Genomic DNA, 215,000 nt, shown 5'->3' with positions numbered 1-215,000 from the left:
ACCGGAAAGACGAATGCAAAGCCGCAAGATCGTCGAGACGACGGCTAACCAAAGTTCACGTCGACCAGTCCGCCTCCGCCCTTTGGGCTTCGGCGCGACAGCCTTCGCGCATCTTCTGGCTTGCCGAGCCGTAGCGCCGGCAGGCGCGAAGGCTGGTGGGCCTGGGAAGACTTGAACTTCCGACCTCACGCTTATCAAGCGCGCGCTCTAACCAACTGAGCTACAAGCCCTAACGCTCGAAGCTCGTCACCACCCGGCCCGCGAAGGCCAAAGCCTACGAAGCAAAAGCAGCGACCGCGCAGCCCCAGGCAGCGTGTTCGTCCGCGAAGAAAGAGAAACGAAGACGGCGAAATCCCGCCAATGGAGCTCACGCAAGACCTGGCGGTCTCGGTGGCCCCTGATGTTTCTAAAACAGCTCGATAGCTGACCGGTCCGAAGACCAGTCGATCCGAAGATCATGCTGAAGAGCCATCCTTAGAAAGGAGGTGATCCAGCCGCAGGTTCCCCTACGGCTACCTTGTTACGACTTCACCCCAGTCGCTGACCCTACCGTGGTCGGCTGCCTCCATTGCTGGTTAGCGCACCGCCTTCAGGTAAAGCCAACTCCCATGGTGTGACGGGCGGTGTGTACAAGGCCCGGGAACGTATTCACCGTGGCGTGCTGATCCACGATTACTAGCGATTCCAACTTCATGGGCTCGAGTTGCAGAGCCCAATCCGAACTGAGACGGCTTTTTGAGATTTGCGAAGGGTTGCCCCTTAGCTTCCCACTGTCACCGCCATTGTAGCACGTGTGTAGCCCAGCCCGTAAGGGCCATGAGGACTTGACGTCATCCCCACCTTCCTCGCGGCTTATCACCGGCAGTCTCCTTAGAGTGCTCAACTAAATGGTAGCAACTAAGGACGGGGGTTGCGCTCGTTGCGGGACTTAACCCAACATCTCACGACACGAGCTGACGACAGCCATGCAGCACCTGTGTTTCGGGCTCCGAAGAGAAGGTCACATCTCTGCGACCGGTCCCAAACATGTCAAGGGCTGGTAAGGTTCTGCGCGTTGCGTCGAATTAAACCACATGCTCCACCGCTTGTGCGGGCCCCCGTCAATTCCTTTGAGTTTTAATCTTGCGACCGTACTCCCCAGGCGGAATGCTTAAAGCGTTAGCTGCGCCACTGGTGAGTAAACCCACCAACGGCTGGCATTCATCGTTTACGGCGTGGACTACCAGGGTATCTAATCCTGTTTGCTCCCCACGCTTTCGTGCCTCAGCGTCAGTATCGGGCCAGTGAGCCGCCTTCGCCACTGGTGTTCTTGCGAATATCTACGAATTTCACCTCTACACTCGCAGTTCCACTCACCTCTCCCGAACTCAAGATCTTCAGTATCAAAGGCAGTTCTGGAGTTGAGCTCCAGGATTTCACCCCTGACTTAAAGACCCGCCTACGCACCCTTTACGCCCAGTGATTCCGAGCAACGCTAGCCCCCTTCGTATTACCGCGGCTGCTGGCACGAAGTTAGCCGGGGCTTATTCTTGCGGTACCGTCATTATCTTCCCGCACAAAAGAGCTTTACAACCCTAGGGCCTTCATCACTCACGCGGCATGGCTGGATCAGGGTTGCCCCCATTGTCCAATATTCCCCACTGCTGCCTCCCGTAGGAGTTTGGGCCGTGTCTCAGTCCCAATGTGGCTGATCATCCTCTCAGACCAGCTACTGATCGTCGCCTTGGTGGGCCATTACCCCACCAACTAGCTAATCAGACGCGGGCCGATCTTTCGGCGATAAATCTTTCCCCGTAAGGGCTTATCCGGTATTAGCACAAGTTTCCCTGTGTTGTTCCGAACCAAAAGGTACGTTCCCACGCGTTACTCACCCGTCTGCCGCTGACGTATTGCTACGCCCGCTCGACTTGCATGTGTTAAGCCTGCCGCCAGCGTTCGCTCTGAGCCAGGATCAAACTCTCAAGTTGAACTTGAAGCCTTGAACCGGCTGATCACAACGTTTGACGAGGTCCCACCAATCGATCTCCACGCTTCACAGCGCGAAAACCATGGTGTTACCTTTGAAACATTGTCCGCCGAAGTCTTCTCGTCCGATCCCAGAACCAAAAGCCGAAGCTCTCAATCCCGAGACCCGCAAGGACTCCGCCGTCCACGTTTCTCTTTCTTCATCTTCACTTGTCAAACAGCCCGGGACCTCAGTCCCACCCTCGGATGGAGGGGTCGCCCAACCTTTTCCGACATCGATGAGCAACCGGGTTCTACCGGTTGTGCATCGCTCAGCAGAAGTGAGGAGCAATATTGGCGCGAATGCTCGCCTCGGTGTGTCCCGAAGCGGCGCCGCGCTCAGTGACCGTGCTTATAGGGGGGTCCGATCGGGGTGTCAACGCCCAATGTCAACAAATCGTCGCATCGAATCATTTTTTCCGGGACGGCCAGAGAACCCAGACTTCTTGCGGACTTCGTGCCCCACTTGGGCCACAATCCTGCGACGATTTGTTAAGCATCGACCTGGGTTGATTTGGGTCCAGCGGGGACCGCCATCGATTCAAGGATGATCCAGATCAAGGAAGTGGCGAGCCCTTCGCCTGACTCATACGGCCGAGACGACATCGAGAGATCCTGAAGAACAATAGCGGTTCGCGGATTCCGGCTTTCGGGCCAGAGAGTCTCGAACCGTCAGAAGCGCGCCATCATTCCGAGCCGTTTGTCTTGGACGTTAAGCCGACCGGCAGCTGAGTGATTTCGGCGCTGACTTTGAACTTGGGGGACGAAGGTTGAACCATCGGACGTCACGCGGGGGGTATGGACGCGAGGTCGGCATGATCGATCTCGGTCATGAGCCGCCGCTATCGGTCGATGGCTCCGAGGCCGCGGTGATCGATCGCCGCCGCGTCTCCGTGCAATGGTTCTCCGGTACGATTCTGACTGGTCTATGCGGCGCAGCCCTGATCGGCGGCGCCGTTTTTGCGTCGCTCGACGGCGAAATGACCTTCGCTCGCATGCCGGAGCGGATGGAGAGCGCGCTGCGCGGCGCCTTCGGCGCCAATGACCGCGTTGCCACCCTGCGCAAGAGCGATCGCCTGCCGCCGCCGAGCGAAGCGGCGGCGGCGCGCAATGTGGTGCGCATCTCGACCGTGACCCGCGCCGGATCGCGCGAGCTGATCCGGGTCCGTCCCTATGTCCGGATCTCGGGCAACCTGTCGATGACGACGAGCGATCTTTCCGCCAAGATCCCGCCGTTCAACGCCCAGCGCCTGCTGAGCGACACCGACAACGACAAGACCGGGTCCGGCGAGGATCCGAACAATCCGGAGGCCGTCGAGCCCGACGCCGAAGTCTCGTTCGTCACCAAGGATCTCGCCGCGGTGCTCCCCAAGGCGAAGATCGCGACCTCGGTGGCGCTCGACGAAATCGTCATGCGGGTTCGCGATGCGGCGAACTGGCGCGGCAACAATGGCGGCGTCCGCTACGCCTCGCTCGCCAATGCCGCCGCTGACGCGGCCGGTGCACAGGCCGTCCAAGGCGGCGACCTGAAACTGTCCTACGCCAATGACGGCACCTCGCCAGATCCTTACGCCGGCTTCGAGACCCGGGTGGTGCCGGAAAATGTCACCTTGCTCCCCAAGACCAAGGACCAGATCACCGGCGGCAATCCGCTCGGCGAGCGTGTCCACCTGGTCAAGAAGGGCGATACCGTCACATCGATCCTGCGCGACCAGGGCGCGACGCCCGACGAGGCCAGGGCGATTGCCGCCCAGCTCGGCCCACGCGGCCGTGACGGCGGGCTGAAGGAAGGCGAGAAGCTCCGTATCCTGATGGCGCCGTCCGGCCCTGCCCCCGGCGCCCGGCTGCAGCCGTTCCGGGTCATCATCGCCAACGACACCATGATCGAGGCGGTGGCCGCGCTGTCGGACCTCGGACGATACGTCGCCGTGGACGCGCAGAGCATGAACACGGTCACCGAGACCGCCGACAACACCAACGACGAGGAGGATGACGGCACCGGTGTCCGCCTCTATCAGAGCATCTACGAGACGGCGATGCGCAACAAGGTGCCCACGCCGGTCATCGAGGACATGGTCCGGATCTATTCCTACGACGTCGACTTCCAGCGCAAGGTGCAGCCGGGCGATTCGTTCGACGTGTTCTATGCCGGCGACGATGACGACAAGCCCGGCAACAACGACAAGACCGAGGTGCTGTTCGCTGCGCTGACGGTCGGCGGCGAGACCAAGAAATACTACCGGTTCCAGACCCCCGACGACAGCGTCGTCGACTATTACGACGAGACCGGGAAGAGCGCGAAGAAGTTCCTGGTGCGCAAGCCGGTCAACAACGCGATCATGCGCTCCGGCTTCGGCGGCCGCCGCCATCCGATCCTCGGCTATGTGAAGATGCACACCGGCGTCGACTGGGCCACCGCCTACGGCACCCCGATCTTCGCCTCCGGCAACGGCGTTCTCGAGAAGGTCGGCACCGAAGGCGGTTACGGCAAATACATCCGCATCAAGCACAACAACGGCTACGAGACGGCCTATGGCCACTTGTCGGCGTTTGCCAAGGGCATGGAGCCCGGCAAGCGCGTGCGCCAGGGCCAGGTCGTCGGTTTCGTCGGCTCGACCGGCATGTCGACCGGCCCGCACGTCCACTATGAGATCCTGGTCAACGGCCGCTTCGTCGACCCGATGCGCGTGAAGCTGCCGCGCGGCCGGTCGCTCGAAGGCCAGATCATGGCCAGCTTCGAGAAGGAGCGCGATCGCGTCGACCAGATGATGACCAGCCGCGGCGCCGGTGCCTCGCGCATCTCCGACGCCGGCCCGATCCAGGTCAGCCGCTAAAAGCCCGGCCTCGCCGGGCTGGCCCGTTCAACCCAAGGAAGTCTTTTTGCCGACGCAAGCGGCCCGCGCTGATCGCTCAGCGCGGGCCGCCTTTGCTTGCATTCGGCGCAGCGCCGCTTCAGTTCAGCTTGCGCTTCGGGATCGGCGCCTCGAACGTCGCGATCTCGGCGGTGCGATGCGCCTTGCCGTTGAAGGTCAGCACATTGCCTTCCGAGGAGATGGCGACCTTGTCGCCGTCCTTGACATCGCCGGCGAGGATCATCTCGGCGAGCGGATCCTGCACGCTGCGCTGGATCACCCGCTTCAAGGGACGTGCGCCGTAGGCCGGATCCCAGCCCTTGGCGGCGAGCCAGTCGCGCGCGTCGCCATCCAGCGACAAGGTGATCTTGCGCTCCTCCAGCAGCTTCTGGAGCCGTGTGAACTGGATCTCGACGATCCGCCCCATCTCGCTCTTCTGCAAGCGGTGGAACAGGATGATCTCGTCGACGCGGTTGAGGAACTCGGGCCGGAAATGCCCGCGCACCGTGCCCATCACCAGCTCGCGCACCTCCGACGTATCCTCGCCCTCCGGCTGATTGACCAGGAACTCGGAGCCGAGATTGCTGGTCATGATGATCAGCGTGTTGCGGAAGTCGACGGTGCGGCCCTGGCCGTCGGTCAGGCGGCCGTCGTCGAGCACCTGCAGCAGCACGTTGAAGACATCCGGATGCGCCTTCTCGATCTCGTCGAACAGCACGACCTGGTAGGGCCGGCGCCGCACGGCTTCCGTCAGCGCCCCGCCCTCGTCATAGCCGACATAGCCGGGAGGCGCGCCGATCAGCCGCGACACCGAGTGCTTCTCCATGTACTCGGACATGTCGAGCCGGACCATCGCGGTCTCGTCGTTGAACAGATACTCGGCGAGCGCCTTGGTCAGCTCGGTCTTGCCGACACCGGTGGGGCCCAAGAACATGAACGAGCCCATCGGTCGGTTCGGGTCCTGAAGGCCGGCGCGCGAGCGCCGCACGGCGGTCGCGACCGCATGCACGGCCTCGAACTGGCCGACGACGCGCTTGCCGAGAGAATCCTCCATGCGCAGGAGCTTGTCCTTCTCGCCCTCGAGCATCTTGTCCACCGGCACGCCGGTCCAGCGCGAGACCACCTGCGCGATGTGGTTGGCGGTGACCGCCTCCTCCATCATCTCGCCGGCATTCTCCTTGGCCTCGATGTCGGCCAGCTGCTTCTCCAGCTCCGGGATGCGGCCATAGGCCAGCTCGCCCGCTTTTTGATACTCGCCGCGGCGCTGCGCGTTGGCGAGCTCGATGCGCAGGCCGTCGAGCTCGCTCTTGAGCTTCTGCGCATTCGACAGCTTGTCCTTCTCCGCGCTCCAGCGCGCAGTCAGGCCAGCCGACTTCTCCGAGAGATCGGCGAGCTCCTTTTCCAAGGTCAGCAGCCGGCTCTTGGACCCCGGATCGGTCTCCTTCTTCAGCGCTTCCTGCTCGATCTTGAGCCGGATGATCTCGCGATCCATCGAATCCAGCTCTTCCGGCTTGGAATCGACCTGCATCTTCAGCCGCGCGCCCGCCTCGTCCATCAGGTCGATGGCCTTGTCGGGCAGGAAGCGGTCAGTGATGTAGCGGTTCGACAGCGTCGCCGAGGCCACCAGCGCGGAATCGGTGATGCGCACGCCGTGATGCTGCTCGTATTTGTCCTTCAATCCGCGCAGGATCGAGATGGTGTCCTCGACCGTCGGCTCGGTGACGTAGACCGGCTGGAAGCGCCGCGCCAGCGCGGCGTCCTTCTCGACATGCTTCTGATACTCGTCGAGCGTGGTCGCGCCGATGCAGTGCAGCTCGCCGCGAGCGAGCGCGGGCTTCAGCAGGTTCGACGCATCCATCGCGCCGTCGGCCTTGCCGGCGCCGATCAGGGTATGCATCTCGTCGATGAACAGCACGAAGGTGCCTTCGGCTGACGTGACCTCCTGCAGCACGGCCTTCAGCCGCTCCTCGAACTCGCCGCGATATTTCGCGCCCGCGATCAGGGAGCCGAGATCGAGCGACAACAGCCGCTTGTCCTTCAGGCTCTCCGGCACGTCGCCATTGACGATGCGCAGCGCGAGGCCCTCGACGATCGCGGTCTTGCCGACGCCGGGCTCGCCGATCAGTACGGGATTGTTCTTGGTGCGCCGGGACAGAACTTGAATCGTACGGCGGATCTCCTCGTCGCGGCCGATCACCGGATCGAGCTTGCCGTCGCGCGCCGCCTGGGTCAGGTCGCGGGCATATTTCTTCAGCGCATCATATGCATTCTCGGCGGTCGCCGAGTCGGCGGTGCGGCCCTTGCGCAGGGATTCGATCGCCGCGTTGAGGTTCTGCGCGGTGACGCCGCCCTTGGCGAGGATGCCGCCTGCTTCGCTGTTCTTCTCCAGCGTCAGCCCGAGCAGCAGCCGCTCGACCGTGACAAAACTATCGCCGGCCTTCTCGGCCGCCTTCTCCGCCGCGTCGAAGGCGCGCGCCAGCTCGGGCGACAGATAGACCTGTCCGGCGCCGCTGCCCGACACCTTCGGCAGCTTGCCCAGCGCATCCTCGGTCGCTTTCAGGATCGCGCGCGAATTGCCGCCGGCGCGGTCGATGAGACCGCCCGCGAGTCCCTCGCCGTCGTCGAGCAGGACTTTCAGCAGATGCAGCGGCGAGAACTGCTGATGGCCGTCGCGCACGGCCAGCGATTGCGCCGATTGGATGAAGCCCCGGGCGCGCTCGGTATATTTTTCGATATTCATGATATTTCCCTCAGCCTGCTGTGACGCCCCGAAGGCACGGTTTCAGCATCTTCATTGGGTTTCGGACCGCGCACGTTGACGTCCATCAACGCCGCACCCCTGACGTCGCCGGCTTGCGCCCGGCTTGAGCTGAAATGTGGGAAGGCGGGCCAAAAACGGAAGAGGCCGTTTCACAAATTCGTGTGCCCTGGCCGCGGCCATGGGAATCTCCTATGAGGCGGCATGAGCCAGACCCCTCCCGCGCGCATCGCCGGCCTGTACCGCTATCCGGTCAAGGGCCTTACCCCGGAACCATTGCAGACGGCACCTTTGCGGATCGGCCAGACCTTGCCGGCCGACCGCCGCTACGCCTTGGAGAACGGCCCCAGCGGGTTCGATCCGGACGCTCCGGTCTGGCGGCCGAAGACGGCGTATCTCATGCTGATGCGCAACGAGCGCCTCGCCGGCTTCAAGACCATCTTCGACGACGCGACCAACATCCTCACCATCCGCAAGGACGGCGCGATCGTCGCCCAAGGCGATCTCGAGAGCGCCGACGGCCGCGCGGCGATCGAGCGCTTCTTCGCAGGCGAGTTCGCCGCCGAGCTGCGCGGGCCGCCAAAGCTGCTGTCAGGCGGTGGTTACGCCTTTACGGATCTGGCGCGCAAGGTGGTCTCGATCATCAACCTCGCCTCCATCGCGGAGATCGAGACTTTGGTCGGCGCTCCCGTGCACCCGCTGCGCTTCCGCGCCAACGTCTACGTCACCGGCTGGCCGGCCTGGCACGAGACCTCGCTCATGGGCGAGACGCTGCGCATCGGCTCGGCGCGGCTCAAGGTCGTGAAGACCACCACCCGCTGCGCCGCGGTCAACGTCGACCCGGACACCGCCGCCCGCGACCTCGACATCCCGCCCGCGCTGATGACCCGGCGCGGCAACAATGAATGCGGCATCTATGCCGAGGTGATCGAAGCCGGTGATATCGCCGTTGGCGACGAACTCGCCGTGGAGCAGCCGCGGCTGGTGTAGTTCGAGCGCTGGCCGCATCGGCGACGCGCCCCCTCTCCCGCGTGCGGGGGGGGGAGGGCCGGGGTGGGGGCGCCTCACCCGAAAATCTTCGTGTGGAGAGACTTCCCCCATCGCATCTTCGATGCGATGCGACCTCCCCCGCAAGCGGGGGAGGCGCACACCGAGCGAGCCTCGACGGCTCGATTCATCGTTCGAGATTGGTTAGTTCGGCATCACATACGCATACACCCGGCCGCGCGACACCGCGGTCTCGCGCACGCGGTTGCCGTTGTTGCCGGAGATAACGATCGGGTTGCCCTGGGCATCGACGCCCGAGACCACGCCGACATGTCCGCCGCCACGGCGGCTCATGACCGCGATCGCGCCGACCTGCGGGCCGGAGACGCGCTGGCCATAGCTCGCGAACGAGCGCGCCATGTCGGAGCCGGTGCCGCGATGGCCGGTCCGCTCCAGCACCATGTTCATGAAACGGGCGCACCACAGGCTGCGCCGGCCGGTCGGATTGCCGCTGCCGATGAAGCTGCGCGCCGCGGAGACGACGCTGCTGCCGCCGCCGAAGCCGCCGGACGACGCCATGCCGTCGGACGCCGTGCCCGGCATCATGACGCTGGCCTGCGCGTCGGCAATGCCGCTCACCTCCACCCGCGCCACGCCGCGCTCCCAGCGCGACAGCCGGGCGACGGAGCGCCAGTGGTGATGATGCCTCGCGTAGTGATGGCCGCCGTGGCTGCGGTGGGCATGATGCCCGGAGCCGTGATGCGGACGGGCCGAAGCCGGTGTTGCGGTGACGGCGACGACTGCCGAGCACATGGTCAACGCAACGATGTGAAGCGACCGGCGAAGGGTAGACACAACCATACTCAATCCTTCTGTTACTTCCCCCAGTACCTGACTTGGCACCCCCTGGTCCCTCAGCGCGGCCCCTCTGCAAGCCGCCAGCGGCGGTCCGTAAAATGTTGCGGTGTGACGAAACCATGACCATCGACGGCGAAAGACTGGCGACGAGAGGGTGATTCCGAGTCTATGTCGCGGCGAAAACAAGGCGATGGCCCGACCATTGTCGCGTGTCGCGCGACTCGTCATCATGCAGCACGTGACACGGGAGGAGCTGACGATGCCCCACGCAACGACGAAAGACGGCGTTCGCCTCTATTTCGAAGAGGTCGGCGCCGGCACGCCGCTCATCTTCCTGCACGAGTTCGCCGCCGACCACACCAATTGGGAGCCGCAGTTGCGCTACTTCGCGCGGCGCCACCGCTGCATCGCCTACGCCGCGCGCGGCTACACGCCCTCGGACGTGCCGGCCGCGCCCGACGTCTACAGCTACGTGCGCTTCTACACCGACGCGCTGGCGGTGCTGGACCATCTCGGCATCGCCAGCGCCCATTTCGTTGGCCTGTCGATGGGCTCCTATTCCTCGCTGCAGGTGGCGCTGAACGCGCCCGGGCGCATCCGCTCGATGGTGCTGGCCGGGGTCGGCTCAGGCTCCGACCTCACGCTGCTCGACGCTTTCCGCGCCCAGTGCCGCGCGACCGCCGAGCAGTTCGAGACCCTGGGCTCAGCCGAGACCGCCAAGGTGACGCGCGAGGCGCCCGGCCGCATTCCCTTCCTGGTCAAGGACCCGCGCGGCCACGCCGACTTCTACGCCGCCCTCGCCCGCCATGACGCGCGCGGCTCAGCCAACACGATGCGCGGCTTCCAGGGGGGCCGTCCCTCGATCTACACCATGACGGACGCCATCCGCGGCGTGCCGACGCCGGCCCTCATCATCTGCGGCGACGAGGACGACGCCTGCATCGCGCCGAGCCTGTTCCTCAAGCAGCACCTGCCGGCATCGGGGCTGACGTTCTTCCCGAAGTCCGGCCATGTGTTGAATCTGGAGGAGCCGGCGCTGTTCAACGCGTCGGTCGAGCGCTTCATCGCGCTGGTCGAGGCCGGGCGATGGGGGCCGCGGGATCCGCGGTCGATGGCGGGATAGTTGCGCAGCCGAAGCGTTGCCGCTTTGCTCGACACGCGCAGCGGACCAGGCTGCTTCGAGCCGGCTTTGCCCATTCCAGCGACGATCACTTCCAGCATGAATCGGACTCTGCCGTGACGATCAGGCCAAGCGCGCGCGGCGCCGCGATCCAGTGTTGCGAGATGGCAGTGGGATCGCCCGAGAGGCCACGGTGTGCTGGATGCCAGCCTGCGCGGGCATGACAGCTGAGGCTATTGCTACCTCCTCCGTCATCGCGAGCGCCAGCGAAGCGATCCAGGGCTACGCAGACAAGCTACCGTCGTGGCCCTGGATTGCTTCGTCGCTTGCGCTCCTCGCAATGACGGCCTGTTCGAGCAAGCCCTGCCAATGTCGCGACGGACTCGCCTACTCGCCGATGATCTTGATCAGCACGCGCTTGCGCCGCCCGCCATCGAACTCGCCGTAGAAGATCTGCTCCCACGGACCGAAATCGAGCTTGCCGCCGGTGATCGCGACCACGACCTCGCGGCCCATGATCTGGCGCTTCATGTGGGCGTCGGCATTGTCCTCGCCGGTCCGGTTGTGGCGATAGCCCGCCACCGGCTCGTGCGGCGCCAGCTCCTCCAGCCATTGCTCGTAGTCGAAATGCAGCCCGCTCTCGTCGTCATTGATGAAGACCGACGCGGTGATGTGCATGGCGTTGACCAGCACGAGTCCCTCGCGCACCCCGCTCTCCTTCAGCGCCGCCTCGACATCATCCGTGATGTTGATGAAGGCGCGACGGCCCGGTGTCTGGAACCAAAGTTCCTTGCGGAACGATCTCATCGGAACAATCCCGTGCTTCATCACCATGGCCAGAGGATACCGCAACGCGCGTGTCCGTCCTCGAGTGTGCCGTAGCTCACAGCGTGCGGTTCCGGCTGCGCGCAGACTGGACCCGATGGAGTGCATACTGCAAGCCCAGCCGGCCCGGTGTCGCTTCGTCATACAATCCAAGATTGAACCGAACGTTGCTCGGACAGACTTAACTGCATTGCCGATCTCATTTCGACGATGACAACGACAGCGTGGCGGCTCGCCCTTCGGCGACGACTGTGCAGACCTGATCCGGCTGCAGCCGCTCATTCTCATCGCACGAGAAGCTCGACTTCTGCAGGCTGACGCCGATCGCAGCGAGTCGCCATTCAGAGGAGAGAGACAATGAGTCTGCTGCGTATCAATCTCTTTGGCGGTCTTGAAATCAAAAGCGTCTCCGGCGAGCAGGTCGTCATCCCAAGCCGCAAGGCTGCAACACTCCTGGGCTATCTCGCCCTTACCTCTCCGCACGGCATTTCACGCAGCAAGCTTGCCGCACTCCTGTGGGAAGGCCGCTTCGGCGACAACGCGCGCGCAAACCTTCGCCAGGCCCTGTTGACGCTGCGCCGGGTGCTGCCGCAATGCGCCGACGTCATTTCGGCGGAACGGGACGACATCCGCATCCATCCGAACGCCGTCAGCACCGACGTGCAGGAGTTCGAGCTGCTGCTGCAGCTCGGCGATCTGGAAACCATGGCGCGCGCCGCCGCGCTGTTCCGGGGCGAGTTGCTCGACGGCATCAGCTCGACGTCCTGCGCGTTCGAGGCATGGCTCTCCGCCGAGCGTCAACGACTGAAGACGCGAGCGATACGGGCCATCGCGGGCCTGCTGGACGTCGGCGGCCCCGAACATGTGGAGATCGCCAAGACATTCTCGTTGCGCGTGCTGGCCGCCGATCCGCTGCAGGAGGACGTCCACCGCACCCTGATGCGCTGCTACGCACAGCAGGGTCGCCGCGCCGACGCCCTGCGTCAATATGACTTCTGCCGCACCGTCCTGCGCAAGCAGGTCGGTGCCACGCCGGAGAGCGAAACCGAAACCCTGCAACGCGAAATCAGGCGCATGCTTCGCGTCTGACGATCCGCGCGACCCTTGCTCCATGCGTGCCTCACATGATCGATTTTGACGGCACTTTCACGCCCCGCTTGACACTTGCATCACGGCCACACGCGCAACATCGCCCTCGATCGACGTCGCGCAGCAACTACTCCTGATGAGGTCAAGCGGCGCGTCGCTCAGAGGTCAGATAACGAGCGAGGAGGCTCAACATGAGTGGCATGCAGCAATCGACTGAGGACTTTGGTCAACTGAATCCCGAAGGGATCTTCGGCTCCGTTCTCGGCAGGTTCGCCGGACAAGCGATCGGACGCCTGATCGGCGGCAAGACCGGCCGGGACTTCGGCGGCGCCATCGGCGGAATCGCGGGCGGGTTCGCGCCGTTCTCCGTCGGCCCCGGCACCGAGCAGCCGTCGGAGATGGAGTTGCAGGGCTTCTGGAGCGTGCTCAAGAAGATCGGACAGGGCGTCCAGACCGGCCTCAATGTCGGCCACAACCTCGGCATCTTCAGCACCGATCCGCAGGCCGCCGCCGCGGCGCAGCCGACCGACATGGAGCTGCAGGGCTTCTGGAGCGTGCTCAAGAAGATCGGACAGGGCGCCCAGACCGGCCTCAACGTCGGCCACAACCTCGGCATCTTCAGCGTCGGTCCGCAAGCCGCCACCGCCGCGGCACAGCCGACCGACATGGAGCTGCAGGGCTTCTGGAGCGTGCTCAAGAAGATCGGTCAGGGCGTCCAGACCGGCCTCAACGTCGGCCACAACCTCGGCATCTTCAGCGTCGGTCCGCAAGCCGCCACCGCCGCGGCACAGCCGACCGACATGGAGCTGCAGGGCTTCTGGAGCGTGCTCAAGAAGATCGGTCAGGGCGTCCAGACCGGCCTCAACGTCGGCCACAACCTCGGCATCTTCAGCGTCGGTCCGCAAGCCGCCACCGCCGCGGCACAGCCGACCGACATGGAGCTGCAGGGCTTCTGGAGCGTGCTCAAGAAGATCGGTCAGGGCGTCCAGACCGGCCTCGATGTCGGCCACAACCTCGGCATCTTCAGCACCGGTCCGCAAGCCGCTGCGGCGGCGCAGCCGACCGACGTGGAGCTGCAGAGCTTCTGGAGCGTGCTCAAGAAGATCGGCCAGGGCGTCCAGACCGGCCTCGACGTCGGGCACAATCTCGGCATCTTCAGCGCCGGCCAGCCGGGCCAGCAGGCGGCGGCCGCGCAGCCCACCGACATGGAGCTGCAGAGCTTCTGGAGCGTGCTCAAGAAGATCGGACAGGGCGTCCAGACCGGCCTCGACGTCGGCCACAATCTCGGCATCTTCAGCGCCGGCCAGCCGGGCCAGCAGGCCGCGGCGCAGCCGACCGACATGGAGCTGCAGGGCTTCTGGAGCGTGCTCAAGAAGATCGGCCAGGGCGCGCAGACCGGCCTCAACATCGGGCACACGCTCGGCATCTTCAGCACCGGCCAGCCCGCCGGCACGATGCACTAGGACGACCGATTGGAAGCAACGACCCGCGATATCGCAACGCGGGTCCAAGAGAGTGAAGCGGTGGGCGCACGAAAAGTCCGCCCACCGCCGACCTGACATGGAGGGAACGACGCATGGCGGATCCGAACTCAGAACAGGAATTCATCGTGCAAGGCGAGCCGGTCAAGTCCGGCCAGCTCGCTGATCACTTGAGCCGCGAGCCCAGCGTGAAACGCGTCGGTCAGGTCGCACCCGACGTCGTCATCCTGTCGATGACGAAGAGCCAGGCCGATCGCCTCCGATCGACTTTCAGCACGATCGTGGTGGAGCCGAACGCTCCGCTGAAACCCTTTGGCGCCGGCTGACTTCAGCGGCGCCTCCCGACGATGTCACGAGCGAGGATGAAGGAGCCCGCAAATGGCCGCACGAAGCAAGCCTGAAATCTCGGATCAGAAGGATGCGGCCGGCACGGCCGTCAACGGCACCGGAGCACAACCCGGAGCGGCGCAGCCGTCAGCCGAGGCCGCTGCCGCACCGCAGGCCGCAGCACGGGTGACCGCCGCATCAGCCCCAGCCGCACAAGGGACCAGCCGCAGCGACGGCGGCACGGCGGCGCCAGCAACGGGTCAACCCGGCGCAACGATCTCGCAACGGCGGGCGCAGTACATCCTGGCACCGCGCCAGCAGATGGGGCTTGGGACCTTCAGCGCCGACTTCATCGTCCAGCAACTGACAAACAGCCCCGACATCGACGTGGTGAAGACAATTCAGCCGCCGCGCCTGCTCGGATTTCAGAGCGCCGACCCAGGACAAGCACCGCTCGGCCCGATGGTGCTGGCCCGCATGGCGCCCGACAAGGCCGAATTGCTGAAGGCCCAGGCCGGAGCACGGCTCGCGGTCGAGCGCGATGCGCCGCTCACCTACATGCTCGATCCGACCGTCCCCCAGGTGCCGGCGCCGCATCAGCTTCCCAATCCCGGCGTTCTCATTCCCTTGGCCGACGGGTTCTCGACGACGATCGAAGTGGTCGGCGAGAGCGGCCCGCTGCAGGAGGTGGAAGTATACGTGTTCGGCAGCGTGTGGCCGGTTCAGGGCGTCACCGACGCCAGCGGCCGCGTCACGCTCAAGATTCAGGGCGAGACGCCCGACACCATCCGCTCGATCCTGATCAAGCCGCGGGTCGATTACTGGACCTTCTGGCTCGATCGTCCGCAACTGACCCCCGACAGCGTGAACCGCATCGCCGCGAAGACCCTCGGCGCCTATCTGCGCGGATTTCCCGGCCAGCAATTGCTGGGTTGGGGCCAGCGCGCGATGGGCCTCGATCGCCTGCCCCTCGCCTATAACGGCGCGGGAGTGAAGATTGCGGTGATCGATTCCGGCGCCGCGCCGACGCATCGCAATCTGCACAGCGTCACGATCGGCAAGAGCATCGTCGGCAATGATCCCGCGAGTTGGACCGTCGATACCATCGGTCACGGCTCGCATTGCGCCGGGATCATCGCCGGCGGACCGATCGGCTCCGGCGGAGGCATTCGCGGCTTCGCTCCGGCGGCCGAAATCCATGTCTGCCGGATCTTCCCGGGCGGCCGGTTCAGCGATCTCGTCTCGGCGCTCGACTACTGCATGGAGAATGGCATCGACGTCGCCAACATGAGTCTGGGCGGCGGCGAGCCGTCGCAGATCATCGAGGAGCGGATCTTGCGGGCCAAGCAGATGGGCCTCGCCTGTATCGTCGCCGCAGGAAACTCGTCGGGGCCGGTCCAGTTTCCGGGCTCGACGCCGCATTGCCTGGCGGTCGCCGCGATGGGCAAATGGGGCGAGTTTCCCGAGGACAGCTTCCACGCCCAGCAGGGGTTGGACGGCTTCCGGAGCGCCGACGGATATTTTCCGGCGAAGTTCAGTTGCTTCGGGCCGGAGATCGACGTCTGCGCGCCGGGCGTCGGCATCGTGTCCTCGCTGCCGGCGGATGGCTTCGGCGCCTGGGATGGCACCTCGATGGCGACGCCGCACGTCACCGGTCTCGCCGCGCTCGTGCTGGCGCATCATCCCGACTTCAAGGGCCAGTTCGCGACGCGCGACGCGCGGCGTGTCGAGCGGCTGTTCCAGATCCTGAAGGAGACATCGACGCCGCTGCAGTTCGGCGATCCCAACCGTTCGGGAGCCGGACTGCCGAACGCGATGCGCGCACTCGGCCTGGAAGCGGGCGTGGCCTCCGCGCCCACGGCCGATCCCTCGCTCGACGTTCTCCGTCGCCTGCTGGGACTGGCGCGCGGCGAGGCGCAGAGCGGCGCGACGTCTCCGACGCTGGTGCCGCAGGCCCCCAATGGCAAGCTCAACGGAGCCGGTTCGGTTGCCAGGGGTCCGGCAACGACGACCAGCGAGTGGTCCAGCCCTGCGGTCGGTGATCCCAGTCCGGCGCAGATCCGCGACATCATGCACAAGGTCGGCTTGCTGTAGATCACGGGGCAAGCCGTAGGAACGGCATCAGACGTTGCACGACGGGCAGTTTGCGCATGAGCCTCATGCACGGACTGCCCGTCGTGTTAGTTTGTCGCACGATCGCGGCTTGCGTCGTCGGCCAAATCAAGCGCAGATTTCCGCCCGTCCCGCCTCACTGCAAGAGGGGCGTATCGCGGTCGTCACGAACGCTGAGGTGGGATGCGGTGGGCGTGTCGGATTGCGCGTGGGGCTTCCTCGCGCGGACGAGCAATTCCGGCACGCACGGTCAAGTCGCGCGGTCCTGATACCCCGATGCTGGTATCCAGCGCGATGCGCGCAAGCGCATTGCGCGACACGGTGGCCAAAAAGCCCGGCGCACCGAGGAGAATGCGAAGCAGCCGTTCAACCATCGCGCAGGGAAGGCCGGGTGTTCCGGCTCGTACCTGTGGTTCCTGCCGCCTGCATTTTTTCCGCAGGCGGGCCATGGGTGCGGCCAGCATCCGGCCTTCCCTGCGCCTCTTCGCTATCGGAGGCGATGCATGACGCATAGCTCGGGCGCAGATGCGCCGCGGGGACGCGCAGCCTTGTCTCAACCGCCATCGGCTCTTTGAAAAGTGAAATCCCGCCACCCCAAGCTCGTCATGGCCGGGCTTGTCCCGGCCATCCACGTCCGTCCTCGTGCACGCCTCAAGCTGTGATCCTATCGTAGAGATCGTCCCAGTCGGGATTGCTCGCAATGATCAGTCCAACCTTCCAGGCGCGCGACCAATGCTTGATGTTGTGCTCCCGTTGGATCGCGCTCTGATCGTCGAAGACTTCAAAGTACACCAATCGCTTCAAGCCATACCGCCTGGTGAAGCCATCAACCAAGCCGGATCGATGCTGAAAGACACGGCGCACGAGATCGCTGGTCACGCCGACATAGAGCGCACCGTTGGGACGATTAGTCATGAAGTACACGTAGCCGCCCGCCATCTCGCCATACTGCAAGACGTGGATGGCCGGGACAAGCCCGGCCATGACGGCGGAGAGAGCGGGCCACAAACTTCAACGAGGCCCCGGGGCTGCGGTCGCCCCCCGTCCCCCTACCGCCCCTTCTCCGCCCTGCTCAGAAGAAACACCCCCTGCTCGCCGAACATGTTCCAGAACCACCAGGGCATGGCGACACGCAAGGGGCGGCCGTAACTATCAAGTGCGACGGCGCGCTCCATCTTGACGCCGATCTCGTCGCAGAGCTGCACGAAGTCCTTGATGGTGCAGAAATGGATGTTCGGCGTGTCGTACCAGGTGAAAGGCAGATTGTCGGTGCGCGGCATGTGGCCGCCGACCAGCAGCTGCAGCCGCAGCCGCCAGAAGCCGAAATTCGGGAAGGTGACGATGGCACGGCGGCCGATGCGCAGGAGATTTTCCAGCACCGTCTTGGGCCGCCGCGTCGCTTGCAGGGTCTGCGACAGGACCACGTAGTCGAACGCATCGTCGGGATAATCGACGAGATCGGTGTCAGCATCGCCCTGCACCACCGCGAGGCCCTTGGCGACACAATGGTTGACGCCCTCGCGCGACAGCTCGATGCCGCGGCCGTCGATGCCGCGGCTCTCGAGCAGCTGCAGCAGGTCACCGTCGCCGCAGCCGATGTCGAGCACCTTGGAGCCGCTCTCGACCATGCCGGCGATCAGGAGATGATCGGGCCGATAGGCCAGCACCTCGCCGCCGGAGAATCCGTTCAGCGGCAGCACACCCTGCATGCTCATGTCTCAGCCTCCCGTCGCGACCTTGAGGCCGCGCGCCTTGCCGGCGGAATCGAGAAAAGCGCTGGCGATCTCGAAGAACTCGGGGACGTCGAGCAGGAACGCGTCGTGCCCCCTGTCGGTCTCGATCTCGGCAAACGACACGCGCGCGCTGGACGCGTTGAGCGCATGCACCAGCGCCCGCGACTCCGAAGTCGGAAACAGCCAGTCGCTGGTGAAGGACACCACGCAAAAGCGCGTCTTGATGCCGCGGAACGCCGCCGCCAGCACGCCATCGTGGTCGCCGGCGATGTCGAAATAGTCCATCGCGCGCGTCAGATAGAGATAGGAGTTGGCATCGAAGCGCTCGACGAAGGACGAGCCCTGATAGCGCAGATAGCTCTCGACCTGGAAATCGGCGTCGAACGAGAACGTCGGCAACTCGCGGTCCTGCATGCGGCGGCCGAACTTGCGATGCAGCGCCGCGTCCGACAGATAGGTGATATGCGCGGCCATCCGTGCCACCGCGAGGCCGCGATGCGGATGAACGCCCTTGTCGCCGTAGCGGCCGTGGTCCCAGTCGGGATCGGCCATGACGGCCTGGCGGCCGAGCTCGTGGAAGGCGATGTTCTGCGCCGAGTGCCGCGTGGCACAGGCGATCGCGAGCGTGGCGAACACGCGCTGCGGATAGGCCACCGTCCATTGCAGCGCCTGCATGCCGCCCATCGATCCGCCGACCACGGCGAACAGCGTGTCGATGCCGAGATGGTCGATCAGCATCGCCTGCGCCCGCACCATGTCGGGGATGGTGATGATCGGGAAATCGAGCCCCCAGACCTTGCCGGTCGCAGGGTTCAGCGAGGCCGGGCCGGTCGAGCCCATGCAGCCGCCAATCACGTTCGAGCAGATGATGAAATAGCGGCTGGGATCGAGCGGACGGCCGGGGCCGACCAGCGTCTCCCACCAGCCCGGCTTGCCGGTGACCGGATGACGGTTGACGACGTGCTGGTCGCCGGTCAGCGCGTGGCAGACCAGGACCGCGTTCGACTTGTCGGCGTTGAGCTCGCCATAGGTCTGGTAGGCGATCTGGAACGGCGACAGGTCGACGCCGCAATCGAGCCTGAGCGGCTTGTCGGCACCGAACTGCGCGACCAGCGAGCTCGGATGATCGACCTCGTGCGAGCGCTCTTCGGGCGCAATCGTGCGCAGCGCGGAGGTGGGTTTCGGCGTCAGGCCTGTCATGTCTCTCACCCCGGCCATCCGGCAAGGGCTCCCGAACCACGTGACACATCAGGCCATGAAAAACCCGGCCTGAACTGGGGTTCGGCCGGGATCGATAACGTCCCCGGCCTGTTTAGCGAGTTTTTTAACGTGGCTGCAAGCCGGCCGGCTCAAATGACCACGGAACGGGCAGAAACTAGTCCCGCGGGCGCTCCTCGTCAAGGCAAGCTCGGGTTGACCGCCGATCGGGCGCTCCATGGCTGCAGGTCAGCCAAGCCTAGGCAGCACGAGGTAAACTTGCTGTTGCGCACGTCCCCCGCATCGGAGAGAACGGCATCCGTTCCAGTCCGCCGCGCGTTGACCCGCGGCCTGCGAAGAGTGACCCTGCCCATGTCGACCCCGCCGCCAGCCCCTCCCTCGCTCGCCGATTTGCGCAAGGAGATCGACGCGATCGACGAGCAGGTCCATCAGCTGCTGATGAACAGGGCCGACATCATCGACCGGCTGATCAAGGTCAAGAAGACCCAGGAGGTCGGCTCGGCGTTCCGTCCGGCGCGCGAGGCCGACATGATGCGGCGCCTGGTGCAGCGCCATCGCGGCATCCTGCCGCTCGACACCGTCGAGGGCATCTGGCGCGTGATCGTCTCGACGTTCACTTACGTGCAGGCGCCGTTCTCGGTTCACGCCGACGTGTCGGTCGGCGAATCCGCGATGCGCGATTCCGCCAGGTTCCATTTCGGCTTCGTGGTGCCTTATGTCGCCCATTTCAGCGCCCAGGCCGCCGTCGAAGCCGTGGCGCGCTCGAAGGGCGATCTCGCGCTGGTGTCGACGACCTCGGGGCATACGCCGTGGTGGATCACGCTGGAGCCCGCGGGCGCGCCGAAGATCATCGCGCGGATGCCGTTCATCGAGCGGGCCGACCATCCGGCGGCGCTGCCGGTGTTCGCGATCTCGCGCGTCGCGGACGACGCGCTGGTGCTGGAGGTCGAGACCTGGAGCATCCGCGTCTCCGGCTGGAATGCGCAGGTGTCCCGCGCGCTGTCGCCGCTCGCCGACGTCATCGCGGTGCCCGATACCGCCTTCGACGGCGCGGCGCTGTTGGTGTCGATCGAGTCGCCGTCGAACCTCGACAAGATCAAGGCTGCCCTGATCGCGGCGGGCGCCTCGGTCCGCTCGACGGCCCTCGTCGGCGGCCATGCGAAACGCTATACGGTTCCCAGCTGAGACGCCCCGCGCCAGTGATGATTTTCCGGAGTTGACGATGAACCGCCCCGTGCCGAATCCCGGCATCCTCGAGATTGCGCCCTACACGCCGGGCAAGAGCCCGAAGCCCGAGCCGGGCCGCAAGGTGTTCAAGCTGTCGGCGAACGAGACTCCGTTCGGTCCTTCACCCAAGGCGATCGACGCCTTCAAGAGCGCGGCCACGCATCTGGAGGATTATCCGGAAGGCACCTCGCGGGTGCTGCGCGAGGCGATCGGCCGCACCTATGGCCTCGATCCCGGCCGCATCGTCTGCGGCGCCGGCTCCGACGAGATCCTGAATCTGCTGGCACACACCTTTCTCGGGCAAGGCGACGAGGCGATCTCCACCGCGCACGGCTTCCTGGTCTATCCGATCGCGACCATGGCCTGCGGCGCCAAGAACGTGGTTGCCGCGGAGACGGAATATCGGACCGACGTCGATGCGATCCTCAGCGCGGTGACGCCGCGCACCAAGCTGGTCTGGCTCGCCAACCCGAACAACCCGACCGGCACCTACATCCCGTTCGACGAGGTCAAGCGGCTGCGCGCCGGCCTTCCCTCGCATGTCGTGCTGGTGCTCGACGCCGCCTATGCCGACTACGTCTCGCGCAACGATTATGAGTTCGGGATCGAGCTGGTCGCCACGACCGAGAACACCGTCGTCACCCACACCTTTTCCAAGATCCACGGCCTCGCAGCGCTCCGCGTCGGCTGGATGTTCGGCCCGGCGCACATCGTCGATGCCATCAACCGCATCCGCGGGCCGTTCAACGTCTCCTCGCCCGCGATGCTCGCTGCGGTCGCCGCGATCGAGGACACCGCGCATCAGCAGATGTCGAAGGCACACACCGAGACCTGGCGCAACTGGCTCACCGAGGAGATCGGCAAGCTCGGGCTGAAAGTGACGCCGAGCGTCACCAACTTCATCCTGATCCACTTCCCGACCGACAAGGGCCGCACCGCGGTCGAGGCCGACGAATTCCTGACCCGGCGCGGCCTCGTGCTGCGCGCGCTCGCCAACTACAAGTTGCCGAATGCGCTGCGCATGACGATCGGCACCGAGGAGGCCAATCGTCTGGTCGTCGAGGCTCTCAGCGAATTCATGAGGACGAAGTGAGCGTCGCGGGACGGTTCGAACGCATCGCGCTGATCGGCTTCGGCCTGATCGGCGGCTCGATCGCGCGCGCGGCGCGGCTGCAAGGCATGGCCGGCGAAATCGTCACCACGGCGCGTTCGGACAAGACCCGCGCCCGCGTGACCGAGCTCGGCATCGTCGACCGCGTCGTTGCGAGCAATGCCGAGGCGGTCAAGGATGCCGACCTCGTCATCCTCTGCATTCCCGTCGGCGCGTGCGGTCCCGTGGCCGAAGAGATCGCGCCGCATCTGAAGCCCGGCGCCATCGTCTCCGACGTCGGCTCCGTGAAGGGCGCCATCGTTCGCGACATGGCGCCGCACCTGCCGGCGCATGTTCATTTCGTACCGGCCCATCCGGTCGCCGGCACCGAGAATTCGGGACCGGACTCTGGCTTCGCCGAGCTGTTCATCAACCGCTGGTGCATCCTGACGCCACCCGACGGTGTAGATGCCGACGCGATCGATCGTCTCCGCGCGTTCTGGGCCGCGCTTGGCGCCAAGGTCGAGATCATGACGCCGGATCATCATGACCGCGTGCTCGCGATCACCAGCCATCTGCCGCATCTGATCGCATACACCATCGTCGGCACCGCCGACGAGCTGGCGCAGGTGACCGAGTCCGAGGTGATCAAGTTCTCCGCCGGCGGCTTTCGCGATTTCACCCGCATCGCCGCCTCCGACCCGACGATGTGGCGCGACATCTTCCTGAGCAACAAGGATGCCGTGCTCGACATGCTCGGCACCTTCACCGAGGACCTCTCCAAGCTGACGCGGGCGATCCGCCGCGGCGACGGCGATGCGCTGTTCGATCACTTCACCCGCACCCGCGCGATCCGCCGCGGCATCGTCGACATCGGCCAGGATTCGGCGGCGCCGGACTTCGGCCGGCCGCTGCCGCAGTTGAAGAAGCCCTGAAGGCTTCAGAACAGCGGCGGGACGCGGGCGACCTTGAACGGACCGAGCACGACGACGCCATCGGAGAAGCGCAACGGGAAGGTCCGCGCCTTGCGCCCTTCGAGGGTGGCCTCCTTGCCGAGCGCATTGATACCGAGCGCGACGCCGACACTGGCGTTCTGCTTGACGACCTTGCCGAGGCCGGGAATCGCGCGGTCGAGCGCACCGAGCAGGTTGTTGACGTCCTGCGACTTCACACCGGGCGCCACGCGATCGAGCGTCCCCTGCGGCACGCCGTTTTCGAGCATCTTGTCGAGACCGAGCGCCGGGATGACCTTTTCGATCCCCGCGACCGTCATCTGCACTTCGCCATCGATGCCGCCATTGGCGGTCAGGCTGAGCGTGCCCGACGCGACGGCCAGCAGCTCGCCCTGCTGGATGCGCGACTGGACGATCTCGACATGACCGCCCGCCGCCTGGATCTCGCGAAACCGCTCCGGCCAGGGTTTGGGACGGAAGTCCTTGAGCCCCGTGACGCGGGCCTGGATGTCGGTATTGAACGGTTCAGCAAGCAGAGGATGGCTGCCTTGGATGCTGCCGTTCGCGATCTGCAACGCGGTCTCCAGCACCGGATGGTCGGACGGCGAGCCCTCGGCAACACGGCCGTGCAATTCGGCATGATCGGCGCGCGCGGCGGGCACGGCAGTGTTGCCCTCGATGCGGTCGATGGTCGGTTGTTCGAACACGAGGTCGGCGCGCTGCGGCGACCCTGGCAGGCCGCGGACACTGGCCTCACCGACGCGCCAGTTGACAGCGAACGAAGCGGGCCCTCGACCGTCGGTGATGACAGCGGGTCCCTTGAATTCCGCGATGACCCGCTTCGGGTCCCACACCTGTGCGACGACGAGAATCTCGTCGAGCTTGGCGTTCATCAAGGGCGTGCCGGCGGCCTGCGAAAACAGGGCTACGTTCGGATCCGTACAGCGGACCTCGAGCCGGAACGGAAAGCCGGCGACCGAGCGGTTCGCGCAATCGAAGACGCGGCCGGACTTCGCTTCGCGCGCACGCCAGGCGTCGGCCTGGACATCCACTTGCGAAGCGGCGAAGAACCAGAATGCGCTCCACGCGACGGCGGCGATCAGGAGCAGGACGGGAGCTATGAAAAGCCCCCAGCGAGAGCGCCTGCGCGGCGGTTGCGGCAAACGAGACATGCAGGACACCCTTTGGGCAGCAATTTTGGCAATTCGGCGATCACGGATTGTGTATCTAGATTAACAATTCGCGAGCACCACACTTAGGCCTCCGCATTGATGTCCGCAATGACCCTCTCCGAACGCGACCTTCCCCACGGCGACCTCTGGGTCTTCGGCTACGGCTCGCTGATGTGGCGACCCGGATTCGCCTTTCTCGAGCAGGTGCCGGCGCGGTTGATCGGCGAGCATCGCGCGCTCTGTGTGTATTCGTTCGTCCACCGCGGAACGCCGGAGAAGCCCGGCCTCGTGCTCGGTCTCGATCGCGGCGGCGCGTGTCGCGGCATTGCGTTTCGGGTGGCAGGAGACAAGCGCGACGAGACCATCGCGTATTTGCGGGCGCGTGAGCAGGTGACCTCGGTGTATCGCGAAGTGACGCGCTCGGTATGGCTGGAGAACGACGCCCGCGAGCGGGTGAGCGCGCTGGTCTACGTGGTCGATCGCGGCCATGTGCAATATGCCGGCCGGTTGTCGCCGCAGGAACAGTTGCGCCATGTGCGTCAGGGTCACGGCCAGTCCGGCGCCAATCGCGACTACGTGATCTCGACCGTGAAGGCGATCGAGGCGCAGGGCCTTCGCGACACGCAGTTGCATCGGCTCGCAACGATGCTGCACGATGACGGCCACTCGCTGCATCCTGCGCCGGAAGGTGCGCCGCCATAGCACGCGTCAAGCTTTCACCGCCGCCGCTATGCGGCCGAACAGCCGGGCCTGCTCGGCCTGCCCTGCGGCGACCAGCCGATTGGTGGCCTCCTCGATCACGCTTTGGATCCGCTGCATGAATTCATCGCGTGGCAGGCCCGGCGGCAGCGGATCAAGAAACTCCACCACAAGCGTGCCCGGATAGCGCAGGAATGTGCGACGCGGCCAGAACAGCCCTGAGTTCAGCGCCACCGGCAGGCACGGCACGCCGCAATCCGTATAGATCAAGCCGACCCCGCCCTTGTAGTCCGGCGGTGCGCCCGCCGGGCGCCGCGTGCCTTCCGGAAAAATCACAAACTGACGGCCGTGCTTCACCTCCTCCGCCGCCCGCCGCATCACCTGCTTCAACGCGCGGGCGCCGGAGCTGCGGTCGATCGCGATCATGTCCGCCTTGACCAGATATTGTCCGAACAAGGGAATCCGCAGCAGCTCGCGTTTGAGAACGAAGAACGGCGCATCGAAGAAATGCAGCAGCGAGATCGTCTCCCACATCGACTGATGCTTGGCGGCGACGATAAGCGGCCCCTTCGGGATCTTTTCGACGCCGCGATATTCGACGCGGATGTTGCAGACGACGCGCATCAACACGATGTTGCTCTGCGCCCACCAATTGGCGACGCGCAGCAGCGCCTTGCGGGGCATCGCCAGGGTCGGCAACGCGATCAGCGCCCAGAGCACGAAGTTCGGGTAGAACAGGATGTTGAACAGCAGCGAACGCAGGAAGATCGAGACCATCAGAAACCCAGTTCAATTGGCTTGCGCCGTCGTCGGTCGGCGCGCCACCGAGCCGGTTGGCGGATCGACCTCGGGCGCGAGATCGAGGCCGAGATCGGCCAGCCGCAGCCGCATCTCGGCGGCGACAAATTTGGCATATTCGGACAGCAGAAGTCGCAGCGTCGGCGCGCTGGTCCACCACGGCTCGTCACGCCATTTCTCGCCGACGACGGCGTACGGAATGAGATCCATGCTCGGCATCGCATGCGACAGTTCGGCGATGGCCCGCGGCATGTGATAGTTCGACGTCACCACGATCAGCGACTTGAAGCCGCGCTCGCTGGCCCACCGCCGCGTCTGCGCGGCGTTGCTGCGGGTGTTGATCGCCGAATAATCCAGATCGACGCAGCAGTTGATGAATGATCGCGCCTCGGGCAGCGACCTGGTGATGTTGCTGGCCTCGTTGGTCGGGTGCACGCCGGAGATCAGCAGCCGCCGGCCATAGCCTCCCGCTAGGAGTTCCACCGCGTCCGACACGCGCGACGAGCCGCCGGTCAGGACCACGATTCCGTCCGCCTTGCGCTCGGGCTGGATCTCGGCACCGCGCAATTGCGAGAGGAAGCCGACGAAACCGACCGCGGCGACGAAGAAGCCGAGCCCGAGCGTCGCCACGGCGCCCGCGAGGGTCCGCCACACCGCCACGGTGAGCGGCAGCTTTCGCCTGCTATGGTCGGTCTCCGGCTCCATGCAACGCCTGGCTTGTCCTTGCCTGCCTGCGCGCGGCGCCATGCCGTCGCGCGATCCCGTCGTTCAAGTCCGGGAACGCAGGCAGGTTTCGCCGGCCTCCCGATCACGTTCGCTCGCCGCCGATCCTGGCGCGCAACCTCCGCCGTGTTCGTGACCCAGCTCACCCCGTCCTGCCTCACCCCGGCGCAGACGATTTTAGGCGGTTTTCGGGCCAAGTGAAATCCGCAACGAGACGGCTGGGGATAGAAGCCGCCATCAGTCGATGCTCGCCAGCGTCGTGAACAGGGTCCGGCGTGCGGCCCAGCCGGTCACCGCGGCGATCACGATGGCCTGCAGCGCGATCGCAACATAGCCGAGCGGGCGCAGCGAGAACGTCCCGAGCAATGCCGCAAACTGATCGCCGACGGGGGTGCCGGAGAACCAATTGGCGATCGACTCCGAGAACCCGAATCCGAGCATCGCAAGGCCGCCGCCGATCACGCCCCCCTCCAGTCCGAGCTGCAAAAAGTGCCGCAGGAAGTGATTGGCGATGTAGCGGTCACCGGCGCCGACGAAATGCAGCACCTCGACGATCGGCCGGTTCGCGGCCATCGCGCCGCGGGTCGCGAACGACACCGAGATGATGGTGGCCGCGATCACCAGCACGAGAATGCCGAAGCCTGCAAACAGGGTTGCACCGGTCATCGAGCGCATGCGCTCGATCCAGGCGCGGTGGTCATCCACGCTGGCGGTCGGCGCAACCTGGATCACGCGGGCGCGCAGGGCGTTGAGATCGAAGCTGGTGCCGGGCTGGACGCGTGCGATGATGACGCGGGGCACCGGAAGCTCATCGAACGACAAGCCGCTGCCGAGCCACGGCTCCAGCAGCTTGCTCGATTCCTCCTTCGTGAATGGCCGGACCTCCACGATTCCGGACTGCGCCCGCATCGCCTCCGTCACCAGGGCAATGTCGCGCTCGAGATCCCGGCCGGTCTTGGGGCGAACCTGAACCGTGATCTCGCTCGCCACCTCCGACTGCCACTCGGCCGCGGACTCGCTGACCAGCAGCACGCCGCCGGTCGTGATCGAGGCCAGGAAGGTCATGATCGCCACCACGGCGACCAGCGCACGGCCCGCGATCGAGGCGCGCGGCACGATCGGCGACACGATGCGGGCCTGCGCCGGCAGTTGCGGGCGGTCGTCGCCGAGATCGACCAGGAGACCGCGATCGTCTACGCTACTCATAGATGTGCAATCGTCCCTGATGCAGCACCAGCCGGCGGGCCTCGTATTGGTCCATCAGCGTGATGTCATGGGTTGCGATGATCACCGCCGTGCCCGAGCGGTTCAGTTCGATGAACAGCCGCAGCAGGCGGCGGCCGAGCGTCGGATCGACGTTGCCGGTCGGCTCGTCCGCGAGCAGCAGCTGCGGCCGCGAGATCACGGCACGCGCGATCGCCGCGCGCTGCTTCTCACCACCCGACAGGATCGGTGGCAGCGCATCCATGCGCTCGCCGAGGCCGACCCATTTCAGGAGGTCGATGACCTCCTTGCGATAGCTCGACTCGTCGCGGCCCATGACGCGAAACGGCAACGCCACGTTCTCATAGGTCGTCATGTGGTCGAGCAGCCGGAAGTCCTGCAGCACGATGCCGATGCGCTTGCGCAGATCGGCGATCTCTTCCTTGCTGAGCAGCGAGATGTCGTAGCCGAACAGATTGACCAGACCGCGGGTCGGCCGCAGCGACAGGAACAGCAGCTTCAGCAGCGAGGTCTTGCCGGCGCCCGACGGGCCGGTGAGAAACTGGAAGGAATGGGCAGGAATCTGGAAACTGAGGTCGCGGAGAATCTCCGGCCCCAATCCATAGCGCAGCCCAACATTTTCGAACCGAACCAAAGCGTCAGCTCCGTTCGACCGCGTGCGCGGCAGACCCGCACGCTCCAAGCTCAGCGGTACGATGGCCCGATTGAGCGCCCGTTATGGTTTCCGGTTCGTTAACGGTCGCCGTGTACCATTGGCGCGATTGAGTTCCGAAGTTCGTCGACATGGCGGTCCTTGTAGCACGAACTGTCGGAAACAAAGCGGCAATGGCCGTTGGAGAACAGGCGCGATGTTCATCGTTTGCCCTCATTGTACGACATCTTATGCCATCGACTTGGCAACCTTGGGTATGGCTGGCCGCAGCGTACGCTGTTCCCGTTGCAAAGAGGTCTGGCTGGCGCGACCGGAGGATGCGGTCGAGGCGCCCGCCCCCATGCCCGCCATGGCGGAGGCCGGCGCGGCGGCCGCGCCCCGTGACGCCGCCGACGAGTGGGAAGCCCTCGCCCGCCAGGAAGACGACGACGAACGGACGCCCGATGTGGAAAGTCCGCCGCTGGCTGCCGGCTGGCCCGAGGATGCCCTCGCCGAGCCCGACGACGACACAGCCGATGCCAAGCAGCCGGCGCAGGGCGGGGCTTCGCGCCTCGCCGGTCTCCGCAAGCTCATCAGGCGCCCGACGTTGCCGGATTTCCCAGGCAATAGGCTGTTGAACCTGCCGGTGCTGACGGCCGCCATGGCGGCGCTCACGATTGCGCTGGTGGTGTGGCGCGCCGACGTCGTCAGGCTGCTGCCGCAGACGGCGTCGTTCTACAAGCTGGTCGGGCTCGAGGTGAACCTGCGCGGCCTGAACTTCAAGGACCTGAAGGTGGCGACCGAAACCGTCGACGGCAAGCCGGTGCTGGTGATCGAGGGGACGATCGTCAGCTTGACGAGGAAATCGGTCGACCTGCCGCGGCTTCGGTTCAGCGTCCGTGACGCGCAGGGCGCCGAGATCTACGCCTGGAACGCGCTGCTCGATCAGACCGCGCTCAAGCCCGGCGAGCGCACGACGTTCAAGTCGCGGCTCGCCTCGCCCCCTCCCGAAGGCCGCAATATCGATATACGGTTCTTCAACCGGCGCGACCTCGCCGCCGGCAGTGCATGATGGTTCCGGTCTCGCGGCTCTCTCGCGGGGCCCACGACACGGAGACGAAACGACATGTCGCGCGTGCTGATCGCCGACGACGAAGATTCGATGCGGACCTTGGTCGCGCGCGCCATTGCCATGGATGGACATGAGATCGTGACGGCGCAGGACGGTGCCGAGGCGCTCGACATCCTGACGCGCGAGGCCGGCGCCTTCGACCTGCTGCTGACCGACATCCAGATGCCCATCATGGACGGCATCGCGCTGGCGCTGTCGGCAGCACGCGATTTTCCCGATTTGACCATCCTGCTGATGACGGGCTTTGCCCATCAGCGCGAGCGGGCGTCGAATCTCAGCGCGATCGCGCATGATGTCATCACCAAGCCGTTCTCGGTCGCCGATATCAGAACCGCGGTCGCCGATGCGCTGGCGTCGAAGGCGGGCAAGGCGTAGCGCGCCAACGATAATCCTCGACGTTGCTGCAGTCCGCGCTGATAGGGGTAGGGAAGGCTTTTGGCCTCCCCTCCCTCCGAACCGTACGTGCGGTTCTCCCGCATACGGCTCTCCAGTCGCTGGTTTCCTCATCGGGGGTGTCTGAGTTGTTCCAGGGCTGCGTCGAAGGTGAACAGTCCTTGGCTTTTGAAGAAGGCGTTCACTTGCCTCCTTTGACGCCGTTGCCCAGCGCCGACACCATGCGCGCGGCCCAGATCGAAGCTTCCATCCACCACAAAGTCCGCGGTTGTCCGCCGGCGACGTCTCCCCCTTGCGTAGCCTTGTCGGCACTGCCGGGGTTCTCTTGCTTCATCCCCCAACCTCACACATCCAGCTTCCTGCCTCCCTTCCCTCAGGACGGTTTTGCTTCCCGCCCCTCTCGCCGTCAAAACGGACCACGGTATTATGAAGGCTCTGACTCCTGACGCCCTCACCTGAGCGTCAGGTCTCTCCGCTTACTCCGCTTTGCCTTCCCGACATTCCGACCTCAACCACGTGGACTGTCCTTCGGTCGCTTTGGTCGTCGCATCAGCGCCGAGGGTTGCTTCCAGGCTTCGCCAAGGACGAGCAGGCTCGCCACAGCTCCCCGCCGAATCAGGTTCGTGCTCCTACGGACTGCCAGTTCACCTCCGGCTGCTCTCCACCCCGCCTCACGGCGACGCAGTTACCTTCGATTATGGAGTTGCGACCAACTCCAGAGCGGACTTTCACCACTCCAACAAAGCGTCCTCACGGACGCACTCATCCCTGCGAACGCAGGGATCCATAGCCACTGCCGCCGTTGAGGGACAAGACTGGTCCCACATCTCGCGCCATCACATCTCCCTGGGGGTATGGGTCCCGGGTCGGCGCCACGCCGTCGCTTCGCGCCATCGCGGCTTGCCCGGGACGACAGCGATGGGTGCGATGGAGCGCGGACATGCCTGATGGGCTCGCGCCTGCGTAAAGGTCGCTGAAGGAACTGATCCTCTCTCCTCCGTCATTGCGAGCGCAGTGTTCAGCCCGGAGACATAGCTTACACCTGTTCGGGGACATAGTTGACAGTTTTGGGGTCGCGCAGATCAATCGCTGCGATCTGATGTGCGGCAAAGAAAATTCCGAACTTTCCGTCGGCACTGAGTGGCCGGATAGCCAGCCGCTCACCTCGGAAGGCTTGCGGGACTTTCCAGAGCCGCCCCTCGAAACTGACGTAGGCCTTCGTGCTCGACACGGAACGGATGCTCTCACCCTCGTCGTATTCGACGATCGGAAGCCGGTCTGGCATCGCACGTTGGCTCGGTTGATAGCGGCTTGCCGGCACGTCGAAGTTCAAGGCCTCGTGCGGCCGGTCGAGATTGTAGACGGAGCGCCATCCGTCGAGTGCCCGCTGGACATCGGGAAGATCACGGTAGCGCCTGAAGGCAAACACCTCGGCCTTCAGACTACGGTGGAAGCGTTCGTTCTTGCCGCGGCTCTGAGGATGGTAGGGCCGGCTGTGGATCGTTCGAACGCCGAGCTTCAGAAGCCAGACCGTCAACGCGGTCCAGGGGTCTTCGAGGGTAAATCCCCAGGGGCCACCATTGTCGACGAACATCGCATCCGGCAGTCCATAACGGCGGAACGTCGTCTCCAAATGTCCTTTGACCGTAGAGCCGCGCTCGTTGTCACAAGCCGCCAGGCACAACGAGAAGCGGGAGTGATCGTCCAACGCTGTCAGCGGATGACAGGACACACCGTTCTCCAGCGCACTGTGCCCCTTGAAGTCCATCTGCCACAGCTGATTGGGCGCATCCTTCTCGAACCGCGTGTAGGGCTGTCCGGGCGTGCCTGCAGGCTCGACCACTCGATCGTAGCGGCGCAGGATGGTGTGCACGGTGGATATCGCCGGGACAGCTTGACCATCACGCTCAAGACACCGTGCGAGCTTGCGCGCGCCCCAGGCCGGGTGAGCATCGCGCAATGCGACAATCTGCTGCTCGGTCGCAGCCGCGGTGCGCTCCGGACTTCGATGAGGCCGCCGCGACCGATCCGCCAGCGCCGTGTCCCCAGCGTCATGCCGCTGGATCCATTTGTAGCCCGTCTGAGGGCTGATACCGAACCGCCGACACAGCTCCCGCCGGTTCGCCCCTTCCTGCTTGGCAAGCATCACAAACTCTCGTCGCTGGTCCATGACAGACACCTCTCGCCACGGCATCGCTCGCCCCTCTGCTTGACGAATCGAGCCGATTTTGAAGTGTCAACCATCTCCCCGAACACCCGTCAGCTATGTCCCCGGGCTGAACAGCAGCGAAGCAATCCAGAATCCCTCTGCGGAGACCGTCTGGATTGCTTCGCTGCGCTCGCAATGACGCTGGGGCGGCCGTCGGACGCCCCGCTCAGCTTCACGCGCTGAGCGCGCGCATCTCGGCATAGAGATCGGATTTGCCCTCGAAGCCGATGCCGGGGAGGTCCAGCATCGTGATGTGGCCATCGATCACCTTCACGCCGTCGGGGAAGCCGCCATAGGGCTGGAACAGATCCGGATAGCTCTCATTGCCGCCGAGGCCGAGGCCGGCGGCGATGTTGAGCGACATCTGGTGGCCGCCATGTGGGATGCAGCGTGACGGCGACCAGCCGTAGGTCCTGAGCACGTCGAGCGTGCGCAGATATTCGCACAGGCCGTAGGACAGCGCGCAGTCGAATTGCAGCCAGTCGCGATCGGGACGCATGCCGCCATAGCGAATGAGGTTGCGCGCGTCCTGGTGGCTGAACAGGTTCTCGCCGGTGGCCATCGGGCCGGGATAGAAATCGGCCAAGGTCGCCTGCAGGTGATAGTCGAGCGGGTCGCCCGCCTCCTCGTACCAGAACAGCGGATAGTCGCGCAGCATCTTGGCGTAGGCGATCGCGGTCTCCAGGTCGAGGCGGCCATTGGCGTCGACGGCGAGCTGATGGCCGGGGCCGATCTCATCGAGCACGGCCTCGATGCGCTCACGGTCTTCATCGATCGGGGCGCCGCCGATCTTCATCTTCACGACATTGTAGCCGCGCTCGAGATAGCCGCGCATCTCGCGGCGGAGCGCCGAGAGATCCTTGCCGGGATAGTAGTAGCCGCCGGCAGCGTAGACGAAGACGCGCGGTTCGGCCTTGCGGCCGTGCCGCTCCGCGAGCAGACGGAACAGCGGCTTGTCGGCGATCTTGGCGACCGCATCCCAGATCGCCATGTCCAACGTGCCGACCGCGACCGAGCGCTCGCCGTGGCCGCCGGGCTTCTCGTTGATCATCATCGCCGCCCAGGCCTTGTCCGGATCGATGTTGTCCTTGCTGGCATCGAGCAACGATGTTGGGTCAGCTTCCAGGAGGCGCGCGCGAAAGCGCTCGCGGATCAAGCCGCCTTGGCCGTAGCGGCCGTTGGAGTTGAAGCCGTAGCCGACGACGGGCCGTCCGTTGCGCTCGACATTGGTAATGACGGCGACGAGACTGGAGGTCATCTTGGTGAAGTCGATATAGGCATTGCGGATCGGCGATGAGATCGGCTTCGTCACCTCGCGGACGTCGACGATACGGACGGTCATGGTCATTCTCCTGGTCGGGGCCGCACGCGCCGCTCTACAGCGAGGCGCCTGCACAGATGGTGATGGTCTGTCCGGTGATGGCGCCCGCTTCCGGCGACAGCAGGAAGGCGGTGAGCGCGGCCACCTCCGCTGGATCGACGTAGCGCCCCATCGGCGGCAGCACCGGCGCGGTGCCGGCACGGCCGGGATCGCGCAGGAACGGCGTGTCGGTCGCGGCCGGAGCGATGACGTTGACGGTGATCAGGCGCGGCGCCAGCTCGATGGCCCAGGAGCGCGCGAGGCCGGTGAGTGCGGCCTTGGTCGCTGCGTACTGGCTGCGCCCCGCCGCGCCGGTGGCGGTGCGGCTGCCGATCAGGACGATGCGCCCGCCCTCCGTCATGTGCGGCGCCAGCGCATCGGCGAGCACCTCCGCCGCGCCGACATGGACGCGCCACATGCCTTCGCCGTTCTCATGCGTGAGTTCGCCGAGCCTTCCGACGCGCATGTAGCCGGCAGCATGAACGAGCGCAGTGACGACGCCGATGCCTGCGAGTTGCGCGACCAGCGCGTGCGGCTCGGCGAGATCAGCTTGCAGACTTCGAAAGCCCTCATGTGAGAACCCCGACGGCGCGAGGTCGATGCCCGTCACGCGCCAGCCGGCCGCCAGCAGGCGCTCGGCGATGGCGCGGCCGATGCCGGAGCTGGCTCCGGTCACCACCGCGTGGCGAAAACCGGAACTGCTGTCGTGATCCACTGTCATCCCTTGTACGCAGCCGCCTCGGCCTTGACCTTCACTGCATCGAAATTGTTGATCTTGTCGATCAGCTCATTGGTGTAGAGCGCATTGTAGTCCTTGATGTCGAGCCCGTTCATCGCGGCTTCGGTGCGGAACTCCTGCTCGTTGATCGCGCCCATCTTCGTATCAGCATAGGGCGGCGCGTAGAGCTTGATGCGGCGGCTGATCGACTGCAGCACGGCCTTCACGGCTTCGTCCTCGCTGGCGCCGCGCGGCGCCGTCTCCGGATAGAGCTTCAGGAACGCCCTGGCGCCGGCGGCGGGATTGGCGAGCAGGAACTGCGAGGCCTTGCAGACCGAGCGACCGAAGCCGATCAGCAGATCCTTGTCCTTCTCGAACGTCTGGGGCATTGCCATCAGGAACTGGCCGCCGACCATCGGGATCGAGGTCGGACGCGGCAGATAGGTCATCTCGATGCCGGCCGCCTCGATCTGGCCGAAGCCGGTGTCGAAATAGGCCAGCGCATCGACCACGCCGCGCTGCAGGGCGACGCCCGCCGGCGTGCCGTTGCCGACCGCGACCCAGCTCACATCCTTCTCCGGATCGAGGCCGAGCGCCTTCAGCACGTTCTTGGTCACCGGATATTCGGTGGCGCCGAAGTCGGACACGCCGATCTTCCTGCCCTTGAGGTCCGTGTAGCTCTTGAGCGCCGAGCCGGGCGGGACGGCGATGTCCCACTTGTAAGGGTAAGTGTACTGATAGAACATTTTCGCGCCGCCCCATTCGCCCTTGGCAAGCAGCGGCAGCGCCGTCGACGGCACGCCGACGCCGATGGTGACGGAGCCGCGGTCGGTCGCGACCTGGACGTTGGCATTGGTGCCGAGCGCCTGGACGTCGAGCGAGAACCCCTCCTGCGCGTTGTAGCCGAGCGCCTCGCCGATCACGCAATTGATGATGGTGGCGTTGAGCGCCTTGAGTCCGACACCGAAGCGGATCTTCCTTGCGTCCGCGGCCATCAGGCCGGCCGGGGCGCCGCTCATCAGCAGCGCCGCACTGGCGCTGCCCTTCAGGAATGACCTGCGCGAAACCATCTTCCACTCCTCCCTGTTGTACTATTTCTTTCTGTTGGCGCCCCAGTGCACGACCTTGGCCTCGCACCAGCGCACGATCCCGTGCAGCACGATGCCGAGCACGCCGAGAATGATCAGCGCCGCGAACACGCCGGCGACATCGGAGACCGCCTGCGCCTGGGTGATGACGACGCCCATGCCGCGCTGCGCGCCGAGGAACTCGGCGACGATGGCGCCGAGCAGCGCATAGACCACGGCCATGTCGAGGCCGGCGAAGATGAAGGGCGCGGCGTTCGGCAGCTTGACGATGCGATAGGTCTCGAGACGCGACGCCGACAGCGAGCGCATCAGGTCGATGCGCTCCGGCTCGACGGCGCGCAGGCCGGTGAAGCTGTTGATCAGCACCGGGAAGAACGACAGCAGCGCCGAGATCGCGATCTTGGAGCCGTCGCCGAAGCCGAACCAGATCACGATCAGCGGCGCGATCGCCACCTTGGGCAGGCTCTGCAGCGCGAACGCATAGGGCATCACGAGGCGCTCGATCGCTTCCACTTCCGCCATTAGCGAACCGATGACCAGGCCGAGCCCGACACCGATGGCGCAGCCGACCGCGGCATTGCTGAGCGTGCTCCACAGCGGCAGGTAATAGCCGAGCGGGCTGGCCGGGCTGACCGCGAGCCCGGACCACAGCGCGCGGACGACGGCTTCGGGCTTCGGCAGGATGTAGGACGGGATGTTCAGCAGGTTGACCGCGGCGATCCAGCTCAGGATCAGCACCGCGAGGCCGATCCAGGCGATCGGCGATCCCAGGCGGATGCGGCGGCGCGGACTTGCGGGCTTCTGGGACATGGCGAGCGCGGCGACGTTGGCGAGATCAGTCATGGCCGTGCTCCTGCGCATTGAGCAGTCCGCGGACTTCCCTGGCAAGCCGCGCATAGTCCGGATGCAACACGATGTCGTCGAACGTGCGCGGCCGCGGAATGGGCACGTGGAGATCAGCGAGGATGCGGCCGGGGCGGGCCGACATCACGATGACCCGGTCGGCGAGAAAGATCGCCTCGGAGATCGAGTGCGTGATCAGCAGGATGGTCTTGCGGTTCTCCTGCCAGATCCGTTGCAGCTCGAGGTTCAGGCGCTCGCGCGTCAGCGCATCGAGCGCGCCGAAGGGCTCGTCCATCAACAGGATCTCGGGATCGCGCGCCAGCGCGCGGCAGATACCGGCGCGCTGCTGCATGCCGCCGGACAGCTCATAGGGATATTTGTCGCCGAAATCGGCAAGGCCGGTCACGGCGAGCAGACGATCGATGCGGTCGCCGGCCGGCGCATGCTGGCCGCCGACGCGCAGCGGCAGCCCGACATTGTCGCGCACCGTCATCCACGGCAGCAGATTGGCCGCCTGGAACACGACGCCGACCTTGCGCGAGGGACCGGCGACGTGCTCGCCATCGAGCAGCAGCCGGCCGTCGCTGTAACTATCAAGCCCCGCGAGCAGACGCAGCAAGGTGCTCTTGCCGCACCCGGAGGGGCCGACGACGCAGACGAACTCGCCCGGCTTGATGTCGAGCGAGATCCGGCTCAGCGCATGGACGGCCGCGCCCGAGGCAGAGACGTAGGTCTTCGACAGCTGGTCGATCGCGATGAGCACATCGTTCGGCGCGTCCGTAGCGCGCCGTGGCGCATTGTCGACATCCATCATCAGCATGAGCGTCCACCCGGAATGTTATTCGTTGTCGTCTGGAGTGACGGCCGGACCACACCCGACCGTCGCTGGTCGATCAATCAGGCCGCAGCCTGCACCGTCAGACCGGCAGCCGCGACCGCAGCGCGGATCGCGGCCATCTCCTCGGCGCTGGGCGCATGGGTCGGCGGGCGCACCGTGGCGTCGCGGATGACGCCGGCGACCTGCATCGCCGCCTTCATGCGGCCATGCGCCTCGCCGGTCGGCTCGCCGCCGCCGTACACGGCGTCCTTCAGCGGATCGATCATGCCCTGCAGCTTCATCGCAAGCTTCAGGTCGCCGGCGGTGACGGCCGCGAACAGATCGTAGATCAGATCCGGAATCAGCGAGGCGAAGCCGACCAGCGCGCCATCGACGCCCTGCACCATCGACGCCAGCAGATATTCGTCGTGGCAGGTCAGGAGCGCCTTGTGCGGCGCCGCCGCACGGATCGCCTTGATGTCGCGGGCGTACTTGTTCATCTCGCGGGTGCCGATCTTGAACGCCTGGACGTGATCGAGACGCGCAAGCTCGGCGAGCAACTCGGACGAGAACGAGGCGCGGGTCCAGGCCGGATAGACATGCACGATCAGCGGCAGCCTGGTGGCCTCGCCGATGGCGCTGAAATAATCCAGGCAGTGCTCGCGCTTGAAGCCGAAGCGCAGCCAATGATGCGGCGGCATGATGTCCAGCGCGGTGGCGCCGGCTTCCTTAGCCATCAGCGCGTGCTCGATGCCGTCCTTGATACCCTCGCAGACCACCGAAGAGATGGTCGGGCAGATGCCGGTGAGCGCCTTGGCGACGATGCGCGTCACCTCGGCGCGCTCCTTCGCGGTGAGGCTGAATACCTCGCCGGTGTGGCCGTTGGTCATGATGCCGACGATGCCGCGGCGCTTGCCGAGCCAGGCCGCGTAGCGCGACAGCTCGGCCTCGTCGATCGAATGGTCGGCGTTGAAGGGGACGGCGATCGCCGGGATGATCCCCTTGAAGTTGGTCATGACGCTCATGCTTGCTCCTGTTTCGTCACATCGATGTTCATCGTTTGGAGACCGTCGCGGTCGCCCCGCCCATCGCCTCCAGAGCCCGCGACAGCTGGGCGGCCGCTCTGAGCAGCGGCGCCACGCCGAGCCGCTCGAAGTCGTCCGCCGTGATGCGCATGGTGGGCGCAGCGATGCTGATCGCCGCGAGCGGAATGCCGTCGCGATCGATGACCGGTGCCGCGAGCACGCACAGCCCGGGCGCATTTTCCTGATTTGACAGCGCGTAGCCCGCCGCCTTCACCTGACGCAGACGCTGCAGCAGCGCGTCGAGCTCGGTGATCGTGGTCTCGGTGCGCTTGATGCGCGGCTGCGCCTCCAGCACCTGGATCTGCGTCTCGACCGGCAGCAGCGCGAGAATGGCCTGGCCGACCGCGGTCGAATAGACCGGCGCCCGGCTGCCGATCCGCACGTCGACGCCGAGCCGGACCAGGCCGGCCTGGATGCGCTCGACATAGACGATGTCGCTGCCGTCGAGCACGGCGAGCGAGGCGGCCTCATTCATCTCGCCGACCAGGCTGCGCAGGATCGGGCGCGCCTGAGTCCGCAGCTCAGAGCGCGCGATCGCGTTGAAGCCGAGGTCGAGACATTTGAGCGTGAGGCGAAAGCGCCTGGTGTCACCGACCTTCTCGACATAGCCGAGCATCACGAGCGTGTTGAGCAGGCGGAACGTGGTGCCCTTGTCGAGCGCCGCGCGGCGCGCGACGTCGGCGAGCACCAGCTCGGGCTCCTCGCTGGTAAAGGCGTTCAGCACCTGAAAGCCCTTGGCCAGCGACTGCACGACGCTTTTCCCAGCCTTGTTGTCCTCGTCCACTTGGAGGCTCCGACGTTTCCTGGCTGACGCCGGCCTTGACGACCGGCATTTTGATCTGCTATAGTTCGGATTGCGAACTATAGTTCGTATATTAGAATGCGCATAGCCGCTTCTGTCAAGCGCGCTCGCACGCCGCATGCGCGCACGGCTTGAAATCTGCGCAGCCGGCATGATCTCTCCCTGAGGGCCGCGACATCTCGCGGCCTTTTTCAGGAGTCCGGCGTGAGCGTCGCATTCACCAAGGAAGAGAGCGCCGAGACGGCCGCCGAAACGCAGCTGCCCGACCGGCCGGTCTCGCCGCATCCGAATCTCGTCACCGAGGCGGGACTCAAGGCGCTCGAGAGGCAGTTGCGCGAGGCGCAGGCGGCCTATGAAGCGGCGCAGGAAATCGAGGACGTCAACGAGCGGCGACGGGAGTCGGCGCTGCCGCTGCGCGACGCGCGCTACTTTGCAGCGCGTGTCCGGACCGCGCAGGTGATGCCGGCGCCGACATCGACCGATCAGATCGCGTTCGGCAGCACCGTGACGTTCAAGCGCGGCGACGGCCGCGTGCAGACCTACACCATCGTCGGCGAGGATGAGGCTGATCCGAAGCGCGGCATGATCTCGCACGTCTCGCCGGTGGCTCGCCTGCTGATGGGCAAATCGGTCGGCGACGTCGTCGAGGTTACCGGACAAGAGCTGGAGATTCTCACGATCGCCTGAGGCGGTATCCATCACGCCGGCAGGAAACGATGCTCAAAGTTGGAATCATCTCCGACACGCATGGGCTGCTGCGGCCGGAGGCAGTGCGATGTCTGTCGGGCGTCCATCACATCATCCACGCCGGCGATATCGGCCGGCACGAGATCGTTGACCGGCTTCGCCTGATCGCATCGGTGACTGCGATCCGCGGCAACATCGACACGGCAGACTGGGCGAATGCATATCCCGCCACCGAAACCATCAGGCTCGGCACGCGTGCCGTCCATGTCGTGCACGACGTCCACGACCTCGCGATCGATCCTGCAACGTCGGGCATCGACATCGTCGTGTCTGGTCACTCGCATCGCGCAGGCATCGAGAGGCGCGACGGCGTGCTCTACCTGAATCCAGGCAGCGCAGGGCCGCGCCGCTTCAAGCTGCCGATCACGCTGGCGACGCTGAACATCTCCGCAGGCCAACTGTCACCCGCGATCCACGATCTCGGCAGCGCCTGAAACAAAGCGAAAGGGCGCCCATGGGCGCCCTCCCCGAACCTCGTATGAAATGCGTCGATCAGAAGCGATCGGCCAGCGCCATCCCAGGGTCGCTGAACGAGGGACGGCCGGTCTCGACGTGGCCGGCGACGCGGCGATAGAAGCTGTCGTCGGTGTCGCTGGTGACGACGAAGTCGTACCAATGGCCCGACTTGCGCAGTTGCCAGTACAGCTCGCCGTGGCGTCCGGGCGCGGACACCTTGACCGTCCACGACGTGGACGGACCGCCATGGCCCGGTCCGGGGAAGAAGGTCGGTGCGCCAAAGCCGAAGCCCGGAGCATCGAAGTCGGGAGCCGAGCGGAAACCCGGCACCGCTCCAAAACCCACCGGATGGAAGCCGGGCAGCGGACCGAAGCCGGGACACCGCGGCTCCAGCGCGGCCGAGACCGAGGCGGTGACGGCCTGCAGCGGCCCATAGATCTCGTTGGACTTCACCGCAAAGCTCACGCGGGCATGGCCGTCGTTGCGCAGCTGCATGTGCAGGCCGCCCTCGAAGACGTTGTAACCGACGAAGATCTCCGGGTTGGCGGCATTCGACGGCCTGACCTTGTCGAGGTCGCCCTTGAAATGACGGTGGAAGCCGTTCGGGCCGAGCACCCAGAGATCATACAGGCCGTCGCTGCCGACGCTCCATTCATCGTCGATCATCTTGCCGGCCTCGACGGTGTAGCGGCGCGGAATGAGATCGAGATGCTGCTTGTCGTAGACGTGGAACACGGCGCCGGCGAAGCCGGTGTTGGCGAACAGCAGCTTCACCTTGCCCGCGGCGGCGTCGACCTTCGCTGTGGCGTGCAGGATATAGGGCAGCGGACGTGAATAGCGCGCGCCGCTCTCCTGGAACAGCGGCTGCGGTGTCGCGGGCGCAACCGGCGCCGGCAAGGTCTTCTGGTGCGCGTCCGACGCCTGCCAGTTGCTCTGGTCAGGCAGCTCCGGGAAGCGCGGATCGTTCGGGCTGGCGAAATCGAACGCCGAGGTGAGATCGCCGGAGACGGCGCGGTGCCAGGGGCTGATGGCGTCGACCTTGATGCCGAAGCGCTTCTCCAGGAAGCGACCGATCGAGGTGTGGTCGAACACCTGCGAGTTGACCCAGCCGCCCTTGCTCCAAGGCGAAACGACGTACATCGGCACCCGCGCGGAGAGGCCCCAGGGACGGATGTTGCCGCTGATCGTGTCGGTCGCGGTCAGCACGTTGCCGACGGTGTTGGAGAAATACTCGCCGTCGAGCGGCAAGGTCGCCTTGCCCATCAGCTTGCCGTTGACGTCGTAGGACGGCACTGCGGGCGCCGGCAGATGATCGAAGAAGCCGTCATTCTCGTCGAAGGTCAGCAGGAAGACGGTCTGGCTCCAGACTTCGGGGTTGGCCGTCAGCGCCTCCAGAACCTGGTCGGTGAAATTGCCGGCCCGCGTGGGACTGCCGCCGCCGGGATGCTCGGAGTTGGCCTGGGTCGGCAGGATCCACGACACCTCCGGCAGCGTGCCGGCCATGACGTCGGCCTTCAGCCGGTCGAGATAGTCCGGACCGCCGGTCAGGCCGTGCACGTAGTTCGCATCGCCCGGCTGCGCATGACGGAAGCTGGAGAACGCCAGGCAGCCGTGCATCGCGCCGGTCCAGTTGTCGTTCATGTCCTGATAGATGTGCCAGCTGACGCCGGCCTTGTTCAGCAGGTCGGGGAGCGTGTCCCAGTTGAAGTCGCTGCCGACGTATTTGTAGGTCGCCTGCGGCTGCGGCTGGCCGGCGACCCAATTGTGCGGGTTCGGCCAGCAGCGCAGGTTGTTGGGCTCGGAGTCGTTGGTCGTAGAGTTGATGCCCTGCGCGCGCAGCGCCGGATTGAAGTTGGAGCCCGACCAGAACACGATCCGGTTGGGATCGGTGCCGGTGGTGATCGAGGCATGGTAGGCGTCGCACAGGGTGAAGGCCTCGGCGAGCGCGAACTGGAACGGGATGTCGTCGCGGCCGAAATAGCCCATCGCATAGGGCGTCTTGTACTTCGCCCAATAGCCCATCTTGCCCTGGTTCCAGGCCGCCTGGCTGTCGCCGAACGAATGCGGCGTGCCGTAGCCGACCAGCGCGTTGGAGGTCGTGGAGTCGCGGTGATAGGGCGGAATCTCGCGGCTGCCGTCGGACTGGAACCAGACCGGCTTGCCGCTCTCCAGCGGGATCGGGAAGCGGTCGCCGAAGCCGCGGACGCCGCGCAGCGTGCCGAAGTAGTGATCGAAGGAGCGGTTCTCCTGCATCAGGATGACGATGTGCTTGACGTCCTGAATGGTGCCGGTCCGGCGCCGTGCCGGAATGGCCAGCGCCTGGCGGATGCTGGCGAAGGCAGCCGCCGCCGTGGCGCCTGCCAAGAAATCGCGACGTGTTGTCATGCTGATACGACCTTTTGAAATCTTGAAGAACGTATTCAGGGTTGGCGGGGCGAGCCCGACCTGCTCCTGCGAACGTCGCTGGCGTATCAGCGCGACTTGACAGCGCTGTGAAATTTTTATTTACGAAATGAATATGAATGAGATTTTCTCAGCATCGGGGCACAGCGTGACGGGATCGACCTTTCGTTCTGGGCCGGGCGTGAACGGCATCTTGTTTCGTATTCGGGAGCTGCAGAACGAGCTGCCGCCGAAAGCGCGGCAGATCGCGGAGCTGGTCATCGCCCGGCCGGAGCCGTTCATCCACATGTCGATCACCGAGGTCGCGGAAGCCTGCGGCGTCAGCGAGGGCACGATCGTGTCGTTCTGCCGCCGGGTCGGGGTGCGGGGGTTTCAGGAGCTCAAGATCATGCTGGCGCGGGACCTGATCGAGCCGGTGCGGCTGATCCAGGAGGACCTGCATCGGGGGGATGATCCGGCGACGGTCACCGACCACATCTTCGCGGCGCATGCCGCCTCGCTGCAGGAGACGCGGCGGCTGCTGTCGATGGACGCGCTGGCGCAGGCGGCGAAGCTGCTGCGGCAGGCGCGGCGCGTCGAGATCTACGGCATCGGGAGTTCGGCGCCGATCGCGCAGGATCTGTCGTATCGCCTGCTGCAGCTTGGCCTGGCGGCCAATGCGATCGTCGATTCGCATGTCCAGGCGGTCAGCGCCGGGATGACCGGGCCCGACGTCGCGACCGTCACGGTGTCGCATTCGGGCAGCACGGTCGAGACCGTGCTGGCGACGCGGCTGGCGCAGGCGGCGGGCGCGCGGACCATCGGCATCACCCGGCTCGGCAAGTCGCCGCTGGCGGCGCATTGCGAGGTGCTGCTCTACACCGTCGCCAACGAGACGCGCTATCGCCCGGAGGCGATGAGCAGCCGCGTCGCGCAGCTCGCGATCATCGATACGCTGGTCAGCTGCTGCGCGCTGACCGACACCGAACGCTCCGTCGACCGGCTGCAGCACGCGGCGCGCATCCTGTCCGAGAAACGCTATTGACCGACGCGGCCTCCGGTCAAAACGGTGAGCCACGGGCATGACCTCCCGTGGCGGCCCCATCCTCAATAGTCCTTCAGTAGCCGCTCGATGTAGTCGAGCTCGAGCTGCGGCCGCGACTGATCGCCGAGACGGCGGCGCAGCTCCTCGAGGATGCGGCGGACGCGCTGCACGTCGATCTCGCCCGGGATCTTCTGGGAGAAATCGTCGATGTCGCGGCCGGGATGCATCGGACGTCCGAGCGGATCGGTCTGCTGCGCGCCCTGCTGGCGGCCGGCGCGCTGGCCGGGGCCGTCGCCCGGCTGGTCGCCGTCGCCCTGCTGCATCGCCTCGGCGAGGCTCTGCGCGCCCTTGCGCAACGCATCCAGCGCCTTGCCCTGCGATTCCACCGCGCCGTCGGCATTGTTGTCGCCGAGCTGACTGCCGGCATCGCCCATCGCGCTGTCGGCGTCGTCGAGCCCGTCGCCGGAATCGCCCTGGTCGCCTTGATCACCGGGATCGCCCTGCTGACCCTGTTGCCCCTTCTGGCCTTTCTGACCCTTCTGTCCCTTTTCGCCCTTCTGGCCCATGCCGCGCTTGGCGAGCTGGTCCTGAAGCTGCTTGAGACGGTCGCGCAGCGCCTGCTGGTCCTGCTGCAGGTCGCCCATGCTCTGGTCCTGGTCGCCCTGCTGCTTGTTGCGGTTGCGGCGCGAATCCTGGCCCTGCTTGAAGGTCTTGTCGCGGAGCTGCTGCTGCTTGCGGATCATGTCGCCGAGCTCGTTGAGCGCCTGCTCCATGTCGTTGTCGCCGCCCTGGTTGGGCTGCGCCATCTGCAGGTTCTCCAGCATCTGCTGCAGCTGCTCGAGCAGCTCGCGCGCGCCCTCCTTGTCGCCCTGGCGCGACAGCCGCTCCATGCGGTCGATCATGTTCTGCAGGTCCTGCTGGCGCAGGATCTTGGTGTTCTGGTCGAGCGGCCGCTGCGCCATCTGCGGGTTGTTGCGCAATTGCTCGGCGAGCTGGCGCATGTAGTTGTCCATCGCCTTGCGCAGATCCTCGGCGAGCTTCTTGATCTCCTCGTCGCTGGCGCCGCGCTCCAGCGCCTGCTTCAGCGCGTCCTGGGCCGCGCGCAGCGCCTTGTCGACGTCGGAGATGTTGCCGTCCTCGATGGTGACGGCCAGCGCCCACAGGCTCGCCACCACCTCGCGCAGCGCATCGTCGGTGCGCGCCGCTTCGAGCTGCCGCGTCACCGAGCGCAGGCCGAGATACTGGCCGGGCTCGGGCGTGAACAGCTCCGGCGCGATCGCCAGCGCGTCGAGCGCGGTGAACACGTCGCCGTTGCGGTTGCCGTCGAGCGCGAGGATGCGCCGCTGCTCGATCAGCGCCCGCGCCAGTGGCTTGGTGAACAGCCGCTCCGGCAGCCTGGTCTCGAACGGCTCGCTGGTGCCCTCGTTGCCGGCCTCGTCCTTGGCTGTCAGCGTGAGCGTGACGTCGGCGCCGGCGTAGGGGTCCTCGCTGAGATCCTTGACGGTCTGGCCGACGCCGTTGCGGGTGCGCGCGTTCGGCAGCACCAGCGGAAACTCCGGCGGCTGGAACAGCGGCCGCGCGGCGGGCGCGTCGGCCGTCTTGCTCTCGGCAGCCTTACCTTCGACAGGCCGCGCGGTGACCCGGGCGCGGGCTTCGGTGACGCCGTAATCATCCTCGAGCTTGTAGGACAGCTTCAGCGAGCCGCGCGCCTGCCGCTCGGGGTCCTTGGCCATGCTGATGACCGGCGGCTTGTCCGGCGTCGCCGCGAACACCCATTGCGGTTGCCCTGCGGGCGCGCGGACGTGAACGGTGCCGTCGGTCTTGATCGTGTAGTGCTTCTCGGTGGTGCCCTTCGGCGCGGCTTCGCCGGCCGCGCCCTCGCCGGGCGCCGCCTCGGCGACGCCGCCGCCGGTGATGACATCGAGATTGCCGCCGCTGGAGCGCACGATCAGCGTCGAGCCCTGGGGCACCACGATCGGGCCGCTCGCCGGCACGGCGCCTTCCTTGTTGGCGGCGGACAGGATGATCGGCGGCTTCGCGGTGTAGAGCGGCGGCTTGACCCAGGCGTCGACCCGGACCGTGACCGGCGTCAGCACGCCGTTCCAGTCGAACGCCGAGGCCACCCGCAGCGCCCGCTCGTCACCGGCCGCGATAGAGGTCGCGACCAAGAGCACGATGACCAGCGCGCGCACCGCCCAGGGGTCGTGCAGCGACAGCCGCGGCCGCGGCGTGCCGGCGCGGATGCGCTTGATCGAGGCCAAGGTGCGCTCGCGCTGCGCCTGCCACAGCGCGTGCGCGATCGGATCCTTGGTGGTGAGCGTATCGGTGAGAGCGGTGGCGGGGCGATGGGCGATGCCCGAGCCGCGATCGAGCCGCGCCAGGCCCTCGTCGCGGGTCGGCCAGCGATAGCGCAGCATCGGCCCGGCGGCGCCGAGCAGCAGCAGCAGAAACAGCCCGACGCCGATCATGCGGACCGCGAACGGCAGGCCGAGCCAGAGGCCGGCCCAGGAGACGATCAGGAAAAGACCGACCACCGTGAGCAGCCGGGCGAGATGCGGCCAGCCGCGCTCCCAGGCGATGGCGAGACGCGCCCGCTTCAGCGCCTGCGCCAGCTTCAGCCGCGCCAGGCCATCCTGCGTCAGGCCATCGGGCGTGCTGCTTGCCGGCCCAGCCGGCTCGGGGGTGACACCGCTCAACAATCCCTCCAGGTTGCCCGGATGTTCAACCTAGCACAAAGGCAGCCGTGAGGCACCCGCTCTGCGGGGACTTTCCCGGCGCCGGCGGCGGTTCACACGGGAGTGTGACCGGCCGGGTTCCCGAAAAGCTACGGGGCGCACGGGGGCCTCGTGGTTCGAGACGCGCCGCTTGCGGCGCTCCTCACCATGAGGGGTAAGCTCAGAGATCGTAGATTCACCTGCCCAAGATTCATGTTCCGGGCACCACCTTCGCTCCTCACCCTGACGAGCCCGCCGCAGGCGGGCGTCTCGAAGGGCGAGGCCCGCAACTGTAGCCTGCGTGGACCGATGAGACTGACGTAGCGACCGCATCTGCAGCTTGCACGTCGCATGGAGATCCGTTCTCGCGGCGCGTTGTCGCCCGAGCTTTTCAAGAAGGCGTCACCCTCGGAAAGCGAGGGCGCAGGGAAGACCGGGCGCCGGCCGGCGCCCATGGTCCGCGTGCAACAAAAAGCACGCGGCAGAACCACAGGCTCAGCCGAGATCACCCGGCCTTCCCTGCGCGATGGTGTTACGATTTATACGCGATCTTCCCGGGGAACGGCTGTCTTGCCCCCGTCGCCGGCGATTCGTCACCGCCAACTTGGCATCAGCACCGCGATGCCAGAACCACGCGACTTCACCGTCGCACCGGGATCGTTCGTCCGCGCGAGCAAGCCCACGCTGCGTCCCAATGCGCCCACCGCATCCCGCACCCGACGTCCGTGACGATCGCGAAGCGCCCCCTCAGCGGGACGGGATGCGCGGAGTAGAGCACGATTTCGGATAAAGCGCAATAGGAATATTTGCGCGCGAGGGCGGGACAGGGGGAGGCGCGTTGAAAGTGTTCGTGAACCTAGCTTTTCGGCGCGCCAAGCGGTGCAGGGCTGGTTGTCGATCGCAAAGGAAAACGCCGATCCGGAGGCGTTACTATCTAAAAAAAATCCCACTCATGCAAAAGGACGGACACAAATTTCCGAATCGTGCGGCGACAACGACAAAAGCGCAGCGGGCAGAGGCCGATCTGCGTGTGGATTTGGGTGGAAGGACAACTTCCAACAGAACCTACCAAAGGCATAGGGCCGTTGGTCGAAGCACAGGACCCCGGACACGGGCGGCCAAAGGGATAACCACGGTGCAAGTTCGGATTGCCATCGGTGATGGCGCATCGGCATTGCCTCTCCAGATCCCTGATCGAGCACGACAAGGAACGAGTGGTTAGGGTTACCTTGTGGGCGCTCCGCTTTGTCCCGAACTTGATTGAGGTATGAGACGAATTGAAGTTTGCCGGCGATTAAGATGCGGCGAACGTCTCGAGGATTTGCGGAGAAGGATAGTCCGGTGCTGACCAAGCCTGGCCCATCATCCTCCCACCATGCTGGCCGAAGGGTTCGCAGACGTTCGGGATCAACAAGGGCCTCTTCTTGGTCGATTGGAACTGCATAGACGTCCCACGCCCGCGGAACGCCCGCTCGATTTCCGGCGTTGAGCTGGAGCACGCTGTCGATGACTTCTGATTGGACATCGGCGAAGGGTACTTCTCCGAGATGAATGAGGGGGTGCCAGGGAGCACTCCGTGTTCCAATAACCTGCGTCAACGTTTCCATGATGTGCCGCAGTTCGGTCTGTCGCTCCTTGACCATCGCCGTCTTGACTTCGGCATCGACAGGAACACCGCTCCAGTAGGCCCTAATATCCGGCGTCCGAGCCTCGCCTTCTTTTGGAAACTCGACGTGAGCTCCGAGTTTCTTCAACAACGCTCCTGCATGGATAACACTCCAATCGGAGGCGTCGATTTTACCACTGTTCGATTTTCGGAGGATGCGCTTTAAACCATCATTCTCGCCGAGGATCGCCAATGGCCAGCCCATTTGCACGAGCCTTAGCGCTTCGATCGGTTGGAAGCCGGCAGGCGGCATCCACCTCTCGATGCCCGGAAGGGCAGCATAGGCATTCACCGCCGCCTCTCCGAATGGAGAGAGAGGGGGAAGAAGATCACGTATCGCGTCAACAAGCGCCATCTAAGCAGGCAAAGAACGTTCTGAACAGACCGTCACGCTACCGCTTCTTCACTTGCCTGACCAGAGATCGCAGGACAGCGTCGGATCGTTGACGAGCAGATCGTGCCGGCCATCTCCGGTTGTGCTCGAAAGCGGAAGCAAATCAGGCGACATGACCACGGTGACGGTGTACTTAAGTTCTGCGTCCGTGGCTCGGCATTCATTAATGCACTGGACTGGACTGCACCGTCACCGTAATCCGCCATAAAGGCCGCGATTGCCCACACGACGCAGCGAAACGACGCATGTCTAGCTAGTTAGCGCGGCTTCGGGCTGCCGCACAGAACCTCGGTCACTTCTGCTCGCCATCTCCTCCTAACAAGGTAAGACTCAAACCTTTCGCTCGGTACTCATTCAGAAGCGTGCTGCGCTCTACGGTCGATATCGGAGATTGATGGAATACGTAAAGAGCGCCAGAGAAAGTCAACTCGCTTTGATCAATCGAACGCTTGCCGACGTGTCCCACGGCATGAAATCGCGTGTTAAAGAAGTTGAGGATGTCCTTATAGTCATTGCTGAACCTCGAAATTGCTTTCAGCGCAGGAGCTTCTCCTGGTACATACAGCGCTACAAAAGTCTTCTTGCTCATCCAGCTCCGATAGATCGCAACTTTCACGGGGTAGTTCGAACCGTCGGGAAGACGCATCGTTATGTCCGACGTTGCGCGACCAACTCCAGCAACATCCGACATGTGTACCTGAAATTTCTCCAGCGCGGTGCGACGAGGGAGATCTAACTCTCCCAGATGTAACTCACTAGGATACTTAAAGATCGGTTCAATTTTAGGCCAGACCATATCCGCTTTTGGGTTTGAAGGTAGGAACGTAAATTGAGCACCGGAACCATCAGGGTCCTTTCTTAGCACAACACGCGCGAGACCCGCGGCTCTTCCTTGCGATCCTGTAGGCCAAACGCCTTGCAGTTGAAGGCGATCCGGAAGGAGACGGATTTGAAGCACAACGTGGCCCCTATCGTCCTTAACCTCCAAGGCGCTTTCATTGTAATTTCTATCCCAACTCTGCGGAGCTGAGGCTACTTTCCACTCATTCCGCTCGATTGCTGCGATTAGGCGCCCATTCTCGTCAGCGATCTGAGTTGAAACCTTAAGCTCGCCTCCGATTGTCTCGATTCGAAAGTCCGTTGCCTCCAGCGCGGGCATCAGCACTTGCAGGTATTCATTAGTTTGAAGCTCGTTATACGGCGCAGCCGACTCGGGCGGACCTAATACGACGCCTGAACTTCCAATTTGTATAAGTGGGATCGGACCACTTTCTTTGGCCGAGTAGATAAGCTCTATTGGGGGCTTTAGTATGCCGACATTTTGCCCTGGTACTGGACTAGACTCGCGGGACGCTCCCTCGTTCCGCGCAGAATTGTTCGGGGCGGATGAAGCCTTTTCTTCTGCGGGCTGCGAACGAGGAGCATCCGCTGCATGCTTCGACGGTGACACATTCATTTGGAGAAAGGCCACGAGTCCGACAAAGAAGAGACCGCCACCTGCAACCATTAAATATTGCGGCCACATACGGTCTAATCTCCCTAGGTGCGAATTGCGGATGACTGGCAACAGACCCCAAACAACAATCAATCCCAGCAAGCCGTATATGACAAAGATCAGAGGAGAATACGGCTCGTAGAGGTGGGGTTCGAGCAGAGCTAACAGCGTGATGCAGGCTGCAGCGCCCGTTCCGATTTTTGTCTGGTTTTCCATGCCGCGCTGTAGGGTTGCTGAACCTGCCGCGATCGAACTTATCCGGAAATCCGCAGCTTGACTTCACAAGAACATAACGAGAACTTAACCGCAAGCCCGTCAACAAGAATTCCGGTGCGAATCGAGAGGATTACGGTAACGCTGCACAAAACTCCGGACTAGCGCTACCTTGCGGCTGGTCAATCCGCCATTCCGTCCGGCAGGGGATTTGCGATGCGGTTCATCATTGTCACCGCTCCGCTGCGGCTTTCGTCTTCGGCTTGGCTCGCCGTCAGGATTACAGTGACTGTGCACTGAACTTATGCTCTATGCCCCTCGCCTCGGCCAGTGCACCTAAGTCCTGAGTCCCCCGCGCTGGCCTTCTATTAGGCGCACTGGCATCGTAGCTGATACGCACGACCAGGCGAGCCGGGAGCATCATCGTTATGCACATGTCGATCGCGCATTCGGCGCTTTGGCGGAAGATGATCGCGGCGCCGATGCGCGCTCTGATCGGCCTGCTGGCCTGCGCCATGCTGCTCGCCTGGCCCGCCCGCGCGCCCGCGGCAGACGCCGGAGGTGGCGCCGCCGTCGAAATTCGCAACGGGCCGACGTTCGGCGAACTCGAACTTCGCGCCCATGGGACGGTCGAGCTCGCTTCCGAATTGATCGTCGAGGAGCAGCGCGCCGACGGCACCTTCGAGCGCGCTCAGGATCTCGATCGCGACTCGCTCAAGCTCGTGGCGTCGTGCGACCAACCACCCGGTACATGCGTGAGGATCGACGAACCCGGTCTGCGACCGAAGCCGTGGAGCGGCATGTCCTGTTCGGCCCAATGCGCCCGGGGCTGCGACAGGAACTTTCCGATGTACGGCCGCTTCCGCTTCGTCGTGATGTCATGTGACGGCCGGACGAGGTTCGAGGGACCGGTCTTCGAGAGGCCTTGGCCTCACCAATCCATCTCACCGCGTGGGCCGTTACCACGGGCACCATCGCCGTAGTCCAACGGCGATAGCCTGCTGACAGCCCGGACTCCCGCGCATCACTTGAAAAATGATGTCTCGACCCCGATCCGCGGCCGGACCGCCGCCATAGAAACTCACGGCCAAACCGGCGCCCCGTCCAGCCCCGCAGTCTCCGGCAGCCCGCACATCAGATTCGCGTTCTGCACCGCCTGCCCCGCGGCGCCCTTGCCGAGATTGTCGACCACGCCCAGCGCGATCACCAGGTTGCGCTCGGGGTCGGCGGCATAGCTGACGAAGGCGAGGTTGGAGCCGGTGGCCCATTTGGTCTGCGGGGGCTTGTCGGTGACGCGGACGAAGGCGCGGCCCGCGTAGAAGCGGCGGGCGGCGTCCAGGCACTGCGCTGACGTGGCGCGGCCGCGGGCGTAGATGGTGGCGAGGATGCCGCGGGTCATCGGCACCAGATGCGGCGTGAACACCAGCCCGGCCGCGCTGCCGCCGCTGAGACGCGCGATCGTGCTTTCGATCTCGGGCATGTGGACGTGCTTGAGCAGGCCGTAGGGGATCAGGTTCTCGTTGCTCTCGGCGTAGCCGAACTTGCTGTCGCCGCCACGGCCGGCGCCGGAGATGCCGGTCTTGGCATCGATCACGATGTTGTCGGGCGCGATCAGTTTGTCGGCGAGCAGCGGCGCCAGCGCGGTCAGCACTGCTGCGGGGAAGCAGCCGGGATTGGCGATGCGGGTCTTGCCTGCGATCTCCTTGGGCCAGACGTCGGCGAGGCCGTAGGTCCAGCCGTCGACGTAGCGGTGGTCGCCGCCGATGTCGACGATCTTCACGTCCGCCGGCACGCGCGCCAGCGCATCCCTCGAGGCGCCGGTGGGGAGCGAAGCGAACAGCACGTCGAGCTTCGGCAGGCGCGCGGGGTCCCACTTCTCGATCACGAGATCGGCTAGCTCGGCCGGCACGCCGGGAAAGCGATCCACCAGCCGGCTGCCGGCGCTGCCCTCGCCCGCGGCGTAGACCAGCTCGAACGCCGGATGCCCCGCGACCAGACGCATCGCCTCGCCGCCGCCAAAACCGCTGATCCCGACGATGCCGACGCGAATGCTCATGGGTGGGGTCCTGCTGGTAGAGTGACGGAACGGGTTGAGTGAGGTAACCGGCTGGCGGGGCCATATGCGGTATCCCGGGTCCTGCCCGCAAGGGGTGAAGAACAACAATGAGCACCATCGATCCAAGCCGATATCCGCTCTTCGATCGAATGGCCGGCGGGCTTTTTCAGGGGGTGTCGAAAGTCTTCGCATCGGAAGATGAGCTGGGCGTCTTCCTGATCGAGTTCTTTGGGGACGACGAGCTTGAACCACTGCTGGCCGAGCTTCGGGACATTTCGACGATGGAGATGAGCGACCAGGACTGGGAAGCGTATTGGTGGCGTAGCCCGGCTCAGAGCGCGCCTCAGGATGCCCTGTCGAGCCATCGACTGCTACAGGCCGTCATCGGTGAGATCGTCGCGTGTCTCGAACGACGTCCGAGATGATGGCGACGCGGATGATCACCGCGACGCCGCGGCTTTCGTCTTCGGCTTGGCGCGGGCCGGCTCGGCCGTCAACCGGATTCCCATCGCATTGATGATCCGCAGGACGGTCGCAAACTCCGGGTTGCCGTTCTCGCCGAGCGTCTTGTAGAGCCCTTCCCGCGTCACGCCGACGGCCTTGGCAACCTGGCTCATGCCCTGCGCGCGGGCGACGAGATTGAGCGCGTCGCGGACCTCGGCGGGATCACCGTCGGCGAGCACGAGGTTGAGATACTCCGCGCGGGCGGCCGGGGTGCGGAGATGCTCAGCGGCGTCGAATGTCTTGAGCTTGCTGATCTTCATCCTCAATCCTCCAATGTCGCCGCGAGGTCCTGGGCGTTCCGGATGTCCCTGTCCTGGGTGCGCTTGTCGCGCTGCGGCAGACCGGCCCCCCTCGCATCTCCCGGTGGCCCGTGCTATTTTATGGATATGACCGACGCTACCACCCGTGCAATGCCTTCCGCGCTGCCGCCGAGCGAAGCCGAGCTTGCCGAATGGCAGGCTTTGAGCCGCGACGAGCAGCTCGCGCGCTACCGCGAAGTGCTGCAGCATACCGATTGCGCGCGCATCAGCAGCTCGACCATGAGCGATATTCGCGCCGAGGCACAACGGCGGGCGGCGGCTCGCCGTGGCTGAGTTCAAGCTCTCAGCCCGCGCCGAGGCTGATCTGCTTGAAATCTACGATTATACGAACAGCACTTTTGGTACGTACCAAGCCGACGCCTACCATGCCGGGCTTGAGCGGACGTTCGATCTGCTGGCGAATTTTCCGCGGATCGGTGCGAGTGTGGACGATATTGCGCCCGGGCACCGGCGGTTTCGGTTCCAGGCGCATAATCGTGTTCTACACCGAAGATCGCGACGGCGTCGTGATCCGCGCCATCATGCATCACTCGCGCGAGATCAGGCCCGATCTGTTCGATTGATCGTCCTCACAGCCAGGGCGCCGGCGTGTCCATGGCGATCAGCTGCTCGACCTCGATGCGCGGCCTGATCACCGCGGACTGGTCGCCCTTGACCAGCACCTCGGGCACCAAAGCGCGGGTGTTGTAGGTGCAGGCCTGGACGGCGCCGTAGGCGCCTGATGTCATGATGGCGAGGAGGTCGCCCGGCTTGGGCTCGGGCAGCGTGCGGTCGAGCGCGAGGTAGTCGCCGCTCTCGCAGACCGGGCCGACGACGTCGGCCACGAACGACGGCGCACCCGGCGCCGGCTTCATCACCGGCAGGATGTCGTGATGGGCCTCGTAGAGCGTCGGGCGGATCAGGTCGTTCATCGCGGCGTCGATGATGACGAAGTTCTTGGCCTCGCCATGCTTCACATAGATCACCCGGGCGACGAGGATGCCGGCATTGCCGACGATCATGCGGCCCGGCTCGAACATCAGGGTGCAGCCGAGATTGTGCGAGATGCGCTTGACCATCGCGGCATAGGCGGCGGGCTCAGGCGGCACCGCGCGGTCCATGTGATAGGGGATGCCGAGGCCGCCGCCGAAATCGACATGGGAGATGTCGTGGCCGTCGGCGCGCAGCGTCTGCACGAACTCGGTCAGGATGCGGAACGCCGTCTCCATGGGGCCGAGATCGGTGATCTGGCTGCCGATATGGACGTCGACGCCGGTGACCTTGATGCCCGCCATCTTCGCCGCGCGGGCGTAGACGCGGCGCGCGTGATCCAGGGGAATGCCGAACTTGTTCTCCGACTTGCCGGTCGAGATTTTGGCGTGGGTGCCGGCGTCGACATCCGGGTTGACGCGCACGGAGATGCGGGCGGTGTGGCCGGTCTCGACCGCGAGGCGCGCCAGCAGATCGAGCTCGGGCTCGGATTCGATGTTGAGGCAGTGGATGTCGGCTGCGAGCGCGGCGCGCAGCTCGGCCTCGGTCTTGCCGACGCCGGAGAACACGATCTTGCGCGAGGGGATGCCGGCCGCCAGCGCGCGCTTCAATTCACCGCCGGAGACGACGTCGGCGCCGGCGCCGAGATTGGCCAGGGTGCGCAGCACCGACTGGTTGGAGTTGGCCTTCATCGCGTAGCAGATCAGCACGTCCTGGCCGGTGAAGGCCTCAGCGAACACGCGGTAGTGCCGCTCCAGGGTCGCGGTGGAGTAGCAGTAAAACGGCGTGCCGACGGTGGCGGCGAGTGAGGTGAGATTGACGGCCTCGGCGTGCAGCACGCCGTCGCGGTAGTCGAAATGATTCATGGGTCTGATCCGCGCACGGGGCCGCGAGAAGGTTGATTGTGGCGGCGAATTGCCGGGAAATGAGCCGGAATGTCAATTGACGCTGCCGTCCTCGCCGGGGCACAGATGCCGCGCCGTCCGGGCCTCATGGTTCGAGACGCGCCGCGCGCGGCGCTCCTCACCATGAGGGTGGAGATCTCGCCGGGGGCCAGGTCGCGCCACAAGTTCAGTCCTCGTCCTGAGGAGCCCGCCGGAGGCGGGCGTCTCGAAGGACGGTGGCGGCCTAGGTGCCTGCGCAGGCGTCGGTCGGATGCGATCTCCCCCGGAGAAGGGGTGGTGCCCGTCGCGGGCGCGTCAGCCGCTATTTGCTGTCGAGCAGCGGGTCGAGGATGAAGGGTTTCTTCTGGCCGCGGGTGGCGGCGGGGGCGGCGTCGGCGCCGTAGCCGGAGTTGAACAGGCCGGGCTTGTTCGCAGCTTCCGTCGCGGTGTCGGCGGGAGCGGCCGACATCTGCGGCGCCGGCGGGGAGTTGGCCGGCAGGTCCAACGGGCCCTTGCGCCCGCAGGCGGCGAGCAGAAGGGCTGCGGCGCCCATGACCAGGAGGGCGCGGGCTACGGACAGCGGACGGCGACTGCGATTCACGTGTGAGATCCCCATGCGGGCGGCACCATACAGAGATTGACCGGATGTGGCGAGTGCCGGAGAGCCACGCCACGCCGGTCAAATTTCAGACAGCAGCCCTACTTTCGCTGTTTTTCCAGCCGCTTCAGCCAGCTCTTGGCCTGGGACGCCACGTTCTTCGGGGCGGTGCCGCCGAAGCTGGTGCGGCTCTTCACGGACGCCTCCACGGAGAGCACGCCGAGAACGTCGGCTGAAATCTTCGGCTCGACCTCCTGCATCGCCGTCAGCGGCAGCTCGTGCAGGGCGACGCCCTGCTTGGCGGCCAAGGCCACGATCCGCCCGGTGACGTGGTGGGCCTCGCGGAACGGCATCTTGAGCGTGCGCACCAGCCAGTCGGCGAGGTCGGTCGCCGTCGCATAGCCCTCGCCGGCCGCGGCCTTCATGCGGGCCTCGTCCGGAACGAGGTCGAGCGCCATGCCGGTCATGGCGCGGATGGCGAGCGACAGCGCCGCGAAGGCCTCCATCGCGCCCTGCTTATCCTCCTGCATGTCCTTCTGATAGGCGAGCGGCAGGCCCTTCATGACGATGAGCAGCCCGTTCAGCGCGCCGATGACGCGGCCGGTCTTGGCGCGGACCAGCTCGGCGGCATCCGGATTGCGCTTCTGCGGCATGATCGAGGAGCCGGTGGTGAACTTGTCCGACAGCTTGATCAGGCCGACCAGCGGCGAGGTCCAGATCACGATCTCTTCGGCGAAGCGCGACAGATGCACGGCGCAGATCGAGGCCGCCGACAAGGTCTCCAGCACGAAATCTCGGTCGGACACCGCGTCCAGCGAATTGGCCATCGGGCGCTCGAAGCCGAGCGCCTCGGCGGTGGCGTGGCGGTCGATCGGGAACGAGGTGCCGGCGAGCGCGGCAGCCCCCAGCGGCGATTCATTGAGGCGCTTGCGGGCGTCGAGGAAGCGGCCGCGGTCGCGCCCGGCCATCTCGACATAGGCCAGCAGGTGGTGGCCGAAGGTGACGGGCTGGGCGGTCTGCAGATGGGTGAAGCCGGGCATGACCGTGCCGGCGTAATCGAGCGCGCGGGTCGCGAGCGCATGCTGGTAGGCGGCCAGCGCGGCGTCGATGTCGTCGATGGTGTCGCGCACGAACAGGCGGAAGTCGGTTGCAACCTGGTCGTTGCGCGAGCGCGCGGTGTGCAGGCGGCCCGCGGCCGGGCCGATCAGCTCGCTGAGCCGGCTCTCGACATTCATGTGAATGTCTTCCAGCGCCCGCTTGAACTGGAACGAACCCTTGGTGATCTCTGACAGAATCGTGTCTAGACCCTTGCCGATATTTTTCGCATCAGTCGCGGTGATGATGCCCTGGGCGGCGAGCATGGCGGCATGCGCCTTGGAAGCGGCAATGTCCTGTGCGTAGAGGTGGCGATCGACGTCGATCGAGACGTTGATGTCCTCCATGATCGCGTCGGGACGCTCCGAGAACCGTCCGCCCCACATCTTGTTGCTCATGCCTGAACCGCTTCTTAGACCTTGCTGACCGCCATGGGATGGGACACACCGTCCGGCGCCGCCCCGAAACTCGCGCTCCTGATAGCCGCAACCGACCCGAGATGACAAACGATAAGCCTGGCCCGTCCCCTGCCCGCCCCGCCCGCTCGCGCCGGACGCTGCTCGCGGCCAGTGCCGTCGCGGTCGTCGCCGCGGCTGGCATCGCCGCGGTGGCCTTTGGCGGATTGCTGAAGGGACGGCCGTCGGGCGACCAGGCGTGCCAGGCGGCGGTCGCCACCGCCAAGCGGATCGCGCCGCTGATCAAGGGCGAGGTGGCGGCGCTGACGGCGGCAACAGTGCCGCTGCGGCTGCCGGATCTCGCCTTCGAGGACGCCGCAGGCGCGTCGAAGAAGCTGTCGGATTTCCGCGGCAAGACGGTGTTATTGAACCTCTGGGCGACATGGTGCGTGCCGTGCCGCAAGGAGATGCCGGCGCTGGACGGGCTGCAGGCCAGGCTCGGCGGCGACGATTTCCAGGTGGTCGCCGTCAACATCGACACCCGCGATCCGGAGAAGCCGAAGGCGTTCCTCAGCGACGCCAAGCTGACGCAGCTCGCCTATTTCAGCGACCAGAAGGCCAAGGTGTTCCAGGACCTGAAGGCGGTCGGCCGCGCGCTGGGCATGCCGACCTCGGTGCTGGTGGATTCGAATGGCTGCGAGATCGCGACCATCGCGGGTCCCGCCGAATGGGACAGCGCCGACGCGGTCAAGCTGATCCAGGCGGCGACATCGAAGGCGGCCGCGGGCCTGTAACCAGAGATATCAGGCCGCGATGTTGAGATTGCCGCCGACGCCGGGGCCGGCATTGGCGAGCGACAGCGTCTGCTGCGCGCCGCCGAGCAGCGTCATGACGGCATCCTTCTGGGCGTTCAGGTTCTGCTTCATCACCGACGTCGCGACCTGCTGCTGAATCGCACCCGTCTGCTGCGCCATGACCGCAGCCACCAAGCTCATATCCATACGCGCTTACCTCTCTGGGGCACACGCTAGCCGAGGAGGCTTAACGAAGCGTATCGAGGGAGCCGCGGTGGCGGGAAATTAGCGGGTCGGCACCGGCTTGGGGCCGCGGTAATCGTAGAAGCCACGCTGCGTCTTGCGGCCGAGCCAGCCGGCCTCGACATATTTCACCAGCAGCGGACACGGCCGGTATTTGGAATCCGCCAGCCCCTCGTGCAGCACCTGCATGATGGACAGACAGGTATCGAGACCGATGAAATCGGCAAGCTCCAGCGGGCCCATCGGGTGATGCGCGCCGAGCTTCATCGCCGCATCGATCGCCTCGACGTTCCCGACGCCCTCATACAGCGTGTAGATCGCCTCGTTGATCATCGGCAGCAGGACGCGGTTGACGATGAACGCCGGGAAATCCTCGGAGACGGCGACCTGCTTGCCGAGCCGCCCGACGAACTCCTTGGCCGCCTCGAAGGTGGCGTCGTCGGTGGCGATGCCGCGGATCAGCTCCACCAGCTCCATCAGCGGAACCGGATTCATGAAATGGATGCCGATGAAGCGCTCGGGGCGGTCGGTGCAGGCGGCGAGCCGGGTGATCGAGATCGACGAGGTGTTGGAGGCGATGATCGCCTCCGGCTTCAGCACCGCGCACAGATCGTGGAAGATCTTGCGCTTGACGTCCTCCTTCTCGATCGCCGTCTCGATGACGAGATCGCAATCGGCCAGGCCGTCGAGGGTTTCGGTGATCGAGATGTGGCCGAGCGCCTGATTGCGGGCCTCCTCGGAGATGACCTTCTTGGCCACCTGACGGGTCAGGTTGCCGTTGATGGTGGCCATGCCCGACTTCAACCGGTCGGCAGTGACGTCGTTGAGCACCACGTCGAGCCCGGCCAGCGCGGCGACATGCGCGATGCCGTTGCCCATCTGTCCTGCGCCGATCACACCGAGCTTGTTGATCTGAGCCATGTTGTCATCCACCCGGACGGCACGCCTGCTGCGCCCGTCCATGCCCTTGGAAGTGAGAACACCGGCCGCCGCGGTCCCATGCGGCCGGTGCCAGCAGCGTTATTTGCCGAGCTTGCCGAGCGCCTCGGTCAGCTCGGGAACCGCCTGGTACAGGTCGGCCACCAGGCCGTAATCGGCGACCTGGAAGATCGGCGCGTCCTCGTCCTTGTTGATCGCGACGATCACCTTGGAGTCCTTCATGCCGGCCAGATGCTGAATGGCGCCTGAAATGCCGACTGCGACATAGAGCTCCGGCGCCACGACCTTGCCGGTCTGGCCGACCTGCCAGTCGTTCGGCGCGTAGCCTGCGTCAACCGCGGCACGCGAGGCGCCGACGCCGGCGCCGAGCTTGTCAGCCAGCGGCTCGATGTATTTGGCGAAGTTCTCGCGGCTCTGCATCGCGCGGCCGCCGGAGACGATGATCTTGGCCGAGGTCAGCTCGGGACGGTCGCTCTTGGCGACCTCCTCGCCGACGAAGGTCGACAGCGCCGGATCGCCGGCCGCCGCGACGGTCTCGACCGACGCGCTGCCACCCTCGCCTGCCGCGGCGAAGGTCGAGGTGCGCACCGTGATGACCTTCTTGGCGTCCTTCGACTTCACGGTCTGGATCGCGTTGCCGGCGTAGATCGGCCGCTCGAACGTATCGGGCGCGACGACCTTGATGATCTCCGACACCTGCATCACGTCGAGCAGGGCGGCGATGCGCGGCATCACGTTCTTGAAGCGCGAGGTCGCGGGCGCAACGATCGCGTCGTAGTTCGCGGCGAGCTTGACGACGAGGTCGGCGAGCGGCTCGGCGAGATCGTGCGCGTAGGCCGCATCGTCGGCCAGCAGCACCTTCTTGACGCCGGCGAGCTTGGCGGCGGCATCCGCCGCGCCCTTGGCGCCCTGGCCCGCGACCAGCACGTCGACATCGGCGCCGAGGGCAGTGGCCGCCGTCAGCGCCTTGTTGGTCGCGTCCTTGATCCCGGCATTGTCGTGTTCGGCAATCAGCAGCGTGGCCATCAGAGCACCCCCGCCTCGGTCTTGAGTTTGTTGACGAGCTCGGCGACGTCCTTGACCTTGACGCCGGCCTTGCGGCCCGCCGGCTCGGTGGTCTTGAGCACCTCGAGCCGCGGCGTGAGATCGACGCCGGTGTCGGCGGCGGTCTTCTCGGCGATCGGCTTCTTCTTCGCCTTCATGATGTTCGGCAGCGACGCATAGCGCGGCTCGTTGAGGCGCAGGTCGGTGGTGACGATCGCCGGCCCCTTCAGCTTCACGGTCTGCAGGCCGCCATCGACCTCGCGGGTGACCTTGAAGTCGGAGCCGTCGACCTCGAGCTTGGAGGCGAAGGTCGCCTGCGCCCAGCCGAGCAGCGCCGCCAGCATCTGGCCGGTCTGGTTCGAGTCGTCGTCGATCGCCTGCTTGCCGAGGATGATCAGGCCCGGCTGCTCCTCCTGGGCGACGGCCTTGAGGATCTTGGCGACCGCCAGCGGTTCCACGTTGCCCTCGGCCTTGACCAGGATGCCGCGGTCCGCGCCCATCGCGAGCGCCGTGCGGATCGTCTCCGAGGCCTGCGCGGGGCCGATCGAGACCACCACCACCTCGGTCGCCTTGCCGGCTTCCTTCAGCCGCAGCGCTTCCTCGACGGCGATCTCGTCGAACGGATTCATCGACATCTTGACGTTGGCGAGCTCAACGCCCGATCCGTCGCTCTTGACGCGGACCTTGACGTTGTAATCGACCACCCGCTTGACCGGCACCAGAACCTTCATCGATCCTCTTTCGCTCTAAATTGTCCGGGGTTGACCTTTCGGGCGCGGAACCTAAAGCCCCCATCCCCCCCGGTCAACGCGCGACGGGCGAAAAAACGCAGGCCCGCACGCCGCCGGGTTAACGGTTTTGCCCGGGCACCCACAACACGTCGCCGGCGCCGTTCCGGTTCGCGGCCCGGCTCGCCACGAACAGGAAATCCGACAACCGGTTCATATAACGAATGGCGGCCTCGCTGACCGGCTCGTCGGGCTTGCCGGCGAGCTCCGTCATGATCCGTTCCGCCCTGCGGCAAATGGTACGCGCCACATGCAGATGCGCCGCCGCCGCGGTTCCCCCGGGCAGCACGAACGACGTCAGCGGCGAGAGCCGTTCGTTCAGCGTATCGATGTCACGCTCCAGGCGGTCGACCTGGCTGGCGACGACGCGCAGCCGCTCCGCCTTGCCCTCGCGCTGCGGCACGGCCAGATCGGCGCCGAGGTCGAACAGATCGTTCTGGATCAGGCCGAGCATCGCATCGATCTCGGGCGCATCGGCCAGATGCAGCCGGACCACGCCGATCGCAGCGTTGGTCTCGTCGACGGTTCCATAGGCGGAGACGCGCAGATCGTACTTGGGACGGCGCTCGCCATTGCCGAGCGCGGTCGTGCCGTCGTCACCGGTCCGCGTGTAGATGCGATTCAGGACCACCATGCTGCTTCTCAACGTCCGTTTCTCGACGCCTCGGCGTCTCGGTCTCAGCGCCCCATCGCCCAGATCGCCGCCATGGCAATGACGACCGCGACGAACTGCAGGATCACCCGCCAGCGCATCAGCTTCTGCGACAGGTTCGGCGAGCCGCCGCGCGTCATGTTGACGAGGCCGAGAAACAGCACAAGGGCGACCGCGCCGACGGCGATGGGAAGGATGAATTTACCGAGAAGTGAAGCCATCGGGGCTAGATAACACCGCAGACGCAAGAGCGCCATGGCGGATCCGCGCGGCCGGCGCTGCAACTTCTGGCTTTTGGACCCGTAATATCGGATTGTACAAACCAAGTTTCTTTTGCGGAGTGCAGGGACAGGTGAAGGCGCTTCGCTACATCTTCCACGTCGTCATGGACGCGTTCTACACCTTCCTCGCCGACGACGGCTGGGCGATCGCCAGCCATATCGCGCTGTCGACGCTGATGGCGCTGTTTCCGTTCCTGATCGTCCTGACCTCGCTCGCCGGCTTTCTCGGCTCCAAGGACCTGGCCGACCAGGCCGCCACCCTGATGCTCGAGACCTGGCCGGCGCAGGTCGCGGATGCGCTGACCGGCGAGATCCACGACGTGCTGACCACGACCCGGACCGATGCGCTGACCATCGGCGCCGTGCTCGCGGTCTACTTCGCCTCGAATGGCGTCGAGGCGCTGCGGGTCGCGCTCAACCGCGCCTATGGCGTGATCGAGCAGCGCCGCTGGTACTGGCTGCGGCTGGAATCAATCGGCTATACTCTGGTCGCCGCGTTCACGGCGCTGGCGATGTCGTTCCTGATCGTGCTCGGCCCGCTGATGCTGGCCACAGCCCGGCGCTATTTGCCGCTGGCGGTCGAAGCCAACGAGCGCTTCGTCAACCTGTCGCGCTACGGCATCACCATCAGCGCGCTGATCGTCGCGCTGTTCATCCTGCACGCCTGGCTGCCGGCGGGCCGGCGCAGCTTCATGCAGATCGTGCCCGGCATCGTCTTCACCTTCGTCGCCTCGCTGGTGTCGGGCATCGTGTTCGGCCAGTATCTGGCGCGCTTCGCCAACAACTACGTCACGATGTATGCGGGGCTCGCGTCGGTGATCATCGCGCTGGTGTTCCTGTATTTCATCGCCGCGATTTTCGTGTATGGCGGCGAGTTGAACGCCTCGATCATCAAGTCGCGGCTGCCGCGCGGCGTATCGCTCCAAGAAGCGCAGTCGCTAGAGCCCGCGGCGAAACGGGCTTGAGCAGGAACGCGTCCGCGCCGGCAGCGCGCGAGGCCGCCTCGTCCTCGCCGCGTCCGGACACGCCGATGATCGGGATAGTCCCTTGGGGCGCGTCCAGCTTGCGAATGCGAGCAATCGCCTCGACGCCGTTGATGCCGGGCAGCACCATGTCCATCAGCACCGCATCGTAATTGCCGGCCGCGATCCGCTCCGGCGCCGCCTCGCCACGGCCGATGAACTCGGCCTGGTGGCCGAGCTCGTTGAGGATGGTGTTGAGCACCACGCGGCCGAACGGATTGTCCTCGACCCCGAGGATGCGCAACGGCCTTGTCGGCGCCAGGGTCACGCCATTCTCCGATCCGCCCGCCGCGGTGTGCGGCGCGGCCGCAACGGTCAGCGTCACGGTCAGCGTGAAGGTCGTGCCGCCGCCTTCATGCGGCGCCACGGCGACGTCGCCCCCCATCGCGCGCGCCAGCTGCCGGACCGAGGACAGGCCGAGGCCGGCGCCGCCGAAGCGCGAGGCGATCGAGACATTGGCTTGGCTGAACGGGCGGAACAGCCGCTTGATCTCCTTCAGGGTCAGGCCGATGCCCGAATCCGAGACGTGGAAGGCGATCGCGGCGCGGCCCCTGTTCGCGCCTCGGCCTGCGCCCGTGCTCGGCTTGCCGCGACCACCGCGACGTGCGGGAACGACCTCCAGCGCGACGCCGCCCTGCTCGGTGAACTTCACCGCATTGTCGATCAGGTTCTCCAGCGCAGCGCGCAGCCGCACGGGATCGCCGAACACGAGTCCCGGCAAGTCGTCGGAGACGTGGACCTTGACATCCAGCCCCTTGGCGGCGGCGCGGCCCGACAGCGAGTCTCCGGCGGCCCGCGCCAGCACGCGCAGATCGAACAGATCCTCACGCAGCAGCGCGCCGGCGGTCTCGTCCTTGGCGGCATCGACGAACAGGGTGGCGAGGCTCGACAGATGCTCCGCGCCGGCCTTGATCGTATCGACCCAGCGCCGCTCGCGCTCGCCGAGCTCGGAGGTGGCAAGCAGGTCGCTGATGGCGAGAATGCCTGTCAGCGGCGTGCGCACCTCATGGGCGAACACCGCCAGCGCGGCTTCGACGACCCCTGGTGATCCGGCACCAGCCCTGGGCACTGACTTCGCGGTTTCGGGCTTCCTCACTCCGGACTTGGCCGCGCTTCGCCGGCTCCCCGCCATCGCCGTGACCTGAGGAACGTGCTTCTTGAGCGGTCGCGCCTTGGCCGGCGCCGCCTTCGCGGCCTTGGTCTTCGGCGTTTGTGTCTTCGGCGGTTGTGTCTTCGGCGGTTGTGTCTTCGGCGGTTGTGTCTTCGGCGGTTGTGTCTTCGGCGGTTGTGTCTTCGGCGTTTGTGCTGCGGACGACGGCATCCTGACGGATGTCGTCCTGGAGGACGCCTTTTCAGCGGGCGCTCTGGACGCGCCGGCGGGCCTGGGCGCAGCCGGCTTGGCCGGTCGGGCCTGACGCCCCGTACTCATCTTCCGAACGCGCTTCATCATGGCCCCTGTGACATGAACTCCGAAAAACGAAGGGGCACTTGTACTGTCATGTCTCGTCGTGCCGCTTTCGATTGAAGCTCCCGATTACCCGCGCCATTGAGCAGCATGGCACGGTCGTTTCCGGGTGTCACGATGCCCCGGAGGTTGTCCCCGCCGGAAACATTCGGAGATATCAGGGCTGCGGACAGGACACGGCTAGACCATGCCGATCCTGTGTCGGATTTCCGTCGGCGAGACGCCTTCCGCGCGCAAGGCGCGCAATCCCGTCGCCTGGGTGGACTTGGACAGCTTGTGGCCCTGCGCGTCGCGAATCAGTTGGTGATGCCGATAGGCCGGGGCCGGCAGGCCGAGCAGGACCTGCAGCAGCCGGTGGACGCTCGTGGCATGAAACAGGTCCTGTCCACGCACCACCTCCGTCACCCCCTGCAGGGCGTCGTCGATCACGACGGAGAGGTGATAGCTGGTCGGCGTCTCCTTGCGCGCCAAGACCACATCCCCCCAGGCCTCCGGCCTTGCTTCGACCCTGCCACTCTCGCCCCAAGGCCCGGCGCCATACTCGTCCCAGGCCGCCCGGCCCGCGCGCGCGACCGCGGCGGCCATGTCGAGCCGCAAGGCATAGGGCGCGCCGCTGGCCATCAGTGCCGCACGGTGCGCCTCGGAGAGCGAGGTCGCCGTCCCCGGATAGAGCGGCGCGCCATCCGGATCGCGCGGCCAAGCCCCCTCTGCATTCCGTTGCGCGACCATCCGCGCGACCTCGGCCCGGCTCTCGAAGCTCGGATAGACCAGCCCCATGCCCTGCAGCCGCTCCAGCGCAGCGCGATACTCGGCGAGGTGCTCCGATTGCCGCCGCACCGGCTGCTCCCAGGTGATGCCGAGCCAGGCGAGGTCCTCATAGATCGCCTGCTCGAACTCGGGGCGGCAGCGGGTCGGGTCGATGTCCTCGATGCGCAGCAGCAAGCGGCCGCCGCTCCGCTGCGCGCATTGGAAGTTCAACAGCGCCGAAAAAGCGTGGCCGAGATGCAGATAGCCGTTGGGGCTGGGGGCGAATCGGAAAACGGGTGGCATGTCATCTCGTCCTTGCCGGACTTGAGCTGGCGTGGTCCGACGATCATTCTTCGCGGGCTCGTTCGATCCGAGATGGATACGCGGGTCAAGCCCGCGCATGACAATGGAAAAGGTCGCACTGAGATGACCCTTCACCTCGATAGCCAGGACATCCTCGAGGATGCGATCCGCGACCTGGTGAAGCAGGACGCGCGGCTGGCGCCGATCCTCGCCGCCGCCGGCATGCCGGCGCTGCGGCGGCGCGAGCCAGGCTTTGCCGGGATCGCGCACATCGTCTGCGGCCAGCAACTGTCGACCGCCAGCGCAGCCGCGATCTGGGGCCGGCTGCAGGCGGCATTCGATCCCTTCGATGCCGACGCCATCCGCCGCGCCCGCGCCGACCGGCTGGGACGGCTCGGTCTCTCTGCGGCCAAGATCAAGACGCTGAAGCACATCGCGCGCGAGCTTGGCGCCGGGCGGCTCAATCTCGACGTGCTCGCCAATGAGGACGCCGATGCCGCCCACGCCACCTTGACGACCCTGCCCGGCATCGGACCGTGGACCGCCGACGTCTACCTGCTGTTCTGCCTCGGCCATGGCGATGCCTGGCCGGCCGGCGACCTCGCCGTGCAGGAGGCGGTCAAGGTCGGGCTCGGCCTTGCGACGCGGCCAACGGCCAAGCAGATGATGCCGCTCGCGGAAAGCTGGCGGCCACTGCGCGGCGCGGCGGCGCACCTGTGGTGGAGCTATTACCGCGTGCTCAAGAAGCGCGAGGGCGTCATCGCATCAGCGAACTAACAACTCCGGCGAACGCCGTTTCAAACAAAGTTGGGGTTGCAAAACGGTCATCGATGTCGGCCAGGATCGCACCACGACGCACATCATCGAACGGCCGAGGTCTTCATCATGCAATCGTCCGACTTCATCGTCACACGCAGCGATCTGCAGCAGTGCAAGACGATCGTCACCGAGATTCCCGATGGCGACGCGCTTCCTGCCGAGGCGCTGCTGGTGAAGGTCGACCGCTTCGCCTTCACCGCCAACAACATCACCTACGCGCTGCTCGGCGAGCAGTTGAAATATTGGCAGCTGTTTCCTGCGCCCGACGGCTTCGGCATCATTCCCGTGTGGGGCTTCGGCGACGTGATCGCCTCCCGCCATCCTGCCGTCGCGGAAGGCGAGCGCCTGTTCGGCTACTTCCCGATGGCGACGCATCTCGTCATCGAGGCCGCCGATGTCGGCAAGCGCGGCCTGCGCGACGCGGCCGCACACCGGCAGGGCGTCGCGCCGGTCTACAACGCCTATGCGCGGGTCGGCGACGATCCCGCCTTTGCCGGACGGCACGGCGATCATCAGGCCCTGCTGCGCCCGCTGTTCATGCTCTCGTTCCTGGTCGACGACTTCCTCGCCGAACAGGCCCAATTCGGCGCAACGACCGTGATCCTGTCCTCGGCCTCGAGCAAGACCGCGTTCGGACTCGCCCACCTCTTGCATACGCAGCGCAAGGGCATCCGCGTGATCGGGCTGACCTCGCCATCGAATGCGGCCTTCGTCCGCTCGCTCGGCTGCTATGACGAAGTCGTGACCTACGATGCGGTCGACATGCTCGACGCGACGTCGCGCGCGGCCTTCGTCGACATGGCCGGCAATGCCAGTCTGCGCGCCGCGCTGCATCGACACTACGGCGACAACCTCGTCTATTCCGGCCGCATCGGCCTGACGCATCAGGACGGCAGCGATGATGTCGAGACGCTTTCCGGCGCCCGGCCCACCTGGTTCTTCGCGCCTGACCAGATCAGGAAGCGCGCCAAGGAATGGGGACCGGGCGGCATCGAGGCGCGGCTCGGCGCGGCGTGGCAGGACTTCGCCCCGCGGCTCGACGGCTGGCTGACGATCGTCGACGGACGCGGTCCCGACGCGGTGCGGCGCGTCTATCTCGACACGTTGCAGGGACGCATTCCGCCGGATCAGGGGCACATGCTCACGATGGCAGCATGAGGCGCTTTCCGCCGGGTGCCGGTCGCGTGTAGCCTTGCGGCAACTTGGATTGCGCGAATTCCCGGAGGCCACCGCATGTCCCCCATTCTCGGTTCTGGCGAGCACAGCTATCGCGTCGTCAAGGACTGGGCCAAGCTGCCCGAAGGCTGGGCGCTGACCGACGTCGCCTCGGTTGCCGTGGACAGCAAGGACCGTGTCTACGCCTTCAATCGCGGCGCCCATCCGATGATCGTGTTCGACCGCGACGGCAATTTCATCAGGAGCTTTGGCGAGGGCCTGTTCAGCCGCGCCCATGGCCTGTCGATCGACGGCGACGACAATCTGTACTGCACCGATGATGGCGACCACACCGTCCGCAAATGCACTCCGGAAGGGACGGTGCTGCTGACCATCGGCCTGCCGAAGCGTCCGACCCCGTTCATGAGCGGCGAGCCGTTCAACCGCTGCACCCACACCGCGCTGTCGCCCTCGGGCGAGATCTATGTCTCCGACGGTTACGGCAATGCGCGGGTCCACAAATACACCCCCGACGGCCGGCTGATCCGCAGCTGGGGCGAGCCGGGCTCCGATCCCGGCCAGTTCAACATCGTTCACAACATCGCGACCGATGCCGACGGCTTCGTCTATGTCGCCGACCGCGAGAACCACCGCGTCCAGATCTTCGACGGCAACGGCCGCTACGAGACGCAGTGGAACAATCTGCACCGGCCCTGTGCGCTGTGTGCCTGCGGCGCCAGGCGCAGGACCTTCATCATCGGTGAGCTCGGTCCGGGCATGCCGGTCAACCTCAACGTCCCCAATCTCGGCCCTCGCCTGACCATCACGGATGCTGGCGGTCAGCGGCTGGCGCGGCTGGGCGGCGAGCACGGCCCGGGCCTGGAAACCGGCCGTTTCCTGGCGCCGCACGGCCTCGCGATCGACAGCCGCGGCGACATCTATGTCGGCGAGGTCGGCGTCACCAATTGGAGCACAAGCTTCCCGGACCGGCCGATGCCCGCCGAGCTCAACATCCACCGCTGCCTGCAGAAGCTGGAGCGTGTCCCGGCCTGACGACGCCTCGCCAGCCAGTTGGGGCGGCGACCGTAGATCTGCGACTGATTTGCAGTGCAGCTGCAAACCGCTCTGCCGCCGTTTTGACGCCTTTCGGGCGCCGCCTCGAAAGACGGGAGAAGCCGTGTCAAGCCATTCTTGGGGCTTCACAATCCCGTCACGCTGCATGTAGTATGTGAGGGCATGCTGCTTCGCAGCCGTTATGGAGGCCAGGAGCGTTACTTGAACGCACATGTCTCGCAAGGCGGTTGGCCGGTGTTGGTGCTGAACGCGGACTTCCGGCCGCTGAGTTATTACCCACTGTCTCTCTGGTCGTGGCAAGACGCGATCAAGGCGGTGTTCCTCGATCGCGTCAACATTGTCGAATACTACGACAGAGCGATCCGAAGTCCCTCCTTCGAGATCCAGCTGCCCAGCGTGGTTTCGCTGAAATCCTTCGTGAAGCCGACGACGCATCCGGCCTTCACCCGCTTCAACGTCTTCCTCCGCGACCGCTTCGCCTGCCAGTACTGCCACTCTGGCGACGACCTGACCTTCGACCACGTCATTCCCCGCAGCAAGGGTGGCCAGACCACCTGGGAAAACGTCGTCGCCGCCTGCTCGCCCTGCAATCTGAAGAAGGGCAATCTGACCCCGCAGCAGGCCAAGATGTTCCCCAAGCAGGCGCCCTACGCGCCGACCGTCCACCAGCTCCATCGCAACGGCCGGCTGTTTCCGCCGAACTACCTGCACGACAGCTGGCTCGACTATCTCTATTGGGACACCGAGCTCGATCCGTAGCGGATCGGCGCTTTGTCGTCGTCGTTGGACCTCTGTGAAATGGCGGAAGCGCTCGCACGGCAGTGCCGGCTGGGGGTGATCGATGTCCGACGTCGACGACCACCGGCTCGATCGGCCAGACGGCTCGCTGAATGGCTCGGCCGTCCGGCGGTATAATGGGCTGGATTAACCCCACCTTAGGCCCCTGTTCAGCATGCTCCTGCGTCGCCGCGTTGGGCGCCGCCATGGCTGCCCGCTTCCGTCACCGATTCAGCAGGGCCGTCCGTTCCGCGCATGCAGACCGCAATCACCGAGTGCAAAGCGGCGGCGCTCGCGAAAGCCCAGGCAGCGAGCTCGCTGCAGAACATTTCCCTGACGCTGTTCGCCAATGTGGCGATCGCAACGTCGCTGGCGCTGTTGCTGTATCTCAGAGAGGGAGGCACGCTCATCTTCTGGTGGCTGGCAGCCGCCATCACCTTCGCGGCGCTCCGCGCTGGATGGGTGTCGTACCTGAAGTCTTCCGGACGGATCGAGCGCGATCCACGGCGCGTGCTGCGCAATCTCACCATCATGGCTTTCGCCAGCGGAGTGCTGTGGGCGATCGTCCCGCTCGCGCTGCCGGCCTTCTCCCGCGCGCACAACGTCAACGACGTCGTCTTCATCATGGCCGGCACCACCACCGGCGCCATCATCCAGAGTCTTGCTTATTCGCCGATGGCGATCGCCTTCGGCGCGCCGCTGATGGGCTCGACCGTGTTGCGGATGCTGATCTCGGGCAGCGACGTCGACTACATCGTTGCGGTCGACGTCGCATTCCTGACCTTCATGCTGTTCCGCGCATCGCGGCTCGGCGAGCGCAACTTCATTGCGAGCCAGAATACCGCCATCGAGGCGACGGTGCTGGCGGAATCCGTCGCCGAGGCCAACCACGCCCTGGAGCGCCTGGTTCGCACGGACTCGCTCACCGGGCTCGCCAATCGCAGTCACTTCCGCACCGTGGCCGCCGCGGCCTGCCGTTCCGGACGTGGGGTCGCATTCCTCCTGATCGACGTCGACAACTTCAAGACCATCAACGATACGCGCGGCCACGACGCCGGCGACCGGGTCATCCAGGCCGTGGCCACCCTGCTGCAGTCCGCCTGCCACGCCGACGATCTGCCGGTTCGCCTGGGCGGCGACGAGTTCGTGGTCGTCATGCAGGGTGACGATGTCGCGAGCCGATCCGTCGCACTCGCCGAATGGCTGATGGCCGCCCTCACGCAGCCGCTCGCGATCGCGGGCCAGGTGCTGCCCGTCAGCTGCTCGATCGGCATCGCGGCGCATGCGGAAGGCTCGATCGATCTGGAAGAGCTCTCCGCCCGCGCCGACGTCGCGCTGTATCGCGCCAAGGACGACGGTCGCGGCTGCATGCGCGTATTCGACGCCAAGATGCAGTCCGAGCTGACGCTGCAGCGCCGGCTCGATGCGGAGCTCCCCGCCGCGCTGGCCCGCCGCGAGCTGCACGTCGAATTCCAGCCCCAGGTCGCGATGGCCACGCAGGAGGTCATCGGCTTCGAGGCGCTGCTGCGCTGGAAGCACCCGAGCGCCGGACTGATCCCGCCGCCGGACATCGTGTCCGCGGCGATCCGATTGCGCCTGTCCGGCCAGCTCACGGAGTTCGTGGGCGAGCGCGTCTGCGCGTTCCTGCGCGCGCTCGACCGCAAGAAGGCGCACGGCATCCGGGTGTCGATCAACGTCTCGCCGCGGGAATTCCCGCTTCACTCGCCGGCGCAGACCCTCAAGACCGTCTCCGAGCGCTACGGCGTCGATCCCCACCGGATCGAGATCGAGGTGACCGAAGAGGCGATGTTCGACCCCAAGCGCTGCGCCGACGAATTGAAGCTGATCGACCAATACGGCTTTGGTCTTGCGATCGACGATTTCGGCGTCGGCCATTCCTCGATTGCCAACCTGATGGCGGTCGAGATCGACACCATCAAGGTCGACCGCTCCTTCATCCACGGCATCGCCGGCAATCGACGGGATCAGCAGCTCGTCGCCGCCATCACCGCGGTGGCGCTGCCGCTCGGCCACCGCATGATCGCCGAGGGCGTCGAGAGCGAGGCGGATGCCGAGTGCCTTCGCATGCTCGGCTGCTCCTATGGACAGGGCTGGCTGTATGGCAAGCCGATGAAGGAGGACGACGCCATCGCGTGGCTCGTCCAGCATCGCAGCGGTGCTGCTGCCGCGGTCGAGCGCTTGCCGCGCAGCGCGTAGGTGCGGCGCGGACGTCGCGCTCACGGATGGACCAGCACATCGGCAAGACCATGGGCAAGGCTCGGTCCGAAGGCGCCGGCCCACGCGGCGGCGATGACGAGGACGAGTCCGGGGACGAGACGCAGGGCGAAGGACGACCCGCCGCTGGTCCACGCCACCACGATCTTGCTGATCGTGTTCGCCGACAGCGCCGCGAGCACCGGAGCCACGGCATCGGCGGCGCCGATCTTGCCCGACGCGGCAAGCGCAGCCGCGGCCACCGCCGGCGCATGGGTATCGACGAGACCGGCGACGGCGGCGCTCGCCACCAGGCCGGCTTCGCCGAACGCCTCGCGCAACGCGGCCGACAGCACCAGCACCGCTGAGATCGTCAGCGCCAGCAACAGCGCGCCCGGCAGGCTGAAGGCGTGTCCGGGCGGCAGATCGGCGGAGCCGCTCTGCCGCAACCCGACGATCGTGAAGATCGCACCGTAGATCGCCGCCGCCGCGCCGGCGCATAGCAGCGGAACCAGCAGCGCCTGCAGCGCCGGCAGGCTGGTGACGGCCAGCACCGCGGCGAGCTGGGCGATGGTCGCGACGGTCGACAATGTCGCGCCCGCAGCCGCGGCACCGCCGAGCTCCGGCGCCTTGCGCGCCCGCGCGCCCATCGCGCCGATCGTGGCCGTGCTGGAGACGAAGCCCGAGGCGAAGCCGGATACGGCGAGCCCGCCGCGTGCGCCGAGCAGACGCATCGAGACATGTCCGGCGGCACCGATCGCCATCATCAGGACGACGAGCGTCCAGATGCCGCGCAGATTGAGCGCGCCGTACGGACCGATCGGCTGATCGGGGAGCAGGGGCAGCACGACCAGCGTGGCCGCGGCAAAGATCAGGCCGTCCTTGAGCTCGCTCTCGCTGAGCACCGAACGGACGAAGTCGTGCAGCACCGGCCGGGCCGCCAGCAGCACCGCCAGCACGACGGCGACGCCCGCCGCCAGAGCCGGTTGCTCGGTGGCGAGACCGCCGAGCAGGACGGTCAGGATCAGCGCCGCCTCCGACGTCAGTCCCGGATCGTCGCTGTGCGAACGCCAATAGGCGATCGCGGTGAGGACCATGATTCCAGCGGTGACGACGGCCAGCAGCACCTTGCCGCCGATCAGCATGCCGATCGCGCCGGCAAGCGACGCCACGGCAAAGGTCCGCAAGCCGGCGGGCGAGCGTCCGGGCCCCTCGCCCTTGCGGCGCTCGCGCTCGAGGCCGATCAGCAGTCCGATGCCGAGCGCAACGACGATCGCGATGATCGCGGGACTGAGGCTCATGAGATCCGGCATCGACATGGTCCTGAATCACATCGCCAGGTCGACGCCGGAGACCATCGGGAAACATGATACATCGGGCTGACAGTTCCTTCCCGGCCGGCTTAAGGCGCGACGAACGCGCTGACGATCATCAGCATACACGTGACGAGACCGAGCGCAGGGACCCATAGCGGCACCCGCACATGGGCGGCCTCCGATCCGATGCGCCGGATGCGAATACGGAGCAGGCACAGGTTGACGATGGCGAAGATCGTCAGCGTCGCGAGCGAGGTGCCTTCCGCCAGCCGCTCCAGCGGGAAGGCCAGCGCGAGGATCGCGACCGCCAGCATGACGAGGCCGGTTGCGATCAGCGGCGTTCCGGTGCGCGGATCGACGCGGCCGGCGATGCGCGGCAGGTCGCCCTGCCCCGCCATGCCATAGACGACGCGGGCCGTCATCGTCATCTGGGCGAGAATGGTGTTGAGCGTGGACACGATCGCGATCGCATTGAAGGTGGCCGGACTGATGCCCGCGACGGCATTGAACACCACGCTGAGCGGCGCGGAAGAGGCCGACAGCGTGCCCGGCGGCACGGCGGTCACCGCAATCGCTGCAATCAGCACATACAGCACGGAGGTGATCAGCAGCGTGAGCGCCATCGCCCACGGAATGTTTCGCTGCGGGCTCTTGGCCTCCTCCACGACGTTGGCGAGGTCCTCGAAGCCGACGAAGGCGAAGAACGCGAGCAGGCCGGCGAACGTGATGCCTGAGAGAACGCCGAGATCGAGCGGCGGCGGCGTCAGCAAGGCAGGGCCGAACGCGACGCCGGAGTGAACGGCCGAGACGACGATCCACACCAGTCCGCCGGTCTCGATCAAGGTCAGCAGTCCGGCGAGCATCACCGATTCGAGAATGCCCCAGGACGCGACCATGCCGAGCGAGACCACGATTGCCATCGCGATCAACGGCGTCGGCAGATCGATCAGTTGCCGGATGTAGCCGGCGCCGCCGAGCGTCACCGCGGCCGCCGCAATGATGCCGGTGGCGAGCCGCAGCGAGCCGACCGCCGTCGACAACAGCCGCGACTTGAATGCCGCGCGGGCATAGGCGGCTTCGCCGGCGCTCACGGGATAGCGGGTCGCAAGCTCGGCATAGGAGGCGGCGGTGAACGCCATCACGAACGCCGCCAGCGCAAAGGCCCAGGAGGAATGGACTCCTGCATGACCGGCGACCGCGCCGATCAGGACGTAGATGCCGGCTCCGACGGTTACGCCCGTGCCATAGAGGACCAGCAGCGGCAGTCCGAGCCGCCGCCGCAAGCCAGATGGAGGCACGATTGGATCTTGCGGCACCACGACGTCCATTCTTGATCCCAACGAACAACAGAGTTGTAGGGGCTTAAGGGAGCAAGCGCGAGCGCTCTTGATCTCGGTCAACCGGGACACGCGCGAGACTCTCTGGGCTGCGGCATTCGGCCGCCCGTCAGGACAAGGCGCGTCGCTGACGCACCGGCGCCAAATAGCGTTCGTGCACATGCGTCTGCCAAGACACGCGTCCGCGCTCCCGCGGCGCAATCCGCCCGAGCCGTGCTGATCGAACTCCCCTCCGCAAGCGAGAGGGGGCAGGGAAGACCGAGCCTCGGCTGAGGCCCGTGGCCCCCGTGCGACAAGAATGCACGGGGCAGGAACCACAGGATCAGCCGGATCGACCCGGCCTTCCCTGCGCGATGGTTTTCACGGCTGCTCCGCGCTCTCCCCGGGGACCGGCTTGTTTGCCCCCGTCGCTCGCAACCACGCACGAACGTGATCGCAAGCTTGGCGCCAGCTTCGGGGCGCCAGGACCACACGGCTTGACCGTCCGCCACGACATCAGTCGTCTTGCGCGCGAACGCGCCCGACCTCGCGACGGCCACCACTCCCCGCCCCCGCGTATCGTGACGACGCGTACGCCCCTCTCAGCATGAGGCGGGATGCGCGGGAGATAAGCATTATTTCCGGAAAAGCGAAACAAGATTATTTTTCGCAGGCGGGCTGGACATCAGCGGCAGATTGCGCTCGCCACCTCGATCGATTTGCCCGACGGGCAGCCCGGTACAACCTGCCTACGCCAATGCGATGGATTGCTCGTGCCCGTCCCGCCTTTCACCGCGGACGGCAGCAGCTTAGGATGCCATCGTCTCCACAATCCGGAACACGCGACGTGCCCGACTTCGAGCCGATCTACACCACGACCGGCGCCGAGAGCGTGGGCCGCTTCGTGGCAACACACTACGCGCTATCAGAGCCGCTCGCGTGCCGCCTGATGAACCGCGGCTTCAACGACGTCTATCTGATTACATCCGCAACGGGCGCACGCTACGTCTTCCGTCTGTCGCATCACCGCGCCCGCGGCCCGGCCGATGTCCGCACCGAGACCGACTTCCTCGCACATCTCGCGCGCTGCGGCGTGCCGGTGGCCGCGGCGGTTCCGGCGCGCGACGGCGCGCTGTTCGTACGCGGCGAGGCGGCGGAAGGCCGCCGCGAAGGCGTGCTGTTTCACGCCATCGAGGGACGGACCCCGGAGGTCGCATCGCAGAGCGACGCGCGCGCCAACGGCGTGACGCTTGCCCGAGTGCACGCGGCGGCGATGTCCTATCGGCCCGAAGCGCCGCTCTATCTTCTGGACCTCGACCATCTGCTGCGCCGGCCGCTCGCGCGCGTTCAACAGCTCTGCAGCCTAATCGATGCCGACGATGGCGGCTTTCTCCAGGACATCGCGGAGCGAACCGCCGCACGGATCGAGGCGATGGAGGGCCTGACATGGACGCATTGTCACGGCGACTGCCACGGCTTCAATGCGCGCATCGGCGCTGGCGGCGAGGCCGTGTTCTTCGACTTCGACGACGGCGGCCCCGGCTATCTGGCCTATGACATGGCCGTGTTCCTGTGGGCCAAGCTGTCGTTCGGCCGGCGCTTTCATGCGGCGTGGCACGCCTTCGTCGACGGCTACCGCTCGGTCCGCCCGATCTCGACCGCTGATTTCGAGGCCGCGCATGCCTTCGTGATCGTCAGGCACTTCTGGCTGATGGGCGAGCAGGCCAGCCGTTCGCGCGAATGGGGTAGCGAGAATGTCCGCTGGGTCACGCAGCAGCGGGAATTTCTCGAAGGCTGGGAGGCGCAGCAGCTTGGGACGCGCTTGCTATGAGCTTGGGCGGATCGGAGGGATTGAACCGGAGAGCTCCGGCGGCCGACGCATGATCCGGCGTTCAGGCTTGCAGGGTTCGGTCCTTTCCGCGGTGACGATGACGAGATTAACGTTTCGCAATCCTTCCGCCGCCACCGAAGCAGACGCAGCACGCCCGCATCGGAGATTTTGAGCCATGACAGACACGATCGTTCAGTCGCGCCGGCTGGGCATCATCGGTTGCGTGATCGGGCTTGTTGCTCTGGTCGCGGCGGTTCTGCCGCATTGGATGCTGCCGGTGATCGATCCGCCGCCGCCAATCGACAAGGTCATCGTCGATGTCGGATATCGCGTGAAGGAGCGCCTGATGGCGCGCATCAAGGGCGCCGACTACCAGGCGCCGGTGCGCGAGACGTCCTGGACCGACCTCCTGCACCAGCAACTGCCGGTGGCCGCGGTCTCGCTCGGGTTGCTTGCGATCATTCTCGGCGTCGTGGGTCAGTTGCGTCGCGAGGAGCGGCACGTCGCGGCGATGGCGACGACCCTGGGCGGCTGCGCGATCGCCGTGCAGCTTTCCTTCTTGCTGATGGGCGCGCTGATCGTGGTGGCCATCATCTATTTCCTCGGCGATTTCCTCGCGCTGTTCTGATCGCGAGGATGCACGTGCCTGGATCTGCCGGCTGCGGGCAGATGCGCCGTTGTCCATCTTCGATGCCGCCCATTCTGTGCGAGCGCAGCGAAGAATCCAGTGTGGTGCGTGGGGCCCTGGATTGCTTCGTCGCTGCGCTCCTCGCAATGACGGAGAGAAAGCGAGCTGCTCGAAAACGACGGGGCATCCGTGTCCTGTACGTCACAGCGGGACATCGGTTGAATGATGCACATTGCCAATATGATCGGGATGTGATTACTACGCGCTCCGGCGTCGAGCATTCGGCTCCGCCGCACAGGGGAGAGACGATGACTGCGATCATCCGTTGCTCCGCCAGGAGCCGCCAGGACTGATCCTCGCGTGAGGCGAGGCTTGGTCTGGCATGCGTGCGTCCGCGCGCGCTGATCGTCCCTGACCAGTTCTCCCTGTCTTTCTCCAAGGTATTTACATGGGCAATTCCCATCGCGTGGACGGCCGTGCGCCGGTCCACGGCTTCTACTCGTCCAGCTCCTGGATCGAGGGCGCCGCTGCGCGCCAGCTCGAAACGGTGGCTGACATCTGTGGCGTGCGTGCTGTCGCCGGCATGCCGGATCTGCATCCCGGCAAGTTCGGTCCCGTCGGCTGCGCCATCCTCGCCGACCATATCCACCCGGCCTTCGTCGGCTCCGATGCGGGCTGCGGCATGGCGCTGTATCAGCTCGACCTCGCTTCGCGCCGGATTCGCGTCGACAAGGCGGCCGACCGGCTGCGCGACGTCGCCACCCCCTATGACGGCGACATCGTGGGCGAGCTCGCAGCTCATCAGCTTGCGCCGTCCGACTTCGATGCGTCGCTCGGCACGATCGGTGGCGGCAATCACTTCTGTGAGCTGCAGGCGGTCGAGGAGGTGTTCGATCCGTCCTGCGGTATCGATCGCGACCGCGCCCATCTGCTGGTGCATTCGGGCTCGCGCGGCCTTGGCCACGCGCTGCTCGAACGGCACGTTGCGGAGGGTCTCAAGCCGCTCGCGCCGGACAGTGAGGCTGGCCACGCCTATCTGGCAGCGCATGACCACGCGCTGCGCTGGGCGTCGCTGAACCGGCAGGTGATTGCGCAGCGGGCCGCGACGGCCCTGCGCTGCGAGGCCGATCCGGTCTGCGCGTGCTCACACAATTGCATCGAGCATCGTGCAGACGGCGTGTTGCACCGAAAGGGGGCTGCGCCGTCCGACCAGGGTCTCGTCGTCGTGCCGGGCTCGCGCGGCGCGCTGTCCTATCTGGTCGCGCCGCTCGCGTCAGCGCCAAAGGAGGCGTTGTGGTCGATCGCGCATGGCGCCGGTCGCAAGTTCGACCGGAGTTCGATGATCGGCCGTGTCGGCGCCACGCGATCGGATCGCGAGCGTCTCGCGCGCAATCCGTTCGGCGGCCGCGTGATCTGCGAGGACCGCGCGCTGCTCGCCGAGGAGGCGCCGGAGGCCTACAAGCCGATCGCCGGCGTGATCGCCGATCTCGAAGCATTCGGGCTGGCGCGCGTCGTCGCCAGCTTCCGCCCGCTGGTGACGGTGAAGAAGATCGCCGTCCAGCGGCCGCGCAGGGAGGACCGGCGATGAGACGGCTGCTCCTCACGGCGGGCCGCGGTCCGGCCGAATGCCGGATCGCGGTCGCGCATGCGCTGCAGCGGCTCGCCGACGAGGCCGAGGCGGCGGACTGCGAATGCGCGATCGCGCGAGAGCAGACCGACCGGCATGGGCCGGCCAGCGCGATCGTCGTGCTGGACGGGCCGACGGCGTCCGACCTCGCGCGGCGCTGGACGCAGGGCTCGCTGCTCTGGGTGTGCCGCAGTCCGCTGCGGCCGCATCACGGCCGCAAGAACTGGTTCGTCGGCATCGTCGATCTGCCCCTGTCGGAGCGGATGGCGGCGTTGGCGGCCGCCGACGTCCGGTTCGAGAGCTTTCGTGCCGGCGGGCCCGGCGGCCAGCACCAGAACAAGACCGAGAGCGCGGTGCGCGCGGTTCACGTGCCGACGGGGCTGGTCGCGATCGCGCGCAACGACCGCTCGCAGCATCGCAACAAGGCGCTGGCGCTCGGGCGTCTCGCCGCATTGCTGGACGGCCGCGCGCGCCTGGCGGACGCCGGCGAGGCGCGCCTCATCCACGCGGCCCATGACAGCGTCGCACGCGGCGCAGCCGGGCTGCGCTTCGAGGGACCGGCGTTCAGGCCGGTTGAATGAGGATTTGGGCAGCCAGGCAACGAACCCTCCAAGGCTGCTTCACTCCGGGCCGGCCGCGACATCTATACCGGCCCTAGTTAGGCCAACGGCTCTCTCGATCGCTTGCCTTGCAAGATGCACGATCTTACAAACTAGTGGCCACTCTTTGGCGATCACTTAAGAACAGCTTGCGCTCGTTATCATCCGCCCAGTTGACCAACATAGATTCGCCGCCAAGTATCTTTTTGGCGTATTCTACTGTTTCCCCGCCGTCGTCAGAGTTTGGACGGAAGATTGAAAACGTCTCCGCTGTTTCATCCTCTTGTTTAATGTCGGCATACATATAGGCCATCCATCCAGCGCGCTCGCGAACGATCTTGGGACGCTTCATCGTAAAATCGATGGCTTCGTACACGTAAAGGCGTCCATTCTTCTGACTAAATGAAGGCTTATGTACCACATGCTTACCCCTGACTGGGTGCTCGCGCATTACGGGATGCCGGACCCCAAATTTCGGCGCATCGGCAAGTAGATTCAGTTCCGTGAGCGCATGAGAGATTTCCGAATCGAGACCGCGCGTTAGGTCCTCCTCCTCCCCCAATTCGAAGGCCTCCATGACCGGAGCTTCAGAGATCAACAAGGAGTAAAGAAACGCACAAACTGCTTCCACCGAATCACCTCCGGTGTCGGTAATCTCACCGGCTTCCACTACGAAGTAATTTGGCGTCTTTGCTTTGAGAATTGAATCCATCCGACCGAGGCCTATCTCGCTACGCCAAAAGTTCAGCCATTGAAGATAGACATCGGGGTAGCGAAAGCGTTGACCCAACAAGCGCCGATCGAGTTCGCCAGTATCCCGCTCGCCTATGAATCGCGCAGCAATGCCGCAAGCATCGCGTGCAATTACACCGACGTTCCTCGTCTCATTGCGAAAAGGGTCCTCGACGTTCTTCGCAATCCAATATTGTACCGTCATGGCGACACCTTTGGCCCAGCCGGCATTTTCGTGAAACTCGCTTTATTGTTCGTTACAATTCCATCTATATCGTCGCGACGTTCGCGCAAGAAGTCGTAAATTGTTGCTTTTTTTGCATGGGGGATACCCACCGCACATCCCGCTTCGACGGCACCTTCTAGATAGTAATCGGGAAGCGATTTGACACGCGCGACCCAACCATCAAATCCGTTCCAAGTATTGAGTTCCGCCGCAAGGCAATGCCCGCCGATCATGAGTTGCCCCTTTGCATTGGCCATCCGCTGATCGACGTCTCCGCCGGTAGTCATAAACGCGTGGCTATGGTCGAACAGGGTTAACTCGCCGGTTGTAGTATTGTAAGAGATGTTCTGAGGATGACGATCGGCGTTCATAACCAAAACGTCGAAGAGCACGACCCCCCACGAAAGCTCTGGCAGCGCGCCGACGACAGTGCTTGGATTGATCGGCGGCAACGCGTGACCGGCGGTATTAAAATCCAACGAGCAGAAGTATGTATCACCGTTCTTCTGCAACAGCGCACCGGGCGGACAGGGAAGCAAGAGCGCTCGTGCAATCATGTTGCAGACCAACTCGTTGCCAACGATGTAAGGCTCCGCAGGAGTAGCCTTCTTGGCCACTGCTGACATCCCGACAAAAACCGAACCCGTAGCGCCAAGCCCGACCGGACCGCCCCAAGCCCAAACCTTGTATTTGCTCGCCGTCACATCTCTTGCCCCGACCCCATAGAGAGACAATACAACTAAAAACTGCATCGTGAAATACCGAAATGGCGGGCCTTCGTCTACGACTAGCAATGCCGCGCGTCGAGCGCGGCATGAGCGAACTCAGCCGCCTCCACGCTTTTGTTGTTAGTGGCATCGTGGCCAGCGTCCTGCAATGCAAGGTTCGGCGCTCCGTTATCGCAATCGCAATAGCCGACTGCCGGAAGCGCGCCGGTCCCCCACGGGAGAGCTGCGAATGTCAGGAGCGCAGCCTGGACCCTCGTCACCTTTTCGCCAATTGCGCTGCGCAACGGAGGAGTCATGCGCAATTTGGGGAATCTTCATGCCGGTCATGCCTCACATTCGCACATGACATTGCGGTGCGAAACGGCTAAGCGGACCGCCCCCCGGACGGAAACGAGACGAGCATGGCGGCAGCGGCCCATTGTGGCATCGACTTCGGCACTTCGAACACCACGGTCGGCCTCAGCAATTCCGCCTCCGCAGAGCTCATCCCCCTGGAGGGCGAGCAGCGGACCTTGCCGAGTGCGATGTTCTTCGATTTCGAGGATCACGGTACCCAGTTCGGGCGCAGCGCGATCGAGCGCTATCTGACCGGCCACGACGGCCGCTTCATGCGCGCGCTGAAGAGCATCCTCGGCACCGCGCTGATTCACGAGAAGACCTATATCCGGCAGAAGGCGGTGCCGTTTGCCGGCATCCTCGGCTTCTTCTTCGCGCATCTGAAGACGCAGATCGAGACGCGGCTCGGCAGGGAGATCAATCAGGTCGTGCTCGGCCGTCCCGTCCGCTTCGTCGACAAGGATGATGCGGCCGACGCGGAGGCGCAGGGCGCGCTGGAGGGCATCGCGCGCGACCAGGGTTTCAAGCACATCGCGTTCCAATACGAGCCGATCGCCGCCGCGCTCGACTACGAGCAGCAGGTCGCCCGCGAGGAGCTGGTGCTGATCGTCGACATCGGCGGCGGCACCTCGGACTTCTCGATCGTGCGCGTCTCGCCCGAGCGGCGCAGCAAGGCGCAGCGCGAGGACGACATCCTCGCCAATGGCGGCATCCATATCGGCGGCACCGATTTCGACCGGCTGCTCAGCCTGAAAAGCGTGATGCCGCATCTCGGCTATGGCAGCCGGACCGTCGACGGCAAGCGCGAGCTGCCGACGGCCTATTATCACGAGCTCGCCACCTGGCACCGCATCAACCAGCTCTACAAGAGGGGCGTCATCGGCGAGCTGCGCCAGATCCGCTACGAGGCCGAGCGGCGCGATCTGGTCGACCGCTTCATCAAGGTGGTGGAGGAGCATCGCGGCCATACGCTTGCGATCGGCGTCGAGCAGGCCAAGATCGCGCTGACCGCGGCGAAGTCGCTGACCTCGGTGCTGTCGGAGAAGGACGACTGGGCCCGCATCCGCTTCACGCGCAAGGATTTCGACCGCGCCATCGCCGATTCCGTCGAACGCGTCGTCGGCACCGTGACGAAGCTGCTCGACGATGCCGGCGTCGGGGCCGCTTCCATCAACACCATCTTCCTCACCGGCGGCTCGAGCATGGTGCCGGCGCTGCGTCAGGCGATCCTGGCGCTGTTTCCGGCGGCGCGCATCGCGGAGACCGACCTGCTCGGCAGCGTCGGCATCGGGCTCGCGCTCGACGCGCGCCGCAAGTTCGGCTGAGCCCGCTCAGCGCGGTTCCGACGCCGAGGGCTGCGGGTCCTGCACCCGGAGTGTCCGCGGCCGTGGCGCGGCGCGCGGCGGAGCCGGCGCCGATCCGGGAGCGCGAGCCTGGCTGCGCTTGGCGCGAGCCGGCGGAAGGCTGGTCGTCGTTGTCGCCGCACCCGCCCATTCTCCGTCACGAATGATGCGCCAGGGTTCGGGATCGATCGGACGCGATTGCGGAGGAACGACCGCGGGCCGGCTGGCGCGGCGCCGCCGCGGCGGCTCGCTCGGCACCGGCGGAGCGACCGGACGGACCATGTCGGATGTCGTCTCGGCGGCCGGCGGCGCATCGGCGGGCATTTCGATTGGGACTGCCGCCGCGGCCGGCTCGGCCGCAACAGGCTCGGCCTGAACGGCGGGCGCAGCTTGAGACGGCGTCTCCGCTCGCACGATCGATCCCGTGGTCTCCTCGACCGGCCCCGACTGGAACATGTCATTCGGCAGCAGCACGCCCGCAATCGCGAGTGCGGCGGCGAGGCTTCTGCCGAGCGAGATCGGCGCAGGACGCTCGCGCGGCAGCGCGGCGCTGCTGATCATCCGGCGCCCGGCATCGACGCCGACCACCGCGACAAAGGCCGCGAAGCCGAGGCTGCCGCCCACGCTGGGCAGGATCGCCGCCGCCTGGACCAGCAACGCGGTCAGCGCCACCGCGGCGACCAGCGGCTGGACCACGCCGTGCAAACGCTGCGGCGACGACATGCCGACGAAACAACCGGCAAAATACGCGTCGGACAGGCGGGCATCGTCCGGCACGAGCTGCTGCAGGATGACGAGACCGGCACAGGCCAGTGCTGCCGAGACGAAGATGCGCGCCGGCCGCCCTGCGGCCGCGACCTGCGGCAGCCTCAGCGCGAACATCGTTGCGACCATTCCGACGCCGCACAGCGCCAGCATGAGCACCGAATGATTGAGACCCTTATCGAAGCCCTGAAGGCTGGCGACACGCAACGGCACGCCATCGGCGCCGAGCAGCGGCGCGAGACTGAGGAACAGAAACGAGCCGATCGCCGCGAGCGCGCCGAAGCGCCCGCCATAGCCGCGCAACAGCACGACGCGCAGCCGCATTTCGAGCGCGCAGACGCTGCAGAACACGAGGCCGCAGAACAGCGACAGCAGCAGGAAGGACCTGTCGACCGGAAGCCCCGACCGCGCCACGCTTTCGCTCAACGCAACGATCGGCGTCATCCCGCTGAAGCTGCCGCCATAGACCGAGGAGGAGAAGGTCGTCGGCAGCAGATCTCTGGTTCTTGCCGTGATCAGGCCGGCGCAGAGCAGCAGGGTGGCGGTGACCGACGCGAGCGCCGGGGGCAGACCCGACGTGCTCAGGTGCAGCGTCGCCAGACAGCCGAGAAAGGCACCGGCGAACGAGGCCAGCGGCACGACATTCAGCAACCGGCGCGGCCAGCGGCGAGAGCCGGGCTCGGACGACTGGTCGAGCGCGCCATCGCGGTCCGCTGTCACGGCCCCGCCAACGTCGACGGGTCCGGCCGCCACTCCGGCGCGGGCTGCACCTCATGGCGGGCCACGATGCGCGGTCGCGCCGTCGTGTGCGGCACCACACGCGTCTGGTGGCGCTTCGGCGGCGCAGCTAGGACGCCCACGGCCTGACCGTCGCGAGCGATCCGCCGGGACGGCCCTGCGGAGGCCGGCGACGCGGACTGCTGGGACGGCTCACTCGGGCGCCGCGCGGCGAGCGGATTGGCGCCCTGCGGATCCAGGATCTGAAGCGGCAGATCCGGCGCTGTGGCAGCGGCCGAGGCCGGCTCGCCGGGCACCATGCCGTCGCGCCGATCCTCGTCACGTGAGGGCATCGTGGTCCGCGCCGGCGCAGCGGCCCCGTCCGCGTTCACGAACGGACCGTTGGGCTCCGCCACCGGCCGCTGAAACATCAGCTCGCTGGAGAGCAGCACCGCGAAGATAGCGAGTGTGGCGACGAGCCCCCGCGTCCAGGCGAGGGCGGTCTGCCACGGCGATTCCCCTGCCTCGACGAACAGCCGGACCGCAGCATCCACGAAGATGACCGAGACGAAGGCGATGTATCCGAGGCTGCCGCCGACGCTCGGCAGGATGGGACCGGTGAGGATCAGCAGAGCCGTCAGCAGCACCGCCGCGGCCATCGCCTGCAGCAGGCTGCGCAGCCGCCGCGACGACGACATGCCGACGAAGCAACCGGCAGAATAGGCGTCGAGATCGGGGGCGTCGCTGGGCAGGAGCTGCAGCACCACGAGGCCGGCAAAGGCCACGGTCGCCGCAACGAAGATGCGCACCGCGCGGCGCGACCCTGCCACGGGCGCCCAGCGCAAGGCGGCCATCGTCGCCAGCATGCCGACCGAGCACAACGCGAAGGTGAGCGCGATGCCGCCGAGCCCCTGCTCCAGGGCGCCGCGACGCGCGATCGGAAACAGCTCGCCCTCGGCGCCGAGCAGCGGCGCCAGACCGACGAACAGGAACGAAGCGACCGCCGCCAGCGCGCCCAGTCGTCCGCCATAACCGCGCGCGAGCCCGCCGCGCAGCCACATGTCGAGCGCGCAGCCCAGACAGAACATCAGTCCACAGAACAGCGAGAGCAGAACGAAGGCGGCGTCGAGCGGCAGGCCGGCGCGAATGACGCTGGCGTTCAACAGCGCCACGGGAGTCATGCCGACGAAGCTGCCGCCATAGGCCGACGAGAAGAACGTGCTCGGCACCAGATCCGCGGTCCGTGTCAGGATCAGCGAGGCGCACAGTAGCAAAGCCGCCGCCGCCGAGGCAATCAGCGGCGACAGCCCGGCTGCACTCAGATGCAGGGTCATCAGGCAGCCGAGGAACGCGGCGATGAACGACGCCAGCGGCGGGCAGCCGAGCTGGAACAGCTGCGAGCCGTAGAACGGCACGGCCCGGCCGAGCTGCCGATCGCGCCATGTGCGCGGATCGAAGCTCTGCTCCGCCCGCAGACGACGTAACTGACGATCCGCCGCTTTGCGCTTCATGTCCACGACACCCCGAATCGCGCCAGCCCAAGATCTGCGTGATGATCTCGCGGCAAGCGAATGGTTGACGTTCGGGCGCAACCCTGAGCCCGAGCCGGCGCAGTTTCCTGCGACGGTTGTACGCGCGCTGCATTCGCGCAGGTTGCGTGTGCTCGATTCATGCACTGCAATGCAACGTTGTGGAAGTATCGGGCTCCAGTCCGGGCGTGAAAGTTCCTGGCAACCTTAATGGCGGAGCGCGATGCGAATTATCAATGACATGCGAGTTAGACGGCGTAGCAACCCCGGCTTGCAAACGAGCTTGGTAAACGACAGCATGGCGTCATGCTCACGCCCACGTTGCATACCGCCCGTCTGATCCTGCGGCCGCTGGCCCTCGCCGATGCGCCGGCGATCCAGCGTCAGTTCGACAACTGGAACGTGATCTGCAACCTCGCGGCCGTCGTGCCGTGGCCCTATCCTCCCGACGGCGCCGAGACCTTCGTCAGGCTGCAGCTCGACAGGATCGCAGCCGGCGAGGAGCTCTATCAATGGGTGCTGGTGCTGCGCGACAGTGACGGCGAGGCCATCGGCAACATTCACTTCCGGCCACGCATGCAGTCGGTGAAGGGCCATCGCGGCTTCTGGCTCGCCGAGCCCTATTGGAATCGGGGACTGATGAGCGAGGCGATCGCCGCCGTGAACGACTTCGCCTTCGGTCCGCTCGGCCTCGATCAGTTCACCGTCTGCAACGTCGCGACCAATGTCGCGTCACGGCGAGTCAAGCAGAAGACGGGCGCCGAGTTCGTCGGCTTCATCGAGGTCGCGCACCACAATGGCGAGACCTGCTCCGAGCAATGGATCGTGCGGCGGGAGACGTGGCTGCAACGCCGAGCGAAGCAACGCGCTCCCGCCTGAGATCGTCGGCGCTACGCGCTCGCGGTCACGTCGAGCACCGCCTGCGCAAACGCTTGCGGCGCCTCCTGCGGCAAGTTGTGGCCGATGCCGCCGGTGATCAGCCGGTGCTCGTAGCGGCCGGTGAACTTCCTGGCATAGGCTTCGGGCGCTGGATGAGGCGCGCCGTTGGCATCGCCCTCCATCGTGATGGTGGGCACGGTGATGTCAGGAAAGGTCGCGAGCTTCGCCTCCAGCGCATCATATTTCGCCTCGCCCTGCGCGAGGCCGAGCCGCCAGCGATAGTTGTGCACGACGATGTCGACGTGATCGGGATTGTCGAAGGCGGCGGCGCTGCGCGCGAATGTGGCGTCGTCGAACGCCCATTTCGGCGAGGCCGTCTGCCAGATCAGCCTGGCGAAGTCGCGCCGGTTCTTGTCGTAGCCCTCGCGGCCGCGCTCGGTCGCGAAGTAGAACTGGTACCACCATTGCAGCTCGGCGGCCGGCGGCAACGGCATGCGGCCGGCCTGCTGGCTGCCGATCAGATAGCCGCTGACCGAGACCATCGCCCTGCACCGCTCCGGCCACAGCGCCGCGATGATGTTGGCGGTGCGCGCGCCCCAGTCATAGCCGGCGAGGGTCGCGGTCCTGATCGCGAGCGCGTCCATCAGCGCGACGATGTCGGCGGCGACGGCGACCGGCTGGCCGCTGCGCAACGCGGTCGGCGACAGCAGCCGCGTCGTGCCGTAGCCGCGCAGATGCGGAATGATGACGCGATGGCCGGACGCGGCCAGTGCCGGCGCGACGTCGGCGAAGCTGTGGATGTCGTACGGCCAGCCGTGCAGCAGGATGACGACGGGACCGTCGGCCGGACCTGTCTCGGCATAGCCGATGCTGATCTCGCCGGCCGTGACCTGCTTGATCGGTCCGAGCGACGTCCCCGCCCCCGGCCGGATCGCCGGCAGCTTCGTCGCCGCCTTGAAGCTTTGCGCCTGCCCAGCGCTGGAGCCGAGTTGAAAGGTCGCAACGGCGGTTCCGGCAAGGGTGAGGAAACGGCGGCGGTCGGGGTAAAGAACGGTCGGCATGGCGGAGGCTCCTGGTTCCGATGTGCGGCCCTTGTGCGCCATGCATCCGCGCGGCGCTTGGAGGAGGCATTGATTTTTCCTTGAGGCCGGCTTGATTTTGCGGATCGCGTGACGCGAGGGTGAAACCGGCTGCCGCGGCGGCCAGGGCGGTGCATGTGGTGTATTGCTTCGACGATTTCGTGCTCGATCCCGGCCGCCGCGAGCTGCGCCGCGGCGACGGCCTGGTTGCGATGGAACCGCAGGTGTTCGACCTGCTCGCGTTCCTGATCAGGACGCGCGACCGCGTCGTCAGCCGCGACGACATCCTCGCCGAGGTGTGGGGCGGCCGCATCGTCTCCGAGGCGACGCTGGCGAGCCGCATCAGCGCCGCGCGGAGCGCGATCGGCGACAGCGGCGAGGCGCAGCGCCTGATCCGCACCATTCCGCGCAAGGGCGTCCGCTTCGTCGGGGAAGTCCATGAACAGGCGGACGCAGTGCAGACGCCGGCCGTATCGGCCGCACCCGCCTTCGACGGCCCCGCCATCGCGGTGCTGCCGTTCACCAACATGAGCGGCGATCCCGAGCAGGACTATTTCGCCGACGGGATGGCCGAGGACATCATCACCGCGCTGTCCCGCTGCAGCGGCCTCGCCGTGATCGCCCGCAACTCCTCCTTCATCTACAAGGGCAAGGCCGTCGATATCCGTGCGGTCGGACGCGAGCTCGGCGTCGGCTACGTTCTCGAAGGCAGCGTGCGCCGCGCAGGGTCCCGCCTGCGCATCAACGGACAGCTGATCGATGCGGCATCCGGCGCACATCTGTGGGCGGAGCGCTTCGACGGCCAGCTGGACGATGTGTTCGCGCTGCAGGACCGCATCACCGAAAGCATCGTGGCGGCGATCGAGCCGACGCTCGAGCTGGCGGAAGGCGAGCGGCGGCGCGCCACGCCGCCGCTGCATCCGGACGCCTACGACCTGCTGCTGCGCGCCGCCAGCCTGCGCGACGCCTTCACGCCCGACAGCCTCGCGGCGGCGGTCGCCTGTCTCGACCAGGCGCTGGCGATCGATCCCGCCTGCGCGCCCGCGATGGCGGCTTGGGCCTATTGTCAGGCGCTGCGCCACTTCCAGGGCTGGAGCGCGCCGGACGAGACCTATCGCACGGCCGCCGTCGCGCGGGCGTGGCAGGCGTGCGAGCGTGCGCCCAGTGACGCGCAGGTGCTGTGGATGGCGGCCTTCGCGATCTGGAACATGGCCGAGGACATCGCCCCAGCACGGGAGCTATTCCGCCGCTCGCTTGCCATCAACCCCAACTCGGCGATGGCGCTGACCTTGAGCGGGTGGATCGAGATCATGGCCGGACACACGGCTGCGGGCCGCGCGATGATCGAACGGGCTCGGCGGCTGAACCCGCGCGATCCACGGGGCTGGTTCGCAGCCGGAGCGCTGGCGATCTGCGCGGTGGCGGAGGACGATCTCGCAGGCGCCATTCGATGGGCGGAGATCGCGCTGACGCAGAACCGGCGTTTCGCCGTCGCGCTCCGCGTCCTGATCGTGGCCCTGGTCAGGACCGGGGAGATGTCGCGCGCCGGCGATGTCGCCCGTCAGCTTCTGAGCCTCGAACCGGATCTCACCGTGTCCGGGTTCCTCGAACGGATCCCGTTTCCGGCCGGAATGCTCGCCACAACCTATGCGGAGGCGCTGCGCGCAGCCGGGGTGCCGCCGTGATCCCGTTCGCGTGCAGCGGACCCTGCTGCAACTGAAATTTTCGACATGAACGGCAAAGTTGCGAAACTTGGCTGGACCTCGTTCACACTACCTTAGGTTCCATTCCGTAATTTTGCGGAGATCGTCCCGGCGGCCATTTGCCGGACGGCGGAGGGGAATTGATGAGGAAATTGCTTCTCAAATTTTACGAGGATGAATCGGGCGCAACCGCGATCGAGTACGGCCTGATTGCGGCCGGCATCGCGCTCGCGATCATCACCATACTCAACAAGCTCGGACTGACCCTGGAAGGCATCTTCACGACCCTGACTACGAAGCTGAACGGCGGCTGATCGATCGATTGTCTGCAATGGCGTTCTCAGGATCGGAGCAATCCGGTCGCCATGGTCGGACTGGCCGGGCCTCGCGCCCGGCCTTTGTCTTTTGATATAGTTCCATTCTTCGATGGAGCGGCGCCGCAACCGACCTATCAGGGCGTCGTGCTGCGTCCAGCCTGCTCGCAGGCATTCGTGCGGCGCCAGCAGGACTCGGCGCCGATCCGGCAATGGGCATGCATCCCGGCGTGATACTCGCATTCCTCGGCACAGTGCCGGCATCAACGTATCCGGACGCGCTGACGCCTAACTCTGTTCCCGCCTGCATCCATCATCGATTGGGCGATCAAGTTCGATCGCGCGGCGCGACCTCAATCATCTCACGATCCGCGTGACGGAATTATCACCTCACCGTGCGTCACGGCTTCCGGCATTTCATTCGCCCGCGCCTACGAGCGCCATTTCGCAGAACTGCCATCCGAAACCTTGCGGCGTGCGCGTATGGACGCACCCGTTCGGTTGAGGCACAACAGCTCTCGTCACTGACGTCGGCGGCCCGAGCCGCGGACCAAGAACGACGCGCGCAAGCAAAGCGCCGACGATGTGGAGGAATGGATGCTGATTCCGATGGCCGACGTACCGCGCTGGTATGCGGAGCGCAAACCCAGGGACAGCGTCGCGCTCCGGCACGGGACCGATACGCTGACCTGGGAGCAGCTCGAGCGCCGCGCCAATGCGCGTGCGCGCGCCTTCGCGGCCAAGGGCGTCAAGCCAGGCGACTTCGTCGCGATCGGCCTGCCCAACGGCAATGCGCTGTTCGAGACCAGCTTCGCGGTGTGGAAGTGCGGCGCGACGCCGACGTCGCTGTCGTGGCGTCTGCCGCGCGGCGAGGCCGCCGCGGTGCTCGAGATCCTCAAGCCGTCGCTGGTGGTCGGTGGTGAGGCCGACTGGAACGCGCCGAACGCGCTGCCGGCCGATTTCACGCCCGAGGGCTTTTCCGACGAGCCGCTCAGCGCGCCGGTGTCACGCTATTGGAAGGCGATGACCTCGGGCGGCTCGACCGGACGGCCAAAGGTGATCCTCGATCACCAGCCTGCGGTGACCGACACCGCCGCCGAGCCGCCGCTCGGCATTCCGAAGGGCGCATCGCTGCTCAATCCCGGCCCGCTCTATCACAACGCGCCCTTCATCGTGTCGCACTACGCGCTGTTCGCCGGCGGCAGCCTGACCGGGATGGTGAAGTTCGACGCCGAGGAGACGCTGCGGCTGATCCAGGCGCAGCGCATCCAGTGGGTCAACTTCGTGCCGACGATGATGCACCGGATCTGGGCGCTGCCGGAGGCGGTGCGCAACAGCTACGACGTGTCGAGCCTGAAGATGGTGTTCCACATGGCCGCGCCGATGCCGCCATGGCTCAAGGAAAGATGGATCGAGTGGCTCGGGCCCGAGCGCGTCCATGAGCTCTATGGCGGCACCGAGCGCCAGGGCCGCACCATCATCTCCGGCACCGAATGGCTGCAGCACAAGGGCTCGGTCGGCAGGATCGACGAGTCCTGCAAACTGCGCATCCTTGGTCCCGACGGCAACGATGTCGCGCCCGGCGAGAGCGGCGAGATCTACTTTCTTCCCGCTGATGGCGCCGGCAGCACCTATCACTATCTCGGCGCCGAGCCGAAGCGGCGCGCCGACGGCTGGGAGTCGCTCGGCGACATCGGCCGGCTCGATGCCGACGGCTACCTCTATCTCGGCGACCGCCTGGCCGACATGATCCTGCGCGGCGGCGCCAACATCTATCCGGCCGAGGTCGAGGCGGCGCTGATGGCGCATCCCGACATCCGCTCCTGCGTCGTCGTCGGCCTGCCTGATCCGGAGCTCGGCCAGCGCGTGCATGCGATCGTGGAGATCGACCGTGCCAAGGACGCGCAAGCCATTGTCGACGGCATGGGTGCATTCCTCGCCGACCGGCTCAGCCGCTACAAGCACCCGGAAAGCTACGAGCTGGTCGACGTGATGCTGCGCGACGATTCCGGCAAGGTCCGGCGCACCCTGCTGCGCGACGAGCGCGCAGCGTGGATGAAAGATGGCCGCGACTTCCGTCTCGTGCCCGCGCGGGCGCGACCGGCAGCAGACTGACGGCACGGAAATTTTTCGAACGTTTACGATGCTGGCGTAGACTCCGTGAGGGAAGGAGACTCCGCGCCATGATGTCGAGACGACGGTTTCTGCGCGCCGCGGGTACGGCCGCGGCGCTGCCCTTTGCGCGGATGCCGCGGGCGCGGGCCGAGCTGCGCACCATCCTCAACGATGCCAGCCGGCTCAACCCGACGCCGGTCGCCAGGCACGTGGTGATCAGCAAGCCCACGACCGACGATCTGATCGCGCGGCTGCGCGCCGAGCTGAAGGAGGCAGCGGCCGCGAAACGCCCGGTGACCGCGGCCGTGGCCCGGCATTCGATGGGCGGCCAGAGCCTGCCGCGCGACGGCACCGCGATCACGCTCGACGGCGGCGCGATCGAGCTCGACACGGCGGCGAAGACCTATCGGACCGCGGCCGGCAACCGCTGGTGGGATGTGATCGCCGCGCTCGATCCCAAGGGCTTCTCGCCGGCGGTGATGCAGTCGAACAGCGATTTCGGCGTCGGCAGCACGTTCTGCGTCAATGCCCATGGCTGGCCGGTGCCCTACGGCCCGTTCGGCTCCACGGTGAAATCGATCCGCATGCTGCTCGCCGACGGCACCTTGGTGCAGTGCTCGCGCAACGAGAATGCCGAGCTGTTCGGCCTTGCGATGGGCGGCTACGGCCTGTTCGGCATCATCGTCGATCTCGAGGTCGAGATGGTGCCGAACCTGCTGCTCGAGCCGCGCTTCGAGCGCATGGCGCCGGAGACGTTCGCGGCGAAGTTCACGCAGAGCATCGACGGCGACGCCAATGTGAAGATGGCCTATGGCCGGATGTCGGTGTCGCGCAAGGCGTTCTTCGACGACGCCCTGCTCGTCACCTTCCGACCCGCCCCCGATGCCCCCGCGACCCTGCCCGCGGCAGTGAGCTCCGGCAAGCTCACCGGCGTCGCCAACACGATCTATCGCGCCCAGACCGGCTGGGAGGTCGCCAAGGGCCTGCGCTGGTTCATGGAGACGCGGCTCGGCCCCGCCATCTCCGACAGCCGCTACACCCGCAACTCGTTGATGGCCGAGCCGGTCGCCAATCTGGCGCAGAAGGACATGCACCGCGCCGACATCCTGCATGAATATTTCGTGGCGCCCGAGCGGTTCGGCGACTTCCTCGCCGCCTGCCGCGAGATCATTCCCAAGGCGCGCGCCGAATTCCTCAACGTCACCCTGCGCTACGTCGCCGAGGACAGGACACCCGCGCTCACGATCGCGCCGGTGCGCCGCATCGCGGCCGTGATGTCGTTCTCACAGGCCACCTCGCCCGAAGGCGAGATCGACATGCTGCGGACGACGGAGGCGCTGATCGACCGCATCACGGCGATTGGCGGCGCGTTCTATCTGCCCTATCGTCTGCACGCCCGCCGCGACCAGGTCGAGAAGGCTTATCCGGCGGCCGCGCACTTCGTCGCCGCCAAGCGGCGGTATGATCCGAACCTCCTGTTCCGCAACGCGATGTGGGACGCCTATTTCGCATGAATACATCAGCAGCAGACGGCCTCGCATTGGACCGCTATCGCATCGCCGCGCTGGCGCTCGCCACGGCGCTCCTGTTCGCCGCCGCGACCGACTACATCCCGGCGTTCATCGATGCGCAGGGCCGCGTGTTCGGCCTGTTCCAGCTCGACATCTACAAGGATGCGCTGCATGTCGTCTCCGGCCTGTGGGCGCTGGCCGCGATGCTGACCCGCCGCAGCGCGCTGTTCTTCCTGCGCGTGTTCGGCACGCTGTACTTCCTCGACGGCGTGATGGGCGTGTTCACCGGCTCCGGCTATCTCGACCTCTCGATCGTCATCGACGGCATCCGCAACACCTCGTGGCTGGTGAAGGTTCTCTCCAGCCTGCCGCATCTCGCACTCGGCGCGATCGGCATCGCTGTCGGCTGGTCGCCGTGGCGCACGCAGGCCGCCGTCGCATGAGCCTGCGTCGCAAAGCGCTATATCTCGCCGGCGCCCTCGTCGCGGCCGCCGCGATCGGCATCGCCGCCACCGCGATCAGCGTCGAGACGGTCTGCGTCGCCGACGTACCGACCCCCGCCGTGACCTCGGAGTTCGGCATCACCGATCCCGCTTATGCGCGATCGCAGGGTGACAGCTTCCTGACCTTTCCGGAATGGTACATCGTCCACGCCTATGCCGACCTCGCTGCGGTGACCGGGCAGGCATCGGAATCGGACTTCCACTATTTGTCAAGCATCTCCGGCTTCTGGCGCAGCCTGTGCCGCGCCACGCGGCAGGCCGCGGGCTCCGGACCCGCCACCTCGGACCAGAAGCTGACGAACTACATCATCGGCTTCAGCTTCACCGCCGAGATGGCGCTGCAGGGCGCTTACGAGAAGAGCATCGGAGCGATCAGCTGGGAGACCACGAACGGCGTCAAGACGGCAGAGGACGCCTTCAACCTTGCCCTGTTGAAGGACTACGCGGCGTTCCTGTACCAGACCCCCTGGTATCGGTATCCCTTCGCCGCCAAGCTCGGTGAGTTTTGGCGCGAGACGCCCTTCGTGCCGTCGTTCCGCGCGATGGAGCGGCGCGTTTCGCTCAGCCTGCAATATGCAGGGCGCGCCACCTATGCGGCCGTCATCGGCTATGCGGCGGGCTACGATCCGGCCGTGCTGACCATCCAGAGCGTCGTCACCGGCCTGCCCGCCGCCGAGCTTGCAGTCGTTCCGGGCGTGAAGGTGATCCGCGAGGTCACGAACTCCAAAGGTATGAAGGGCGTGCTGGTCGAGACCGAGCGCTACGCCAAATTCGATTCTTTCGCCAAGGAGCTCGGCCGTCATGGCGGTGCTTCGCTCGGCGAAATCGCAGGCAACCACCGCATCCTGGTCACGATCGTGGTCCCGCCCGGCGACGGACGGCTGGCAGCTTTCGACGGGCTGCCTATATTCAGCGTGCCGATCCAGTCCCGTCCCGGTGCCCGTCGCATCGGTGTCGACGTGCCGGTCCGGTCACTGGTTCAGGACATCACCCGTTTCGAAGCCGCGGGATATACGTTCGAGCATGCTTACGACTATTGACCAGCATCCCCGATCCCGCGCCGTTCCAGTGAAGGGCGTGCTGGCAGTTGCCTTCGCCTGGTTTGCGGGCATGGCTGCCATGGCGCTGGTGATCAAGCCGGATGCGGTGGTCGTGTTCGGTCCGCCAGACCGTGTGATCCCCGCGATCGTTACCGCCGATGGAGCCTTGCTCGACGCCGGGCGTTTCCACCTCGCGGCCAGAACGGGAGCCGCCACGGTCGGCAGTCTGTATGCTGCCGGAGCGTGGCTGGTCTGGCCCCTGATCGGCAAGGGCTGCGGCCGCGGGTAGTCGGCACGGGCAGTTCCTCCCAGCGCCAATGCGGAGCCCGCGGAACTGGCGCGGCCGCCCAAAGATGTTAAGCTCGCGTTCACGCTGTGGCCGTCACGCGACACGAAGCAGAAGCTTGGTCGATGCACCCGGGGGTATCGACAGAGCAGGAGAACGAAATGCCTTCTTTGACCGAATGGAAAGTGCCATCCGCCTTCCAGCCTCGCGCCGAAGACTATCAATATGATCTTGATCAAGCCCTGTCCTCGATCGTGGGCCTGCATGCCATCATTCCGTCCGACGCCTTCAGCGCGGAAACGCTGGGGACCGAGCGCGCCGGCAATGCCGTCGTCATCGACGACGGGCTGGTGCTGACCATCGGCTACCTGATCACCGAGGCCGAATCCGTCTGGCTGCACCCCAATGACGGACGCGTGGTCGAAGGTCATGTGCTCGGCTTCGACTTCACCACCGGCTTCGGCCTGGTACAGGCGCTCGGGTCGCTTGACCTGCCGGCGCTGCCGCTCGGCTCGTCGGCCGCTACCAAGGTCGGCGATCATGTCGTGCTCGGCGGCGCCGGTGGGCGGACGCGATCGGTCGCGAGCCAGATCATCGCCAAGCAGGAATTCGCCGGCTATTGGGAATATCTGCTGGACGAGGCGATCTTCACCCACCCCGCCCATCCGAATTGGGGCGGCACCGGCCTGCTCTCGGCCAAGGGCGAGCTGATCGGCATCGGGTCGCTGCAGCTGGAGCGCGAGCGCGACAGCAAGGACGAGCACGTCAACATGATCGTGCCGATCGATCTGTTGAAGCCGATCATCGATGATCTCAGGCGCTTCGGCCGCGTCAACAAGCCGGCGCGCCCCTGGCTCGGCATGTACGCGACCGAGGTCGACGATCGCGTCGTCGTGATCGGCGTCTCCGACAACGGTCCCGCGGCCCGCGCCGAGCTCAAGGCGGGCGACGTGATCCTCGGGATCAACGGCGACAAGGTGACGAGCCAGAGCGAGTTCTATCGCAAGCTCTGGGCGCTCGGCGCAGCCGGCGTCGACGTGCCGCTGACGGTGCACCATGAGGGCGTCACCTTCGACGTCACGATCGCCTCGACCGACCGCGCCAAGCTGCTCAAGGCCCCGCGGCTGCACTGAGGCGGCCGCGGGCCTGCACTCACGCGTTGACGTGCCAAGCCGCCGCGATCTGGTCGTGCAGTTGCGCATCCGTCGGCAACTGTGATGCCACCGTGGGATCGAAACCCGGATGCGCCTGGGCGTAGGTCGCCATGGCCTGCACGAGCTGCGAAACGTGCGTATCGATCTCGAGACCGCCGGCCTTGATCTCCTGCAGCTGATAGGAGCCGCCAAGGAACCAGTCGGCCACCGTGACCTGCTGATGGGTGCCGAGAATGTCGATCTCGAGATCGTTGCCCGATTTGACGAACCAGAAATTGTCGGCCGTGTAGGCGGTGCCGAAATCGAGCGTGCCGGTCGGCTTCGCCAGCGACGCGACGCCATTGATGATGATGTCGTTGCCGTCACCGGGCGCGTAGACATAGGTGGCGCCGACGCCACCAACCAGGATGTTGTCGCCGGCCCCGCCCTGCAGCACGTCACTGCCCAGACCGCCGATCAGCAGATCGTCGTTGGCGGTCCCGAACAGCATGTCGTTGCCGCCGCCCGCGATCAGCAGCGCACCATCGGTTGCAGCAATGGTCGCGCCCGACACTGGATCGATCGTCACCGTTGTCGCCGCGTCGCTCAAGGCTGCGCTGAGCCAGTCGAGATTGTCGGTCTTGCCGCCCCAGAGCACGCCGATCGCCATGTCGATCAGGCCAGCATCCTCGCCGTCGAAGCTGGCGACGGCATCGATGAGCGCGACCTTGCCCAGGATGTCGACCGCCGATCCCGTGTCCCAGCGCGACCACAGATCGGATGACAGGTCGGCGGCCAGCAGGTTCTTGGCCGTGTCCTGATAGAGGATGCCGTGCTCGTGGCCGATCAGGCCGGGCGTCGTCGACATCACCTCGTCATGGTTCTGCGCCAGCAGCGCCGAATACTCGACCACGATCTCGGCCAGCGCCTTCTCGACCCCGCCATCTTTCAGATAGGTCGCAGCCGAGGTTGCAGTCACGCTGTTGCCGAGCACGCCGCCGCCGTTGAACAGGGCCTGCACGGCGCTGTTGCCGTAGCCGCTGGCGTCGGTCACCGCCGAATAGGCGATCATGTCCTTCATCTTGTCGGACGGCGCGCCTTCCCCGCTCACACCGGCCGCGGGAATGCCGACGGCCGAAGCAATCGCGTCATCCTGCAGCGGCGCCAGCAGCACAGCCGCCGCCTTCTTCCAATCCTGGGCACCGTTGTCACTCGCCCACTGCATCATCGTCAGCAGCGCGATCGAGTGCAGGCTGACCGGATCCAGACCGAGATCCGTGCCCGCGCCGAGCACGGTCTTCTGCTCGGACGAGATGCCGATCGCGGCATGTGCGATGGCGAGCGCGCCGGCGACCGGTCCGAGCTGCAGCAACGCCAGGGGTGCTTCCAGCACGGGCGCCGCGGCCCGGACATATTGCAGGACCTCGCCGGCGACGGAGACCATATGGATGTCGGAATAGCGCTCGACCGGGTGCGACGTCAGCGCGCCCCAGAAGCCGTGCAGCTGATCGTAACGGACCTCGGCGGCGAACTCGAACGGCATCGCGTCGTAGGCGTAGACCACCTTGTCGTTGAGCGCAGCGATGTAGCCGGCAAGTCCGCCGCCCAACGAATGGCCGGTCAGCGAGACGTTCGATGTCGCCCATTTCTTGTAGTAGGCTTCCGCATCCGGGAACTGCGTCGGCCAGCCGGTCAGACCGGCGCCGCCAAGCCACGACGGCACGTCGGCGAGACTGTCGGTGCCGCGAAACGAAATGATCCGTGTCGATGGATCGCCCGCGAGCTGATAGGTCGCGGCCTCGAAATTGTCGGCGGTCGAGGTCACGCTCGCCGCCACCAGCTCATAGCTCCCGATACGGTTGAAATTGACCACAAGCGTCGGGTTGACGCCTCTGTTGTAGACGTCCATGGCGAGCACCGCGTTGATCAACGCGGCCGACGGCGACTTGGTCATGATGCGAATCCCCCCTCGGCAACCGATCGGCAGTTTTGACCCAGGGCGGAGATCCACGAGGAACCCTCCGCTGCGCCGCCGGCTCTCACCAAGTGCGACATCGCGCCCGGATTTTGTCAATCAACTATCGTCTGCGCGTGTATTCGCGCGCGACTCACCTGCCGCGCGCGTCGGCAGCCTCCGCACCGTGTTGACTTGCAGGAGCCGCATCGCGAGATTGCGGCTTCGCGGAGCGAACACGCGTTCGGAAAATGGTCATTGCCCGGACGCCCGATTTTGCGTTGCATGACCGGCAAGCAGACGAGACGGCCAGACCCGCGTATCGCGTATCAAGGAGACCTGCATGACGGATGCCGTGGTGGATGACATTCTCATCGTGTTGCCGCCACTGCTGCAGACGCTCGAAGCCCTGTCCCACGTTGCACGCTACCTGAACCCGCCGGATTTCGATCGCGTGATGGCTGATGTCGGCGATCCCGAGCGGACGCTGCACACGGCGCGGATTCATCTCACGTCGTGGCCGGCGGACTTCGCCCATATCCGTATCGCCTTCGACACCGCGGCGGACGCCGCGCTGATGTCGTTTGCCGGCCTGCGCGCCGTTCAGCGCGGTGAGGGCGACCTGGTCGATGTGTTCAGGGCCCTTCGTCAATTGCCACGCGCACTCGAGGCGCTGTTTCCACTGGCAGCGACGCTGCCGCCGCTGAGCGAATTCTTCCTCGATCCCGCCGTCGATGGCGACAACGGGCTGCGCCAGTTGCTGGCCGCTTCTTCTGCAGGCAAGGACGCCGTGTTTCACGACCATAACGAGATCGGCAATCGCGGCGGCTTTTCGCTGTATGTGCCGGAATACTACACGGCGGACAGGGCTTGGCCGCTGGTCATGGCGCTGCATGGCGGCAGCGGCAACGGCCGCGACTTTCTCTGGAGCTGGCTGCGCGCCGCGCGCAGCCTCGGCGCCATCCTGGTCGCCCCCACCGCGGCAGGACCGACCTGGGCGCTGATGGGCGACGACGCCGATACGCCGAACCTCCTGCGCATTCTCGACCTCGTGCGCAGCCGCGTCGCGATCGATCCCGCCCGCATGCTCCTGACCGGGATGAGCGACGGCGGCACGTTCTGCTACGTCAGCGGATTGGCCGCAGGCTCGCCATTCACGCATCTTGCGCCGGTGGCCGCGACGTTCCATCCCCTGATGGCGGAGATCGCCGACCGGGACCGTCTGCGCGGCCTGCCGATCCAGATCGTGCACGGCCGGCTCGACTGGATGTTCCCGGTCGAGATCGCGCGGCATACGGCCGACGCCCTGGCCAAGGCTGGCGCCGACGTCGCCTATCGCGAGATCGACGATCTCAGCCATTGCTATCCGCGCGAGGCCAATGTCGAGCTGCTGCGCTGGCTGTTGCGCTGAGCCTGCCTCTCCTTGCTACGACATGGCTGATCGGCAATGCCGCCGACACAATGTCGGCGGATTTTGTCCGCATTGATCCTGCTCGGTCATACAGCGGGGGCGCTGCACACGGGCGGCCATGACGCCGCCGAAGGTCTGCTCATGCCCTCGCCGCTGATGCCCTCGCCTGCCGCGTCCGTCGCGCAAGTCTCGTCCGCCCGCTCCTCCACCTCCGTCGTGCTTGCCAATGGCGTCAACCGTCTCGAGGTGACGCTGAAGCTCACGACCGCGATCCTGGCGCTGGCCGCCGGCGTCTACACCTATCTTGGCGTCCGCGAGCTGCTCAACGGCAGTCCGACCACGGTGTTCTTTGCGGCGGTCATCTACTCCGTCGCGGTCTCGGTCGGCATCTACGCCTTCTGGGTGTTCATGATGCAGTTCATGCCGCACGTCACCAGCGCGATGGGGCGTTTGATGATGGCCGGCTGCATGCTGCTGGGCTCGCTGATGATCGTCGCGATGTCGTCCTGGCTGAATGCGTCTGCCCTGGCCGGCGCCGCGGCGATCCAGCAGCATCTCGCCATCACCGTGCAGAACTACACGCGCGACCTCGACAGGGCCAATAGCCAGGCCATCGCTGCGCAAAGCCTGCTGCCCGATATCCAGCTCGCCTCCTCCCGCTTCGCCAAGCTGGCGGACGCCGAACGCGCGGGCTCGCTGACCGGCACCTCCGGATCGGGCACCGTGGTCCAGCTTCTCGCGCAGATGTCGACGCAGCTCGACGGACTGGGCCAGCAGGTCCAGGAGTCCGGCAAGCGCGTCTCTGCTCTCTACGAGCAGGGCGGCAAGAGCCTCGCCAAGATGCGCGAGCTGATCTCCGACCGCGGCCCGATCGCAACGCGCAGCGATGCCTTCGCCACGGAGTCGTTGAACCTGATGGGCGTGATCGCCAATCTGCAGCAGACCTCGGTGGCACCTGCGGTGAGGCGCGCCGCGGCCTCGCTGTCCGCCGGTTTCATCGCGCCCGCCGCAGGCGGACGCAGCGGCGACCTGGCCGAGCGCCAGACCGCCGTCGTCGGCAAGGTGGAAGGCGCGATCGCCACGCAGGCCGCCTCGCTCGCCGACGCCGCCGACAAGATCCTGGCGCTGCCGCGCATCGAGCCGACCCGCTTCCAGACGCTGTCGCCGGCCGAAGCCGTGCTGCGCTACGCCGGCGATTTCATCCCGAGCTGGGCGGGCGCGATCTCGATCGACCTGATGCCGGCGGTGCTGGTGCTGATCCTCTGCGTCGTCCATGCCGCCATCCGCCGCGAGGGCCTGCCCGCCGTGAGCGCCTCCAGCCTGACGGCCGCCGATCTCGTCACCGCATTGCAGATTGCGCGCGAGGTCGAGGACGCCAGGCGGGCGGCCGAGCGCCGGCCAGCCGAAGCGCCCACGGAGGCGCCTGCTGCACCGGCCATTGAGCCGGCGCCGGCCGCGGCGGATGAGAACGTGACGTCGCTGTCGTCGGCACGAATCGGAAAGTAGTCCCGTGGCTTCGGCGCTGAACCGACGCGTCCATGCCTGGCTCGCGGGCAATCCCGACGAGAGCATTCTGCGTTGGGTCTTCCGCAGCGTTCTCGTCGTCACCGTCGCGGTTCTCGCGGCGGACCTGCTCGAGTTGAATGCTCCGCGGGTGCCATCGGATGCAGCCCCGCCTCAGCTCGACATTCGGCGCGAGGCGCCGGACCTGCCGGCCGAATCACCATCCTTGCTGGCGCCCTTGATGAAGCGGCTGATGCCGCTGCCGCAGGGCGATCGTGCCTTGCAGCAGCCGATTCAGTTCGAGCTGCGCGGCGGCGGCCGGCTGGTCGCGACCGGCACGATCACACCCGGCAGCGCGCGCAGCTTTGCGGACGCAGTCGAACGTCATGGCGAATATATCAGGACGATCGTGCTGAACTCGCCCGGCGGCTCCGTCGCCGACGCGCTGGCGATGGGGCGACTGATCCGCGCGCGGAAATTCGCAACCGAAGTGGAGGCGGGAAAATATTGCGCCTCGTCGTGCCCGCTGGTGTTCGCCGGCGGTCTCGAGCGCCGGGCCGGCGAGCGGGCGATCATCGGCGTGCATCAGATCGCCGCAGTCCCCACGTCCGGGACCGCCGTGAGGTCCGGCGACGACATGAGCCTTGCGCAGAACATCTCGGCGCGGTGCCAGCGCCATCTCGCCGAGATGGGCATCGATCTGAAGGTCTGGGTGCATGCGATGGAGACACCGCATGACCAGCTGTTCACGTTCAAGCCCGACGAGATGAAAACGCTCAATCTCGTCACTTCGCTGCCGGAATCGCGGCCTGAAAAATCGCGCAGTTAGGTTGTCTTGATCGCGGCGGACCGGGACCGCGGCGAGCGCGGAACCAAGTTTCGACCGCGGCGTTGTTGGCCGTCACACTGGAGAACATGACATGCGGACATTCGTGGGAATGATCCTGGGGGCCCTCATCCTGGGGTTCGGCGTCTACATCCATGATTCGATGCAAACTTCCGAGGTCGCCAACGGGCCGACCGCGCAGACGCGCCGGACCATCGTGAACTGGGACGTCGCGGCGGATAGCTGGAATTCACTCAAGACCCGCGCGCATGACGACTGGGTTCGCATCTCGTCGAAGTAACGCGCACGACGCTGCTGTTTTCAAGGCGCCTCGGCCGTTGGTCGAGGCGCCTTTGCTTTGCCCATCAGTTGGCCGCCTTGGCCTTGCGCGCGTCGGCGATGACCTGCTCGAATTGCGCCATGGTCAGCACGCCGGGCACCCTGAATTTGCCGACGATGAAGGACGGCGTACCGCGGAAACGCAAGCCCCGCGCCTGCTTGTCGTTGCGCGCCAGCATGTCGTCGATGGCCTTGGCGTTGGCGGCGAGGTCGCGCTTGGCGCGGTCGACGTCGACGCCTGCTCCCGCGAGCAATTCGTCGATGCGCGGCTCGGTGAGCTTCGAGCTGACGCCGATCAGCGCCTCATGCGCCTTGGCGTATTTGTCCTGATATTTGCAGGCCAGCGCCATCCGCGCGGCAGTTACCGAAGTCGGCCCGAGAATCGGCCACTCCTTCAGCACCCAGCGCACCTTGCCATCGTCATGGATGACCTGCTGCAGTTCGGGATCGAGCTTGCGGCAATACGGGCAATTGTAGTCGAACCATTCGACGATCGCGATGTCGCCGGAGGCATTGCCGAGCACCGGCGCATCGGGGTCGCGCAGCACCGCGCCCTCGTCGGGCTCGTCGGCGTCCTCGGCGCGACCGTCGCGGGGCCACAAGGAAAGCGCCGCGCCTGCGCCAAAAAGCGTCAACACGTCACGCCGGCTGCTGGCGGAGGTGATCGCAGTCGAGGGGACGCGCTTCATTGAGGTCAGCTCCAGATATGCAGCAGGCTGCGCGTCAGCATATACAGCGCCACCACCGCGATCACGATCGAAAACACCACGTTCAGTGCGCCGCGCCGTTCGGAGAGATGGCGCGCCAGGCGTGTGCCGGCAAGACCTCCGGCGATTCCGCCAGCGATGAACAGTCCGGCGAGATCCCAGGCGACGAGCCCGGACCAAGCATAGCTCGCCGCGGTGGTGAGCCCGAAGGTCGTCACCGCGACCAGCGACGAGCTGACCGCATTCATGATCGGCATGCCCGTCGCAGCCATCAGCGCCGGCACGATCAGGAAGCCGCCGCCGATGCCGAAGAAACCGGACAGCGTGCCGGTGGCGAGGCCGAAGCCGACGACCGCCGGGACGTTGGCCATGCTCATCTTCACATCGGGGGTGCCGATGCGGGCGCGCGTCTTCAGCATCAGCATGGCGATGACCATCATCACCAGCGCGAACAGCGCCAGCAGCTTCTGGCCGTCGACCATCTTGCCGAGCAGCGAGCCGATGAAGGCGCCGACGATGCCCGCCGTTGCGAACAGCGCCGCGATCGGCCAGATCACGGTGCCGCCGCGCGCATGATTGGCGAGATTGATGGCCGCGTTGGTGGCGACCGCGATGGCGCTCGAGCCGATCGCGATGTGCGGCTCGGGCACGCCGACGACATAGACCATCAGCGGCACCGCGAGCACCGAGCCGCCGCCGCCGACGAGGCCGAGCGAGAACCCGACCATCGCGCCGCAAAACAGGCTGAGCACACCTTGGACAGCAGAGATCATGGCGAGAGCAGGGTCATTTCCCGCACAGGAAGGCAAGCCCCAAAATCACCGGAGCAGCAATGCCGCCGCCACCGCTGCGAACCGCCGCGCGACCGGCGCCGATCCGAGCCCGGCGGTCTCGCGGCGATGCGCGGCGTCGAAAGCGTCGGCCGGACGCATGATGCCCCCGGCCGCCGGCAACGTCACGTCAGCCCGGATCAGGCAGCGCCCTTCAGCTTCTTGGTGCATTCGCTGTAGTAGCCGCCGCCCTTCTGGATCCACTTCAGGCCGCCATTGGCGTTGGTCGCCTTGTTGGCATTGTACTGATCGACGCAGGTCTGCAGCCGCGCCTTGCCGGGCTTCTCCTTGGCGTATTTCGGGTCCACCGCGTTGGGGAACACGGCGGGACCGGTCGGCGCGGGAGCGGCCTCCTTGGCTTCGGATTTCGCCGCCTTGGCCGGCTTGGCCTCGGCGGCAGGCGCGGCCGGAGCCGCCGGAGCCGCGGCCGCGGCGGCATCGCTGCCGCACTGAGCCTTGCGGAAGTCGTTCCACTTCTGGCCGCCCAGCGTGCCGGCCTCCTTCGCCTGCTTGTACTTGGCGCTGCATTCCTGCGCGGTCAGCGCCTTCGCCGGGGCGGCGGCGAACGTCGCGAGCCCGATCACGGCCAGCGTAGCGAGTGACGAAGCAACCAATGATTTTGCGTGAAAACTCATCCTCGATCTCCCTGTGGAGCATGGTGGAATGGGACGGTAATTCTAGCGAGACGCCCGCGACCGACAAAGCAGGCGGGAGCGTGGCCGCGCGAAAATATAATTTGCGTCGCGCGGCGATCCGGCTCATTCCATTCACTGCGGGTTCAGCATCGCCGGACATCGCGCCGTGCCTTTCGTTCGAGGACTTCAGCATGAGATTCACTGCCCGGGCGGCGATTGCGGCCATCGCAATTGCCACCCTGTGGACCGCCGGCCCCGCCTGCTCGCAGCCCGGATTGACGCTGCCGGCGCGGCCCGATGCCGCCACCGACAAGTTCGCCAGCCTGGACAAGGCGGCGCGGCGGACGATTTCCGTTGCCTGCTCCAAGGAGGCTGACGAGCAGGGGCTGAAGGGCAAAGCACGCGGCAAATTCCGCTCGGCCTGCAAGCGCGACAAGGCGGCGGCGGCCGCCGCGGCGACACCCGTGCCCGCTCCCGCGCCGACGCCGGAGAAGCCGAAATGACCGGCACCTGCGGGTGCACGCGCGCATGGCGCCTGCGCAGCGGCGGGAATTGTTCGCGCAGGCAGCTTTTGGCATAAGGCGCCGTGCGCCAGATCATCTCCTCCCTCCCCTTTGACCTGCCGAGCCGCGCCAAGACCCTGAGCGCGATCGAGACCCTCGTGCTCGGCACCGCCGGCGGCCTGATCTTCCTCGTCGCCCATCTGCCCGGCGGGCTGATCTCCGGCGCGATGATCGCGACCGCGATCGCCGCAATCGCCGGCCGCCCGCTGGCGATGCCGCCGATCCTGACCCAGACCGTGCTGCTGCTGCTCGGCATCTCGATCGGCGCCGTGGTCTCGCGCGAGCTGATCAACCATGTCAGCGCCTATCCGGTGACCATCGGCCTCCTGGCGCTCGCGACGTTCTGCTCGACCTTCGGCTCCAGCCTCTATCTGCAGCGCGTCCATGGCTGGGACCGCACCTCGGCGCTGCTCGCCGGCAGTCCCGGCGCGCTGTCGCAGATCACGATGCTCGCGGTCGAGCGCGGCGCCGACCTGCCGGCGATCGCCGTGGTGCAGACGCTGCGGGTGATCATCCTGACCGCGGCGCTGCCGCTGGTGCTGGCGGTGGCGGGTGTCGCACCGGCCGCGCCGATCTCGCTCGGCCAGAGCGTCGCCTCGCCGCTCGGCCTGCTCGCGCTGCTGGTGGCCTCGCTGGTCGCGGCGATGCTGATGCAGCTGATCAGGTTTCCGGCGAGCTGGCTGTTCGGTGCGATGGTCGCCAGCGGCGTCCTGCACGGCACCGGCCTCGTCGAGGGCGGCCTGCCGGAATGGATGCGCGGCGTGGCGCTGGTCGGCATCGGCGCCTTGATCGGCAGCCGCTTCGCCCGGATGCGGGTGAAGACCCTGGTCGGCCATATCAGGGCTGCGTTGGGCTCGTTCGCGATCGCGGTGGCGATATCGGCGCTGTTCGTCACCGTGATCGTGCTGGTGACGCATGTGCGCTTCTCCGACACCATTGTCGCGTTCGCGCCCGGCGCGATGGACGCGATGATGGCGCTGGCGTTGACGCTGCACATCGACCCGATCTTCGTCGGCGCGCATCACCTGTCGCGCTTCGTGTTCGTCACCATCGCCACCCCCGGCATCGTCCATTTGTTCGGACGGCCGCAGGAGGATGTCGACGACTAGGCGCGCTTCCGGGCGATGCCCCAGCCCGCGATGGCGGCGATAAGAAGCGAGATCAGCACGCTGTAGCCGGCGAGCGACAGGCCGAGGAAGCGGAATTGCACCTCGTCGCAGCGCACGACCTTGACGCTGTCGAGCCGCTCCAAGAGGTTGCCGGCGCTGCCGAGATTGCCGATCGGCCCGGTGCATTCGGTCGGCCCCGGCCAGAAGCCCCATTCGACGCCGGAGTGATAGACGCCGAGCCCGGCATTGCCGAGCGCGGCCAGCGCCACCACGCCGAGCCCCGCGAGCACCAGCGCGCGCGGCGCGCCGCCTTTGGCGGCGAGCGCGATCAGCAGCCCGAGCGGCACGATCGCATAATAGGCCCAGCGCTGCTTCAGGCAGAGCTCGCAGGGCTGCAGGCCCCAGACCAGCTGCATGTACCAGGCACCGGCCAAGGCCGCCGCCGCGATGCCGGCCGCGAGCAGCGCCGCCGCCACCGCCGGGCTCATGGCTCCCGCCACGGGGCGCGCCATCACAGACGTATTGGTCATCGGTCCTCCCGAACGGGGCTGCATCCGGTCCCATGCCGGGCCGTCCCGGCTCCTACTCCGGCCAGCGAAAGCTGTCGAGATGCGCGCCCATCACGTCCGTGCGGGTTGACCCGGCCCGGCCGCCCGCTATAGTCCGCCCGCTTCGCTATGGTTCCTGCACAGGCCCGGCGAATGCCCCTGTGGCGGAACTGGTAGACGCGCTCGACTCAAAATCGAGTTCCGCAAGGAGTGCTGGTTCGATTCCGGCCAGGGGCACCATTTGGGCGTTCGCCAGCGTGTTTCACCCTCAAAATCAAGCTTAAGCCGCCGTTTGCCCTTCGCCGGCGTCCGGCCCGTTCTGTTGGTATCCGCCCCCTATTTCCAGCACCTGAAGCCGGCAGCGAAAGACGACAAACGCTCAAATGAAGGCGGGCTCTTCATGCTCGTCACCGCGACCGGATCGTAGCTTTGGCGCTTCGCCTATCGCTACGACGGCAAGCAGAAACCGCTCGCCAACTAACCTCCATAGGCTTCCTTCGCTGCCAAGCGTAGGTCAGTCGAACGCCAGTGGAAGCCCCAACTCGGGGATCCTGTCGCGCTGCGGATCCTGGAAGTCGAACAGCATGCGGCCAGGGATCTTGCCAATCTCGAGATTTTCGATCAGGAACGCGCGAACACCGAAGTGGCCCTTGAAGTCCTGCCGCACCTTGTCCCAGTCCGAGAAGGCGCAGAACTTCTCCTTGGGAATCGTGCAGGGTTGGGTCGGTGGATTCTTCTGCGAGAAGCCGAGCGGATGCCAATCGCGGTAGAGGCCGCCGACGAGCTCCTTGGCGGCGTAGTGCCCGCAGAAGAAGGTCTGCGCCAGCTCGCAATAATGCGGGTAGAACGGCTTGAAGTTGTCGATACGGTAGGTCTGAATGCCGGTGTCGCCGAACTCCTTGAGCTCCGCGTCGTGAAGCTTGCCCGGCTTGAGAAAGCGATCCTCCGGCGCAACCCCGGCCTCGACATTGCTGACGACCTGCAACAGACCCCGCGCATTGGCCGGATAGAGATCGATCTGCAGGGGAAAGATCACGACTGATACACGGTATCCGGCGACATAGCCGATGCCGAACAGGTCGAGCGCTTCCTTGACCGTATGACCCTTCAACTCCTCGTAGTCGGCGACGAAGGAATATCTCTGCCGGGGCGGACCGAGCTGGGTCAGCGCGTCGATGCCGAGGGCGGCATCGGAGGGGCTGCGCGAGATCATGCGGATGACATAGCGCACACGTCTGTTGCTGGCGAGATCGTCGATCGCTTCATTGACCGACTTCCTGCGAATCGGATCCTGCGACACGTAGAACAGCGCCAGGGACGGGCCGGCCGCGGAGAACAGGATGCCACCAACCAGGCAAAGGAAGAACGCCGCCTTGAAGAACGAGGTGACCTCTTCCGGTTTTGACCTGAGCGCGATGCAGGCGAACACCGTGGTGATGAGCAGCAGGATCAGTCCGACCGCCAGCAGCGCTGCGGTCGAGGATGAGGCGAGCACGAAGCTCAGCACCTGAACGAAACCATCGATGGCCTTGTCCATATCATCTCCCTCCGTCGTGAAGCCGTAGAGCTTCCAGAACCCGGTCATGACTACCAGCTCAGTCCTTGTCGGCGGTGCAGCGTCCGCCCGAGAAGCCAGCGAAGGCGGCACAGGTCTTGAAATTGAGCGAGAGCTTGTACAGGTCCGTTCGCTTGGCCGTCTCCTCGTTGCGCCCGTTCTGGTAGGAGAAGGCGAGCGCGACGTTCGCGCGCAGGCCGATGAAAACTGCAGGACGCGGCCTGCAGGTTTCATCCGCCGCTCGCCGCATCACTTGCCAAACAGAGGACCGACGGACGGAAGAATGACCGCCGTGACCGTTCCCTTTGCGCCGTCCGCAGACGGATTGCCGAAGCCGAGGTTTGCAGGCGACGGGAAATTGCCTGGCGATCCTCCACCCGTGCCCTTGCACCAGCCATTGGCCGGCGCGCCCTGGCCGCCGGGGCCCGGATTGCCCGGGCTGCCGCCCCGACCGGGGAGCCCGGCCCGCCCGCCGACATTGTTGATCCGCGAATAGCTCAGGACTTCGTAGGCAGGTCTGGTCGTGACGAAGACGAGATCGGCGCCTTGTCCCCCAGCGCCGGCGTCACCGCCGCGTCCTCCGGGACCGGCAGCGCCTCCCGTCCCGCCGGGGCCGCCACCCTCCTTGCAGTCGAACAGACTCGTGGCCCCTTCCTTGCCGTTTCCGGCCCGACCGCCGTTGCCACCTTTTCCCCCGGTCCCACCATCGCCGCCGTCAATGCCGCGGAAGAGAAGGACGAGGTTGAGAAGACCAGCCGGGATCGGCCCTTTCGGATCGGAGAGCTCTCCGGCGACCAGATAGACGTCGGGCAGTTGCCGGGTCTGTCCGGCCACGGCAGGCCCGCCAGGGCCGCCGGGATAGCCTGGATTGCCGGTCCGGTTGGTCTCGCCGGGATTGTCGGCGCCATTGGGACCTGCAGGGCCGTCACTGCCGACGGCGGCCACGGCCTGCGGATCGCGCTGGATGATGCTGTAGCTGTCGGGGTTGGCGAACTTGATGCGTTGCGCGGCCACCACGATGTAGGGATAGTTCAATCCGGTCAGCGTCAGCTTTGCCCCCGCCGCGAAGGAAATCTCGTCTGCCTTGATGATCTGCTGCGCGAATTTCTCCTCACCGCTGATCGGAATCAGCGTCTGCGTCAGCGGAGCCGCCTTGATCGCGGCCGCGATGTCGGGCGGCAGTGAGCCTGTCGGAATCTGCTGTTGCGCCAGAGCGACGCTGGGCAACAGCATGGCGGAGCAGGCCATCAGTCGAAGACTCTTCATCTGCAATCTCCTCAGGTCATCATGATTGTTTGAATCAGCGGCCCGCTTTCGAGACGCCGCGCCTGGACGGCGAGCTGCCATCCAGGTCGCCGAACAGCGCCTAGCGAGATCCCGGAATCGGGAAGCGGACGTTTCCCTCGGCGCTGTTGCGGGTCACGTTGCCGCCGAGCGAGACATCGCGGTTGACGTTGAGCCGCGGCTCGTTGGTGGAAGGATCACGGCTGATGTTCGGATAGTTGGTCGGAGGCGGGGCTGGAGTGCGGAAGTTCTGCAACCGCTCGCTGTCGGTTTGTTGATGCGGCTGATAGGTCGGCACCAGGTCCTTGAGGTTCTGACCGGAGGCCTGGGACATCAGCAAGGGCGAGATGATCAAGCCCATCACGATACGAATATTGGATCTGCGCATTGAATCCTCCTGTTGTCTCGTTTGCACGGGAGGAACTATGCTGAGGTGGTGTGAGACGATCGTCAGGACATCGCAAGAGCATCGTCAAAAATGCATCGGAACGACGCCATCTGCACTCACGCACTTGCGCTATCGCGCGCGTCGGCAAGGGCGCAGCACAAGAGGCATCGGATCCAGGCTGGGAGTCGAGGCGCGCGCCTGTGCTGGCTCACTGTCTGCCAGCATGCTGCAATTGCGCGGCGGCGAACCAGGGAGTCGGGATCAGCGCAAGTTTGGGCTGCGCGGATAGGTCCGCGGCGGCAGGCCGGGGTGGCCGCTCGCACGCAGGATGAAACCGCCGATACGGGCCTTGTCACACGGCGAAGCGGCGACCGCATCCTGCTTGATCGGCTCGAGCACGGCGGCGCCCGGCGGCGGGACGTCGGAGCTGGCCACGGGACCGTCGGTCACCGCAAGCGACGCAAGCACCGGGCCTGGTTGCAGCGATGCGAGATAATCTGCGAGCCTACGTACGAGTTGCGGCGCTGCCACGCTGGTGCCGCGCATCGCCACCACCGAACCGCTCCGCGTACCGGCCGCGAGCACGCCCCAATGCGCGGGCCCCTGGTCGGCGATGGCAGCACAATCGGGCTCGGCGCGCCCCGGCGTCGGACCGCTCGCCGTATAATCCGTCGGCTGGCCCGCGGCATCGACGGCGCCGACCACGAGCGCGCCCGCGCCGGTCGCGAGCGCCGACAGTGTGTCCTCGCGAGTCATGGGGCAGCCGCTGCTGTCCGGATCGCTGTAGCTGCCATCCAACGCCGCACGCTGATAGCCCCCTGCATGATCGAAATAGGACTGACGTCCATGCTGCACGTTGCCCAGCGGGGTATCGTCGCGCTGGATGTAGAGATGTGCGGTCAGCGGCGCCTCCGATCCGTTGGTGACGGAAAGCCGCCAGCGTCCGGCCGGCGCTGGATGCCTCACGCTCCAGCGCGCGGTGGTCGGATTGACCGACAGATGAAAGCGGGCGCGGTCGGGCTGGCCGGCCACCGTGGCCAGGTGGCCATTGATGGCGGCGATCGGCTTGCCGTCATCCTCCAGCACCTGCACATCGCCATCACCGAATCCATCGATCATGCGCGGCACGCCGCCGGGCGGCGTCAGGCTGACGCCGACACGCGGCCATTGCTGCGCGATCGCTTCGCCGTCGAGCCATATCTCGAGATGATTGGACGTACCGTCATCCGGCAGCATGATCCAATCGATCTGATCGGAGGCGCCGGGCTGCACAGCCATCCGGCCCGTAGTCCGCTCGCGATAGCTGTTGCCGGCCGGCAGCACCAGATAGGTCGGGCCGCCGCGTTGGTTGCGGCGCTCGATCATCCGCGACAGAGCCTGCTCGATCTCGTGGCTGCCGTTCTTGGGGCCGGCCGCGATGCCATAGCTGAAATTGATGACGAGCGGCAGCTTCGTGCTGATCCGGTCGGCCCACAGCATGATCTGACGCGCTCCCTGCAGCACGTAGCTCGCCATGGTAACGCCGGTCGTATCGCCGGACACCGGCGACGGCAGCTGCACCGCCAACAGAGGCCGCTTGCTACCGATATCTTCCGCGGTCGGATCGTAGCCGCCGGAGAGATCGAGGATGTGTGTGCCGTGCGAGACCCGTTGCGCCAGCGGCTTGTGCTGATCATTGCCGAAATCGGTCATGCCGAACGCGCGATAGATGTCGGCCTCGCTCGCATTCGCCGCAAACAGCACGTCGAGCTCATCGCCGGTGAGCCGCTGCCCGGCGGCGACGCCGAAATCCTTGGTCCGGCGCTCGACATCCTGCAACCAGATCGCTCGGATGCGCGATCTGCCGCTCCTGCTGCGAAAACGGCGGTTGGCAAAGGCGATGCCGTCATCGATGACGCCGATAGCGACCTGCCGCGTCAAATCCGTCAACGGCTTGCCGAGATCGGTCGGCGCGGCGATGACTGCGTCGAAGCGGAGCCCTGGAATCGGCGGGCCGACATGGATCGTCGTGAAGAGATCGTTGGCGGCAGTGCGATTGGCGATGTCTTCGGGCCGGTAGATAAAGAACTGCACATCGCGCGGATCGTCCGGCGGCGGGACGCGACCGATGCGGATGTCGTCGATCAGCTTCGTCAGCAGATCGAATTCGTCGGCCGACATGCGGATGGTCAGCGCGTCAGCAGGCTCGTCCGGCTCGTGGCCGGCGGCCACGATGGCGGCCAACTGGCCGAGATGGGCCACATAGCTGCCGTTGGCCTCCGGCAGCAGTTGGATCTGCGCGCTGCACCAGTCCAGCCTCTTGCCGAGCGGCCTGTTGCGCAACTCCCAGTCCTGATAGGGATTGGCTCGTTCGGCCCGATCTCCTCGCCAGCCTCTCATGCGCCTGTCCTTTCGTGTCAGCCAACGATCAGGCGGCACTCGGCGAGCGCCTGCGTCCAGAGATGCTGCAAGATCGGCGAGACTGGAACGGTCGATGGCGTGCCGGCCTCGATGATCGCGCCGCCCCCACCCTGCTCGCTGGCGACGTTCGCAGCGGCCGATCGCCTGTAGGACATCGCCAGCACATCGTCGTAGCGGAAATCGTCGTTGAACCCCCGCCCGTCGAACTTGCGCATCGTGACCTGGCCGCAGCCGGAGCAGCGCGCAATGAACAGCTCCGCCAAGGTCCAGCCCAGCACCATACCGGCCACGCTGTCGACCGGAAAATGCACGCCGGCGACCGTCCGGTTGATGGCAATGCGCTCGGCGTGGCGCATCAGCTGCACGAACACTGGATCGGTCGCATCGACATCATCCCGCCCGGTCCTCGCCTTGCGCATGAGGGCATTGATCACGAAGGCCGCGGCAAAGGATTCCGTGGCATGGCCGCTCGGCAGCGAGCCATGCCCCGGCGTCTGGATCATCGGCTGTATCTGCGCTGAGTATTCGATTGGACGCCGGCAGGTGAGCGCATGCTTGACCCGCATTTCGATCGTGGTCGTCACCTGCAGGATCAGCGCCAGCAGCTCGGCGGTGTGCGGGCTGCGGCTCGGATTCCAGTATCCGACCAGACCCAAGAAGCTGGTGAAATCGTGCAGCTCAGCCAGGATCTCGCTGCTGCGTTCCATCCGCAGCGCGGCATAGTTGAACACCCAAGCCGCTTGTTTGGCGAAGTCCGCGGCATTGGGACGGATCATGTGCACGATCGGCGTGAACGTCTCATCGCTGCGGCCACGGTACTGAAGCGAGATCGAGGTCTCGCCTTCGTCATAGACAAGGCCCGACAACAGCTCGCCAGCGAAGATGCGCAGTCGCACGTCGCGCGACCAGCGATCGAGCGCCTCTGGCCCGGCAGTATAGTGATCAGGCGTGTGTGACGGCTGGTTCCAGTAGCCGACGACGCCCTCCCGGCTGGTAATCAGCGCGCGTGCGCGCGACGAGGCGCGGGCACGGCGGCCCTCGCCGCTCTCACCGCTTTCGCCGCTCTCACCACTTTCGCCGCTTTCTCCGCTCTCCCCGCTTAGCCATGCCATCTGCCGCCTCCCTGCCTGGCCCGGCGGACTTGCTCCGCCCGTTACCACTGAATGGTCGTTTTGACGGCACGCGCGGTCAAGCCGCCCGCCTTCGAAATGACGGCGTTTCACGGATTTTTCACGTTGACAGCAAGGGTGTTGGAGACTTCACTACTCAATCATTGGTTTCCGTATTTTCACGACTGATTACATCATGGTTGTGGGCGACGAATGTGAGCTCCGATCCAAAATTGCTGATCAAGCTTCTTGGTCCGTTTCGCGTGGTCAAGGCTTCTGGCGAGGATTGCACGCCCAGAGGACGCAAGGCTTGCGCTCTCATTGCGATGTTGGCGCTGGCGCGTGAGCACAAGCGATCGCGGGTCTGGATCCAGGACAGGCTCTGGGGTAGCCGCGGCAAGGAGCAAGGCGCGGCCAGCCTTCGCCAAAGCCTGACCGAAATCCGCAAGGCGCTGGGCGACTACCGCTCTCTGCTTTGCGCTGACAGCTTCGTCATTTCGCTCGATCCAAAGCTATTTGAGACCGACATCGCCCGTTACGCTACCGCGTCACCGCAGCAGACGATGGCGCCTCCCCAAGGTGAGTTTCTTGAAGGCTTTGACATTGCAGAGGAGGAGTTCGAGGATTGGCTGCGCGAGGAGCGTGCGCGATTCCAGACGCACGTCGCGCCGGCGCCTGAACTCCACCACGCCGCCAATCTCGCGACCGACCTTGCAGAGCACCTGCAGCCCCCCAAGGAGCGGCCCTCACGAAACCGGATCGTCCTGATCCCCGGCTGCCGGACAGGCCCGTCGGATGCCGCGGTCGTGACGGATAGCCTCGTCGATTCCATCGCCAAGACGATCAAGGAACTGGGCGTAGCCACGATCCAAGATCGTCGCGACATGAGCGCGTCGGCCGCCTGGCCGGCGGACACTTTGCCCGGAGATGGCTTGACTGGTGACGATGGCGCCTCGGTCAGCACGCTGTCCCTGCGCTCTGATGTGTTCGGATCTGACACGAGCAAGATCGTTCGGCTCGCGCTGCTGCAGCGCCCTGCGAACACGCTGGCATGGTCGTCGACATTGCAGATCAACGGCGACGGTACGCTCGACCTGAACGACACCAATGTGATGAGAACCATCAACCTGGTGGTCAACTTCGCCGTCGATCAGCTCGCTCATATCGAGGATGGCGCTCCGAGGTCTGCCTCCCATCTATGCTATGCTGGTATCCTGCGCCTGTTTCGACTTGGCAGAGCCAACTTCGAGTCCGCCGACAAGCTGTTCGCGGCTGCTTTCGCGGCCGAGCCACGCGGCATCTACCTCGCGTGGCGCGCCTATTTGCGCACCTTCATGCTCGCCGAGCGTCAATTCAACTGCCGCCAGACGATCGAGGCGGAGGCTTTCGATCTGATGTACCGGGCGCTGGAGCTCGAACCTTACAACTCCTATGTTGCTGGCCTGAGCGCGCATGTCCATTCCATGATGCGACGCTCGTACGTTGCCGCCTATGAGCTGGCCGAGCGAGCCATTCAACTGAACCACGCCAACCCGATCGCCTGGGCCTGCCTGGGAATCGCAAAGAGCTATCTCGGCAAACCAGAGGACGGCTTCCAGCACACATTGCTTGCCCGTACGATCGCTGGTGCGGCACCATTCCGTTTTCAGCTCGATGCCCTGAGCTGCATTGCAGGGACGATGGCGGGAGAACTGGACAAGGCCGTCCATCTTGCAGAAGCCAGCCATGCTCTTGCTCCGACCTTTGCGCCCCCCTTGCGATATTTGTCGGCTCTCTATGCGCATAATGGGCACCGTGAGCTTTCTTTCGAGATGGTTCGCAAGCTGCAGACAACGGAACCAGACTTCTCATATGACAAGCTGAGGGATAAAGCCTATCCCGCGGCTGGCCTCCATCGGACATCAATCATCAACTCGCTGCCAGCCCGACAGTTCTAGCGGCGTCACACTTCATCCGAGAGGTTGTGGAGCGGCAGACGCGATCGCTTACGGTCGCAACGCAGTCCACGCGCATCGATTGACGCGAGCGAAGGCCACGAAAGAAAAACCCAAGGACGCCTCATCCGACGAGCCGCTTCAGAACAGCTCGAACGATCGTCTCTGCGTCAGCGCAACAAGGGTTCTCTCAATCGTCCTTGCCAAGGGTCAAGCTCCATCGCTTTCATTTCGGGGCCCGACGAGAGCACACAGGACCGCTTCAAGCCGGGTGACGCGTCACTCTTCATTCGTCCAATAGATCCAAGAACTGTTCGACCCTTCGTAGGGCAGGCTCATCGCTGCGCCCGGGATAGACGACGCGATCGCCCTCGCGCTGCAGTGAGCGCGAGCGTAATTTGCCGATCCTCCCTGCGAGCATCGTTGCAGCAATCGCATCCGGGCCGACATCGAGACGCATGATCCCTCGTTGCCGGCAATCTACCCTGAGCTTGGCGACAGCAAAGAAATTGCTGGCCTCAGATGGCAGCTTGCCGAATCGGCGGTGCGTTTCATCCTCGAGCTCCTCCAGCTCGTCATCACTCCGGCACCGAGCGGCTCGAGCATAGATCTCGAGCCGGACCGCCTCCGATTGCACATAGCTCGCGGGAAGCAGCTCAGGGATGGGAAGATTCAGCTCAGGGATCCAGAGCGCGGACATTCCATCGCGGTCTCCCTCCAGGGCAAGCGTAAGAAGGTGGCCGTAAAGCGTCGGTCCGAACACCTGCGTGTGGCCGGATTGTCGATCGGAGCGCAGGTCGCCGCCGCCGCGGAGGTCGAGGTCGCGAGCGCTGATCGCGAAGCCGGCGCCCGGACGGCTCAATTCCTCGAGAACGGAAAGCCGTTTTTCCGAGCGTTCGGAGCCGCCTTCCGTTAGGAAATGTGCAAACGCCCGGATGCCGCCGCGTCCTACGCGTCCCCTGAGCTGATGCAATTGTGCCAGGCCAAATTTTTCCGGCCAGCACACAACGATAGTGTTCGCACGTGGAATGTCGAGGCCGCTTTCCACGATGTTGGTTGCAAGTAGTACATCGGCACGACCTTCGACGAACCCCATCAATCGCTCGTCAATCTCGTCCGTTGGCAACTTGCCGTGAATGGTAATGATACGTAGTTCCGGCGCCAGCGCGTGGATCCTGGCCAGCAGGGGATCGAGATCCTGGATCCGCGGACAAATGACAAAACTCTGACCGTTACGTCTGTGCTCACGAACCAGGGCAGCGGCGATAGCTATGTCCGAGAGCGGTGCCACCTTGGTGGCAACCGGAACACGATGGACCGGCGGGGTCGCGATCACGCTGAGATCCCTCAAGCCCGTCAAGCCGGCCGCAAGTGTGCGGGGGATCGGAGTCGCACTCATCCAGAGCCTGTGGCCGTTCTTATTGAGGCCCGACAGCATGGCCTTCTCAGCAGCGCCGAAATGCTGCTCCTCGTCAATGATGATCAGGCCAAGCTCGGCAAATCTCACCTCCTTGGATGCGAGCGAGAGGGTCCCGACGACGACCCTGAGTTCTCCGCTCTTGAGGCGCTCCCTTACCTTTCGCGCTTCGGCGGTCGAGGCAACCCGCGACAGGTTTCCAACATCGATGCCAAGAGGCGCGAAGCGCTTGCGGAACGTTTCGACATGCTGTCGTGCCAGCACTGTCGTCGGCACGACGATAGCGACCTGCTTTCCGGCCAGCACGGCGGCTGCCGCTGCTCGCAGCGCCACCTCGGTTTTGCCAAAGCCGACGTCCCCACAGACGATCCGGTCCATCGGGTGCCCCGATGCAAGATCATCCAGAACGTCGCGGATGGCCTTCGCCTGATCGGGGGTAGTGAAATAGGGAAAACGCGCGACGAACTTCTCATAGACAGCAGGGCGCGGCACGAGCTTCGGAGCCGGGCGCCGACGGCGCTGACTCATCTGCTTGGCCAGCTCCTTTGCGACCACATGAATCTCCGTCTCGGCAGCAGCTCGCCGCGGCCGCCATGAGCTGCCGTCGGCCTTGTCCAGCGAGGTGTCTCCGAGCTCAGCGGCGTAGGGCCAGATCAGGGCCAATTCTGCGAGAGGGACGAGAACGGCATCGTTTCCGGCGAATACCAACCTGACCATCTCGCGCGCCGAAAGTTCTCCCGTGCCCATGGATCTCAAGCCGCCAAGGCGTGCGAGTCCACGTTGCAGATGAACGACCACGGATCCGAGTTCAGGGAGGTCTCCCGAATCGAAGCCGGGCGTCCATGCCCAGTTCATCGGTTGCGGTTGGTGTGCCCTGCTGCCGAGCACGTCGGCAGCAGTGATGACCACGAGCGGCTTCTTTCCAGGAACGACAAAGCCCGCATCGAAGCCTGCCAGCAATGCGGCCTGCTGCCTGCCCGTTGCGGTCGCGTGCGTCCAATCCGGCACGCATTCGGCCTTGATAGCGCTCATCCGGGCCATCACACGCAAATCCGCTTCGACCGCAGCGACGAAAAGCACACGTGCCCTACCGCGCTGGGCTTCCTCGACAAATGCACGGAGGGCCTTCCGCGGAGAGGCTGCCTTGTAGAACTCTGGCGTCGCACGATACGGAGTGGTTGGCGGCAACACAGTGATCTTCTTCGCCGCCAGCTCCCATTCGCGTCGGCTGAGATAGGCACGGTCGCGCTCACTGCGGGCGGCCGCATCCTCGATCGTGCTCAACCAGGTGTCGGCGTGCCTGGGCACGGTGCTGTCGGCGATCCATTTGGCGCGCGCACAATAGTCCAATAGGCTGGACCTTCTTCGAGCCCGGCCCGTGAACGTCAGCCGCTCGGACATCGGGTCAATCAGGAGCTCCTTCGTTTCGGAAATCACCTCTTGGTCTATCGGATTGATCGCTGCAATGCGCCGGATTCTCCCTCCGGAATGCTCTATCCTAAAAGGTCCGAACGCGCCGGCTGGGAATATCTCGAAGGTGTTGCCGTGAAACAAAACTCCACCGGGATAATCCGGACTATCGTCCAGGTCGTACCCGAGAGCTTTCAGACGGGCCTCAAGGTCTTCCTCGGAATAGACGGCCCCGGTCCGAAGTGGAAATCCGATACGAGACCAGTTCGCAGGCAACGGCAGGAGCTCCATTATGGCCTCCGCCGTCGTGATCAGCAGGATCGGCTTCTTTGCCCTGGCAAGGCGTCTCAAGACGGAGCTCCGCCGGCCCGCGATATCACGTGAAGGCTCAAGCTGATCGAACGGAAGCGTGTTCAAACGGGGATAGACGAGCACATCACAGCCCGGCTCGATAACTGGGATGATCGAACCCAACAGCTCGGCTCGGCTCTCATTTTCGGCGAGGAACACAAGTCCGCCTCGACCCGAAGCACGCCATCGCGCCGTAAGATACAGCGCCAACACGCCCAGTGGCGACGAGGAGGAAATGCCAGTCCGAATCGGAGCCTTCGTTGTTGTCGCAACCGATGTCTTCTTCCGCGGGGCGGCCTTTGGTGACGCGGAGCGCTTTGCTGATGTGTTCTTGCGCGGCGTTGAGCCACGGAGCGTACGAAGAGCAGTGGTCACTGAATTCTCGTGCTGAATTGACGAATGCTAGGCAAGCCTGCGAATCTTTGTCGAGCTTTAGCGGATTCGACGGCTTCAAGGGATCCAAACTTCGGAGTGTCGATCAGCGTTCTCCCCTTAAGTGCGACGGTGTCACCAACCAGCACCATCGTCGCGCTCCACGTGGCAGACTAGGGTGCCATGACAACTATGACTTAGAGATTCGTTCTTGAATGACCATGGTACGAACGCGTTGATAAGCGTGATTGCAGCCTTGATGACGGGGCTGCACAGAAGTCACGAGCCCGGCTGAGACGGCCTGCGGTGGGACTACCCGTCACCAGGTTTGAGCAGAACCGGCGGTTGCCCATGCTAGAAGCGATGCCGCGTGATCTCTGCCCTTATGGCTATGGCCTCTGCCGAAGAGGCTCAGGCCGCAACGTACAATAACGCAGTGACTCTCGATTCGGAACAATCAAGGCGAACTTCTCCGCGCTCAACCTTGAACGGTGTTCCTCGTGCTGGCTCTCCATTGCTTCTGTCATGAAGGAAGCGCTGAGGTCGGGAATGGGTCTTCGGATAACACTTGCCGGCCGCTACGTAATCTTGGGGCGCCGAGCGTCTGCCGTCGCGCGAGAAATTGCCGACTTGGGAATGGCGCGCGCCCGTTCAACCCTCCATCTCCGGCGGCCGCGCCACCGCTATATTTCGACGGTGACGTTTCATGCGTTCATGCCTTCCGCTTCGGAAGGATCGCGTCGAAAGCGAGCCTGCTCGACCGCTCGCCGCGATCGGTCTCCTTGCGGATGCCGAGCCAGACGAAAGTGCGGCCGTTGTACCAGCGCGTGCGCTGGAAGCTCTGGGTGACACGAATGCCCGCGCGCGGCACCTCCTCCTCATGGAGATTGTAGCCCTGCTGCTGCGGGAGGTCGAGACCGTGGCGCAGCAGATCGGTGCGAGGTTCGACGCGCACCGGCGGATCCGGGTCGCGGTCGATGACCCGCAGCATTGCTGCGCGACGCAGCTGGATCTCGCGGCTGTCGTTGTCGATGTGCACCGGGATGAATGGAATCCAGTTCTCCGGCATCTCGCTCATCAGCCGATAGCGGATCGCGGCGTCGTTCTCAATCGGCGGCGCAGGTGGCGGGCCCGGCGGCAGGCTCTCCTCCACCAGGCGACGGAAATAGCGGCGGGTGTCGAGCGCGGCGCTGCGCCCGCTCTTGCTGTCGCCCGAAGCCAACATCACCCGCGACTCGACACCCCACACCATGTTGGCCATCTCGTCGCGGAACAGTTCCACCGACTCCAGCGGCTCGCTCTCCTGGATCTTCGGCACGCTGGGCACGATGAAAAGGCTGAGATCGGCGGGAATGTCGTCGCTCCCCTTCGTCGCCAGCGTAAACATCGACCAGCGTTGCCAATCCGCGTCCCCGCCCTTGCCCGCGGCTTCGACCCAGATCCGCTCGCCGAAGACGTTGGTCACGCTCATGCCGGCGACCCGGGTGATCGTCCCGGCCGGCACCGTGAACGGCATCAAAAACCAATCGTTGGCGTAGACGAGGCCGAATTCGATCAGCAGCAGCTTGTTGACGTCCGTCGTCTCCGGATCAATGTCGCCGAAATTCGTTCGTCCCTCCTCAAAGGTCCACCAGCGTGTGTTCGGCATGCCGTCGAACTGGATCGGCGCCGGGATGAACGACGCCGTAAAGGTCGTCTCGACGGCGGCCGGCGGCGGCGCGTCCGCCAGGTCACCGAGTCCTGCGCCGGAGGCGTCGACGTCGAAATTGTACCAGTCGAGATGCCCCTGGAAGTATTCGTCGGCGACCACGAGCTTCTCGCCGCCCGCCTTGGGCGCCGACGCGGCGAAGGCGTATTCGAGGCGATCGGGCAGCCAGGCATCGGCGGCCCCCGCGGCGGACTGGTAGAACGCCTCCCGGTACCAGCCAAGGAATTCCGCCTCGGCCGTCTCGATCGCAGCGGCGCTGGCCGGATTGCCGAGCACGACGAGGTCGTGCGCGTGATTGCCGGGCGCGGCCGTCAGATGCTCGACGAGGTCGTAGCCGTCCATCGACCGGCCGGCCAGCGCCGCCATCGTCTGCCAGGCTTCGCGATGGGCGGCGACCGGCGCATCGGCCTTGAGCGCGGGATCTGGCATGGCGACCGGCAGCGCCGCGATGAATTGCTGGGCAAGCCCCGGCTCGATGCCGGCGACGAGCTTCAGCCAGCGCCGGCCCAGGGCGATGCGGAGATCGAACGCGATCTTCTGGCCGGCGAGACGGAACGGGATCGGCCGCCGCTCGACCTTGGCTTCGAGCGGCACGTCGTCGGCGAACGCTTCCGGCGGATTGCCGGCCGCGCGGTATTTCGTCAGTTCGGTGGTCTCGATGTGCACCTTGGCGACGACGGGCGAGCCGGCGTCGTCGCCCTGAAACTCGCCCATCTGCCACTGCTTCGTCAGCAGCCACAGCGGATCACGGACCTCGGCCTTGAGCGCGCGGTCGAAGTCGTGCGTGCGTGGGCGACCCTCGAGCCTGTTCCACAACGTGATGGTGGGCAGCTTCACCTTGCCGGAGAACACGGCGGAGAGGTTCTGAACCGCGACATAGTCAGCCATTGCCCGTCTCCGTCTCGGCCAGCACCGCGGCGAGGTTGTTGTTGAAAGCGAAGTTGAGCGAGGCCGTGATCGGATGGAAGGCCACGGCGGACACCAGCGCCGGCAGGAAGCGGGCATAGGCGGTCGTGTCGACGTGGTCGGGCTCGATCGCGCGCTTCTTGGCGAGGTCCATCGTCTCGCGCACCGTGTCGACGAGATCCTGCCACTGCCACGAGCCGACAAATTTCGGCGGCAGCGCCAGCAGCAGAGTCTGCGGCGGCTCGGCGTTTGGCCGGTCGAAGTGGAACGCCAGACCGGTATCCTCGGTCGGGCGCGGGATCACTTCGGTCCACTCGTCGAGCAACAGCCCGAGTTGCCGCCGCGCCGGATCGAAGCTTTCGGCGAAATGCGCCGTATAGAGCAGCTTGTCCTCGTCGATCACGAACGGCTTTCCGTCGGCATCGGTCTCCGGGAATTCGAGTCCGAGCCACGGCAACTCGGGGCGATGCGGAAATTGCAGCGCCTGCAGCGCGACGCCCGCCCCCGTGAACGCGTCGGCGAGATGCTGCGAAGCTTCCAGACCGTGCAGCTTCGACCGCACCCGCGCGACACCCGTGAACCAGTCGTCGAGCGGAAAGCGGCGTCCGATCGTCGTCTTGACGAACCCGAGAATGGTCTCGTCCGCCTGCGCGCCCGCGCCCCAGGCGTTGCTCCATTCACCGGCCTGCGCCGCCGGCAGGCCGAAATCCGGAACGATCTTGAAATCTTCGCCGAACAGCAGCTTCGCCGCCGCGGTCAACGCCTCGATCTTGTTCTTCGCCTCCGCCGCGGCATCGTATTGATCGAGCCGGGCCTGGATCGCCGGCAGCCGCGTCGTCAGCTCGAGCGCGAGCGCGGCGGTGCGCTTCGCCATGTCCTCTGCGAGCGCGACGATCGCCGTGCGCTGTGCCGCGATGTCGATCGCCGCCGCGTCGAACGCGGCGTTCGCAGCCTTCGACGCCTCGATGCCGTCATGCAGGGCGGCGAGATCGGACGCATTGTCGTAGAGCACGATCAGAACGGCGCGCTGTCCAACGAAGGCGGCGCGCTTGCCGCTCATGAGATCGTCGCGGAAATCGTCCGGCTGCGCCGGTAGAGGGTCGGTCGCCGTGGTCGCGATCAGCTTTTCGGCCACCCGCAGCGCCAGGAACTTCGCCGCGTCCGGCGCGCCGGAATCAGCGTCGTAGGCGACTATGCGTGCGTCGAACTCGGCGAGCTGCCTGGTCCATCGAGCGATGTAGCCGGCGAGTGCGGCGTGCAACTGGGCGAAGATCCGCCGCCGGTCGGCGTAGACGGCACCGGTACCGGTCTGCAGCGCCGCGAACGGACCGAGACCCTGCATCACCGACACGAAGCCGGTGATCGTCTGCTCGATCTCCGTGGCGATTTGGGCCTCCTGCTTGGCGTCGAGGCGGGCCTGCAGCGCCGTACGGAAGGCGTCGAGATCCGCAAGCCGCGCGGCGAGCAGATCGCGCGGCAGCGTCGCCCGCTCGCGCGCGAGCGCCGCGTCAAGATCGACGGCCTCGTTCGCCTCGCCGGCCATCGCCATGTCGCTCGCCTTGAGCGGACGCGAACGCAGCAGCAGGCTTCTGAGATGCCGCATCAACGCCGACAGCTCGAACAGCGGCACATGCCCGGCGATCGCCGCGATCCTCTCGCGGTAGGCGATCGTCAGCATTGCGTCCGGGCGCGACGGATGGACGGCGATCACATGCGCTTCGATCAGATCGTCGAGCGCCTTGGCGGCCGGATCGTTGTCCGGATCGAGCAGATACAGCAGGTCGATCGGCAGCAGGCCGAGATCGGCCTGCGTCACGTTGTAGGCGACGGAGGAGAGATCGAGCGGGTCGGTGACCGTCACCGAGCAGGCGACCGCTGCCGGCGGCGGCAGAATGCCCGCGAGCCAGGCGTTGAGCGCAGGCTCCGCCTTCGCCCGCGGCGATGTCAGCGCGCCGTCGTTCGGGTCGAGCCCGGCCTTGAGATGCAGCGCCACCCGATGGGTCAGCGTCACCCCCGACCGCGGCGTACGCACCACGTCGGGGGTCGCCGGGAATTTTCCCTTGGAGTAGGTGTCGAGCACGGCGCCGGCGCGGTCGTAATTGCCCTGCACCACCTGATGCACGCTCTCTGCCATCGCGAGGTCGGCGACCGCGTCGGCGATGTCGGCAATCCGCGCGGCCTCGGCGGTGATCGCCGCGGCCTGCTGCGGGCTCGCCGCCGGCAGGTCGGCATCGTGGCCGAACGGGTAGCTGCTCACTCCGCTGGTCTTGATGTGCTCGACCAAAGCAAGGCCGTCGATGACGTTGCGCGCCTCCACCCGGTTGATCCGCAGTCGCCGACCGAACGCGTCGAGCCGGCCGGTACGCGTCGGAGCCAGCCGGTCGCCGACCAGCGGGAACACCTTGCGGAGGTCGTAGATGAACCCGTCCACTTCGACGTCGTGGCGATCGTGCAGGCCGCGCTCGAACTGATAGCCGAGCAGCGCGCCGAGGCTCTGCTCGCCCTTCATTCCCTCGATGATCGACAGCGCGATGCGGACTCGTTCCGAGCTGAGATTGACGGCGAGGCTGCCGGGATTGTCGGGCGTGGCGTTGGACAGATAGCCGTTGCGCAGCACCGCGGCGGTCACCGCTTGGTTCAGCGACGGCGCGTGGATGTAGCCCTGGTTGCTGCGGTCGCGCATCAGCTGCGGCGCATCCGGATCGGCGAAGATCGCCGCGAGGTTTGCCGGCAGCTCGACCGCCGTCAGCTTCTTGAACTCCGGCTTGACGTTCTCGAGCCAGCCATAGGCGCCGAGATAGATTCCGGTCTTCGCCTCGCCGGTCGGTGCGCCCGGCTGGGCGGTCCCCTGGCCGGCACCGTTCGGATAGCGCATCCGCTCCAGTTGGCGGCTCATGATGCCGCCGTACCAGGCGTCGAACCGGTAGGTGCAGAGGTCGAGATGCTCGGCGAACACCCGTTCCAGAACCGCCGTCGGGGACCTCTTCAGCCGTTCGAGCGCATCGAGCTGGCGCTTGAGATACGCGGTGGCGACCATCGAGGTCAGCACCGTCGGGATGAACTCGCCGACCGTCCTCAGTCCCGTTCCGGTGACCGCGGCGTCGCTGCGGTGGAGGTAGCGCCAGCGGCTGCCGCCGGCCGCAGCCGGCACGGCGAGGCTCGCCTCCTCGACCTGGAAGAACTTCGGCTCGCGCCGCGCCGCCTTCAGCTCGGTCTCGCCGATCAGCCCGGCATTGAAGAACAGGCGGATGCTGGTCTCGACGAAGCTCAGGTCGAGCGCGTGATGCAGCATGAGATACAGCAGCGCGTTCGGGCGCTGGGTGAAGCCCTGCTGCAGCCGCAGCGCGTCGTGGGAGGTCGCCGCAGCCTTGATCAGCCAGCCGATGTAGTTGTCGCCGCCGGCGGTGTAGGCGCGGATCTGCTCGGTCTCCGACAACGGACGGTCGTCGATCAGCGGGCCCTTGAGCTGGTTGGGCGCCTTGAGAAAGAGTTTCTCAAGGATGTCCGGCACCTCGATCCCCTCGGGCGGCGTGTAGCCGAGCTGCTTCAGCAGATCGAGCCCGCTTCCAACATAGCCCGCGGCGAGCAGGAGCGCGACCAAGGCGCCGCCCGCCCCCTGCATCGCGAGGCGGTTGTACAGTTCCTTGAAGCTTTCGGCGAAGCGCTGCTGGAATTCCACCGATCCGGCGTGCAGGCCGAGGACATCGAGCAGTATCTGATGACGGTCGCCGTCCGGCTTGCCGATGTACGACACCCGCGACATCAGCGGCTCGAGATCGGCCTCGACCTTGCGCAACAACTGATACAACCGCGTCAGGAACCGAAGTTCCGGATCATCCGGCGCGTGCGCGGCCCCGACTGCGACGTTCGCCCCCGCGAAGATCCACTGGATGCGCGAGCGCGGCGTCGCCGGCAGGATGCCGTAGGGCTGACGACCGACGCGGATCGTGGGCATCGGCCCGCGTGCCGACACGTGCCGGACGAAGAAGTCGCGGGTCCGCTCCACCGTCGAATCGTCGAAGACCGGATGAAGCATGCTCTCCATGAAGTAACCGAGCGTGGCCGGCCACAGCGCCGTGTTCATGGCGCGGGCGTCGTTGACGTCGTGGCGATGGTAGAAGGGGATCGCCGCCAGCGCGGCCGGATCGAGACCGAGCGTGGCGGCGAGGCAGCGTCCGTCTGTCCGCTCGAACCATCCGTCGGGGTCCAGGGGCGGAGTGCCGAAGTAGTGATCGAAGCTGACGTCGGACTCCTCGCGCCAGCTGTAGGCGGCGCCCTCGCCCTCGACGTTGTTGGTCGGCTGGCCCTGCGGCAGGATCGAGAACCCCGCCTTCGACTGATGATGATGGGTGAACAACTGCTCCAGCGCGACCCGGCCGGCGTCTGCATCGGCCCCGAGCCGCACACCGAGCACCATCAACTGATCGAAGCCACGGCGGAAGGCGGGCGGCGTTAGCGGCACCCGGAATCCCATGCCGATCTCGACGGCGCGGTCGAAGTTGCGCACCCATTCGAGCTCCGGACCGAACTTGATGTCGTCGCCGTCGTGCGCGACCGATGCGTCGTCCGTTCCGGTCGGCGACGGCGTGACCGGCAGCGGCGATGGAATCGGCTTTCCGAGCTGCTCGAGTTCGAGCGTTCCGCCGTTGTAGCCGAGCAGGACGAGGCGATCAGGCAAGGTCCGGGCGGTCGCCGGCTGCGACCAGCCGATCTCGCGCATCGGCGTGGCGTCCGCGGCGGGAAACTCCAGATACGCGGCGATGACCGTGGTGGTCGTGCGATCCGCGCCCTCGGGCGGCGCGTCGGCGAGATTCCGCGGCCGGTACGCCTCACGGACCGCCGCGGCGCGCTCGGCGCCGAGCGCGTTGTCCAGCGCGGCGATCGCGTTCATCTGCGCGGCCGCATCCGTCCCCGCGCGCCACAGCGCCGTCCAGAACGTGCTGACCGCACCTCGCTCGGGATCGACCAGCGGCGCGCTGGTCACCACCGTCAGGATCACGGTCGGCACGCCTTCCACCCTGGCCGGTCGCGCGGCCTCGTTGAGCGGGCGATGAGTCTGGGTCACGTAGTAGGACCGCCCCGAGCCCTGTCCGCTCAGCAGCGTTCGCCAGGCGGCCCGCTCCCCGGCGGTGTCGCGGTTCGCCCGCCAGACGTCGGCCCAATAAGCCTGGGCGCGCTTCACCTCGTCTTCCGACAACGCCTCCTCGAAGCTGTCGACCGCGATGTCGTCCGGATAAGCCCGGACCCACAGCTCGTCGCGGTCGCCGCCGAATTCCGTCGCTTGCTTGAAGCGCGTTTCGATCCGCAGCGGCATCAGCAGGATCGGCGTCTGATCGGACAGCAGGCCGATGTTGCGGCGCGGGTCGGTGAAGTTCGCGAACAGCCCGATATTGCGGACCACTTCGTCCTTCGCCACCTTCAGCGCACCGCCCAGCCGCTCGATCTCGGAGGCCGCCGCCTTGATCTCCTTGTCGATCGCCGCCAGCGCCGGATCGTCGGCGCCCTTGCTGACGCGCTCGGCCCGTGCGCGGTCGCGGATCAGCCGCGCGCGGGTCTGGCGAAGCCGGCCGATCTCGCGCGACGTCGCATCGACCGCGGCGCGCGACGCTTCTAGCTCCTTGCGGATATCATCGAACTCGGACATTTCGCCTCCGCCGCCCCCTGTCGTGTCCGCTGCGCGATCAGTTCGGCAGCATCTCGCTGCCGTGCACCGCGACCAGCACGGGAACCTGGTAGAGGATGTAGGCGAGCTCCGCGGAGTTGCTGTCCGGATGCCAGCGTAGCGCCTTGTCCTCGTCGTACTGTTGTTTCTTCTCCTGCAGCTCCGGCGCCACCGGATCGTCCAGGGTGAGCGTCGGCCCGCCCGGCCTGATCTGCAGAAAGCCCTTGTCGGCGTCGGACAGCACGTCAGGCCAGGCGAGGTCGTTCCAGACGTTGAGCGGCCCGTCGCGAGAAATATCAAGGCCGAAGCGCGGCTCGCCGGGCCGCTCCTTGATGACGAAGAACCAGCCCGGCGCCGTCGAATTGCCGCGGCCGGTGCCTCCCTTTGCCTCCTTCGAGGTCAGGTCGAAGCCAATGAAGGTGATGTCGGGATCGACCTTGGCTTCGTAGAGCGGTGTGCGCAGGCGGTCTTCCACCGGACCGTCGGTCTCCAGCACCCGCTCGACGCGGGGATTGATCGCGCCGCCGTCGTCGCGCTGCCAGCGCGCCTTCTGGGCGTAGATCACCGCGGTGGGATATTTCTTCAGCAGCTCGCCGCGGATGACGAGGACGACTTCCTCCTCGTTCTCACCCGGCTTCTCGCGATGGTCGTGATCGCCTAGCTTGGAGAACAGCGACCAGGTGTGGAGCGGCGGAATATCGCGGAGCTTTTCGCGCAGTTCGTCCTTCGACAGGCCCTCCCGGTCGATCACGCCGCTCGGGTCCCAGAATTGGCGGAAGCAGCTGCCGCGCTGGTCGGTGGGATATTCACGCCACAGCAGCTCGCGGGCGAATTCATGGTTGAGGCCGACCATGTAGGCCTCGATGAAACGCTGATTGGTCTCGAGCAGCGTGATCGTGTTCTGCGGAATCTTGTCGATGTTCGGCAGGAAGTGCTCGTCGGACAGGCCGAGAAGCGGCTTGTACATCGGCAGGTCGATTTCCGGATATGCCATCACCGGCTTGAACACTTCCGGCTGCAGCAGCGTCGCGATCCCGTTGATGGCCAGCACTCGCGGCGGAATGGCGATCGAGGAGAAGGTGAAGGCGGGCACCGTCTTGTCGGGATCAATCGCAGCGAAGGTCGACGCTCCGAGCGCGGCGATGTCGATCGGCTTGCGCAACGGCGGCTTGCCGAGATCGGCGCTGACCGTGAGCAGCCGGTTGAGGTCCTTGAGGGCTAGTTTGAAGCGCGCCGCCTCCGGACTGTCGGCGGACGAAGCGCCGCCGACCGGCTCAGGCGCGGCGGGATCGGGATCGCGGATGGTGAAAGACGGAAAGCCAGGCAGCGCGTCGATGATGTCGGGCGAAGCCCCTTGCGGCAACACGCCGGTCGCGATGCCGGCCTGCTTCTCCAGCCGCACCAGCCATCGGAACAGCGCCAGCGCCGCTACCGCGACCATGATCGCGAGCGGAATGGCGACGGCCAGCAGCAGCACGGCGACCAGCAGCAGAACGACCAGTAATACCCACTTCGCCCAGCGGTGCTTGGCGAGCCAGTCGGTCAGCTCCGCGGGCAGCGACTTCGGCTGAAGCTGCGCGGCGACATCCTCCACCGCCGGCAAGGCTTCCGGGGTGACCCGCGGCGGCGCCGCGCTGACCTCGCCGCGATTGATCTTCTCCAGCAGCTCTTCGGCGCCTTTCGGCGAGTCGAAGCCGAGCGTCGCCGCGATGTGGTCGCGCGGCCGGACCGCGCGCCGGAACGGCGCAGACAGCGCCGCGCGGGGCACCGTGCTTTCCTTGAGCCGATGGCGCAGCGTGAAGCCGTCGGCGATCACCCGGCGCTGCACCGGCGCCATCATCGTGAGCCCGCGTTCCGCGCTGAGATCCTTCAGCGGCCCGAGATGGCGCGCATGCCAGATCGCGGCCGCCGCCTTGGCGAATTGCGCCAGCCTGATCCGCCGGTTCGCCGCGAGGATGTCACCGACCTGGTCCCAGGCGGCGTCCATATAGGCCTCCTGGTTCTTCTGCACGACCGCCGTGCCGAACGCGGCGGGAACGCGAAACCGCGGGTCCAGATTGAGCTCGTGCACCCAGTTGCGCGGCTGCGGCGCGTCGCTGCCGTCTGCCTCCTCAAGCAGCCGTTCGGTGAGCGCGTGCCAGCGGCCGTACAGCGGCGGCGTGATCACCGGGTCGGGCGCGCCTTCGCGGGCATAGTCGTCGGTCAGGTTGACGAAGCCCGCCAGCGCCTTCTCGAATTCGTGCGCGTAGGGTTCATCCCAGCCCTCGTAGGCCGCAGCCTCCGCCTCCTGCGCGCCGGTCAGCGCCTCGTCCGGCACCTTGAGCGCGCCGCCGAGCCGCAGCACCCCGTGGAGCCCGGCGACCGCGATGGGCGGCATCCCGGAGCCGGGCGTCTGCGTGTCCATGTCGCGGCGGCCGAGCCGCGAGTCCGGCGGACGCGGCTTCAACAGGCGGACGAGGTACTCGAAATCGCCCACCGTCCCAGTCTTGAAGTACCACCGCTTGTACACCGGATGCAGCGTCGGGAACGGCCGGTCGGTATAGTCCGCCCAGGCCGACAGGGTGGCGAAGAGTGCGGGATTCGCCGCCGGCGCAATTCCGAGGCCGGCGAGACGGCCGCTCTCGAAGGTCGGCACCACGAATGCATGGTAGGACGTATTCGGCTCCAACTGACGCGGCGACAGGACGCGCGAATAGGCGTAGTCCGGATTGCTGGCCAGCAGGCTCTCCAGTCGCGCCCTCGCCTGGTCCGCATTGGTCGATTCCACCACGCCGTCCTGCTGGATCAGGTCGCGGTTGACGTGGACGTGCGCCCAGGCCCAAAGCTGGTCGGCGGGCGGGAATACCGAGGCCGGATCGCCCGTCACCTCGATCGCCGGCAGCGGCCGCGCCGACGACACCGCGACTTCCTTGAACTCCTCCACCTCGAGCACTAGGAGTGCGAGCCACGGGCGCAGCCGGTGGCGCGACTCGTCCGGCGCCGCTGGCGTGTAGCGCCACGGAAAATCCTCGTCGTAGAACTCAACGAAGGGCAGGTAGTTCGGCTCGAAATTGGTGATCCAGTCGCGCGGCTCCACCTTCACCACCGCCTTCGGATCGATGCCGACGATGTCGCCGGGACCATAGAGCGCGACGTCGCGCGAAATCGTCGCCGTCAGATCCGTGTCGCCCTGGACCGGCCGCCCGGCCAGCGACAAGTCGACCTTGATCGTCGCGCGCAGCGACACCGAGTTGTCGTTGTCGGCCGCCGTGATGTTGTTCGCCACGCCGAGCCGCAGCCAGGGTAGGAAGGAATAGGTGCCGATCGTATCGCTCATCCCGTCCCTCCCCGCCGCCTCGCCGGATCGCCCGCCATCATCGTGCCTCCGCTACGCCGCGCGCTTCATCTCGTGCGGGCGCACGATATGGGCCTCGCTGGCGAAGTTCGGATTGCTCCGCGTCTCCGCCGCCATGAATTCACCGGCGCTGGCGCGCGATTGGAACGACGCAGGCGCGCCGGCGATCGGCGAATTGTCGGCCAGGCTCACCACCACATAGGACGCCTGATCGACCGCGATCTTGTCGTCGAATGCGTGCTTCAGATCGCGCGACTTCGCCGAGATCTCGGACCGCGCCACGGCGTTGTTGGCCAGGAAGTGCGTGAACAGCCCGGAGATGAGCGTGACGAAGCGCCGGCGTGCCCGCTTGAAATTGTTGTCGACGATGATCTCTTCGTAGCGGGCGATGCGCTTGGTGACATAGCTGGTCCTTGCCTGGTTGCCAGTGACCGACAGCTCCAGCCCCGCCTCCTCGGCCTCGTAGTCGGACGCGCTGAGCTTCTCGCCGTCCTTGAGGTCCTTGAACTGGGCGATCGCGAACGACTCCCGAATGGTGGCGCGCTTCTCGATTCCCGACGTCGCGGTCGCGACGGAGAAGTAATTGGCGTCGTCCGGGCGCTGCGCGCCGATCTTGTCGAGGGTGATGCCGAGCGGGATCGCACGCTGGGTGATCTTGAGCGAACCGACCGGATGCAGGACAAGGTCCGAGCCCGCGTCCACGGTCTTGAGCGTCACCAACAGCCTGCTGCTGTTCTGCAGCGCGGCAGTCCAGTTCTCAGCCTTCGAGTATTCCGCCACCAGCAGGGGCAGCACGGAGACCGGCGGCAGACTGGTGTCCTCCTTGTCGCCCCAGGTGTGGGAGAAGTCGACGTCGACGTCCCAGAACAGCAGCGAGATGCTCCCGGTGCCCTCGACGTGCCAGGGCGATGTGCCTTCGAGCGAGCCGCGGAAGCGGATACTGAACAGCCCCGCGCCGAACAGCTTCACCGACAGCGAGGCAGAGATCGTGATGATGAAATAGAACGGCGAGAACTGGAACAGCGCGTCGAAGGCGAGATGGCCCTCGATGTTGGCGATCGAGACGCCGAAATACAGCTCCGCATGTGCGCCGAACTGCACGGTGTTCGACGTCACCGCGAAATAGGCGTCGACCCGGATGCGGGCCACCGGCGTGTTGAGGATGTTGATCGCGATCCGGGGGATCGGCGGGAACGGCAGCGCCGGTGGATTGTAGGCCGGGTGGAAGCCGCCGACGGAGACGATGAAAGTGGCGTCGCCGCCGAACGACGCGAGTACGCCCATGCCGCCGTCGAGCGGCATGAAGATTACGCGGGATTCGTACAGGATGGCGAAGAACCAGCCGCGCTTCTTGTCGAATTCGATCGCGCCCATGAAGGCGACCTGGATGATGATGAGCGGCAGCCGCTCGTCCGGGATCGCCACCGTCAGCTTGCCGATGATGGCGATGTTGCCGGGAATCTCGATGATGATCCCGAGCGACAGGCTGATCAGCGTCGGCGTGCCCCAGCCGAACTTCGCCATCGGGCCGATGAGGAAGGTCCCCTGCTCGGGCGGGAAGAAGGTGCGGAGGTCGGAGATGATCCGGTGCGCGTTGGCGACGACGTCGTGCGGGAATAGCACAGAGTCCAGCGAGCCGGCGCGCACGCCGTTGACTAGCGCGTCGAGATCCATCGAGCGGTTGAGCCCGACCAGTCCGCCGACTCCCAGCAGGGTGAAGCCGAAACCGAGCTGCAATCCGGGATTGAACTCGACCGTGATGATGGCGATGAAGGAAAAGCCCTTTGACCCGTCCGGCATCTTGGTGGTGATGACGCCGATTGCCGTCACCGAGAGGAAGTCGAGGATCTTCAGTTCCAGCGCGCCGGCATATTCGCCGCGGTCCGGATCGATGAAGAGATAGCCGCCGCCCTTCACCGCCCCGGCATCGATCGACAGCCCGACGCCGTTCGGTGGCTTGAACCCGAAGGATAGATCGATCGGGCCGAGATTGCCGCCGCTCCCCGGAAAAGCGAGATCGGTCCGCAGCCCGATGTTTTCCACCACCGCGACCAGCGGACCGAGCGCCGCCTTCAGCGTCGCGCCGATATCGATCGGGAGGCCGTCACCCGACGGTGTCACCGCGAGCGTCAGTCCCTGCACCTGGATCGGACCGAGGTCGATATGCGCTGGGATCTGGATCTCGAGATGCGAGGTGCCGCGGAAATACACGCCGCGCGGATAGGCGACGCCGAGGCCGAGATCGAACTCGAACCGCGTCGAGATACCCGACAGGATGGTCGAGATGAAGCCGTCCGAGCCGGACGCGTCGAGGACGAAAGCGAGGCCCTTGAGGTCCGCCTCGGCGAACACCTCGACGTCCTTGCCTGCCACCAGCGTGAAACCGCCGGCACCGCTCACCGATTGGTATTCGAGCCGCGTGCCCTCGCCGGTGCCGAGAACGATGGTCGGGCTGCCGGAGGCGGCGGAGTATTCCACTTCGACGCGCGCGGTGCCCTTGGCCGACGTCGGCGCGCCGCTGCCTGCGAAGCCGATCACCATGTCGATGCCGCTGCCCGGCCGCACCATCAGGCCGACACCGCCGGTGAGATCGAGGTCGCTCGAGATCGTCACCGCGATCGTCGGACCGAGCTGCATCCGCACCGACAGCAGCCCGCTGAAAGACGGCAGCAGCGCGAAGCCCGGCTTCTTGCTCCCGGACTTCGGCAGCGGGAACAGTCCGAGCTCGGCCGATAGCCGTCCCGCGTCGCGCGCCCGCTCGAAGAACACCAAGCGCAGCCGTTTGCGCACGGCGGCGCGCCCGGTCGGGGGGCCGCCTTCGAGCGCGAGCGCGACCCGATCCGGCACCTCCACCATCCGGACATCGAGCCCGAGCCCGGCCGCGAGGCTGTCGATCTGCCGCGCAAAGCTGGAGAAGTCGAAGCTGTCGGTGCCCCAGCCGAAGGCGTTCTCGAACAGCGTCACCGGGTCGGAGACGATCTTCGGCAGGTCCGGGAAACTGAACTTGTAGTCGATGTAGTCCGGGCGGTTGCCGGCGGGCGCGGTGTAGCGGGTGCGGATGACGCCGAGCGCCTGCAGCGCGAAACCGATGCCCGGATGATGGTTGCGCAGATAGGTGATGAAGAGATAGCCGACGAGCTGTCCCGGAAACTCGCCCTTGAAATTATCGGCGTTCAGCGTCGCCGAAAATGCACCGCCGGGCGCCGAGACGAGGTCGTCGATCGCCTGCACGACGCCGGCGATCGCCTCGATGGTCTTGAAGGCGTCTTCGAGCGATCCGGACACGACCGTCGTCTCGCCGTCGGACGCCACTTCGCCGTCGAGCGACAGCCCGCCGCCGACCAGCGCCTGGAGCCGATCGAACAGCAGCTGCAAGTCGACCGCGAGATCGGCGATCGGCTTCGGAATCACGTCGGAATCCCAGCCCAGCTTGAGCAGCAGGCCCTGGAATGCGGCCGGCGACTCCACCGCCGCCCGCAGCGGCAGCAGCAGCTTGCCGATCTCGGCGACGATCGTTTCGAGGGCGCCCGGTTCAGCCATTTTTCTTGGCCTCCGGATAGAATTCGCGGTCGACGACGTCGTGCAGCGCGGGATCGACGCGGTTGGTGATCAGCCATTTGCAGACATGGCAAAAAGTGCCGCTGTTGTTCCGCATCTTGCAGTCGCCGGCCGGACGATAGACCAGCCCGGTGAAGTTGTTTGCGCCTTCGTACAGGCCGACCAGCCGCTGCGCCTTGCATGGCGGCTTGAAATTCTGGATGTCCTTCGGGTCGTCGCCCTCGTCGTTCACATGAGCGGTGTCGGTATCCTTGTTGAGCGGCAGATGGTTGCCTGTGATGAAGTCGCGCACCTTCTTTTCCACCACATAGACCAGCGCGTCCGCATCGTCGCGGCGCGGCACGAACAGCAGCGAGCCTTTCGGAAACACGGGAAACGGCGCCGGCGGCAATTCCAGCCCGCCAAGCCGGATCGAGCCGAGGTTCTGGTCGATGTCGCCGATGTCGAGTCTGACGAGGTAATCGGAAGCGGTGAACGTGAGTGGCAGTTGCTGGCCGATCGCCGTGATCTGGATGCGGCGGAGAAACGCCTGCCGGCCGGCCGCCTTCGCCTGCACCCAGCGCGGGATCTGGCGCGGGTCGATCCTGACCTCGATCGAGCCACCCTGCTGGGTCGAAGCCTGGGTCAGCTTGGCCGAAAGCTGGACCCTGAGAAGTTCGAACCATTTCACCTTGGACGGATCGACCAGACGGGAGTGATTGGCGGCGTAGTTCGGATCCTGAAAGATGCCGGCGAGCGCGACGATGTTGTCGTGCTCGCTCGAAGCGGTCGCATTGTCCTCGGCGCTCGTTTCGTATTCGTCGCCGAGATTGAAGGAATGGCCGAATTCGTGCGCAACCGTGTCGATGATATCGGTGAGGTCGGCGTCGATGTCGCTGGCAGGCTTGCGCCGCATCACTTTCTTCGTCGCCGTGTTGGTCGCCGGATATTCGAAGTCGAGCGTCTTCAGGCTCTGCAGCGAATTGGCGGTCACGGTCGACTGGTTGAAATTGGTGCCGCCGATCATGTCCTCGTTGGTGATCATGGCGATCAGGCCGCGGCTGCGCTTGAAGGTGCCGTCCGGTATCCACTCGGCGCCCAGCGCGGTGTGCGGCGACGACCCGAGCCGCAGTCCGGACAGGTAGGCCATGATCGGCGCCGCAACGTTCGCGCGGCCGTTCCTAGCGAGCTCCGGCGGGTGCCGGCGCGGATCCGGGGCAAGGTGCCGTGTGGCGCTGGCCGGCTTGAAGAACTGATAGGCGCGGGCGATCAGGGGCGCGAGGTTGGCATCGCCCGCCGCATCCGCCGCCGGCATCGTCAAAGCGGCCCCGGACTTCGCCGCCTGGTCGCCCCAGCGGGAGCCGAGCATCAGGCCGTAGAAGGTGTCACGTGCCTCCAGGATGCCGAGCGATTTCTGCTTCCTCCACGCTTCGATCAGGGTGTCGTTGACCTTCGCCGCGTCGTAGTTGGGCAGCGACTGGCCCGCCCAGCGCGCCTTCAATTGCGCCGGCGTCGCAGTCTCGTTGCGGAGCGGCAGGCCGACGCGGGCCACGAGCTCGTCGACCTCGTAGATGCTCTTGTCGTCCGAAACGCTGTAATTCCACGGAATCGGTCCGCCCCTGCCGAGCTCCGAGGTCTCCTCGTCGTTGACGCGCCAGCCGCAGGTCACCGCCTGCTCTTCCGACGCCTGGAAGGCCTTGAATACGTTGAAGCTGCCCGCGAGCGTGCCGTAGGGCTCGTGGCGCTTCTGCGAGAACAGACCGTCCGCCGCTTCCTGCACGATCTTGTCGAACTTGTCCTTCTCGGACGCGCGAAAGCCCTCGGCGAGGAACAGGATGTTGTGCATCTCGGCGGCATTGCCGAGGTCGCCGGCGCGCACCGTCGAGATGTTGTCGCGAGTCTTGGCGTAGTCGACCACCTTCACCGGCAGGCTCTGGTTGACACCGAGGAAGCTGCCGTCGAGCTGGGCCGGCCCCTCGCTCACGCCCCTCAATCGTCCCTCATTGTTCGTATTTGCTACCACGAAGGTGCCGGGGCTGGCCGAGCTGAGCGTGACGAAGCCGTGCCCGGTGATGTCGCCGACGAGATCGGTCCCGGTCGGATCGTCGCTGAACAGCGCGCACAGCGTCGGCTGGCTGTGGGCGACCGTCGGATGCAGCGCCGTGGTGATCGAGGAGTTGCCGAACCACCAGCCGAGCACATCGTCGTGCACCTGGATACGCGCGACGACGTAACCGGGTCCATATTCGATCACCAAGAGATTGGTGCCGACGTCGTCGCCGGTGATGGTGCGCGCCGCAGGATCGATCGTCACGAAGCTGGTCAGCCGGGAGCCGACCGGGTTGTACGGCGCCAGGATCCGAAAATTGCAGTCCGCGGTGACGTCGGTCAGCGTGTAGGTCGTCGACCCGTTCGGCAAATCCTGGTCGAACACGCGGAACGGCAGCACTTTGGTCGCGGGCTTCTTCAGCGCGACGTGCATGTCGCAATGCGGATAGACAATGAGAGGCATGCCGGCACAACCCTCTCTCAGCCAGTAGAACTATTGGGAAGCCCGTCGCTCCCATCGGAAATCTGGCATCGTAAAGATTTTACACCCAAGCCTTCTCAATACAACCTCAACGTGATACTGTTTCGACATCCTTCTTCAATTGTCGTTTGCCGAGTGGAGCTCTCCATCGCTGAGGCCAATCGTGATGCAAAAGCCGGCGGCGTGGAGCATCTCGTTGTCCTCGTTCATCGGATAGACACGAAGGCTCAGTGGTTTCCTATCGCCAAGAAGCCATTGGAGGGCGCTGGGCTTGTAGCTGTCCCCGCGAGGTACGGGATCTATGGCGTGATCCGTTTTCTCACCCCGTCAAGCGTCTTGAGTCGCACTGCGATTGACCGCGTCTCCCATCCGTGAACGCGAACAGCGCCGGGGCCTCATTCTCGCGCTAACTTTGGCGGAGATCCTGCTCCTGCTCACGCTTACAGCCGAACTCAAGATTTGGCGGGACAGAGCTAATGCGGCTGAAGAGCAGCTGAAGCCGCTTCAGCAAGTACTGTATGTAGGTGGCGCGGTCGATATCACCGGCGTGCGGCGCTCGTTGAGCGTTTCGAACGGCTCCCAGACTTCGAAGCGGAAAAGTCAGCCCTCAAAGGGGAGGCAGCCAAGCGGGCTGAGCAATCTGAGCTGTTTAAGTCACTCGGCCTCGACAGCGCGCAGACACTCCACTCGTTTTCCACCGCGCAGGCGTCGGAAATCGGTCCCAATGATCCGCCGGCCGTTCTGAAGCGTGCGGTCGATGTTCTCAGCCCTTAGGCAAAGATCCGCAGCGGAGCCAGATCAAGCCGCTATCTGAAGTTGCCCAAAAACTTGCAACGGCGGAAGCTGAACGGGAGAGGTATCACCTCGACGTGCTCAATCTAATGCGCCGAAATGGAAACGGCCTCGCCTATCCATCTTGCTGGAGGACGCCGACGGGACAAGCGGAATACATCTTCGATATCACGTTCGGCGATCGCGGGATTCGGGTCAGCGATGCGCCCAAACCCGATCGAAAGATCCGGCTTGGAAAGATGATGGGATCATTTTATGCGTGGCATCGAGATCAATGAACGAGATTTCGCCGCGGCTACCCGGAACCTTGCCGACTGGGCGACATCCCAAAACTGCAAATTCTACTCACGCAACAGGGATGAAACCGGCCTTTCAAACAAGACGCGCTACAAGTACCTGCAGCGGACCATCGAGCAGAATTTCTATCCTTACTATTCGCCAGCTCCGAGCACGTCACCGAGAAGACCAGCATCCGCTGCCATGACCACGACTGCCGCGCCTAGCCCACCTGTAGGGTAGCTGAGCGAACCGCGGACGGAATAGTTAACACCGCCACCGCCTGACAGAGGATGATAGATGCAGAGCGAAGGCATCCAAGAATACTGTTCACTCTCGCTTCTTCGCGCTGCAGCGTTGCCAATCGGGCGAATTGAGCGCAGGCTCCTCCCCAAGCGCGCAAGTCGCATCATGGGGAGAGACGCATGAAGGAACCGGGACTCGACGGCCGCCATCGGGACAAGGATGGCGAGATCAGCAGGAAGCACGGCAATACGTTGGTCGCCACGTTGCGCAAGATCTACGGGAAGTCGTTTGCGGCCGGCTATCCGGATTCGACGAAGCTCAGTGACGTGCTGCTGCAGCTCAACGAGACGTCGCTGAGCCAGTTGCGCCGGGACCACGGCACCGGGCATTTGGATCACAAGATCAAGGAAGCCTCGAAGTGATCGGGTTTTGCTGATCGGGATCCATCGCCCGATTGGCGAGGCCGATTGGTGGTCGCAACGTTTGTTCGCTCCCGTGGTTTCGTGCGTCCCGCTACGTGGAGCGCGTCGTCTTGCATCGCTGCGCGGAGCGCCATCGCGCGTCGGAAAGCCCGGGCACCGGGCACTCCGACGCTGAATCCGACGGACGAATCCGTCCTACTTCCCCATGCTTCCCGCCTGGTTCGTGCCCGGGCCGACATTGCCCTGGCTCGACGAGGTGGAATCGCGGCCGGACTTCATGTTGCTGCCGGTGGTCTGCGACGAGGTGGTCGACGTCGCGGCGTTGTGCTTCTTGTGGTGCTTCGCTTGGGCGGCGAGCGGGACGGCGGCGAGGGTGGCGGCGACGAGGGTGGCAATGGCGAGTTGGGTCTTCTTCATGTATCCGATCTCTATCCGGTTGAACTCCACGCTCGCCCAACCCGGCTGCGACATCACGGTTCCTGCCGGGGGATCAAGCGTTGTTGTTCGATTCCGACGGCGCGCGTGAAGGTGCGATGCAGCAGCGTCAGGCCGGCGCTTGCATGGGCACGGCGCCAGGCTGCGACGTCGGCTTGGGAAACGGCCGGAAGGTCATCATCATCATGACAGCGCCGAGGCCCATCACCCACGAGCCGACATAGAGCCAAGTGTAGCTCGCAAAGCTGTCGTAGATCAGGCCGCCGGCCAGCGGGCCGGTCGCCATGCCGAGGCTGCCGGCCATCGCCGTGCCGCCGATCACCGTGCCCATGATGCCTTGCGGAAAATTGTCACGCGCGATCGCGGCGTAGAGCGGCATGGTGCCGGCATAGAGGAAGCCGAAGGTCGCCGCGACCGCATAGAACGCGGCGAGGTCGCGCACGACCACGTAGGCGAGCGCGCCGAACGCCTGCGCGAGCAGGCCGAGAACGAGTACCCGCTTGGCGCCGAAGCGGTCGCCGAGCAGGCCGAAGGCGATGCGGCCGCCGAGCCCGGCGAGCCCCTCGATGCTGTAGATCGTCACCGCCGCCATCAGCGGGATGCCGCAGGTGACGGCGTAGCTCACGGTGTGGATGATGGGGCCGGAATGCGTGGCGCAGCAGAAGAAGTTGGTGGCGAGCAGGATCAGGAACTGCGGCGAGCGCAGCGCCGCCGATCGCGTCATCTCGGCCGGCCCGGCGGCGGGACCCGACGCGACGGCGTCGCCGGGCGCGGACGATGGCGGACGGCCCACGAGCAGCGACGTGGGAATCATGATGGCGGCCACGATCGCGGCGATGCACTGCATCGCGGTCCGCCAGTCGTAGCTGGAGACGAGCCAGGCCGCGAGCGGCGACATCGTCATCGGCGCCACGCCCATGCCGGCCGAGACCAGCGACACCGCGAGGCTGCGATGGGTGTCGAACCAGCCGGTGACGGTCGCCATGACCGGCGGGAAGATCGCCGCTGTCGCGATGCCTGCGATCAGGCCGAACAGCAGTTGGAACGCCAACAGCGAGGATGTCAGGCTTGCCAGCAGCAGGCTGACGGCGAGCAGGATCGATCCGATCAGCAGCACGGGACGCGGGCCGATGCGGTCGGACAGCGTGCCCCAGCCCATGCTGGTGACGGCCATCGCCAGGAAGCCGATCGTCATCGCGGTGGAGATCCCCGCGACCGACCACCCGGTCTCGGCGGCCATCGGCTTGAGGAACACCGGCAGCGAGAACAGGCCGCCGACGGCGACGCAGCCGAGCACGCCCCCGGCCGCCACGATCACCCAGCGATAGTACGATGTGCTCATCCGCCGTCTCCTTCCCGATTGTTCGGTTGGAAGACGATCGGGACAAGGCCGAGACGACACGCGGCGATCGGATTTTTTCGCGGGCTGTGGAGCCGGCGCCTCACACCGGCGTCATGCCGTGCTGGCGCTTGGTTTCGGCGGTCTCCTCCGAGACGAGATATTCGATGAAGGCCCGCGCCGCCTCGGTATGCGCGCCGGCCTTGCACAACGCCGCCGCGAACACGGTGCCGGGCTGCAGCGACGCGGGCAGCAGGCCGACGATGTCGATGCCAGGCGCGCCGAGCATCTCGCTGAGCTGCTGGAAGCCGACCTCGACCTCGCCATCGGCGAGCAGTTTTGCAACCGGAATGCCCGGCTTGGCCTGGACCAGGCGCGACGCGCCCTCGCCTTCCAGGCCCCAGTCGCGGGCGAGCTTCTGCACGTGCGTTCCGCTCGGGCCCGTGGAGATGCCGATCGCCTTGGCATTCTCCATCGCCTTGCGCACGGCGGCCTCGTCCAACGGATCTGGCTTCGCGGCGCCCGCGCGCACCGCCATCGCCATCGGTGATTCCGCGATCTCGATGATGCTGCCGGGCACGAGATGGCCGTCGGCCTCGAGCTTCTGCAGCGCATCCGAGGCGAGCACCGCGAAGTCGAACGCTTCGCCGGCGCGGATGCGCTTGGCGGCATCGACGCCGCCGACGGATTCGATCGTGATCACCTCGCCGGTCGCCTCCTCATAGGCGGCGGCGAGCTCAGCGAGGATCTGCCTCGTCGCCATCGAGGAAATGCCGGCGGCGGTCACGCTCATGATCAGCTCCGTTCAACGATGTCGATGACGACGCCGCAAAGGCGGACGCGCACGTCTCGGATATGGCAAGCGCGGCGGCCGAGCAAGATGGTCGTCACTTGGGCACGTTGCGCTCCAGATCCTCCAGCCACGCGGTGGCGTTGCCGTCCGACGGCGCGCGCCAGTCGCCGCGCGGCGACAGGGCGCCGCCGGCGACCACTTTCGGGCCGTTCGGCATTGCCGAGCGCTTGAACTGGCTGAAGGCGAAGAAGCGCTTGAGGAACACCTCCAGCCACTTCCTGATCTCGCCGAGCGTGTAGGCGTGACGCTTGTCGGCGGGAAAGCCCGGCGGCCAGGCGCCGTCGCCCGCATCTTTCCAGGCGTGATGGGCCATGAAGGCGATCTTCGAGGGGCGCATGCCGTAGCGCAGCGTGTAGAACAGGTTGAAGTCCTGCAGCTCATAGGGGCCAATCGCGGCCTGCGTGCTCTGCGGCGTCTCGCCCTCCTTCACCGGCACCAGCTCCGGCGAGATCTCCGCTGAAAGCACCGCCTCGAGCGTGCGGTCCACTTCGGCGGAGAACTGATGCGAGGCGATCACCCAGCGGATGAGATGCTGGATCAAGGTCTTCGGCACGCCGGCATTGACGTTGTAGTGCGCCATCTGATCGCCGACGCCATAGGTGCACCAGCCCAGCGCGAGCTCGGAGAGATCGCCGGTGCCGAGCACGAGGCCGCCGCGATCATTGGCGAGGCGGAACAGGTAGTCGGTGCGCAGGCCCGCCTGCACGTTCTCGAAGGTGACGTCGTAGACCTGTTCGCCGCGGCCGAAGGGATGGCCGATGTCCTTCAGCATCTGCGTCGCGGCGGGGCGGATGTCGAGCTCGGCGGCACTGACTTGAAGCGACGTCATCAGCGCATGCGCGTAGGACTTGCTTTGCGCGCCGGTCGCAAAGCCCGGCATCGTATAGGCGAGGATGTTGGTGCGCGGCAGGCCGAGCAGGTCCATCGCCTTGGCGGCGACGATCAGCGCATGCGTGGAATCGAGCCCGCCGGAGACGCCGATCACGATGCGCTTTGTGCCGGTGGCGCGCAGCCGCTGGACGAGACCCGCGACTTGGATGTTGTAGGCCTCGTAGCAGTCCTGATCGAGCCTCGCCGGATCACTCGGCACGAACGGAAAGCGCTCGATGCTGCGCATGAAGCCGATGTCATCGAGGGTCGGCTGCAGCTCGAAGCCGATGCGGCGGTAGTGCACGCCGGCGCGTTGCGCGCGCGCATTGTCGTCGAACGTGCCCATCAGCGCCCGCTCCTGACGCAGCAGATCGAGATCGATATCGGCGAAGATGGTCTGGCCGATCTGGCGGAAGCGCTCGCTCTCGGCCAGCAGCACGCCGTTCTCGAAGATCGAGGTCTGGCCGTCCCAGGCGAGATCCGTGGTGGATTCGCCGACGCCCGCCGCCGCATAGACATAGGCTGCGAGGCAGCGCGCCGAGGTCGAGCGGCACAAGAGTGAGCGTGACTCGGCGCGGCCGACCGTGATCGGGCTGCCCGAGAGATTGGCGAGCACGGTGGCGCCGGCGAGCGCCAGCTCGGACGCCGGCGTCACCGGAATCCACATGTCCTCGCAGATCTCGACGCCGATGACGAGCCCGGCGACGTCAGCGGCGGCGAACAGCAGATCCGTGCCGAACGGCGCCATGGTCTCGGCGACCTCGATCATCTCGCCGCGGATGCCGGCGCCGGAGGCGAAGTGACGGCCTTCGTAGAATTCGCGATAGGTCGGCAGGTAGCTCTTCGGGATGACGCCGAGTACCTCGCCGCGATGGATCACGACGGCGCAATTGTAGACGCGATGCGCAAAGCGCAGCGGCGCGCCGACGATCATGACCGGCATCAGGTCGTGCGAGGCTTCGACCAAGGTGAGCAGGCCGCGCTGGACGGCGTCGAGCAGCGGATCCTGCTTGACCAGGTCCTCGATCGCGTAGCCGGACAGGCAGAGCTCTGGAAACACCGCGACCGCCGCCCCCTGGTCATGGCAGGCGCGCGCCGCCGCCAGGATCGCCGCCGCGTTGGCGGTGGGGTTGGCGACGCTGGAGGCGGTGACGCAGGCGGCGACGCGGGCAAAACCGTGCCGGTAGATCGAATGGAAATTCATCGTGGCAGTCCATCTCCTGTCACCTGATCATACGACATGGACCATGACGGGAGCCATAACAAGGGCGGCAGGCCAGCACCGCCAGGGGCGCAGGCTGTGACCTCCGCACGCGTCATTTGAATTGCGCGGGCCACCCGGCGCCGGGTAACTCGGAGACTCGCTTCTTCGCGCCATCCGGGTGAACGGCATCCATGAACCTCTTCGTCATCGGCTTCGGCTACACCGCGCAGCGCTTCGTCGAACTGCACCGCGGCGCGTTCGCGCGCGTCGGCGGCACGGTGCGCGGCGCCGACAAGCGCGCGCAGCTGGCGCCTGATGACATCGACCTGTTCGACGGCACGGCGCCGGCCGCGACGCTGGCGAAAGCCGCGGGCGCCGACGTCGTGCTGATCTCGGTGCCTCCGGGAGCCGGCGACGACCCGGTGCTGGCCACGTTCGGCGACACCATCACGGCAGGGCGCGCGCGCCGCGTAGTCTATCTCTCGACTGTCGGCGTCTATGGCGACCATCAGGGCGGCTGGATCGACGAGGACACGCCGCTGGCGCCTGAGCACGACCGGGTGCAGGCCCGGGTCCGCGTCGAGCAGGACTGGCGCGCGCGGATCGGCGACCGGCTCGCGGTGCTCCGGCTCGGCGGCATCTACGGGCCGGGCCGCAATGCGCTGGTCGAGCTGCGGGCCGGGCGGGCGCGGCGCATCGTCAAGCCGGGACAGGTGTTCAACCGCATCCATGTCGATGATGCGGGCCGCGCGATCATGGGCGCGATCGAGCGCCGGCAAGGCGGCGCCTGGAACATTGTCGACGACGAGCCGGCGCCGCCGCAGGATGTCATCGCCTACGCCGCCGCGCTGATGGGCATCGCGCCGCCGCCCGAGCTGCCGTTCGACCGCGCCGAGCTGTCGCCGATGGCGCGGAGCTTCTATGCCAGCAACCGCCGCATCCGGAACGTCCGCGCCAAGCAGGAGCTCGGCGTCGACTTCGCTTACCCGACGTATCGTGCCGGGCTCGACGCGCTGTGGGCCGCGGGCGAAGGGCGCTGAGGCGAGATTTCTGGGGCCGGGCGGGAAACCTTTCCCGCCACCGACGATTGCAACGAACAAAGATTGTCATGCGGGTTTGACGTAACTGCACGTCGTGCGCCCCTCACACGACGGATGTTCGACGTGCAAGGCGATCAACCCATCAGCTGGCTGATGTTTCACGCTCGCGGCCGCGATCATCATTGCCGCCGGCGCGTTCCTGGCCTTCCTGCGCTCGCGACACAACCGCGAGATCGCGGCGGGCCCGGCCGGACCTGCGCACCGCGCCCGCGTCGTCGCCGACTGGAGCCGGTGCCGAGAGCGGCGGGCATCCGGAGGCCAATCCGCCGGCGAGGTAAAAAATACCCCCTGGAAGCAAGAAGGCCGCGCAATGGGCGGCCATCTTGACGTTCAACCCGGGTGGATCGCCCCGATCAGATCGCGGCTGCGACCTTGTCGAGGCCGATGGTGCGCGCAAGCCGCCGCACTTCGTCCTTCTGGTCCTCGCGCAGCTGCCACAGCAGCGGCATCGCGGCCGACTTCAGCTGTTGCACCTCATCCGAATCCGGATCGATCGCCACCGCGCCCGGCTTCGCCGCGCCCTGGCGGCCGGCGTGGATCTTGCGCGCGACGGCGCGCAGCGCCGTCTCGACCGCCGGCCAATAATATTCCTGGCTCGACGACAGCCGCAGCCGCTCCTTGATGCCCGCGATCTGGCCGTCCGACAGCAACGAATAGGCCTTCTGCACCTCCGGCTTCAGCGGCGCCGGGGCCGGCTCGCTCCTGGCGAGAATCTTGGACTTCGGCACCACCGGCTCGGCAGCGACGACGGCCGACGCCTTCGCCATTTCCGGCTCGGACGGCGCATAGGCAAAGGCCTGACGCAGCGTCGCCTTCGACGGGGCACTCGGCTGCTGCACCTCGGGAGCCGCAAGTGTGACCATCGCCAGGCGGTCGCCCTTGGCTTCACGGTTGGAGATTGGGCTCTTCGCCACCACAGGCGGCATCATCGCACCGGCCGAAGGCACGCTGTCCCGCATCAGGACGCTTGTCACGGCCGCGCCTGCGATCAGCACGCCCAGCACAGCGACAAAAGCGATCGACTTCGTCACGCAATTCTCCGTATCCCGGCGGAAAGCCGCAGCTTGCCGAAAAGTGGGAGTTAATTAAGGCTTTACGATGCCACAGAAACACAGAGGCCACCATTCTGCCCTGTGAACATGACGGATATTTTTTTACGCCGCCGAATACAGCTCGGCCGGCATCAGCAGGTCGTACGCGGCCTGGATGTCGGCGACGATGTCGGAGGCTTCCCAAAGCGCCGCCGGTTCCACCGAATGCAGGCTGATGGTCCAGTTCCCACCACGAGCGGTGCGGGGAACGCTCATGATGTCGAACTGGACGTTACGGCACAGCGGATGCCGCTGCAAAGCATGCCCGACGCGGATCCGGATCTCCTCGAGAGTCGCCCGCTCCTTGTCCTGCCGTAGCCCGATGCCCATCGCACGATTCCGCCAAGTTCAAGCTCCGCGGATTGTGGGACCCGATGGTTAATGGTGCCTTAAGGACACACATCACGTTTTCTCTCATGATCGGGGGCCACCCGCGCCGCCGTACTCATCAGCCGTGCGCGCGACCAGCACGGCGACCGACGGGATGTCGGTGACCCCCGAGGTCGCGTGCCCCGCGCTCCAGATGTCGCGCCAGCGTCTCGGCCGCGCCTCGCGCGCGGCGATGTCGATGTCGCTGCCGATCTCGATCGCGCCGCGCGCCGGCAACGCTTCGGGATCGAGCCCGGCCGCGACGATCGACGGCCGCAGCATGCTGGTCGGCAGGCCCGTGAACGCCGAGGTGAGCAGCACGTCGTCGGCCGAGCTTGCCACCAGCATCGCCTTGTAGCGATCATCGGCCATGCTTTCGCGCGTGGCGATGAACTTCGTGCCCATATAAGCGAGATCGCAGCCGAGCACTTCGGCCGCCCGCAAGGCCACGCCGTCGCTGATGCCGCCCGCGAGCACGATCGGCCCGGCGAAGAACGCCCTGACCGCGCGCACGAAGGCGAACGGGTTGAGCCAGCCGGTCTGGCCACCCGCGCCGGCCGTGAGCAGCACCAGCCCATCGGCGCCGGCTTCCACCGCGCGCTCGGCATGACGGATCGAGGCGACGTCGGCCAACACCAGCGCGCCCGCATCATGCAAGGGCGCAACGACCTTCGCCGGCGAGCCGACCGATGTGATCACGATCTCCGGCCGGTGCCGCAATAGCACCGCGAGATCGTCCTTCAGCCGCGCGTTGGAGTGATGCACGATCAGATTCGGGCAGACCGGCGCAGTCGCCGCCCCGCTGGTATCGCTGCTGCGCGCAAGCCGATCCGCAATCCGGAACAGCCAGGCGTCGAGCTCGTCGGGGGTGCGACAATTGACCGTCGGGAACGCGCCGATCACGCCGTTGGCGCAGGCCGCGCTCACCAGCTCGATTCCCGACACCAGAAACATCGGCGCTGCGATCAGCGGCAGGCGCAGCCGCGTCCGCAGCCCGGCCCATCGAGTCTCCTGCACGGCGCGTCCTCCCTGATCTCTGTTCGGCTCAGGGATAACGACGCAGCCGCATGCGATCAATCGTTGCCGAAGAAGCTGAAGCGCGGCCCCTCCATGCCGACCGGCTGCGCCGCATAGGTGCGCGGCGTCGTATCCTCGCGCACCGCCTGCTCGACGGCGCGCAGATCCTGCTCGCGGCGCTGGCGCCGGCGCTCGACATATTGCCGGTGCCGGTCGGCGCGGCGCTGCTCGGCGACGCGCTTGCGCTCGGCCCCGCGCGCCTTCAGGTCCGCGTCCTGAACTTTTTCTGCGGCCTTCTCCTGGAGCTTGGCCTGGGCTTCGTCGGACGTGGTGGCCGGGGTGGTGGCCGCCACCGCAGAAGCCGCGGGCGCAGCGTTCGCGTCCGGCGCAGCCGCCTGCTGCGACGGCGCGGGACTGGCCGAGGCCGACATCGCAGGCGCCGTCTCGGCTGCTGCAGGCGACACCTTGATCGGCGTCGTCGCAGCCGCCTGCGTCGCCGCAAGATACGCGGTGGCGGTCGGACTTGGCGACGGCGCGTCCGGTCCGGAGCGCTCGAGCTTGGTCGATTCCATCACCGGCGATCTCGGATGCATGCCCTCGGCCAGAATGAGCCCACCGCCGAGACCGGCCGCGACGGCGATGGCGACCGTTCCGGCTCCTGCAAAAAAGGCTGTCGAGGTGCGCATGGCCTTGCTCCTTAATTCTTCGGCCGGGCAACGCGGGGCGCGCTGCGATGTTCCGGGAACGGCAAAGCGCGCCTTGAGCGCGAGGCACTTTCTGATAGCGTCGGCAACAAGCCATGCGACGCCACAACGATCGCGGCCTCCCGGGAGGACGTTCCATGAGCCATCAGCTTCACACGTTTCCAGTCGTCTGCGAGCAGACCCTGCTCACCCTGTCGCGTCACCCCTCGCGCACCGCTTTCAGCTGGCCCGGCGGATCGCTGTCGTATCAGGGCGCGATCGACCTGATCGGGCGCATGCAGAGCGTGTTCATGCGCCTCGGCCTTTCGCCGGGAACACGTGTCGCATTGCTCACCGCGAACCGCGCCGATACCTGGTGCGCCGGCACCGCGGCACAGCTGTCGCGGCTCGCCATCACCTGGCTGCATCCGCTCGGATCGCTGGAGGACCAGCTGTTCCAGCTGTCGGATTCGGAATCGCAGGTGCTGGTGATCGATGCGGCAGCGTTCCGCGACCGCGGCGGTGAGCTCGCCGCGCGCGCCGACGGCCTCCGTCACGTGTTCACGCTGGGGCAGGCCGGCTATGGCGCTGACCTGCTCGCCGCAATCGAGCAGGCCGGCCACGCCACCGCACGCAATTTCGCCACGCCCGACGACATCGCGACCCTGAACTACACCGGCGGCACCACCGGAAAGTCGAAGGGCGCGCTGCGCCATCACCGCGAGTATGGCGGCTTCGCCACCGCGATCCTCGCCGATTTCGAGATTCCGGAGCGTGCGCGCTACCTGACGGTGGCGCCGATCAGCCATGTCGCCGGCACCAAGGTGCTGCCGACCCTGATGCGCGGCGGCACCGTGCACATGCTGAAGGGATTCGATCCCGAGGCCGTACTGGCGACCATCGCCCGCGAGCGCATCGACTTCACGCTGTTCGTGCCGACGATGATCTACGTGCTGCTCGATCATCCCGCGTTGGCTAGGACCGATCTCTCCTCGCTCGAGCTCGTGCTGTACGGCGCCTCGGCGATGTCGCCGACGCGGCTCGTCGAGGGCATCGAGCGCATCGGCCCGGTGTTCTCGCAGCTCTACGGCCAGACCGAATGCTATCCCGTCTCGGTGCTGCGCAAGGCCGATCATGATCCGAAGCAGCCGGAGCTGTTCCTGTCCTGCGGCTTCCCGATCGCGGCCTGCGAGGTCAAAATCCTCGACGACGACGATCGGGAGGTCGCGCAGGGCGAAGCGGGCGAGATCTGCGTGCGCGCGCCGCATGTGATGGCGGAGTATTGGAAGCGGCCGGACACCACGGCGGAAACGTTGAAGAACGGCTGGCTGCACACCGGCGACATCGCTCGCCGCGACGAGCGCGGCTACATGTACATTCTCGACCGCAAGAAGGACATGATCGTCTCCGGCGGCTTCAACATCTTCCCGCGCGAGATCGAGGACGTGCTGACGCAGCACGCCGACGTCGCGATGTGTGCGGTGGTGGGCGTGCCCGACGACAAATGGGGCGAGGCCGTCACCGCGATCGTGGTGCCCCGCGCCGGCGCGCAGATCGACGCTGCCGAGCTGATCGAGCTCGTGAAGGCGCGCAAGGGCTCGGCCCATGCGCCCAAGAGCATCTCGTTCGTCAAGGAGCTGCCGATGACCGGCGTCGGCAAGGTCGACAAGAAGGTGCTGCGCGCACGGTTCTGGGAGGGCCGCGGGCGGATGGTGGGGTAGCGGCATCATCAGCTCCCTCGATCGCCACCATCATTGCGAGGCGCTCTTGCGCCGAAGCAATCCAGGGCCGCGGATGAGGCCCTGGATTGCTTCGCTCCGCTCGCAACGACGGCAATCCAGACTCGCGGCTTTGCAATGCCGATGGAAGCTCTCGCCCGTAGCCGCCGCGCTCCGCTGTCGTCCCGGGCAAGCGAAGCGCGACCCGGGATCCATAACCACAGGGCAGCGTCGTAAGCGCTGACGTCGCGACCCGCGTGCCTCGACCATCGTCCTGTGATTATGGGTCCCGGCGTTCGCCGGGACGACAGCCTTTGTGTGGCGCGATACTCGCCTGCGATCCGCTGTCTCCAAACAACACTGAATGCGTTGCCCCCATTGCAGACATGACATTGCTGCCTCGCGGCGCATCTGCGTCCGAGTCTTGCTGGTGTCGTTCCCCTCCAACTCACGGAGGGTGCAGGGAAGGCCAGGCCTCGACCGAGGCCTGCGGTCCGCGTGCAGCAAAAAAGCACGCGGCAGAACCACAGGTTCGGCCGGATAGACCCGGCCTTCCCTGCGCGATGGCTTTACGATTTATACGCAGTCTCCTCGGTGACCGGCTTGTTTGCCACCGTGGCGACAACGCGTTTCACGCGTTGCGCGGACCTCAGCGTCGGGAGGCCAGGACCCTGCGACTTCACCGTCCGCGACGTGGCGTACGTCGGCATGCCCAAAGCATGCTGCGCCCCATCGCGGCCACCGCATCCCACCCCAACGCATCGTGACGTTCGCGAAGCGCCCCTCGTCAATGAAGCGGGATGCGGAGAAGAGACCATTGATTTCGGAAAATGAAAAGTCGAATATTTTTCGCTCCGCATCTGGACAGCCCAAATCAGCTTGATCGCGCGAGCGAATTTCGTCTTTGCGCGCGCCGCTGCGGACGCCCGACCTGCGCCGGAAGGTATCGATGGGGAAGCAAGCCTGCTCGTCGGCCAAATCAACCTCGCTGCGGCACAACGAATCCCACGCGACGCGCAACAGAGGGCCCAACGTAAAGCCGGTCTGCACTCCGACCCGCTGTCGTGCCGAACAAACGAAGCCGGACGATGTGCAGGCATCGGCGCGTTCGCGCGACCCAGGACCGATACCACAGGACGTGGCGAGCCCAGATGCATCAACGCGCGTGCCTCGAATATGGCCCTGGGGTTATGGGTTCCGGCGTTCGCCGGGACGACACTGATTTTGTCGAACGAGCGTCCGAACACGACAACCATCTCACAACGCCGCGAACGCAGCGCGCGACGGTGCGAGCGGCAACCAGTCCGGGATGCGGCGCTTGGCAAGCCAATACGGTCGCCACAGCCTGCGCCAGGTGGCGAGATCGAGCGGGGCCTGGCGCCATTTGATCCTGCCCGTCTCGATCTGCGGCAGGTCGTGCAGGTGCAGCCACCGCCGTGCGATCCACCACAGCTCGCGCGGCGCGGCGGCATTCCCGGGGCCTTCGAGCTGGATGATGTTGAGCAACGGATCATGACAATGGAGCCCGGTCTCCAACGTCGCGACGCGCTCGCCATTGCGCCAGACGCTCCACAGCCGCGAGCGGTTATGGGCGATGTCGTCATCATAGGTGCGGACGCAGTTGCGCATGACGACCGCTTCCTCGACGATGGCCGGGATGTCATCGAGCGGCCTGAATTCATAATCACCCACACGGCCCGGGTTGAGCCACATGTTGCGGATCGGCCGCTGACCGATGTTGAGGTGCAGCGTCGTGTTCGCTCGCCAGGCGAAGGCGGCTGTCCGTGCGGCGTCGAGCTTCATGGCCGGAGTCCACGGCCGTTCGATGAGCTCGCGGCCGAAGCAGCCGGGCTGTCCCGAGAACCAGATCCACAGACCGAGCAGATGCATGTGATCGCGCTTCGGCGCCCGCAGATACTCGCGAGCGATCCAGACGGCGGCGGCCTCATGCGCCAGCGCCGCCATCTCCGCCACGAGCTGCAGCCAGGTCGGCATCAGCTTCGGCGAGCGCGGCAAATGGTTGCCGATCTGCCGCCGGAACAGCTCGCCGTTTGGCAATGGTGGGATCGGACGGACGAACGCCTCCGGTGGCAGCTTGCGCAGCCAGAGCGGCAGACCGGCCGCGGCCGCCGCCTCGGCCAGCGGACGCCCCGCGATCACGCACGCGATCGCCCGCTCCGGATCGACATCCGGGCGCGGCACCGCCAACGCGAACAGCAGCGCCGGAAAGCTCAACGCGAGGTCGGCAAGATGAGGATGTCGCATCGCGCATGCGCGCACGCGGGATTGCAGACGAGACGAATAGCGCCGCAGCCGGCGTTCGCGCAGGTCGGAACGCTCCGGCTCCCGGCGGGGAGTCAGCAAGAGATTTGATGTCATGACACGACGGTTCAAGCGCAGGCCATGAGGGCCTGCGGGCTTTTCGATGAGATGCGAAAGGGTCAAATCATGGCCGGGACAATCATCCCGGTCGGCCGCGTCAATGATCGCGCAGCGAACCCGGGAAGCGCGTGAGTCTGGACATCGTCGCCTCCTGCGTTGAAGTTGGGATGCGCTGAACTAGCGTGTTTCTCGGCAGAGCGCAACCATGGCTGCCGCCTCCTCCCAGCCCGATGCACACGGGTCATCGTTGCGAAAGGTTGTCGGCGACCGGCACCGCCGTCGCGGGCCCTCCCGAAACGACGAAGCGATCCAGGCCTTCCAGACAGATGATTCGACTTGGCCCTGGATTGCTTCGCTGCGCTCGCGACGACGTGGTGAGTGAGCAGCGACCTGGATCGTTGATACTGACTGCGCGGAGCGATGCACCAGCCCTAGCGCTTCCCCTTCGTCATGTTCAGCGCCACCGCGGCGCGGATCAGCGCCATGAACGCAGTCTCATCGATCACGTCGCCTTCATGAAGGTCGATGGCGCGGCGGGTGTTGCCGTCGAGGCTCGCGTTGAAGAGGCCGGAAGGGTCCGGCAGCGAGGCACCCTTGGCGAACGTCAGCTTCACCGCGGCCTTGTAGGTCTCGCCGGTGCAGACGATGCCGGCATGCGACCATACGGGAACGCCGCGCCACTTCCACTCCTCGACGATATCGGGATCGGCCTGTTTGATGAGATCGCGGACGTAGCTGAGCGTGACGCCGCGCCAATCCCCGAGCTCCTTGATCCGGGCGTCGATCAGCTCCGACGGAGACTGGTTCCCCTCGCCGACGCTCGTAGCCTTCGTTGGTTTCGCCATGACGCTTGTTCCCATCCACCTGCTTGTCGTTCCACCTGCGTGTAGTCCGCGTCGTAGTTATACGACCATCTTGGCCTGCTCAAGTTTAGAGCAATATTGAGAACTCCACGGCCAAGCGGCACAGTGCACCAACGAGGTGTCGTCCAACATCACCGAGGTGCAGCACGACGCCAGCGAAACCGGCTCGGCCTCGTCCCAGGTGCTGTCGGCGGCGCAGTCGCTGTCACAGGACAGCAACCGGCTGAAGCTGGAGGTGGGACGATTCTTGAACACGGTGCGGGCGGCGCAAGAGCGAAATCATTCGTCGTTGAACTCGTTCACTCGCGACAACGGCAGTGTGTTCCCTCTCCCGCTTGCGGGGGAGGGCTAGGGAGGGGGCCGCTCCAGCGGCGGTGTGCGTGGCGCCCCCTCTCCAACTCTCCCCCGCAAGCGGGGGGAGAGGGCGCAGCGGAGCTTGGCGCGGGGTTGATCGGTTCATCGGAAACGAAGCAGGCAACGGCCGATCACCGACCCAACTTAATAACACCTCGCCGCGGCGCGCCGTTGGAAACGAAGCAGCGCCGGTGCGGTGATCAGTTCGCCAACTCGCTGTGAACGCAATCCGGACGGCTGACCGCCCCCCTCACCGCTTCTCGATCACGAGGCTCTGCACCACGCGGCCGAAATAGCCCCTGACATCACCCAGCCGCGCCATCGCCAGCCCGGCGCCGTCCGGGCCGATCCAGCTTTCGGCGTCGAGCAGGATCCAGTCGCCGACCGGCTCGCGGGCCATGTTCACGGTGAGGTCGGCGTTGAGGAAGGTGTAGCTGTGGAAGTCGAGCGCAGCGGAGGTGCCGTTGCAGAAGTCGCTCGCGACCACGGCGCGCATCGCCTGCGACACGGCGTGGCCTTCGACCAGCGGCCAGTCGACGCGGTACCAGATCGCGCCGGGTCCCTTGACGCCGAACCGGCCGCGCGCGGCTCGCAGGGTCATGCCGCGCACAAACGGGCTGGTCGAGAAATCCGCGGGCTCCGGCAGCGCATCGTCAGGACCGACCAGATCGACCGGCAGCTCGCGGACATCGTCCGGAAGCGGCACGGCATCCTGCCTGATCTTGAGCACCGTCGCCGTGACCACCACCGTATCGCCGGCGCGCAGCCGCACCGCGCAGAGCTGGATTTTGCGGCCCTCGCGCAGCACCTCGGTCTCGATGAGGAGCTCTGCGAGCGGCACCGGGCGCATCAGGTCGATGGTGACGCGGGCGATGCGCATCGGCGACGTCGTCGGAATGCGCTCGGCAGCCCACACGGCCAGCGCCGACGGCGCAGACCCGTGTTGCATCGTCGGATCCCACGGTCCCGCAGCATCGGAGCTGACGGCGACCCGATTGTCCGCGATGCGGAAGATCGGCCGCATCAGCGCGCGCCTCGCCACGTCTCAGCCGGCGCTGGCAAAGGCGCGGTCGGCGCCATTGGGCAGTTCGATGTCGACCTCGAGCGTCGAGACATGCTTTCCCCGATCCATGCGAACGATGACCTTGTCCGGATCGAGTACCACATGGCGCGAAACCACGGCGAGGATTTCCTCGCGCAGCTGCATCAGGAGATCGGGCTGTCCGCGCAGGCTGCGCTCATGCGCGAGCAGGATCTGCAGCCGCTCCCGCGCGACAGGCGCGGAGGCCGCACGCCCCGTAAAGAGCCGCAGCACGCTCATGCAGCCCTCCGTCCCAAGAGCAGGTTCATCAGGCCCTTGCGCTCGGTCGGGATCTGCATCTCGACCTCCTCGCCGAGGAGGCGGCGCATCGCATCGTGATAGGCGCGCGCGGGGGCGCTCGCGGGGCTGTTGAGCGTCACGGGACAGCCGACGTTGGAAGCGCGCAGCACGTCCTGGCTCTCCGGCACGATGCCGAGCAGCGGCGTCGCGAGAATCTCCAGCACATCCTCGATCGACAGCATCTCGCCGCGCGCGGCGCGGCCGGCATCATAGCGCGTGATGAGAATGTGCTTCTCGACGCGCTCGCCGTTCTCGGCGCGCACCGTCTTGGAATCGAGCATGCCGATGATGCGGTCGGAATCGCGCACCGACGACACCTCCGGATTGGTGACGATGACCGCCTCGTCGGCATAGCGCATCGCCAGCATGGCGCCGCGCTCGATGCCGGCCGGGCTGTCGCAGATCACCCAGTCGAACGTCTTGCGCAATTCGGCGATGACGCGGCCGACGCCGTCCTCGGTGAGCGCGTCCTTGTCCTTGGTCTGCGAGGCCGGCAGCAGCCACAGATTTTCCAGCCGCTTGTCGCGGATCAAGGCTTGCGGCAGCTTGGCGACGCCGTGCACGACGTTGATGAGATCGAACACGACGCGGCGCTCGGCGCCCATGACCAGATCGAGATTGCGCAGGCCGACGTCGAAATCGACGACGACGACCTTCTCGCCGGCCTGCGCCAGCGCCGCGCCCATCGCCGCCGTCGTGGTGGTCTTGCCGACGCCACCCTTGCCCGACGTCACTACGAGTACTTTCGACATGTCACGAATCCTCCTGCTACTCAGTTCAATGCAACGATCTTCATGGAATGACCTTCGAGCCGCGCCTGCGCGGCCCGGCCGCGCAACGCGGCGTCGATCTGCTCGGCCGTCTGGTAGTAGCCGTCGATCGCGACCAGCTCGGCCTCGATCTTCTGGCAGTAGATGCGCGCCGCCGCGTTGCCGTTGATGCCGGCCATCGCGCGGCCGCGCAGCGCGCCATAGACGTGGATCGAGCCGCCGGCGACGATCTCGGCGCCCGACGACACCGCGCCGAGCACGGTGACGTCGCCGTCGGGAAACACGATCGACTGGCCGGAGCGCACGGGCTGGTCGAGCAAGAGCGATGTCGGCTGCTGCAGCTGTGGCTTCTCCGGCTCGATCTCCTGCACGGCGCAATGACGGCCGCCGGACAACAAGGGGGGCATGCCGAGCGACAGCCGGCCCTGCTCGACGCCTTCGAGCCCGAGCACGCGGATGTTGCGCGACTCGATGCTCTTGATGAGGTGCGTGATGGCGAGCGGGCTCAGATCCACCGCGGAGAGATCGAGCACGATCGGCTTGCCGACGAAGAAGCCGGGCGAGCCCGCGAGCGTTGCATCGAGCTCGCTGAGCCAGTCGGCAATCGGCACCACCGGCGAAAACACGAAGGCTACGTAGGAGCGCCCGCGCAGACGAATAACAGGACGCACCGTTTCAGCGCTGGCACTCATGACCATCCGACCCAACCTTCTTAGTGATTGGTTAACTGTCGGCGCCAGATGGTTAACGGATGGTTAAATCGACGCTAAGCCGCTCAAAAATCGACAGCGGCCCGCCCGACATAGTTCGATGATGATCGAATCAAGGCGCAATCTTGGCATCAATGAGACGCAATTCATGAGCATCTGCGTCAAGACCTATCATGCCTCATTTTAATCACATCATGATGATAACTTTAACGTACATATAATTCGGAACCGACGACTTTAGGAGGTTCCGATCGATTGACACTCGTCAGGGGGCGGGGCATGGGATCGATAGAGGCGCCCAAGGCACGGCAAACGTGCCACGGCGCCTTGCAGGAAGGGACCGCTGGCGTGCGATCGTTGATCGACGCGAAACGTCTGATTCTGCGAGTGATTCCGTGTGGACTGAAGTGGCAGACCAGCTCCCGCTCTTCGTTTGAAACTAGCTCTCATACGAACCGTGGCAGAAGCGTATCAGTTTCCGGAATCGAGCGTCAGAGGAGTAGCGTATGAGTTCGTTGAGTGAACAGAATCCGATGAACCCGCAGGACCCGCTGCACTACGCACCGCGGTGGCTGCGCGAACGTCCGGAAGCCGCGCGTCTATCTCTCGTCGGTGACAATGCCAAGGCAGCGGAGGCGGCCGAGCGTCCCGCTTCGGGACAGCAAGGACCGCTCGATGCTCGCCTGGAGACCGCCGTGTTCGAATCCCTTCGTCAGTCGCTGAATCCGCAGGTCATGCGCGAGCCGCCGGATCTGGAGCGCGAGCGCGACCGCCGCTCGGTCGTGTTCAAGGTGGCTGGCCGCTTCGCCGCCGCAACCGGCGTCGCCGCCGTCGTCGCGCTGTTCTTCGTCAACATCGTGCCGGTGTGGCGCCAGCCCGACGCGAGCTCGTCCTTCGTCGCCGCCGTGCAGTCGATGAAGACGCTGCCGCCGGTCGCCGCCGACGTGCAGGACGCCAAGGCGGACCAGACCAGTGCGCTGCCGGAGCGGGTCGAGCCGCAGGCTCCCGCGCTGTCGCAGTTCAAGTCGCTGCTCGCGGACGCTCCGGCGCCGACGGCAGAGGCCGACACTCCCGAAAAGCCCATGCTGCAGCAGTTCATGCAGTGGAACCAGAAGACGGGTCAGATGGAGCGGGTTCGCTAAACCCTCTACACGACTGATCCGACTTCCAACACATCACAGGCGACGATGATCGACGTCCTACCGCAGAAAGCGGCAGCACGCCGTCCGCTGGCTCATGCCCGTGTGGCAGCCATCCTGCTCGCGTCCCTCGTGGCCGGCGAGGCCGTTGCTGCGCCCGGCGAGAATGTGAGCGTGGCGCGCCAGCTCGGCGGCCGTGTCGGCCCGATCATTGGCGCCGCGCTCGCGTGCCGCGACATCGCCCGGCCGCGCATCCAGGCCATCATCGAGAAATTCCAGCTCGTCATCCGCGAGGCCGCCTCCAGCGAGGCCGACCGTGACGAGCTGACGCGCCTGCTCGACCGCTACGTGGCCGAAGGTCGCGGCCTCGTCACGTCAGGCCGGATGGATTGCGGCGGCGCCGATCGGCAGCTTGCCGATCTCGAACGATCCATCGCCGCGCCGCCTCCGGCGCGCGCGAACCTGCCCGCCGTGAGCATCGGACCTGCGACCGCGCAGGCCGCGACCGTACCGGCGCAACTGCTGCCGCCGGCCGGCAACGTGCGCGGAGTGACGCAGAGCGAGATCAAGCTCGGCATGGTCATTCCCTACAGCGGACCGGTGAAGGAGAGCGGGCGGCTGCTCAAGATCGGCGTCGAGGCGGCGTTCAATCGCGCCAACGAGGCCGGCGGCGTCAACGGCCGCATGCTGAAGCTCGTCACCGCCGATGACGGTTACGATCCCGCGCGCACGCTGGATGCGATGAAGCTGCTCTACGAGAAGGAGCAGGTGTTCGGCTATATCAGCAATTTCGGCTCGGCCACCGCCGCGGTCGCCATCCCCTACGCGCTCGAGCGCCGCACGCTGTTCTTCGCGCCCTATACCGGCGCCAACGTCGTGCGCCACGATCCGCCCGACCGCTACGTCTTCAACTACCGGCCGAGCTATGCCGAGGAGACCGACGCGCTGGTCCACTATCTCGTGAAGATGCGAAGGCTGCATCCGCGCCAGATCGTCGTGTTCGCGCAGAACGACGCGTTCGGCGACGCGGGCTTCGCCGGCGTGGCCAAGGCGTTCCGCACGCTCGGCGCCAGCGACAATTCGATCGTGCGGGTCAACTACCCGCGCAACACGGTCGAGGTCGACGACGCCATCAATCAGTTGAAGCTGCTGAAGATCCCGGTCAAGGCGGTGGTGATGCTGGCGACGACGCGCGCCGCGGCCAAATTCATCGAGAAGGCCCAAGGCGTATTTCCGGGCGTCATCTTCGCCAACATCTCCGCGGTCGCGGGCTCGGCGCTCGCCAGCGAGCTGATGCTGCTCGGACCGCGCTACGCCGAGGGCGTGATCGTCAGCCAGACCGTGCCCGGCGTCTCCGGCTATTCGAGCCTGGTGCTCGAATACAAGAACGCACTTGCGAAATACGCCCCGGGCGAGCCGGCCGACTACACCTCGCTCGAGGGCTACATCGCCGCGAGCATCCTGATCGAGGGACTGAAGCGCGCCGGTCCGAACTTCGATACCGAGCAACTGGTCGAAACGCTCGAGAACATGCGCAACATCGATCTCGGCCTCGGCACGCAGCTCGGCTTCGGCCGCGCCGAACACCAGGCTTCGCACAAGATCTGGGGCACAGCGCTGGACGACAGCGGCATCTATCAACCCGTCGAACTTGAATAGGATACCGCTAGAGGCAAGACAGCCTCAACTACCACGACAAAAGAGCGACAGTGAAACCCGACATTAATTCGAAATGCCACGAATAGTAGAACGAAGAGGGTTGGAAACAAGCTGAGCAGGTGGAAGGTTCGATGGCCGTGCGTTGGTCCGCGTTGATCATCGGGAGTGTTTTCGCAGCTCCCTTGAGCCCCGCTTTGGCGGCGGCTCCCGACGTCGTCCGGGAGCTTGGCGGCCGGGTTGGGCCGATCGTGGGACAGGCGTCCGCCTGCCCGGACATCGCGCAGGGCCGGGTCCAGAGCATCGTCGACAAATTCCGCGAAGCCATCCGCCAGGCGACGAGCAATGACGGCGAGCGCGATCAGCTGACCCGCAGCTTCAATGGCTATATCGCCGAGGGCCGTAGTCGTACGGGCGCCTCGCAGGCGACCTGCGCCGCCGCGGAGCGGCAACTGACAGAGCTCGAACGCTCGCTCGGCCAGCCGGCTGCGGCGACGGCCCCGATCACACCCGTCAAGGCCGAAGCGACGACTGGCGCCGTCACCGCGGGCCCCGTGCGCGGCATCACCGACCGTGAGATCCGCTTCGGCATGGTCCTGCCGTTCTCCGGCATCCGCAAGGAGACCGGGCGTCAGATGCGCCAGGGCATCGAGGCCGCGTTCGCACGCACCAACGATGCCGGCGGCGTCAACGGGCGCATGCTCCGTCTCGTGGCGGCCGACGACGGCTACGATCCGAACCGCACGCTGGCGGCAATGACGCAACTCTACGACAAGGAGCAGGTGTTCGGCTTCATCGGCAACGTCGGCACCGCCAACTCGCAGGCGGCGATCCCCTATGCGCTGGAGCGGCGCACGCTGTTCTTTGCGCCGAACACCGGCGCAGCAGTGGTGCGACGCGATCCGCCGGATCGCTACGTCTTCAACTATCGGGCGAGCTACGCCGAGGAGACGGCCGCGCTGGTGCGCTACCTGATCAAGATGAAGCGCGTCTCGCCCAAGCAGATCGCCGTGTTCACCCAGCAGGACCCATTCGGCGACGACGGCTTTGCCGGTGTCGCGAAGGCCTACCGACAGTTGAACCTCGGCGAGGCCGTGACGCGCATCAACTATCCGCGCGCGACGATGGACGTGGAAGAGGCGGTCAATCAGGTCAAGGCGCACAAGCCGGGACTCAAGGCGGTCATCATGGTGGCGACCGATCGCGCCGCCGCGAAATTCATCGAGAAGACGCGCGACGCGGTGCCGGGCCTGATCTACGCCAACGTGTCCGCCGTCGGCTCGACCTCGCTCGCGACCGAGCTGAAGCTGCTCGGTCCGCGCTTCACCAACGGCGTCATCGTCACTCAGGGCGTGCCGGCGGTTTCGGGCTATTCGAGCCTCGTGCTCGACTACAAGAACGCCCTGGCCAAATACGCGCCTGGCGAGGCGCCGGACTACACGTCTCTCGAAGGCTATATCGCGGCGACGATTTTGATCCAGGCGCTGAAGCAGACCAGCCCGCTCGACACCGAGCGCCTGGTCGACACGCTCGAATCGATGCGCAGCCTCGATCTCGGCCTCGGCACGACGCTCGCATTTGGACGCGCGGAGCACCAGGCCTCACACAAGATCTGGGGCACCGCCCTCGACGAAACCGGCACGTATCAGGCAATCGAACTTGAGTAGAATTAGCTTCGAAGGGGAAGAACTGGTGAAGACGTTTCGTTAGCAGGTCCTAAAGTATGATCGGAAAAAGGCGTGTCGGGTTACCGAAATGGTCATGCTCTTAGGAAAGGCTGGTCTGTGCATGGTGACGGTCTTATGTCTTCTCCGTCGCAGACACGGCGTCAATTCACCAGGCGGAAGACCTGGATGGGGTCCAAAGTGGGATAGTGGCAATGAACTTTCGTTGTAGCGTGTTCTTGGTTGCGGCATTGCTCGCAACGCCCGCCAGCGCGGCGGGCACCAATGCGGATGTGGTGCGTAATCTTGCGAGCCGGGTCGGGCCGATCGTGGGAGCAGCATCCGCCTGTCAGGCGATCGACCAGGGCCGCGTTCAGGCCATTGTCGACAAGTTTCGCGAGGTGATCCGGGAGGCCTCCACCGGCGGCTCGGATCGTGACGAGCTCACCCGCGTCTTCAACGGCTACGTCGCCGATGGACGCAACCGCGTGGGGGCGGCGCAGACCGACTGTAACGCCGCGGGCCGCCAGCTCGCCGAGCTCGAGCGCTCGCTCGGGCAGAGCGCGCCGAGCCAGACCGCCACCAGCCTCGCCGGGGTGATCGCCCCGTCCGCGGCCGTGGCTGCGACGGCACCGACCGCGACGCTGCCGCCAGCGTCCACCACCAACGTGCAGGGCGTCACCGCCAACGAGATCCGCTTCGGCATCGCCGCTCCGTTCTCGGGCGCTGCCAAGGAACTCGGCCGGCAGATGAAGATGGGCATCGAGGCCGCCTTCAACCGCGCCAACGACACCGGCGGCATCGCCGGGCGCTCGTTGCGGCTCTATTCGGCCGACGACGGCTACGAGCCGTCGCGGACGCTGGACGCGATGAAGCAGCTCTACGAGAAGGACAAGGTGTTCGGCTTCGTCGGCAATGTCGGCACCCCGACCTCTGCCGTGGCGATGCCCTACGCCCTGCAGCGCCGCGTGCTGTTCTACGGCGCGTTCACCGGCGCCAACCTCCTGCGCAACGATCCGCCGGATCGCTACGTGTTCAACTATCGCGCCAGCTACGCCGAAGAGACCGACACCGTCGTTCGCTATCTGGTCAAGCTGCGCCGCCTGCCGGCCAAGGACATCGCCGTGTTCGCGCAGCAGGACGCCTATGGTGACGCCGGCTTCTCCGGTGTGGCCAAGGCCTTCCGCTCGCTCGGCCTTGCCGACACGGCCATCTTGCGCCTCAACTACAAGCGCAACACGGTCGACGTCGACGACGCGGTCAACCAGCTGCGGGCATTGAAGAACCCGCCCAAGGCGATCGTCATGGTCGCAACCTATCGCGCAGCCGCGAAGTTCATCGAGAAGACGCGCGATCTGTTCCCGCACATGATCTACACCAACGTCTCCTTCGTCGGCTCGACCGAGCTCTCGGACGAGCTGATGCTGCTCGGTCCTCGCTATGCCAGCGGCGTCATCGTCACCCAGGTGGTGCCGGCCGTCGGCGGCTATTCGAGCGCCGTGCTCGAGTACAAGAGCGCGCTCGAGAAGTACTTCCCGGGCGAGGCACCGTCCTACGTGTCGTTCGAAGGCTACGTCTCGGCCAACGTGCTGGTCCAGGCGCTGCGCCGGGTCGGCCCGCAGCTCGACACCGAGGCGCTGATCGACACGCTGGAAAACATGCGCGACATCGATCTCGGTCTTGGCGCCAAGCTCGGCTTCGGCCGCGCCGAGCACCAGGCCTCGCACAAGATCTGGGGCACGGCGCTCGACGAGCGCGGCAAGTTCCAGGCGATCGAGCTGGAATAGCCCGTCCGCTTGTTGCGGCCGCAACAAAAAAGCGCGACAGCCCTGGCTGCCGCGCTTTTCTTTTGTCCGTCGCGGAGCCGCTTAGAGCGGCGGATCGATCGCCTCGTCATATTCCTTCTTGAAGCGCGCGATCAGCTCGGCGGCGGGCAGCACGTCCTTGATGGCGCCGATGCCCTGCCCCGAGCCCCAGATCTCCTTCCACGCCTTCGGCTTGGCGCGCTCGCCCGAAGCATCGGTGCCGAAGCTCATCTTCGACGGATCAGAGGTCGGGAGATTGTCCGGATCGAGGCCGGCTGCGACGATCGACGGCTTCAGGTAGTTGCCGTGCACGCCGGTGAACAGGTTCGAATAGACGATGTCGTCGGCGCCCGAGCTGGTGATCATCTGCTTGTAGCCTTCGACCGCATTCGCCTCCTTGGTGGCGATGAAGGCCGAGCCGATATAGGCGAAGTCGGCGCCGAGCACGCGCGCGGCACGGATGGCGCGGCCGTTCCCGATCGCGCCCGACAGAGCGATCGGGCCATCGAACCAGCTCCGCGTCTCCGCCACGAAGGCAAACGGCGAGATCGTGCCGGCATGTCCACCGGCGCCCGCCGCGACCAGGATCAAGCCGTCGGCGCCCTTCTCGATCGCCTTGTGCGCGAAGGTCTGGTTGATGACGTCGTGGAAGACGATGCCGCCCCAGCCGTGCGCCGCCTGGTTCAGCTCCTCGCGCGCGCCGAGCGAGGTGATCATCATCGGCACCTTGTACTTCTCGCACAGCGCGAGATCCTGCTCGAGCCGGTTGTTGGAGCGATGCACGATCTGGTTGACGGCGAACGGCGCCGACGGGCGTTCCGGATGCGCGCGATCATAGGCGGCGAGCTCCTCGGTGATGCGCGCCAGCCATTCGTCGAGCAGCGCGGCCGGCCGCGCGTTGAGCGCCGGAAACGAACCGACCACGCCGGCCTTGCACTGCGCGATCACCAGGTCGGGCACGGAGATGATGAACAGCGGCGAGCCGATCACCGGGATCGACAGGCGGCCCTTGAACAAGGCGGGCATGGACATGGATGGGAATTCCTCTTCGTGAAATGCGGAAACGCTCGTGATCGCGAGCATGCCCGACATCATGCCGTGATGGCAATTCGCTCGCAGAGGGACCGGAAAAGCCCGATCAGGGTCTTGCGTTGAGGCGCTGGCGTGCCGGCGTCATTGGCAGAGCGCCGAGGTCACGTAGGTGTCGGTGCGGCAATCGCCCGGCTTGCGCTGGCGACCGGGGATCAGCACCCTCGCCGAGCAGGTCTCCGCGGAATCGGTGTTGAGGCTCTTGCCTTCCTTGTAACCCTTGCCCTGGCACAGCCTGTCGGCGCCGAGCTTGCAATCCGGCGTGGCGTTGGCGGCGATCGGACAGACGATGCGGCCGGAGATCATGGTCGACGGCTTGGCCAGCCGCGAGAGCGTGTCACTGGTCTCCTTCAGCACACTCGGTGCAGCGTCGCCGCCGTTCGGGGCAGCCGGCCGGTCGGCCTGCCGCGGCGGGCCTGCGGGAGCGCCGGCCGTCTCGCCTTCGTTCGCGGGCGGCTCCGGCGTGGCCTCCGGACGCTTCAGCGGAATGATCGCCATCTTCTCGAACAGCTTGCCGAACTCCTCCACCAGACCCGGACTGGAGGACGGCGGTGCCGGCTGGACGGCAGGCGCCTGCTGCGGCGGCTGTTGCGGCGCTTCTCGCAGCCCCAAGGAAGGCGTCGTTTGCGCCCATGCCGCGGCGGCAGAGAGAACCGAGACGACGACGAGCAGCGCCGCCGCTGCCCCCGGCCCCGGGCGCAGCGGCCGCATCAGATCAGCTTCACGGCGACGACGAAGCCGGCCACCAGCACGGCCGCGCCGATCGCCACCCACAGGCCGAGATGCTTCTCGATGCGCACCCTGATCCATTCGCCATAGCGGTTGAGCAATATCGCGGCGATGAAGAAGCGGCCGCCGCGCGCGATGATCGAGCAGACGATGAACAGAAACAGATTATAGCCGGCGAAGCCCGACGTGATCGTGACCAGCTTGTAGGGGATCGGCGTCAATCCCTTCACCAGAATGATGACGGCGCCCCACTCGGCATAGGAGGCACGGAACGCCTCGACCTTGTCGCCGAGGCCGTAGAGCTGGATCAGCCAATGGCCGAGCGAGTCGTAGAGCAGCGCGCCGATGGCGTAGCCGACCAAGCCGCCCGCCACCGACGCCGCGGTGCAGACGCCGGCGAACAGCCAGGCCCGCTGCGGCTTCGCCAGCGACATCGGGATCAGCATCACATCCGGCGGCACCGGAAAGAACGAGCTTTCAGCGAAGGCAACCGCGGCCATGATCCACATGGCATGCGGCTTGTGGGCGGCGTCGATACACCAGTCGTAGATCCGTCTGAGCATGGTGGCGATGAAGCAAACCGGGCAGGATTTGTCCATGGCCCATATGCCGGTCCGAATCGGAGCGCCACACTAGTGCCGCTTGCGGATGGTCCGGCTTTCGGCCGCGACGATCGGTCGCCCCGCCACCCGTCCGGGCGCGGCCTTGGCGACCTTCACCGGCGATTTCGGCAGCTTCTCGGCGATGCCGAGCATCAGCTCGCGCCGTTCCATCTCGCGCCAGACGTCCTCGGGCTGGACATCGAGCTCGGCCCATAGCACGGCCAGATTGTAGATCAGGTCGGCGCTTTCGCGCACCACGGCCTGGGCGTCGCCGCCGACGGCATCGATCGCAACCTCGATGGCCTCTTCGGCGAGCTTTTTGGCCATCTTGGCCGTGCCCTGCTGCATCAGCTTGGCCGTGCGCGATCGCGCGGGATCGAGATCCCTGGCCGCCAGGACAGCGCGATAGAGCCGCTCGATCGAATCAGTCATCCTGCCACAATAGTTAAATTCGATGGTCCGCATATTAACGTTCGCGGCGGGCAAGAAAAAATCCGCCGGCGCGGGGCCGGCGGATCGTCTATTCGATCTCACATCACCAATGCGGGTGATGATAATAGCCGCCACCGTAATAGGGGCCGCCGCCGTAATACTGATAGCGCGGTCCGTAGCCGTAATAGGCCGGCCGGCCATAGTAATAGTTGTCCTCGTAGTAGGAACGGCGGTTCTGCGTCGCCGCGATGGCAAGTCCGGTGCCGACGATGCCGGCGAACGCCGCCGCAGCCGCCGCGCCGCCGTTGCCGCGATAGTGGCGCCGGCGCGCGCTGACATCGGTCAGGCCGCCATCATTGGCCGTCTTGGCGACGACACCCTTCTCGGCCGGCGCGGAGCCGGCAAAGGCGAGTGTCGGCTGCACGGCCGTCAAAGTCACCGCGGCCACCGTCGCCAGGACGGTAGCACGGCCAAAGCGTGAAAAACTTCCGCGCTGTGCGATCATGTGGATCCTCCGTACGATCTAATCTCGCGTACCAACTCGCGAACTGCGTCCACAGTTCCCCTCGCGAAACCCGAAGTCGAAGCCGCAAATCGCCGCAGGCCTTGCTCATGGACCGTTCACATTCGATCCGACATGATCAGGCACCGCCGGCCCCGAGCGGCAGCGACACAGCGACATTGTCACGAAATTGACATATCGATCCCGCGACGGCCGGCGAACTGATTAGAATACCGGCGTGACAAGACCGGTACGGCCTGCGAATACCGGCGTGACATGATGTGCATGCGACGACCCGTCACCCTGCTTGCTTTGGCGCGCTTGGCGCTCCTGGCGGCCTTCGTGGTGCCCGCGTGGCTGTCAGATCACGAGGCCCTCGCAGAGGAGCCGAAACGTCCGGTCGCCGTCATGTTCACACTGGATCGGCCGCTCGATGGCAGCACGGCGCCGCTGGTCCTCGCCGCCAGCCGAGGGCTGTTCGCCACCGAGGGCGTGACGGTCACCATCACCACGGCCAAGGGCTCTCCCGATGCGATCGCGCGGGTAGCCTCCGGTGAGGCCGACATGGCGCTCGCCGACATCAACGAGCTGATCCGCTATCGCGACGCGTCCAACAGCCAGCCGGTCAAGGCCGTGTTCGTGCTGTTCAACAGGGCGCCTTATGCGATCATCGCGCGCAGGAGCCGCGGCATCAACGGGCTCGGCGACATCGAAGGCAAGACGCTCGGCGTCGCCGAGGGCGATCTCTCGATCCGGCTGTGGCCGGCGGTCGCGCGACACAACCATCTCAGGCCCGAGACCATCAAGCTGTCGCGCGTCGGCGCGGCCGTGCGCGAGCCGATCCTGTCGGCCGGCCAGGTCGATGCCGTCAGCGGCTTCTCCTATTTGTCGGCCCTCAATCTGCGCGACCGCGGCGTGCCTGCCGCCGATCTCGCGGTGCTGCGCTTCGCCGATTACGGCTGCGAGGCCTATGGCCATGCGGTGATCGTCAATCCCGGCTTTGCGGCCAAGCAGCCGGCTGCGGTGAAGGGATTCCTGCGCGCGCTGACGTCTGGCCTGCAGCTTGCCATCAAGGACCCTGCCGGCGCGATCGCCGACGTGGTGAGCCGGATGGATGACGGCTCGCGCGAGCTCGAGCTGCAGCGGCTGCAGAGCGTGCTCGTCGACAACGTGCTGACGCCGGACGTCCGCCGCGACGGCATCGGCGGCATCGATCCCGCCCGGTTCGAGCGGGCCCTCGACCAGCTCGCCGAGGACGGCAAATTCCACCACAAGCGTCCGCTACCCGCCGACATCTTCGACGACAGCTTCCTGCCGCCCGCCGACAGCCGGCTCGTCAACTGAGCGCTCGCCGCGGCGGCCGTTCCCTTGCTAACATGGCGCCGCGCGCACCCAGCGCTGGTTCCAACGGTCGACACGAAGCGCCCCGCCCATGTCCCTGCTCCGCATTTATGCCCGCGTGCTCCATCTGCTCGGAAAGGAGGCGCGGCTGGGCTGGTTTCTGGCGATCGCCAACCTGGCCCTCGCGGTGGCACAGTTCGCCGAGCCGGTGCTGTTCGGACGCATTGTCGACTCGCTCTCCGGCAACGCCTCGACCAGCACCGCCTGGCCACTGCTCGCGGCCTGGGCCGGATTCGGCCTGTTCACGATTTTGGCCAGCGCCTGGGTCGCGCTGCAGGCCGACCGGCTGGCGCACCGGCAGCGCCATGCGGTGCTGACGAGCTATTTCGAGCACATTTTGCAGCTGCCGCTGACGTTCCATTCCGGCACCCATTCCGGCCGACTGATGAAGGTGATGATCAACGGCACCGACGCGCTGTGGAAGCTGTGGCTGTCGTTCTTCCGCGAGCACTTCGCCGCCATCATGTCGGTGCTGGTGCTGCTGCCGCTGTCGCTCTATCTGAACTGGCGGCTCGCGATCCTCTTGTTCGTGCTGTGCGTGGTGTTCACGGTGCTGACGACGCTGGTGGTGCGCAAGACCTACGGCATGCAGAGCGAGGTCGAAGAGCACTACAGCGACCTGTCGGCGCGCGCCTCCGATGCGCTCGGCAACGTCGCGCTGGTGCAGAGCTTCGTGCGCATCGAAGCCGAGGTGCAGGGCCTGCGCAACGTCGCCGGCCAGTTGCTCTCGGTACAGATGCCGGTGCTCGGCTGGTGGGCGCTGGTGACGGTGATCACGCGCGCCTCCACCACCATCACGGTGCTGGCGATCTTCACCCTCGGCATCGCGCTGCATCAGCAGGGACTGAGCTCGGTCGGCGAGATCGTGATGTTCGTGTCGTTCGCGACCATGCTGATCCAGAAGCTCGAGCAGGTCGTGTCCTTCATCAACAACGTGTTCATGGAAGCGCCCCGGCTGGCCGAGTTCTTCACCGTGCTCGACGCCGTGCCGGCGGTGCGCGACCGCCCCGATGCGATCGACGTCGGCCGGCTCTCGGGCCTGGTCGAATTCAACGATGTGTCGTTCTCCTATGACGGCAAGCGGCCGGCGGTGGAGGACCTCACCTTCACCGCGCTGCCCGGCCAGACCATCGCGCTGGTCGGGCCGACCGGCGCCGGCAAGTCGACCGCGATTGCGCTCCTGCATCGCGCCTTCGATCCGCAATCCGGCTTCATCAAGATCGACGGCATGGATGTCCGCGGATTGAAGCTTGCGGCCCTGCGCCGGAACATCGGCGTCGTGTTCCAGGAGGCGCTGCTGTTCAATCGCTCGATCCGCGAGAACCTCTTGGTCGGCAAGCCCGATGCGACCGAGGAGGAGATTCGCACCGCCGCCGCGCGCGCCCAGGCGCTCGACTTCATCGACCGCGCCGAGCAGGGCTTCGATACCAATGCCGGCGAGCGCGGCCGCATGCTGTCTGGCGGCGAGCGCCAGCGGCTCTCGATCGCGCGTGCGCTCTTGAAGGATCCGCCGATCCTGATTCTCGACGAGGCGACCTCCGCGCTCGATGCCGTCACCGAGGCCAAGCTCAACGCGGCGCTCGACGAGGTGATGAAGGGACGCACGACCTTCGTGATCGCGCACCGGCTCTCGACCATCCGCAACGCGACGCGAATCCTCGTGTTCGAGAACGGACGCGTGATCGAAAGCGGAACGTTCGATGAACTCGTCGCCAAGGGCGGCCACTTCGCGGAACTGGCGAAGGCCCAGTTCATGGTGCAGGAGAGCGCGCGCGCGACTCTCGCAGAGCCCGAGCGCGACGGTACCATCGTCAAGACCTGATCGCGGGACGCTTTCATCGTGGAATTGAATGGCTGGCCTCTGTTCGCCAGCGTCGAGCCGGTATAGGTTCGCGGCCTGCCGCAACCGAAGCGGCGCCGGACACGCTTGAAACCCGAAAGCCCGCTTGCCCACCTCGCCGCGCGAGGCGGGTCTCAAAGGACCGGACCAGACCAGTGCAGACGCTTCGCCTGTTGTTCCGCTACGCCCCGATCAAGATCATCGCTCTCGCTGCCGCTCTCGTGCTCGCGCCCCGCTGGGCCAGCGCCGAGGCGCTGCTGCTCGTCGAAGCCGATACCGGCAAGGTGCTGGAAGCGCAGAACGCGACCTATCCATGGTATCCCGCGTCGGTCACCAAGCTGATGACAGCCTATGTCACCTTGAAGGCGGTCAAGGACGGCAGGATCACACTTGACACGCTGTTCACGGTCTCACCGGCCGCGGCATCACAGTCGCCGTCGAAGATGGGCTATCGGCCCGGCACGCAGGTCACCGTCGACAACGCGCTGAAGATGATGCTGGTGAAGTCCGCCAACGACATGGCGGTGGTGCTGGCCGAAGGCGTCGGCGGCTCCATCGACGGCTTCTCGGCGATGATGAACGACACCGCTCGCAAGCTCGGCATGACCCAGACCAGCTACGTCAATCCGAACGGACTGCCGGCCGACGGCCAGATCACCTCGGCGCGTGATCTCGCGATCCTGGCGCGCGCCATCATCCGCGATCTTCCCGAGTACGAATACTTCGTGCACATCCCGTCGATCCGCTACGGCCGCCGCGTCGTGCAGAACTTCAACAAGCTGATCGGGCGCTATCCCGGCGCCGACGGCTTCAAGACCGGCTTCATCTGCGCTTCGGGCTACAATCTGGTGGCGTCGGCGACCCGCAACGGCAAGCGCCTGATCGCGGTGGTGCTCGGCGCCTCCTCAGGACAGATGCGCGCCGTGCGCGCGATCCAGATGCTGGACCGCGGCTTCAACGGCAACCAGTTGAGCTGGCTGAAATCGCCGCTCGGCACAGTCGATCAGCTGGCCCCCGTCGACGCGACACCGCCCAACCTGCGCGACGACATGTGCAACGGCCGCCGCCACCGACCAGCCAGCGACGACGACGAGGACACCGTTGCCGGCGCGGACGGCGAAGCGACCGGCGGCACCCTGCTCGCCGGCCTGCAGGCGCCGACCATGAAGCCGTCCGAGCTGCTGGCGGCGGCGCCCGTCCCGTCCGAGCCGGTGCTGGTCTACACCGGCCCGACGCGCACCGGCGCGGCGCTGATCGCCGCCGTCGCCGCCGATGCCGACGCTCAGACCCCGGCCAGACGCCGCGGCAAGAAGGCGCATGCCGCCGCGCGGAAGGATGCCAAGCCGGCGACCCGGACCGCCGCCAAGACCGATGCGGATGCGAAGGCCGCGGCGAAGCCGGATGCCAAGCCGGCGGAGGCCAAGCCGGGCGCGGCACGCCACGTCGCCGCCAAGCACGATGCCGGCGCAAAACCGGCGGAAAAGACCGGCTCCGACGCGCCCAAGCCCGCCAAGCCCAAGGCCGCCGCGAAGCCGAAGACGGCCGGCAAGCCCGCGCCGAAGGACGGCTGATCCGGCGCGGCCCATAGGGCCGCAGCCGACTGGGCCCAGCCTCCGCCCGGCCTCCTTACCCTGCCGCTTTCGTCGACACGCCGGCCGCTTGCCTTGAAGGGCCGGAAATTCGATATTGGCCGCCGCCAGCTTCCCGAGCGAGGCTGGCGGACGCCAATACACGAACAAGAGACGATCAGAGAGGAAGGGTCATGGAGCGCATCTGGCTCAAGCACTATCCGGCCGGCGTTCCCGCCGATATCGATCCGGGCAAATACCCGTCGCTCGTCGACCTGCTGGAAGAGAGCTTCAGGAAATTCGCCGATCGCCGCGCCTTCATCTGCATGGACAAGGCGATCAGCTATCGCGAGCTCGACGACATGTCGGTCGCGCTGGGCGCCTATCTGCAGGGCCTTGGGCTGGCCAAGGGCGCGCGCGTCGCGCTGATGATGCCGAACGTGCTGCAATATCCGATCGCGATCTCCGCGGTGCTGCGCGCGGGCTACGCCGTCGTCAACGTCAACCCGCTCTACACGCCGCGCGAGCTCGAGCACCAGCTCAAGGATTCCGGCGCCGAGGCGATCATCGTGCTGGAGAACTTTGCCCACACGGTGCAGCAGGTGGTCGGCCACACCCAGGTCAAGCACATCGTCGTCGCCAGCATGGGCGACCTGCTCGGCTTCAAGGGCGTGATCGTCAACCTCGTCGTCCGTCGCCTGAAGAAGATGGTGCCGGCGTTCTCGCTGCCGGGCGCCGTGCCCTTCAACGATGCGCTCGCCGCCGGCCGCGGCAAGCGCTTCCAGAAGCCCACCATCGGTCCGGACGACGTCGCCTTCCTGCAATATACCGGCGGCACCACCGGCGTCTCCAAGGGCGCCACGCTGCTCCATCGCAACGTCGTCGCCAACGTGCTGCAGAACGATGCGTGGCTGCAGCCAGTGATGGACAAGCCGCCGCATGTCGATCAGCTGCTGATCGTCTGCGCGCTGCCGCTCTACCACATCTTCGCGCTGACCTGCTGCTTCCTGCTCGCGGTGCGCGCGGGCGGCGCCAATCTGCTGATCCCCAATCCGCGCGACATCCCCGGCTTCATCAAGGAGCTGATGAAGTATCAGGTCACCACCTTCCCGGCCGTCAACACGCTCTACAACGGCCTGCTGCATCATCCCGACTTCCGCAAGATCGACTTCTCCAAGCTGAAGGTCTCCAACGGCGGCGGCATGGCCGTGCAGCGCCCGGTGGCCGAGCAGTGGAAGCAGGTGACGGGCTGCAGCATTGCCGAAGGCTACGGCCTGTCGGAGACCGCGCCGGTCTTGACCTGCAACCTGCCGACCTCGACCGAGTTCACCGGCACGATCGGCCTGCCGCTGCCGTCGACCTGGCTGTCGATCCGCGACGACGACGGCAACGAGGTGCCGCTCGGCCAGCCCGGCGAGATCTGCGCCAGGGGCCCGCAGGTGATGGCGGGCTATTGGAACAGGCCCGACGAGACCGCCAAGGTGATGACCGCGGACGGCTTCTTCCGCACCGGCGACATCGGCGTGATGGCCGCGGACGGCGCGATCAAGATCGTGGACCGCAAGAAGGACATGATCCTGGTCTCCGGCTTCAACGTCTATCCGAACGAGGTCGAGGAAGTGATCGCGACCCATCCGGGCGTGCTGGAGACCGCCGTGATCGGGCTGCCGGACGAGAAGACCGGCGAGGTCGTCAAGGCCTTCGTGGTGAAGAAGGATCCCGACCTCACGTCCGAGGACATCATCAAGCACTGCCACGAGCAGCTCACGAACTACAAGGTGCCGAAGCAGATCGAGTTCAGGACCGAGCTGCCGAAGACCAATGTCGGCAAGATCCTGCGCCGGGAGCTGCGCGACGAGAAGAAGAAGCCGGCAGCCGCGGCCTGAGTCCATTGGCGCCGCAACCGCCGGCATGCGATGACGGACGTGCGATGACGGATACGTGATCACGGCGGGCCGTTGCCGTTTCCGGCGCGCCGAATAGTGTAGCGCGCACCGCGCAAGACACATTCAAAAGACACATCCAGGGGAAGGAGTAACTCGAATGACCATCCAGGTTGGCGATAAGCTGCCGCAGGCCCAATTCCGCGTCATGACCGGCGAGGGCCCGCAGGTCAAAACCACCGACGACATCTTCAAGGGCAAGAAGGTCGCGCTGTTCGCGGTGCCCGGCGCCTACACCGGCACCTGCCACAAGATGCATCTGCCGAGCATCTTCCTCAACGCCTATGCGCTGAAGGACAAGGGCGTCGACACCATCGCGATCGTCTCGGTCAACGATGCCTTCGTGATGAATGCCTGGAAGCGCGACACCGACCAGCGCGACGAGGCCGTGTTCCTGGCCGACGGCAATGCCGAGTTCACCAAGGCGATCGGCATGGAGCTCGACGCCTCCGGCGCCGGCCTCGGCATCCGCTCCAAGCGCTATTCGATGCTGGTCGAGGACGGCAAGGTCACCAAGCTGAACCTCGAAGCCGCTCCGGGCAAGGTCGAGGTCTCCGGCGGCGACACGCTGCTCGGGCAGCTGTAAGTAGACAACGCACTGCTGCAGATGATCAGTCGTTCCGGGGCGCGAAGCGAACCCGGAACCTCGAGATTCCGGGTTCGACGCTCTCGCGTCGCCCCGGAATGACGATCAAACTCACAACCGTAGAAGACCTCAGCCCCGCACGTTCTTCTGCATCCTGGCCATCGCCACGCCATCGCGCGCCAGTTGATCGGCGCGCTCGTTCTCGGCGTGGCCGGCATGGCCCTTGACCCAGTGCCAATTGACCTTGTGCGGCTTCAGCGCGGCATCGAGCCGCTGCCAGAGCTCGGCGTTCTTGACCGGCTTCTTGTCCGCGGTTTTCCAGCCGTTGCGCTTCCAGCCGTGGATCCAGCCGGTGATGCCCTGCCGGACATATTGGCTGTCAGTGTAGAGCTCGACCTGGCACGACTTCTTCAGCGCTTCCAGCGCGGAGATCGCGGCCATCAGCTCCATGCGGTTGTTGGTGGTGTGCGGCTCGCCGCCCTTGAGCTCTTTTTCCTTGTCGCCGAAGCGCAGGATGGCGCCCCAGCCGCCCGGCCCCGGATTCCCCGAGCAGGCGCCATCGGTGTAGATGCTGACGACCGGATGCTCGCTCACGCCACGGCTCCACCGATGCCGTAGTCGCGCACGCTGGTCACCGCCTGGTGGAAGCGCAGCTTGCGGACATATTCGAGCGGATCCTTGGGCTTCACCAGCGCGCCGGGAGGCACGTTGAGCCAGTCCACCAGCCGCGTCAGCAGGAAGCGGATCGCGGCGCCGCGCGCCAGCAGCGGCAGCGCCTCCTGCTCGGCCTCCGACAGCGGCCGGACGCGGCCATAGGCGTTGAAGAAGGCGCGCGCCTTGGTGACGTTCAGCGAATGATCGGCCTCGAAGCACCAGGCGTTGAGGCAGATCGCGACGTCATACGCCAGAATGTCGTTGCAGGAGAACGGGAAGTCGATCAGCCCCGAGAGCTTGTCGCCGAGGAAGAACACGTTGTCCGGAAACAGATCGGCGTGGATGACGCCTTCCGGCAGATGCGTCGGCCAGGAGCGCCCGAGATGATCGAGCTCGGCGGAGAGCAGCGCGGAGAGGCCGGCCTGCACCGTGTCGGCGCGGTCGGCGGCCTGCGCGAACAATGACCGCCAGCCGGCGACCGAGAGCGGATTCTTGCGCACCAGCGGGAAGTCGCGTCCGGCCAGATGCATCTGCGCCAGCGCCGCGCCGACGCCGGCGCAGTGGGTGACGTTCGGCTTGCGCGGCCACATGCCTTCCAGGAAGTTGATGATCGCCGCGGGCCGGCCGGACAGACTCGAATACACCGCCCCGTCGCGGTTGCGGGCGGGCTGCGGACAGCTCACGCCGCGCTCGGCGAGGTGGGCCATCAGCCCGAGAAAATACGGCAGATCGTCCACCGCCACGCGCTTCTCGTACAGCGTGAGGATGAAGGAGCCCTTGGTGGTGTGCAGCAGGAAGTTGGAGTTCTCGACCCCTTCGGCGATGCCCTTGTAGGAGAGCAGCTCGCCGATGTCGTAGGTCTTGAGGAAGTCCGCAAGCTCGTCGGCGGCGACGTCGGTATAGACCGCCATACCCTGTCCTGGTTCTCGAAGTTCGCCGGCCCCGCCTCCCCCGACGCGAACTTCATCACCGGGGAGGCTCGTTTGCGCCCTTCATCGCGCATGCGGGCGCCGCGTTCAAGACGGATGCGCCGGCGGTGGACCAAAAAGAGCGGCCGCCAGGGCCGCCTTTACTCGGCCGCGGCTTCCGGCCGGAGCGAGCGCGGCAGCGGGAAGAATTCGTTCTCTTCCGCCGCCGAGACCGTCTCGACATGGAGCACGTAGCGCTCGGCGAAGGCGCCCATGATCTCCTCGACGATCACCTCCGGCGCCGAGGCGCCGGCGGTGATGCCGAGGCTCTTGATGCCCTCGAAGCGCGCCCAGTCGATGTCCGAGGCACGCTGCGCCAGCACGGCAATCGGGCAGCCCTCGCGCTCGGCAACCTCGCGCAGGCGCTGCGAGTTCGACGAGTTCGGTGCGCCGACCACGATCAGCGCGTCGACCACCGGCGCCACCTTCTTGACCGCCAGCTGGCGGTTGGTGGTGGCGTAGCAGATGTCTTCCTTGTGCGGGCCCGAGATGTTCGGGAAACGGCCCTTGAGGATCGCGACGATATCCTTGGTGTCGTCGATCGACAGCGTGGTCTGGGTGACGAAAGCGAGGTTGTTGGGATCCTTCGGGGTGAAGGTCGCCGCGTCCTCGGCGGTCTCGATCAGCGTCACGGCGCCCGCCGGAAGCTGGCCGACGGTGCCGACCACCTCCGGATGGTGAGAATGGCCGATCAGCAGGATCTCGCGGCCGCGCTTGAAGTGGATCGCCGCCTCGCGGTGGACCTTGGTGACCAGCGGGCAGGTCGCGTCCAGGGAGAAGAAATTGCGGGCCTGGGCCTCGGCCGGAACCGATTTCGGCACGCCATGCGCCGAAAATACCACCGGTGCGTTGGTACTGTCGGGAATCTCCGCCAGTTCCTCGACGAAGATGGCGCCCTTGGTCTTCAGGCTGTCGACGACGTATTTGTTGTGCACGATCTCGTGGCGGACATAGACCGGGGCGCCATAGATGGCGAGCGCCCGCTCCACGGTGTCGATGGCGCGCACCACGCCGGCGCAGAAGCCGCGCGGCGAGCAAAGCACGATTTTGAGGTCTGGTTTGGCTGCCATGGGGCTGGTCTAAGCTGATCTTTGCGGGCTGGTTTCGGCGACCACGGACCCCCGGGCCGGCAAGCGGGGGCGGTCGATACGCGAGGAGCTTGGGTCTGACACTGGTTTGGGTAGGACTTGGGACTGCTTTCGAGCGCTGTCAAGGCCGTTTTCTCCAGGCCATTGCGCCATGCCCCCGGGACGGCTTATATAGGGCCAATTCCCGTCATCGCCGATGACCGCAGGTTTCGCCTCCAGGGCCGGGGCGGAGCACAAAGGAGATTTGCCATGAGCAACGCCCCGCTGATGCCGAAGGCAACTGCCGTGTGGCTGGTCGACAATACTGCCTTGACCTTCGACCAGGTCGCCGATTTTACCAAGATGCACCCGCTCGAGGTGCGCGCCATTGCCGACGGGGACGCCGCCCAAGGCATCAAGGGTATGGATCCGATCTCGACCGGGCAGCTCACCCGTGAGGAGATCGAGAAGGCCGAGCGCGACCCGAATTACCGGCTCCGGCTGCAGGAGAGCAAGGTGGTGCTGCCGCCGCAGCCCAAGCGCAAGGGCCCCCGCTACACCCCGGTGTCGCGCCGCCACGAGCGCCCGAGCGCCATCCTCTGGCTGGTACGGAACCATCCCGAGCTCAAGGACGCCCAGATCATGCGCCTGGTCGGCACCACCAAGACCACCATCGCCAGCGTGCGCGACCGCACCCATTGGAATGCGCAGACGCTGACGCCGATGGACCCGGTGACGCTCGGCCTGTGCTCGCAGATCGAGCTCGACTTCGAGGTCCAGCGTGCCGCCAAGGAAAAGCCGCTCGACGCCAATTACAGCGGCGCCACCCTGCTCCCGGCCTCCGAGACCACGCGCAAGGACGAGTACGAGCCGGCGGGCCGCGACGAGGACGATCTCAACGTCGACGCCGTGTTCGCCAAGCTCAAGACCATCGGCGGCAAGAAGCAGGACGACGAGGAGTAGGACGCGAGCGCGTTCGTCTTCCTCGCTTCACTCGCGGGCGCCAGCCCCGCACTCAGTGTCGTCCCGGCGAACGCCGGGATCCATAACCGCCGGCTTGCGTAACCGCCCGAGATGGTTGTGACTCAGCGCCTCGTTTCTCACTCCCGCTGCGGCGTATGGGTCCCGGCTCAAGGCCGGGACGACAGCGGTGGGGAGGCGCGGGACTCGCGACAAACCAAGCTTCGCCAAAACAGACCTCCCAAAAAAATGGCGCCGGGGATGCCGGCGCCATGGCAGTCTGGGAGGAACTGAAAAAATCAGAACTTGTAGGTGACGCCGACGCCGACCAGCCACGGATCGATGTTGGCGCGGCCGGTGACCGGAATTGCGCCGTTGACGGTCGCCGAGTAGTTCGGCTGCAGCCACAGCTTCTTGACGTCGACGTTCAAGCCCCAGTGCCTGTCGAGCATGTAGTCGAAGCCGAACTGGACCGCGGCGCCCCACTGGTTGGAGATGTGCAGGTTGGTGACGGCAAGACCGTTCCACACCTGGTTCGCGGCGCTCTGGTTAAAGAAGACCGTGTAGTTCACGCCGGCACCGACATAGGGCTTGAAGGCGCCGAAATCGGTGAAGTGATACTGCAGGGTGAGCGTCGGCGGCAGCAGCCACGCCTTGCCGATGTTGAGACCGTCGAGCGAGCCGGTGCCGCCGATGGAATGCCGGGTGACGCCGAGGATCAACTCGGCCGCGATGTTCCTGGTGAAGAAGTAGCTGATGTCGAGCTCGGGCACGACCGAGTTGGAGATCGACAGGCCGGAGTTCGGCGACGACAGCGCCGGCACGCCGGTCACGTTCACGCTGGAGCCGCCGGCATCCGGCAGCACGCCGAGCGCTCGCACACGAAGCATCCACGGATTCCACGCTTCGACCACCGGCGCCTTGGTGTAGACCGGCGCCGCCTGCAGGTCGGCTGCTTGCGCCGAGCCCATGGCTCCGCAGATCGCCGCCAGCACCAGCAGCGACGACGAAAGTTTCAAGATTCTGTTCATCGAAGTCCCCATAGCCACCCTTGAGCAACATTTGCGCGGGCACAGCCGCGCCTTGCGGTCGCAGATGTGGCAGGGACGCCATGGACTTGGATTTGATCTCAATCAATCGGCATTGTTGCAGTGCCGATGTCACGCAACTGTTGCATCGAAGTCACGCGCCATGAGAGGCGCTTGCACGTGCGCTCAGGGCCGATCGGGATGGTTCATCATGTATTCGCCGAGATCGCGCTGCCGGCGATCGGCGCGCGCCTCGGCGCGTTGCCGCTGCACGTCGCGGTCCTTACGGCAGGCGACATATTCGGCGGAGCCCGGCGCGACCTTGCCGCCGGCCTGACAGACCGCATCGTCATCGTCATTGCCGAGCGCCACTGCAGGGCCCTGGTTGCGGGAGGCGCAGGCCGTGAGCGAAAATACGGCCATCAGCACCAAGGCCAGGCGGGCGGAGGTCTGTCGCATCGAACGTTCCATTCTCGTCAATCGGGCTGGTCTCGGCCGTTGCTTGACGACAATGGGCGCCCGGGTCAAGCCCGGGGTACGTTCAGCGGCGCCGCTTCAGACCCGGCTCTTCAGCGCCTCGCCGATTTCCTCGAGCACCTTGGGATCCTCGATCGTGGCCGGCATGCTCCATTGCTCGCCGTCGGCGATCTTCTTGATCGTGCCGCGCAGGATCTTGCCGGAGCGCGTCTTCGGCAAGCGGCCGACGGTGATCGCGAGCTTGAACGCAGCGACCGGTCCGAGCTTGTCGCGCACCAGCGCCACGATCTCCTTTTCGATCTGCGACGGGCTGCGCGAGACACCGGCCTTGAGCACGATGAAGCCGCACGGCACCTCGCCCTTGATCGCATCCTTGATGCCGAGCACGGCGCATTCCGCGACATCGGGATGCGAGGCCAATATTTCCTCCATGCCGCCGGTCGAGAGCCGGTGGCCGGCGACATTGATGATGTCGTCGGTGCGGCCCATCACGAAGACGTAGCCGTCCTCGTCCTTGAAGCCGGCGTCGGAGGTCTTGTAGTAGCCGGGGAACTCGCTGAGGTAGGACTCCTTGAAGCGATCCTCCTGCTGCCACAGAGTCGGCAGGCAACCCGGCGGCATCGGCAGCTTGATCACGATCGAGCCCATGGTGTTGGCCGGCACGGGTCGCGCCGCCTCGTCGACGATGTCGACCTGATAGCCGGGCATCGGCACCGTCGGCGAGCCATGCTTGACCGGCAACAGGCCGAGGCCGACCGGATTGCCGGCGATGCACCAGCCGGTCTCGGTCTGCCACCAGTGGTCGATGACCGGCACCTTGAGCTGCTGCTCGGCCCATTCCACCGTCGGCGGATCGGCGCGCTCGCCGGCCAGGAACAGCGTGCGAAACTGCGACAGATCGTATTGGCGCAGCAAGGTGCCTTCTGGGTCCTCCTTGCGGATGGCGCGGAATGCGGTCGGCGCCGTGAACAGCGCCACGGCCTTGTGCTCGCTGATGACGCGCCAGAACGCGCCGGCATCCGGCGTGCCGACCGGCTTGCCCTCATACATCACCGACGTCGCGCCGTGGATCAGCGGGCCGTAGATGATGTAGCTGTGGCCGACCACCCAGCCGATGTCCGAGCCGCACCACCACACCTCGCCCGGCTTGATGCCATAGAGGTTCTCCATAGACCATTTCAGCGCAACCAGATGGCCGCCATTGTCGCGCACGACGCCCTTCGGCTTGCCGGTCGTACCCGACGTATAGAGGATGTAGAGCGGATCGGTCGCGAGCACCGGCACGCACGGCGCGAGCTTGCCGTTGGCGAGCGCGGATTTGCGCAACGCGGCCCAATCATAGTCGCGGCCGGGCTTGAGCTCGCAGACATGCTCAGGGCGCTGCAGGATGATGCAGGCCTTGGGCCTGTTGTCGGCGAGCTCGATCGCCTGGTCGAGCAGCGGCTTGTACTGCACGATGCGGCCGGGCTCGATGCCGCAGCTCGCCGACAACACGAGCTTGGGAGTCGCATCGTCGATGCGGGTGGCAAGCTCCTTGGCCGCGAAGCCGCCGAACACGACCGAGTGCACCGCGCCGATGCGGGCGCAGGCAAGCATCGCCACCATCGCCTCGGGCACCATGGGCATATAGAGGATGACGCGGTCGCCCTTGACGACGCCGAAATCCTGCATGACCGCGGCGAGCGTCTGCACCTCCTTCAGCATCTCGGCATAGGTGAGCCGGGTGACGGAGCTGGTCAGCGGCGAATCGTGGATCAGCGCCAATTGCTCGCCGCGGCCGGCGGCGACATGGCGGTCGAGCGCGTTGTAGCAGGTGTTGACGACGGCCCCAGTGAACCAGCGGCCATAGGCGCCCATCGACGGATCGAAGATCTTTTTGGCCGGCTCGATCCAATCGATCGCGCGGGCGGCCTCGGCCCAGAACCCTTCGGGGTCCTGCAGCGACCGTGCATGGACCTCGTGATAGCGGCTCGCAGCGCTCATGACGTTTCCCCAAACTGTGTTTATTCCCGACTATTGTCACGGGACAAAGCGACAGTTCAAGCCGTCATGAATTGATCCAGATCAGGCGAGCCGGACGTCCGGGCCATTTTCCGGGCCGGATCAATGCGCTGCGTCGCGGAGGGTATCCAGGCGACGCTGCAGGGCTAGACGAAGGTCGTAGCCCGGCTTGCCGAAGCGGGCATTGCGCTCGGCGATGAAGTCACGCTGCGTTCCGCGCAGCTCGGCAGCGGCGCGGCCGCGGGAGGACTTCAAGCGCCGGGCATAGCTTTCGGAAATGCCGAGATCGAGCACCGAGAGCTGCGGGTCGGCACAGATGACCTTCTCGACCTCGCGTACGGCGGTGGCGCAGTCGAAGGACGGCCCGCTGCGCTCCGACGGGGCGTTCAACGGACGCGGCGGCTCGGCGCCGAACTTCTTGATCTCGGCCAGCACGACGCGCCGACCGGCAATGGCATTGTCGTTACCGGGATCCAGCCGCAGCGCCGCCTCGTAGTCGGCCAGCGCCTTGGCGCGCTCACCCATCTTCTTGAACAACACCGCGCGGTTGTTGTAGGCGAGCGCGAAATTCGGATCGAGCCGCAGCGCGGCGTCGTAGTCGCTGAGCGCCGCGCCGAGTTCGTTCTTGAACTGATGGGAATCGCCGCGGTTGGTGAAGAAATTTGCCCGCTGCTCCATCGTGATCGCCTGGTCATAATCGGCGATCGCCTTGTCGTACTCCTTCATGGCGGCGTAGGTGAGACCGCGATTGTCATAATATTCCGACACCTTCGGATCGCGCCGGATCGCCTCGTCGTCATCGGCCAGCGCCCTGTCCATCTGGCCGAGCTTCTTGTAGGCCGCGGCACGATTGGTGAATGTGCGCGGCCGTTCCGGGTCGAGCCGGATCGCCTCGTCATAGTCGCGCACGGCCTTCTCATTGTCGCCGCGCAGGTAGAAGGCGACGCCCCGGTCGGCATAGGCCTGCGCGTAGTCGGGCTTCAGCCGGATCGCCTGGTCGTAGTCGGCCAGAGCGCGATCGAGACGACGCTGCTCGGTATGGACAACGCCACGCAGCTCAAAGGCTTCGGCGTCATTCGGATCGAGCGAGATCGCCATGCTCAGATCGGCGGTCGCCTTGCCGGCATCGCCACCGGCTTCGCGCATCAGGTCGCCGCGCAGCCGGTAGGCGCGCGCATTCTTGCCGTCGAGCGCGATGGCACGGTCGAGATCCTTCAGGGCCTGGGTCAGACCGCCCGAGGTACGCGCACGGGCGTCGGCACGGGCGACCAGGGCGATGGATTGATCCTTCGTCGAACCCGATGCCTGCTCGATTGCTGTCGAGCAGGCGGCGATGAGTTCGGACGGAGGCGCCTTGCTGCCCAAAGCGCATTCGGGGTCCGAGGCGAATGCTGGCCGGGCCCCGAGGCCAAGGACAAGCCCGGCTGCAAGACCCAGCGCGAGGTAAGACGAGCGGGATGAAATCGAACGAATGAAAGCGTGCATCGGCATGGACTCGGCTCGAATTTCGACTGTTGCGGGTGAGACGCTGATCTCCCCCGTTGTCGTCTCCGGCCGGAACCCGGTTCAAGCGGCCACGCCGATGGTCAATAGCCGTCGACGCCGTTCAGCCGCCGCAAGCGGTCCTGCATCGCCTTCTTGAGATCGTAGCCGGGCTTGCCAAAGCCGGCGTTGCGCCGCGCGATGAACGCGTCCTGCTCGCGCTGCAGGGCGCGTGCCGCGGCGGGGCCGGCCGCCTCGCGAACGACGCGGGCCTGCGCGCCGTCGATCTCGCGATCGAGATTGGCGAGCTCCGGATCGGCGCAGATCGCCTTCTCCACGGCGCGCCGCGCCATGGCGCAATTGAAGCTCGGCCTGCCCGCGACGGCCATCTGCGCGCCCAGGCGCTCGAGCTCCACTGCGAGCGCGTGGTAGTTGCTGCGGGCGCTGGCGTGATCCGGATTGAGCCGCAGCGCCGCGGCGAAATCGGCCAGCGCCTTCGGACGGTCGCCCTTCTTGCGATGCAGTTCGCCGCGCGCATTGAAGATGCTGGCGAGCGTCGGGTTGAGCTGCAAGGTCACGCCGTAATCGGCGATGGCGCGATCGATCTCACCCCTGATGATGAAGATCGAGGCGCGCGCGATCAGCGCATTGATGCGATCGGCCCTCGCGGCCTTGGGATTGTCGATCACGGCGCCGCATTCGGTGAGCACCTTGTCGCCATCGCGCGCCTCCGAGGCCGCCATGCAGGCACCGGCATCCACCGCCGGCTCCTTGCCGGGCTCGGCCGCGCCGACCGCATGGGCCTGGGTCGAGACCAGCCATCCGAGCGTGACAAGCGCTGCGAGGCGCAGCATCCCATCCCGGCGATCGGCTGCAGCCCATGAGGAGATGGATGCGGTCAAGGCAGATGGCTCTCTCAGGTCGTGGGCGATCCGGCACGGCGCGGGCGGAGCCGCCGCCGCGGCGACTTCAACTATACAGCGGCAGCCGCGGTGCGACAGTCCTTTCCTGCAGAAGGCGCCCCTTGCGAACGGGCGCTCGCGAGCTGATTGCGGCCCCGACAAAAATGCGTGTGGTCGTGCCGCGCATTCCCCTCGCGATGTTGTGGATGCGCGCCCCCGGCGATGCCCTCGGTCGCCATTTGAACCTGTTGCGATCCCAGCAGACACAACCGCATGACTATTCTGACCGACAATTCGCACGCACGCGGCGTCGTTGCGTCCCCTGCGCGCTATTTCTATTTCAACATGGCTCTGGCCTGCATGGCCATTGCGATCATCGGCTTCGCACCGACCTACTGGCTGCCACTGGCCCGCGGCTCATTCTCCGGCGCGCCCGTGATTCATTTCCACGGCTTCCTGTTCTTCACCTGGACTCTGTATTTCGCGCTGCAGAGCTGGCTTGCCGCATCCGGACGCACGGCGCGGCACCGCTCGCTCGGCATCTTCGGCGTATCGCTCGCCACGGCGATGACGATCTTTGGCTTCCTCGTTGCCATCGAGGCGATGAAGCGCTCTGCGGCAATGGGGCAGGTCAATGAGGGCATCGCCTTTGCCATCGTGCCGCTCAGCGGCATCGCCTTCTTTGCCGTGGTCTTTACGCTCGCGGTTGTCCATCTGCGCCGGCCGGAAACGCACAAGCGGCTGATGCTGCTCGCCGGCATCTCGCTGCTCGACGCCGCCGTGGCGCGCTGGTTCCTGACATTCCTGGCGCCGCCCGGCCCGCTCGGCCCGCCGCCGGTGTTCGTAACGATCCCGCCGGCTTTCGTCGCCTACCTGCTGCTCGTCGTCGCCATCATCCACGACCGCCGCACGTTCGGACGTGTCCACCCGGTCTACGTCTATGGCGGGCTCGCGCTGATCGCCGTGAAGCTCCTAAACTGGCCGATCAGCGTGACCTCGGCATGGCATGCATTCGCGGGCGGCATGCTGGCGATGGCGCAATAGCCCTCAACAAGACAAAGCCGTTCCACACCACCGTCATTGCGAGGAGCCGAAGGCGACGAAGCAATCCAGAGCTCCCGAGAGACTCCGGACTGCTTCCGCCCTCGCTCTTCGAGCTACGGCGGACACGTCGCTTCGCTCGCAATGACGAGAGCGGCGAGACCTAACTCCTGCAGGTCAACCCGCCATCGACCACGAGCATGGTGCCGGTGACATAGCGCGACTCGTCGGAGGCGAGGAACACCGCAGCATTGGCGACGTCGAAGGCATCGCCCATATGCCCCATCGGCACCTGCGCATCGCGCTTCTTCCACATCTCCTCGACATCGCCCTTGGCGTAGCTCGCAGCCAGCCCAGCGGAGTGCTCGACCATCGGTGTCTTCATCAGCCCGGGCAGGATCGCATTGACGCGGACGTGCTTCGGCGCGAACTCGACCGCGGTCGTGCGCGTCATCTGGTTCATCGCCGCCTTGCTGGCGCCGTAGCTGACATAGGAGATGCCGACCTGGCGGATGGAGGCTACCGAGGAGATGTTGATGATGGAGCCGCCGCCCTGCGCGATCATCACTGGAATGACGTGCTTCATGGCAAGATAGGCGCTCTTCAGGTTGACCGCGAACACGCGGTCCCATTCCGCTTCATCGACATCGACCACGCTGCCCATCTCCGCAATGCCGACATTGTTGTCGAGCACGTCGATACGGCCATAGGCGGCAACGCAAGCCTTCACCATCGCCTCGACCTCGACGGCCTTCGAGACGTCGGCGGTGAACGCCTCGGCCTGCCCGCCTTCGCCTGAAATGATCGAGGCCGTCTCCGCGGCGGCGTCCTTGTTGCGGTCGACGCAGAAAACCTTGGCGCCGTGCCGGGCAAAGGTCACGGCCGTGGCCTTGCCATTGCCCCAGCCCGGTCCGATCGAGCCGGCACCCACAACCAGCGCCACCTTGCCCTCGAGACGATCCATCGCGTGCTCCCGTCGTTCGTTATTCGCTACAGGCGCTCATCGTGATGGTCGAGGCGCCGATGTCATGGCCGAAAATGTCCGACAGCGTCCGGCATTGCCCGTCCGCACAGATGCGCCACTCCCCAGCCGCGCCGGAATTGGCGAGCACGATCCGCGACAGCGGCCCCCGCTGGGTCTGCCACTGGAACCAGCCGTCGACCAGCCGCGCCTCCGGCGGCGGCTCCATGCCCGCGCCCGAGCCCTTGACGCGCGCCTGCACCAGTTCGAGACCATCGGCCGTGACGCGCCAATCCTCCTGCCACGCGGTCTTCTCGACCGAGTGGGTCCAAGCCAAAGTGAAGCCGGCGAGCGTCAGCGCCTTCACCACACCCGATGACGCGAGGCAGAGGCTCAAGCGGAGGCCGCCACAGCAGCCGGCGGCCGCTGCCGCCACTGCCACGCCACGATCACCACCGCCAGGGCAAATCCCAGCACGTCACTGTAGGGAAATTCGCCGAGCAGGCAGACCGACGCGACAAACGCCAGCAGGCGCTCGACCAGGGTCATGCGCACGTACAGGAAGCCGATCGCCACCATGCCGAACAGGCCGATCGAGATCAGCGCCTTGACGGAGGCATACGCCACCGCGCCGATGAAGCCGAGTTGCGCCTCCATCGGGTCGCCGGCCTGCAGCATCAATGCCGGCGAGTAGACGAAGATGAAGGGAATGACGTAGCCGGCGAGCGCGATCCGCATCGCCTCCCAGCCGATCTTGTCCGGATTCTCCTTGGCGATCGGCGCCGCCGCCAGCGCCGCCAGCGCCACCGGTGGCGAGAGGTCCGCCATGATGCCGTAGTAGAACGCGAACATGTGGCTCGCGATCAGCGGCACGCCGAGCTTGGCGAGCGCAGGGGCCGCCAGTGCCGCGGTGATGATGTAGGTCGGGATGGTCGGAATGCCGGTGCCGAGCAGGATCGACAGCAGCATGGTCATGATCAGCGCCGCGAACAGGCTGGTCTTGCCGAGGCCGATCACCCAGCTGCCGAAGATCGAGCCGACGCCGGTCTGCGTCATCATGCCGATGATGACGCCGACGATCGCGCAGGCCATGCCGACGGTCAGCGCCGACTTCGCACTTTCAGCCAGAGAATCGCGGCAGGCGTGCAAGGTGCCCATTCCGCCGCGCACGAAGCCGGTGATGACGATGAGCGCGACGACGACGGAGGCGACAGGTACGATCTGCAGGCCGTTGCGCGACAGCGCGCCGACGACGAGCGCCAGCCCGATCCAGAACACGTAACGCAGCACCTGGTTGGAGAAGCCCATGGTGATCGAGGTGCCCAGGATCAGCGCCACCGTCAGCGCGAGTCCCATCGAGCCCGCATACAGCGGCGTGAAGCCCTCGAACAGCATGTAGACCAGCGCGGCGAGCGGCAGCACGAGGTACCAGCGCGCCACCAGTGCCTTCCAGGCGCTCGGAATTTCAGACGGCTTCATCCCGGTCAGGCCGTGCTTGCCGGCCTCCAGATGCACCATCCAGAACGCCGAGGCGAAATAGAGGATGGCCGGGATCACGGCCGCCTTGACGATGACCGAGTAGTCGACTCCCAGCGTCTCGGCCATGATGAAGGCGACCGCGCCCATGACAGGCGGCATGATCTGGCCGCCCATCGACGCGGTGGCCTCGACGCCGGCCGCAAAGGCGCGGCGGTAGCCGAACCGGATCATCAGCGGAATCGTGAACTGGCCGACGGTCACCACGTTGGCAACGCCCGAGCCCGAGATCGTGCCCATCATGCCGGAGGCGAACACCGCGACCTTGGCCGGACCGCCGCGGGTGCGACCGAACAGGCCGAGCGAGACGTCGGTGAACAGCTGGATCATGCCGGCATGCTCGAGGAACGAGCCGAACAGGATGAACAGGAAGATGTAGGTCGCCGAGACGTAGATCGGCACGCCGTAGAAGCCCTCGGTGCCGAAGGACAGGTGTGTAATCACCTGATCGAAATCATAGCCGCGATGGTTGAGCGGCGCCGGCAGATACTGGCCGAAGAACCAGTACAGCAGGCAGGCGCCGCACATCAGCGGCAGCGCGAGCCCCATCAGCCGGCGCGTGCCCTCGAAGATCAGTACCGCCAGCAGGGTTCCGACCACGAGATCGGTGCGCGTCGGATCGCCGTCGCGCGCGATCAGATCCGCATAGAAGATCCACTGATAGAGGCCGCAGAGGAAGCCGATGGCGCCGATGGTCCAGCCCGCGATGCGCCCCGCATCGGTCTTGGCGGTGAAGTTGCCGATCAGGCCGAAGGTCAGCAGCAGCAGGAAGCCGACATGGACGCCGCGGACGACCTGGCTCGGCAGATAGTTGAAGGCGGCGACATAGAGCTGGAATATCGCAAAGGCGAGCCCGATGCCGTAGGCGAGATAGCCCCAGCGGCCGGGGCCGAAGCCTTCCGGAAAGCCGTGCTCGAAATTGTCGAACTCGACCTTGACCGGCGTTTCCATGTTCACGGCTTCGATCGTCATGATCCCCCCAACGCGCCCATCAGGCGCTGCTGACCATGGCCGCAATCACCTGAACGACAAGACTGCGCGGAGGGCTTCCCGCGCAGCCGGTTGCGAATGATCCGGCCTGCAAGGAAGGCCGGGCGAGCAGCTCCTTATTTCAGGATGCCCTTCTCCTTGTAGTAGCGGATCGCGCCCGGATGCAGCGGCACCGGGCTGTCCTGCGCCGCTGTCTCCAGCTTGATCTCCTTGCCGGCGGCATGCGCATTGGCGAGCTCCGGCAGCGAATCGAAGATCAGCTTGGTCATCTGGTAGGCGAGATCGTCTGATACCGCCGAGCTGGTGACGAGATAGTTGATCACAGCCGCGGTCGGCACGTCCTTGTCCTGGCCGGTATAGGTGTTGGCCGGGATGATCGCCGCCACGAACGGCGCACCGATCTTTTCGACGACCTCCTTCGGCACCGACACCACCGTGATCGGCGACGAGGTCGACAGATCCTTCAACGAAGCGACGCCGAGGCCAGCCGACTGCAAGGTGGCGCCGAGCTGCCGGTTCTTCATCAGGTCGACGGATTCGGCGAAGGGCAGATACTCCACCTTGCCGAGATCCTTGTAGCTCATGCCGGCGGCGGCGAGGATCGCGCGCGAGTTGAGCTCGGTGCCGGACTTCGGCGCGCCGACCGACAGGCTCTTGCCCTTGAGATCCGCCAGCGTCTTGATGCCGGACTCGGCCGTCGCGACGATCTGGATGTAGTTCGGATAGATCGCGCCGATCGTGCGCAGCTTGTCCAGCTTGGACTTGAAGCCGGCCTCCTCCTCGCCGTTCCAGGCGGCCTTCAGGGAGTCGCCGAGCGCGAAGGCGAGCTCGCCGCGTCCCTGCTGCAGCAGGATCAGGTTCTCGACGGAGGCCTTGGTCGCCTGCACCTGGGTTTTCACATTGGGGATCTTGTCGCCGTAGATCTTCCCGATCGCGACACCGAGCGGATAATAGACGCCCGACGTGCCGCCGGTGAGCACGTTGATGAAGCTCTGCGCCTGCGCCGCTGGCGCCGCGAGCAGGCAGGCGGCTGCCAGAATGAAACCGGTTGCAGTGCCAGAGATTTTCGAAAAACGCATGGATCCTCCCATTGATTTTGCCGCAAATTGGACGGCTGTGGGCGCGGGGTCAACCCATCCGAAAGACTGGCGCACCAGCCTCTCCCGCTCCCACGGCGCGAGGCCGGAACCGATGCGCCCCGCGTTCAATCTTACATTGACAGTAGCACCAGCTTGAACCGCAGGTGCAGCCCAGAGCGGCGGGCCGCCTCGCTCGCAAGGCCGCCGGTCATTGGAACGTCATGTCGAGGCACTTGGAGATGTCCGAGCCGAGCCCGGACGAGATCGTCATGCAGCCGCGCACCTTCTGCTGGGTCGTATCCGCCACCCAGATCGAATAGCCGCCATTGCCGAAGAAGGAGTTGGTGTTCGCCGGCTCGGTCTCGGTGGCGTCGAACTCGTATTTGGAATCGGTGTCGAACACGCGCGGCTTCCTGGTGCAGCCGCCGTCGGTCTGGACGTTGATGACCTCCTTGTTGTCCCGGGTCAGCGACAGTGAGACCTGGCAGCGGAAATATTCCGAGGTCTTCACGTTGAAGAGGTAGGCGTAGGACTTGCAGACGGCCGTATTGAGCTTGCCGGCGGAGAGACCGCGGCTGCAGGCGATGCGTTGGTTATTGGACAGCTTGAAGTCGTCGGCCCGGGCGGATGCCAACGTCACCAGCGACAACGCCGCAACCCAACCGATCTTCGTGACGAGGCTCATCCGAATCATCCCCAAAGTGTTTTCTTGGCCTATGTTTCTAAACCACGCTGCAGGATAATCGCGAGATCGGCGAATTTAAAAATCCGCCAACGATCACTGCGCTGCGACGGGGCGACGTTGACGCTGCCTCATCGTTCGCGATTTGTTCGAGACGACATCGATTGGAGGAGGACATGAAGAGCCCGGTTCTGAAAGCCCTTATCGCCCTCGGTGCGCTGGGCGCACTGACCAGCGCGGCGCGCGCGGCACCGCCGGAGCCGTGGGAGCTGAAGCCCGACATGGGCTACGCCTATGGCAAGGATGGCAAGACGCTCGCCTACAAGATGGGCACCAAGAACGCCGACATGCTGCTCAAGGGCGCCAAGAAGGTGCCGAAGGGCACGCTGTTCTTCGTCGGCCAGAACGGTCAGCTCTACATGCGGACGGCCCCCTATCTCGACGGCGACGGCAGCTTCTCGTTCGGCGCGGATGAGTGAAGGCGAGCGAGCGCAGCCTCAGAACGCCGCCGCCAGCTCCTTGGCGCCGGGCAGGCCGCTGAGCGAGTCCATCCTGGCATCCGTCACCGCAAGCAGCTTCGCCACGGTGTTGTGGCGAACGGCGACCGGATTGCGCTCATAGCCGCCGCGCTGGAAGAAGTTGGCGGTCGGAACCTGATCGCGCATCTCGAGCGGCATCGTCACCATGTCGAAGCCGGTGCCGTCCCCGGTGAGATTCATCATCTCGAGCTCGGCGGCGGAAAGCGGCCGGGTGTAGCCCTTGGCGCGCGCGAACAGCACCGAGGTCAAGAGCTTGTGGGTCTGCAGCATCGGCCCGACGTCGATGTCGAGCACCATCGCATGCATGGCCCACCCCTGCGGCGTATTGCCGATCTTCTCATGCGCCGACCAGTCGTCCGGCACGGAGCGCGCAATCGCGACCATCTTCTTCAGGACCGCGAGCTTGTGCTCCATCGCGCCCCGCGCCGGGCCGGACGTCTGCGCCACGCGTTCGCCGAGCAGGCGGATGAACAGCGGGCCCTGCTCGGCCAGAAGCTCGACGCTGTTGGTGGTCAATAGCTGATTGTAGCCGATCGCCGTCGAGATCGCGCGGTTGCCCTTGAAGCCCGATTGCGAGTCATGCTTGCCGTTGCCGCCGGTCTCGAAGGCATAGACGCGCACCGCCTGCTCGCGCGTCAGTCCCGACGCCGCGGCGAAGCGCGCATAGGCGCGCTTGAAATCGATGTCGTTGGTGGGGCGCTGCGGCGACCATTGGAAATGCTCCTGTGCCGCCTTCACGAGGTCGGCGACCACAGGGATGTACTTGCGCTCGCGCGGCTCACCCTCAGGTTCCGGCTCGGGGTTCACCGGCCGCTTCGGCCCGGTGTAGACCGGCGGCTGCTCCAGCACATAGTCGTCGAGCCCGATCGGCTGGCGGTCGCGGCGCTTGGCATTGCGCGCACGGCGCTTGTCGGCGATCGCCTTCCAATAGGCGCCCGCCTCCTGGTCAAACTCCGCCCGCGCCTGCTGATATTCGGCGAGTTTGCGCTGATACTCCGCAATCGCAGCCGGCGATGCCATCTGCGCCAAAGCTTCGCGGGGCGCGACCGGTGAGCCGGGTTCCGCGGCCAGCAAAGGCGGCGCGCCGGAAACGGCGCAGGCGAGAATCAGGGCAAGGGTGCGAATCGGCTGATGCAGCATGCCGCCCTTGTAGCCGAAACGGCGGCTACTTCCAGGCGAACACCGGCTGCTCCAGCTCGTGCACCCGGGTGTCGCGGCCGGACAGGACCTCGCGGAACTGATAGATCAGCGCTGCGGTGGGCGCGTGAATGAGACCCTCGCGGGCGTGAAAACGGATGACGCGCCGCGTGCTCTCGGGGATCGCAGTGAAATCGAACGCGTCATCCGCCGTGATCGCGTCGAGGCCGATCCGGTGCACCGAGGCGACCTCGTCCGGATTCGGCCGCAGCGTGCGGCCATTGGCCGCCCATACGACGACGGGGGTAATCAGATAGCCCGACCGTGTCGGATAGTCGTCGAGCAGGCCCAGCACCGCATCCGGCGCCAGGACCAGCCCGAGCTCTTCCGTGAGCTCGCGCAGCGCGGCCTCGACCGTCGTTTCGCCGGCGTCGCAGCGTCCGCCCGGCAGCGCCCATTGCCCGCCATGGCTGCGCAGCCCGGCAGCGCGCAGAGTGAGCAGCAGCGCCGTGTCGCCGGTCTCGTGGTGCGGCGCCAGCGCGATCACCACCGCGGCGCGCTTCAGCGAGGCCGCAGCCGCCTCCAGCCGCACGAAACCGGCACAGCAGCTTGCGATTTTCCGCCTCGTGGCATCGTCGAACGGCATCGGCATGCAGCTTGACTACACCAGGCCGGCGACAGATGAAACGATCTCCAGGCCGGCTCGGGCCACAACGGGAAGGGTCTTCAGCGATGACGAAATCGGCCGCGGCCAGGATGACGTCCGACGGCTGGGAGATCGTCGACACCTCCGGTTTCCTGCATCTGATCGGCCCGCTGTGGCAGCGGGTCGTCGGCGGTGTCCACGAGTACGCCATCGTCACCGAGGACAAGCACCACAACCGCCGCGGCCTGGTCCAGGGCGGCGTGATCATGACGCTGGCCGACCGCAGTTGCGGCATGACGGCCCGCTACGCCGCGGGCAAGGAGCACATGGCGACGATCCAGTTCGACACGCATTTCGTCGAGTCCGGCAAGATCGGCGAGACCCTGGTGTCGCGGCCGCATGTGGTGCGGATCACCCGCAGCCTGGTGTTCATCACCACGGAGGTCATGGCCGGTCATCGCGTGATCGCGATGGCCTCGGGCGTGTTCAAGATTCTGAAGAGCGAGTGAGCCGTGATCTCGCCTCTCGGTCATTGCGAGGAGCGTCGCGACGACGTGTCCGCCGAAGCCCATCGGGCGAAGGCGGAAGCAATCCAGAGTCCCGACCCGGCCCTGGATTGCGTCGCTGCGCTCGCAATGACGCGCTGAGAGAGTTATCGTATCCCCTTCGCCCGCGGTGGTGACGGTTTGAAATGAGGCAAGAATGCAATATCGCCAGCTCGGCCGTTCCGGCCTGAAGGTGTCGCCGATCTGCCTGGGGACGATGATGTTCGGCGGTCCCACCGACGAGCCGACATCCGCCCGCATCATCGCCAAGGCGCGCGACGCCGGCATCAACTTCATCGACACCGCAGATGCCTACAACAAGGGCGCTTCCGAGGAGGTGGTCGGCCGCGCCATCGCGCGCGAGCGCGACCGCTGGATCGTCGCCACCAAGCTCGCCAACCCGATGGGCGACGATCCCAACCGCGCCGGCCTGTCGCGGCGCTGGGTGCTGCAGGCCGCGGACGAAAGCCTGCGGCGGCTCGGCACCGGGCACATCGACCTCTACTACCTGCACAAGGAAGATCACGCGACGCCGCTCGAGGAAACCGTGCGCGCGATCGGCGATCTCATGCGTGCCGGCAAGATCCGCTATTTCGGCGTCTCCAACTACCGCGCCTGGCGGCTCGCCGAGATCTGCAGTCTCTGCGACGCAGGCGGCATCGACCGCCCCGTCGTCAGCCAGCCCTACTACAATGCGATGAACCGGATGCCCGAGGTCGAGCACCTGCCGGCCTGCGGCTATTACGGCCTCGGCGTCGTGCCCTACAGCCCGCTGGCGCGCGGCGTGCTCACCGGAAAGTACAGCCCCGATGCGCCGCCGGACACGGACACCCGCGCCGGCCGCAACGATACGCGAATGATGCAGACTGAGTGGCGGCCCGAGTCATTGAAGCTGGCGCAGGAGATCAAGCGTCACGCCGAGACGAAGGGCTTCACGCCGGGACAGTTCGCCGTGTCCTGGGTGCTCAACTCCGCCTTCATCAGCTCCGTGATCGCGGGTCCGCGCACCGAGGCGCAATGGGACGACTACATCCGCGCGCTCGACTATCCCTTTGCCGCCGACGACGAGGCGCTGATCGACCGGCTGGTCGTGACCGGCCACGCCTCGACGCCCGGCTACAACGATCCGGCCTATCCGATCGAGGGCCGCAGGCCGCGGGTGGGCTGAGATGGAGGAGGATCGCTACGGCCTGCCACTGTCGACCGCCTCCACTGACGCGGCCGCAGCCTATCGCGAGGGCATGGATCTGCTGCTCGCATTCTGGCCCGGGGCCACTGACGCGTTCGAGCGGGCGATCATGCTCGATCCGGAGTTCGCGCTGGCGCACGCGGCGCGTGCTCGCATCCACGCGATCTACATGCAGCGCGAGGCGGCGCTGCAGACCATCGCACGGGCCCGCGACCTCGCTGCCAAGCGCGGCACCCCGCGCGAGCAGAGCCATGTCGCGACCCTGGTGCTCGCCATCGAGGGACGCGGCACTGACGCGCTGACATCGACCCTGGCGCATCTGGCGAACTGGCCGCGGGACGCCATGATCATGGCGCTCCCGCTCGGCGCTTTCGGCCTGCTCGCCTTCTCCGGCCGCGCCGATCACGATGCCGCCCGCCGCGACCTCTGCGACCGCTTCGCCGCTGATTATGGCGAGGACTGGTGGTTCATGTCCAACCATGGCTGGGCCCTGACCGAGGCCGGCGAGTTGGCGAAGGGCCGCGCCGTCACCGAGCGCAGCTTCGCGCTGCGCCGGCACAACGCCTATGCCGTGCATGCGCTGCTGCATGCGATGTTCGAGGACGGCGCGGTGGACGAGGCCGATGCGCTCGTCGCGGGGTGGATCGGCGACTATGACCGCACCGGGATGCTGCACGGTCATATCTGCTGGCACCAGGCGCTCGGCGCGCTGGACCGGGGCGATGCCGACAAGGCGCTGGCGGTCTATACCGACGTGCTGGTGCCGACGATGGACTCGGCGCCGCCGCTCAACACCCTGTCCGACTGCGCCTCGCTGCTGTGGCGGCTGATGGCTGACGAGCAACCGGTGCCGCCCAACGCATGGGCCGACACGGCGGCCTATGCGAGCACGCGCTTCACGGGTTCGACCCTCGCCTTCGCCGAGATGCATCTGGTGATGATCGCGGCAGCGACGCATGACAGCGCCGCGCTCAAGGGACGCCTTGCCGCGATCGAGCGGCGGCAGGCCGAGGGCAGGCTGCCGGCCGGGCGCATCGTGCCGCACATGTTGCGGGCGCTGCGTGCGTTCGCCGATGACAATTGGCGCGGATGCGCGCGCGAGCTTGCGCCCGTCATCGGCGATCTCCCCCGCATCGGCGGCAGCCACGCCCAGCGCGAGGTGATCGAGGACACCTACATCCTGGCACTGATCCGCAGCGGCGCGCTGGCTCAGGCGCGAGACCTGCTCGATGCCCGCCTGCACCGCCGCCCCTCCGCGCGCGACACGCGCTGGCGGGCGCTGACGGTTTGACGGACGTTATCCCTCCGTCTCCAATCCCGTCGGCATCGGCACGTTCTCGGGCTGCAGCTTGAGACCCGCCGCGAGCGCGACGGTCTCCAGCAGCGCCGCAAAGTCCTTCTCCAGATAGCCGGCGGGATCTGGTTGCAGCGAGGCGGCGCCGACATGGGCCTGCAATGCCTCGCGCGTCGCGGCTGTCACCGGCATCGCGACGTCGAGCTGGCGCGCCGCCGACAGGCCGAGATCGAGATCCTTGCGCAGCAGCGGCGGCGTGAAGGTCGTGGTCCAGTCGAGATTGACCAGCGCGTTGCTCTTGTACCTGGTGAAGGTCGACCCCATGACGCTGGCGTTCATGAAGTTCAGGAAGGCATGGCGCGGCACGCCGGCCTTCTGCGCCAGGATGGTGATCTCGGCCAGGTTCTGGATCACGACGCCGAGGAAGACGTTGTGCGCGATCTTGCAGATGCGCGCGAGCTCGCCCTCGCCGACATAGGACACGCCGGAGGCGGCGATCTTCGCCAGATACGGTTCGATGACCTCGAACGCGGCCTTGGGGCCCGAGACCACCGACGACAGCTTGCCGGCCTTGACGCATTTGCCGTTGCCGGACACCGGCGCCCGCACGAACTCACAGCCCAGTCGAACGAGCTTGGCGGCGATCGCCTCCGACTGCTCGATGCCGATCGAGGAGCAGTCCACCAGGATCCGGGGACGCGATCCAGAACCGGCGGCCACCAGGCCGTTGTCGCCGAAATAGACCTGCTCGAGATCCTTGCCCGTCGACACCATCGTGAACACGATGTCGCACGCGGCGAGATCGCGGGGATGATCGACGATGACGCCCCCTTTCGCCGCCAGCGGCTCGGCCTTGGCGCGGGTGCGATTGAAGATCGACACCTTGTGGCCGGCCTTGAGCAGGCGCTCAGCCATCGGATAGCCCATGCGCCCCATGCCGATCCAGCCGAGCGAATGCGTCGTGGTCATTGTCGTCTCCTCGTCCTACTTATCACGGATGCCGTCATTGCGAGGAGCGAAGCGACGAAGCAATCCAGAGTCACGGCTGCCGCCCTGGATTGCTTCGCTTCGCTCGCAATGACGAAAACACGAAGACCACTCTCCTGGTCGCACCGTCCGTTCGCTTAGTAGCGGTTGGCGATCGGCAATTCCTCGGCCGGGAACAGCGTGATCACCTGACAGCCCTTGTCGGTGACCACCACCTCCTCCTCGATACGCGCAGCCGAGAAGCCGTCGGTCGCCGGACAGTAGGTCTCAAGCGCGAACACCATGCCGGTCTTGATCTCCATCGGATTGTCCAGCGAGACCAGCCGCGAGATGATCGGGCGCTCATGCAGAGCGAGCCCGAGGCCGTGGCCGAACTGCAAGCCGAAGGCCGCCATCTCCGAGGGAAAGCCGAACTCCTCGGCCTTAGGCCAGACCTTGGCCACGGTGTCGGTCGAGACGCCCGGCTTGATCAGCGCGATCGCATTGTCGAGCCATTCGCGGCACTGCTTGTAGGCGTCGTGCTGCGCCGGCGTGGCGCGGCCGACGTTGAAAGTGCGGTAGTAGCAGGTCCGGTAGCCCTGATAGGACTGCAGGATGTCGAAGAACGCCTGGTCGCCCGGACGCAGGATGCGGTCGGTGAAATTGTGCGGATGCGGATTGCAGCGCTCACCGGAGATGGCGTTGATCGCCTCGACGTCGTCGGAGCCCATCTCGTAGAGCATCTTGTTGGCGAGCGCGACGATGTCGTTCTCGCGCACGCCCGGCTTCAGGTGCTCGTAGATCGAATGATAGACACCGTCGACCATGGCCGCGGCCTGGTTGAGCAGCATGATCTCGTCGATGTTCTTGATCTCGCGCGCGTCCAGCATGACCTGCTGGCCATCGACCACCTTCATGCCGGCCTTCTGCAGCTCGAAGAACATCGCCGTTTCCGCAAGGTCGACGCCGACAGGCATGTCGGCAACGCCTGCGGCGCGCAAAAGGCTCATGACCTCCTCGGCATGCGCCTTCATCAGCCCGACGGCCGGCGGCACGGTGCCGCGCATCCCGAGCATGCCGGCGCGGCAATTCTCCGGCGCCAGCCAGTCACAGAAAAGACGATGGTGGACGGCCGCCGAGCCGAAATCCCACACGATCGGCTCGCCGTCGCCGGCCAGCAGCGCGAAACGGCACAGCTTGTCGCGCTCCCATTCGCCGATCTTGGTGCCGGACACGTAGCGAATGTTGTTGACGTCGAACAGCAGCAGCGCACCATAGCCCGACGCCTTCAGCGCCGCGCGCGCCCGCGCCAGCCGGTAGCGCCGCAACCTGTCGAAATCGACGCGGCGCTCGAAATCCACCGAGACATGGCCATGCGACGGAATCGCCCGCCCCCAGCGCCAATGCGGATCGAGATGCTCGGGGCTGACAAGATGCGGCTTCAGCGCGCTCGCTGTCATGTGGACGTTTCCCATTGTTCTATTGCAATCGATTGCAAAGCCGAATTTATTGCATACACGCAAAGCGTGTCAAGGTATAGCATGATCAAAATGTCGTTGCGCTGCGACATCAGAGGCTGGGAATGAAACGGACATTGCGACCGGCAGCAGGCCTGCATGCGTCGTCCTCGCGCCCGACGATCAAGGACGTCGCCGCCCGTTGCGGTGTGCATCCCTCGACGGTCTCGCGCGCGCTCAGCCCGGCGATGAAGCACCTCGTCGCTGCCGATGTCGCGGACAAGATCCAGGCCGCCGCCAACGCGCTCGGCTACCGGCTGAACATGGCCGCCAAGGGCCTGCGCACCGGCCGCAGCGGCCTGATCGGCGTGCTCGCGCCGGATATCGCCGACCCCGGCTTTCCGCCGATGCTGTCCGGCATCGCCGATCATCTCCACGCCCAGGGCTATGCGACGATCGTGGCCGACGCCGGCACAGAGGGGTCGGAGCGGGATCTCGTCGACCGGCTGATCGCGCGCGGCGTCGACGGTCTGGTACTGGCGACGGTGAGCTTGCGTGACGACGTCGTGAAGCACTGCCTGGATGCAGCGCTGCCGGTGGTGCTTGTCAATCGCGTCGATGCCGCCGGACTCCTGCCCTCGGCAGCCAGCGACGATGCCGCCGGCATGCGTCTCGCCGTCCAGCATCTCGTCGCGCTCGGCCACCGGCGCATCGGTCACGTCGCGGGCCCGCAGCACATCTCGACCGGCGCACGCCGCCGCGCCGGCTTCGAGGCCAGCATCAGGGCTGCGGGACTGTCGGCCCGCCATACGCCGGTCGAAGCCGTCGAAACCTATACGCGTGCGGCGGGTCGCGAGGCTGCGCTGCGCCTGCTCGCGCGGCGGACGCGCCCAACCGCAATCGTCGCCGCCAATGATCTGCTGGCGCTCGGCGTCTATGACGCGCTCGCCGCGCGCGGCCTGACCTGCCCCGGTGATATCTCCGTGGTCGGCCACAACGACATGCCGTTCGTCGACATGGTCGCGCCGCCGCTGACCACGGTGCGGATCGCCCAGCGCGACATGGGGGAAGCCGCGGCGCGGCTGCTGCTCGACCGCCTTGCCGGGCGCGAGGCAGCAACCGACCACATCGTATTGGCGCCGGAGCTCATCATCCGCGGCTCGACGATCGCATACGAGCACTGACAGGTCCGCGGGGCATCGCTACACTGCGCGGAAGAAACAACGGGAGGATATGCCGATGACGGAGATGGTCGGCCTGGAGGCGCTCGTCGCATCCATCGCACCGGGGCAATCGATCGCGATCCCGGTCGACCGTGCCGGCGTCTCGATGGCGGCGACGGCAGCGATGATCGAGGCCGGCCTCACCGGGCTGCATCTCGTCTGCGTGCCGATATCGGGCCTCCAGGCCGATCTGCTGATCGGCGCCGGCGTGGCCGCGGTGGTGGAAACCAGCGCCGTCTCGCTCGGCGAGGCCGGCGGCGCACCGCGCTTCGTCGCGGCCGTGCGCGACGGCAGCATCCGCCTGCGCGATGCCACCTGCCCTGCGATCCATGCCGGCCTGCTGGCCGGGCAGAAGGGCGTGCCGTTCATGCCGATCGCCGGCATCATCGGCAGCGATCTGCTGCGGGTCCGCCCCGATTGGAGGGTGATCGACAGTCCCGTCGGCGAGCCCGGCAAGGTGGTCGTAGTGCCGGCGATCACGCCCGACGTGGCGCTGTTTCATGCCCCCGAGGCTGACCGCTTCGGCAATGTCCGCATCGGTCGCTACCGTGAGCTGGCGACGATGGCCTATGCGGCGAAGCGCACGCTGGTCACCGTCGAGCGCATCGTCGATCGCGATTTGATGGCGACCGAGGACTCCGCCGCCGGCGTGCTGCCGACGCTCTATGTCGATGCGATCGCAGTCGCCGAGAACGGGGCCTGGCCGCTGCCGCTGTGGGACGAGTACGAGACCGATGGCGCCGAGCTTTCGCGCTACGCCGCGATGGCGCGCACCGACGAAGGCTTTCGCACCTATCTCGCCGCCTTCCTGACCCGCAGCAAGGAGGTGGCATGACCATGCACGACGAGCGCGCACGCAAAGAACTGCTGATCACGGTCATCGCCGACCTGCTCGATGGCATCCGCCATGTCGCCGTCGGCGCCTCATCGCCGATCCCGGCGGCCGGCGCGATGCTGCTGCGCGCACGCAACGCGCAACAGGGCAAGCCGCCTGTCCGCATCTCGATCCTCGGCTCGAGCCGGCACAATTTCTTCACCAATGGCGGCGTCGAGCTGTTCGACTGCGCCGCGCAGGGCCGCGTCGACGCGTTCTTTCTCGGCGGCGGCCAGATCGACGGCGCCGGGAACATCAACCTGGTCGGCACCGGCGACTATCCGCGGATGGATGTGCGCTGGCCGGGCTCGTTCGGCTCGGCCTATCTCTACCATCTCATTCCGCGGGTGATCCTGTTTCGCGAGGAGCATTCGCCGCGCGTGCTGGTGCCGAAGGTGGATTTCGTCAGCGCCGCTGCGACCACGCCCGAGGTGAAGCGCCGCGGCGGACCGCATGCGCTGCTGACCAATCTGGCGCTGTTCGATTTCGACCGCGATCGCGGCGGCTTCCGGCTGCGCTCGGTGCACCCGGGCTACTCCGCCGACGACATGCGCGATCGTACCGGATTCGATTATGCGGTGCCGGAGATCGTGCCGCCGACGCCCGCGCCGGACCGGGCGACGGTCGAGCTGATCCGCGGCCGGATCCTCGACGAGCTCGCCGAATGCTATCCCGAATTCGCGCGCGCGATGGCTCCGGCCGCGTAGATCACTGCAGTGATGCGCGCGTGATCACCTGCCCCGCATGCGCCTTCTGGTGCGCCCCCTGCCACCAGGTCAGCGCGCCGTTGACGATGACGGCCTCGATGCCGGCGGCCGGCACGCAGGGGTCATCATAGGTCGCGCTGTCACGCACGCTGGCCGCATCGAAGATCGTGATGTCGGCGTGGTTGCCGATCGCGATCGTGCCGCGTCCCTTGATGCCGAAATTCTGCGCGGTCAGCCCGCTCATCTTCCAGACCGCGGTTTCCAGCGAGAACAGCTCGAGCTCGCGGCAGTAATAGCCGAGCACGCGCGGGAACGTGCCCCAGAGCCGCGGATGCGGACGCTCGCCGAACGGCAGGCCGTCGGAGCCGATCATGGTCGGCTCGAAGGCGAGGATGGTCTGCACGTCGGCCTCATCCATCGCGAAGTAGATCGCCGACGCCGGCTGCAGCCGCTTTGCCGCTTCGAGCCGGTCGACGCCCCAGCCCGCGGCGATGTCGGCGAGATCGCGACCCGCCACTTCGGGATGCGGCCCGGAGGCCGCGACGACGACCCTGACCTGCAGCTTGGCCGGATCGGTGTGCAGCATGGTCGACGAGGCGTTGTAGGGGTAGCAGTCCAGCGCGACGCATTGGCAGCTCATCGCCTTCGTGATCAGCGGCAGCGTCTCCTTGGTGCGGCCGAAATTGGCGGGGCCCACCACCTTGTGATGCGAGATCACCACCTGGACGTCGAGCGTCTTGCCGATGGCAAAGCTCTCCTCCAGCGACTTGATCACGTCGTTCGCCTCGTTGCGCATGTGCGTCGCGTAGACGCCGCCGCTGCCGGTGAGCGGCCGGCAGACCTCGATGATCTCCTCGGTCGGCGCCGCCTCCGCCGGCGGATAGAACGTCCCGGTCGAGACGCCGATGGCGCCGGCGTCGAGCGCCTCCTGCACATGAGCCCGCATCTCGGCGATCTCCGCGTCGGTCGCGGCCCGGCCGAGGTCGCTCACGACCGAGGCGCGCAGCGCGGTGTGGCCGACCATCGGCGCAACGTTGACGGCGGCCGGTGCCGCGCGCAGTGCAGCCACGTAGTCCGCAAACGAGGCGTACTCTGCGACCCGGCCGTCGCCGGGCGACAGCAGGCCGAGCGGCATCGGCCGCGGCGAGCCCGGCTTCAGCGGCGCGATGCTGACGCCGCAATTGCCGGTCACGACGGAGGTCACGCCCTGCGAGACTTTGCAGATCATGTCGGGATCGACCAGCACCGCGCTGTCGTCATGGGTGTGGGAGTCGATGAAGCCCGGCGCAACGATGCGGCCGGTGGCGTCGATGACGCGTGCAGCCTTGCGGCCACCAAGCTCGCCGATGGCGACGATGCGACCGTCCTTGATGCCGACATCGGCCTCGAAACGTGGCGCGCGCGTGCCGTCGATGACGGTGCCGCCGCGGATGATCAGGTCGAAGGAGTCGGAGGAAGGCTGGGTATCGGTCATGAGGTCTCGCGCAGGGATATTGATCGGAGCTGGCGGGACTATCCGCTGCACGCCTCTGGGCGTCCAGCGGGATCGGCATGAGGTGCGCGCTGGGCTGGGCTGCAAGCCTCGCGACCGCTGGCACTGCGTCAACAAGGAGCGCGATGTCACCGTCATTCCGGGGCAATCGTCAATGCGCAGCCGCGAAGCGGCAACACGTTGACGATTAAAACCGGAATCCCGAGATTTCAGGAACGGACGCAAGACAACATCGAGATTCCGGGTTCAAGGCCTGCGGCCTTGCCCCGGAATGACGGTGGTCGTAACGTCGTCAGTCCTTCAAGCCGCCGGCCGCCGCTGCGCGACGATCTGCCGGTAGAGTTCGGCATAACGGCCGGCGCGATGCCGCCACGACACGTCGGTCAGCATCGCATTGAGCTGCATGCGGGTCCAGTTCGCGGCGTTGCTGCGCGAGGCGTAGAAGGCCGCAGCGGCGCGGCGCAGGGTCTGATCGAGCGCCTCCGCCGTCACGGAGGCGCACTTGAACCCCGTTGCGGCGACGCCGGCCTCGGTCTCGTCGATGACGGTGTCGGCGAGGCCGCCCACGGCGGTGACGATCGGCAGCGCGCCATAGCGCAGGGCGCAGAGCTGCGTCAGGCCGCACGGCTCGAACCGCGACGGCACGACCAGCGCGTCGCAGCCGGCCTGAATGAGATGCGCCAGGCTCTCGTCATAGCCGATGACGACGCCGATCTGTCCTGGATGGTGCGCGGCGGCTGCGCGGAATGCGTCGCGCAGTTCGGCCTCGCCGTCGCCAAGCAGGGCCAGCTGAATCCCGCTACCGGTCAAGGTCGGCAGGCAGGATAGCAGCAGGTCCAATCCCTTCTGCGACGTCAGCCGGCTGACGACACCGAGCAGGAACGTCTCCGGCGCGACCTGCAGGCCCATGCGCGTCTGCAGCGCCGCCTTGTTCGGTGCCCGCGCCTCGATCCGCTCGATGCCGAAATGCGATGGGATGGCCGAATCGCTGCCGGGATCCCACACCGCCGTATCGATGCCGTTGAGGATGCCGACGAGGTCGGACGCGCGCTGGCGCAGCAGGCCGCCGAGGCCCATGCCCTGCTCGTCACTCTGGATCTCCCGGGCGTAGGTCGGCGACACCGTCGTGATCTTGTCGGCGAATTGCAGTCCCGCCTTGAGGAAGCTGATGTCGCCGTAATATTCGAGGCCGTAGATCGAGAAGGATTCCGGCGGCAGGCCGAGCGGCGGCAGGAAGTGACGCGGAAAGCGGCCCTGGAAGGCGAGATTATGCACGGTCATGACCGTGCCCGGATGCGGCCGGTGGCTGTAGAGCAGATAGGCCGGCACGAGCCCGGCCTGCCAGTCGTGGCCGTGGACGATGTCGGGCACGAAGGCCGGCACCGCGCCGAGGCCGATATAGGACGCCGCTCGCGCCAGCGCCGCGAAGCGGAACGCATTGTCCGGCCAGTCCTTGCCGTCGGGTCCCAGATACGGATTGCCCTCGCGGTCATAGAGATGCGGCGCATCGAGCACGAACAGATCGAGTGCACCATGGCTGCCGCCGAGCAGCCGGGCATTGCCGCCGAAGAAGTTCGGCAGCGAGCTGATCTCGCTGGCCTGCTCCAGCGCGGTCATGACTGCGGGGTAACCCGGGATCAGCGTGCGGACCTCGACGTCCTCCGCCATCAGCGCCCACGGCAAGGCGCCGACGACATCGGCGAGGCCGCCCGTCTTGACGATGGGATAGACCTCGGAGGCAACCGACAGAACGCGCAGTGGCGTCATGAATTGAGCCCATCGATCATCGGCTGGGTAATCAAGGTCACGCCGTTCTCCGTTGTCCTGAACCGCTTGGCGTCGAACTCCGGATCCTCGCCGACCACGAGCCCCTCCGGAATCTGCACGCCGCGATCGACCACCACGTTGGTGAGGCGCGCATGGCGCGCGACGTTGACGTAGGGTAGCAGCACCGCGTTCTGCAGCTTGGCATAGGAATGCAGATGAGCGCCGGTGAACAGCAGCGAGCGCTGCACCTGGGCACCGGAGACGATGCAGCCCCCGGACACCAGCGAGCACGTCGCCTCGCCGCGACGGCCATCCGTGTCATGGACGAACTTGGCCGGCGGCGTGATCTCCGAATAGGTCCAGAGCGGCCAGGAGCGATCGTAGAGATCGAGCTCGGGCACGACGTCCGTCAGATCCAGATTGGCCGCCCAATAGGCGTCCACCGTTCCAACGTCGCGCCAGTAGCTGCCCTGATCGTGGGCGGCGCGGACACAGGAGCGCGAGAACTGGTGCGCCACGGCGCGGCCGTTCCTGACGATGTAGGGAATGATGTCGCGGCCGAAATCATGGTTGGAATTCGGGTCCGCGGCGTCGCGCTTCAGCTCCTCGAACAGGAATTTGGCGTCGAACACGTAGATGCCCATGCTCGCGAGCGACCTGTCGGGCTTGCCCGGCATCGGCGGCGGATCGGCCGGCTTCTCGATGAAGTCGCGGATCGTGTCGTCCTCATTGATGTGCATGACGCCGAAGCCTGAGGATTCCTCGCGCGGCATCTCCAGGCAGCCAACGGTGACGTCGGCGCGTTGGTCGACATGCTGCTGCAGCATCAGCTCGTAGTCCATCTTGTAGATGTGGTCGCCGGCCAGCACGACGATGTATTTGGTATTGTAGGTCTCGAGGATGTCGATGTTCTGGTACACGGCGTCGGCCGTTCCGACGTACCACATCGTCTCCGAAACGCGCTGGCTGGCGGGCAGGATGTCGAAGCTCTCGTTGCGCTCGGGACGGAAGAAGTTCCAGCCCATCTGCAGATGCCGGATCAGGCTGTGCGCCTTGTACTGCGTCGCCACCGCGATGCGACGGATGCCGGAGTTCACGGCGTTCGACAGCGCGAAATCGATGATGCGCGACTTGCCGCCGAAATAGACGGCGGGCTTGGCGCGCCGGTCGGTCAGCTCCAGCAGCCGGCTGCCGCGTCCGCCGGCCAACACGAAGGCCAGCGCGTGACGAGACAGCGGCTCGGTCCGTGCGGCGGGTGCCATGGTTCTCCTCCCTGCAACTCGTTGTCGCGTCAAGATTTCCGCGGCCCGGACAGGGGCGTCTCGCGATCGCGCTCCGTCTCCCGGTACTCACATATGACGAGGGAACAGCCAACCAGTTCCCAATGACGAGTGCAATGGGGTGCTTCAGCTCAGGCGATCCCAGGTTGCAGCCATGTCGTCCCAGCGCGGCGGGTCGGCGCCCTCGCGGGTGCAGGTGACGGCCGCACACGCCCCGGCAAAGGCGAGCACCTTGCGCAATTCGGTCTGGCTCAATCCCCTCAGGGCCTCCCGGCCGATGCGGCCGAGCTTGCGCAGCGCGAACAAGAGCCCCGCCTGGAATGTGTCGCCGGCCCCGATCGTATCGACCACCTCGACCTGGGGGACCGCGACTTCGACCGCGCCGGCTTGCGCATGCCAGCCGAGCGCCCCCTTGGGACCCCGCGTGACGACGACCAGGCTGGTGCCGCGCGCCAGCAGCGCGTCGGCCCGCGCAGCGTAATCGTCGTGGCCATGCAGATAGTCGAAATCGACATCCGACATCTTGATCAGGTCGGCGCTTGCGGCAAACCCATCCATGTCAGCGCGATAGCCGGCCTTATCAGTCACCAGATTCGGACGGCAGTTCGGGTCGAAGGAGATCGTCACCGCGCCCTGCGTGGCGGCGATCAGCGCACGGGTCTGCGCGGCGCCGAGATCGTGGATCAGCGTGGTCGAGCCGACATGGATGGCATCAATGTCGGCAAAGGGGATGCTGCCCGGCCGGAACGTCCATTTCCGCGCGGCGGTCTCGGCGTCGTAGAAGGCATACTGCGCCTCGCTGCCGACATGGCGCACGAAAGCGAGCGTGGTCTGGTCAGGGCTGCGCGTCGCGTAGCCGAGGTCGACGTTCGAGCCTTGCGCATGCGCCGCGATCATGGTGCCGAACAGGTCGGTCGAGATGCCGCCGACGAAGCCCGTGGGCGCACCGAGCCGCGCCACGCCGACGGCGACGTTCAGGCACGAGCCGCCGACCACCGGCCGCAAGGCATCGCGGCCGTCGGCCGATCTGGCCGGAACGAAATCGATCAGCGCATCGCCGCAGCTCAGGATCATGGTCATGCCTCCCAGTCGACCCCATGCATCACGGAACGGCTCTCGCGATCAAGCGTCCGCAGCAGGCCGTGGATGCGGCGCTTGCGGCGATGGAAGGCCGCGATGTCCGGATCGGTCGGATCGCTGAGGCGGCCGAGCGAGGACATCGACGCCATCGTTTCGCCGATTGAGCGAAAGCCGCCGCTCGCCACCGCGCCGAGCATGGCCGCGCCGAGCAGCACGGGCTCCTGGGTGCCGGGCAAGGCCACCGTCAACCCCGTCGTGTCCGCCATGATCTGGCGCACCAGCGGACTGCGCGAGGCGCCGCCGGCCATGACCAGCGTCCGGCTGCTGACGCCGTTGGCGGCGAAAGCGTCGATCACGTCGGCCAAGCCATAGGCGAGCCCGCACAACCCGGCCACGAACAGCCGCTCCATCGCTGAGATATCGGTATCGAGATCGAGGCCGGCGATGACGGCGCGCGAGTCGGGATCGGCATAGGGCGAACGGTTGCCGAGAAACTCAGGGAGGATGTGGAGATCCCGCGCCAGCAGCGCAGCGGCGCCGGCATTCGGCACTCGCGCCATGATCCGCTTCTCCAGAAAGCTGATGACGTCGAGCCCTTCGGCACGCGCGGCGGCCGTCGCCTCGGCAGACGCCGGGTGCGAGCGCAGCAGGTGATCGATCGCAGCCCCCGCAGCGGACTGGCCACCCTCGTTGAGCCAGAACTCCGGCACCATGCCCTGATAGTACGGTCCCCATACGCCGGGCACGAAGGACGGAGCGCGCGTCGTCGCCATGATGCAAGCCGAGGTCCCCATGATATAGGCGAGGCGCTCGCAGACATCGACCTCGCCGCGCTCAGCCGCGCGGCCGCCGATCGCGCCGATGCCGCCGGCATGGGCGTCGATCAGCGCCGCACCGACCGGTGTGCCTGCAACCAGTCCGAGTTCTTCGGCCGCGTCCTGCGACAGCCCACGGCCGAGCGGCGTGCCAGGCGCAACGATCTCGGTGCCGATCCGCGCGAAATCTTCTGCGACGAAATCCTCCAGCCCGATGCGGCGAAAGTAGGCGGCGCTCCAGCGCGTCTCATGCGCGAGATAATTCCATTTGCAGGTGACGGTGCACATCGAGCGCGCCAAAGAGCCTGACGCACGCCAGGTCAGGAAGTCGGCGAGATCGAAGAAATGGCCGGCCGCATCGAAACTCTTGCGCAGATGCCGCTTCAGCCACAGCAGCTTCGGCATCTCCATTTCCGGCGAGATCGAGCCGCCAACATAGCGCAGCACCTCGTCTTCGGTCGCATTGATGTCGCGGGCCTCGGCCAGAGCGCGATGATCCATCCACACGATGACATTGCGGCTGGCGTCGCCGGAGCCGCTGACGGTGACCGGCGCGCCCTGGCGGTCCAGCACCACCAGCGAGCAGGTGGCATCGAAGCCGATCCCCTTGATCAGTTCCGGCGCGATCGCAGCCTCCGCTAGCGCGGCTCTGACCGACGCGCAGCACGCGTGCCAGATGTCGTCGGACGACTGCTCGACGACATCACCGGCCTCGTGCCAAGTCTGGATCGGATACCGCGCCGCGGCAAGCAGCCGGCCGCTGCCGTCGAAAATCCCGGCACGCGTGCTGGTTGTGCCGACATCGACACCGATGAACGCCTGCCGCATGTTTCGCTCCCGTCGAATTCTGACGCGAGCTTACCAGCAAGTGTAGCCGCCATCGACAACGACGACGCTGCCGGTCATCAAACTTGCCGCCTCGGAAGCGAGGAACAGCACCACCGAGGCAATCTCCTCGACCTGCCCCATGCGGCCCATCGGAGTTCCACCGATCCACGCGTCGTACATGCGCGGATTGCTCTTCACGAAGGCATTCAGCGGCGTCTCGATATAGGTCGGCGCGACCGCGTTGACCCGGATGCCGCGCGCGCCCCATTCGGCTGCCAGCGACTTGGTCAGATGATGCACTGCGGCCTTGGAGGCGTTGTAGAAGCACTGCTCCTGCGGCTTGTTGACGATGAAGCCGGACATCGAGCCGATATTGACGATCGTGCCGCTCTTCGCCGCCAGCATGTGCCTGCCGAAGGCGCGGCAGCACCAGAAGGTGCCGTTGAGGTTGACGTCGAGCACGTTGAGCCAGTGCTCGTCGGTGACGGTCTCGGCCGGCGTCTCGCTGCGCGCGATGCCGGCGTTGTTGACGAGGATGTCGAGGCCGCCGTAGCGCGCGACCAGATCGTCGGCCACCTCGTTGACTTGAGCCGAGTTGGTGACGTCCATCAGCGCGGTCTCGGTGTCATAGCCCTTGGCCTTCATCGCCGCCTGCCCGTCCGCCGCCGCCTTGGCGTCGCGATCGGCGATCACGACATGCGCGCCCGCCTCCGCCAGCGCCTCGACGCAGGCGAGCCCGATGCCCTGCCCGCCGCCGGTGATCAGCGCGGTCTTGCCGTTCAGCTTGAATTTCTCCAGATACATCGTCGTGGTCCGTTGTTGTCGTTGACGCCCGGAGGGGACGTCACCTCTCATGCGAAGATCGAATTGCCATTGGCATCGAAGCGGTAGATGCGGTTCGGCTCCGGCCGCAGCGTCACGGCGTCGCCGGCACTGAGGCGCTTTTCGCCGACGACGCGCACCGTGAGCGTGCCGAGCGCGCCGGCATCGACGTAGAGAAACGTGTCGCTGCCGAGATGCTCGGCGATCACGACCTTGCCGGGCCAGCCCTCGCCGCCCTCGTCGACGACCGTGACATGCTCCGGCCGCACGCCGATCGTGGTCGCCTTGTGCTTGTCCGCTTCCGGGCCGGTGATGAGGTTCATCTTCGGCGAGCCAATGAAGCCGGCGACGAACAGGTTGGCCGGTCGCTGGTACAGCTCGATCGGCGAGCCGTATTGCTCGATGCGGCCGGCATTGAGCACCACGATCTTGTCGGCCATCGTCATGGCCTCGACCTGGTCATGCGTGACGTAGATCGCCGTGGTGCCGAGCTGCTTCTGCAGCCGCGTCACCTCGAGCCGCATCTGCACCCGCAGCGCGGCATCGAGATTGGACAGCGGCTCGTCGAACAGGAACGCTTTGGGCTCGCGCACGATGGCGCGGCCGATCGCGACGCGCTGGCGCTGGCCGCCGGAGAGCTCGCGCGGCTTGCGGTCGAGATAGGGCGTGAGGTTCAAGGTCGCAGCGGCCGCCTCGACCTTCTGGGTAATCTCGGCCTTCGGCAGCCCGGCCATCTTCAAGCCGAAAGCGATGTTGCCGCGCACGCTCATATGCGGATAGAGCGCATAGGACTGGAACACCATCGACAGGCCGCGCTTGGCCGGCGGCACGTCGACGACGTTGTTGCCGTCGATCAGGATGCGCCCGCCCGAGACGTCCTCCAGCCCCGCGATCAGCCGCAGCAGCGTGGTCTTGCCGCAGCCGGAGGGACCGACGAACACCACGAAGGCGCCGTCGGGAATGTCGAGATCGGCGCCCTTGATGATGTGGACCGGCCCGAACGATTTCTGCACACCTTCCAGCGTGATCCGTCCCATGTGATCCAGCCTTTCGTTACTTCACTGCGCCGAAGGTCAGCCCGCGCACGAGCTGCTTCTGGCTGAACCAGCCGATGATCAGGATCGGCGTGATCGCGAGCGTGGAGGCCGCCGACAGCCGCGCCCAGAACAGGCCTTCCGGGCTCGAATAGGAGGCGATGAAGGTCGTCAGCGGCGCCGCATTCAGGGTCGACAGGTTCAAGGTCCAGAACGCCTCGTTCCAGGCGAGGATGAGATTGAGCAGCAGCGTCGAAGCGAGGCCTGGGATCGCCATCGGCGTCAGCACATAGATCAGCTCGCGCCCGATCGTGGCGCCGTCCATCCGCGCCGCTTCCAGGATGTCCTTCGGGATCTCCTTGAAGTAGGTGAACAGCATCCAGATCACGATCGGCAGGTTGCCGAGGCAGAGGATGAAGACCAGCCCGGTGCGGGTGTCGAGCAGACCGAAGTTCTTGTAGATCAGGTAGATCGGCACGAGCACGCCGACCGGCGGCATCATCTTGGTCGAGAGCATCCAGAGCAGGATGTCCTTGGTGCGCTTGGTCGGCGCAAACGCCATCGACCACGCCGCGGGAATGGCGATCAGCATCGCGATCAAGGTCGAGCCGCCGGCGATGATCAGCGAGTTCAGCGCGTGGTGCAGATAGTCGCTGCGCTCCTGCACCGTGGCGTAGTTTTCGGTTGTCCAGTGGAAGAACAGGAACGACGGCGGCGTCGCGAACGCCTCCAGCTCGGTCTTGAAACTCGCCAGCACCATCCACAGGATGGGGAAGAAGATCACGAACCCGGCGAGCCATGCGGCCACGGTGGAGATTGCGACATGACGTCCGGTGACCTTGCGCGCCATGGTGTTACGCCTCCAGATTGCGGCCGACGATGCGGACCAGGAAGAAGGCGACGATGTTGGCGATGACCACGGCGACCAGGCCGCCGGCCGAGGCGGTGCCGACATCGAACTGGATCAGCGCCTGAGAATAGACCAGGAAGGCGATGTTGGTGGTCTGCAGGCCCGGTCCGCCGCCGGTGGTGACGAAGATCTCCGCGAACACCGTGAGCAGGAAGATGGTCTCGATCAGGATCACCACCGTGATCGGGCGCGCCAGGTGCGGCACCGTGAGATAAATGAAGCGCGACACCGCGCCGGCGCCGTCCATCTCGGCGGCCTCCTTCTGCTCCTCGTCGAGCGACTGTAGCGCAGTCAGCAGGATCAGGGTCGCGAATGGCAGCCACTGCCAGGCGACGATGAAGATGACCGCGAGCAGCGGCGCATCGGTGAACCAGTCGATCGGCGTCATCCCGAGCGATGTCGCGATCCACGCGAACAGGCCGGACACCGGATGCATCAGCAGGTTCTTCCACACCAGCGCGCTGACGGTCGGCATCACGAAGAACGGCGCGATCACCATCAGGCGGATGATGTTGCGCCCGATCACCGGCTGGTCGAGCAGCAGCGCCAGGGGAATGCCGAGACCGATCGTCAGCAGCAGCACCGAGCCGACCAGGACCAGCGTGTTCTGCAGCGAGGCGAGGAAGGCGGGGTCGGTGAGGAAATATTCGAAGTTTTCGAGGCCGACGAAGCTCTCCGAGCCGGGATCGAGCAGGCTGTAATGCAGGGTCGAGAAGTAGACCGTCAGCGCCAGCGGCACGATCATCCAGATGAACAGCAGGATGACCGCGGGCGACAGCAGCGCGCGGGCGAGGATTTGCGTCTGTCTGGTGGCCATGACCGCCGTTCCTTGTTCGCTCGACAGATATTGCTGTCATTGCGAGCGAAGCGAAGCAATCCCGAACACGGGCGGGACTCTGGATTGCTTCGTCGCCTTCGGCTCCTCGCAATGACGAGCTGATGGCTAGCCGTAGGGTGGGCAAAGGCGCGGAGCGCCGTGCCCACCGTCTTCACGGTTCGCGGCCCGACGGTGGGCACGCTTCGCTTTGCCCACCCTACGGGTCTCGCATGTCGCGTTCGAGCAGAGAAAAAATGCGGCCATCCCTGTGGGGAGGGATGGCCGCCAGTGATCAGCTCGGGAGGAGTTTTGGCTTCGAGCTGATGGACGTGGCGCGCCTATTTGATGTAGCCGGCGCGCTTCATCTCGCGTTCGGTGGATGATTGCGCCGCCGCGAGCGCTGCATCGACGGTCATCGAGCCGGCCAGCGCGGCCGAGAACTGCTGTCCGACTGCGGTGCCGATGCCCTGGAATTCCGGAATGGCGGCGTATTGCACGCCGACATACGGCACCGGCTTCACCGTCGGCTTGTTCGGATCGGCGGCATCGATCGAGGCCAGCGTCAGCTTGGCGAACGGCGCGACCTTCAGATACTCCTCGTTCTTGTAGAGCGAGGTGCGCGTGCCCGGCGGCACGTTGGCCCAGCCGTCCTTGGAGGCGACGAGCTTGAGATAGTCCTTGCTGGTCGCCCAGGCGATGAACTTCTCCGCCGCCTCGACCTTCTGCGAGCCGGCAGGCACTGCGAGGCTCCACGCCCACAGCCAGTTGGCGTTCTTGCCGAGACCGGTGTTGGGCGCCAGCGCGAAGCCGACCTTGTCGGCGACCTTGGATTCCTTCGGGTTGGTCACGAACGACGCCGCCACGGTGGCATCGATCCACATCGCGCATTTGCCGGAGTTGAACAGCGCGAGGTTCTCGTTGAAGCCGTTGGAGCTGGCGCCGGGAGGGCCGGCGTCCTTCATCAGCTCGACATAGGTCGTGAGCGTCTTCTTCCATTCCGGCGTGTTGAACTGCGGCTGCCATTTCTCGTCGAACCAGCGCGCGCCGAACGAGTTCGACATCGCGGTCAGGAACGCCATGTTCTCGCCCCAGCCGGCCTTGCCGCGCAGGCAGATGCCGAACACGCCGCCCTGCTTGTCGGTGAGCTTCTTGGCGGCATCGATGACGAAGTCCCAGGTCGGGCTCTCCGGCATCTTCAGCCCGGCCTTGTCGAACAGGTCGGTGCGGTACATCACCATCGAGCTCTCGCCGTAGAACGGCGCCGCATAGAGCTTGCCGTCGACGGAGACCGCATCCTTGATCTTGGGCAGGATGTCGTTCGCGTCGTAGTCGGCGCCGAGCTTGTCGAGCGGCACCAGCCAGTTCTTCTTGGCCCAGATCGGCACCTCGTAGGTGCCGATGGTGAGGATGTCGAACTGGCCGCCCTTGGTGGCGATATCGGTGGTGACGCGCTGGCGCAGCACGTTCTCTTCCAGGGTCACCCATTTCACGGAGATGTCGGGATTGGCCTTGGTGAATTCGCTGGTCAGGCCCTGCATCCGGATCATGTCGCCATTGTTGACGGTGGCGATGGTCAGACTTGTCTCCGCCAGTACGGGCGCATTTGTCAGCAGCGCGGCGGCGCCCATCAGGGCGGCAAGCGTGCTCGTCCGAGTGAAGATGGTCTTCACGGTCTCCTCCCTTCCCGTGTCTTTTGAACATATGCTCACGGGCTGGGCTTATGTTCACTATACGGATCAGACTTTGTCAAGCATGCGCCGGCGCGTACAGGTTGTGCGGCGCGACAGGGATCCGACCTTTGATAGAAGACTGCGCAGCAGCGCCGCGGGCTGTCACGCCAGGACGGCGCGCGCCGTGGCCTCGTCGGTGATCAGGCCGTTGATCAGCCGCCCCTTGAGCGCAGCGCGGATCGCCGGGACCTTCGCCGGACCGAGCGCCGCCGCGATGGTCATGGCGCGCGCCGGCACCTCGGGTGGAATGCTGGTGAGCCTGCGGTTGGTGCCGCCGGCGATCACCCTGCCCTTGGCGTCATAGACCCAGCCGGTGATCTCGCCGATGGCGCCGAGCCGCATCATCTCGGTGAGCTCGTCGCGGGTGACGAAGCCGTCGACATGCATCTGCGCCTTCTGGTCCATCTGGCCGATGCCGACCAGCTTGAGATCGGCCTTGTCGGCCACCGCCTTGACCTTGGCAATGGCATCGAGCCGGACCATGCGGTCGCGCTCGTCCTCGGTGCCCATCAGGAACGGCAGCGGCATCGGATAATGCCGCGCACCGGTGCGGTCGGCGAGCCGGCCGACGGTGTCGAAGAAGCTCGCCGAGCCGTCGGCCAGGATGTTGCCGACCAGCGAGACGATCTGGTGCTCGGGGCGGTCGATCGGCGTGACGCGCTCGACCGCGGCCCGCACCGCCCGCCCCGTTCCGAGCGCGATGATGACCGGCGTCTCGGCCCGCAACGTCGTCTCCAGCAGGTTGGCGCAGCGTTCGGCGATTCCTGCAGATCCGGTGGGCGCAGCCGGGTCGGTGGGCACCACCTCGCAATGCACCAGCGCAAACCGCTCCTTGAGCTGGGCGGCGAGCGCCATGCAGGAGGCGATGGGGTGCTCGAGCCGGAAGGTGATCAGCCGCTCGGCGAGACACAGCGACACCAGCCGCTGCGCCGAGGCGCGCGACACCTGCAGCATCCGGGCGATCTCGTCCTGGGTGTGGCCGGCGATGAAATAGAGCCAGCCGGCGCGGGCGGCGTCGTCCAGCCGTGATTTGTCGCTGTCGCTGCCCGCCATGACGCCGCGCGGTCTCCTTCCAGTCGCTGCTACCCCGGCCAAGCAGAGGCTCGACGCGGATCGGCCAGCACTATGGCATGGCGGCCGCAGCGCCGGGAACCGAAGCCCGCCGCCATCCCCAGGCGGGCGCGGCAGCCTCGCCCAGACCAGATCATATGCTCGGACTATGGGCAATAGCCCAACCTCGGCAGGTTGCGGCGCAACGACCGGCGCGCTGGCCCCGGAACCTCGCCGGCCGCACGACGGCTCCCCATCCATGAGGGATGCGGCGTCTCGGGAGGCCGCTTAGCTGGGAGGCATGGCTGTCCCTCCCCTCGTCCGCCCCAACCGCGCCGCGCCGGTGCTCGTCTGCCGCAAATGCCTGAAGCGCAGCGATGACCCCAAGGCCACCAAGAAGGCCATCAAGAAGGCGATCAAGCATGCGCTGACATCAGAGCGTGAGCGCGGCAGTGGCCCCCGCGAGAAGCCCGCGCGCGTCGTCATGACGAGCTGCTTCGCCCTGTGCCCGAAGCGGGCGGTCGTCGTCACCGGCGGCGTCCGCGCGGCGCGCGGCGAATATGTGCTCGTCTCCGCCGCGGACGACGCGGCGGGCGCCCTGGCGCTGCTGCGTGACGATCAGAACAGATCGTCCTGAGCGTCGTCGGCCGCCGCTGGCGACCGGCCGATGGTCAACGAAACCTTGCCGCGGACGATCGAATGTCGCGGCCGATGTTGACGCTTGCTTGGCACGCGCAGGGCTTAGCTGCGGGGATCATCGTCGTCGGCAAGCGTCCCATGAGCCCCACCGCAACCATCGCAGTTTCCGGCATGAACGCGGCTTCGCGCCGCCTCGAGGTGTCCGCCTCGAACGTCGCCAATGCACGGAGCACCGGCGCGCTGCCCAATGCCGACGGCACGCTGCCGGCGGGCGCCCCGAAAGCCTATGTGCCGCTCGATCTGGTGCAGAGCGACGTCGCCGGCGGCGGCACGCAGACGACCATCACCCGTGCAGGCTCCGGGACCACAGCGAGCTACGATCCCTCGGCGCCGTTCGCCAACAAGGACGGCCTGGTCGCGGCGCCCAATGTCGATCTCGCGCAGGAGATGATCAGCCAGCTCGTCGCCAAATACAGCTTTGCCGCGAATGCAAAAGTGCTGAAGGCGAGCGACGAGATGAGCCGGACCGTGATCGACATGAAGGTGTAGGCCGGCCTCGACAGCTCGGCGGCTCGCGCCGCGTCAGCGCGAGAGTGCGGCGACCAGCCAGTGGATCAGCGTGGCACCGCCGATAGGTGCGACCATAAGCAGCATCATGTTGAAGCCGATCAGCACGAGCAGCAGCCTTTCACGCCGCGGCGACAGCCGCCGCTTCGGCGGCTCCGGTTTCGGATCATGCGGCCAGCCACCGGGCAAGTCGACGAACATTGCGGCCTCACCTGTCGCAGCAGAACGCCGGAGCAGGCGCATCGGATGCCCCGCTCCGGACGAGCATCGTAGCACGGCGGGATCATGGAGACGATCGGCGGCGCGTCCTGCGCCGTGCTCACGCGGTGTCCTTGCCCAGCTCGGCCAGCACCTGCGGCTCGACCAGCAGCCCCTGCCGCTCGTATCGCCCACGCGTCCGGCTGAAGCGCACCACGACCGCATGGCGCTTGCTCTTCGCCTTGGCCCGCCGCGACAGCAGCGCGTTGCCCGCGGGCAGAAAGACGAGATCGCCGAGACCAACGCATGAGAGGCATGCCGGACCACCGTCCTCCATCATCAGGAAATCGCCGGTCCCGCCGCAGCGATGACAGCTCCAACCGTCCCGCGTCGGCAGGATCGCCACCAGCTCCGGCACCCGGCTCGCCTTCGCTGCCACACGCTCGCGCTTCTTCTCGGAGAGCGCCGGCGAGACCCAGTGCGTCCGGAACAGCTCTTCAAGTTGCGGATCATTGCTGCGGCTGAACCGCAGCGGCTGCCGGCGTGGCGTCTGTGCGACATAGGCGGTCTCGCTCGGGCTCAGCCCCTTGGCGAGCGCCCAGGCACGAACATGCGTCATCGCCTCCTTGATGCGCGGGAGACCGGAGCGCGTGACCTCCTCCAGCGAGCCGACCTGCCCGCGCCGCCACTGCTCCAGCAAGCTCGCATCGAGCCAGCCGAGGCCACAGAACAGGTCGGCGATGCTGACGTAGTGCTGCTCGGCCAGCAGCGCCTCGGCCGCCCTAGCGACGCGATCGGACACCGGCTCCTTGTTCCCCCGGCTCATCACCGCACCTGCAAGATCGTGAACGCTGACAAGGCGCGCATTATCCAACAGAGCCGGCGGCGATCAAGAGCGGCGCGACCGCGGCATCGGCCGTGACGCGGCCCGATCCAACCGCGTGAGGAGATCTTCCTAGGCGCTTTTCGCGACCGCGCCCTGCCCCGTCCGCTCGCCGGTCACCTCGCCGGCCGGCTCCGGGCTCAGCCAGCGATAGATGAAGCCGCCGGCCGCGCCGCCGAGCAGCGGCGCCACCCAGAACAGCCAGAGCTGCGCCAGCGCCCAGCCGCCGACGAACAGCGCCGGCCCGGTGCTACGCGCCGGGTTCACCGAGGTGTTGGTGACGTGGATGCTGATCAGGTGAATGAGCGTCAGCGCAAGCCCGATCGCCAGCGGCGCAAATCCCACCGGCGCCTTGCCATGGGTCGCGCCCATGATGACGAACAGGAACATCATCGTCAGCACGAACTCGCTGAGCAGGCAGGCCCCTAACCCATATTTGCCGGGCGAATGCTCCGCATAGCCATTGGCGGCAAAGCCGCTCGCCGTGCTGAAGTCCGGCGCGCCGCTCGCGATCGCGTACAGCACGGCAGCAGCAACGATGGCGCCGACCACCTGCGCGACGATGTAGGGCACAATCAGCCCGGTCGGGAACCGCCCGCCGCAGGCCAGCCCCACCGTGACAGCCGGATTGAGATGACAGCCCGAGATGTGCCCGATCGCATAGGCCATGGTCACCACGGTGAGCCCGAACGCCAGCGACACGCCGAGCATGCCGATCCCGACATTCGGCACGCCCGCCGCGATCACCGCACTGCCGCAACCGCCGAACGTGAGCCAGAACGTCCCGATCGCCTCCGCCACGAGCTTGTTGTTGTTGCCGTTCATCATCGCCTCCCTGGGTGCGTGTGATTGGCTGGAGCCCGCCTCTCCCGTCAATGGAGAAGATGATCACTTTGGCAACCTGGAGTCAAAGGCGATTCGTGGCTGTCGTGGGATGCCTGTGACTTTGAGTCAGGAAGAGTCCGACCGTTCGTAGTTCGTAGGGCGGATGAGCGAAGCGTAATCCGCCAGCTTACGCTGCTTGCCAACAGCCGTCGGCGCTCATTCCTGGAGGAAGCTCGTTCCTGCCGTGAACCAGCTTGATCGGCGAGGGGTTGCTCATCGAGCTCGCGGCCGACGGTCCAAAGCCGACATCGATGATCCCGCATGGCGGATGACGCTCCGCTCATCCGCCCTACGTGCTATCGATTTTGCCGACACGCCGGCGAGAGCATCGGCACGTTCGCCCATGGCCAATTGTGCCAGCGCCCATCTTCGTCGACGCAAGCGGAGGCTGTCGGTGGCGGGCTCGTTGTCGCATCCGCGGATGCTTCAAGCGCGGCAAATCGGTGGTCGACATAGGTCGTGGACAGGCATCCCGCGACGGTCACCACCAGGACGACCGCAAATCCCTTGGCTGAGTCACTCCAGCGCATGTCATCACATCCCTTGTTCGGCGTGCCAGGAACACATGGGACTACATTGACGCGCAATCGCGCGGCTGACCGTGAGAGAGGTCACATCGACATCTAGCCGCCATTTCGGCTCCTGATCGGCCGGCTTGTTCGCGGGGGTGGGCCTCGGCGTGCCGGATGCCTCGGCGTCGTTGGCAAAGTTTAGTGCAGTGGACTGCCCCCCTTAAGTGAGACACGATAATTTCTGTGACAGTGGGGTTGCCACGACGACTATCGTGCCTTGTTTTGCGCGAACGCGGCTT

At 66.0% G+C, this 215,000-nt stretch carries 184 protein-coding genes, 2 tRNA genes, 1 rRNA gene, 2 pseudogenes and 1 riboswitch; of the genes and pseudogenes, 75 read left to right on the top strand and 114 right to left on the bottom strand.

Annotated features, from left to right (window positions below; all coding sequences use genetic code 11):
• Positions 1-153: 153 nt before the first annotated feature.
• Both QX126_RS19910 and QX126_RS19905 read right to left on the bottom strand, forming a co-directional pair.
• Positions 154-230: transfer RNA gene (locus QX126_RS19910), tRNA-Ile, on the bottom strand.
• Between the two features lie 248 nt (positions 231-478).
• Positions 479-1,967: ribosomal RNA gene (locus tag QX126_RS19905) — 16S ribosomal RNA — on the bottom strand.
• An 807-nt stretch (positions 1,968-2,774) separates the two neighbouring features.
• Here QX126_RS19905 and QX126_RS19900 point away from each other — a divergent pair.
• Entirely contained in the window at positions 2,775-4,838 is a 2,064-nt protein-coding gene (locus QX126_RS19900; RefSeq protein WP_315736252.1) for a M23 family metallopeptidase, read from the top strand.
• Between the two features lie 118 nt (positions 4,839-4,956).
• Here the strand turns inward: QX126_RS19900 and clpB are convergent, their stop codons facing one another.
• Positions 4,957-7,596, bottom strand: coding sequence for an ATP-dependent chaperone ClpB (clpB, locus tag QX126_RS19895; RefSeq protein ID WP_315736251.1), 2,640 nt, complete (start codon positions 7,594-7,596; stop codon positions 4,957-4,959).
• Between the two features lie 222 nt (positions 7,597-7,818).
• Between clpB and QX126_RS19890 the strand changes: the two genes are divergently transcribed.
• Positions 7,819-8,604, top strand: a complete 786-nt coding sequence (locus tag QX126_RS19890; RefSeq protein WP_315755976.1) for an MOSC domain-containing protein — start codon at positions 7,819-7,821, stop codon at positions 8,602-8,604.
• A gap of 201 nt (positions 8,605-8,805) precedes the next feature.
• Here the strand turns inward: QX126_RS19890 and QX126_RS19885 are convergent, their stop codons facing one another.
• Complete coding sequence (locus QX126_RS19885; protein WP_409999112.1) at positions 8,806-9,462, bottom strand: TIGR02594 family protein; 657 nt, start codon at positions 9,460-9,462, stop codon at positions 8,806-8,808.
• 256 nt (positions 9,463-9,718) lie between these two features.
• Between QX126_RS19885 and QX126_RS19880 the strand changes: the two genes are divergently transcribed.
• Positions 9,719-10,582 carry an alpha/beta hydrolase gene (locus QX126_RS19880; protein ID WP_315783103.1) on the top strand — a complete coding sequence of 288 codons (864 nt, stop codon included), beginning with the start codon at positions 9,719-9,721 and terminating at the stop codon, positions 10,580-10,582.
• Between the two features lie 384 nt (positions 10,583-10,966).
• On the opposite strand, the gene QX126_RS19875 is transcribed toward QX126_RS19880, so the two are convergent.
• A complete protein-coding gene (locus tag QX126_RS19875) occupies positions 10,967-11,386 on the bottom strand; it encodes a secondary thiamine-phosphate synthase enzyme YjbQ (protein ID WP_315783100.1) in 420 nt (139 codons plus the stop codon).
• A gap of 375 nt (positions 11,387-11,761) precedes the next feature.
• Here QX126_RS19875 and QX126_RS19870 point away from each other — a divergent pair, with 375 nt between their 5' ends.
• From QX126_RS19870 to QX126_RS19855, 4 genes are all read left to right on the top strand, one after another.
• A complete protein-coding gene (locus QX126_RS19870; protein ID WP_315783098.1) occupies positions 11,762-12,493 on the top strand; it encodes a BTAD domain-containing putative transcriptional regulator in 732 nt (243 codons plus the stop codon).
• 191 nt (positions 12,494-12,684) lie between these two features.
• On the top strand, positions 12,685-13,956 hold the full coding sequence (locus QX126_RS19865; protein ID WP_315783097.1) for a hypothetical protein: 1,272 nt from the start codon (positions 12,685-12,687) through the stop codon (positions 13,954-13,956).
• 113 nt (positions 13,957-14,069) lie between these two features.
• Positions 14,070-14,300 carry a hypothetical protein gene (locus tag QX126_RS19860; protein ID WP_315736244.1) on the top strand — a complete coding sequence of 77 codons (231 nt, stop codon included), beginning with the start codon at positions 14,070-14,072 and terminating at the stop codon, positions 14,298-14,300.
• A gap of 52 nt (positions 14,301-14,352) precedes the next feature.
• Positions 14,353-16,395 (top strand): S8 family serine peptidase, encoded by a 2,043-nt coding sequence (locus QX126_RS19855; protein ID WP_315783096.1) that lies wholly within the window; start codon positions 14,353-14,355, stop codon positions 16,393-16,395.
• Positions 16,396-17,064: 669 nt separating this feature from the next.
• Here the strand turns inward: QX126_RS19855 and QX126_RS19850 are convergent.
• The 3 genes from QX126_RS19850 to QX126_RS19840 form a co-directional block, all read right to left on the bottom strand.
• The gene (locus tag QX126_RS19850; protein ID WP_315783094.1) at positions 17,065-17,397 is read right to left on the bottom strand and encodes a GIY-YIG nuclease family protein; all 333 of its coding nucleotides are present in this window, start codon (positions 17,395-17,397) and stop codon (positions 17,065-17,067) included.
• Positions 17,398-17,462: 65 nt separating this feature from the next.
• Positions 17,463-18,128, bottom strand: a complete 666-nt coding sequence (gene metW / locus QX126_RS19845) for a methionine biosynthesis protein MetW (RefSeq protein ID WP_315736241.1) — start codon at positions 18,126-18,128, stop codon at positions 17,463-17,465.
• Between the two features lie 3 nt (positions 18,129-18,131).
• A complete protein-coding gene (locus QX126_RS19840; protein ID WP_315783092.1) occupies positions 18,132-19,346 on the bottom strand; it encodes a homoserine O-acetyltransferase in 1,215 nt (404 codons plus the stop codon).
• Positions 19,347-19,437: 91 nt separating this feature from the next.
• Positions 19,438-19,517, bottom strand: a riboswitch (SAM riboswitch).
• A gap of 198 nt (positions 19,518-19,715) precedes the next feature.
• Here QX126_RS19840 and QX126_RS19835 point away from each other — a divergent pair.
• Genes QX126_RS19835 through QX126_RS19825 form a run of 3 tightly spaced genes read left to right on the top strand, consistent with a single transcriptional unit; the run spans position 19,716 to position 22,616 of the window.
• Positions 19,716-20,549 carry a chorismate mutase gene (locus QX126_RS19835; protein ID WP_315736239.1) on the top strand — a complete coding sequence of 278 codons (834 nt, stop codon included), beginning with the start codon at positions 19,716-19,718 and terminating at the stop codon, positions 20,547-20,549.
• A 37-nt stretch (positions 20,550-20,586) separates the two neighbouring features.
• Entirely contained in the window at positions 20,587-21,684 is a 1,098-nt protein-coding gene (hisC, locus tag QX126_RS19830) for a histidinol-phosphate transaminase (protein WP_315783090.1), read from the top strand.
• Positions 21,681-22,616: a prephenate/arogenate dehydrogenase family protein gene (locus QX126_RS19825; RefSeq protein ID WP_315783088.1), complete on the top strand. Its 936-nt coding sequence runs from the start codon at positions 21,681-21,683 to the stop codon at positions 22,614-22,616. The genes hisC and QX126_RS19825 overlap by 4 nt, the downstream gene beginning before the upstream one ends.
• Before the next feature lie 5 nt (positions 22,617-22,621).
• On the opposite strand, the gene QX126_RS19820 is transcribed toward QX126_RS19825, so the two are convergent.
• On the bottom strand, positions 22,622-23,806 hold the full coding sequence (locus QX126_RS19820) for a DUF2125 domain-containing protein (protein ID WP_315783086.1): 1,185 nt from the start codon (positions 23,804-23,806) through the stop codon (positions 22,622-22,624).
• A 99-nt stretch (positions 23,807-23,905) separates the two neighbouring features.
• Between QX126_RS19820 and QX126_RS19815 the strand changes: the two genes are divergently transcribed.
• Positions 23,906-24,508 (top strand): gamma-glutamylcyclotransferase, encoded by a 603-nt coding sequence (locus QX126_RS19815; RefSeq protein ID WP_409998895.1) that lies wholly within the window; start codon positions 23,906-23,908, stop codon positions 24,506-24,508.
• A gap of 6 nt (positions 24,509-24,514) precedes the next feature.
• On the opposite strand, the gene QX126_RS19810 is transcribed toward QX126_RS19815, so the two are convergent.
• The 4 genes from QX126_RS19810 to ftsE form a co-directional block, all read right to left on the bottom strand.
• Entirely contained in the window at positions 24,515-25,282 is a 768-nt protein-coding gene (locus QX126_RS19810; protein WP_315755963.1) for a lysophospholipid acyltransferase family protein, read from the bottom strand.
• Positions 25,283-25,294: 12 nt separating this feature from the next.
• Complete coding sequence (locus QX126_RS19805) at positions 25,295-26,008, bottom strand: YdcF family protein (RefSeq protein WP_315783084.1); 714 nt, start codon at positions 26,006-26,008, stop codon at positions 25,295-25,297.
• Positions 26,009-26,263: 255 nt separating this feature from the next.
• Entirely contained in the window at positions 26,264-27,232 is a 969-nt protein-coding gene (locus tag QX126_RS19800; protein ID WP_315783082.1) for an ABC transporter permease, read from the bottom strand.
• Positions 27,225-27,884 (bottom strand): cell division ATP-binding protein FtsE, encoded by a 660-nt coding sequence (gene ftsE, locus QX126_RS19795; RefSeq protein ID WP_006615648.1) that lies wholly within the window; start codon positions 27,882-27,884, stop codon positions 27,225-27,227. The genes QX126_RS19800 and ftsE overlap by 8 nt, the downstream gene beginning before the upstream one ends.
• A gap of 214 nt (positions 27,885-28,098) precedes the next feature.
• On the opposite strand from ftsE, the gene QX126_RS19790 reads away from it, so the two are divergent.
• Positions 28,099-28,953 carry an MJ0042-type zinc finger domain-containing protein gene (locus QX126_RS19790; protein ID WP_315783202.1) on the top strand — a complete coding sequence of 285 codons (855 nt, stop codon included), beginning with the start codon at positions 28,099-28,101 and terminating at the stop codon, positions 28,951-28,953.
• A 54-nt stretch (positions 28,954-29,007) separates the two neighbouring features.
• Positions 29,008-29,388 carry a response regulator gene (locus QX126_RS19785; protein ID WP_315736231.1) on the top strand — a complete coding sequence of 127 codons (381 nt, stop codon included), beginning with the start codon at positions 29,008-29,010 and terminating at the stop codon, positions 29,386-29,388.
• A 199-nt stretch (positions 29,389-29,587) separates the two neighbouring features.
• Here QX126_RS19785 and QX126_RS19780 read toward each other — a convergent pair whose 3' ends face one another.
• From QX126_RS19780 to QX126_RS19740, 9 genes are all read right to left on the bottom strand, one after another.
• Positions 29,588-29,740, bottom strand: a complete 153-nt coding sequence (locus QX126_RS19780; RefSeq protein ID WP_315783081.1) for a hypothetical protein — start codon at positions 29,738-29,740, stop codon at positions 29,588-29,590.
• A 702-nt stretch (positions 29,741-30,442) separates the two neighbouring features.
• Positions 30,443-31,600, bottom strand: a complete 1,158-nt coding sequence (locus QX126_RS19775; protein ID WP_315759740.1) for an IS481 family transposase — start codon at positions 31,598-31,600, stop codon at positions 30,443-30,445.
• Positions 31,601-31,787: 187 nt separating this feature from the next.
• Positions 31,788-32,957 (bottom strand): mandelate racemase/muconate lactonizing enzyme family protein, encoded by a 1,170-nt coding sequence (locus QX126_RS19770; RefSeq protein WP_315783079.1) that lies wholly within the window; start codon positions 32,955-32,957, stop codon positions 31,788-31,790.
• A gap of 34 nt (positions 32,958-32,991) precedes the next feature.
• On the bottom strand, positions 32,992-33,696 hold the full coding sequence (locus QX126_RS19765) for an SDR family oxidoreductase (RefSeq protein ID WP_315783077.1): 705 nt from the start codon (positions 33,694-33,696) through the stop codon (positions 32,992-32,994).
• Positions 33,693-34,763 (bottom strand): ABC transporter substrate-binding protein, encoded by a 1,071-nt coding sequence (locus tag QX126_RS19760; RefSeq protein WP_315783075.1) that lies wholly within the window; start codon positions 34,761-34,763, stop codon positions 33,693-33,695. Before QX126_RS19760 ends, QX126_RS19765 begins: the two co-directional genes overlap by 4 nt.
• Before the next feature lie 21 nt (positions 34,764-34,784).
• Entirely contained in the window at positions 34,785-35,624 is an 840-nt protein-coding gene (locus QX126_RS19755; RefSeq protein ID WP_315783073.1) for an ABC transporter permease, read from the bottom strand.
• Positions 35,617-36,444 carry an ABC transporter ATP-binding protein gene (locus QX126_RS19750; protein ID WP_315783071.1) on the bottom strand — a complete coding sequence of 276 codons (828 nt, stop codon included), beginning with the start codon at positions 36,442-36,444 and terminating at the stop codon, positions 35,617-35,619. Before QX126_RS19750 ends, QX126_RS19755 begins: the two co-directional genes overlap by 8 nt.
• A gap of 77 nt (positions 36,445-36,521) precedes the next feature.
• The gene (locus tag QX126_RS19745; protein ID WP_315783069.1) at positions 36,522-37,466 is read right to left on the bottom strand and encodes a dihydrodipicolinate synthase family protein; all 945 of its coding nucleotides are present in this window, start codon (positions 37,464-37,466) and stop codon (positions 36,522-36,524) included.
• A gap of 28 nt (positions 37,467-37,494) precedes the next feature.
• Positions 37,495-38,310 (bottom strand): IclR family transcriptional regulator, encoded by an 816-nt coding sequence (locus QX126_RS19740; RefSeq protein WP_315783067.1) that lies wholly within the window; start codon positions 38,308-38,310, stop codon positions 37,495-37,497.
• A gap of 222 nt (positions 38,311-38,532) precedes the next feature.
• Between QX126_RS19740 and greA the strand changes: the two genes are divergently transcribed.
• Both greA and QX126_RS19730 read left to right on the top strand, forming a co-directional pair.
• Complete coding sequence (gene greA, locus QX126_RS19735) at positions 38,533-39,015, top strand: transcription elongation factor GreA (protein WP_315783065.1); 483 nt, start codon at positions 38,533-38,535, stop codon at positions 39,013-39,015.
• 29 nt (positions 39,016-39,044) lie between these two features.
• Complete coding sequence (locus QX126_RS19730) at positions 39,045-39,509, top strand: metallophosphoesterase family protein (protein ID WP_315783063.1); 465 nt, start codon at positions 39,045-39,047, stop codon at positions 39,507-39,509.
• Positions 39,510-39,567: 58 nt separating this feature from the next.
• Here QX126_RS19730 and QX126_RS19725 read toward each other — a convergent pair whose 3' ends face one another.
• Positions 39,568-41,916, bottom strand: coding sequence for a phosphocholine-specific phospholipase C (locus QX126_RS19725; protein WP_315783061.1), 2,349 nt, complete (start codon positions 41,914-41,916; stop codon positions 39,568-39,570).
• A 211-nt stretch (positions 41,917-42,127) separates the two neighbouring features.
• On the opposite strand from QX126_RS19725, the gene QX126_RS19720 reads away from it, so the two are divergent.
• A complete protein-coding gene (locus QX126_RS19720; protein WP_315736220.1) occupies positions 42,128-42,958 on the top strand; it encodes a MurR/RpiR family transcriptional regulator in 831 nt (276 codons plus the stop codon).
• A gap of 62 nt (positions 42,959-43,020) precedes the next feature.
• Here QX126_RS19720 and QX126_RS19715 read toward each other — a convergent pair whose 3' ends face one another.
• The 3 genes from QX126_RS19715 to QX126_RS19705 form a co-directional block, all read right to left on the bottom strand.
• A complete protein-coding gene (locus tag QX126_RS19715; protein WP_315783059.1) occupies positions 43,021-45,654 on the bottom strand; it encodes a TIGR02302 family protein in 2,634 nt (877 codons plus the stop codon).
• 968 nt (positions 45,655-46,622) lie between these two features.
• Positions 46,623-47,630, bottom strand: coding sequence for a hypothetical protein (locus QX126_RS19710; protein WP_315783058.1), 1,008 nt, complete (start codon positions 47,628-47,630; stop codon positions 46,623-46,625).
• Between the two features lie 394 nt (positions 47,631-48,024).
• Positions 48,025-49,443 (bottom strand): hypothetical protein, encoded by a 1,419-nt coding sequence (locus tag QX126_RS19705; RefSeq protein WP_315783057.1) that lies wholly within the window; start codon positions 49,441-49,443, stop codon positions 48,025-48,027.
• Between the two features lie 431 nt (positions 49,444-49,874).
• On the opposite strand from QX126_RS19705, the gene QX126_RS19700 reads away from it, so the two are divergent.
• Positions 49,875-50,423 carry a hypothetical protein gene (locus tag QX126_RS19700; protein ID WP_315783055.1) on the top strand — a complete coding sequence of 183 codons (549 nt, stop codon included), beginning with the start codon at positions 49,875-49,877 and terminating at the stop codon, positions 50,421-50,423.
• A 98-nt stretch (positions 50,424-50,521) separates the two neighbouring features.
• Here the strand turns inward: QX126_RS19700 and argC are convergent, their stop codons facing one another.
• Positions 50,522-51,496, bottom strand: a complete 975-nt coding sequence (argC, locus tag QX126_RS19695; RefSeq protein WP_315783052.1) for an N-acetyl-gamma-glutamyl-phosphate reductase — start codon at positions 51,494-51,496, stop codon at positions 50,522-50,524.
• A 107-nt stretch (positions 51,497-51,603) separates the two neighbouring features.
• On the opposite strand from argC, the gene QX126_RS19690 reads away from it, so the two are divergent.
• Positions 51,604-51,921 (top strand): hypothetical protein, encoded by a 318-nt coding sequence (locus tag QX126_RS19690; protein WP_315736214.1) that lies wholly within the window; start codon positions 51,604-51,606, stop codon positions 51,919-51,921.
• 15 nt (positions 51,922-51,936) lie between these two features.
• On the opposite strand, the gene QX126_RS19685 is transcribed toward QX126_RS19690, so the two are convergent.
• On the bottom strand, positions 51,937-52,260 hold the full coding sequence (locus QX126_RS19685; protein WP_315783050.1) for an addiction module antidote protein: 324 nt from the start codon (positions 52,258-52,260) through the stop codon (positions 51,937-51,939).
• A 120-nt stretch (positions 52,261-52,380) separates the two neighbouring features.
• On the opposite strand from QX126_RS19685, the gene QX126_RS19680 reads away from it, so the two are divergent.
• The 3 genes and pseudogenes from QX126_RS19680 (at position 52,381) to QX126_RS19670 (ending at position 52,883) form a co-directional block, all read left to right on the top strand.
• A complete protein-coding gene (locus QX126_RS19680) occupies positions 52,381-52,593 on the top strand; it encodes a hypothetical protein (protein WP_315736212.1) in 213 nt (70 codons plus the stop codon).
• Positions 52,586-52,738: pseudogene (locus QX126_RS19675) on the top strand (type II toxin-antitoxin system RelE/ParE family toxin); the annotation flags it as partial. The gene QX126_RS19680 and the pseudogene QX126_RS19675, both read left to right, overlap by 8 nt.
• A gap of 4 nt (positions 52,739-52,742) precedes the next feature.
• The gene (locus QX126_RS19670; RefSeq protein ID WP_315783206.1) at positions 52,743-52,883 is read left to right on the top strand and encodes a hypothetical protein; all 141 of its coding nucleotides are present in this window, start codon (positions 52,743-52,745) and stop codon (positions 52,881-52,883) included.
• 6 nt (positions 52,884-52,889) lie between these two features.
• On the opposite strand, the gene lysA is transcribed toward QX126_RS19670, so the two are convergent.
• From lysA to argH, 3 genes are all read right to left on the bottom strand, one after another.
• A complete protein-coding gene (gene lysA / locus QX126_RS19665) occupies positions 52,890-54,155 on the bottom strand; it encodes a diaminopimelate decarboxylase (RefSeq protein WP_315783048.1) in 1,266 nt (421 codons plus the stop codon).
• A 340-nt stretch (positions 54,156-54,495) separates the two neighbouring features.
• Positions 54,496-54,789, bottom strand: coding sequence for an LPS translocon maturation chaperone LptM (gene lptM / locus QX126_RS19660; protein ID WP_315777787.1), 294 nt, complete (start codon positions 54,787-54,789; stop codon positions 54,496-54,498).
• A gap of 83 nt (positions 54,790-54,872) precedes the next feature.
• Positions 54,873-56,264, bottom strand: coding sequence for an argininosuccinate lyase (argH, locus tag QX126_RS19655; protein WP_315783046.1), 1,392 nt, complete (start codon positions 56,262-56,264; stop codon positions 54,873-54,875).
• 101 nt (positions 56,265-56,365) lie between these two features.
• Here argH and tlpA point away from each other — a divergent pair, with 101 nt between their 5' ends.
• Positions 56,366-57,055, top strand: coding sequence for a thiol:disulfide interchange protein TlpA (gene tlpA / locus QX126_RS19650; RefSeq protein WP_315783044.1), 690 nt, complete (start codon positions 56,366-56,368; stop codon positions 57,053-57,055).
• A 9-nt stretch (positions 57,056-57,064) separates the two neighbouring features.
• Here tlpA and QX126_RS19645 read toward each other — a convergent pair whose 3' ends face one another.
• The 6 genes from QX126_RS19645 to QX126_RS19620 all read right to left on the bottom strand — a co-directional run bounded on the left by QX126_RS19645 (position 57,065) and on the right by QX126_RS19620 (position 60,942).
• The gene (locus QX126_RS19645; protein ID WP_315736206.1) at positions 57,065-57,262 is read right to left on the bottom strand and encodes a putative motility protein; all 198 of its coding nucleotides are present in this window, start codon (positions 57,260-57,262) and stop codon (positions 57,065-57,067) included.
• Positions 57,263-57,340: 78 nt separating this feature from the next.
• The gene (locus tag QX126_RS19640) at positions 57,341-58,219 is read right to left on the bottom strand and encodes a 3-hydroxybutyryl-CoA dehydrogenase (RefSeq protein WP_315736205.1); all 879 of its coding nucleotides are present in this window, start codon (positions 58,217-58,219) and stop codon (positions 57,341-57,343) included.
• Between the two features lie 99 nt (positions 58,220-58,318).
• Entirely contained in the window at positions 58,319-59,263 is a 945-nt protein-coding gene (locus QX126_RS19635; RefSeq protein WP_315736204.1) for an electron transfer flavoprotein subunit alpha/FixB family protein, read from the bottom strand.
• A complete protein-coding gene (locus QX126_RS19630) occupies positions 59,263-60,012 on the bottom strand; it encodes an electron transfer flavoprotein subunit beta/FixA family protein (protein WP_315777790.1) in 750 nt (249 codons plus the stop codon). Before QX126_RS19630 ends, QX126_RS19635 begins: the two co-directional genes overlap by 1 nt.
• 118 nt (positions 60,013-60,130) lie before the next feature.
• Positions 60,131-60,703: a cob(I)yrinic acid a,c-diamide adenosyltransferase gene (locus QX126_RS19625; RefSeq protein ID WP_315736202.1), complete on the bottom strand. Its 573-nt coding sequence runs from the start codon at positions 60,701-60,703 to the stop codon at positions 60,131-60,133.
• Between the two features lie 44 nt (positions 60,704-60,747).
• A complete protein-coding gene (locus QX126_RS19620; RefSeq protein ID WP_015664263.1) occupies positions 60,748-60,942 on the bottom strand; it encodes a twin transmembrane helix small protein in 195 nt (64 codons plus the stop codon).
• A 131-nt stretch (positions 60,943-61,073) separates the two neighbouring features.
• Between QX126_RS19620 and QX126_RS19615 the strand changes: the two genes are divergently transcribed.
• Positions 61,074-61,967, top strand: a complete 894-nt coding sequence (locus tag QX126_RS19615) for a YihY/virulence factor BrkB family protein (RefSeq protein ID WP_315736201.1) — start codon at positions 61,074-61,076, stop codon at positions 61,965-61,967.
• On the opposite strand, the gene QX126_RS19610 is transcribed toward QX126_RS19615, so the two are convergent.
• Positions 61,894-63,048 (bottom strand): ATP-binding protein, encoded by a 1,155-nt coding sequence (locus tag QX126_RS19610; RefSeq protein WP_409998898.1) that lies wholly within the window; start codon positions 63,046-63,048, stop codon positions 61,894-61,896. The genes QX126_RS19615 and QX126_RS19610 overlap by 74 nt on opposite strands.
• A 133-nt stretch (positions 63,049-63,181) precedes the next feature.
• Here QX126_RS19610 and QX126_RS19605 point away from each other — a divergent pair, with 133 nt between their 5' ends.
• The gene (locus tag QX126_RS19605; RefSeq protein ID WP_315783040.1) at positions 63,182-63,439 is read left to right on the top strand and encodes a hypothetical protein; all 258 of its coding nucleotides are present in this window, start codon (positions 63,182-63,184) and stop codon (positions 63,437-63,439) included.
• Positions 63,440-63,669: 230 nt separating this feature from the next.
• On the opposite strand, the gene gluQRS is transcribed toward QX126_RS19605, so the two are convergent.
• Positions 63,670-64,539, bottom strand: a complete 870-nt coding sequence (gene gluQRS, locus QX126_RS19600) for a tRNA glutamyl-Q(34) synthetase GluQRS (protein WP_315736199.1) — start codon at positions 64,537-64,539, stop codon at positions 63,670-63,672.
• Positions 64,540-64,662: 123 nt separating this feature from the next.
• Between gluQRS and QX126_RS19595 the strand changes: the two genes are divergently transcribed.
• From QX126_RS19595 to QX126_RS19575, 5 genes are all read left to right on the top strand, one after another.
• Positions 64,663-65,316, top strand: coding sequence for a DNA-3-methyladenine glycosylase 2 family protein (locus tag QX126_RS19595; protein ID WP_315777793.1), 654 nt, complete (start codon positions 64,663-64,665; stop codon positions 65,314-65,316).
• A gap of 108 nt (positions 65,317-65,424) precedes the next feature.
• Positions 65,425-66,516, top strand: a complete 1,092-nt coding sequence (locus tag QX126_RS19590) for a DUF2855 family protein (RefSeq protein WP_315783038.1) — start codon at positions 65,425-65,427, stop codon at positions 66,514-66,516.
• Between the two features lie 75 nt (positions 66,517-66,591).
• The gene (locus QX126_RS19585) at positions 66,592-67,566 is read left to right on the top strand and encodes a peptidyl-alpha-hydroxyglycine alpha-amidating lyase family protein (RefSeq protein WP_315783036.1); all 975 of its coding nucleotides are present in this window, start codon (positions 66,592-66,594) and stop codon (positions 67,564-67,566) included.
• 222 nt (positions 67,567-67,788) lie between these two features.
• Entirely contained in the window at positions 67,789-68,346 is a 558-nt protein-coding gene (locus QX126_RS19580) for an HNH endonuclease (RefSeq protein ID WP_009025578.1), read from the top strand.
• 273 nt (positions 68,347-68,619) lie between these two features.
• Positions 68,620-70,581, top strand: a complete 1,962-nt coding sequence (locus QX126_RS19575) for a putative bifunctional diguanylate cyclase/phosphodiesterase (protein ID WP_315783034.1) — start codon at positions 68,620-68,622, stop codon at positions 70,579-70,581.
• 20 nt (positions 70,582-70,601) lie between these two features.
• On the opposite strand, the gene QX126_RS19570 is transcribed toward QX126_RS19575, so the two are convergent.
• Together QX126_RS19570 and QX126_RS19565 are read right to left on the bottom strand one after the other, a co-directional pair.
• Positions 70,602-71,897 carry an MgtC/SapB family protein gene (locus tag QX126_RS19570; RefSeq protein ID WP_315783031.1) on the bottom strand — a complete coding sequence of 432 codons (1,296 nt, stop codon included), beginning with the start codon at positions 71,895-71,897 and terminating at the stop codon, positions 70,602-70,604.
• A gap of 83 nt (positions 71,898-71,980) precedes the next feature.
• Positions 71,981-73,192: an APC family permease gene (locus tag QX126_RS19565; RefSeq protein WP_315783029.1), complete on the bottom strand. Its 1,212-nt coding sequence runs from the start codon at positions 73,190-73,192 to the stop codon at positions 71,981-71,983.
• Positions 73,193-74,057: 865 nt separating this feature from the next.
• On the opposite strand from QX126_RS19565, the gene QX126_RS19560 reads away from it, so the two are divergent.
• The 4 genes from QX126_RS19560 (at position 74,058) to prfH (ending at position 77,877) form a co-directional block, all read left to right on the top strand.
• Complete coding sequence (locus QX126_RS19560; RefSeq protein WP_315736192.1) at positions 74,058-75,041, top strand: phosphotransferase enzyme family protein; 984 nt, start codon at positions 74,058-74,060, stop codon at positions 75,039-75,041.
• 175 nt (positions 75,042-75,216) lie between these two features.
• On the top strand, positions 75,217-75,669 hold the full coding sequence (locus tag QX126_RS19555) for a hypothetical protein (protein WP_315783027.1): 453 nt from the start codon (positions 75,217-75,219) through the stop codon (positions 75,667-75,669).
• A gap of 448 nt (positions 75,670-76,117) precedes the next feature.
• Positions 76,118-77,257 carry an RNA ligase RtcB family protein gene (locus QX126_RS19550; RefSeq protein ID WP_315783026.1) on the top strand — a complete coding sequence of 380 codons (1,140 nt, stop codon included), beginning with the start codon at positions 76,118-76,120 and terminating at the stop codon, positions 77,255-77,257.
• Positions 77,254-77,877: a peptide chain release factor H gene (gene prfH / locus QX126_RS19545; protein WP_315783024.1), complete on the top strand. Its 624-nt coding sequence runs from the start codon at positions 77,254-77,256 to the stop codon at positions 77,875-77,877. Before QX126_RS19550 ends, prfH begins: the two co-directional genes overlap by 4 nt.
• 124 nt (positions 77,878-78,001) lie before the next feature.
• On the opposite strand, the gene QX126_RS19540 is transcribed toward prfH, so the two are convergent.
• Both QX126_RS19540 and QX126_RS19535 read right to left on the bottom strand, forming a co-directional pair.
• Positions 78,002-78,832: a hypothetical protein gene (locus tag QX126_RS19540; RefSeq protein ID WP_315783022.1), complete on the bottom strand. Its 831-nt coding sequence runs from the start codon at positions 78,830-78,832 to the stop codon at positions 78,002-78,004.
• The gene (locus QX126_RS19535) at positions 78,829-79,605 is read right to left on the bottom strand and encodes a hypothetical protein (protein ID WP_315783021.1); all 777 of its coding nucleotides are present in this window, start codon (positions 79,603-79,605) and stop codon (positions 78,829-78,831) included. The genes QX126_RS19540 and QX126_RS19535 overlap by 4 nt, the downstream gene beginning before the upstream one ends.
• A 377-nt stretch (positions 79,606-79,982) precedes the next feature.
• On the opposite strand from QX126_RS19535, the gene QX126_RS19530 reads away from it, so the two are divergent.
• A complete protein-coding gene (locus QX126_RS19530; RefSeq protein ID WP_315736188.1) occupies positions 79,983-81,242 on the top strand; it encodes an Hsp70 family protein in 1,260 nt (419 codons plus the stop codon).
• Positions 81,243-81,248: 6 nt separating this feature from the next.
• Here QX126_RS19530 and QX126_RS19525 read toward each other — a convergent pair whose 3' ends face one another.
• Positions 81,249-82,745, bottom strand: a complete 1,497-nt coding sequence (locus QX126_RS19525; protein WP_315783019.1) for a hypothetical protein — start codon at positions 82,743-82,745, stop codon at positions 81,249-81,251.
• Entirely contained in the window at positions 82,742-84,253 is a 1,512-nt protein-coding gene (locus QX126_RS19520; RefSeq protein ID WP_315783017.1) for a hypothetical protein, read from the bottom strand. Before QX126_RS19520 ends, QX126_RS19525 begins: the two co-directional genes overlap by 4 nt.
• Positions 84,254-84,577: 324 nt before the next feature.
• Between QX126_RS19520 and QX126_RS19515 the strand changes: the two genes are divergently transcribed.
• Complete coding sequence (locus tag QX126_RS19515; protein WP_315783015.1) at positions 84,578-85,150, top strand: GNAT family N-acetyltransferase; 573 nt, start codon at positions 84,578-84,580, stop codon at positions 85,148-85,150.
• Positions 85,151-85,161: 11 nt separating this feature from the next.
• Here QX126_RS19515 and QX126_RS19510 read toward each other — a convergent pair whose 3' ends face one another.
• Positions 85,162-86,211 (bottom strand): alpha/beta hydrolase, encoded by a 1,050-nt coding sequence (locus QX126_RS19510; protein ID WP_315783013.1) that lies wholly within the window; start codon positions 86,209-86,211, stop codon positions 85,162-85,164.
• Between the two features lie 155 nt (positions 86,212-86,366).
• Here QX126_RS19510 and QX126_RS19505 point away from each other — a divergent pair, with 155 nt between their 5' ends.
• The 8 genes from QX126_RS19505 (at position 86,367) to QX126_RS19470 (ending at position 94,834) form a co-directional block, all read left to right on the top strand.
• A complete protein-coding gene (locus QX126_RS19505; RefSeq protein ID WP_315783200.1) occupies positions 86,367-87,914 on the top strand; it encodes a winged helix-turn-helix domain-containing protein in 1,548 nt (515 codons plus the stop codon).
• 161 nt (positions 87,915-88,075) lie between these two features.
• The gene (locus QX126_RS19500; RefSeq protein WP_315736183.1) at positions 88,076-88,246 is read left to right on the top strand and encodes a Flp family type IVb pilin; all 171 of its coding nucleotides are present in this window, start codon (positions 88,076-88,078) and stop codon (positions 88,244-88,246) included.
• Positions 88,247-88,843: 597 nt separating this feature from the next.
• Positions 88,844-90,361 carry an AMP-binding protein gene (locus QX126_RS19495; protein WP_315783010.1) on the top strand — a complete coding sequence of 506 codons (1,518 nt, stop codon included), beginning with the start codon at positions 88,844-88,846 and terminating at the stop codon, positions 90,359-90,361.
• Positions 90,362-90,429: 68 nt separating this feature from the next.
• On the top strand, positions 90,430-91,875 hold the full coding sequence (locus tag QX126_RS19490) for an FAD-binding oxidoreductase (protein ID WP_315783008.1): 1,446 nt from the start codon (positions 90,430-90,432) through the stop codon (positions 91,873-91,875).
• Positions 91,872-92,315, top strand: coding sequence for a DUF4383 domain-containing protein (locus QX126_RS19485; RefSeq protein ID WP_315783006.1), 444 nt, complete (start codon positions 91,872-91,874; stop codon positions 92,313-92,315). The genes QX126_RS19490 and QX126_RS19485 overlap by 4 nt, the downstream gene beginning before the upstream one ends.
• Complete coding sequence (locus tag QX126_RS19480) at positions 92,312-93,415, top strand: hypothetical protein (protein ID WP_315783004.1); 1,104 nt, start codon at positions 92,312-92,314, stop codon at positions 93,413-93,415. Before QX126_RS19485 ends, QX126_RS19480 begins: the two co-directional genes overlap by 4 nt.
• The gene (locus QX126_RS19475; RefSeq protein WP_315783002.1) at positions 93,399-93,704 is read left to right on the top strand and encodes a hypothetical protein; all 306 of its coding nucleotides are present in this window, start codon (positions 93,399-93,401) and stop codon (positions 93,702-93,704) included. Before QX126_RS19480 ends, QX126_RS19475 begins: the two co-directional genes overlap by 17 nt.
• A 158-nt stretch (positions 93,705-93,862) precedes the next feature.
• A complete protein-coding gene (locus QX126_RS19470; RefSeq protein WP_315716217.1) occupies positions 93,863-94,834 on the top strand; it encodes a S1C family serine protease in 972 nt (323 codons plus the stop codon).
• Between the two features lie 19 nt (positions 94,835-94,853).
• Here the strand turns inward: QX126_RS19470 and QX126_RS19465 are convergent, their stop codons facing one another.
• Positions 94,854-96,788 (bottom strand): calcium-binding protein, encoded by a 1,935-nt coding sequence (locus tag QX126_RS19465; RefSeq protein ID WP_315783000.1) that lies wholly within the window; start codon positions 96,786-96,788, stop codon positions 94,854-94,856.
• Positions 96,789-97,131: 343 nt separating this feature from the next.
• Here QX126_RS19465 and QX126_RS19460 point away from each other — a divergent pair, with 343 nt between their 5' ends.
• The 4 genes from QX126_RS19460 (at position 97,132) to QX126_RS19445 (ending at position 100,829) form a co-directional block, all read left to right on the top strand.
• Positions 97,132-98,199 (top strand): phospholipase, encoded by a 1,068-nt coding sequence (locus tag QX126_RS19460; protein ID WP_315782999.1) that lies wholly within the window; start codon positions 97,132-97,134, stop codon positions 98,197-98,199.
• A 156-nt stretch (positions 98,200-98,355) separates the two neighbouring features.
• Entirely contained in the window at positions 98,356-99,705 is a 1,350-nt protein-coding gene (locus QX126_RS19455; protein ID WP_315783198.1) for a hypothetical protein, read from the top strand.
• 4 nt (positions 99,706-99,709) lie between these two features.
• Positions 99,710-100,531, top strand: a complete 822-nt coding sequence (locus QX126_RS19450) for a hypothetical protein (RefSeq protein ID WP_315782998.1) — start codon at positions 99,710-99,712, stop codon at positions 100,529-100,531.
• A 91-nt stretch (positions 100,532-100,622) separates the two neighbouring features.
• On the top strand, positions 100,623-100,829 hold the full coding sequence (locus tag QX126_RS19445) for a hypothetical protein (protein WP_172111383.1): 207 nt from the start codon (positions 100,623-100,625) through the stop codon (positions 100,827-100,829).
• Between the two features lie 64 nt (positions 100,830-100,893).
• Here the strand turns inward: QX126_RS19445 and QX126_RS19440 are convergent, their stop codons facing one another.
• From QX126_RS19440 to QX126_RS19430, 3 genes are all read right to left on the bottom strand, one after another.
• On the bottom strand, positions 100,894-101,556 hold the full coding sequence (locus QX126_RS19440) for a DsbA family protein (RefSeq protein WP_315782996.1): 663 nt from the start codon (positions 101,554-101,556) through the stop codon (positions 100,894-100,896).
• A 5-nt stretch (positions 101,557-101,561) separates the two neighbouring features.
• On the bottom strand, positions 101,562-102,347 hold the full coding sequence (locus QX126_RS19435) for a sulfite exporter TauE/SafE family protein (protein ID WP_315782994.1): 786 nt from the start codon (positions 102,345-102,347) through the stop codon (positions 101,562-101,564).
• Between the two features lie 197 nt (positions 102,348-102,544).
• Entirely contained in the window at positions 102,545-103,039 is a 495-nt protein-coding gene (locus QX126_RS19430; RefSeq protein ID WP_315755910.1) for a hypothetical protein, read from the bottom strand.
• 191 nt (positions 103,040-103,230) lie between these two features.
• Between QX126_RS19430 and QX126_RS19425 the strand changes: the two genes are divergently transcribed.
• Both QX126_RS19425 and QX126_RS19420 read left to right on the top strand, forming a co-directional pair.
• Positions 103,231-103,542, top strand: coding sequence for a PsiF family protein (locus tag QX126_RS19425; RefSeq protein ID WP_315736171.1), 312 nt, complete (start codon positions 103,231-103,233; stop codon positions 103,540-103,542).
• 83 nt (positions 103,543-103,625) lie between these two features.
• Complete coding sequence (locus QX126_RS19420) at positions 103,626-104,711, top strand: AbrB family transcriptional regulator (RefSeq protein ID WP_315716226.1); 1,086 nt, start codon at positions 103,626-103,628, stop codon at positions 104,709-104,711.
• Here QX126_RS19420 and QX126_RS19415 read toward each other — a convergent pair.
• The gene (locus QX126_RS19415) at positions 104,708-105,241 is read right to left on the bottom strand and encodes a disulfide bond formation protein B (protein WP_315782993.1); all 534 of its coding nucleotides are present in this window, start codon (positions 105,239-105,241) and stop codon (positions 104,708-104,710) included. The genes QX126_RS19420 and QX126_RS19415 overlap by 4 nt on opposite strands.
• Before the next feature lie 173 nt (positions 105,242-105,414).
• On the opposite strand from QX126_RS19415, the gene QX126_RS19410 reads away from it, so the two are divergent.
• Positions 105,415-105,499: transfer RNA gene (locus QX126_RS19410), tRNA-Leu, on the top strand.
• Positions 105,500-105,773: 274 nt separating this feature from the next.
• On the opposite strand, the gene QX126_RS19405 is transcribed toward QX126_RS19410, so the two are convergent.
• The 6 genes from QX126_RS19405 to QX126_RS19380 form a co-directional block, all read right to left on the bottom strand.
• Positions 105,774-106,844, bottom strand: a complete 1,071-nt coding sequence (locus QX126_RS19405) for a hypothetical protein (protein WP_315782991.1) — start codon at positions 106,842-106,844, stop codon at positions 105,774-105,776.
• A gap of 10 nt (positions 106,845-106,854) precedes the next feature.
• Positions 106,855-107,064: a hypothetical protein gene (locus QX126_RS19400; RefSeq protein ID WP_315782989.1), complete on the bottom strand. Its 210-nt coding sequence runs from the start codon at positions 107,062-107,064 to the stop codon at positions 106,855-106,857.
• Complete coding sequence (locus tag QX126_RS19395) at positions 107,064-108,080, bottom strand: hypothetical protein (protein ID WP_315777815.1); 1,017 nt, start codon at positions 108,078-108,080, stop codon at positions 107,064-107,066. The genes QX126_RS19400 and QX126_RS19395 overlap by 1 nt, the downstream gene beginning before the upstream one ends.
• 100 nt (positions 108,081-108,180) lie before the next feature.
• Positions 108,181-108,486 (bottom strand): hypothetical protein, encoded by a 306-nt coding sequence (locus tag QX126_RS19390; RefSeq protein WP_315782987.1) that lies wholly within the window; start codon positions 108,484-108,486, stop codon positions 108,181-108,183.
• 261 nt (positions 108,487-108,747) lie between these two features.
• Entirely contained in the window at positions 108,748-110,865 is a 2,118-nt protein-coding gene (locus QX126_RS19385) for a S8 family serine peptidase (RefSeq protein WP_315782985.1), read from the bottom strand.
• A 17-nt stretch (positions 110,866-110,882) separates the two neighbouring features.
• Positions 110,883-111,998 (bottom strand): phosphatase PAP2 family protein, encoded by a 1,116-nt coding sequence (locus tag QX126_RS19380; RefSeq protein ID WP_315782983.1) that lies wholly within the window; start codon positions 111,996-111,998, stop codon positions 110,883-110,885.
• A 230-nt stretch (positions 111,999-112,228) separates the two neighbouring features.
• Here QX126_RS19380 and QX126_RS19375 point away from each other — a divergent pair, with 230 nt between their 5' ends.
• Positions 112,229-113,932, top strand: a complete 1,704-nt coding sequence (locus QX126_RS19375; protein WP_315782981.1) for a hypothetical protein — start codon at positions 112,229-112,231, stop codon at positions 113,930-113,932.
• Between the two features lie 283 nt (positions 113,933-114,215).
• On the opposite strand, the gene QX126_RS19370 is transcribed toward QX126_RS19375, so the two are convergent.
• From QX126_RS19370 to QX126_RS19345, 6 genes are all read right to left on the bottom strand, one after another.
• Positions 114,216-117,047, bottom strand: a complete 2,832-nt coding sequence (locus tag QX126_RS19370) for a DEAD/DEAH box helicase (RefSeq protein WP_315783196.1) — start codon at positions 117,045-117,047, stop codon at positions 114,216-114,218.
• A gap of 1,144 nt (positions 117,048-118,191) precedes the next feature.
• Entirely contained in the window at positions 118,192-120,075 is a 1,884-nt protein-coding gene (locus QX126_RS19365; protein WP_315736158.1) for a hypothetical protein, read from the bottom strand.
• Positions 120,068-125,737, bottom strand: a complete 5,670-nt coding sequence (locus QX126_RS19360; protein WP_315782979.1) for a hypothetical protein — start codon at positions 125,735-125,737, stop codon at positions 120,068-120,070. Before QX126_RS19360 ends, QX126_RS19365 begins: the two co-directional genes overlap by 8 nt.
• A 37-nt stretch (positions 125,738-125,774) precedes the next feature.
• Positions 125,775-129,071 (bottom strand): hypothetical protein, encoded by a 3,297-nt coding sequence (locus tag QX126_RS19355; RefSeq protein WP_315782977.1) that lies wholly within the window; start codon positions 129,069-129,071, stop codon positions 125,775-125,777.
• Between the two features lie 51 nt (positions 129,072-129,122).
• Positions 129,123-132,629, bottom strand: a complete 3,507-nt coding sequence (locus QX126_RS19350) for a DUF6603 domain-containing protein (protein ID WP_315782975.1) — start codon at positions 132,627-132,629, stop codon at positions 129,123-129,125.
• Positions 132,622-135,138 carry a M64 family metallopeptidase gene (locus QX126_RS19345; protein ID WP_315782973.1) on the bottom strand — a complete coding sequence of 839 codons (2,517 nt, stop codon included), beginning with the start codon at positions 135,136-135,138 and terminating at the stop codon, positions 132,622-132,624. The genes QX126_RS19350 and QX126_RS19345 overlap by 8 nt, the downstream gene beginning before the upstream one ends.
• Positions 135,139-136,649: 1,511 nt before the next feature.
• On the opposite strand from QX126_RS19345, the gene QX126_RS19340 reads away from it, so the two are divergent.
• On the top strand, positions 136,650-136,892 hold the full coding sequence (locus tag QX126_RS19340) for a hypothetical protein (protein ID WP_315736152.1): 243 nt from the start codon (positions 136,650-136,652) through the stop codon (positions 136,890-136,892).
• Between the two features lie 195 nt (positions 136,893-137,087).
• Here the strand turns inward: QX126_RS19340 and QX126_RS19335 are convergent, their stop codons facing one another.
• The 4 genes from QX126_RS19335 to QX126_RS19320 all read right to left on the bottom strand — a co-directional run bounded on the left by QX126_RS19335 (position 137,088) and on the right by QX126_RS19320 (position 141,593).
• On the bottom strand, positions 137,088-137,309 hold the full coding sequence (locus tag QX126_RS19335) for a hypothetical protein (RefSeq protein ID WP_315716269.1): 222 nt from the start codon (positions 137,307-137,309) through the stop codon (positions 137,088-137,090).
• Positions 137,310-137,436: 127 nt separating this feature from the next.
• Entirely contained in the window at positions 137,437-138,669 is a 1,233-nt protein-coding gene (locus QX126_RS19330) for an MFS transporter (RefSeq protein WP_315782971.1), read from the bottom strand.
• Between the two features lie 100 nt (positions 138,670-138,769).
• Complete coding sequence (locus QX126_RS19325; RefSeq protein WP_315782969.1) at positions 138,770-139,459, bottom strand: substrate-binding domain-containing protein; 690 nt, start codon at positions 139,457-139,459, stop codon at positions 138,770-138,772.
• A 94-nt stretch (positions 139,460-139,553) separates the two neighbouring features.
• The gene (locus QX126_RS19320; protein ID WP_315782968.1) at positions 139,554-141,593 is read right to left on the bottom strand and encodes an NAD(+) synthase; all 2,040 of its coding nucleotides are present in this window, start codon (positions 141,591-141,593) and stop codon (positions 139,554-139,556) included.
• 191 nt (positions 141,594-141,784) lie between these two features.
• Between QX126_RS19320 and QX126_RS19315 the strand changes: the two genes are divergently transcribed.
• Positions 141,785-142,633: an SDR family oxidoreductase gene (locus QX126_RS19315; RefSeq protein ID WP_315782966.1), complete on the top strand. Its 849-nt coding sequence runs from the start codon at positions 141,785-141,787 to the stop codon at positions 142,631-142,633.
• 142 nt (positions 142,634-142,775) lie between these two features.
• Here the strand turns inward: QX126_RS19315 and QX126_RS19310 are convergent, their stop codons facing one another.
• From QX126_RS19310 to QX126_RS19290, 5 genes are all read right to left on the bottom strand, one after another.
• Entirely contained in the window at positions 142,776-143,027 is a 252-nt protein-coding gene (locus tag QX126_RS19310) for a hypothetical protein (protein ID WP_315782964.1), read from the bottom strand.
• A gap of 19 nt (positions 143,028-143,046) precedes the next feature.
• Entirely contained in the window at positions 143,047-143,667 is a 621-nt protein-coding gene (locus tag QX126_RS19305; RefSeq protein ID WP_315737021.1) for a hypothetical protein, read from the bottom strand.
• 180 nt (positions 143,668-143,847) lie between these two features.
• Positions 143,848-144,114 (bottom strand): hypothetical protein, encoded by a 267-nt coding sequence (locus QX126_RS19300; protein ID WP_315758836.1) that lies wholly within the window; start codon positions 144,112-144,114, stop codon positions 143,848-143,850.
• An 84-nt stretch (positions 144,115-144,198) separates the two neighbouring features.
• On the bottom strand, positions 144,199-145,170 hold the full coding sequence (locus QX126_RS19295; RefSeq protein ID WP_315782962.1) for a nitronate monooxygenase: 972 nt from the start codon (positions 145,168-145,170) through the stop codon (positions 144,199-144,201).
• Between the two features lie 56 nt (positions 145,171-145,226).
• Positions 145,227-145,856 (bottom strand): hypothetical protein, encoded by a 630-nt coding sequence (locus QX126_RS19290; protein WP_315782961.1) that lies wholly within the window; start codon positions 145,854-145,856, stop codon positions 145,227-145,229.
• A 155-nt stretch (positions 145,857-146,011) separates the two neighbouring features.
• Here QX126_RS19290 and QX126_RS19285 point away from each other — a divergent pair, with 155 nt between their 5' ends.
• Positions 146,012-147,574, top strand: coding sequence for an AMP-binding protein (locus QX126_RS19285; RefSeq protein WP_315782960.1), 1,563 nt, complete (start codon positions 146,012-146,014; stop codon positions 147,572-147,574).
• A 1,254-nt stretch (positions 147,575-148,828) separates the two neighbouring features.
• Here QX126_RS19285 and QX126_RS19280 read toward each other — a convergent pair.
• Positions 148,829-149,836, bottom strand: a complete 1,008-nt coding sequence (locus QX126_RS19280) for a hypothetical protein (protein ID WP_315782959.1) — start codon at positions 149,834-149,836, stop codon at positions 148,829-148,831.
• 548 nt (positions 149,837-150,384) lie between these two features.
• On the bottom strand, positions 150,385-150,798 hold the full coding sequence (locus QX126_RS19275; RefSeq protein WP_315782958.1) for a DUF1801 domain-containing protein: 414 nt from the start codon (positions 150,796-150,798) through the stop codon (positions 150,385-150,387).
• A gap of 112 nt (positions 150,799-150,910) precedes the next feature.
• Here QX126_RS19275 and QX126_RS19270 point away from each other — a divergent pair.
• Positions 150,911-151,084: pseudogene (locus tag QX126_RS19270) on the top strand (methyl-accepting chemotaxis protein); the annotation flags it as partial.
• Positions 151,085-151,420: 336 nt separating this feature from the next.
• Here QX126_RS19270 and QX126_RS19265 read toward each other — a convergent pair.
• From QX126_RS19265 to minC, 4 genes are read right to left on the bottom strand one after another with little or no spacing between them, the layout of a single operon-like run.
• Positions 151,421-152,194, bottom strand: coding sequence for a thioesterase family protein (locus tag QX126_RS19265; protein ID WP_315736141.1), 774 nt, complete (start codon positions 152,192-152,194; stop codon positions 151,421-151,423).
• 21 nt (positions 152,195-152,215) lie between these two features.
• Complete coding sequence (minE, locus tag QX126_RS19260; protein WP_315716282.1) at positions 152,216-152,491, bottom strand: cell division topological specificity factor MinE; 276 nt, start codon at positions 152,489-152,491, stop codon at positions 152,216-152,218.
• A complete protein-coding gene (gene minD / locus QX126_RS19255; RefSeq protein ID WP_315736140.1) occupies positions 152,488-153,303 on the bottom strand; it encodes a septum site-determining protein MinD in 816 nt (271 codons plus the stop codon). Before minD ends, minE begins: the two co-directional genes overlap by 4 nt.
• A 20-nt stretch (positions 153,304-153,323) precedes the next feature.
• A complete protein-coding gene (gene minC, locus QX126_RS19250; RefSeq protein ID WP_409999111.1) occupies positions 153,324-154,013 on the bottom strand; it encodes a septum site-determining protein MinC in 690 nt (229 codons plus the stop codon).
• A gap of 524 nt (positions 154,014-154,537) precedes the next feature.
• On the opposite strand from minC, the gene QX126_RS19245 reads away from it, so the two are divergent.
• From QX126_RS19245 to QX126_RS19230, 4 genes are all read left to right on the top strand, one after another.
• Positions 154,538-155,173, top strand: coding sequence for a hypothetical protein (locus tag QX126_RS19245; RefSeq protein ID WP_315736138.1), 636 nt, complete (start codon positions 154,538-154,540; stop codon positions 155,171-155,173).
• Between the two features lie 45 nt (positions 155,174-155,218).
• Complete coding sequence (locus tag QX126_RS19240) at positions 155,219-156,829, top strand: ABC transporter substrate-binding protein (protein WP_315782956.1); 1,611 nt, start codon at positions 155,219-155,221, stop codon at positions 156,827-156,829.
• A 131-nt stretch (positions 156,830-156,960) separates the two neighbouring features.
• Entirely contained in the window at positions 156,961-158,493 is a 1,533-nt protein-coding gene (locus tag QX126_RS19235; RefSeq protein ID WP_315772714.1) for an ABC transporter substrate-binding protein, read from the top strand.
• A 212-nt stretch (positions 158,494-158,705) separates the two neighbouring features.
• The gene (locus QX126_RS19230) at positions 158,706-160,277 is read left to right on the top strand and encodes an ABC transporter substrate-binding protein (RefSeq protein WP_315772712.1); all 1,572 of its coding nucleotides are present in this window, start codon (positions 158,706-158,708) and stop codon (positions 160,275-160,277) included.
• 81 nt (positions 160,278-160,358) lie between these two features.
• Here QX126_RS19230 and QX126_RS19225 read toward each other — a convergent pair whose 3' ends face one another.
• From QX126_RS19225 to QX126_RS19205, 5 genes are all read right to left on the bottom strand, one after another.
• Positions 160,359-161,327: a nitronate monooxygenase family protein gene (locus tag QX126_RS19225; protein ID WP_315772710.1), complete on the bottom strand. Its 969-nt coding sequence runs from the start codon at positions 161,325-161,327 to the stop codon at positions 160,359-160,361.
• A 141-nt stretch (positions 161,328-161,468) separates the two neighbouring features.
• Positions 161,469-162,095: a hypothetical protein gene (locus QX126_RS19220; RefSeq protein ID WP_315772708.1), complete on the bottom strand. Its 627-nt coding sequence runs from the start codon at positions 162,093-162,095 to the stop codon at positions 161,469-161,471.
• On the bottom strand, positions 162,095-162,676 hold the full coding sequence (locus tag QX126_RS19215; RefSeq protein ID WP_315737020.1) for a YqaA family protein: 582 nt from the start codon (positions 162,674-162,676) through the stop codon (positions 162,095-162,097). Before QX126_RS19215 ends, QX126_RS19220 begins: the two co-directional genes overlap by 1 nt.
• Before the next feature lie 69 nt (positions 162,677-162,745).
• The gene (gene hisE / locus QX126_RS19210) at positions 162,746-163,147 is read right to left on the bottom strand and encodes a phosphoribosyl-ATP diphosphatase (protein ID WP_315736132.1); all 402 of its coding nucleotides are present in this window, start codon (positions 163,145-163,147) and stop codon (positions 162,746-162,748) included.
• 103 nt (positions 163,148-163,250) lie between these two features.
• Positions 163,251-163,652: a hypothetical protein gene (locus tag QX126_RS19205; protein ID WP_315716292.1), complete on the bottom strand. Its 402-nt coding sequence runs from the start codon at positions 163,650-163,652 to the stop codon at positions 163,251-163,253.
• Between the two features lie 276 nt (positions 163,653-163,928).
• Here QX126_RS19205 and QX126_RS19200 point away from each other — a divergent pair, with 276 nt between their 5' ends.
• The 5 genes from QX126_RS19200 (at position 163,929) to QX126_RS19180 (ending at position 170,987) form a co-directional block, all read left to right on the top strand.
• A complete protein-coding gene (locus QX126_RS19200; protein ID WP_315782954.1) occupies positions 163,929-164,993 on the top strand; it encodes an ABC transporter substrate-binding protein in 1,065 nt (354 codons plus the stop codon).
• Positions 164,994-165,081: 88 nt separating this feature from the next.
• A complete protein-coding gene (locus QX126_RS19195; RefSeq protein WP_315782952.1) occupies positions 165,082-166,872 on the top strand; it encodes a glucan ABC transporter ATP-binding protein/ permease in 1,791 nt (596 codons plus the stop codon).
• Between the two features lie 173 nt (positions 166,873-167,045).
• Complete coding sequence (locus tag QX126_RS19190; RefSeq protein ID WP_315782950.1) at positions 167,046-168,461, top strand: D-alanyl-D-alanine carboxypeptidase family protein; 1,416 nt, start codon at positions 167,046-167,048, stop codon at positions 168,459-168,461.
• Between the two features lie 191 nt (positions 168,462-168,652).
• On the top strand, positions 168,653-170,344 hold the full coding sequence (locus tag QX126_RS19185; protein ID WP_315782948.1) for a long-chain fatty acid--CoA ligase: 1,692 nt from the start codon (positions 168,653-168,655) through the stop codon (positions 170,342-170,344).
• A gap of 157 nt (positions 170,345-170,501) precedes the next feature.
• Positions 170,502-170,987 carry a peroxiredoxin gene (locus tag QX126_RS19180; protein WP_315758853.1) on the top strand — a complete coding sequence of 162 codons (486 nt, stop codon included), beginning with the start codon at positions 170,502-170,504 and terminating at the stop codon, positions 170,985-170,987.
• A gap of 129 nt (positions 170,988-171,116) precedes the next feature.
• Here QX126_RS19180 and rnhA read toward each other — a convergent pair whose 3' ends face one another.
• From rnhA to ispH, 3 genes are all read right to left on the bottom strand, one after another.
• Positions 171,117-171,581: a ribonuclease HI gene (gene rnhA / locus QX126_RS19175; RefSeq protein ID WP_315736125.1), complete on the bottom strand. Its 465-nt coding sequence runs from the start codon at positions 171,579-171,581 to the stop codon at positions 171,117-171,119.
• A complete protein-coding gene (locus QX126_RS19170) occupies positions 171,578-172,552 on the bottom strand; it encodes a homoserine kinase (RefSeq protein ID WP_315736124.1) in 975 nt (324 codons plus the stop codon). Before QX126_RS19170 ends, rnhA begins: the two co-directional genes overlap by 4 nt.
• Before the next feature lie 158 nt (positions 172,553-172,710).
• Positions 172,711-173,679: a 4-hydroxy-3-methylbut-2-enyl diphosphate reductase gene (gene ispH / locus QX126_RS19165; protein ID WP_315716301.1), complete on the bottom strand. Its 969-nt coding sequence runs from the start codon at positions 173,677-173,679 to the stop codon at positions 172,711-172,713.
• Between the two features lie 267 nt (positions 173,680-173,946).
• Here ispH and QX126_RS19160 point away from each other — a divergent pair, with 267 nt between their 5' ends.
• On the top strand, positions 173,947-174,639 hold the full coding sequence (locus QX126_RS19160) for a DUF1013 domain-containing protein (RefSeq protein ID WP_315736123.1): 693 nt from the start codon (positions 173,947-173,949) through the stop codon (positions 174,637-174,639).
• A gap of 296 nt (positions 174,640-174,935) precedes the next feature.
• On the opposite strand, the gene QX126_RS19155 is transcribed toward QX126_RS19160, so the two are convergent.
• The 5 genes from QX126_RS19155 to QX126_RS19135 all read right to left on the bottom strand — a co-directional run bounded on the left by QX126_RS19155 (position 174,936) and on the right by QX126_RS19135 (position 180,478).
• Complete coding sequence (locus QX126_RS19155; protein WP_315736122.1) at positions 174,936-175,667, bottom strand: OmpW family protein; 732 nt, start codon at positions 175,665-175,667, stop codon at positions 174,936-174,938.
• A gap of 183 nt (positions 175,668-175,850) precedes the next feature.
• Positions 175,851-176,123 carry a hypothetical protein gene (locus tag QX126_RS19150; RefSeq protein WP_315736121.1) on the bottom strand — a complete coding sequence of 91 codons (273 nt, stop codon included), beginning with the start codon at positions 176,121-176,123 and terminating at the stop codon, positions 175,851-175,853.
• A gap of 96 nt (positions 176,124-176,219) precedes the next feature.
• Complete coding sequence (locus QX126_RS19145; protein WP_315782946.1) at positions 176,220-178,124, bottom strand: propionyl-CoA synthetase; 1,905 nt, start codon at positions 178,122-178,124, stop codon at positions 176,220-176,222.
• A 120-nt stretch (positions 178,125-178,244) separates the two neighbouring features.
• Positions 178,245-179,627 (bottom strand): tetratricopeptide repeat protein, encoded by a 1,383-nt coding sequence (locus QX126_RS19140; RefSeq protein WP_315783194.1) that lies wholly within the window; start codon positions 179,625-179,627, stop codon positions 178,245-178,247.
• Between the two features lie 101 nt (positions 179,628-179,728).
• Positions 179,729-180,478, bottom strand: a complete 750-nt coding sequence (locus QX126_RS19135; protein ID WP_315783193.1) for a tetratricopeptide repeat protein — start codon at positions 180,476-180,478, stop codon at positions 179,729-179,731.
• Positions 180,479-180,799: 321 nt separating this feature from the next.
• Here QX126_RS19135 and QX126_RS19130 point away from each other — a divergent pair, with 321 nt between their 5' ends.
• Positions 180,800-181,570, top strand: a complete 771-nt coding sequence (locus QX126_RS19130) for a hypothetical protein (protein ID WP_315782944.1) — start codon at positions 180,800-180,802, stop codon at positions 181,568-181,570.
• Between the two features lie 160 nt (positions 181,571-181,730).
• On the opposite strand, the gene QX126_RS19125 is transcribed toward QX126_RS19130, so the two are convergent.
• From QX126_RS19125 to QX126_RS19105, 5 genes are all read right to left on the bottom strand, one after another.
• On the bottom strand, positions 181,731-182,531 hold the full coding sequence (locus QX126_RS19125) for an SDR family oxidoreductase (RefSeq protein ID WP_315736117.1): 801 nt from the start codon (positions 182,529-182,531) through the stop codon (positions 181,731-181,733).
• Positions 182,532-182,550: 19 nt separating this feature from the next.
• Positions 182,551-182,925, bottom strand: coding sequence for a DUF1850 domain-containing protein (locus tag QX126_RS19120; protein ID WP_315736115.1), 375 nt, complete (start codon positions 182,923-182,925; stop codon positions 182,551-182,553).
• Positions 182,922-185,015, bottom strand: coding sequence for a TRAP transporter permease (locus tag QX126_RS19115; protein WP_315737016.1), 2,094 nt, complete (start codon positions 185,013-185,015; stop codon positions 182,922-182,924). Before QX126_RS19115 ends, QX126_RS19120 begins: the two co-directional genes overlap by 4 nt.
• Positions 185,016-185,170: 155 nt before the next feature.
• Entirely contained in the window at positions 185,171-186,133 is a 963-nt protein-coding gene (locus tag QX126_RS19110) for a TAXI family TRAP transporter solute-binding subunit (protein WP_315782943.1), read from the bottom strand.
• 208 nt (positions 186,134-186,341) lie between these two features.
• On the bottom strand, positions 186,342-186,818 hold the full coding sequence (locus QX126_RS19105) for a hypothetical protein (RefSeq protein ID WP_315716312.1): 477 nt from the start codon (positions 186,816-186,818) through the stop codon (positions 186,342-186,344).
• A gap of 173 nt (positions 186,819-186,991) precedes the next feature.
• On the opposite strand from QX126_RS19105, the gene QX126_RS19100 reads away from it, so the two are divergent.
• On the top strand, positions 186,992-187,294 hold the full coding sequence (locus tag QX126_RS19100) for a hypothetical protein (RefSeq protein ID WP_315736110.1): 303 nt from the start codon (positions 186,992-186,994) through the stop codon (positions 187,292-187,294).
• Between the two features lie 18 nt (positions 187,295-187,312).
• Here QX126_RS19100 and QX126_RS19095 read toward each other — a convergent pair whose 3' ends face one another.
• Together QX126_RS19095 and QX126_RS19090 are read right to left on the bottom strand one after the other, a co-directional pair.
• Positions 187,313-188,494, bottom strand: coding sequence for a hypothetical protein (locus QX126_RS19095; RefSeq protein WP_315782941.1), 1,182 nt, complete (start codon positions 188,492-188,494; stop codon positions 187,313-187,315).
• A 25-nt stretch (positions 188,495-188,519) separates the two neighbouring features.
• Positions 188,520-189,143, bottom strand: a complete 624-nt coding sequence (locus QX126_RS19090; protein WP_315782939.1) for a CoA pyrophosphatase — start codon at positions 189,141-189,143, stop codon at positions 188,520-188,522.
• An 80-nt stretch (positions 189,144-189,223) separates the two neighbouring features.
• Between QX126_RS19090 and QX126_RS19085 the strand changes: the two genes are divergently transcribed.
• The 3 genes from QX126_RS19085 (at position 189,224) to QX126_RS19075 (ending at position 192,162) form a co-directional block, all read left to right on the top strand.
• Positions 189,224-189,646, top strand: a complete 423-nt coding sequence (locus tag QX126_RS19085) for a PaaI family thioesterase (protein ID WP_315736104.1) — start codon at positions 189,224-189,226, stop codon at positions 189,644-189,646.
• Between the two features lie 193 nt (positions 189,647-189,839).
• The gene (locus QX126_RS19080) at positions 189,840-190,850 is read left to right on the top strand and encodes an aldo/keto reductase (RefSeq protein WP_315782937.1); all 1,011 of its coding nucleotides are present in this window, start codon (positions 189,840-189,842) and stop codon (positions 190,848-190,850) included.
• Position 190,851: 1 nt separating this feature from the next.
• Positions 190,852-192,162, top strand: coding sequence for a tetratricopeptide repeat protein (locus tag QX126_RS19075; protein WP_315782935.1), 1,311 nt, complete (start codon positions 190,852-190,854; stop codon positions 192,160-192,162).
• Positions 192,163-192,168: 6 nt separating this feature from the next.
• Here the strand turns inward: QX126_RS19075 and QX126_RS19070 are convergent, their stop codons facing one another.
• A complete protein-coding gene (locus QX126_RS19070; RefSeq protein ID WP_315782933.1) occupies positions 192,169-193,134 on the bottom strand; it encodes an NAD(P)-dependent oxidoreductase in 966 nt (321 codons plus the stop codon).
• Between the two features lie 155 nt (positions 193,135-193,289).
• The gene (locus tag QX126_RS19065; RefSeq protein ID WP_315758877.1) at positions 193,290-194,591 is read right to left on the bottom strand and encodes a Xaa-Pro peptidase family protein; all 1,302 of its coding nucleotides are present in this window, start codon (positions 194,589-194,591) and stop codon (positions 193,290-193,292) included.
• A 122-nt stretch (positions 194,592-194,713) separates the two neighbouring features.
• On the opposite strand from QX126_RS19065, the gene QX126_RS19060 reads away from it, so the two are divergent.
• From QX126_RS19060 to QX126_RS19050, 3 genes are read left to right on the top strand one after another with little or no spacing between them, the layout of a single operon-like run.
• The gene (locus tag QX126_RS19060) at positions 194,714-195,772 is read left to right on the top strand and encodes a LacI family DNA-binding transcriptional regulator (protein ID WP_315782931.1); all 1,059 of its coding nucleotides are present in this window, start codon (positions 194,714-194,716) and stop codon (positions 195,770-195,772) included.
• 55 nt (positions 195,773-195,827) lie between these two features.
• The gene (locus QX126_RS19055; RefSeq protein ID WP_315782930.1) at positions 195,828-196,646 is read left to right on the top strand and encodes a CoA transferase; all 819 of its coding nucleotides are present in this window, start codon (positions 195,828-195,830) and stop codon (positions 196,644-196,646) included.
• The gene (locus tag QX126_RS19050; protein ID WP_315782928.1) at positions 196,643-197,392 is read left to right on the top strand and encodes a CoA-transferase; all 750 of its coding nucleotides are present in this window, start codon (positions 196,643-196,645) and stop codon (positions 197,390-197,392) included. The genes QX126_RS19055 and QX126_RS19050 overlap by 4 nt, the downstream gene beginning before the upstream one ends.
• A gap of 1 nt (position 197,393) precedes the next feature.
• On the opposite strand, the gene QX126_RS19045 is transcribed toward QX126_RS19050, so the two are convergent.
• The 11 genes from QX126_RS19045 to QX126_RS18995 all read right to left on the bottom strand — a co-directional run bounded on the left by QX126_RS19045 (position 197,394) and on the right by QX126_RS18995 (position 211,020).
• Positions 197,394-198,866 carry a D-aminoacylase gene (locus QX126_RS19045; RefSeq protein WP_315782927.1) on the bottom strand — a complete coding sequence of 491 codons (1,473 nt, stop codon included), beginning with the start codon at positions 198,864-198,866 and terminating at the stop codon, positions 197,394-197,396.
• Between the two features lie 318 nt (positions 198,867-199,184).
• Positions 199,185-200,651: a glycogen synthase GlgA gene (gene glgA / locus QX126_RS19040; protein WP_315782925.1), complete on the bottom strand. Its 1,467-nt coding sequence runs from the start codon at positions 200,649-200,651 to the stop codon at positions 199,185-199,187.
• Positions 200,648-201,913, bottom strand: coding sequence for a glucose-1-phosphate adenylyltransferase (gene glgC / locus QX126_RS19035; RefSeq protein ID WP_315736073.1), 1,266 nt, complete (start codon positions 201,911-201,913; stop codon positions 200,648-200,650). The genes glgA and glgC overlap by 4 nt, the downstream gene beginning before the upstream one ends.
• A gap of 144 nt (positions 201,914-202,057) precedes the next feature.
• Positions 202,058-203,005, bottom strand: a complete 948-nt coding sequence (locus QX126_RS19030) for a carbohydrate kinase (protein ID WP_315782922.1) — start codon at positions 203,003-203,005, stop codon at positions 202,058-202,060.
• Positions 203,006-203,007: 2 nt separating this feature from the next.
• Complete coding sequence (locus QX126_RS19025; RefSeq protein WP_315782920.1) at positions 203,008-204,654, bottom strand: FGGY-family carbohydrate kinase; 1,647 nt, start codon at positions 204,652-204,654, stop codon at positions 203,008-203,010.
• A gap of 30 nt (positions 204,655-204,684) precedes the next feature.
• Positions 204,685-205,458, bottom strand: a complete 774-nt coding sequence (locus tag QX126_RS19020) for an SDR family NAD(P)-dependent oxidoreductase (protein ID WP_315782918.1) — start codon at positions 205,456-205,458, stop codon at positions 204,685-204,687.
• Between the two features lie 47 nt (positions 205,459-205,505).
• The gene (locus tag QX126_RS19015) at positions 205,506-206,513 is read right to left on the bottom strand and encodes an ABC transporter ATP-binding protein (protein WP_315782916.1); all 1,008 of its coding nucleotides are present in this window, start codon (positions 206,511-206,513) and stop codon (positions 205,506-205,508) included.
• Positions 206,514-206,529: 16 nt separating this feature from the next.
• Positions 206,530-207,360, bottom strand: a complete 831-nt coding sequence (locus tag QX126_RS19010) for a carbohydrate ABC transporter permease (RefSeq protein WP_315782914.1) — start codon at positions 207,358-207,360, stop codon at positions 206,530-206,532.
• A 4-nt stretch (positions 207,361-207,364) separates the two neighbouring features.
• On the bottom strand, positions 207,365-208,237 hold the full coding sequence (locus QX126_RS19005; RefSeq protein ID WP_315782912.1) for a sugar ABC transporter permease: 873 nt from the start codon (positions 208,235-208,237) through the stop codon (positions 207,365-207,367).
• A 338-nt stretch (positions 208,238-208,575) separates the two neighbouring features.
• A complete protein-coding gene (locus tag QX126_RS19000) occupies positions 208,576-209,865 on the bottom strand; it encodes a sugar ABC transporter substrate-binding protein (protein WP_315783192.1) in 1,290 nt (429 codons plus the stop codon).
• Positions 209,866-210,069: 204 nt separating this feature from the next.
• The gene (locus QX126_RS18995; RefSeq protein WP_315782910.1) at positions 210,070-211,020 is read right to left on the bottom strand and encodes a sugar-binding transcriptional regulator; all 951 of its coding nucleotides are present in this window, start codon (positions 211,018-211,020) and stop codon (positions 210,070-210,072) included.
• Positions 211,021-211,318: 298 nt separating this feature from the next.
• Here QX126_RS18995 and QX126_RS18990 point away from each other — a divergent pair, with 298 nt between their 5' ends.
• Both QX126_RS18990 and QX126_RS18985 read left to right on the top strand, forming a co-directional pair.
• Positions 211,319-211,654 (top strand): hypothetical protein, encoded by a 336-nt coding sequence (locus QX126_RS18990; protein WP_315782908.1) that lies wholly within the window; start codon positions 211,319-211,321, stop codon positions 211,652-211,654.
• 140 nt (positions 211,655-211,794) lie between these two features.
• Entirely contained in the window at positions 211,795-212,205 is a 411-nt protein-coding gene (locus tag QX126_RS18985) for a flagellar basal body rod protein FlgC (RefSeq protein ID WP_315736057.1), read from the top strand.
• Positions 212,206-212,238: 33 nt separating this feature from the next.
• Here the strand turns inward: QX126_RS18985 and QX126_RS18980 are convergent, their stop codons facing one another.
• The 3 genes from QX126_RS18980 to aqpZ form a co-directional block, all read right to left on the bottom strand.
• Positions 212,239-212,424: a hypothetical protein gene (locus QX126_RS18980; RefSeq protein WP_315736055.1), complete on the bottom strand. Its 186-nt coding sequence runs from the start codon at positions 212,422-212,424 to the stop codon at positions 212,239-212,241.
• 118 nt (positions 212,425-212,542) lie between these two features.
• A complete protein-coding gene (locus QX126_RS18975) occupies positions 212,543-213,247 on the bottom strand; it encodes a hypothetical protein (protein WP_315736053.1) in 705 nt (234 codons plus the stop codon).
• Positions 213,248-213,376: 129 nt separating this feature from the next.
• Positions 213,377-214,129: an aquaporin Z gene (gene aqpZ / locus QX126_RS18970; protein WP_315736051.1), complete on the bottom strand. Its 753-nt coding sequence runs from the start codon at positions 214,127-214,129 to the stop codon at positions 213,377-213,379.
• Positions 214,130-215,000 lie beyond the last annotated feature (871 nt).

Source organism: Bradyrhizobium sp. SZCCHNPS1003 (genome assembly GCF_032381555.1).
Classification (GTDB): Bacteria; Pseudomonadota; Alphaproteobacteria; order Rhizobiales; family Xanthobacteraceae; genus Bradyrhizobium.
The sequence above is the reverse complement of the archived record's forward strand: the minus strand, read 5'-3'. Positions and strand labels throughout refer to the sequence as shown.

Excerpts from the sequence above, each read along its gene's own strand:
- clpB (WP_315736251.1), bottom strand. The coding sequence starts at position 7,596 with ATGAATATCGAAAAATATACCGAGCGCGCCCGGGGCTTCATCCAATCG.
- QX126_RS19890 (WP_315755976.1), top strand. The coding sequence starts at position 7,819 with ATGAGCCAGACCCCTCCCGCGCGCATCGCCGGCCTGTACCGCTATCCG.
- QX126_RS19885 (WP_409999112.1), bottom strand. The coding sequence starts at position 9,462 with ATGGTTGTGTCTACCCTTCGCCGGTCGCTTCACATCGTTGCGTTGACC.
- QX126_RS19880 (WP_315783103.1), top strand. The coding sequence starts at position 9,719 with ATGCCCCACGCAACGACGAAAGACGGCGTTCGCCTCTATTTCGAAGAG.
- QX126_RS19875 (WP_315783100.1), bottom strand. The coding sequence starts at position 11,386 with ATGAGATCGTTCCGCAAGGAACTTTGGTTCCAGACACCGGGCCGTCGC.
- QX126_RS19870 (WP_315783098.1), top strand. The coding sequence starts at position 11,762 with ATGAGTCTGCTGCGTATCAATCTCTTTGGCGGTCTTGAAATCAAAAGC.
- QX126_RS19865 (WP_315783097.1), top strand. The coding sequence starts at position 12,685 with ATGAGTGGCATGCAGCAATCGACTGAGGACTTTGGTCAACTGAATCCC.
- QX126_RS19860 (WP_315736244.1), top strand. The coding sequence starts at position 14,070 with ATGGCGGATCCGAACTCAGAACAGGAATTCATCGTGCAAGGCGAGCCG.
- QX126_RS19855 (WP_315783096.1), top strand. The coding sequence starts at position 14,353 with ATGGCCGCACGAAGCAAGCCTGAAATCTCGGATCAGAAGGATGCGGCC.
- QX126_RS19850 (WP_315783094.1), bottom strand. The coding sequence starts at position 17,397 with ATGGCCGGGCTTGTCCCGGCCATCCACGTCTTGCAGTATGGCGAGATG.
- metW (WP_315736241.1), bottom strand. The coding sequence starts at position 18,128 with ATGAGCATGCAGGGTGTGCTGCCGCTGAACGGATTCTCCGGCGGCGAG.
- QX126_RS19840 (WP_315783092.1), bottom strand. The coding sequence starts at position 19,346 with ATGACAGGCCTGACGCCGAAACCCACCTCCGCGCTGCGCACGATTGCG.
- QX126_RS19835 (WP_315736239.1), top strand. The coding sequence starts at position 19,716 with ATGTCGACCCCGCCGCCAGCCCCTCCCTCGCTCGCCGATTTGCGCAAG.
- hisC (WP_315783090.1), top strand. The coding sequence starts at position 20,587 with ATGAACCGCCCCGTGCCGAATCCCGGCATCCTCGAGATTGCGCCCTAC.
- QX126_RS19820 (WP_315783086.1), bottom strand. The coding sequence starts at position 23,806 with ATGTCTCGTTTGCCGCAACCGCCGCGCAGGCGCTCTCGCTGGGGGCTT.
- QX126_RS19815 (WP_409998895.1), top strand. The coding sequence starts at position 23,906 with ATGTCCGCAATGACCCTCTCCGAACGCGACCTTCCCCACGGCGACCTC.
- QX126_RS19810 (WP_315755963.1), bottom strand. The coding sequence starts at position 25,282 with ATGGTCTCGATCTTCCTGCGTTCGCTGCTGTTCAACATCCTGTTCTAC.
- QX126_RS19805 (WP_315783084.1), bottom strand. The coding sequence starts at position 26,008 with ATGGAGCCGGAGACCGACCATAGCAGGCGAAAGCTGCCGCTCACCGTG.
- QX126_RS19800 (WP_315783082.1), bottom strand. The coding sequence starts at position 27,232 with ATGAGTAGCGTAGACGATCGCGGTCTCCTGGTCGATCTCGGCGACGAC.
- QX126_RS19790 (WP_315783202.1), top strand. The coding sequence starts at position 28,099 with ATGTTCATCGTTTGCCCTCATTGTACGACATCTTATGCCATCGACTTG.
- QX126_RS19785 (WP_315736231.1), top strand. The coding sequence starts at position 29,008 with ATGTCGCGCGTGCTGATCGCCGACGACGAAGATTCGATGCGGACCTTG.
- QX126_RS19780 (WP_315783081.1), bottom strand. The coding sequence starts at position 29,740 with ATGAAGCAAGAGAACCCCGGCAGTGCCGACAAGGCTACGCAAGGGGGA.
- QX126_RS19775 (WP_315759740.1), bottom strand. The coding sequence starts at position 31,600 with ATGCCGTGGCGAGAGGTGTCTGTCATGGACCAGCGACGAGAGTTTGTG.
- QX126_RS19770 (WP_315783079.1), bottom strand. The coding sequence starts at position 32,957 with ATGACCGTCCGTATCGTCGACGTCCGCGAGGTGACGAAGCCGATCTCA.
- QX126_RS19765 (WP_315783077.1), bottom strand. The coding sequence starts at position 33,696 with ATGACAGTGGATCACGACAGCAGTTCCGGTTTTCGCCACGCGGTGGTG.
- QX126_RS19760 (WP_315783075.1), bottom strand. The coding sequence starts at position 34,763 with ATGGTTTCGCGCAGGTCATTCCTGAAGGGCAGCGCCAGTGCGGCGCTG.
- QX126_RS19755 (WP_315783073.1), bottom strand. The coding sequence starts at position 35,624 with ATGACTGATCTCGCCAACGTCGCCGCGCTCGCCATGTCCCAGAAGCCC.
- QX126_RS19750 (WP_315783071.1), bottom strand. The coding sequence starts at position 36,444 with ATGCTGATGATGGATGTCGACAATGCGCCACGGCGCGCTACGGACGCG.
- QX126_RS19745 (WP_315783069.1), bottom strand. The coding sequence starts at position 37,466 with ATGAGCGTCATGACCAACTTCAAGGGGATCATCCCGGCGATCGCCGTC.
- QX126_RS19730 (WP_315783063.1), top strand. The coding sequence starts at position 39,045 with ATGCTCAAAGTTGGAATCATCTCCGACACGCATGGGCTGCTGCGGCCG.
- QX126_RS19725 (WP_315783061.1), bottom strand. The coding sequence starts at position 41,916 with ATGACAACACGTCGCGATTTCTTGGCAGGCGCCACGGCGGCGGCTGCC.
- QX126_RS19705 (WP_315783057.1), bottom strand. The coding sequence starts at position 49,443 with ATGGAAAACCAGACAAAAATCGGAACGGGCGCTGCAGCCTGCATCACG.
- QX126_RS19700 (WP_315783055.1), top strand. The coding sequence starts at position 49,875 with ATGTCGATCGCGCATTCGGCGCTTTGGCGGAAGATGATCGCGGCGCCG.
- argC (WP_315783052.1), bottom strand. The coding sequence starts at position 51,496 with ATGAGCATTCGCGTCGGCATCGTCGGGATCAGCGGTTTTGGCGGCGGC.
- QX126_RS19690 (WP_315736214.1), top strand. The coding sequence starts at position 51,604 with ATGAGCACCATCGATCCAAGCCGATATCCGCTCTTCGATCGAATGGCC.
- QX126_RS19685 (WP_315783050.1), bottom strand. The coding sequence starts at position 52,260 with ATGAAGATCAGCAAGCTCAAGACATTCGACGCCGCTGAGCATCTCCGC.
- QX126_RS19680 (WP_315736212.1), top strand. The coding sequence starts at position 52,381 with ATGGATATGACCGACGCTACCACCCGTGCAATGCCTTCCGCGCTGCCG.
- lysA (WP_315783048.1), bottom strand. The coding sequence starts at position 54,155 with ATGAATCATTTCGACTACCGCGACGGCGTGCTGCACGCCGAGGCCGTC.
- lptM (WP_315777787.1), bottom strand. The coding sequence starts at position 54,789 with ATGGGGATCTCACACGTGAATCGCAGTCGCCGTCCGCTGTCCGTAGCC.
- argH (WP_315783046.1), bottom strand. The coding sequence starts at position 56,264 with ATGAGCAACAAGATGTGGGGCGGACGGTTCTCGGAGCGTCCCGACGCG.
- tlpA (WP_315783044.1), top strand. The coding sequence starts at position 56,366 with ATGACAAACGATAAGCCTGGCCCGTCCCCTGCCCGCCCCGCCCGCTCG.
- QX126_RS19645 (WP_315736206.1), bottom strand. The coding sequence starts at position 57,262 with ATGGATATGAGCTTGGTGGCTGCGGTCATGGCGCAGCAGACGGGTGCG.
- QX126_RS19640 (WP_315736205.1), bottom strand. The coding sequence starts at position 58,219 with ATGGCTCAGATCAACAAGCTCGGTGTGATCGGCGCAGGACAGATGGGC.
- QX126_RS19635 (WP_315736204.1), bottom strand. The coding sequence starts at position 59,263 with ATGGCCACGCTGCTGATTGCCGAACACGACAATGCCGGGATCAAGGAC.
- QX126_RS19630 (WP_315777790.1), bottom strand. The coding sequence starts at position 60,012 with ATGAAGGTTCTGGTGCCGGTCAAGCGGGTGGTCGATTACAACGTCAAG.
- QX126_RS19625 (WP_315736202.1), bottom strand. The coding sequence starts at position 60,703 with ATGGTGGTCCTGAATCGCATCTACACGCGGACCGGTGACGACGGCACG.
- QX126_RS19620 (WP_015664263.1), bottom strand. The coding sequence starts at position 60,942 with ATGGCTTCACTTCTCGGTAAATTCATCCTTCCCATCGCCGTCGGCGCG.
- gluQRS (WP_315736199.1), bottom strand. The coding sequence starts at position 64,539 with ATGCCACCCGTTTTCCGATTCGCCCCCAGCCCCAACGGCTATCTGCAT.
- QX126_RS19595 (WP_315777793.1), top strand. The coding sequence starts at position 64,663 with ATGACCCTTCACCTCGATAGCCAGGACATCCTCGAGGATGCGATCCGC.
- QX126_RS19590 (WP_315783038.1), top strand. The coding sequence starts at position 65,425 with ATGCAATCGTCCGACTTCATCGTCACACGCAGCGATCTGCAGCAGTGC.
- QX126_RS19585 (WP_315783036.1), top strand. The coding sequence starts at position 66,592 with ATGTCCCCCATTCTCGGTTCTGGCGAGCACAGCTATCGCGTCGTCAAG.
- QX126_RS19575 (WP_315783034.1), top strand. The coding sequence starts at position 68,620 with ATGCAGACCGCAATCACCGAGTGCAAAGCGGCGGCGCTCGCGAAAGCC.
- QX126_RS19570 (WP_315783031.1), bottom strand. The coding sequence starts at position 71,897 with ATGTCGATGCCGGATCTCATGAGCCTCAGTCCCGCGATCATCGCGATC.
- QX126_RS19555 (WP_315783027.1), top strand. The coding sequence starts at position 75,217 with ATGACAGACACGATCGTTCAGTCGCGCCGGCTGGGCATCATCGGTTGC.
- QX126_RS19550 (WP_315783026.1), top strand. The coding sequence starts at position 76,118 with ATGGGCAATTCCCATCGCGTGGACGGCCGTGCGCCGGTCCACGGCTTC.
- prfH (WP_315783024.1), top strand. The coding sequence starts at position 77,254 with ATGAGACGGCTGCTCCTCACGGCGGGCCGCGGTCCGGCCGAATGCCGG.
- QX126_RS19540 (WP_315783022.1), bottom strand. The coding sequence starts at position 78,832 with ATGACGGTACAATATTGGATTGCGAAGAACGTCGAGGACCCTTTTCGC.
- QX126_RS19535 (WP_315783021.1), bottom strand. The coding sequence starts at position 79,605 with ATGCAGTTTTTAGTTGTATTGTCTCTCTATGGGGTCGGGGCAAGAGAT.
- QX126_RS19530 (WP_315736188.1), top strand. The coding sequence starts at position 79,983 with ATGGCGGCAGCGGCCCATTGTGGCATCGACTTCGGCACTTCGAACACC.
- QX126_RS19520 (WP_315783017.1), bottom strand. The coding sequence starts at position 84,253 with ATGAAGCGCAAAGCGGCGGATCGTCAGTTACGTCGTCTGCGGGCGGAG.
- QX126_RS19515 (WP_315783015.1), top strand. The coding sequence starts at position 84,578 with ATGCTCACGCCCACGTTGCATACCGCCCGTCTGATCCTGCGGCCGCTG.
- QX126_RS19510 (WP_315783013.1), bottom strand. The coding sequence starts at position 86,211 with ATGCCGACCGTTCTTTACCCCGACCGCCGCCGTTTCCTCACCCTTGCC.
- QX126_RS19500 (WP_315736183.1), top strand. The coding sequence starts at position 88,076 with ATGAGGAAATTGCTTCTCAAATTTTACGAGGATGAATCGGGCGCAACC.
- QX126_RS19495 (WP_315783010.1), top strand. The coding sequence starts at position 88,844 with ATGCTGATTCCGATGGCCGACGTACCGCGCTGGTATGCGGAGCGCAAA.
- QX126_RS19490 (WP_315783008.1), top strand. The coding sequence starts at position 90,430 with ATGATGTCGAGACGACGGTTTCTGCGCGCCGCGGGTACGGCCGCGGCG.
- QX126_RS19485 (WP_315783006.1), top strand. The coding sequence starts at position 91,872 with ATGAATACATCAGCAGCAGACGGCCTCGCATTGGACCGCTATCGCATC.
- QX126_RS19480 (WP_315783004.1), top strand. The coding sequence starts at position 92,312 with ATGAGCCTGCGTCGCAAAGCGCTATATCTCGCCGGCGCCCTCGTCGCG.
- QX126_RS19475 (WP_315783002.1), top strand. The coding sequence starts at position 93,399 with ATGCTTACGACTATTGACCAGCATCCCCGATCCCGCGCCGTTCCAGTG.
- QX126_RS19470 (WP_315716217.1), top strand. The coding sequence starts at position 93,863 with ATGCCTTCTTTGACCGAATGGAAAGTGCCATCCGCCTTCCAGCCTCGC.
- QX126_RS19465 (WP_315783000.1), bottom strand. The coding sequence starts at position 96,788 with ATGACCAAGTCGCCGTCGGCCGCGTTGATCAACGCGGTGCTCGCCATG.
- QX126_RS19460 (WP_315782999.1), top strand. The coding sequence starts at position 97,132 with ATGACGGATGCCGTGGTGGATGACATTCTCATCGTGTTGCCGCCACTG.
- QX126_RS19455 (WP_315783198.1), top strand. The coding sequence starts at position 98,356 with ATGCCCTCGCCTGCCGCGTCCGTCGCGCAAGTCTCGTCCGCCCGCTCC.
- QX126_RS19445 (WP_172111383.1), top strand. The coding sequence starts at position 100,623 with ATGCGGACATTCGTGGGAATGATCCTGGGGGCCCTCATCCTGGGGTTC.
- QX126_RS19440 (WP_315782996.1), bottom strand. The coding sequence starts at position 101,556 with ATGAAGCGCGTCCCCTCGACTGCGATCACCTCCGCCAGCAGCCGGCGT.
- QX126_RS19435 (WP_315782994.1), bottom strand. The coding sequence starts at position 102,347 with ATGATCTCTGCTGTCCAAGGTGTGCTCAGCCTGTTTTGCGGCGCGATG.
- QX126_RS19430 (WP_315755910.1), bottom strand. The coding sequence starts at position 103,039 with ATGAGTTTTCACGCAAAATCATTGGTTGCTTCGTCACTCGCTACGCTG.
- QX126_RS19425 (WP_315736171.1), top strand. The coding sequence starts at position 103,231 with ATGAGATTCACTGCCCGGGCGGCGATTGCGGCCATCGCAATTGCCACC.
- QX126_RS19415 (WP_315782993.1), bottom strand. The coding sequence starts at position 105,241 with ATGACCAATACGTCTGTGATGGCGCGCCCCGTGGCGGGAGCCATGAGC.
- QX126_RS19405 (WP_315782991.1), bottom strand. The coding sequence starts at position 106,844 with ATGACCGGGTTCTGGAAGCTCTACGGCTTCACGACGGAGGGAGATGAT.
- QX126_RS19400 (WP_315782989.1), bottom strand. The coding sequence starts at position 107,064 with ATGCGGCGAGCGGCGGATGAAACCTGCAGGCCGCGTCCTGCAGTTTTC.
- QX126_RS19395 (WP_315777815.1), bottom strand. The coding sequence starts at position 108,080 with ATGAAGAGTCTTCGACTGATGGCCTGCTCCGCCATGCTGTTGCCCAGC.
- QX126_RS19390 (WP_315782987.1), bottom strand. The coding sequence starts at position 108,486 with ATGCGCAGATCCAATATTCGTATCGTGATGGGCTTGATCATCTCGCCC.
- QX126_RS19385 (WP_315782985.1), bottom strand. The coding sequence starts at position 110,865 with ATGAGAGGCTGGCGAGGAGATCGGGCCGAACGAGCCAATCCCTATCAG.
- QX126_RS19380 (WP_315782983.1), bottom strand. The coding sequence starts at position 111,998 with ATGGCATGGCTAAGCGGGGAGAGCGGAGAAAGCGGCGAAAGTGGTGAG.
- QX126_RS19370 (WP_315783196.1), bottom strand. The coding sequence starts at position 117,047 with ATGGAGCTCCTGCCGTTGCCTGCGAACTGGTCTCGTATCGGATTTCCA.
- QX126_RS19365 (WP_315736158.1), bottom strand. The coding sequence starts at position 120,075 with ATGGCTGACTATGTCGCGGTTCAGAACCTCTCCGCCGTGTTCTCCGGC.
- QX126_RS19360 (WP_315782979.1), bottom strand. The coding sequence starts at position 125,737 with ATGTCCGAGTTCGATGATATCCGCAAGGAGCTAGAAGCGTCGCGCGCC.
- QX126_RS19355 (WP_315782977.1), bottom strand. The coding sequence starts at position 129,071 with ATGAGCGATACGATCGGCACCTATTCCTTCCTACCCTGGCTGCGGCTC.
- QX126_RS19350 (WP_315782975.1), bottom strand. The coding sequence starts at position 132,629 with ATGGCTGAACCGGGCGCCCTCGAAACGATCGTCGCCGAGATCGGCAAG.
- QX126_RS19345 (WP_315782973.1), bottom strand. The coding sequence starts at position 135,138 with ATGCCTCTCATTGTCTATCCGCATTGCGACATGCACGTCGCGCTGAAG.
- QX126_RS19340 (WP_315736152.1), top strand. The coding sequence starts at position 136,650 with ATGAAGGAACCGGGACTCGACGGCCGCCATCGGGACAAGGATGGCGAG.
- QX126_RS19335 (WP_315716269.1), bottom strand. The coding sequence starts at position 137,309 with ATGAAGAAGACCCAACTCGCCATTGCCACCCTCGTCGCCGCCACCCTC.
- QX126_RS19330 (WP_315782971.1), bottom strand. The coding sequence starts at position 138,669 with ATGAGCACATCGTACTATCGCTGGGTGATCGTGGCGGCCGGGGGCGTG.
- QX126_RS19325 (WP_315782969.1), bottom strand. The coding sequence starts at position 139,459 with ATGAGCGTGACCGCCGCCGGCATTTCCTCGATGGCGACGAGGCAGATC.
- QX126_RS19320 (WP_315782968.1), bottom strand. The coding sequence starts at position 141,593 with ATGAATTTCCATTCGATCTACCGGCACGGTTTTGCCCGCGTCGCCGCC.
- QX126_RS19315 (WP_315782966.1), top strand. The coding sequence starts at position 141,785 with ATGAACCTCTTCGTCATCGGCTTCGGCTACACCGCGCAGCGCTTCGTC.
- QX126_RS19300 (WP_315758836.1), bottom strand. The coding sequence starts at position 144,114 with ATGGGCATCGGGCTACGGCAGGACAAGGAGCGGGCGACTCTCGAGGAG.
- QX126_RS19290 (WP_315782961.1), bottom strand. The coding sequence starts at position 145,856 with ATGCGCACCTCGACAGCCTTTTTTGCAGGAGCCGGAACGGTCGCCATC.
- QX126_RS19285 (WP_315782960.1), top strand. The coding sequence starts at position 146,012 with ATGAGCCATCAGCTTCACACGTTTCCAGTCGTCTGCGAGCAGACCCTG.
- QX126_RS19280 (WP_315782959.1), bottom strand. The coding sequence starts at position 149,836 with ATGCGACATCCTCATCTTGCCGACCTCGCGTTGAGCTTTCCGGCGCTG.
- QX126_RS19275 (WP_315782958.1), bottom strand. The coding sequence starts at position 150,798 with ATGGCGAAACCAACGAAGGCTACGAGCGTCGGCGAGGGGAACCAGTCT.
- QX126_RS19265 (WP_315736141.1), bottom strand. The coding sequence starts at position 152,194 with ATGCGGCCGATCTTCCGCATCGCGGACAATCGGGTCGCCGTCAGCTCC.
- minE (WP_315716282.1), bottom strand. The coding sequence starts at position 152,491 with ATGAGCGTGCTGCGGCTCTTTACGGGGCGTGCGGCCTCCGCGCCTGTC.
- minD (WP_315736140.1), bottom strand. The coding sequence starts at position 153,303 with ATGTCGAAAGTACTCGTAGTGACGTCGGGCAAGGGTGGCGTCGGCAAG.
- minC (WP_409999111.1), bottom strand. The coding sequence starts at position 154,013 with ATGAGTGCCAGCGCTGAAACGGTGCGTCCTGTTATTCGTCTGCGCGGG.
- QX126_RS19245 (WP_315736138.1), top strand. The coding sequence starts at position 154,538 with ATGAGTTCGTTGAGTGAACAGAATCCGATGAACCCGCAGGACCCGCTG.
- QX126_RS19240 (WP_315782956.1), top strand. The coding sequence starts at position 155,219 with ATGATCGACGTCCTACCGCAGAAAGCGGCAGCACGCCGTCCGCTGGCT.
- QX126_RS19235 (WP_315772714.1), top strand. The coding sequence starts at position 156,961 with ATGGCCGTGCGTTGGTCCGCGTTGATCATCGGGAGTGTTTTCGCAGCT.
- QX126_RS19230 (WP_315772712.1), top strand. The coding sequence starts at position 158,706 with ATGAACTTTCGTTGTAGCGTGTTCTTGGTTGCGGCATTGCTCGCAACG.
- QX126_RS19225 (WP_315772710.1), bottom strand. The coding sequence starts at position 161,327 with ATGTCCATGCCCGCCTTGTTCAAGGGCCGCCTGTCGATCCCGGTGATC.
- QX126_RS19220 (WP_315772708.1), bottom strand. The coding sequence starts at position 162,095 with ATGCGGCCGCTGCGCCCGGGGCCGGGGGCAGCGGCGGCGCTGCTCGTC.
- QX126_RS19215 (WP_315737020.1), bottom strand. The coding sequence starts at position 162,676 with ATGCTCAGACGGATCTACGACTGGTGTATCGACGCCGCCCACAAGCCG.
- hisE (WP_315736132.1), bottom strand. The coding sequence starts at position 163,147 with ATGACTGATTCGATCGAGCGGCTCTATCGCGCTGTCCTGGCGGCCAGG.
- QX126_RS19205 (WP_315716292.1), bottom strand. The coding sequence starts at position 163,652 with ATGATCGCACAGCGCGGAAGTTTTTCACGCTTTGGCCGTGCTACCGTC.
- QX126_RS19200 (WP_315782954.1), top strand. The coding sequence starts at position 163,929 with ATGTGCATGCGACGACCCGTCACCCTGCTTGCTTTGGCGCGCTTGGCG.
- QX126_RS19195 (WP_315782952.1), top strand. The coding sequence starts at position 165,082 with ATGTCCCTGCTCCGCATTTATGCCCGCGTGCTCCATCTGCTCGGAAAG.
- QX126_RS19185 (WP_315782948.1), top strand. The coding sequence starts at position 168,653 with ATGGAGCGCATCTGGCTCAAGCACTATCCGGCCGGCGTTCCCGCCGAT.
- QX126_RS19180 (WP_315758853.1), top strand. The coding sequence starts at position 170,502 with ATGACCATCCAGGTTGGCGATAAGCTGCCGCAGGCCCAATTCCGCGTC.
- QX126_RS19170 (WP_315736124.1), bottom strand. The coding sequence starts at position 172,552 with ATGGCGGTCTATACCGACGTCGCCGCCGACGAGCTTGCGGACTTCCTC.
- ispH (WP_315716301.1), bottom strand. The coding sequence starts at position 173,679 with ATGGCAGCCAAACCAGACCTCAAAATCGTGCTTTGCTCGCCGCGCGGC.
- QX126_RS19160 (WP_315736123.1), top strand. The coding sequence starts at position 173,947 with ATGAGCAACGCCCCGCTGATGCCGAAGGCAACTGCCGTGTGGCTGGTC.
- QX126_RS19155 (WP_315736122.1), bottom strand. The coding sequence starts at position 175,667 with ATGAACAGAATCTTGAAACTTTCGTCGTCGCTGCTGGTGCTGGCGGCG.
- QX126_RS19150 (WP_315736121.1), bottom strand. The coding sequence starts at position 176,123 with ATGCGACAGACCTCCGCCCGCCTGGCCTTGGTGCTGATGGCCGTATTT.
- QX126_RS19145 (WP_315782946.1), bottom strand. The coding sequence starts at position 178,124 with ATGAGCGCTGCGAGCCGCTATCACGAGGTCCATGCACGGTCGCTGCAG.
- QX126_RS19140 (WP_315783194.1), bottom strand. The coding sequence starts at position 179,627 with ATGCACGCTTTCATTCGTTCGATTTCATCCCGCTCGTCTTACCTCGCG.
- QX126_RS19135 (WP_315783193.1), bottom strand. The coding sequence starts at position 180,478 with ATGCTGCGCCTCGCAGCGCTTGTCACGCTCGGATGGCTGGTCTCGACC.
- QX126_RS19130 (WP_315782944.1), top strand. The coding sequence starts at position 180,800 with ATGACTATTCTGACCGACAATTCGCACGCACGCGGCGTCGTTGCGTCC.
- QX126_RS19125 (WP_315736117.1), bottom strand. The coding sequence starts at position 182,531 with ATGGATCGTCTCGAGGGCAAGGTGGCGCTGGTTGTGGGTGCCGGCTCG.
- QX126_RS19115 (WP_315737016.1), bottom strand. The coding sequence starts at position 185,015 with ATGGAAACGCCGGTCAAGGTCGAGTTCGACAATTTCGAGCACGGCTTT.
- QX126_RS19110 (WP_315782943.1), bottom strand. The coding sequence starts at position 186,133 with ATGCGTTTTTCGAAAATCTCTGGCACTGCAACCGGTTTCATTCTGGCA.
- QX126_RS19105 (WP_315716312.1), bottom strand. The coding sequence starts at position 186,818 with ATGAGCCTCGTCACGAAGATCGGTTGGGTTGCGGCGTTGTCGCTGGTG.
- QX126_RS19100 (WP_315736110.1), top strand. The coding sequence starts at position 186,992 with ATGAAGAGCCCGGTTCTGAAAGCCCTTATCGCCCTCGGTGCGCTGGGC.
- QX126_RS19095 (WP_315782941.1), bottom strand. The coding sequence starts at position 188,494 with ATGCTGCATCAGCCGATTCGCACCCTTGCCCTGATTCTCGCCTGCGCC.
- QX126_RS19090 (WP_315782939.1), bottom strand. The coding sequence starts at position 189,143 with ATGCCGATGCCGTTCGACGATGCCACGAGGCGGAAAATCGCAAGCTGC.
- QX126_RS19085 (WP_315736104.1), top strand. The coding sequence starts at position 189,224 with ATGACGAAATCGGCCGCGGCCAGGATGACGTCCGACGGCTGGGAGATC.
- QX126_RS19080 (WP_315782937.1), top strand. The coding sequence starts at position 189,840 with ATGCAATATCGCCAGCTCGGCCGTTCCGGCCTGAAGGTGTCGCCGATC.
- QX126_RS19075 (WP_315782935.1), top strand. The coding sequence starts at position 190,852 with ATGGAGGAGGATCGCTACGGCCTGCCACTGTCGACCGCCTCCACTGAC.
- QX126_RS19070 (WP_315782933.1), bottom strand. The coding sequence starts at position 193,134 with ATGACCACGACGCATTCGCTCGGCTGGATCGGCATGGGGCGCATGGGC.
- QX126_RS19065 (WP_315758877.1), bottom strand. The coding sequence starts at position 194,591 with ATGACAGCGAGCGCGCTGAAGCCGCATCTTGTCAGCCCCGAGCATCTC.
- QX126_RS19060 (WP_315782931.1), top strand. The coding sequence starts at position 194,714 with ATGAAACGGACATTGCGACCGGCAGCAGGCCTGCATGCGTCGTCCTCG.
- QX126_RS19055 (WP_315782930.1), top strand. The coding sequence starts at position 195,828 with ATGACGGAGATGGTCGGCCTGGAGGCGCTCGTCGCATCCATCGCACCG.
- QX126_RS19050 (WP_315782928.1), top strand. The coding sequence starts at position 196,643 with ATGACCATGCACGACGAGCGCGCACGCAAAGAACTGCTGATCACGGTC.
- QX126_RS19045 (WP_315782927.1), bottom strand. The coding sequence starts at position 198,866 with ATGACCGATACCCAGCCTTCCTCCGACTCCTTCGACCTGATCATCCGC.
- glgA (WP_315782925.1), bottom strand. The coding sequence starts at position 200,651 with ATGACGCCACTGCGCGTTCTGTCGGTTGCCTCCGAGGTCTATCCCATC.
- glgC (WP_315736073.1), bottom strand. The coding sequence starts at position 201,913 with ATGGCACCCGCCGCACGGACCGAGCCGCTGTCTCGTCACGCGCTGGCC.
- QX126_RS19030 (WP_315782922.1), bottom strand. The coding sequence starts at position 203,005 with ATGATCCTGAGCTGCGGCGATGCGCTGATCGATTTCGTTCCGGCCAGA.
- QX126_RS19025 (WP_315782920.1), bottom strand. The coding sequence starts at position 204,654 with ATGCGGCAGGCGTTCATCGGTGTCGATGTCGGCACAACCAGCACGCGT.
- QX126_RS19020 (WP_315782918.1), bottom strand. The coding sequence starts at position 205,458 with ATGTATCTGGAGAAATTCAAGCTGAACGGCAAGACCGCGCTGATCACC.
- QX126_RS19015 (WP_315782916.1), bottom strand. The coding sequence starts at position 206,513 with ATGGGACGGATCACGCTGGAAGGTGTGCAGAAATCGTTCGGGCCGGTC.
- QX126_RS19010 (WP_315782914.1), bottom strand. The coding sequence starts at position 207,360 with ATGGCGCGCAAGGTCACCGGACGTCATGTCGCAATCTCCACCGTGGCC.
- QX126_RS19005 (WP_315782912.1), bottom strand. The coding sequence starts at position 208,237 with ATGGCCACCAGACAGACGCAAATCCTCGCCCGCGCGCTGCTGTCGCCC.
- QX126_RS19000 (WP_315783192.1), bottom strand. The coding sequence starts at position 209,865 with ATGGGCGCCGCCGCGCTGCTGACAAATGCGCCCGTACTGGCGGAGACA.
- QX126_RS18995 (WP_315782910.1), bottom strand. The coding sequence starts at position 211,020 with ATGGCGGGCAGCGACAGCGACAAATCACGGCTGGACGACGCCGCCCGC.
- QX126_RS18990 (WP_315782908.1), top strand. The coding sequence starts at position 211,319 with ATGGCTGTCCCTCCCCTCGTCCGCCCCAACCGCGCCGCGCCGGTGCTC.
- QX126_RS18985 (WP_315736057.1), top strand. The coding sequence starts at position 211,795 with ATGAGCCCCACCGCAACCATCGCAGTTTCCGGCATGAACGCGGCTTCG.
- QX126_RS18980 (WP_315736055.1), bottom strand. The coding sequence starts at position 212,424 with ATGTTCGTCGACTTGCCCGGTGGCTGGCCGCATGATCCGAAACCGGAG.
- QX126_RS18975 (WP_315736053.1), bottom strand. The coding sequence starts at position 213,247 with ATGAGCCGGGGGAACAAGGAGCCGGTGTCCGATCGCGTCGCTAGGGCG.
- aqpZ (WP_315736051.1), bottom strand. The coding sequence starts at position 214,129 with ATGAACGGCAACAACAACAAGCTCGTGGCGGAGGCGATCGGGACGTTC.